Here is a 230686-nt window from a genome sequence, read left to right on the forward strand (position 1 = left end):
CACGGCAGCCGTCAACCAGATCGTTCATGCGGTTGAAGGTGCGCAGCAGCGTGGACTTGCCGCAGCCGGACGGGCCGATGAACGCGGTCACGCGCTGTTTCGGAATGTTCATGCTGACGTCGAACAGCGCTTGCTTCTCGCCGTAGTACAGGCTCAGGCCCGGCACTTCGATGGCAACGGTTTCCTGCTCGAGGTTCAGGCTCTGCTTGTCGCGGCCCAGGGCAGACATGTTGATGCCGTGGGTATGGGTTTCGTGCTGCATGGGATATCCCCTGTGCTAACAAATTCGGTTCTATGAACCACTGGCATAGCCAATGGGTTACTCAAAATCTATGGCTGCGCCGATCCTTGTGGGAGCTGGCTTGCCAGCGATGCAGGCAACTCGGTCTGCCAGTTACACCCTGGTGTTGCCATCGCTGGCAAGCCAGCTCCCACAGGATTTGTATTAACTATCCAGTGCTTTGTATTTTTCGCGCAGGTGGTTACGGATATACACCGCCGACAGGTTCAACGTCGCGATCACCAACACCAGCAACAGCGCCGTGGCGTACACCAGCGGTCGTGCCGCTTCGACGTTCGGGCTCTGGAAGCCGACGTCATAGATGTGGAAGCCCAGGTGCATGATCTTCTGGTCCAGGTGCAGGTACGGATAGTTGCCATCCACCGGCAGCGACGGCGCCAGTTTCACCACACCCACCAGCATCAGCGGCGCTACTTCACCGGCGGCACGGGCCACCGCGAGGATCATGCCGGTCATCATTGCCGGGCTGGCCATAGGGATGACGATCTTCCACAAGGTCTCAGCCTTGGTCGCGCCGAGGGCCAACGAGCCTTCGCGCACGGTGCGAGGAATCCGCGCCAGGCCTTCTTCGGTGGCAACGATCACCACTGGCACCGCCAGCAGCGCCAGCGTCAGCGAAGCCCAGAGCAGACCCGGCGTACCGAAGGTCGGTGCCGGCAACGCTTCCGGGAAGAACAAGCGGTCAACCGAACCACCCAACACGTAAACGAAGAAGCCCAGGCCAAACACGCCGTAAACGATTGCCGGAACACCCGCGAGGTTGTTCACTGCGATCCGGATGATCCGCGTCAGGGTGTTCTGCTTGGCGTATTCACGCAGGTACACCGCTGCCAGCACGCCGAACGGCGTCACGATCATCGCCATGATCAGCGTCATCATCACGGTGCCGAAAATCGCCGGGAAGATCCCGCCCTCGGTGTTCGCTTCACGCGGGTCGTCCGACAGGAATTCCCAGATCTTGCTGAAGTAGAAGCCGATCTTGGTCATCGTGCCCATAGCGTTCGGCTGGTAGGCGTGAACCACTTTGCCCAGATCGATTTGAATCTCTTTGCCGTTGGCATCGCGAGCGGTCAAAGCGTCGCGGTTGAACTGCGCATGCAGATCAGCCAGACGCGCTTCGATGTCCTGATAGCGGGCATTGAGTTCGGCACGCTCGGACTCCATGTCGGCTTGCGCGGCGGCGTCGAATTTGCCTTCAAGCTCCAGCTTGCGACTGTGCAGACGGATGCGCTCCAGCCCTGCGTTGATCGCGCCGATGTCGGTTTTTTCCAGCGATTTCAGTTGCGCGGCCAGACCATTGACGCGGTCGATCCGCGCTTGCAGTTCAGGCCAGGCCGCTTCACCTTCGGCGATGACCTTGCCGTCCTGTTTGACGTTGACCAGGTAGCCGTAGAAATTGCCCCACTCACGACGTTCGATCGCCATCAGCTCCGGCGGCGTCTTCTGGTTGGTCAGCCACTCGCCGACGATCCAGGTGAAGTCGTTGCCGTTCAGGTCACGGTTGCCGACCTTGATCAGCTCGCGGGTCATGAATTCCGGGCCAGCGTCCGGCACCGGCAAACCGGCGCTCTTCAGACGGGCGCGGGGCACTTCTTCTTTCTGCACCACTTCGCCGACCACCAGGTGCTGGGCCTGGCCGGGCACGTCGTAGCTGGCGTGGATCAGATCCGCCGGCCAGAAGTGACCCAGACCGCGCACGGCAATCACCGCCAGCAGGCCAATGGTCATGATGACCGCGATGGACACCGCGCCACCGCTGATCCAGACGCCTGGGGCGCCGCTCTTGAACCATCCTTTCAGGGAGTTCTGTTTCACAGACTTCTACCTTTGCTTAAAGCGACGAGTATTTCTTGCGCAGACGCTGACGAATCAGTTCTGCCAGGGTGTTCATGACGAAGGTGAACAACAGCAGCACCAGCGCCGAGAGGAACAGCACGCGGTAGTGGCTGCCGCCGACTTCCGACTCGGGCATTTCCACTGCGACGTTGGCGGCCAGGGTGCGCAGGCCTTCGAACAGGTTCATTTCCATGACCGGGGTGTTACCGGTGGCCATCAGCACGATCATCGTTTCACCGACCGCACGGCCCATGCCGATCATCAGTGCCGAGAAGATGCCCGGGCTGGCGGTGAGGATCACCACGCGAGTCATGGTCTGCCACGGCGTGGCACCGAGGGCCAGCGAACCGAGGGTCAGACCACGAGGCACGCTGAACACGGCGTCTTCGGCGATCGAGTAGATGTTCGGGATCACCGCAAAACCCATGGCCAAGCCGACTACCAGAGCGTTGCGCTGGTCGTAGGTGATGCCCAGATCGTGGGAGATCCACATGCGCATGTCGCCGCCGAAGAACCAGTTCTCCATGAACGGGCTCATGTACAGCGACAGCCAGCCCACAAACAGGATCACCGGAATCAGCAGCGCACTTTCCCAGCCATCCGGAACTCTCAGACGGATCGACTCAGGCAGACGGCTGAAGGTGAACCCGGCGACCAGAATGCCGATCGGCAGCAACATCAACAGGCTGAAGATGCCCGGCAAATGTCCTTCCACATAAGGGGCGAGGAACAGACCGGCGAAGAAACCGAGGATCACCGTCGGCATCGCTTCCATCAGTTCGATGACCGGTTTGACCTTGCGGCGCATGCCCGGGGCCATGAAGTACGCGGTGTAGATCGCGGCGGCAACGGCCAGCGGCGCAGCCAGCAGCATCGCGTAGAACGCGGCTTTCAGGGTGCCGAAGGTCAGTGGCGAGAGGCTCAGTTTCGGTTCGAAATCGGTGTTGGCCGCAGTCGATTGCCAGACATATTTAGGCTCGTCGTAGTTCTCGTACCAGACCTTGCTCCACAGCGCGCTCCAGGACACTTCCGGGTGCGGGTTATCAAGCAGCAGCGGTTGCAGCTTGCCGCCGGCCTCGACGATGACGCGGTTGGCGCGTGGCGACAGCCCGAACAGGCCCTGGCCTTCAACAACCTGATCGACCAGCAAGGTACGGTGCGCGGTGCTGTGGAACACGCCGAGTTTGCCGTCGGCATCCAGCGCGAGGAAGCCTTTGCGGCGCTCTTCGGCGGTGATCTCAATGATTGGCGCCTTGCCCATCTGGAACGTACGAATCTGCTTCAGGCGCTGCTCGCCATCGGGGTCACGAGCCATGAACCACTGGGCCAGACCACCTTTGGAGTCACCGATGATCAGCGAGATACCGCCAACCAGTTGCGTGGTTGCGGTGACTTCGGCGTCAGCGTTTTCGAGCAATTTGTAACGACCGTTGAGGCTCTTGTCGCGCAGGCTGAACACGTCGGCCTGAGCACGACCGTTGACCACATACAGCCACTGCTGGCGCGGGTCGACGAAGATGTTTTTCACCGGCTCGGTCATCTGCGGCAGATCAATACGCTTCTGCTCGTTGGTGACTTCGCCAGTCATCATGTTTTCTTCGCTGGTCAGCGACAAAACATTGAGTTGCGAGCCGGTCGAACCCACCAGCATCAGCGTCGAATCGGTAGCATTGAGGCTGACGTGCTCCAGCGCACCACCGCTTTCGTTCAACGCGATCGGCGTGTTGCCGTACGGGTATTCGATAGCCGGGGTGATGGTTTTCTTGCTGTCGGGGTAGCTGACTTTATAGGTGTGACGGAACACCAGCGCCTGACCGTTGGACAAACCCACGGCCACCAGCGGATGACCTGGCTGGTCTTCTCCAATGGAAGTCACGGTTGCGCCCGCCGGCAACGGCAGGTCGACGCGCGTCAGTTCAGCACCGCTGTCGAGATCGAAGAACAGCGCCTGGCCCTTGTCGGAAACGCGCATGGCCACCTGATTCTGCTCTTCGAGCGAAATCATCAGCGGCTTGCCGGCGTCCTGCATCCAGGCCGGGGTGATGGCATCTTTCGCGGTCAGGTCGGCACCCTTGAAGAGCGGCGCGACGACATAGGCGAGGAAGAAAAAGATCAGGGTAATGGCTGCCAGCACCGCCAGGCCGCCAACGAGGACGTACCAGCGAGTGAAGCGATCCTTGAGCGCGCGAATGCGGCGCTTGCGTTGCAGCTCAGGCGTATTGAAGTCAATGCGCTTGGGAGGATTAGTAGTCATTTGGGAATTGGCCAGATCATTCATGCGCTCACCCTAGCGATCCTGTATGACAGAAAGATGACAATGCAGTGACGCAGCAAATCCACCGCCAGCGGGTACTGGAGGAGGATCAAGGAATTCGAAAGGTTTCAGCCCTTTTGGGACCCGCTTGAAACCTGTGCAGGAGCTGCCGAGGGAACCGAGGCTGCGATCTTTTGATCTTGCGATCAGAGGCCAGATCAAAAGATCGCAGCCTCGTTTCACTCGACAGCTCCTACAGGGTTCCTGCAGGTCCGGGGGTTATCCCGGACCTAAGGTGTTACTTCTTGGCGACAGCGCCGCCTTCCTGCAGACCCAGGTCAGCCAGTGCTTTTGCAGCAACCTTGGCTGGCAACGGGATGTAGCCGTCTTTCACAACAACTTCCTGACCCTGTTTGGACAGAATCAGTTTCACGAACTCGGCTTCCAGCGGGGCCAGAGGCTTGTTCGGGGCTTTGTTGACGTAAACGTAGAGGAAGCGCGACAGCGGGTACTTGCCGTTCAGGGCGTTTTCTTCGGTGTCTTCGATGAAATCGGTGCTGCCTTTCTTGGCCAGAGCTACCGTTTTCACGCTTGCGGTCTTGTAGCCGATACCCGAGTAACCAACGCCGTTCAGCGAGGAGCTGATCGACTGCACGACCGAAGCCGAACCAGGTTGTTCGTTGACGTTTGGCTTGAAGTCGCCTTTGCACAAGGCTTCTTCTTTGAAGTAGCCGTAGGTGCCCGATACCGAGTTACGACCGAACAACTGAACCGGCTTGTTCGCCAGGTCGCCAGTCACACCCAGGTCGCCCCAGGTTTTCACGTCGGTTTTAGCACCGCACAGGCGAGTGGACGAGAAGATCGCGTCGACTTGCTCCATGGTCAGACCCTTGATCGGGTTGTCCTTGTGTACGAATACAGCCAGGGCGTCCACGGCAACCGGGATAGCGGTTGGCTTGTAGCCATATTTGGTTTCGAAGGCTTGCAGCTCGTTGTCCTTCATCTTGCGGCTCATCGGGCCCAGGTTAGCGGTGCCTTCAGTCAGCGCAGGTGGCGCGGTCGAAGAACCGGCGGCCTGAATCTGGATGTTTACGTTCGGGTATTCTTTTTTGTAGTTCTCAGCCCAGAGGGTCATGAGGTTGGCCAGGGTATCGGAGCCGACGCTGGACAGGTTGCCCGACACACCAGTGGTCTTGGTGTAGCTCGGGATAGCAGGGTCAACAGCGGCAACCGCGTTGGCAGTCGCAACGCCAGCAGCGACAAAAGTCATTGCCGCCATCAAACGCTTCAGTTTCATGCCTTACTCCTAGCAGATAGGGTGTGTTAAGTCGGGGCCAAGTATCAGCAGGCCGTGTTAACACTCTATGGCTGAAATATGACAATTGGATGAAAGGCCAGCATTCGGGTTTTACAAGATGATTCGAGTGACCCCAATCGCGAGCAGGCTCACTCCTACACTTGAAATGCATTCCAAATGTAGGAGTGAGCCTGCTCGCGATGGCGTCGTTACAGCTACGGATAATGTCGGACTCAGCGCCCCTTCTTCCAGAGCCACGCGCCAACCAGAATCCCCATCGCGCAGAGCACTGCCACATAGTAAGCAGGCCCCATCGGGCTTTCTTTAAGCAGCAGGCTGACGATCATCGGCGTCAGGCCTCCGAAGATTGCGTACGCCACGTTGTACGAGAACGACAACCCGCTGAAACGCACCACTGGCGGGAACGCCTTGACCATCACGTACGGTACCGCACCGATGGTGCCGACCAGCAAACCGGTCAGGGCATACAGCGGGAACAGCCAGTTCGGGTGATCGGCGAGGCTGTGATAGAAGGTCCACGAACTGATCAACAGGCCCAGGCAACCGAACACGAATACGCGGCCAGCGCCAAAGCGATCGGCCAGCGCACCGGAAATAATGCAGCCAAAGCTCAGGAACACAATCGCCAGGCTGTTGGATTGCAGCGCCGTGGTTGGCGAGAAGTGATAGACCGTTTGCAGCACGGTCGGGGTCATCAGGATCACCACAACAATGCCGGCAGACAGCAGCCAGGTCAGCAGCATCGAGATCGCAATCGCCCCGCGATGATCACGCAGCACCGCGCGCAGCGGCACTTCTTCGGCCAGCGCCTTGCGCAATTGCAGCTCTGCGAACACCGGGGTTTCGTGCAGCCAGCGGCGCAGGTAAACCGAGAACAGACCAAACACGCCGCCGAGCAGGAACGGAATCCGCCAGGCGTAATCGGATACTTCGGTCGGCGTATAGATGCTGTTGATCGCCGTGGCGACCAGCGAGCCGAGCAGGATACCGGCGGTCAGGCCGCTGGTGAGGGTGCCACAGGCGTAACCCATATGCTTTTGCGGTACATGTTCGGAAACGAAGACCCACGCCCCCGGCACTTCACCACCGATCGCCGCGCCTTGAATCACGCGCATCAATAGAAGAAGGATCGGCGCCCACATGCCGATCTGCGCATACGTCGGCAGCAAACCCATGATCAGGGTCGGCACGGCCATCATGAAGATGCTCAAGGTGAACATCTTCTTGCGCCCCAGCAGGTCGCCGAAGTGCGCCATGACGATGCCGCCCAGCGGCCGCGCGAGATAACCGGCGGCGAAGATGCCGAAGGTCTGCATCATGCGCAGCCACTCGGGCATGTCGGCCGGGAAGAACAGTTTGCCGACTACGGTGGCGAAGAATACGAAGATGATGAAATCGTAGAATTCCAGCGCGCCACCGAGGGCGGACAGCGACAGAGTCTTGTAGTCATTGCGGGTCAACGGTCGTGCGGGTTGCTCGGGCTGCGCGAGGCTCGAAGGCGCTGTGGTCATGGCAAGGGCTTCTCTTATAGTCGGATCTGCCGCCACAACAACGCTGGCGGTGGCTTGGGCAGGTTCGGCACCATAGCAAATTGTTCGAAAAAGCACATAGAGCCGCGTATTTGACAGTCGAAATCAGAACCGGACGGTCGTCGTGGAGTCTACCGACCGATATACTCGCAAACTTGCCCCGGTTTGTAGGGGGTTGCTGTGCGAAAACGTTGTTGGCCCGCCCTTTGATCGGCGCAGCCGGTTTCGCAGAGTTTCCCTTTAGTTGCTTACGGAAAACGTGACGAACGTAGTATGTTCGGTGCTGAATCGTTTTTCCCGAAGACGGCTACCACCAGCAGCACACACGAAGAGTCACGGGTCAGAGGCCCCCCGGCATGATAGAACTCGAACAAGAAGATCCGATCCCGCAAGGCGACCTGGCCCTGCAAATTACCGCGCTTCCGCGCGAAACCAACGGCTTTGGCGATATTTTCGGCGGCTGGCTGGTAGCGCAGATGGATTTGGCCGGCACCGCGATGGCCAGCCGTGTCGCCGGTGGCCGCGTGGCCACTGTCGCTATCGACCGTATGGCGTTTCTGGTGCCTGTGGCGGTCGGCGCGCAATTGTCGTTTTACACCCAGACCCTGGAAATCGGTCGCAGCTCGATCCAGATGATGGTCGAGGTGTGGAGCGACGATCCGCTGTCCAGCGAATGGCGCAAGGTGACCGAAGCGGTATTCGTCTTCGTCGCCATCGACGGCAGCGGCCGCACTCGTTCAGTGCCGCCACGCGCACGTTAAACCTCGCGGCCGTTTTGCGGTCGATAGTCGTCCCAAGTGTCTGATCGAGAGCTGTCCCATGACCACGCCCAACGTTGAAGCCGTGAAACTGGATGAACTGAACTGCTGGCGCATTCGCCACGGTCAGGCCGAAGTGCTGGTCGCTCAGCAAGGCGCGCACATTCTCAGTTACCAGATCGACGGACAGCCGCCGATCATCTGGCTCAACGACAAGGCCGAGTTCAAGACTGGCAAGAGCATCCGCGCCGGTGTGCCTGTGTGCTGGCCGTGGTTTGGCAAGTTCGAACGCAATCCGCAGAGCGTACAGGCGATGTACACCGGTGAGCAGCCGGCACCTGCGCACGGTCTGGTGCGGGCGATGGATTGGGAACTGGGCGGCATCGAAGCCGAGAGCAACGGGATCAAGGTCGAGTTCAAGTTGCCCTATCCCGAAGGTGGCCTGCCGGGCTGGCCCCATCAGGTGGATCTGACCCTGACCCTGCATCTGTCGGATCAGCTGCAATTCAGCCTGACCAGCCATAACCGTGGCAGTGACACCGTCAGCCTGAGTCAGGCGCTGCATACCTATTTTGCTGTCAGCGATGTGCGCAATGCGCATGTCGACGGCGTGAAGGGGCTGGATTACATCGAGACGCTGGATGACTGGAAAACCCACAGCCAGCAAGGCGATCTGCATTTTGCCGGTGAAACCGATCGCATCTACCTCGATACCCCGCCGCAACTGAGCATCGTCGACCCGACTTGGGAACGGCGCATCGTGCTGACCTCTACCGGCTCGCGGACTGCCGTGATCTGGAACCCGTGGATCGACCGTGCTGCGGCGCTCAGCGATATGGATAACGATGGCTGGCAGCGCATGCTGTGCATCGAGACGGCGAATGTGATGGATGACATCGTCACGCTCGCGCCGGGGGCGAGTCATACCATGGGCGTCAGCGTCGCCAGCAAACCGCTTTAAGATCAAAAGATCGCAGCCTTCGGCAGCTCCTATAGGGAAACGCATTCCAATGTAGGAGCTGCCGAAGGCTGCGATCTTTTGCTTTAGAGATCCGACTCCTGCACCACCCGCACCTTGTCCGCCTCCAGCGCATACGCTGCATCGGCCAGATCATTGCTGACCTTCTCGACCTTCAACGTGCCGGTCACCCACAGCGGCGTGTAGATGTCGTCCAGCTTCAGACCCTTCGGATATCGCACCAGCACCAGTTGATTCGGCGGCGGTGGCGGCACGTGGATGCATGCGCCCGGGTACGGCACGAGGAAAAACAGCGTGCTGCGGCCCTTGGCGTCGGATTCCAGCGGCACCGGATAACCACCGATGCGGATGTGTTTGTCATTCATCGACGCTACGGTTTTGCTCGAATACATCACCGCCGGCAGACCTTTGGCCTGCTTCATCCCGCCCTTCTCGGTGAAGGTGCCGATGGCTTCCGGGGAGTTGTGATCGATTTCAGGCATGGCCTCGAGGGCCTTTTGATCCGACTTGGACATCAGGTCGAGCCAGTCAGTTTCCGGCAGTTCGCCGGCGTGGGCCAAACCGCTGCCCAGTAAGAGGAGAGTCAACAGAAGACGGCGCATGAATGTGCTCGGTAAAAAAGGATGATAAATCGCCGAGCATTCTAGCCCTCCCCGCCGCGCTGGCGGAGAGGACTTCGTCGCTTTGGATCAGTTCTTTTTGATCAGGCCGTAGATCACCAGCAACACGACTGCGCCAACCAGTGCGCCGAGGAAGCCTGCGCCCTCGCCCGCCTGATAAATGCCCAGAGCCTGGCCGCCGTAAGTGGCCGCCAGCGAACCGCCGATACCGAGCAGGATGGTCATGATCCAGCCCATGCTGTCATCGCCCGGTTTCAGGAACCGAGCCAGCAGGCCGACGATCAAGCCGATAAAGATGGTTCCGATAATTCCCATGGCATTTCCCTCTGTGTGAATTGGCTATGCCAAAGCCTAGACAGACTTTGGCATCCTGCCATCAGAGAACGGCGGCCCCTGAATGGTTCCGCCGCTGCCACATGAAACTGTTTTACTCGGCGATCAGCGCCTGAACCTTGAGGATCTGCGCCTGGAGCGTGGCCTTGTCGGCGCAACGCAGGTTGGCGTGACCGACCTTGCGTCCGGCCTTGAAGGCTTTGCCGTAGTGATGCAAATGGCAATCTTCGATGGCGATGACTTTCTCGACCGGCGGGACAACGCCGATAAAGTTGAGCATCGCGCTCTCGCCGACCGTGGCCGTCGAACCCAGCGGCAGACCGGCAACGGCCCGCAGATGGTTTTCGAACTGGCTGCACTCGGCGCCTTCGGTGGTCCAGTGCCCGGAGTTGTGCACGCGCGGGGCGATTTCGTTGGCCTTGAGGCCGCCGTCGACTTCAAAGAACTCGAACGCCATCACACCGACATAATCCAGCTGCTTGAGCACACGGCTGGAATAGTCTTCGGCCAACGCCTGCAACGGGTGATCAGTGCTGGCAACCGACAGTTTGAGGATGCCGCTGTCGTGGGTGTTGTGCACCAACGGGTAGAACTTCGTTTCACCATCGCGAGCGCGCACGGCGATCAGCGAGACTTCACCGGTGAACGGCACGAAGCCTTCCAGCAAGCAGGCAACGCTGCCGAGTTCGGCGAAGGTGCCAACCACATCTTCAGGCGTGCGCAGGACTTTCTGACCCTTGCCGTCGTAACCCAGCGTGCGGGTTTTCAGCACAGCCGGCAGACCGATTGCAGCCACGGCAGCATCCAGATCGGCTTGTGACTGAATGTCGGCGAAGGCCGGGGTCGGAATCCCCAGATCCTTGAACATGCTCTTTTCGAACCAGCGGTCGCGAGCGATGCGCAGGGCTTCGGCGCTCGGATAGACCGGCACGAATTGCGAGAGAAACGCTACGGTTTCAGCCGGGACGCTTTCAAATTCGAAGGTCACCAGATCGACTTCATCGGCCAGTTGGCGCAGATGGTCCTGATCGCCGTAATCGGCCCGCAGGTGTTCGCCCAACGCAGCGGCGCAAGCGTCCGGCGCAGGATCGAGGAAAGCGAAGTTCATGCCCAGCGGGGTGCCCGCCAGGGCCAACATGCGACCCAACTGGCCGCCACCGATTACACCGATCTTCATCTCAACAACCTCAGGCAATACGTGGGTCTGGATTGTCCAGGACGCTGTCTGTCTGCTCGGCACGGAAGGTTTTCAGCACCGCGTGGAACTGTGGATGCTTGGCACCAAGGATACTTGCCGACAGAAGAGCCGCGTTGATCGCGCCAGCCTTGCCGATGGCCAGGGTGGCAACCGGAATACCGGCCGGCATTTGCACGATCGACAGCAGCGAATCGACGCCCGAGAGCATTGCCGATTGCACGGGAACACCCAGCACCGGCAGGTGGGTCTTGGCCGCACACATGCCTGGCAAGTGGGCTGCGCCACCGGCACCGGCGATAATCACCTCGATGCCGCGGCCTTCAGCCTCTTCGGCGTACTGGAACAGCAGATCCGGGGTACGGTGCGCAGAAACCACCTTGACCTCGTACGGGATGCCGAGCTTTTCCAGCATATCGGCGGTGTGGCTAAGGGTGGACCAATCGGACTTGGAGCCCATGATCACGCCAACCAGTGCACTCATCGTCGCGCCTCTTCTCTCTGGGCGCCCGCAGGCGCGTCAAAAACAACAAACCACGCAGGTTGCGTGGCTTGATTGTACGAAAAATGGCCGGTCGTACCGGCCAAAGGCCGCGCAGTATACCGCAATGAAAGTAATAAACAGCCCCCTGCGCGACCATCTGTCATCTGCCGCAAAAGCCCGGTTTTATTGACCTGAAGGTCAGCCAAAAAGATCAAAAGATCGCAGCCTTCGGCAGCTCCTACAGGGGAGCGCATTTCAACATGTAGGAGCTGCCGAAGGCTGCGATCTTTTCCCCCAGACACCCTCCATCAGGAAGCTTGGGCTGCGCCACCTTCGAGCTTGCGCCACAGCAACCTCACGTTGGCCTTGCGCACCAGTGCGCAGCGGTACAGACGAATTTCCAGTGGCACATGCCATTGCGGGCCGCCGCACACAACCAGCTCGCCACGGGCCAGTTCGGCACGCACACTCAGTTGTGGCACCCAGGCAATGCCGAGGCCTTCCAGCGCCATGCTTTTCAGGCTGTCGGCCATGGCGGTTTCATAAATGGTGGTGAATCGCAGCTGACGTTGACGCAGTAAACCGTTTACGGAACGGCCGAGGAAAGCTCCGGCGCTGTAGGCGAGCAGCGGCACGCTGGCTTCGCCCTCCAGATCGAACAACGGTTTACCTTCGACATCTGCCGCGCACACCGGCAACATTTCGGTCTGGCCCAAGTGCAGCGACGGGAAAATCTCCGGGTCCATCTGCATCGCTGCGTCCGGGTCATAGAACGCCAGCATCAGGTCACAACCACCCTCGCGCAACGCATGCACGGCGTCGCCAACGTTGGTCGCTACCAACCGAGTGGCAATGTTCAGCCCTTCATTACGCAGTTGCGCGATCCAGCGCGGGAAGAAACCCAGCGCCAGGGAGTGAGCGGCGGCCACCTGCATCACCTCGCCCTGCCCGCCTTCCAGATGATGCAGGTGGCGCAGCACTTCGCCGAGCTGCTCGACCACGGTGCGCGCGGTCACCAGAAACAATTGCCCCGCCGCCGTCAGCTCGATCGGCGTGCGCGATCGATTGACCAGGGTCAGCCCCAGCGCCGCTTCGAGGCTGCGAATCCGCCGACTGAATGCCGGCTGAGTCACGAAACGTCGTTCGGCGGCCTGCGAGAAGCTGCGGGTGGCGGCCAGAGCACTGAAGTCCTCGAGCCATTTGCTTTCCAGATTCATCACGTCCTCCCGGACACGCACCAAAACAGGTCACACGTCTGCCGCGCACGCGGCGTCACACGGGCATTATGCCGAATGTGCATAGGCCAGTGCTTAACAGCATTGGCCCAAATTTCCCCACAAGCCTAGCATTCGCAGCGTTCCGGCACAGACCGGGTCCATATCGAGATGATTTCTATCATGTCCTCCGCTGCATCTTTCCGCACAGAAAACGACCTGCTTGGCGCCCTCGAAGTACCGGCTCAAGCGTATTACGGCATCCAGACCCTGCGAGCGGTGAACAACTTCCGCCTCTCGGGCGTTCCGATTTCGCATTACCCGAAACTGGTTGTGGGTCTGGCGATGGTCAAACAGGCCGCCGCTGACGCCAACCGTGAGTTGGGTCACCTGAGCGAAGCCAAGCACGCTGCCATCAGCGAAGCCTGTGCCCGATTGATCCGCGGTGATTTCCACGAAGAGTTCGTGGTCGACATGATTCAAGGTGGCGCCGGTACCTCCACCAACATGAACGCCAACGAAGTGATCGCCAACATTGCTCTGGAAGCAATGGGTCACCAGAAAGGCGAGTACCAATACCTGCACCCGAACGACGACGTGAACATGGCGCAGTCGACCAACGACGCCTACCCAACGGCCATCCGCCTGGGTCTGCTGTTGGGTCACGACACCCTGCTCGCCAGCCTCGACAGCCTGATTCAGGCATTTGCGGCCAAAGGTAAAGAATTCGATCACGTCCTGAAGATGGGCCGTACCCAGCTGCAAGACGCCGTACCGATGACCCTCGGTCAGGAATTCCGTGCTTTCGCCACCACCATGGGCGAAGACCTGGCCCGTCTGAAGACGCTGGCCCCGGAACTGCTGACTGAAGTGAACCTGGGCGGCACCGCGATCGGCACTGGGATCAACGCCGACCCGCGTTATCAGGCGCTGGCGGTACAGCGTCTGGCGCTGATCAGCGGTCAACCGCTGGTGCCAGCGGCCGACCTGATCGAAGCCACTTCCGACATGGGCGCCTTCGTGCTGTTCTCCGGCATGCTCAAGCGCACCGCGGTCAAGCTGTCGAAGATCTGCAACGACCTGCGCCTGCTGTCCAGCGGCCCACGCACCGGCATCAACGAAATCAACCTGCCAGCGCGTCAGCCAGGCAGCTCGATCATGCCCGGCAAGGTCAACCCGGTAATCCCGGAAGCCGTTAACCAGGTTGCGTTCCAGGTCATCGGTAACGATCTGGCGCTGACCATGGCAGCCGAAGGCGGCCAATTGCAGCTGAACGTGATGGAGCCGCTGATCGCCTTCAAGATCTTCGACTCGATCCGCCTGCTGCAACGCGCCATGGACATGCTGCGCGAGCACTGCATCGTCGGCATCACCGCCAACGAAGCGCGCTGCCGTGAACTGGTCGAGCACTCGATCGGTCTGGTCACCGCACTGAACCCGTACATCGGCTACAAAAACGCCACCCGCATCGCCGGCATCGCTCTTGAAAGCGGCCGCGGCGTGCTGGAACTGGTGCGCGAAGAAGGTCTGCTCGACGAAGCCATGCTCGCCGACATCCTGCGCCCGGAAAACATGATTGCGCCGCGTCTGGTTCCGCTCAAAGCCTGAGCCGACGCGTTATTTGTAGCACCGCTCACCAGGTCGAGGGACTAGACACCTCTCACCTTTTGAGGGCTTGGGGATTTTTCTCCAGGCCCTTTTTTTTAACTTCTTTGCGGGCAGGACGTTAAATGTTTTGTGCTTTTGATACCGCCAAGATCGCAGCCTTCGGCAGCTCCTACATTAATTGATGTGCACCTGTAGGAGCTGCCGAAGGCTGCGATCTTTTGATTCTGCAGCACCTCGTTTCGTCGCTTGCACCACTACCGTGCAGACGGGCGCGCCACTGATCGGTATAGTGCCGCCCCTCTTCGCGTGAGCGGTCGTCGATAACGAGGCCATAACCCATGCGAAACCCGAACTAATAACAAACCCGCGAAATGGATCCGGGACGAAACCTTCGCCTCACCTGTTGTGCCGCGCGCAAACCGGTGTAACGCGATGTTTCAGAACATCCAGCATTTGCTTACACAAAAAACAGCGAGGAAAAATCCATGCTCGAAGTCATTAACGACTTCCTCTCAGGGAAAGTACTGATCGTGCTCATTGTCGGGCTCGGTAGCTACTTCACGATTCGCTCGCGTTTCGTTCAATTGCGCCACTTCTTCCACATGTTCGCGGTGTTCCGCGACAGCCTGAAAAGCAGCGCCGGGCAGCTCAGCTCGTTCCAGGCCCTGATGCTCAGCCTCGCCGGCCGCGTCGGTGCAGGCAACATTGCCGGTGTCGGCATCGCCGTGACCCTCGGTGGGCCAGGTGCGGTGTTCTGGATGTGGGTGACTGCACTGGTCGGCATGTCCAGCAGCTTCTTCGAATGCTCGCTCGGCCAACTCTACAAACGTACCGACTCCGACGGCACCTTCCGTGGCGGTCCGTCCTACTACATCCAGCACGGTTTGCAGAAGCGCTGGTTGGGTATGGTCATGGCGTTCCTGTTGCTGGTGACCTTCGGTTTCGCCTTCAACGGCCTGCAAGCCCACGCGGTGACACACTCGCTGAACGACGCTTTCGGCCTCGACACCACTTACACCGGCCTCGGTCTGGCGGTGCTGTTGGGTCTGGTGTTCGTCGGCGGGATCAAGCGTATCGCCAAGGTCGCTGACCTGTTGGTGCCGGTGAAAACCCTGGTGTACATCGGCGTGACCCTCTACGTGATCGTGCTGCAATTCGACCACGTCCCAGCCATGTTGATGACCATCGTCAAAAGCGCATTCGGTCTCGACCAGGCATTCGGCGGTCTGATCGGTAGCGCCATCGTCATGGGCGTGAAGCGTGGCGTGTTCGCCAACGAAGCCGGTTTGGGCAGTGCGCCGAACGTGGCGGCTGTGGCCTCGGTCGAGCACCCGGTCGCACAAGGTGTGGTTCAGGCGTTCAGCGTGTTCCTCGACACCTTCGTGATCTGCACCTGCACCGCGCTGCTGATCCTGCTGTCGGGCTTCTACACCCCGGGCTTCGAAGGCGATGGCATTGCCCTGACCCAGAACTCGCTGGCCGCTGTGGTGGGTGAATGGGGCCGGATGTTCATCTCGGTCGCCCTGGCGTTGTTCGTGTTCACCTCGATCCTCTACAACTACTACCTGGGCGAGAGCAACCTGCGCTTCCTGATCGGTGAAAACCGCAAGGCGCTGATCGGCTACCGCGCACTGGTATTGGTGTTGATCTTCTGGGGTGCGGTCGAAAACCTCAGCACCGTGTTCGCCTTCGCCGACATCACCATGACCATGCTCGCGTTCGTCAACCTGATCGCGCTGTTCCTGCTGTTCAAGATCGGCATGCGCATCCTGCGTGACTACGATGACCAGCGTGCGGCCGGCATCAAGACGCCGGTGTTCGATTCGAGCAAGTTCCCGGATCTGGATCTGGACCGCAAAGCCTGGCCGGCCAACCCGCCTGCTGCCGCTGGCAAGACCGAAGTCGAGCCGCAAGGCGTCCCTGCAGCGCAACGCTGACGGGAGATGACGGGCGCATCTCCTGCGCCCGTCAGTTATTGTGATGCAATACCTGTAGGAGTGAGCCTGCTCGCGATAGCCATCTAACAATCAGCATCTATGTTGATGAATGACCGCTATCGCGAGCAGGCTCACTCCCACAATGTCATCTCTTGTGGAGACCTTCAGATGATTGCCAATTCCTATCCAGCCGCGCAGAACGTCATGGTGCTCTACACCGGTGGCACCATCGGCATGCAGGCCAGCGCCAATGGCCTGGCCCCGGCGTCCGGCTTTGAAGCGCGGATGCGCGACTATCTGCACAGCCAGCCAGAACTGGTCGTGCCGCAGTGGCGCTTTCGTGAAATGTCGCCGCTGATCGACAGCGCCAACATGACCCCGGCCTATTGGCAGCAACTGCGTGAAGCAGTGGTCGATGCGGTTGATGTACAGAACTGCGACAGCGTGCTGATCCTGCATGGCACCGACACCCTGGCGTACAGCGCCGCGGCCATGAGTTTCCAGTTGCTCGGCCTGCATGCTCGGGTGTGTTTCACAGGCTCCATGTTGCCGGCCGGCGTCACCGATAGCGATGCCTGGGAAAACCTCAGCGGCGCGCTGGTCGCCCTCGGTCAGGGTCTGGCGCCGGGTGTGCATCTGTACTTCCACGGTGAACTGCTGGCGCCAACCCGTTGCGCGAAAGTGCGCAGCTTCGGTCGTCATCCATTCAAGCGCCTGGAGCGTCAGGGCGGCGGCGTGAAAGCTACTTCTGTGCCGCCAGCGTTGAATTACAACCAGCCCAAGCTACTGGCGAACGTTGCCGTGCTGCCGTTATTCCCCGGAATCGGCGCCGCGATCCTCGACGGTTTGCTCGACAGCGGCATTCAGGGTCTGGTGCTGGAGTGCTACGGCAGCGGCACCGGGCCGAGCGACAATCCAGAGTTCCTCGCCAGCCTCGGCCGTGCGCGGGACAACGGCGTGGTGGTGGTCGCGGTGACGCAATGCCATGAAGGCGGGGTTGAGCTGGACGTGTACGAGGCTGGCAGCCGCCTGCGCGGGGTTGGCGTGCTGTCCGGTGGCGGCATGACCCGTGAAGCGGCGTTCGGCAAGTTGCATGGCTTGCTGGGGGCGGGTCTTGAAACTGCTGAAGTGCGGCGGCTGATGGAGCTGGACTTGTGTGGTGAGCTGATCTGACACCACACAATTCCCCTGTAGGAGTGAGCCTGCTCGCGATAGCCATCCATCATTCAACACTTATGTTGGCTGACTGAACGCCATCGCGAGCAGGCTCACTCCTACAGTTTGATTTTCGCTCGGCACATAACTTGCTCTCTTTTCCAGCATCCCAAGGCTGGAAGATCTTATGCTCCACTCCCACCTCACAACCCTTAACGCGGTCTCTCTGGTGCTCAACACCTTCAGGGATCAAGGCTTATCCAGCGAGGCGCTGCTGGCCGGCAGCGGCATCAGTGCAGCGGATCTGGCCCGGGCCGACACGCGCATCACCACCAATCAGGAGATGCAGGTGTGCGCCAACGCGGTCGCGCTCAAGCACGATATCGGTCTGGAACTGGGCCGACGCATGCACGTTTCCTGCTACGGCATTCTCGGCTACGCACTGCTGACCTGTGCCACCTTCGGTGACGCTTTGCGCTTGGCGATTCGCTATCCGGCGCTGTTGGGAACACTTTTCGAGCTGAGTCTTGAGGACGACGGCGAACGCGTCTGGTTTGTCGCCGCGGATTACCGCGAGAGCCCGGCGATGGCAGTGTTCAACGCCGAATTTTGCCTGGTGTCGCTGAAAGTCATTTGTGATGACCTGCTCGGGCATCCACTGCCCTTGCTCGCCACCCGATTCGAGCACACCGCGCCGGACTACCGCGACAGCTATGCCGAACACTTCGCCAGCCCGCTGCATTTTGCCGCCAAGGACAACGCGTTCGCCTTCGACCGCCACTGGCTGGACCAGCCGCTGCCGCTGGCAGACGCCATCACCCATCAAGCCATGGCTGAACGCTGTCGCAAGCAGAACCTCGAATTCACCGGACGTCAGGCCTGGCTGGGCCGTATTCGACAGTTGCTCAGTGCCCAGTTGAACGCCGCACCGGGACTGGAAGGTCTGGCCCAGCAAATGAAATGCTCGCCGCGCACCCTGCGCAGGCATTTGAAGGACATGGGCAGCAGCTATCAGGAACTGCTCGATGAGCTGCGCTTCGAGCGGGCCAAACAGATGTTGTGTGAGGATCAATTGCCGATCTACCGCATCGCCGAAACCCTGGGTTTCAGCGAGACCGCGAGCTTTCGCCATGCGTTTGTGCGCTGGAGCGGCGTCGCGCCGAGCCAGTTCAGACCGCATTGATATTCCAATGTGGGAGCTGGCTTGCCAGCGATGACTTCGGCACAGGCAACATTAATGTTGCCTGACACGCCGCTATCGCTGGCAAGCCAGCTCCCACAGGGTTTGTGTTTCATGTCTGTTGCTTGGACGGGCCTTTTCCAGCAAGGGGCGAATAGCGGTCAGAGGTTCTGGCCATATCGATCCCCTTTTGGCCTCTCCTGCCGTTTTCCAATTCGTCTCGCGCCGCAACACTGAAAGCAACCGAATCAGCCCCCGCGGAGAACAACAAATGCTGACGATCTACTCGGACGATCACCACCTTCACCATGGCCGCTGCGAATTGATCGATGGCCAGCTCAAGCCTTGCTTCGAGATGCCGTCGCGTGCCGACCATGTGCTGCAACGCGTGCAGCATCAACATCTGGGCCCGGTTGAAGCACCGCAGGACTTCGGCCTCGAACCGATCGCCCGCATTCACAGCCGCGACTATCTCGAGTTCTTCAAAGGCGCCTGGGCTCGCTGGACAGAATTCAACACCGACGGCGACTTGCTGCCCTACACCTGGCCAGCCCGCACATTGCGCGCCATCAAACCGACCAGCCTGCACGGCCAACTCGGTTACTACAGCTTCGACGGCGGCGCACCGATCACCGCCGGCACCTGGCAAGCAGCGTACAGCGCGGCGCAAGTTGCACTGACCGCGCAAGCGGCGATCCAGCGCGGCGCACACAGTGCCTTCGCGTTGTGTCGTCCACCGGGACATCACGCTGCCGGCGATTTGATGGGCGGTTATTGCTACCTCAACAATGCCGCCATCGCCGCCCAGGCCTTCCTCGATCAGGGCCACAGGAAAGTCGCGATCCTCGACGTCGACTACCACCATGGCAACGGCACCCAATCGATTTTCTACGACCGCAGTGACGTGTTGTTCACCTCGATCCATGGCCATCCGGAAGCGGAGTTTCCGTTCTTCCTCGGCTACGAGGACGAGCTCGGTGAAGGCGCCGGCGAGGGCTTCAATTTCAACTATCCATTGCCCGCCGGTTCCGGCTGGGACGCCTGGAGTGCGGCGCTGGATCAGGCCTGCAACGAGATCGACCGTTATGGCGCCGACATCATCGTCGTGTCGCTGGGTGTCGATACGTTCAAAGATGATCCGATCTCCCAATTCAAGCTCGACAGCCCGGATTACCTGGCGATGGGCAAGCGTATCGCCGCGCTCGGCAAACCGACGCTGTTCGTGATGGAAGGTGGCTACGCGGTGGAAGAAATCGGCATCAACGCGGTGAACGTGCTGGAAGGTTTTGAAGGCGCTCACTGAAGCACGACCAACCCGATCGACCCGCCCACGCGGGTCTTTTTTGCTCGCCAGATGTATGTACCGCACGCCGCTGCAACGCGATCCCTACCTTGCTCTGACCAGCCACCGCTCCCGGTGCGCCCCAACAGTCAAAGCAGGTATTGCCCATGCCCGAAATATCCCCACCCAGTTCGGTTGATGTACTGACCCAACTGGTCACCGGCCCTTCACTGCGAGAAGTCGCAACAGCGGCATTGCGTCCGGCACTCAAGACGCTTTACCCGCATCTGGACATCGACCCGCAACTGGCCATGGTCGTGACGCCGACCTGGGTCATCAGCGGTAAGCATGTCATCGCTGGCGTTGATAAAATCGAGTCGCTTACCGATGTGCTGGTGCGGCTCGGCCTGTCCGGTACGACAGTGACGTACCTCGACGAAGAACACTTCCTGACTCTTCAACCATACGTCACGCTGGCCATCCACTTGCCGGTGAAGATCGGTGCCATCGCCAGCCTGATCAACGAGCTCGCGCCGCTGCTGTTTGTTGCGTTCAAAGAACAGCAGATCGAGTACTGGAATAAAAACAGATCTGCGGATCAACCTCGCTGGTATGAGCTGTCGGATGCCTTGCGCAACCTGTGGAATGTACCGGCCAGCCTGGACTGGACTGCCGATGAACAAGCCATGGCCCTCGCCGTCTTCAACCACCCGGACAAGAAAGATCGAGCCGCGGACAAGTACAAGACATGCGCATACCTGATTGACCTTGATCGCGAAAAAGGAGAAGCCCCCAAACACCTGACGTTGCTCACCACCAGCGTGCTGATCGGGACGCTCGCAGAGCGCACGCTGATCATTACGCATTCGGTGGGTCGAGGCTTCCGGCGTTTCAACTCGGTGGACGATATTGGCAAGGCCTTGCCACAAAGATATCGGGATGAGGCCGCCGGTGATGGTCTGAGCTGGCGGTTGGTCGAGCCCGAAGGCAACTTCTTCGACCACATGGCCTGCACACTGGTTGCGATTGAAGCCGACGCCGTGGGTAAGCTCGATTTCTTTAAAGACTCGCCCGTCAGCAGGTTCTATCCCCACCCTGGCACGGAAGGTAATCATCAGCAGCCGCCTGCGCGCCTCAAGCCGCACATCGATCAGTTGCGGCCCATGCTGCCCGAGTGGCTGGACACTGCCTCACCCGCTGATCAGACGTGCTACAGCCGACACTTGCTGGATCTGACGGTGGTGCAGCATGAAAACAATGGCAAGTCGTTTCAGAGCGAAGTCAAAGACCTGCACACGTTCACCCGTGAAGCGCTGACCAAGCAGATCCTCAAAGATCACCCGAAAGCGACCGACGTGAAGATCGACGACATCGAGTTGACCATCGTCAGCCTGGTGATCTGGGGCACCTTCGTGGTGCCGTTCACCACTCAGACCCTCACCATGTCGCTTCCTGAACTCGCCCTGCAAAACCTCGCGGGCCTGCCCCTGGGCAATAAATCCGTGCGCTACAAGGATGGCAGCGCACTCCCCGCCTGGATGAGCGCTGCTTACCTGGAAAAACTGGTAACAACAGTCGATATCGGCAGCACCTACCCCGCCTACCTGAAAAAACAACTGGTCGACGACGCGACCCAGGCGCCCGCCCTGCGAGATCTCTACACCAGTCAGTTGCCTGTCGAGTTGCCGCTACTGGCACTGCAACGCAAGATCCTTGGCGAAGCGGGAATCACTGAACAGGGTTACCGCTATGTCGTTGCGGCCTTGAGCAGCAATCCCTCGGAACGGCGGGTCGACGGGGAAGAGATCGTCATCCGGCCTCTGGCGTTCGTTGCTCACCGTAGCAGTGCCCACGCCGATACCGTGGTCAACATGTTCGTCATCGGTCCGCGTCAGTCGGAAAAGGGACCGTGCCTGCTCTATCGGCCACTGTTCGAAAAAGTACTGATTCAATACCCGGGGCCGACAAACCTGCTATACGCGATCAGGCATGGGCGGGCACTGCGCGAATCGGTCCTGGCCTGGCTCCCGGATAGCGTACGGCTCAATTACAGCCAATACGTATTTACTGGCGAGCTGCCCTCGGCGTGGATTATTCCGGAACTGATTGTGCACCCGAGCAACGCCATTGATATGACGGGGCCCGTCGCTCTGGGCAGCGAAATCATCGAAACCGATACCCTGGCAACCCTGCACAAAACCAACGTGCAGGCGCTCATTACCCAGGCTGACCGGCAATCGGTTTCCAATGCAGAAGGCCGCTGGGCGACGCTCAAGCGCGGCGGCTGGATGCTCTTCAATGCCGCACTACCGTTTCTGGGACGCAGCCTGGGAGCAGCGGCCTGGATCTGGCAGATCATGGACGACCTGCAGGAAGTCACCGACGTGGCCAATGAGTCGGACAAGATCGCCTGGTCGGCGATTGCCGATATTCTGCTGGCGCTGGGCATGGCACTCGCCCATCGTGCAGCGGTCGGCCACAAACCGATCGAAGCAATCAACACGCTGGCAGAGGAAAAACCGTTAGAAGCTATCAGCCTGATTGAAGAGGAAGTTTCGAAGCCATCGTTACCCACTCCCGAGCCCGTAAAGACAGTGCGCTTACCTGATCTCACCCTGGCCGAGATTCCCACCGCCCACGCTTCCTCGGTCAACCATTTCGCGGCTCTGAAACGCTCGCCCGCTGGACTTGCAGCATTGCTGGACCGTCTGAAAACCGCCAAACCGCAGGGTATCGGTGTGGCAGCTGTCGAAGGGCGGCATCAACACCTCTATGCCCATGAAGGCAAATGGTACGCGCCAGTCGGTCAACGCTGGTTCCAGGTGCAGATCACGGAACATGAACACGTACAAATCATCGACTCGCGTGTGCAACCGCCAGCCGCAGGTCCATTTTTGACCTGCACCGCCGGCGGTGAATGGGTGCCCGACCTGCGATTACGCCTGCGTGGTGGCGGCTTGAGCGCTCGCCGCGAAGTGGAGAAAAAAAGGCGACGCGAGCAAGCGGACCAACTGAACAAAGATATTTCCACATTCGAAGAAACCATGGAGACCCGGTTGAGCGATCTCCAGAAAGCTCACTCGAACCTGATGGCGGCCAACGACGTGAACCGCGCAGAACTGACCCGCCTCTATCTCATCGAACTCGATTCGCAGCACAAGGAATACGGCGCGAACATCGAGAAAATCAAGGCACTGCAAATCGTCGAGGCATCACCCAGCTATCGCAAGAGCATGATTCAAAACCTGCAGATGCAGCTGTTCTTCGGGCAGGAGTGGCTCGCCCTGCACAGCAGGGTCCAGGCAGCCGACGTGGCCACGGCAATGGCGATAGAGAGGTTTGGCAGCCCCACCAATACCGACCGGCCGGCGTTTATCCAGACCTGTGAAAATCTGACCGATCAATGTCAGGCCATTATCGAAAAAATCGAGTCTGCCCATACCCGGTTTGCCGAACTGGAACGGCTCGGCAAAGGCGCCGTGGCAATTCTTAACGAATATCGACAAAAACTGCCCGACTACGATCTGAACAACCTGAAGCTTTTGCAAATCTTTCTCGGCAAGGAAATCTGCGTCAAGCCGGGCTCGGCAGCGATCGATGCCAAAGCGCAGGAAGCACTGGAGCTGCTCATTGAAGATGCCGATCTGAATGCTCAGAGTTCGCTGAACCTGATCGACGACGAAAGCCTCGACGACCTGCGCGACCGCCTCAAAGCCCTGAACAACATCTCCAAGCAGTTTGGCGCAGTGGAGCAACGCTTTGACGATTTCGCCCTCGAGTTTGCCGAGCAACTTCAGACCGAGCGTCTCAAGAAGGTCCGAACGCGGGTGATCGAGTTCAAAAAGCGAACCGCTGAACGACTGGCCGACCTGCTGCGCAATAAACACCTGCTGGGACCACAGTCTGGCCCGTCCAGACCGGCATCGAATCGGCGGATCATCCATACTAAATTCAAAGGCACGCAGGTCGGTGAGCGCAAGGCGAGCACAGATGGCAAAGATACCCATCTGGTGGAAGTGCGCGGTGAGCTGACCGGGGTGATCGCGACCTTCCATGAGAAGTCGCCAGGTGAATGGGTCGAACATATCACCTCGACAGAGCCGGCGCCTGTGCCGGTGCCCAAGCCCAAAATGACCCTCAAGCAAAGCACTGCGGCAGGTCAGGCGCTGCTCGACGGGTTGGCAGAATTCAACCGACACACCGAGGCTTACATCGAACGAGCGCAACGGATTCCGGTCGAGGTTGAGGAAATCTACCATCGGCAAGCCACCCGCCTGCGCAACGCCAGTGAAGCGATCGATCAAGCATTGACCGCCGGCAATGAAACCACCAACCCGGCAAATCCGACGCTCAGCCACAGCTTGTCTGCATCGGCACAGGACCTATATGAAAAAGGTACCAGTGAACGTATCCGCCTCATCAAGCGACAACCGCCGACGGAGGCTGGCGTGCAGTGGCTGAACAGCAAGAATGAGGTGCGGATATCGCAAACCGTCACCCGGCGCAGGCTCAAGAGTCAGGCCAAAGACTTTCTCGACGAATATGCGGTCAGCGATGCGAAGACCAATAAAGTGCTGTGGTACGCGCATTTCCACTACGCCCACGTCGACGACGCGGTCAACCTGTTTACCGCAGGACACCTGAAAACGGTGGCGCAGCAGCGCCTGGGTGGTGCCTTCACCACCCTGGGCGCCAGCAATCAGGAGCTCACCGCGATTTATCGCAGCGAAATCGGCAGTACATTGGCTCAGAGTCTGTTCTTCACAACTGCCACGCCTGGCGTAAGCGTGCCAACGCCGCTCTGATCGCCGGTTCAGGCACGGCGGCAAACCCCAGGACCAGTCCGGCGCGCTGATCCTGGGGAGTCACGGAGTCCGGCAACCAGTAATGGCTCAAGCCGCTGATTTCCACCTCCACGCCGGCGGCTTGCTCGATCAGTTGCTGCTCACGCTCGATGCTCTCCACCCTCACTGTCAGGTGCAGCCCGGCAGACACCGCCGGCAGGTCACCGACGCCGGGGATTGCCATTGGCCAGCCATCGAGCAACGTATTGCGCCGGTTTAACGCGGCGCGACGCATCCGGCGGATGTGCCGCTGGAAATGCCCGGCCGCCATGAACTCGGCCATCACCGCTTGCGTGCTCACCTCGGAATGCCGGACGTCCACCGCCCGGCGTTGCGAGAACGCTGGCACCAGCGCCGGTGGCAACACCAGATAACCGAGGCGCAACGCCGGAAATGCAACCTTGCCGAAAGTGCCGACATACAGCACGCGGCCCTGTCGATCGAGTGCCGCCAAGGGAGCCAATGGCGCGCCGGTGTAACGGTACTCGCCATCGTAGTCATCCTCGACGATCCAGCCTTGAGTCCGTTCAGCCCAGGCGAGCAATTCAAGACGCCGCGCCAGGCTCATCACCACGCCTGTCGGGTATTGATGCGAGGGCGTCACGTAGGCCACGCGACAATCACTGGCGGCCGACAGTGCCGAGCAATCCATGCCCTCCTCGTCCACGCCAATCCCGCGCAGAAGGCCACCCGCCACAGCGAATGCGTGGCCGGCCGCACGGTACCCCGGATTTTCGATCGCAACGCCATCGCCAGGCTCCACCAGCAGCTGTGCACAAAGGCTAATGGCCTGCTGCGCGCCACTGGTGATCACAATTTGCTCAGCCGAGCACTGCATCCCTCGCGAACTGCGCAGATAGGCCGCAATCAGGCTGCGCAGACGCGCATCGCCGGCCGGGTCGCCGTAGCACATCTGCTGAAGATCCGGTTTTCGCCAGAAAGCCCCGTTGAGCTTGGCCCAGACGTCAAACGGAAACAGATCGAAGGCCGGCACGCCGACCCGAAATGCCCGTGGCGGACCCGTGGGAGGCGTGGGTAAATGGTTGTACTCCAACCGCTGAAAAGCACCGCTGTGGATAACTTTACTGGATGAAATTACAGTGGAATTTGCCAAATTTGTGGATAAGGCTGTGGGTAAGCCTGTTGAAAACCCTGTGGATACTTTTGTGGATAGTTTTTTTGCCTTGAGCTGGTCTCGGGGCAGTTGCGCCACGTAAGTACCATCGCCCACCCGCCCTTCAATAAAGCCTTCGGCATAGAGTTGATCGTAGGCGCGAACCACACTGTTGCGGGAAATCGCCAGCGCTGCGGCCAGATCACGGCTGGCCGGCAAGCGCGTACCGCTAGCGAGCCGCCCGTCCAACACCCGCAGGCGCAGCGCCTGATAAAGCTGACGGCTCAAGCCCTGACGGCGATCAAGCTCGATTCCCGCCGGGTTGAAGGGCATGGACAACGTGGACGATTCAGGCATGACAATGGACCTATGAAATTGGTCATCAATGGCTCTTACAACAGACCAATAGCCTGCCTAGGATGCAGGCATTCGCCAAGGAAAATCTCTCCATGTACACGCCGCGCGCCTTTGCCATCGATGAGCTGTCCCAACTTCACGAACTGATCCTCGCCACTCGCCTCGCCATCCTGGTGACCCACGGCGAAAACGGTCTGCAAGCCAGCCATGTGCCGGTGCTGCTGCATTGCGAGCAAGGTGAATACGGCACGCTTTACGGGCACTTGGCCAGGGCCAACCCGCAGTGGAAGGACCTGCGCGACGGCGCCGAAGCGATGCTGATTTTTGCCGGGCCGGATGCCTATGTCAGCCCGGGCTTTTATCCGAGCAAGGCCGAGCACGGCAAAGTCGTGCCGACCTGGAACTACATCGCCGTGCACGCCTACGGCCACGCCGAGACCTTCAGCGATGGCGGACGGCTGCTCGACATCGTCAGCACCCTCACCGACCGCCATGAGGCTGGCCGCGCACAGCCTTGGTCGGTCGCCGACGCGCCCGCCGATTACATCGACAGCATGCTCAAGGCCATCGTCGGTTTCGCCATTCCCATCGACCGCCTGGAAGGCAAGCGCAAGCTCAGTCAGAACCGCAGCGCCGAAGACATTGCCGGCGTGCGCGAGGGGCTGGCCGCCAGTCCCGAGATCAATGATCAAACCCTCGCCCAATTGATGCGCTAAGGAAATCACCATGAGTCAGATCGAGATCCGTCAGGTCAACGCCGACGACCACGCCGCCTGGCTGCCGCTGTGGCAAGCGTACCTGCGCTTCTACAACACCGAACTGCCGGAGGCGGTGACGAACAGTACCTGGCAGCGCTTCCTCGACCCGAGCGAACCGACGCACGCCGCCCTCGCCTGGGCTGACGGTAAAGCGCTGGGCATGGTGCATTACATCTACCATCGCTCGAACTGGAGCATCGAAAACTCCTGCTATCTGCAAGACTTGCTGGTGGCGCCTGAAACCCGCGGCACCGGCGTCGGTCGCCAGTTGATCGAGCACGTCTACGCGACCGCCAAGGCTGACGGCTGCTGCAAAGTCCATTGGCTGACCCACGAATCCAACGCCACGGCGATCCAGCTCTACGAGCGCATCGCCGAACGCCCAGGCTTCATCCAGTTTCGCAAAGCCCTTTAAGGAGACGCGCTCATGACCACCTCACCTGCCGACTGGAAAGGCGTGCCCGCGCCAACTACCACGTTGCTCGAAGGCCGCTTCATCCGCCTGGAAAGGCTCAACCCGGCGCGCCATGGCGACGACCTGTTCAATGCCCTCGAAGGCCCCGGCGCCGACCCGAGACTCTGGGATTACTTGCCCTACGGCCCGTTTCCCGAGCGCAGCGTCTTCAACGACTGGCTGAACAATCACGCGGCCAGCAGCGATCCGTATTTCTTCAGCGTCATCGACCGCGCCAGCGGCCAGGTACAAGGCATGCTCAGCCTGATGTCGATTGTCCCGGCCCATGGCCGTATCGAAATCGGCCACGTTAGCTTCGGCGCGCCAATGCAGCGTTCGCCAAAAAGCACCGAGGCTGTTTACCTGTTGGCCAAGCACTCCTTTGATCTGGGCTACCGTCGCCTGGAATGGAAGTGCAACAACGGTAACGCCCGCTCCAAATACGCCGCTGAACGCCTGGGCTTCAGCTTCGAAGGCGTGTTCCGCCAGCACATGGTGGTCAAGGGCCAGAACCGCGACACGGCGTGGTACTCGATTTTGGATTCGGAATGGCCGGCGATTGCGGTGGGGTTCGAGCGCTGGTTGAGTGATGAAAACCAAACCGCATCGGGGCAGGTGAAGGGTTTGGTCGAGTGCCGTACTTGAGCCTTTAAAAGCAAAAGATCGCAGCCTTCGGCAGCTCCTACACGGGAAAAAATGCAGGAGCTGCCGCAGGCTGCGATCTTTTGATCTTTAACTGATATCTCGCCGAATTCGCACAACGCCCATCTTCATCCCAAACGGACGAAACACGGCGTTCAACGATTTCAGCGTTTGATTACCCTCACCGTGTTCGATATGCACCAACGTGCGAACAGAAATTTTGCACATTTTCGCAAACTGGGTTTGGTGCAAACCCGTCACTTCCATACGCAAGCGGCGAACGGCTTCGCCGATCTCAAGCGTTCCCTGCGCCAGCGCTTCTCGTATGTTTTCAATAAGCACAGTGCGTTCGGCAACGGTCAGGCTCATTTCAGGTCCCACTCTTTCAATCGTTGCTCCAGATTTTTCAATGCAATGCCTGGGTGATTCATGGTTCGGTCCGGCAAGCCGCTCTCAGTCAAAATATCGGGAAGCGCCGCGAGGCGATGTGCGTCCTGACGCAGACGCTCGAACAAATCCGGCGCGCCAGCCAAAGCAGCCAAGGGGTCATCCGGATCAGCAATATCAGACAATGCGCGACAAACACCTCGCCAATCGACATCACCCGCTCTTTCCAACGCTTTCGGCCACTTTGTCGTCCGGGTAATGCCTTCATCGTCCATGACCATCGGCGCCAAATCATAAATTGGAGCAAGCCGAAACGAACTTATCCCACGAATAATCGCGGTATTGCGGCCATGGTTATCCGAGTTACCGAGAATTTTGTTGATCAGATCCCGACGCAAGTAGTCCGCCACCAGATCGGGAATCTGATTCGCTTGCCCTGCCTCACGCCAAAGACCGGCAAGCATGCGAATCACGTCCAAATGGTCCATCGCGCTGCCTGGTGTTGTCACGTTAGCCAGCGAATAAATCGATTCGACTGCGTAACGCTCAACACCTTGAGCGGTTACCCGACGGTCAAAACGCTGCATCCACAAGCTGGGTTTGGTCGCCTCTTCCAGTGCCAGCCCCTGTGATGCGACCGTTTCGATGCCTAACGTCTGAAGGGCTCTGTAGTAGTGGAACTCACTTCGCAAAATGTCCTGATCGGTCCGGTTACCTTTGTTGCGGGCAAATTTCACAAACCAGTGCTGACTGACGTCTGAATCCTCAAGGACTGCGTCGGGGAACAGGAGACCGGACTTGTCCTCTGCCAACAGAAGCTTCGGTGCTTCCCCCCCCGCCCCCGTCGCACCGCCAATGGCGGCACCCAGTTCATAGGCGTACTCGAGAAACCGGTTGTCACGCAGGATCACGTCCTGACGCTGAAACCCAATGGGCTCTCGCTCATCCACAGATTCGGCAGACTCCTTTATCCGCATGTTGCCGATCGGTGCCGCTGTACTTCGACCCAACAGATAAAGATCGGCGCTGATGCCTGCGGGTTTTTCTTGCCCCACGCGAGCGAGAAGAAAACGTTTCGCCGCACCGGCAGGAGCGATGTCATGGATGAAGGCTGGCACAGCGGATCGCCGGCTATCCCATTCCAATGGGAACCGTACACTCACAGCTTTTGAGAACGGCGACCCTATCTCGTCGAAGTTATCGAAGAGATAGGTGGTTTGATAACCGAAATCGCAGCGACTTTCGAAACCCTTTTCGGGGTCAGCGAAACTCAGAATCATCGCGTCATGCCATTGCCCTGCCGTGAATATCTGTAATGTCAGGTCGTACATGCGCTTTTCACCTGCATTTAAATGCACTTTAGCGAAGAGTTTTTCGTAATAACTGCAATATAGTGCATATTTAATTGAGAGCCACGAATACATCTGCAACAAAATGCAGAAAAGCACCCACAACGTCTTTCCCTATCCATGTGCTGGCGGACATGCGCATACACCGCCAGCGCGTTGATCACTCCGTTGGCACTAACCTGTCCAGCACCCGATTAACCGCCAGCTTTGCCAGCATCACCACCTGAGCGATGCCTTGCAGGGTTTTGCGGTGGGTACCTTCAACCTGCGCGATATGGTTGTTGATGATGACGGTGGCCGAGCCGAGGGTTTCACTGGCATCTGCCAGCAGCGACTCGTTGTCGGCCTCGGGACTTGCCATGTACAGCGTGTTGGGTTTGTAAGGCGTGGCCATGATGTCGGCCGCCGATGGGCGGAGATAGTGGTCGAGGGCGCGCTCGGCGGCTTCGTGAAGTTTCTTTGAATCGGGCGATTCGTAGGGGGATGCCGGATCTGTGACCGGCGGGTTAGGCGTTACTTTGAACATGGGGACTAACCTCTGGTAAGGCTGCGTCCTTCTCGCTGCTAAACGATTGGGTGGCAGCTGTGCGCAAGTTAGCAGACCGGTAGTCACCCAAAACCCGGCGCACCCGAAGGTGCCATGCGCACAGCCACCATCGAGCGCAGGCAAATGCCTGACTGGATGAGACTCGTACGACTGAGCAACTGCCGGGCTGCTAAACCCGATCACTGGGAATCAGTGACCCGATCAAGTTACGCAGCCCGCCCAGGGCGCACAAGCCGGCGGATTCTGGTGCATGCGTAGGCAGCGGCGCAAGGTTTTGTAGGTCGCAAGACGTAAAGCCAACAGGCTTTAAACAAGAGCGACGACAGAGGTTTACCGCACAAGAATAATTGGCGATTTATCTGTCTTGTTTCACCTACATGCCGATCAGGCACAGGCTCAAGGAGTCGCAATGCGTCCGTCATGTGGGCTGGCTCCTACACCCTGTAGGAGCTGCCGCAGGCTGCGATCTTTTGATTTTGTCTTAAGCGAGTTTCTGCGCCAGCACCGCAATGTGCTCCGGGCCGATCCCGCAGCAACCGCCCAGGTGACTGGCACCACGCTGCTGCCAATCACGCGCCCAATGCAGATAACCCGGCGGATCGAGATCTTCGCGCAACGGATCGAGCCCGTCGTTGGCCGTGGCTTCTTTAGGCTGCGGCGGGAACGCATTGGCATACGCGCCGATGTGAATCTTCACCCCCAGACGTTCGAAGGTTTCACGCGCCGCATCAATGGCTGCGCCGATCACTTCCGGCTGGCTGCAATTGAATAGCAATGTTTCAACGCCCAACTCCGCTGCTACCGCAGCCGCTTCGGCCACAGGCTCGCCAGAACGCAAACGCGGTACGTCGTCAGTGTCTTCATCCTTCAAGGTAAACGACAGCCAGAACGGCTTGCCGTCCTGCGGAAGTCCGGCGTGGATGGCCCGCGCCTCGACAATCGAGCTCTGGGTTTCCGCCAGCCACAGGTCAACGTGCGGTGCCAGACCGTTGACCAATGGATTCAACAGTTCCGTGACCCGGGACGCGTCAAACAGATCAGGACGATATGAGCCGAACAACGGCGGCAACGAGCCCGCCACCCGCACGTTTTTGCCCGATGCCTGCACCGCACGCCACGCCAGTTCGCCAGCCAACGCTGCCAAAGCCTGACCTTCAGCGGCAAAACGCGCTTCGCCGATATGAAACGGCACCACTGCATAACTGTTGCTAGTGATCACGTCGGCACCACTGGCGATATAGGCAGCGTGTACAGCCTCGACCGCTTGCGGTGCTTCGCTCAGCGCCAGTGCCGACCATTCTGGCTGCCGAAATGGCGCCCCGGCTCGTTGCAACTCACGGCCCATGCCGCCATCAAGAATAACCGTGCTCGCTGCGCCCATATGCTTTTCACTCATATGCTTATGAAAATAACTCACTATCAGAGTCGTTCTTATAACTATTTAATACGCACCAATCGGTTAATAACAACTTCTTTTTTATTCAGGGATCGCCTGTGAAACTGCAACCACTACTGGCCCTCGGCCTGACGATTCTGGCCGCCTCAACCCAAGCCTTTGGTGGCACCACGCTGGATCGCGTCGAGCAGAAAAAAGAAATGGTCGGCGTGTTGATGGAAAGCTATCCACCCTTCTCATTTCTCAACGATCAGAACCAGCTCGACGGCTTCGACGTTGATGTTGCCAAAGCCGTGGCGGACAAACTGGGCGTGAAACTGCGCCTGGAAACGCCGTCCTGGGACGTCATCGCCGCCGGCCGCTGGAGTGGCCGCTACGACATCTGCATCTGCTCGATGACCCCAAGCAAGGCCCGTGCTGAAGTGTTCGATTTCCCGGTCGAATACTATGCCTCGCCAGCCGTGATCGTGGTCAATGCCAAGGACGATCGCATCCACGGCGCCAAGGATCTGAGCGGCAAGAAAGTCGGCCTTACCAGCGCCTCCAGCTACGAAAGTTATCTCAACAAAAATCTGGTCATCGAAGGCGCGGAAGACACGCAGTTGCAGTACCCGTTCGAGGATGTGCAGATCGCCCCGTATGACACCGACAACGTCGCCTTCCAGGACTTGGGCCTGGGTGCCGGCGTGCGTCTGGATGCGATCCTCACCAACCTCGTCACTGCCCAGCCGCGCCTGAATGAAGACAAACGCTTCAAGCTCGCCGGCGAAGCGCTGTACTCGGAGCCGAACTCGGTCGCCATCGAGAAGGGTGATGCGCAGTGGGACGCCAAGGTCCGCGAGGTCTTTGCCCAACTCAAACAGGACGGCACCCTGAGCAAGCTTTCGCAAAAATGGATCGGCGCCGACATCAGCCAATGACTTCTTTCCCGGTACCTCCCAAGCCACCGCAACCGGTGGCTGAATCACGCCTGTGTCGGCTGTTCGGTTTTCGTACGCGGCTGTACCTGACCTGGGCGGTGATGTTCTGCCTGTTCGCGGGATTCTTTCTGAGCTTCGACCTGAAGTTTTCGATCATCCTCGACAAGCTGCCCAACCTGGTCGGCCTGAAACTGGCACCTAATGGTTTCTTGCAGGGGGCAGCACTGACGCTGTTTCTATGCCTGTGCTCAATCGTTGCTTCGGTGCTGCTGGGTTTCGTGACTGCGCTGGCACGACTGTCGAAAAGTGCGGTGGCCTTCGGCATCGCCAGTTTCTACGCCTCGTTCTTTCGTGGCACGCCGCTGCTGATCCAGATCCTGCTGATCTATCTCGGTTTGCCGCAACTGGGCATCGTGCCTGGCGCCATCGTCGCCGGGATCATCGCCCTGTCACTCAACTATGGCGCGTACCTCAGCGAGATCTTCCGCGCCGGCATTCTTGGCGTCCCGTACGGCCAGCGAGAAGCATCGCTGGCGCTGGGAATGCGCGACTCAGTCATTCTCTGGCGCATTACACTGCCTCAGGCCATGCGTACCATCATTCCGCCGACCACCAATCAATTCATTTCGATGCTGAAAGACTCGTCGTTGATCTCGGTGATGGGCGTCTGGGAAGTGATGTTTCTTGCGCAGTCGTATGGACGTTCAAGCTATCGCTACATCGAAATGCTGACCACGGCGGCCATTATTTACTGGTTGATGTCGATTGGGCTGGAGCTGATTCAGGCGCGGATGGAGCGGCATTACGGCAGGGCATACGTTCGCCGTACTTGAAGTGATCAATAACGCGTCATGAGTTGATTGGGCAGTGGCATCTGAGCTTTTGACTGCTGAACAGTCGGCGACGTCCCGATAGATTGTAGGAAAAGGAAGCGCCGGATTCGGGTAAAACCACCGGCTGCGGATCTGGTGGAAATTTTCCACAAAATGATGCGACGTCGCCTGCAACGCTTCGGGAAGCAGCCGACATCGGATTCTTCGGTGCATCAATAGAGTTGGGTCTTCTTTCAGCAGAGACTTTACTTGATGGATGCTCAACACAAGTACCAAGCAAAAAAACTCGCGTTAGCAATCGCGCTGACGCTGGGGTGCACGCCCTTCACTTTTGCAGAACTCGCCCCTGATCCAGTACCGAGCGCTGAAGAATTGATCGGTATGCTCGACCACTTCGTCGCTGATCCTGACACCGTCAAGCATGACCCCATCAAAGCAAAGGTCGCTGCAATCGACGGTGTTTCCCTGACGCTTGATGACCGTAATGATCTGCTTACTATAGGCAGCCGCGGCAATTTTGCCGGGCTGGTTGATGGCGCGGGCGGAGTGAATGTCCTACAACTCGATGGCGCGAGAGGAACGCTGGGGAAAACTGTTAACTTCAACGGTTTGCACGTCAAGCAAGGCACCTGGACTCGCAGTGGAGATGGCGATTTCGATCTTGGCGTTCTGGTCAGGTCAAAAGCATCATTGACCAATGATGGGAACATATTGGGGCAGGCAGTGACCGCGGGAATTCTGATCAACAAAGGGGCCATAGTTGGCGGAGCCACAGTATTGGGCGGCGGAGACCTTACCAACAAGGGACTGATTGACGGCACCGTCACCGTTCACGAAAAGGGACATTTCGCGGGTGGGGGCGCGTTGAGAAACCTGAACGTCCACGGGCGGCTTTCGGTTGATGAGGTGTATCACGCCCCGAAAGTGAGTGGAGACCTGAACCTGTCGCAAACAGCGGTTTTGTCCTACGCCGTTAATGCTGCGGGTAACAGTCCGACGATAGAAGTCGGCGGAACCGCCCGGCTTGGCGACGCAACCCTGAAACTCGTCACTGCCGGTGAGTACCCTAAAAGCTCCGAGCACACCATTCTCAATGCAAAAAAAGTCGAAGGGCGTTTTGTCAGCATCGAGAACAACCTGGCCTTCATGACGCCAGAGGTGCATTACGAAGATCAAAAAGTCGGGCTGACTTATTCCCGCAATGAAGTAGAAATTGAAAGTCTTGCGAATACAGAAAAAGGTCGTGCGGTTGGCGGAGCTATAGATGCGCCAACCGAACCAACGCCATCCGCGATACCAACACCAACACCAACACCAACACCAACACCGTTGACTACCTCGACACCAATATCATTGCCGGCACCAGATGTAGCTTCAGTGCCAGATTCCGTCACAGCTTTAGCTCCCGCTCCTGCGTCAGTTGCTGTTCCTGTTGCTGCGGTTGATGTTGATGTTGATGTTCCATCCGTAGTTGCAACATCGTCGACAACGCACTCTCCAGTGCCGGTTGAATCCTTTGTCGAGCGCGCCCCCCAAAACGTCGAACAACCGGCAGTTCAACCGCAAAAACCGGTAAATGCTGCGGTCACCGCGTTACTGGCCAGCGATAAAACTACTGCCCCCGTCGCCCTCGAACAACTCGCGGCCGGCAGCAACGCCAACATCGCAAAAGCCACGTTAAGCAGCATCAACCCCGTGAGCGCTAGCATGCTGTCGGCTATGCGCCAACTCGACCATCGCACGGGCGCAGCTTACGGCTCGGGCGATTCACCTCGCGAAGCTGCCGGCAGTGCAGATTCCGGGCGAGTCTGGGTTCAGGCATTGGGCCATGGCGGCAAGGTTGATCGCGAGTACGACAGCACCCTGAAACACGCCACCCAAGGCTTGGTCATGGGCGCTGACTGGCGGCTCAATGAGCAATGGCATATCGGTCTGCTGGGTGGCAAATCCCAGACCAAATTCGATGCCCGCCAATACGATGGCGACCTCGACAGCTGGCACGTTGGCGCCTACGCCGTGCGCCAGGATGGTCCACTGGCCCTGCGCCTGGGTGCCACTTACGCCAACCATGACGGCAGCAGCAAACGTCGGGTGGCGTTCAACGGATTCAGCGATCGCCTCAAAGGCAACTACAACGCCAACACCCAGCAAGCCTTCGCCGAGCTGGGCTTCAACTTCGGCCGCAACGACGTGACACTCGAACCGTTCGCCAGCCTCGGCTACCAACGTTATCAACGTGACAGCCACAGTGAAAAGGGTGGTGATGCGGCGCTGAAAGTCTTTGGGCAAACCCGCGACAATCTCAGCAGTACCTTCGGCCTGCGCACGGCAAAAATCCACACACTGGACAACGGCATGAGCCTGACGCCGCGATTGAGCGCCGGGTGGAAACACACCTTTGGCGAACTCGACAGCGACACCGGCCAGCAACTGGTCAAGGGCGGTAAACGCTTCACCGTGACCGGTGCAGAACTGGATCGCAACAGCCTGGGCGTCGATGCGGGTCTGGACCTCGGACTGTCGACCAACCACACACTGGGCGTGGCAGTCACGGGCGAGTTCGGCAGCGAAAGCCGCAATCGCGGCGTGATGGGCCAGTGGCGCATGGCGTTCTAAGTCGCTTCCTGTAGGAGCTGCCGGAGGCTGCGATCCTTTGATCTTCGCTTTAAAAGATCAAAAGATCGCAGCCTGCGGCAGCTCCTACAGGTGAAAAATCAGAAAAAAAAGGGGAGCACATGCCCCCCCGAGGTTTAAAGCGTTGGATCGCGGCGGTTATCTCAGCCTTCGATCTCGATCAGGATTTCGCCCGGGTTCACCCGGTCGCCCTTGGCCACATGAATCGCCGTAACCTTACCGGCGATGGCGGCCTGAACTTCGGTTTCCATCTTCATGGCTTCGGTGATCAGCACAGCCTGGCCCGCCTTGACGGTGTCGCCTTCCTTGACCAGCACATCGACGATGTTGCCGGGCATGGTGGTGCTGACGTGGCCCGGTGCCGAGGCCTGTTTGCGCTTGCTGCTGCCGCCGCCGACGAATTCGTTAAGCGGTTCAAACACCACTTCTTCCGGCATGCCATCGATGGACAGGTAGAAGTGGCGCTTGCCTTCAGCCTTGACGCCGACACCCGTGATATCGACGCGGTAAGTCTCGCCGTGGACGTCGATGACGAACTCGGTCGGTACACCTTCGCCACCGGCCGACGTCACTGCGCCCGCCTCTGGAATCGGCAGCAGCACTTCCGGCACGAGAGTACCGGCGGCACGCTCTTCGAGGAACTTGCGACCGATGTCCGGGAACATGGCGAAGGTCAGCACGTCTTCTTCCGACTTGGCCAATGCACCGATATCGGCACGCAGCTTGGTCATTTCCGGTTTGAGCAGATCGGCCGGACGTACATCGATCACTTCTTCGCTGCCAATGGCCTGACGACGCAGTTTTTCGTTCACCACGCCCGGCGCTTTGCCGTAGCCGCCCTGCAGGTAGAGCTTCACTTCGTTGGTGATGGTTTTGTAGCGCTCGCCGGCCAGCACGTTGAAGAACGCCTGGGTGCCGACGATCTGCGAAGTCGGGGTGACCAGCGGCGGGAAGCCGAGGTCTTCACGCACGCGCGGGATTTCCGCCAGCACTTCAGCCATGCGGTTCAACGCGCCCTGCTCTTTCAACTGGTTGGCCAGGTTGGAAATCATCCCGCCCGGCACCTGGTTGACTTGCACGCGAGTGTCGACAGCAGTGAATTCGCTTTCGAACTGGTGGTACTTCTTGCGCACGGCGTAGAAGTACAGGCCGATCTCTTGCAGCAGTTCAAGGTTCAGACCGGTATCGAACTCGGAGCCCTTGAGCGCAGCCACCATCGACTCGGTGCCTGGATGGCTGGTGCCAGAGGCGAAGCTGGAGATCGCGGTGTCGATGTGGTCAGCGCCGTTTTCGATTGCCTTGAGTTGGCACATCGTCGCCAGACCGGCGGTGTCATGCGAGTGAATGAACACCGGCAGCGACTGTTCGGCTTTCAATGCCCGGACCAGTTCGCCAGTGGCGTACGGCGTCAGCAGACCGGCCATGTCCTTGATCGCTACCGAGTCGCAACCCATGGCTTCCATTTGTTTGGCTTGGGCCACGAAAGCGTCAATCGTGTGCACCGGGCTGGTGGTGTAGGCGATGGTGCCCTGAGCGTGCTTACCGGCAGCTTTCACCGCTTCGATGGCCACGCGCAGGTTACGCACGTCGTTCATCGCGTCGAAGATGCGGAACACGTCGATGCCATTGACCGCTGCCTTGGCGACGAACGCTTTGACCACGTCATCGCTGTAATGGCGATAGCCCAACAGGTTCTGGCCACGCAGGAGCATTTGCAGACGCGTGTTAGGCAACGCGGCGCGCAGTTGACGCAGACGCTCCCACGGATCTTCTTTCAGAAAGCGGACGCAGGCGTCGAAGGTCGCGCCGCCCCAGCATTCCAGCGACCAGTAGCCGACTTTGTCGAGCTTGTCGCAGATCGGCAGCATGTCTTCGGTGCGCATGCGGGTGGCGAGCAGCGATTGGTGAGCGTCGCGCAGGATGGTGTCGGTAACGAAGATCTTTTTGCTCATTGTTGTATTCCTCACAGGCCTGCGTGGGCGGCGATGGCGGCGGCGATGGCCAGGGCCAGCTCTTCGGGTTTGCGCTTGATCGAGTAGTTGGTCAGTTCAGGGTGGCTTTCAACGAAGCTGGTATTGAACTGGCCGCTACGGAATTCCGGATTGCGCAGGATTTCCTGGTAGTACGCGGCGGTGGTCTTCACGCCTTGCAGACGCATGTCGTCGAGAGCACGCAGGCCACGGTCCATCGCCTCTTCCCAGGTCAGTGCCCAGACCACCAGTTTCAGGCACATCGAGTCGTAGAACGGCGGAATGGTGTAGCCGGTGTAGATCGCCGTGTCGGTGCGCACGCCCGGCCCACCGGGGGCGTAGTAACGGGTGATCTTGCCGAAGCTCGGCAGGAAATTGTTTTTCGGGTCTTCGGCGTTGATGCGGAACTGCAACGCGAAACCACGGTGCTGAATGTCTTCCTGCTTGACCGACAGCGGCAGGCCGGACGCAATGCGGATCTGCTCGCGGACGATGTCGATCCCGGTGATTTCTTCGGTGATGGTGTGTTCCACCTGCACCCGGGTGTTCATCTCCATGAAGTACACCTCGCCCTCGGCGAGCAGGAACTCCACAGTGCCGGCGTTCTCGTAGCCCACGGCTTTGGCTGCACGCACCGACAGGTCGCCGATGTAGGCGCGCTGTTCCGGGGTCAGTTGCGGGCTCGGGGCGATTTCGATCAGCTTCTGGTTACGACGCTGGATGGAGCAGTCACGCTCGAACAGATGCACGACGTTGCCGAAGCTGTCGCCGAGGATCTGCGCTTCGATGTGCTTGGGATTGACGATGCATTTTTCCAGGAACACTTCCGCCGAACCGAAGGCCTTGGTGGCCTCGGAGATAACGCGGGGAAAATTCTGTTCGAGTTCTTCGCGACTGTTGCAGCGACGGATACCGCGACCGCCACCACCGGAGGTGGCCTTGAGCATCACCGGATAGCCGATGCGGTCACCTTCGGTCAGGGCTTCGGCGATGTCCGCCACGTTGCCCTCGGTGCCCGGCGTAACCGGCACGCCAGCCTTGATCATGCTACGGCGCGCTTCAGTCTTGTCGCCCATGCGGCGAATGACTTCTGCCGACGGGCCGATGAATTTGATTCCGCGCTCGGCGCAGATGTCTGCCAGTTCGGCGTTTTCCGACAGGAAACCGTAACCGGGGTGCAGTGCATCGCAACCGGTTTCCACCGCCAGATTTACCAGCTTGCGCGGGTTGAGATAACCGGCCAGTGGTTCGGCACCGATGCTGTGAGCCTCATCCGCACGCTTCACATGCAGCGCATGCCGGTCGGCGTCGGAAAAAATCGCAACAGAGCGAATGCCCATCTCGGCGCAGGCTCGCACGATTCGTACGGCAATCTCACCACGGTTGGCGATCAGGATCTTTTTTATCACTTGGAGGTTCCCTTGAGCCGGTGGCACCACGACCTGCTAGACCCAGGTCGACGCGTGACCAAATGTTTCAATCTGGTCGCGACTCCACACTAGCGCTCGCAAGGGATTAACAAAAATGAATAATTATTGGGTCAGGCATAAGTAAACACTTATAGTTGAAACATCCGCCCGCACCCAGAGCCTGAATAAAATGCGTAAGTCACTGATGCGTATGACATTACGCCAGTTACAGATCTTCAATGAAGTGTGTGATTTACGCTCCTACAGCCGCGCAGCCGAGGAAATGTCGCTCACACAACCGGCCGTGAGCCTACAGATTCGTCAGCTCGAAGAGCTGATCGGGCAGCCATTATTCGATTATGTCGGCAAAAAACTCTACATGACCGAGGCCGCCGAAGCCCTTCAGCGCGCCAGCCGAGACATTTTCGGGCGCCTGGAAAACCTCGACATGCAGTTGTCGGACATGCAGGGCTCGCTGCAAGGCCAACTGAAACTGGCGGTGGAATCGAGCGCGAAGTATTTCGTGCCGCATCTGTTCGCGGCGTTCAAGCGCCAGAATCCGGAAGTTAATCTGCAACTGACCGTGGTCAATCGCGGCCAGGTGATCCGGCGTCTTTCCGACAACCGCGATGATCTGGTGATCATGTCGATGGTGCCGCAAGACATGGGGTTGGAGTTCCTGCCGTTCCTCAATAATCCGATTGTCGCCGTGGCTCGCCCGGATCATCCGCTGGCGCATATGGGGCCGCTGCGTTTGCAGGATCTTGAGCCGTACACGCTACTGATCCGCGAACCCGGCTCGGGTACGCGACTGGCGTGCGAAGAGTATTTCAAAGAGAAGCGCGTGCATTTCACCCAGACTCAGGAAGTGGCCTCGGCCGAAGCGCAACGTGAATGCGTGGCAGCGGGTCTGGGCCTGGCGCTGTTGACGCGCCACGCCCTGAACCTTGAGCTGGCGACCGGCGGCCTGGTCGAGTTGCCGGTCGAGGAGTTGCCGCTGCTGCGTAGCTGGTGCCTGGTGCAAGCAAAATCCAAGCGCTTGTCACCGGTGGCGCACGCCTTCCTGGCGTTTATCCGCAGCGAACGCGTGCAGATCAGCGCGCTGGTTGAGCGCTTCGACGGGAAGCTGCCGGTGCTGCCTGCCAATAATTGAGTTCGACTTCCTCGGGAAAACCGCCGATTTCGGCCTGAAGCTGACGAAGTTCATAGCGATCTTCGATGGCGCGACGAAATTCCATACGGCGCTGGTCTTCCTGCTGACGACGGGTTTTCGCTGCGCTGTTGCGTTCTTCGTAGGGCTGAGCCATTTCGAGTCTCCCAAGGCGTTTACGGGAGTTTCAAGATAGGCGCGGGGGATGACGGTTTGGCTGCGTCGTGGTTACAGACTGATGAAGGTTTGCATCGAAAAGCAAAAGATCGCAGCCTTCGGCAGCTCCTACAAGGGAATGCGTACACCCGTAGGAGCTGCCGAAGACTGCGATCTTTTGATCTTAGTCATCCAGTGCTTTCACTGCTTTCGGAGACAGACGCAAGCTACGCAGACTGCGCTTCACGCTCTTGAGGTGGTTGACCAGGCTCGGACCACGCGCCATGGCCACGCCCATCGCCAGCACGTCGATTACCACCAGGTGAGCAATGCGCGAAGTCAGCGGCGTATAGATTTCGGTGTCTTCGTGCACATCGATCGCCAGATTGACCGTCGACAGTTCTGCCAATGGCGTCTGGCTCGGGCACAGGGTGATCAGCGAAGCACCGCTCTCGCGCACAAGATTGGCGGTGATCAGCAAATCCTTGGAGCGCCCGGACTGGGAAATGCAAATCGCCACGTCAGTGGGCTTCAACGTCACCGCCGACATCGCCTGCATGTGCGGATCGGAATACGCCGCCGCCGTCAGCAGCAGGCGGAAGAACTTGTGCTGCGCATCCGCTGCCACCGCACCCGACGCGCCAAAGCCATAGAACTCGACGCGCTGCGCCTGCGACATCAAGCTCACCGCACGCTGCAATTCCACCGGATCGAGCTTCTCGCGAACCTCCATCAACGTGTGCAACGTGGTGTCGAAAATCTTCAGGCTGTAATCGGCAACGGAGTCGTCTTCATGGATCGCGAACTGGCCGAAGCTGGCACCGGCGGCCAGGCTTTGCGCCAGTTTCAGTTTCAGATCCTGAAAGCCGGAACAACCGATGGCGCGACAAAAGCGCACGATGGTCGGCTCACTGATGCCGACATTGTGGGCCAGGTCGGCCATGGAACTGTGCATCACTGCCGCAGGGTCAAGCAGCACGTGGTCGGCGACCTTGAGCTCCGACTTGCGTAACAGGTGACGTGACTGGGCGATGTGTTGCAGCAGATTCAAGGGGCTGGACTCTTCTTATGGTCGGGGATGTAGCAAGCTTGTAGTTATACTACATGAATTGGCTTTTTGCCTGCTCAATGCGTAACTCCATGTCCCCATATCAGGCGCGATGGCGTGCATGTAGCCCTTATAGCGGGTTTTCCTGTGCGCGCAAAAGCCCGGCCAGAGCGGCAGCTTCAACGGGCCGACTGATCAGATAACCCTGCACTTCATCACAACGCTCGGTGCGCAAAAACTCCAGCTGTTCCTCGCGCTCTACCCCCTCAGCCACCACTTTCAGCGACAGCCCGTGGGCCATGGCGATGATCGCCCGGGTGATTGCCGCATCTTCACTGCCCTCGCCCAAACCACGAATGAACGCTTGATCGATCTTCACGTAATCCACCGGGATGCGCTTGAGATAACTCAGCGATGAATACCCGGTGCCGAAATCGTCGATGGCCAGTTTCACGCCCAGATCGCGCAGTTGCTGGAACGTCGCGATGATGTGTTCAACGCTGTCGAGCAGCTGACTTTCGGTCAGTTCGAGTTCGAGGTAGTGCGGCGCCAGCCCGGTTTCTTCCAGGACTTGTCGCACCAGACTGACCAGCTTGCCTTGGCGCAACTGGTGCACCGACAGGTTCACCGAAACGCGAATCGGCGCGAGCCCCTGACGCTGCCATTCGCACGCCTGCCAGCAAGCCTGGCGCAGCACGAATTCGCCGATCGGCCCGATCAATCCGGTTTCTTCGGCCAGCCCGATGAAGTCCCCCGGCGGCACCTGACCCATACTCGGATGATCCCAGCGCACCAGGGCTTCCGCCGCATTCAAGCGCCCCGACTCCAGGCACAGCTTGGGCTGATAGAACACCTGTAATTGCTTCTCATCGATGGCTTTGCGCAACTGGTTTTCCAGCTGCAATCGTTCAAGGGTGCTGGCTTGCAGGCTATCGGTGTAGAACTGGAAATTGTTGCCGCCCAGATGTTTGGCATGTTGCATGGCCATGTTCGACTGGCTGACCAGCGCGGAAATCTCCCGCGCATTGTCCGGCAGCATGCTAATGCCCATCGAGGCGCTGACCACCAATTCGTGCCCGTCCACGGTCAGCGGCAGGCGCAGCTTGGCCGACAGCCGTGTGGCGACCCGCGCCAGACTCGACAGGTTGCCGTAGGCATCGAACAGCACAGCGAACTCGTCGCCAGATAAGCGGGCGATCGTGTCGGCTTCCGGCAAGGCGTTGACCAATCGGCGAGCCATCTTCTGCAGCATCTGGTCAGCGATTTCATGGCCCAGGCTGTCGTTGAGCAGTTTGAAGCGATCAAGATTGATGTGCAGCAGCGCCAGACTGCGCCGTCCGCCCTGCCGAAACCGTTGGTGGGCTTCATGCAGCCGTTCGCGAAACAGCGATCGGTTGGCCAGACCGGTAAGTTCGTCGTAGTGCGTCAAATAACGCATGCGCTCTTCGGATTCACGCCGCGCGGAAAGATCGGCGAAGAAGCCGACAATGTGACTTACATTTCCCCGACTATCGCGCACCGCGTTGAGTTGAAGCCATTGCGGATACAGTTCGCCGTTCTTGCGGGTCTCCACCAATTCGCCCTGCCAACTGCCGTGCTGCTCCAGCGCGGTGCGGATGGCGACGTAGTGGCGGCGGGCATCGCGACTGCATGGCAGCTCGACCACGTTACGCCCGAGCATTTCATCAATGCCGTAACCGGTGACCCGGCTGAACGCCTGATTGATCGCGATCAGTGCGTAATTCGGGTCGAAAATCACAATGCCTTCGCTGGCCGCCTCGAACACCGTTGCCGCCAGGCGCTGCTGCTCTTCAAGGCTTTTGCTGGCGCTGATATCGCGGCGAGTGCCGACCATGCGGATCACCCGCCCGCTTTCACTGCGCTCTACGGCGCGGCCCCGGTCCTCGATCCAGACCCAATGGCCATCGCCGTGACGCACGCGATATTCGATCTGATAGTCCTCGCTGCGGCCCTTCAGATGCTCGATCAACGCCTGTTTGAGGGGCGGCACATCTTCGGGGTGCAGCCGCGGTTTGAGGTCGCGCAGGATGGCGGTGACGTATTCCGGAGCCAGGCCGAACAGTTCCTGGATCTGCGTGTGGTGGACTTCGTCGGTTTGCAGATTCCAGTCCCACAGCCCCAACTCACTGGCCTTCAACGCCAGCGCCAGACGTGTTTCGCTTTTGCTCAAGGCCTGATTGGCGGCGTCCAGCTCGCGGCTGCGCAGGGCGACGCGGTCTTCCAGCTCGACCTGAGCTTCGCGCAACTTGCCCTCGGCGCAGCGCCGATGGTCGATTTCTGTCGCCAGTTCCTGATTGAGCTGCTCGCTGCGCGCCTGTGTCTGTTGCAGATGCTCGATCAGGTGCTGGTTCTGGAAGCGCCGCAGCAAACCACGATCGATCAGACGATTGACCTGCCACGCCACCACGCTCAGCGATCCCAGCAGAATCAGCCCGAGCCAGCCCCAACCGCGCGCCAGCTCGTCGCCGCCCCAAAACAGATAACCGATCGCCGGCAGCAGACAGGGCAAGGTAAAGGACAGAAATGCCGGCAGGCTCACCGCGTAGGCGACACTGGCCGACAGGGTCGCGGCGCCGATCAGGCCGAAGACCCAGGCTTGTTGCATGAAGTTGTCGGCGGGCACCAGCGCGATGCCCGCACCGGCCAGGGTCAGGCCGGTCATGGTCGAGCCGAGCAGGAACATCCGGCGCCAGATTGGCTGGGCCTGCCGGTTGGGGATCGCGGAGTCGAACGCGGCTACCTGAATCACCCGTAAAGCCACCAGCGACAACAACCACACCAGCCAGACGCTGACCACGAAATAGCGCTGCGGGCTCCAGAGCAAACCGGCGCAGACCAGACCATTGATCAACATGAACAGCGTGGGCAATAAAGAGCCCTGATACAGCAGACGCGTGCGCTCGACCGCCATCTCGACGGCGTAGTGCTTGCGGATAACCCGGGGTTCCACAGAGGGGCCCGACAGTTCGGCGCTGAGGGTCATGGGCAACGTTCTTGTTCTTATAAGGGGGCGTGCGCCCGAAACGTGGACGGAGCATACACAAGCCGATCCCGTTGCCAAACTGCTGCGGATCACAATTTCATCGAAACTTTTCCCTCCCGTGGTGCCGACAGAACCCGCAGAGTGAGACGGGCTGACGCCTGTAGCCAGTGACCGACCGGTCGTCATTGACGGCACTTTCATCGGCTAATGCAAAGCTCGGTTTGCCCGGGCCTGCGGCGCACCCTAGAATGCCCCGATGCGCGATGACCTCTCCCTTCTGCTGAACTCCCTCAACGATGCCCAACGCCAGGCCGTAGCAGCCCCCGTTGGCCGTCAGTTGGTCCTGGCCGGTGCCGGCTCTGGTAAAACCCGAGTGCTGGTGCACCGTATCGCCTGGTTGATCCAGGTCGAAAACGCCTCGCCCCACTCGATCCTGTCGGTGACCTTCACCAACAAGGCCGCTGCCGAGATGCGTCACCGCATCGAGCAGTTAATGGGTATCAACCCGGCCGGCATGTGGGTCGGCACCTTCCACGGCCTGGCGCACCGCTTGTTGCGGGCGCACTGGCAGGAAGCCGGCTTGAGCCAGACCTTCCAGATTCTCGACAGTGACGACCAGCAACGGCTGGTCAAGCGGGTGATCCGCGAGCTGGGCCTGGACGAGCAACGCTGGCCGGCCCGTCAGGCCCAATGGTTCATTAATGGACAGAAAGACGAAGGTCTGCGTCCGCAACACATTCAGGCCAGCGGTGACTTGTACCTGGCCACCATGCGCGGCATTTATGAGGCCTACGAGGCCGCTTGCCTGCGCGCCGGCGTCATCGATTTCTCCGAACTGCTGCTGCGCGCCCTCGACTTGTGGCGCGACCACCCGGGGCTGCTGGCGCATTATCAGAAACGCTTCCGGCACATTCTGGTGGACGAGTTCCAGGACACCAACGCCGTGCAGTACGCCTGGTTGCGCCTGCTCGGCAAGGGCGGCGACAGCCTGATGGTGGTCGGCGACGACGACCAGTCGATTTACGGCTGGCGCGGAGCGAAGATCGAAAACATCCATCAATACTCCGCCGACTTCCCGGACGCCGTGACCATTCGCCTGGAGCAGAACTACCGCTCCACCGCCGGCATCCTGAAAGCGGCCAACGCCCTGATCGCCAACAACACCGGACGTCTGGGTAAAGAGCTGTGGACCGACGGCGGCGACGGCGAGGCGATCAATCTGTACGCCGCGTTCAACGAACACGACGAAGCACGCTACGTTGTCGAAACCATCGAAAGCGCGCTGAAAACCGGCCTGGCTCGCAGCGACATCGCGATTTTGTACCGCTCCAACGCCCAGTCACGCGTTTTGGAAGAAGCATTGCTGCGTGAACGCATTCCGTACCGCATCTATGGCGGCCAGCGCTTCTTCGAGCGTGCGGAAATCAAGAACGCCATGGCCTACCTGCGTTTGCTCGAAGGTCGGGGCAATGATGCAGCGCTGGAGCGGGTGATCAACGTCCCGGCTCGCGGCATCGGCGAGAAAACCGTCGAAGCGATTCGCGAGCATGCGCGCCACAGCGATGTGTCGATGTGGGAAGGCATGCGCCTGTTGGTCGCCAATAAAGGCCTGACCGGTCGTGCTGCGGGTGCGCTGGGAGCGTTTATCGAGCTGATCGAGAACCTCGCTGCCAAATGCGCCGAGATGCCGCTGCACCTGATGACCCAAACCGTTATCGAGCAATCCGGTCTGATCGCCTATCACGAAGCGGAAAAAGGCGAGAAAGGCCAGGCTCGGGTAGAAAACCTTGAGGAACTGGTCAGCGCCGCGCGCAACTTCGAGAACACTGAAGAGGACGAAGACCTGACGCCACTGGCAGCATTCCTCGGCCACGCTTCGCTGGAGGCCGGCGATACTCAGGCCGACGAGCACGAAGACAGCATTCAGTTGATGACCCTGCACAGCGCCAAAGGCCTGGAATTCCCTTACGTGTTCCTCGTGGGCATGGAAGAAGGCCTGTTCCCGCACAAGATGAGCCTGGAAGAACCGGGACGTCTTGAAGAAGAACGCCGCCTGGCCTACGTCGGTATCACCCGGGCCATGCAGAACCTGGTGATGACCTACGCTGAAACCCGGCGCCTGTACGGCAGCGAAACCTACAACAAGGTCTCGCGTTTCGTACGGGAGGTGCCGAAAGGCCTGATTCAGGAAGTCCGTTTGTCGAACAGCGTCAGCCGTCCGTTCGGCGGCAACCAGTCGATGAGTGGCAGCAATCTGTTCAGCGGCAGCGAGATTCCCGAGACTGGCTTCAGCCTGGGTCAGGCAGTGCGCCACTCGGTCTTTGGCGACGGCGTGATCCTCAACTTCGAAGGTGCGGGTGCACAGGCGCGGGTGCAGGTGAACTTCGGCGAAGGCAGCAAGTGGCTGATGCTCGGTTACGCGAAGCTGGAAGCCATATAAGCGCCTGTTCTGCTTTTCTGTAGGAGTGAGCCTGCTCGCGATAGCGGTCTGTCATTCAATGTATGTGTTGACTGACACTCCCTCATCGCGAGCAGGCTCACTCCTACAGGTTTCAATTTCTTTCTGAACCTATCTCCTTTTCCTACAGCCGAAAGTACATGGCCTTATTGCCCCGACCGAGCTGAACGTAACCTGTCAGGCAAAAGCCCGAAACACTCTCTCGCTAGCCAGCAACACTTCAGCTGTGCAACATGGCGCGCGTGTCTCCACAAACGGGAAATCCCTTTATGAAACGTTTTCTTAGCATCGCCATGGCGTTGTGCATCGGCCTGACGATGAGCCTCGACGCCAACGCCAAGCGCTTTGGTGGTGGCAAAAGCGCCGGCGCTGCGCCGTCGCACCAGACCAGCCAAATGGCTCCTTCTTCCCCAGCTGGCGGCGCTGCGGCGACCGCTGGTGCTGCCGGTGCCGCTGGCGCTGCTGCCAAGGCCGGCGGTGCTTCGAAATGGCTCGGCCCTCTGGCCGGTATCGCCGCCGGTGGTCTGCTCGCTTCCATGTTCATGGGCGGCGGCTTCCAGGGCATGCAGATCTTCGACATTCTGATCATGGCCGTGATCGCGTTCGTGATCTTCCGCTTCATCGCCGCTCGTCGCCGCAAGCAGCAGGAGCACCTGGCTCCGGCTGGCGCGCCGATGCAGCGTGAAGTGTTCGAGCAGAAGCCTGCCGGCATGGGTTCGATCTTCGGTGGTTCGGCTGCACCTGCTGCCGCCCGTCCGGTGATCAACGCACCGGCCTGGTTCAACGAGCAGAGCTTCCTTGAAGCTGCACGCAGCCACTTCCAGTCGCTGCAGCAGCACTGGGACGCTAACGAAATGGACAAGATCGCCGAGTTCGTGACCCCGCAGATGCTCGAGTTCCTCAAGCGTGAGCGTGCGGATCTGGGCGACGCCTTCCAGTCGACCTACATCGACAACCTCCAGGTTCAACTGGACGGCGTAGATGACCGTGCCGACAAGACCATCGCCACCCTGACCTTCAGCGGTGTGTCGAAGACCTCGCGTTTCGACCAGGGCGAAGTGTTCAGCGAAAGCTGGAACATGGAACGTCCGCAGGGCGAGAACCAGCCTTGGCTGGTGGCCGGTATCCGCCAGAACGGCTGATCCCCTCTGCGTTAAGCATGCGGTAACAAAAACCCCGGACTTGTCCGGGGTTTTTCTATTTCGCGGTTGCATCTATAGCAAGCTACTGTATAAACCGGCCCATATAAACCGCGCCATACAAGCAAGAGGATCCCGGACGTGGAAGAAATCATCGAACAACTGCGCGAAGCCAACGAACCGGTACCGGTTCCTTTGGAGTTGCCTGACGAAGACCTGCTGGTTGAAATCGAAGAACAACTGTTCATCGATATTCCGTTTGTCTTCAGGGAGTTTTTGCTGACGGTCAGCGACGTGGTTTACGGTAGCCTGGAGCCGGTAACTGTCACCGACCCGCAATCGCACACCTACTTGCCGGATGTCGCCGCCAACGCCTGGGATGCCGGCGTGGATCGCAGTCTGATTCCAATTTGCCAGGACGGCGACGACTACTACTGTGTCGAAGAAGACGGCACGGTGGTGTTATGGCAAGCCGAGGAAGAGCTGATTGCCGAAGAAACCTGGGAATCGGTCTGGCATTGGGCGCGGGACGTCTGGCTGGAAAGCTGATCGGCCAAACGCCCCGGGTGGTCAGTGCCCCGACGACTCTTTGTGGTTGTCGAGGGTTTCCAGCAAGGCCACCTGCATCCGCGTGTGCACGCGGATGAACCAGCGCCAGAGCAGCGCCGCCACGGCGGCCGCGACCACGGCGATCAGCACCAGCAACTTGTTGGTCGGCAGAATACTGGCCGACAAGGCTGCCAGCAGCAGGAAAATCACCAGCAGCGAGAGAATCGGGATCACCTCGGAGATCACCCGGCGCACTCGCTGCGTGTGCCGCCCCGCCATCTCCGGCTTCACGCCCATCTCGGCCAACAGCATCGATAGCGCCTTGAGCTTGCGATAGGCCGCGATCAGAAACGGTAACGACACCAGCAAAGCCCCGCCCCAGATCAACGCTTTCTGCCAGCTCGGATCGCTGATCCAGTCTTGCAGATACGTCGAGATACGCTCGGCGAAGAACGCGCCCGAGAAGAAGATCGCAATGACCAGCGCCAGATTGACCCCGACCTGCAACAGGATTCGCCGGATGATCGACGCCAACATCGCTCCCTCGCCCTGCGGCTGAATGCTGCGCAGCCATTCGCCGTACATCCCCAGCACCCGCCCCAAACGCTGCGGCATCGCGGCAGCCAGTTTGATCGACAGTGGATCGGCGGAGCGAATCAGGTACGGCGTCAGCAGCGTGGTAATCACCGAAACGGCCACGGCCACCGGATAGAGGAAGTTGCTGGTGACCTGCAGCGTCATGCCCAGCGCGGCGATGATGAAGGAAAATTCGCCGATCTGTGAAAGCCCCATCCCTACCCGCAGCGAGGTGCGTCCGTCATTGCCGGCGATAAACGCACCGAGCCCGCAGGACAGCATCTTGCCGAGCACCACGGCTACCGTAATCACGGCAATCGGCCACGCGTATTGCAGCAAAATCATCGGGTCGAGCATCAGGCCGATGGCGACGAAGAAGATTGCGCTGAACAGGTCGCGAACCGGTTCGATCAGTCGCTCGATTTTCAGCAGTTGCCGCGACTCGGCCATGATCGCGCCGATCAGGAATGCGCCAAGCACCATGCTGTATTCAAGTTTGACCACCAGCAGGCAAAAGCCGAAGCACAGGCCCAGCACGGTGATCAGCAGCATCTCGTTGCTTTCGAATTTGGCCACGTAAGCCAGCAACCGCGGCACCAGCAGAATGCCGATCACCAGCGCGACGATCATGAATAGCGACAACTTGCCGACCGTGGAAAACACTTCTCCGGAACTCACCGTGCCGCTGACCGCGATGCTCGACAGCAAGGCAATGATGCCGATACCGAGGATGTCCTCAACGATCAATACGCCGAAGATCAATTGAGCAAAGCGCTCATTCTTCATCTTCAGATCGTTGAGTGCCTTGACGATGATGGTGGTCGAAGAGATCGCCAGGATTGCACCGAGGAACAGCGAGTCCATGGTGTTCCAGTCGAACCAGCGACCGATCTCGTAACCAATCCAGATCATCAGGACGATTTCGAGGAACGCTGCGATGAACGCCGTGGCGCCCACCTTGAACAGCTTGCGCAGGCTGAACTCCAGCCCGAGGCAGAACATCAGGAAAATCACCCCCAGCTCGGCGAGGGTCTTGATGGTTTCTTCGTCGTGGATCAGGCCGAACGGTGGGGTGTGCGGGCCGATGATGAAGCCGGCGACGATGTAACCGAGCACCACTGGCTGCTTGAAACGATGGAACAACACGGTCACCACGCCCGCGACCAACATGATCACTGCCAGGTCCTGAATAAAGCTGATGGCATGCATGGCGTGGGCTCCTTGAATGACGACGCTCGCAGTCAGGCATCAGAAAGGTCTGAGCGAGCCGGGGTAAAAATCCGCTTTTCGTGTGGGAATTGCCCTTGGGCAGGGCTTTTGCAGGTTAACACCGCGACTTCTCACTGGAAGGCGGTGCAATATTAGGAAACAGATCGATCCCGGCGTGACGGCACCCAGTCGCCCGGCGTCCCGATAACGGTGCTTTTGAAAAGTGACCAGGCACCCGCAGAGGTGCTTCCAGCAAACCAGCCTTGATCCGTGAGAACGTTATGGAACCCGGAAACGCCCAGCTGTCGATGACGGTACTGATGACCCCCGACATGGCCAATTTCTCTGGCAATGTCCACGGCGGCACCCTGCTCAAATACCTCGACGAAGTGGCTTACGCCTGCGCGAGCCGCTACGCCGGCCGCTACGTGGTGACATTGTCTGTGGATCAGGTGATCTTCCGCGAGCCGATCCATGTCGGCGAACTGGTGACATTCCTGGCGTCGGTCAACTACACCGGCAACACCTCGATGGAAGTCGGCATCAAAGTCGTCACCGAAAACATCCGCGAGCGCTCGGTGCGCCACACCAACAGCTGCTTCTTTACCATGGTTGCGGTGGATGACCAGCGCAAACCGGCCGCTGTGCCGCCGCTGCAGCCGCAGAACAGCGAAGACAAGCGCCGCTACATGCAGGCGCAGCAACGTCGGCAGATTCGCCAGGAACTGGAAAAGCGTTATCAGGAGATCAAGGGCGACGCCTGACCTAAAAAACAAAAGATCGCAGCGTTCCGCAGCTACTACATGGCAATCTAGGACCCTGTAGGAGCTGCGGAACGCTGCGATCTTTTCGCTTTTAAAGGCTTACAAACTGATCGCAGTGGCTTCGAACTTGACCCGCGGATGCGCAATGCGATCCTGCGCCCGCACCAGTTGCAGTTCGTAACTGGCGCACGCTTGCGTTTCCAGCAGCACCTCATGCACCGCTGCCGCCGTGAACTCGAACGCCGCCACCAGACTGTCGCCCAGCAGCACGCGCGCCAGGAACAGGCCGGACGTCAGATCGCCCACGCCCACCGGCTGACGCGGAAACGCCAGCAGCGGACGACGCAGGTGCCAACTGCCCTCGGCGGTCACCAACAACATCTCGAAACCATCCGCCGGTTTACCCGGGTAATCCAGATGCTTGACCAGGACGACTTTCGGCCCGCGAGCCAAAAGCGCCCTCGCCATTGCCAGGCAATCGAACAGCGATTGAGGCTTGCGCCCGGAAAAACTGTCCAGCTCCAACTGGTTCGGACACATGATGTCCGCGACGGCAGCCGCTTCTTCCAGCAGAAAATCGCTGACCTCCGTAGGCACGCTGCAACCCTTCTCCGGATGGCCCATCACCGGGTCGCACAAATACAGCGCTTTCGGATTGACCGACTTGATGCGCGCCACGCCACTGAGAATCGCCCGGCCCTGCGCTGCGCTGCCGAGATAACCGGACAGCACCGCATCGCAATTGCCCAGCTCGCCAATGGCCGCAATGCCTTCGACCAGTTCGGGAATCTGTTGCGGCGCCAACACTTCGCCGGCCCACTGGCCGTACTGGGTGTGATTGGAAAACTGCACCGTGTTGAGCGGCCAGACATTCACCCCGACCCGCTGCATCGGAAATACTGCGGCGCTGTTGCCGGCGTGGCCGAACACCACATGGGACTGAATGGCGAGCAGATGAGGCGTACGTTTCATTCGGGTTTTTCCGTAAAACGATTGAAATTCAAGCCGCGCAGTATGCGACGAAACGCAGCCTGTACGACAGACCGGCGACGCAGTTAAGCTGGCGCTAACTTTTGGAGTTCATTGTTGATGCTGACCCTCGAAAACATCTTCGTGCTGATACTGTTCGCCGCCGCTGGCGCGTGGCTATGGCACAACCACGGCTTGCGCGAGCGGGCGCTGGAGCGGGTCAAACAGCATTGCATCAACGTCGGTGTGGAGCTGCTGGACGGCAACGTCGCGTTGAAGAAGATTGGTTTCATCAAGGATGCCAGCGGTCGCCGGCGACTGGCGCGGGTCTACAACTTCGAGTTCACCGTGACCGGCGAAAGCCGACACAACGGCACCATCACCCAGTTCGGCGCACACAGTGCGCAGATTGAATTGGCGCCCTACCCGGCACCTTTCGACGATACGCCGCCAGTTGTTGAAGTTCACAAGCCACGGGCGGAGGTGATCGAGCTGAGTCAGTGGCGGCAGGAACACACCAAGTGGAAGCCGTAGAAATCAAAAGATCGCAGCCTTCGGCAGCTCCTACAGTGGATTTATGTGCACTGTGTAGGAGCTGCCGAAGGCTGCGATCTTTTGATCTTTTGATATTTAATTCACCAGACAACCCGCTAACGACTTCTGCAAAACGCCAACATCCTGCGCCTCACTGAAAATCAGCTCGATCCGCGAATCGCGCCGCCATTCACTGGCCTGCCAATGCAGATCAGCGTTCTCCAGGGCATTCGCTGAAACCCAGCCATTCGTGCTGTGGATAACCAATTTCGCCCTTTTCCAGACAAGACTTTCCAGCCAGGCTGCGACCTTTTGTGAGTCGAACGTCTGGCTCGGATGCCAACGCCAACCGATACTCCAACCACCGTCCTGGGCCTGGCTCAGGCAAATCGGCAGTGTCGGATCGCTCCAGACCGCCGGCATCTGCGCCAATCCTTTGGGCACGATCAGATTATCCACACCCGCCACCGCTCGCGCGGCCAGCCCCGGCAATTCGCTCAAGGGCAATTGCGCTTGTTGCGTCCAGACGAGCCTGACTGGCGGTAACTGACTGGCAATCTTCCGCCTGACAGTTTCAGAAAGGTTTTCTGCCTTGTTCAACACCAGTAAACCAGCGCTGGCCAACGCATCCTGCTGCGCTGCCGGCAACGCTTTCCCCGCATTGAGTGCTTGGGCATCCAGCACCAGAACACACGGCTGAACCGCCAGCACACCCAGCCATGGCGCTTCACTCAACTGCTTGAGCAACTGCGCAGGGTGGCCCAGTCCAGAGGGCTCGATAAACAGCCGATGCGGTTTCGCCTTGCGCAACAAACGTCCAAGGCCAATCTGAAACGGCGCCCCATTGACGCAACACAAACAGCCCCCGGCCACTTCCCCCAGTGCGATACCATCGCCGTCGCGGGTCAGTAGAGCGGCGTCGAGGCCGATCTGGCCGAACTCGTTGATCAGCACCGCCCAGCGCTCGCCTTCAGGGCGTTGCGCCATGAGCTGGCGGATCAGGCTGGTCTTGCCGGCGCCGAGTGGGCCTGCGATGACGTGGACAGGAATGTTCTGCAACATGGCCGGGGATTTTCTAAGGAAGGTTTCTGAGGAGATTGAAGATGCGTTGGATGGGATGGTCGTTGCTGTTGCTGCTGGTGTCCAGCAAGGTGTTGGCTCAGGCCTGCGTGGTGCACAGTCAGGGCGAGCGGCTCGACGTGAAAGTCTGCCAGCAGAACCGCAACATCCCGGCAAAACTGTTCAGCGACGGCTTCTGCCAGCCAGCACTGGCCGGACAGAAAGTCGAGGTGCAGTACGTCGATCAATGCCCCACCGGCGCTTTCGGTGTGTGCAGCAACGCACAAGTCGCCAATATGCCCTATCGGCAAGACATCCATTATTACGGCGTTGCCACTGACGCCACTTATCTAAAGCCTTACTGCGAAGGCCAGAGCCAGGGCACATGGCTCAAGCCATGAGGCGTTAACCAAGCCAGTCGAGGGTCAGAATCAAACGGCGCTCGCCCTGGGCCGGTTGCGGCGAGCGGTGGATCAAGCCAAACCCTTCATTGCCGTGCCATTTTTCACCTTTTAGCAGTGCCACTTCGCCGCTCTTGAGTTGCTGGATCTGTGTGGTGCCCGTCGGCTCGGCGTTGGCCTGACCGAGTTGGCGTCGATCCATGACGCCCTCCTCCAGCCACTCACTGCCAATTCCCGCGCAGGTGGTGATCAAGCGCACCGGCACGTGATCGACGTGGAACCGCGGGCACATGGCTTTATCCAGCACCCGCAGGCGCAAACCGATACGCCGCGCACCGAGCAGGCAAGCGAAGGCACTGACCAGCCATTTCAGATCGGCGATAAAGCCATCGTAGCCTTCCAGATCGCGGAAGCCTGAGGCCAGTCCGCAGAGATCAGGTTCGGCGTCTTCGTCGGCCAGTTCCAGGCATAACGACTCTGCCAAGGGCTCGTTTAGCGAAAGTAATAACCTTGCGAATTCGGCGATGTGCAGCGGCATATGTCGCTGCCAGACGGCGAGGTTGATATCGTCGTCAAGAATTCGGCTCAGCGCTTTGGGAGTAGGGCCCTGATGCTGTGAGCGCGTACGCTCTTGCAGCAGCTTAATCGCAAGCATCAGGCGGCCTCCTCGTGCCACGGACCGAATGGATCCGGCAGCAATCGCCAGCCTTCCGCACCCAGCGCCATTTCATCGTCGGTCAGCAGACACCCATCGAGCTCGCTAGATAGCTGTACGAAATTGATGTTCTGGCCGATAAACACCAGCTCCTGACGGCAATCTCCGACACTCGGCGTCCAGTTTTCCATGATCGCAACGGTACTTTCCTGATCCTGCGGCCATTGGCTTTTCGGCACGAAACGCCACCAGCGCCCGGCAAAACCATGGCGCATCAAGCCACCGGCCTGCGACCAACTGCCGGCATCGTTGGGCTTGCTTGCCAGCCAGAAGAAACCTTTTGAGCGCAGCAGCTTGCCGTTGAGCCATGGACGATCGATGAAGTTGAAAAAGCGTTGCGGATGAAAGGGCCGACGCGCCCGGTAGGCGGTGGAGGCAATCCCGTACTCTTCGGTTTCCGCGACGTGCTCACCGCGCAACTCCTTTAACCAGCCGGGTGCTTGCGCAGCTTTCTCGAAGTCGAAGCGGCCGGTGTTGAGAATCTTCTCCAACGGTACTTCGCCCATCACCATCGGGATGATTTCGGCTTGCGCGTTGAGCCGCTTGAGGATGGCGGTCAATTCCTCGCGCTCGTGCTGGCTGATCAGGTCGATTTTGCTGATCAGCAGCACGTCGGCAAACTCGATTTGCTCGATCAGCAAGTCGGTGATGGAGCGCTCGTCCTCGTCACCAAGCGTTTCACCACGAGAGGCAAGACTTTCGGCGGCCTGGTAGTCGAGCAGGAAATTCACGCCGTCGACTACAGTCACCATGGTGTCCAGACGGGCGATGTCGGCGAGGCTTTGGCCGTGCTCATCGCGGAAGGTGAAAGTCTCTGCGACGGGCAATGGCTCGGAGATACCGGTGGATTCGATCAGCAAGTAATCAAACCGCCCTTCTCGCGCGAGTTTGCTGACTTCTTCGAGCAAGTCTTCGCGTAACGTACAGCAGATACAGCCGTTGCTCATTTCCACGAGTTTCTCTTCAGCGCGGTTCAGGCTGACATCGCGCTGAACTTCGCTGCCATCAATGTTGATCTCGCTCATATCATTGACGATGACCGCCACGCGCAAACCCTTGCGATTACGTAGTACGTAATTCAAAAGTGTACTTTTTCCGGCACCAAGAAATCCTGAAAGAACGGTCACAGGCAGTTCGGCTGACATTGGGTAATCCTCTTTAAATGGCAGCCGATAGCGCTTTTGCGTAGCGCGTGACGTTCTGGCTTCACACGGAGCTTCGCAGAAGGTAAACGTTTGAAATCGGCCGAATCAGGCTCAGTTCAAACTGATGTTATAGTATAACAATAGAGAATGGCTAGCCCTGCTCTTTCTCTTATCTACAAACAGACGAAAGCTGCCTTCAAGTTCAGGCTCGGAAAATGTGATGAAAAATGCGCTGAAATGCTTGGCTTTAAGTGCCCTGTTGTTAACTGTAGCCACCGCATGGGGACAAACCTCAGCGCTCGCCTCCTGCACGCGTAGCGCCAATCTGCTGGCCTGCGCGGATGCCGATGGCAACACCTACAGCGTTAACACGGTCGGCAACACGCTTTACCTGCGCGGTTTTGAAAAGAACGGCAAGCGATATTGGGCGCAGACCAATAGTCGGTTTGGGCAAATGACGTTCTTCACTGGCATCGCTTCCGACGGTGAAGCCTGGGTCGGCTATACCCGGCGGGTGGGATGGACCACCATCAATCGATTCTCCAGCTCAGGTGGCAGCAGCGCGAAATTCACCTGTAGCCGATTGTCCGGTTGCTAATCCGCCCAAGTCATCGACATGTCGAGGATACGACCACGATGATGTCTCGCTCGGAATAGGTGATTTTCCCGAGTGTTTCACGTGGAACCCTAGGCGGAATTTGCGCGTACATATGAAAACCTGTTCATGAAAAAGACATCGTGATTCGAATTGTTATAATGTAACATCGAATTTAATCAACACGATGGTCCCGATCATGAATTCGCTGACACTTCCGGATATCGCCGCGCAGGCCGCTCGCCAAGCCTTGCCACTCGAATGGGTGGGCATGCGCGGCATCGCGTTGCCTGTTTTTCTGGACGGCCAACGCCTGAGTGCGAAAGCTGATGCGGGTGTAAGTCTTGATGATGGTGAGGCGCGCGGTATTCATATGTCGCGCTTGTATCTGGCACTCGAAACCCTTGAACAACGCAACATTAGCCCAGCGCTGCTTCACCAGATTCTTGTGCATTTCCTCGATAGCCACGCAGGTGTGTCCAGCAACGCCTATTTGAAAATTCACACGGATTTACTGCTAAGGCGACCCGCATTGATCAGCCCTCTGGCCGGATGGAAATCCTATCCAGTCACCATTTCGGCCAGCCTGAAAAACAGAATGTTCCACGTGGAACTAGAAATCGAAGTGCCTTATTCCTCGACATGTCCGTGCTCGGCAGCGCTTGCGAGACAGCTTATCCAGCAACAATTCATTGATGACTTCGCTAACAAACACCTGAATCACGCAGAGGTTTTGGCGTGGCTGGGCTCACCCCAAGGCATTGTCGCAACGCCCCACAGCCAACGGAGCTTCGCGCAACTACACGTTCATCTCGACGAATTCATCGATGAACTGCCATTGAGCGCGATCATCAACGATGCCGAAGCCGCCCTCGGCACCGCCGTACAAACTGCGGTCAAACGAGCGGACGAACAAGCCTTCGCCCTCGCCAACGGGCAGAACCTGATGTTCTGTGAAGACGCCGCACGCCGACTGAATCTTGCGCTACGTCGCTCTCCCGGAGTGAGTGCATTCAAACTGCGAGTGACCCACGCCGAAAGCCTGCATGCCCACGATGCTGTCGCCGAAAGTCACTGGCACCGGGAGCAGGCATGATCCGCTGCCAAGCCTTGAGCTGGGGCGCACCTGGCCAACCGCTGACTTCGCCCCTGACCCTCGAATTCGAAAGCGGCAGCCTGACGGCAATCATCGGCGCCAATGGCTGTGGCAAAAGCAGCCTGCTGAAAGTCATCGCCGGGCTGCAAAGGCCTTTGGCAGGCAAGGTCTCGTTGAGTGTTCCACGGCAAAGCGGAATCTCCTTCCTCCCTCAACAACAGCACCTTGATCGCCAGTTCCCGATAAGCCTCGAAGAGTTGGTGGCCGCCGGATTCTGGGGACGTCGATTGTCCACACAACTGCGTGCACAGCGCCTCGCTGCAGCCTTGGAAAACTGGCACCTGAACGGACTTGATCAACGCCCCTTGATGGCCTTGTCCGGCGGTGAACTACAACGCGCGTTGCTCGCTCGATTGAGTCTGACCGACGCTCCTGTTTTGCTACTCGACGAACCGCACGCTGCACTCGATGAATTGGGCCAACAGTTGCTCTGGCAACACATCCACGCCTGGCACGCCGAAGGTCGAACATTGATCGTGGTGTGCCACGACCTCTACGCCGTTCGCCAACACATTCCAAAAACGCTGCTGATAAAAAACAGCGCCTGCGTATTCGGCACAAGCGAAGAACTCATCCAGCAGTCACCGCATACGCAGGTGGCCTAATGCTCACCGTCGCACACTTCTTTCAGCCGTTTAGCGAGTTCGTGTTCATGCGCCGCGCCCTGCTCGGTGGTTTGGTGCTGGCCTGCAGCACCGCTCCCCTCGGCGTGTTTTTGATCTTGCGGCGTATGAGTCTGATTGGCGACGCCGTTGCCCACGGCATCCTGCCCGGTGCCGCATTGGGCTTCTGGTTCGCCGGCCTCAGTCTGCCTGCGCTCACCATCGGGGGTCTCGGCGCGGGCCTGAGCATGGCCGGACTCGCCGCATGGATCACTCGCAAAACGGGTTTGCGAGAGGACGCCAGCCTCGCCGCGATCTATCCAATATCGCTGGCAGGCGGTGTGCTGATTCTTGGCATCGCCGGCAAACGCCTCGACCTTTTGCACCTGCTCTTCGGGTCGGCATTAGCGGTCGACGGACCGACCCTCAACGGCATGCTGTGGGTATCGAGCTTCAGCCTGATTGCCATGGCACTCATCTATAAATCGTTACTGCTCGACACCCTCGACCCATTGTTCCTGAGAACCGTCAGCCGACTTGGCCCACTCGCCCATGGTGTGTTCCTGACCCTGGTGGTGCTGAATCTGGTGATCGGATTTCAGGCGATTGGCGCACTGATGGTCGTTGGACTGATGATGCTGCCCGCAGCCAGCTCGCGATTCTGGAGTCGCCGTCTGCCGATCCTGATTGCTATAGCCGCCCTCCTCGGCTGCCTGTCGGTGTGGCTCGGATTGCTGCTGTCGTTCTACTTCTCGCTGCCCAGCGGGCCGGCCATCGTGCTGGTCGCGGGGGCCGGATATTTGCTCTCCGTGGTGTTCGGACCGGTTCACGGTTTGCTGCGCCGCCCACCGTTGCTTACATCCCAATGAGGTGTTTCCCGATGCGCGTTCTATTAGTGCTGTTCAGCCTGATGCTGTCGATGTCATTGTCGGCGGCTGAAAAATTGCCGGTGGTGACCAGCTTCAGCATCCTCGCCGACATGGTTCATCAGGTCGGTGGCGAGCATATCCAGATCACCAACATGGTCGGCCCGGACGCTGACGCGCACACCTATGAGCCGACCCCGGACGATGCCAAAGCACTGCTCAAAGCCAAACTGATCATCAAGAACGGTTTGGGTTTCGAACCGTGGCTGGATCGCTTGGTCACCAGCACCGAAACCAAAGCCACGGTAGTCAGTGCCAGTCACGGAGTGATCCCGCGCTCGCTGGATGAGGACGGAGAAACCGTTCCCGATCCGCACGCCTGGCACAATCTGGCCAACGCCGAGTTGTACGTCGCCAACATCACCAAAGCGCTGGTCGCCGCCGACCCGACGAACAAGGCCGACTACGAGCGCAATAGCCAAACCTACCTGAAACAGATCTACGCCCTGCTCGCCGAAGCCAAGGCCAAACTCGGTTCCCTGCCAGCGGGCAATCGCAAAATCGTCACCAGCCATGATGCCTTCGGTTACCTGGGCCAGGCGTACAGCATCGACTTCATGGCCCCACAAGGATTGTCCACCGAGCGTGACCCTTCGGCCGCCGAAGTCGCGGCACTGATTACCCAGATCCGCCAGGCGAAAGTCAAAGCGGTGTTCATGGAAAACATCAAGGACGCGCGATTGCTCAAGCAGATTGCCGATGAAAGCGGCGCGCACATTGGCGGCACGCTCTACTCGGATGCCCTCGCCGCCAGCGGTCCGGCCAGCACCTTCACCGGGCTGTTCGAATACAACCTCAACACCCTTTACAACGCGCTGAGCCAACCATGATCCGCAAGAATCCTTCAGGCGATCTGCCACAGATCGCCGAGTCGGCCTACGTCGATAAAACCGCCATCATCTGCGGCAAAGTGGTGATTGGTGAAAACGTGTTCGTCGGCCCCTATGCCGTCATCCGCGCCGATGAAGTGGACGCCTCAGGCGAGATGGAGCCGATCACCATCGGCGCCAATTCGAACATTCAGGACGGTGTGGTGATCCACTCCAAATCCGGCGCGGCGGTGACCATCGGCGAGTTCACTTCCATCGCCCATCGTTCGATCGTGCATGGTCCGTGCGTGGTAGGCGACCGGGTGTTCATTGGCTTCAACAGCGTGCTGTTCAATTGTGTGGTGGGCGACGGCTGCGTGGTGCGGCACAACTCGGTGGTCGACGGACGCGATTTGCCGGACGCCTTCTACGTGCCCTCCACCACCCGCATCGGCCCGAACACCGACCTCTCGCAATTCCCACCGGTGAGTGTCAGCGCCTCGGAGTTTTCCGAAGACGTGGCGCGTACCAACGTCGATTTGGTGCGCGGCTACAAAGCCTTGCAGAACGAGTTTTAGACCATGAGCAGCGTGCTGATTCGCAATGCAAGAATGATCAACGAAGGACGTGAGTTCGATGGGGATCTATTGGTCAGCAACGGTCGTATCGTCAAGATTGCGCGCAGCATCGAAGGTGAAAATGCGAGCGTCGAAATCGACGCGGCCGGTCAGTGGTTGTTGCCGGGGATGATCGATGACCAGGTGCATTTCCGCGAACCCGGTGCGCCGGCCAAGGGCAGCATTCATACCGAATCACGCGCAGCGGTTGCGGGAGGCATTACCAGTTTCATGGACATGCCCAACACCAGCCCCGCCACCCTCAGCCTCGAAGCGCTGGCGGATAAAAAACGCCGGGCGGCGCTCAGCTCTGTGGCCAATTACGGCTTTCACTTTGGTGTCAGCCAGGACAACCTCGACACCGTCGCCGCGCTTAATCCCTGCGAAGTGGCCGGCGTCAAAGTGTTCATGGGCGCCTCCACCGGAAACATGCTGGTGGATGATCCGAAGATTCTTGAACGGTTGTTTGCTGAAGTGCCGACGATCTTGCTGGCTCACTGCGAGCACACGCCAAGCATCAACGCGAATGCGGCCAACCTGAGCGATCTGTTTGGTGAGCATCTGCCGCCCGCCGCCCATGCGCTGATTCGCAATGCCGAGACTTGCTATCGCTCGTCTTCGTTGGCTGTGGAACTGGCCAAGCGTCACGGCACACGACTGCACGTTCTACACCTCACCACCGCGCGTGAACTGGAGTTGTTCGAAGACAAACCACTGGCGCAAAAACGCATCACGGCGGAGGTCTGTCTGCATCACTTGCTGTTTGATGATCGCGACTATCCCGCGCTCGGCAACCTGATCAAATGCAATCCGGCGATCAAGACTCAGGCCGACCGCGATGCCTTGCGCGAAGCGTTGAACTCCAATCGACTGGACGTCATCGGCAGCGATCACGCGCCTCATACCTGGGCGGAAAAGCAAAGGCCTTACGCTGAGGCACCTTCAGGTTTACCGCTGGTGCAGCATGCATTGCCGGCGTTGCTGGAACTGGTCGCGGACGGCGTACTGTCAATCAGCACTCTGGTGGCGAAGACCAGTCATCGCGTGGCGGATCTGTTTGCGATTCCGGATCGAGGCTATTTGCGTGAAGGGTACTGGGCGGATCTGGTGTTGGTTGAGCGGCGGACTTTCGAGGTGTCTCGGCAACCGATTCTGTCGCAGTGCGGGTGGACGCCGTTTGCCGGGAGAAGCTTTCGACATCGGGTCAGTACGACGCTGGTGTCAGGGCAGATCGCCTGGCGCGATGGTCGGGTGAATGAAGGCTGTCGCGGTTTGCCGTTGCGGTTTATGCGCTGAGTGATCTTCGCCAGCCATCACACCTTGTCCCCTGTAGGAGCATTCGAGTGAAACGAGGCTGCGATCTTTTGACCCTGGTTTTCAAAAGCAAAATCTAAAGATCGCAGCGTGCCGCAGCTCCTGCATTAATACCGCGCAATGCCGGTAACGCAGCTTTTAGGCACGAGGTTTCACGGCGCCGCAATCCTGACCCAGCCACACGGCGCGGGTTTCCAGGCTGCCCTTCTGGTTGATGCCGATGGCATTGAACGTGCCGTTGGCGACGGTGTTGAATTCCCGATCACTGAGGAATGTCGCAACACCGGTGCCCTGCGCTTTCGGGCAGCTGAAACGGAATTTCCACTGGTTGCCGTTGCGTTCGGTGATCTGCTGTTTGCAGCCCGATTGCGGGTCGGCCAGCGGAATATCATTGGTCGCCACTTGCTCAGGCGTCAGGCACGCGCGGATGCCCTTGCCGCCGATATTGATGCCGTTTTTCTCCAGCGCCGCCCGCTGTTGCGGAGTCATCTGGCCTTGCAACTGGCCGAGGATCGATTGCACGTCCATCGGCTGATCATCGACTTTGACGTTGCTCGACGTCATTTCCCACAGCCCCGGCTGCAGCATCTGCGCCTGAGCAACCACCGGCAATGCCAAACCCAGGCCCAGCGCCAAACCCAGCAGACGAATGTTCATCGAAAAACTCCTGATCAGTAGTGGCCGTTAGACGTCGGCCAATTGCTTCGGTTCATGGACCAATTAAATAGCGACATTCGCGGCGGAACATGGTCTGTTAAGCATTGAATCTTCCGGAGCAAGGCTGCCCCATGGATTATTTTGGACCGCATATTTTCGGTTATCTGATCGCCCTGATACACACCCTCGGCTTGATCGCCGCCGTTCACGCGGTGCTCACCGTGCGCACGGCTCAAGGCTCGATCGCCTGGGCATTGTCGCTGATCTTCATTCCCTACCTCACGCTTATTCCGTACCTGGTGTTCGGCCGCAGCACCTTCGATGGCTACATCAAGGCGCGGCGCCAGGCTAACGAACAGATGCGCCAGGCCATCTCCGAATTGAACTGGCGGCCGTGGGTGGAAGAAGCCCTGACCGCGCGCGCTTCGAACGCCTACGCATCATTGCGCGCCATGCCGAAACTGGGGCGAATGCCGTGTCTGGCCAATAACGAAGTGCAGTTGCTGGTCAACGGCAAAGCGACGTTCGAGGCGATTTTCCAAGCCATCGACACGGCGAAGGAAGCTGTGCTGATCCAGTTCTTCATCATCCACGATGATCGGCTCGGTCAACGCCTGCGTGATCTGTTGCTGAAAAAGGCCGGCGAAGGCGTGGCGATTCATCTGCTCTACGACCGCATCGGCAGTCACGCGTTACCCCACGACTATGTTCAGGCATTGCGCGATGGCGGCGTCGAGGTGAAAGCGTTCGCCAACCGCAGCGGCTGGCTGAATCGCTTTCAGGTCAACTTCCGTAACCACCGCAAAATCGTGGTGGTCGACGGGGTGATCGGATTTGTCGGCGGGCACAACGTCGGCGATGAGTACATGGGAGAAAAACCGCCGCTGGCACCGTGGCGTGACACTCATGTAATGGTGCGCGGTCCGGTGGTCGCGTGCATGCAGGAATCCTTCGCCGAAGACTGGTTCTGGGTGGCGCGCACACTGCCACCGCTGATTCTGCCCGACGAGTACCCGGAAGACGGCGTTCTTTGCCAATTGCTTGCCAGTGGCCCGGCAGATGCCTACGAAACCTGTTCGCTGTTTTTCGTCGAAGCTATCCACGCCGCGACGCAACGAGTGTGGATCACCAGCCCCTACTTCATTCCCGATGAGGCCGTGTTCGCTGCATTACGCCTGGCGGTGTTGCGCGGTGTCGACGTGCGTTTACTGCTGCCTTCGCGCCCCGATCACCGCATCGTCTACGCGGCGTCCAGCCTGTACGCCTTCGAAGCCGTGCGCGCCGGTGTTCGGGTGTTCCGTTACGAACCCGGATTCCTGCATCAGAAAGTGGTGTTGATCGACAGCGAGATCAGCGCCATTGGCAGCGCCAATTTGGATAACCGCTCGTTCCGCCTGAATTTCGAAGTGATGCTGCTGACGGTCGACAGCGACTTCTCCGCCAACGTGGAACAGATGCTGATCGAGGATTTCGAGCAATCTTACGAGATCGCCAAAGAAGAAAGCCGGGAGATCCACCGCCTGCAACAGGTCGGCATGCGGATCGCCCGGCTTATTTCGCCGATTCTCTGACATTCCCCTGCCCTGTGCGCAGGGCAAGGGGATACAGGGAATCACGGGTGGTAGATGTCGTCGCGAGTCCACGGCAGTTCATGGCTGCCATCGGCGTGCGCTTTTACCGCGAGGATCTGGTGCAGATTGATCCAGCCGCGCGCGAAGGCGTAAGCACAACCGGCCAGGTACAACCGCCAGATGCGCAGCGCCTGCTCCGGCACTAGCTTCGCTGCGGTTTCGAGGTTGTCTTCCAGACGCTCGCTCCAGTGGTCGAGGGTACGTGCGTAGTGCAGGCGCAGACTTTCGACGTCGACAATTTCCAGCCCGGCCTCACTGATCTCGGCCGAGATCATCGACAGATGCGGCAACTCGCCATTGGGGAATACGTATTTTTCGATGAACTCGCCGGCACCACGTCCTACCGGGCGGCCATCGGTGTGCTTGGCCGTGATGCCGTGGTTCATCACCAGCCCCCCCTCCTTCACCGCACCGAACAGCGTTTTGCAGTACTCGGCCAGGTTGGCGTGACCGACGTGCTCGAACATGCCGACACTGACCACTTTGTCGAAGCGACCGTCCTGGGGCAGATCACGGTAGTCCAGCAGTTGCAGTTCGATCTGGTCTTGCAGACCTTCTTCTTTGACACGTTCGCGGGCCATTTCCAGCTGTTCCTTGCTCAGGGTGATGCCGAACACTTTCGCACCGAATTCCCGCGCGGCGTACCGAGCCAATCCACCCCAGCCACAACCGACGTCCAGCAGATAATCGCCCGGCTGCAAACGTAGCTTGCGGCACAGATGACGGAATTTGGCTTGTTGCGCCTGTTCCAGCGTTTCGCTGCCGGTTTCGAAATACGCGCAGGAATACGCCATGTCGCTGTCCAGCCACAACTGGTAGAACGCATTGGACAGGTCGTAATGGTAGGAAATGGCTTTGGCGTCGGTTTCCTTGTCATGCACCGAACGCACGGGATGACTGTCGTCGTCTGCACCGAGCAACGCATTGCTCAATTCGTCGCAGAGCCGGATGACCTCGCTGATCGAGCCCTCCAGTTCAAGCTTGCCTTCGACGAACGCCGCCCCTAGCGCATCCAGACTTGGATGGGTGAACTGGGTGACCATCTGGGGATCCTTGACCACGATGGTGACGCTGGGCGTTGGGCCCAGATTGAATTCATGGCCGTCCCAGAGTCGCAGGCGAAGCGGTAGCTGCAGATTCTGTAAGGCCGGTGGAAGTTGCGCGAGCATGGAAAATCCCCCCTTGTTTCAGACGTCTGATCTGAGGGTAGACCATCCTTGAAAAATAGCAGGCTATCGATTTGATTGGCCGAATCTACCGTTCCAGACGCTCCAACAGGCCATCCTGCACCCACTGTTTCAGCCAGGTGACGGCTTGAAGTGCAGCGCCCTCACCATAAATGACTGCCAACGCCGCACACAGTTCGGCGAAACTCCAGCCTTCGTTGAGCAGCCCGTTCAGGGCCGAGGCTTCGGCAGCTTCCAGACTGCGGTAATGACAGATCAGATCATTACGCCAGATCAGGCAGAGCTGAGGGGCAGCAAGCGCCATGCTTGCGGGGAATTCGCTTTCTTCCTTCACCGAGCGCCACAGCGAGAGACTGTTGAATTTGCACTCCAGCCTTTGCAGCGACGGTGTGGGTTTGAACTGCAACCCGGGCCAATCTTCCGGAGCCAGCGACGCCATCGCTTCGAGGCTTAACGGTGAACCTGCGGGCGCATCAAAGGCCAGCGTGAACGCCCATTCCAGCGCAGCCAATTCGGCCAGTGGTGCGCCCTGCTCCGCCACCAGGTACTCACAGACAAAACCGGCGAACCCTTTGCCCAACCAGCGCAAGCTGTAGTGTGCCGACGGGCATTGGCGGATATACGCGGAGGCCAACTGATCGAATTCTTCGTCACCCATCCAGTGCCAGATCGTCGGGTAATCAGTGCGCAACACTTCCAGTAAACGCGCCTTGTAGGCGTTGTGATAAATCGCCAGACCGGTGTCGACATCCAGCGTCGGGCCGCCGATCAGACTCTTTCCCAATGCCAGGTTGGCCGTCGCTGCGTCATCCAGCAGAAACGACTCGAACGCCAACTGCCATTCCCTCAGGCGCATTGCTGCCTCCCGGCCAGGACATGGCTACCGAGCTCGCGAGCCTTTTGCAGTTCATCGAGCAACTCTTCGAAGGGCGGAAAGTGATCGTCGCGTTCCAGCAATGTCGACACCGGCCCGAAGTGTTCAAGTGTGCGCTGATACAGCGCCCAGACCGGGTCACTCACCGGATGATCGTGGGTGTCGATCACGTAGTCGCCGTAATCGCTATGCCCTGCCAAGTGCAACTGGCGCACTTTGTTCTTGGGCAGGCTTTCAATAAAGTTCCACGGATCGAAGCCGTGATTGCGCGAACTGACGTAGACATTGTTAACGTCCAGCAGCAACTCGCAGCCGCTCACCCGGCTCAGTGCGGCGAGAAATTCCCACTCAGTGAAATCATCCGAGGCGGCGCGCACATAACTGGAGACATTCTCCAGCACCAATGGACGCTGCAACACATCTTGCACCTGAGCCACTCGGCCAGCGATGTATTCGAGGCTCTCAGCGGTGTATGGCAGCGGCAGCAGATCATGCAACTGGTGAGCGTTGCCGCGGCTCCAGCACAGATGGTCGGAGATCCACGCCGGTTTGACCCGATCGGCCAATTGCTTGAGTTGCTTGAGATAGTCCGGGTCGAGGGCATGCGGCCCGCCGATGGACAGGGAGACGCCATGCATCACCAGCGGATAGCGCTCGGCGATGGCGTCCAGGTAATACAGAGCCTTGCCGCCCTGCACCATGAAATTTTCCGAGACCACTTCGAACCAGTCGACGTCGGGCGACTGTTCAAGGATCTGTTGGTAGTAAGCGCTGCGCAATCCCAGGCCGTAGCCGAGGAAAGGAAGTGAGGCAGACATGTGCGGGCTCCTGATAAAAGTGGCCGCAGTGGCGTGAACCACTGCGGCGGCACTTACCGGTCAGTTATTCGCCGACCTTGCCACCTGCTTTATCGCAAGCCGCTTGAGTCATCGATTTGAAGCCCTGGCCTTTGCAAGCGCCCATGCCTTTGCACGCGTGGTCTTGGGTTTTGCAATCGTTCTGGCCTTTGCAGGAGGTCACGCCGTAACAGTGCACGTTGGCCTCGCTGGCCATCGCATTGGTGGCTACACCGGCAAACAGGGTAGCGGCAGCCAAAGCGAGAGCGGCACCAGCAGCAGCGGTCTTGATCGTCATTTTTCTTATCCTCGGTAAGCATCAGGGATGTCGGCTGGAAGGTTGTTCAGTCCCGACACAGCACTAGAGAACGCTGCCCTGATGGCGTTACAGCGGGGCGAAAAATAATTTCAGATTTCTTCCTTGAGTTTGAGCAGCGGCTCTTGAAAGCGCAGCAATCGCCCGGCATTGCCCAACACCAGTAACGTGCTGAAGTTGTGCAGCAACGCGGCGATCATCGCCCCGGCGGCTCCGAGCCAGCCGAACGCTGCGAACACGACAATGGCCAGCGTCCAGCCCAGCCCGATGATCACGTTGACCTGCAAGGTTCGTCGACATTGGCGACTGAGCCGCACACAAGTGCCGAGCCGACGCAGATCGCTGCCGATCAACACGATATCGGCCGAAGCCAAGGCGATGTCTGCCCCGCCCGCGCCCATCGCCACACCGACCACGCCAGCCTTGAGCGCCAGCGAATCGTTGATGCCGTCGCCCACCACCATCGGCCGGAAACCGTCGTTGATTTCTTTCAGCACGCGATTGAGTTTGTCCTCGGGCAACGCCTGGGCTTCGACTTCCTTCAGACCGACTTCGCGAGCCAGTGTCTGGGCCACGCTTTGGCGATCGCCGGTCAGCAACAGTTGCCGCCCCAGGCCCAACTCACGCAGTTCACTAAGGGCAAATCGGGCTTCCGGTTTGACACTGTCAGCCAACAGCAGCCAGGCGAGAAACTCACCGTTCAACGCCAGGCCGGCAATCGGTCCATCGTGTTCTGGGATGGTCGTCGTGGTGATGCCCAGTTGTGCGAACAATTCCGGACGGCCAAGCGCCGCTTCGCCCTGCCCGGTCATGGCGACTACACCGAGGCCCTGCCGTTCGTGAATATCGGACAGAGGCAAACTGTCGTCCTGATTGACCAACCCCGCCAGCGCACGACTGACCGGATGACTGCTCGCCGCGCCCAGACTGGCGGCGAGCACCATGACCGTCGACTGATCCGCGTGCGAACTGTTGATCGACTGCAAGCGCAAGGTGCCGTAAGTCAGGGTGCCGGTCTTGTCGACGACCAGCGAGGTGAGATCGGCCAGCTCTTCGAGGAACGCCGAGCTGCGAATCAGAATCCCGTGCCGCGCCGCCACCGCCACGCCGGCAATCGCCGTGGCCGGTGCCGACAACACCAAGGCGCAAGGACATGCGGCGACCAACACCGCGAGCATCGCTTGCGCATCATTGGTGATGAACCAGGTGACGGCCGCCAACAGCAACACCAGCACCATGTAACTACCGGCATAGCGCTCAAGCAACCGGGTGATCGGCGGTTTCGAACGCTCGGCGTTTTGCATCAGCGCGATGACTTTGCCCAACGTCGACTCGTCGCCAGTGCGGGTCACTTCGATGCGCAACAGACCGTCGAGATTGATCGCGCCGCCAAACACCGTCATGCCGACGCTTGCTTCCACCGGCACGGATTCACCGGTAATCGACGCGGTGTCGAGACTGGCCTGGCCGGACAAAACGCGACCGTCCGCCGGAACTCGATCACCCGCGCGGACCTCGACGGTGTCACCGGATTTGAGCGTGCCGTTGTCGACTTCAACGATCGAGCCGTCAGCCTGAATCTTGCGTGCATGACTGCGGGTCAATTGGCCGAGTGCGTGAATCGCCTCCTGCGAGCCAATGACGCTGCGTTCCTCCAGCACATGGCCGAAGATCATGATGATCGGCAGCAACGCGGCGGTCAGCAGATCGCCAGTCGCCCACGCCCCGAGCATCGCCAAGGCAATCAATTGGTCGGTGATGCCATGCAGGCTTGGATAACGCAGGCTGAACCACGCCGAACGCATCACCGGAACGGCGACCAATAAAGAAGCAACACCCAGCAGTAACTGACTGACACCGGTTTGTTCCGGCAGCAGCCAACGCCAGATCAGACCGAGGCCGAGCAGACCAAGCGCGAGCATGGCCAATGTCAGTTGACGCGCGGCGCGACGTTGTTCGGCTGAGGACAACAGGCCCGGTGCAGCGGTGATCGCGCTCATTGACTGGCTCCCTGAATGATCAGGCGGGAATCGTCTTTCGGATCGACCGTAGTCACTGATCCGGCCTGGCCAAGAATTTTCGGCATGCGCTCGCGATACAGGCGCAGGAACATTTGCGGGTCAGTGCCATTCAATTGGGCCTTGGCCAGACTCGACACCGTAGCGGTGTCAGCAGACGCTTTGGCCAGGCGCTCACCCGCCTGAGCGTGAGCGACTTGCAGCGTACGATCGGCTTGTTCGTTGGCGGACTGGGTGAGTTTCTCGGCATCAGTGCGAGCGTTGGCCACGGCTTTGTCGGCTTGTTGGCTGGCGGTCAGCACCGCGTTGAAAGCGCTGACGGCGAGACTGGGCAGACTGGACTGCACATCAACCCGTGCCACCTCGATGCCTATGCCCTGCCCGCTGGTTTTCAGTTCAGCCAGGCGTTGGTTGATGCCTCGCACCAGATCACCGCGCAAGCGCTCGCGACGTTCGGCAGCCTGATTATCGGCACCGATCAATTCCGGTCGGGCCACCAGAATGGTGTCCAGATCCCGTGCGGCGGTCAGTGCCACGGCGCTGCGAGTGACCAGCCGATCAAGCGCTGGCAGCACATGATCACCCTGCAGCACGAAGTCATAGGGATCGGTCACTTTGTAAAACACTCGCACATCCAGTTGCACGACGCCGGCGTCACCGGTCAATAAATAACCAGATCCGGCCAGTGCATCACTGAGCGGCGTGGCAAACGTGGCAACCCGATCAGCCTTCAACGCCTCATCGTTGCGCAGCAGATTTTCCACTCGACGCTCTATCACTCGATCTGCCGCTGGCAGCAAAACCACCTGCTCGAATGGCTGCGGCCAAGCCAACAACAAACCGGCATTCTGGATGCGATCCAGCGCACCAAAGTGCAAAACCACGGCGCGATTCTGCGGATCAATCTGCCGGACATTCGAGAATGCCCACGCCACCGCGGCCAGCACGGTCACGGCGTAGAGGGCAAAAAACGCCAAACGTCCGGCCTGAATCCACGGACTGTTCAGCGAATATGTTCCACGTGGAACTTCTTCACTCATGGTTGCGATCCGGTTTTGCTGTCGAGATTCGGCGGGCCGTCGACCAGCACACGGAATGGCGCGGCATCGGTGCGCAGAATCAGCTTGGTGTCTGGCGTGACGATGGTGCCGAGGGTGTCCAGAGAACGCAGCAAGTTATACAACTGCGGTGAACTGGCGTAGGCGCGGCCGTAGATCTGCGCGGCCTCGACGCGAGATTGCGCTTCGATATCCGCGGCTTTCACCGTGGCATCCGCTTGTACAATCCGCGCATCACGCTCGGCGGCAGAGCGAATTTGCGCAGCTTCGCGCTTGCCGATGGCGGTGCGTTCGGTGGCAATTGTTTCACGCTCGGCGCGCATCCGATCGACCGTGGCGGTGAGTGTCACTGACGGCAAGGTCAACCGCTCGATACCGACTTGCACCACTCGCACGCCGTAAGTCGCGAGGAGTTGCTGATCGATTTGCTGACGCAGCTGTGCCTCGAATTCGGCGATGTGTACCTGACTCGCATCGGTGTTAACCAGATTCGCCAGATCAAAACTACTGGCGGTGGTTTCCAGTGCCGAGCCTACAAACGTGCGAATCTGCCGTGCTGCCTCGTCCGGCTGATTCTGCACGGCGCGCATGAAGCGCTGCACATTGTCCGGATCGCCCTGCACCTGCCACGCCACATAAGCCTGGACGATGATGCGCAAACCATCCCGGGTGCCAACATCCTGCAAACCGCTGGAGGTGGTACGCAAGCGCAGATCCACCGGGATCGCAGCTTCGAATGGCGCGGGCCAGCGCCAGCTCAAACCGGGATCGAGCAACACCCGCGACGGATTCCCGAACCGGGTAATGACCGTGGCTTCACCGGAGCGCACTTGCACCAGGCTCGCCGCGGCGATGGCGAACGCCACCAGCAACGCCGCCCAACCCATGCGCCGCCATGGAAAAGGCCCCGCCTCTTCCGGCGCGCCGTGGTGATGATGCCCATGATGATGGTGATGTCCGCCGTGGCCATGGCCGTGATCGTGGCCGCCGTGGTCATGATGATCGTGAGTGTGCGACTGGCTCAATGGGCGACTCCTGGTTGAGCGGTAGAACGTGCGGGCGTCGGATCGGCCGGCAGCGTGAACGTACGCAGATCGATAGTCGGCGCGTTATTGCTACCGCCCAGTCGATGGTCGAGTACCAGCAATTTGGCTTTGCTCAGGCCTTGGCTGAGCTGACTGAGGTATTGCTCAAGGACGAACGCCTGACCCGCGCTGGCGTAGGCTTTTTGTTCAGCACTGAACTTCAGATCCGCTGCCTGCGCGGCGGCGCTGATTTCACGCGCGTTGGCGCTGGCCTGATCGCGAGCGAGGCTAGCCTGCAATTGCGCCTGATTAATCGCTTGCGCTGCGGCGCCACGTTCGCGGGAGATCAAGGCCTGCGCACCGATTTGCGCCGCTTGCACGCCGTGATAGGCATTGGCCGCTCCGGCCGGCGGGTGAATGGCCTCGACGACCGTGGCGAGAATTTCCACGCCGCTGTCGAGTTGTTGCAGATCGCTTTGCACCGCACGGCCGATTTCTTCACCCAGCCCTACCCTGTCCGCACCGAGCAAACCGTCGAGGGTGCGCGAGGCAAAATCGTGGACCAGAATCCGGCTGGCGGTGCTGCGGATCAGCGTCGGCACATCGGCGCTGTTGTAGGTAGCCGCCAGCGCTGCCTGGTCGGTAAGGCCGATGCGATAGACGAAACGCACATCCATGTTGACGATCTGAAAGCTCTGCTGCGCGCCACGACTGCTGGCAATGACTTGAGATTTATCATTCACATGGCTGGCGTCCCACAAGCGGTTGGCCGTGGACGGCGCCGGGCCTTCAGCAGGTACGGGTTGAACCGGCGCCGGATTTTCGCCAACGCTGGTCGCCAGTTCATGCACCACGCCGTTTTCAACGCTTAACACCCGGCCCAGTGGCCACGGCAATCCTGCGTGCAAACCTGGGCCGAACACCTGCACCGGTTTGCCAAAACGTTCGTAGATGCCCCGACCTTGCAAGGGGATCTCATGCAGCCCGGTCAGCAACCAGCCGATTGCCAAGACCAACGCCAGCACCGGCAAAAACGCCCGGCGCATGTAGCTGAACGCCCAGATCTGGCGTAGATCGATGCCAAAGCGATTGTGTAATTCGTGCTGTAGCGCCAGCAAAGGCTGGGGCGGCCAGCGCAGCATGTCAGCGACAAAACTGCGCGCGAGCAGCGTCGGTTCAAGCTGTTCGCGTTGAGGGCTGAATACCGACAGAACGGCGCGCAATAGCAGCTCGATCGCAACCAAACCCGGCAAGATTCCGATAAGTACCGCCAGACGAACCGGCCAAACGGAAGTTTCTGCGGCGAACAACAAACACAGAGCGCCCAATACCAGACTGATGATCGCTACACGCGTCAGTTGGGCCAGCGAACTCGCTTCAGGCCATTGCGCAGGGTTTTCCTGAGCCAGTTGCCGCTCCAGCACCAACAAGCCAAACGCCAATAACAATGCCAACGCGGCGCCGACTGTGGCAGACACACCGACAGCCGCGGACGGTAACGTCAGGTTCCACACCTGCTCGATGCTGAGCACAATCAGCAACGCCCAACCGCCCAGCCACAACGTCGCTGCGCCGATTAGTCCAAGCAGATGCACGCTGCGTCGGCTCAAGCGATCGAGCAGGCGTTCATACCAGCCATCCGCCGCGGGCTGCTCATCAACAGTCAATGGCATGGCTGGCAGTGGATTCATCACCCGTGCACGCCACTGCGTCACCCACCAGGCCGATTGCAGCCCGGCAACCACCACCAGCAATGCCGCGCTCTGGTTGATCAGCAGCGGCAGCCACAACGACTGCGGCGCAAATAACCCGACAAAAAACGCCAGCACCCACCCCGCCCCGGCCAATGCACCAAGGCCGATCGCCAAACGACGCAACCTTCGGCCCTGCGCGGCCGCCTGTTGAAAGCGCGGCAGTCCGGCCACTTGCGTGCCTTCAACCTCCAGATCGACTTGCATATCACCCCAAAGCCATCGGCTCACTGCTCATATCGTTACGATATAACGAAAGTCGTGAAATATTTGTGCACAAATTGCGCTCATCTAAAGATGCCTGACCTGTCGCCTGCCTGAAGCCTTGACCGAAATATCTGCAAGCGCACATATTACGCTCGTAATTTTGTGCGATGACTACTTTTAACGATCTGCATCCATCTATCAGGAGCAAGCGCATGAGCAACTATGACGTGGTGATTCTGGGCGGCGGCCCCGGTGGTTATAACGCGGCAATCCGCGCCGGTCAGTTGGGCCTCAAGGCTGCCTGTGTCGAAGGCCGGGCAACCCTCGGTGGCACCTGCCTGAACGTCGGTTGCATGCCCTCGAAAGCCTTGCTGCATGCTTCGGAGCTGTACGAGGCGGCCATGGGTGCGGAATTCGCCAACCTCGGCATCGAGGTCAAACCGACCCTCAATCTCACGCAGATGATGAAGCAGAAAGACGAGAGCGTGACCGGCCTGACCAAGGGTATCGAGTTCCTGTTTCGCAAGAACAAGGTCGACTGGATCAAGGGCTGGGGCCACATCGACGGCCCGGGTAGAGTCACCGTCACCGACGATAAGGGCAGCAAGACCGAACTGACCGCCAAGGACATCATCATCGCCACAGGTTCCGAGCCCACTCCCCTGCCCGGTGTCGAGATCGACAACCAGCGCATCCTCGACTCCACCGGCGCGTTGTCGCTGAGCGAAGTGCCCAAACATCTGGTGGTGATTGGTGCTGGCGTGATCGGCCTCGAACTGGGATCGGTGTGGCGGCGTCTGGGCGCGCAGGTCACCGTAGTCGAATACCTCGACCGCATCTGCCCCGGTGTCGATGGCGAGGCCGGCAAAACCTTGCAGCGCTCGCTGAGCAAGCAAGGCATTGCCTTCAAATTGAGTTCGAAAGTCACCAGCGCCACCACTTCGGCCAACGGCGTGCAGCTCAGCGTCGAGCCTGCGGCGGGCGGCAGTGCCGAATTGCTGGAAGCCGATTACGTTCTGGTCGCCATCGGCCGCCGCCCATACACCCAAGGCCTGGGCCTGGAAAACGTCGGGTTGAGTACCGACAAGCGCGGCATGCTCGCCAACCAGCAGCATCGCACCGAAGCCGCGGGGGTCTGGGTGATCGGCGACGTGACGTCCGGGCCGATGCTCGCGCACAAGGCTGAAGACGAAGCCATGGCCTGCGTCGAGCAGATCCACGGCAAGGCAGGTGAGGTCAATTACGACTTGATCCCCAACGTGATCTACACCAGGCCGGAGCTGGCCAGCGTCGGCAAGACCGAAGAGCAGCTCAAGGCCGAAGGACGCGCCTACAAGGTCGGCAAGTTTCCGTTCACCGCCAACAGTCGGGCGAAGATCAATCACGAGACCGAAGGGTTTGCCAAAGTCCTCGCCGATGAGCGCACGGACGAAGTGCTTGGCGTGCACCTGGTCGGGCCGAGCGTGAGTGAGATGATTGGCGAGTTTTGCGTGGCGATGGAGTTCAGCGCTTCGGCCGAGGACATTGCCCTGACGTGCCATCCGCATCCGACGCGCTCCGAGGCATTGCGCCAGGCGGCGATGAATGTGGAGGGGATGGCGACGCAGATGTAGAAGATCAAAAGATCGTCCGAACGCGGCCCGAGCCTTCGGCAGCTCCTACCTGGAATGCGTACCCTGTAGGAGCAGCCAAAGGCTGCGATCTTTTCGGTTTTCAGGACGGAAGATGCCCCAACGGCAACGCCCCCGGGGTCTTCACCGTATGAATCGCAAAGTTGCTGCGGATATCGCTCACCCCCGGCAGTTTGAGCAGGCAACCGCTGAGAAAACGGTCGTACGCTCGCAGGTCTGGCACCACCACTTGCAGCAAGAAATCTGACTCCCCCGATACCAGAAACGCTGAAATCACCTCCGGCAATGCAGTGACCGCTTTGTAAAAGGCTTCGGCCTGTTCATCGTTGTGCCGCTCGACCTTTACCCCGACAAACACCGTCAAACCCAGCCCCACTTCATCGCGATCCAGATTGGCCTGGTACCCACGAATCACCCCGGCCTCCTCCAGCATCCGCACGCGCCGCAAGCATGGCGACGCCGACAGGCCGATCTCGTCCGCCAGCTCGACATTGCTCAGGCGTCCGTCCCGTTGCAGCGCGGCGAGAATCTTGCGATCAAAAGCGTCGAGTTTCATGGTTGGCAGATCCTGATTGTTTCAGCAGAAAAAACAAGCAGGTTATGCCAATCACGATGGATTTTGAAGCGGACTACGCAAGCACCTGCCCCGCCCTTCGGCCCTAGACTGACCTCACCAAATCGACAACGAAAGGGGTGTGGCATGGCGAGTCTCTGGCTGTTTTTCCTGGCATTGGCTGTGGTTTTTCTTTTGCCTGGGCCGGACATGATCCTGTTGCTGCAAACCGGCGCCCGCCAAGGTCGCGGTGCGGCGCTGGCCACCGCCATCGGTCTTGGGATTGCCCGGGGTTGTCATGTCGCGTTGGCGGCGTTAGGGCTGGCAGCGTTGTTCAAGGCTGCGCCGTGGACGTTCGAAGTGGTGCGGCTGGCCGGGGCGGCGTATCTGCTGTGGATCGGCATTCAATGCCTGCGCAGCACGCTGGTACCGAACCTGAATGGCGGGGATGTTGCCCAGACTCAGGGTCAATGGCGTGAAGCGGTCCGGCGCGGCTTGCTGACCAATTTGCTTAATCCCAAGGCGCTGCTGTTCTGCTCGGTGCTGTTGCCACAATTCATCGTCGCCGACGGTGCGCCCGTGCTGACCCAGTTCGCCATGCTCGGCATGCTGCTGGTCGGTGTCGGCTTGCTGTTCGACAGCGCCTACGCCTTGACCGGCGCCGCGCTGGGCCGTTGGCTGCAACACAGTCCAACGGCCCAACGGGTTCAACAATGGCTGTTCGGCAGCCTGTTGATCGGCTTTGCGCTGCGCCTGACGTTCATCCAGCAGGCTTAGCTTTTGCGTGCCTTGCGCTGCCGGCGAGTGATCAGCAACAAAGCCGTGCCAACCACCAGCAGGATCGCAGCGATCTGCACCGGCCATTTGTACGGCCGCAGCGTGGCGCGCACCGAATCGGTCACTTGGGTGACATAACGCTTGTCAGCGTTTTCAAAATCCGGATATGGGCATTGATTGCCAAAATCCACCGCCCACGGCACGTAAGGCCCTTCCTTCACGTAGCGTTGATACAGCGCGCTTTGTTCTTCCAGGCTGCTGTTGAAACCAACGGCATTGCACAACACGGCGGCGAACGCCTGACTGGTGTGCGGCAAATTATCGGCAGCACGACCGGCCAGAGCGGTGGCGACAAACCGATAGTGAAAACGCTGATCCGGCTGAGCTTCACTGGTTTTCTGGCGTTGCAACTCGGCTTCGCTCACCAGCGGTCCGACTTTCAACTCAGTGTTTTCCAGGCTGAAACCGCCACCAAACACCGCGTAATCCGGCGCCATTTCATAACCGAGAATGTCCATGCCCCATTCGCGGGCGGTCCACGCCGCGTTATACAACGCACTGGCGCGTCTGGTTGGCCACCACGCGGCATCAGCCTTGAGCCGCTGCTCGGCATAAAGACGAGCCTTGTGTTGCAGATCGGGGTTGTCGAAATAGCTGATCGCCGCCTCGTAATGCCCTTCGCGCAACAAACGTCGGCCCAACAAATTGCGTAGCTTCGCTGCCACTGAAAGGGGGACGTAGTTGTCACGCTCCTCTTGAGTCAACACCGCAGGAGCCGGAACCGTTTCGTCGACATACTGCTTGAGTTCGGCGACCGTCAGCACCCGCTCGGCGACTGCTGCAGCATCGAACCAGTAGACGTCGTTGCTGCGATACAACTGCACGAAGGCCTGCAGGTATTCACCGCGTTGCAGTGCAAGAATTGCGCTTTCACCCTCGACCCGACATTTCGGCTGGACCGTTTCATAGGCCCAGTCTGTCGTACGTCGGTAACCCCAATCCTCGGTCTGTGGGAAGGCCTGCGCGGCTTTGGCGTAGGCTGCCGCGGCGGCATTTTTATCACCGTCGCGCAGCGCCAGTTTCGCCCGCAACCACCAGGCGAGTCCGCCGTCGCCAGCGCTTTCGAGAAAAGCCTTGGCGCTGGCGTAGTCACCCTGTTGATAATTCACAGCGGCCAGCCGATCGGCGTTTTCGAGGCTGCCGCGAGTGCTGTTTTGCAGGAGCTTGACCAGTTTTTTCTCGTTCGGCGGTTCATCGCCGAACGACCAGCCCTGACGACTGAGCAACGATGCGGTGACAAGTTGCTGCACCGGTTTGTGTTCCAGCAACCGCGCCAGCTCATCCTCAGGCAGTTGTGCCAGCTCATTCATCAACTGCTTCAGTGAAGTGTTGCCAACCGCAGAGCCGTGCAGGTTCTGCGCTTCATACAGTTCGATGGCGCCGGCCCAGTCGCCAGTGGTGCGCAATATCCGCGCTTCTTCCCCGAGGCTGGCGACGCCGAGCTCCAGCGGATCGCTGAAACCGTCGATGCTCAGTTGGCGAGTCTGACGAAATGCTTCGCGCGATTTTTCCAGCGTCTCGACCCCGTTGTTCGCCTCGGCGCTGATGGCAAACCAGGCGCGCCCCAAGGAGTAAGCGGCCCACGTGCTGCGCAAAGAACGCTTATCCGCTGGCAGCGCCAGCAGCTTGTCGAAATATGCCACCGCCAGTTGATGTTCGCCCGTCGCAAACGCCACCGCGCCTGCCACATATAGACGAATCTCCGCTGGCAGACTGGCACCCTGCACCTCGACCTGACGCGCATCCGTCAAACCGCGCAGCTGTTTTAACAGCGCCTGTTGTTCAGGCGTGAGTCCGGCCTGCTCGGCCTTGTCACGCTGTTCGACCGTTTCAGTCGACTGCGCATAGGATTCGTTCGGGTTATAGGTCGCGGCGGTGACGTTCTTCAGCCCGGCGATGGTTTTACCCAGGCGACTCAGCTCAAAGTTGAAGTTGCCCTCCGGCAGCTCCGCCATCGTCTGCCCGCGATTATCGAGCAGGCGCATCGGGAAGTCCGGGCCGCAGGCCAGCGCCGAACCCAGCGGCAGGCTGAGGCTCAGGCAGAGCAGATGGCGGGGCCAGTTACGGGTCAACATGCGAACCTCCTTGATCAATATTTGCGCAACGCGCCCAACCAATGGCGCGCTGCCCGTTCGCCGGCAATCGGCCGTCGCGAAGGCGGGTGAAGGTAAGCAGATCCGGGCTTTGTTGCAACGAGTAACCGGCGAGCGCGTCAGCGCCTTCGCAATCACGTGCCTTCAGGGTGATCCGCGCGGGCCAGGCGCTGTCGAGGTTGCCGGTGTTGATGAGCTTGATATCGTAGAGGCCGCTCTGCTCGCTGAACGTCACGTCGAGTTGGCTGTGCAGCGTATCGCCCCGCGCTACGGCGCGCAGCGTGGTCAAACTCCAGGCGCGACGGTCGTTGACCAGCGGCAGACGAAACCAGATCAGGCCGGCCAGGTGTTTTGGCGGATCGTCACGCAGCGTTTTACCCAGTCGGCTCAGTTGCAGCGGATCGGCCAGCAATTCGCGGCGCTCACCGCCACGTTCAAGCTGAACCTCGCTTTCCACAACGGGGGCGCCGGCGACATCCGGCAACAGCGCCACGCCATAGGCCGGTAGCGCCAGGTAGAACGGTTTGTCGGTGAGCCGCGCCCAAGCCTTGGCCCACTTCAACGCTTGATCAGGATCAAACAAGCCTCGCCGTGGATCGCTGACCGCATGCACTTGCAGCACGCTGCTGTCGACCGTGGCCAGCAACGCAGGCAGCTGCGAACTGTCGAGCCACGCGGGCAGCGCGGTGATGCTCAACGGCAACGTCGTCGGCAACGCGGAGCGCAGATGAGTAAGGAATTGTGCGTAGGCCGGCAGCCGCGCATTGCCGGCGTCGTGGTCGATCTCCACGCCACTCAGGGTCAGACCTTGCGCCTGCCAATCTGCAATGACCTGAAGAACCTGCGCCGTGACCTGTTGCTGATCCAGCGCCTGGAGTTGGCCGTCGAGGCGGATCACCGCGATCAACGGACGACCATCGTTTTTCAGCAGCGGCGCATCGATGCGCGCCCGGCTCCATCCTTCATGGGGAAAGGCCTGCAACGCCAACACGCGCAGAGTGGAAAAATCACTTCGGCTGTCGCGCAATGCCGCCTCATGGGCAGGCGTCCATTGACGTTGCCAGACGTAGAGCTGCTGATCGAGTGGCGGTGCGGTCTGCTGATCGCAAGCAGACAGCATGATCAAAGCCAATAGACCCAGGAAAAACCGCATACCTTCCAATCCCTGAAAACCACAAGGCTGCAAGGTTACACAAAACCTGTAGGAGTGAGCCTGCTCGCGATGGCGCAATGTCAGTCTATAGAGATGTCAACCGACACACCGCTATCGCGAGCAGGCTCACTCCTACATTAGCTGCAGGCTCAAGGCTTGCGGGCGATGATCACCTGACTCTTCGCCACCACCGTTTCCAGCGCATCTTTGATCTGTGCACCGCGGGGTGACGAGAGCAAGGCTTGCCAGGTATTGGCCCAGTGGTTGAGCAACGGGTGATCGGGATTGCTCAGGTCGACCTTCGCCTCCCAGAACAGCAGCATCCACATCGACCAGTAAAAGCCGTACTGACTGTGGCTGATGACCTCAAGGCCGGCATCACTGACCATGGTCTTGAACTGTTCTTCGCTGATGATGCGAATGTGATTGGGTTTCTCGTAATACGCCGGTGCAGCAATGTCTTTTTGCAGGTCTTCGGAGCTCGGGTGCGGCACGCTCAACAGATACAACGCCCCCGGCTGGCCGACGCGCACCAGTTCAGCGAGGAACTGCGCCGGATCGTCGACATGCTCGAGGACTTCAGTGGAGACCACGCGGGTGGCGCTGGCATCGGCAATCGGCAGTGGATTGCCGTCGGTGACGTGGCACTCGACACTGCGCGCCGGGGTCTCGCTCAAGCGCTGGCGGGCCTGTTCGATCTTGTCGCCGTCAATGTCGGCGACAATCAGCCGCGCCCCACGCCTGCCGCAAAACTGCATGTTGCCGCCGTCACCGCAGCCGACATCGATCACGATGTCATCCGCCGATACCGGGAAGCCTTTATATAGCTCTCCCGTCTCCTCGTTGAACCAGCCACTGAGCTGGGCATCGTGCAGACCGAGCATGAACGGATCGACCTTCTCGGCGACCGGCGTGACCGCAGCGACGGGCGCAGCAACCGGGGCGGGGGTCGCCGCTGTGAGTTTTCTCAAAAAGCTCAGCATGAGGTGGCTCCAAAATTGATATTCATGAACCGTTCTTCGCTCATGGCGTCTGTCCCGCGTCCAGCGGTTTGCGGGCGATGATCACCTGGCTCTTGGGCATGAAACGGTCAAGCGTCTGCTTGATGGCGAGGCCTTCGGGTTGATCGAGCAAGTCCTGCCAGGTTCTGGCCCAGCTCTCCATCAATGGCATGAACGGCTCCTGGATTCGATCTCGTACCGCACCGGCAGGATCCCGACCGGCCGCACGTTCGCCGGCCCAGAAAAAGATCATGCCCATCACCCAGAAAAAGCCATTGGCCTGACGATGCTCGATCACCAGACCTGCGTCCTCTACCAACGCGGCGAAGCGCTCCGCGGTATAAATCTGCACATGATTGGGTGATTGGTAGTAGCTGGCCGGCGCAATGCCTTTTTGCAGATGTTCGCCAACCGGCGCCGGCACGCTGAGCAGATATTGCGCGCCGGGACGGCCCATGCGCACCAGTTCGGCCATGAACGGCTCAGGCTGGTCGATATGCTCCAGCACTTCCATGCACACCACTTTGCTCGCGCAACCATCGGCCAGCGGCAACGGCAAACTGTTGCTGACCAGTCCGAGATTCAGCTGGCGGCTTTGCGCTTCGACCTGACGAGCGAGTTCGCGCACCTTGTCCAGTTCACTGTCGGTGAAGATCACCGAGGCGCCTTGGCGGACCGCAAACAGTGTCGCGACACCTTCGCCGCAACCCACATCGAGCAACGTATCGTCAGCCGTGATTGCAAAGCCCTTGAGCAGCTCACCGCTGTCACCCAAAAACCAGCCGTCGAGGACGGCGTCACGCAAACCGACGTCGCGCGGCGACACCGTATCGCGCAGTGCAGGCGTCGGCTCTGGCAAGGAGGCCGGTACAGGCGCCGGGCGAAAGCGGGCGAGCAGACGCCGGATCATGCGCCCGAGGCTTCCACGGATACCGCGTCGGCGGTGGCTGAGCGCTGGGCAAAAAACGCCCGCAAACGCTGCTCGGCAGTGGCCTGGCTACAAAACCGTTGCAGGCTGCGCACGGCTTCGGCCGACATCGCGGCGTAACGCGGCTGATCGGTTTTCGCCACCTCATAACTGACGCGATAGGCCACACACAGCGAATCCCAATTGGTCATGTAACGCATCGTGCGGTAGGCGGCGCGCGGGTCATGCGGCCAGGCCGTCAGCTCTTCGGTGAAGTCGACAATGAACGCGTTGTCGCTGTTCACGTAGTCGGCCATCGCCGTGTTCAGCGGTGCAATGGCCGGTTTGCCGCAAGACATGAATTCCATCAGCGGCAGGCACTGGCCTTCACCATAGGAACTGTTGACCACGTAGCTGGTGGCTTGCACCAGCCGTTCGTAATCACCGTCCGCCAGATAGCCGTGAATCAGCACGATCCGGCATTGGTAGGACTGGTTCTTGTACAAGTGGTGGAGCATGTCGGTAAGCGCATTGGCGATGTCGTGGTGCGTGAGTTTCAGCACCAGCGTCGCATCGGGAGTGTCGCGGAACGTGGTGCAGAACGCGCTGATCATGTCCTGCCAGTTCTTGCGCCCGTCGTAAGGATTGAACACTGAGGTGTAGACCACGCCTTCGAGCTGCAACGGACAATCCTGCGCCGGCGCGGCAAAGGACATCGGCGTGCCTTCGCAGCGTCCGGGTGGCCCGTAAGGCCGCAAGTCGACGGTGCGACTGTCGATCAGCAGCCCACGCAGGTTCAGCGTGACCGGCTCGACCACAGGGCGTCGTTCCAGATGCTCACCGCGTGCGGCGAAGCGATCCCACACCGGCGCGGGGATCGCGCAGACCGGATAGTCGTCGCCCATCACATCGCGCACGGTGTTGACCGTGAATGTCGAATGGGTAATCGCCCGGCCACAGGCTTCAAGCACCACACGCCAGTCGTGGCGCGGTTCGCCCTGCCAGCTCTCGGTGGGAATGGTGCTGAACTCCCAGGCAAACACCGGGATGGTCGGGCAGGCGTAATGAATCGGCGTGCGGTGCGGCGGCGAGAACGACAGGTAGACGCACTCTTCACCCCGGCTCAGACAGTCGAAATACAGGCGATCCACCAGTTCGTCGGGGTTGCTGACTTCGATGACCTGACCAATGCGCTCCAGCACCGGGCGAAACTCCTTGAGCACAAAGTAGTAGCTGTACTCGGGCCGTCCGAGGTTCTGCTGGATGTTGCTCTTGTTGGTTTCCGAATGAATGATGATCAACATGAGGCGGCCCTCGACTCAGCCGTCAGCGGCGTGGTTTCGCCCTGCGCCTTGAGCTCGAAAAACTGCATCACGCGCTGCTGAACCGGGGCAAAGCCGCAGTAATCGCGCATGCGTTCATTGGCTGCCGCGGCCATCGCCTGATACCCGTCAGGATGGTTTTTGGCCATGGCGTAACTGTCCTCATAGGCGGCTTTCAGCGAGCCCCAGTCCGGGCGATGGCGCAGGGTGCGGTAGAGGATGCGCACATCCTCCGGCCAGATCGTCGGCTCATGGCTGGACTTGACGACGAATCCGACCTGCTCATCGATATAGTCGCGCATCGCCGTGTGGTTCGGGGCAATCACCGGTTTGGCGCAGGCCATGAATTCCATCAGCGGCAGGCACAAACCTTCGCAGCGCGAAGCGTTGACGTAGAAACTCGCGGCACCGTAAAGCCTGGCGAACTCCTCGTCGTCCAGATAGCCATGCATGACCACCACCCGACAGGCAAACGGCGAGAGTTGCGAGAGCAAGGTGATCAAGTGAACGTAGTAGCTCGACAAGTCGTTCTGGGTGATTTTCAACACCAGCGTGGCGTCTTCGTTGTCACGCATGGCCCAGCAGAAGGCGGTGATCAGGTGATGCCAGTTCTTGCGACCGTCGGCGGGATTGAACACGCTGACATAGACCACGCCACTGACGTCGATCTGTACTTGCTCGCTGGTGTCGGGCAACGCCGCTTGCGGATGCGCGTCAGGTTGCATCGCCTCGCTGACGGTGGTGGGCACCGGCAAGGGTGCTGCTGGCGGGGGCGGCGTGCGCAATTTGGTCAGTTGCTGACGGACAGCGTCCGGCACCACATCGCACACGGCTTCGCGATACCACATCAGCAGGTTGTGCTTGAGTAAAAACAACGGCGGGTGTTCGGCAGGCGCCGTCAGCGCCCGAAAGCTTTCGCGCAAGTAGTGTTTGGAAATGAATACGCGTCGGCGCAAGGTCAGTGGCACAGGTGCTTCGGGTTCTGACTCAGGTACAGGTTCGGGCTCGGGCTCGGGTTCCGCCAGGCCGCGAGTTTCCAGCTCCTGCTCATTGAATATCGGCGCGATCAAGCCATCGGCGGACAGCCCCAGCACGCGGCTGTCGATGATGCAGCCCTTGATCTGCAGCGTGCTGCCCGGGTTTACCGGGACACTTGGATAGTCGCTGCGCACGTGCGCAAAGCGCTCCCACAACGGTGTGGGCAGCACCAGCACGGGGAAGTCTTCACCCAGAGTCCGGCGGATCGCCTGCGCGGTATGGGTGGACAAGGTAATCACCCGGCCATGACGTGCCAGGGTCTGGCTCCAGTCCTGACGAGGATCGTCGTCGCAGCATTCGGACGGGATCGAGTCATACTCCCAGGCAATCACGCAAACCATAGGGCACTGCAAATCGATCGGGGTTTTGTGCGGTGGCGAAAACGAAAGGAACAGGCATTCCTGACCGGCTTCACTCAGCTGCCGGTACAGCGGATCGACCTCGTCCACCGACGCCACCACATGCACGCGGCCAAGGCTTTCCAGCACCGGCCGATAAGCCTTGAGCACGAAGTAGTAACTGTATTCGGGACGCCCAAGGCTCTGGCTGATAGAACTGTCGTTGACGTCCGAGTAAAGAATGAAATTCATGGCATCCCACGATGAAGCAGCCATTCCGACCGCTTCATGCTATGACGGCCGGACGTCGGACAAGTCGGCATCACCGGAGCTTGAACTTCATCTACAGGCACGTCTTCGTTCTTGTTTTAGTGGTTGGTTTCACCCTGTTGCGCAACGCCCACGGTGAACTTTGGGGAATCGCGACGAGGGGCATTCTAAACACATCCGTCGAGCATTCGTGAACCGCGCGACGAGAAAAATCTGACTACGCTAACGAGAACTGACCAGTCACGGTTTGCCTGTTGAAATTGCCGCGCAATTGGCACAGATTGGCACCAAACAACTACAACAACTGACTTCGCCTGCCGTCCTGCCGGTTTTTTCTATCGGTCTGACAGACTTCCTCTCAAAGCATGTGGGAAAGTGGCGCAAGTTCAAGACCAAGGGGTCGCGGTTTGAAAAAGCGTCTGTTCATTACGGGCCTCAGTGGCTTCGTGGGACAACATATTCAGTCACGATTGGCGCTACCCGATTCGTCGTGGGAGCTTCTGTCTGCCGCAACGCCCTACGACCTTACGGACGCGGGCAGTCTCGTCGATCTCTGGCCTCAACTGCCCGACGCGGTCATCCATCTGGCCGGGCAGACGTTCGTCCCCGAAGCCTTTCGCGATCCGGCGCGCACACTCGACATCAATCTCTTCGGCACCCTCAACCTGTTGCAGGCCCTCAAGGCCCGCGGCTTCGCTGGCACCTTCCTGTATGTCAGCTCCGGCGACGTCTACGGCCAAGTGGCCGAAAGCGCTCTGCCGATCACCGAACTGCAACCGCCCTGCCCGCGCAACCCTTATGCGGTGAGCAAACTCTCGGCGGAGTTTCTCAGCCTGCAATGGGGCATGAGCGAACAGTGGCCGGTGCTGGTAGCGCGGCCGTTCAATCACATCGGCACCGGGCAGAAAGACAGCTTCGTCATCGCCAGTGCCGCCCGCCAGATCAGTCGCATCAAACAAGGCCTGCAAGCGCCCCAACTGGAAGTCGGCGACATCGACGTGACTCGCGACTTCCTTGATGTCGGCGACGTGATTTCGGCCTACTTCGCGCTGCTTGAGAAAGGCCAACCGGGGCAGGTCTACAACATCTGCTCGGGGCGCGAGCAAAGTATCCGCAGCCTGATCGAGCAGTTGGCAGATCTGGCCGAAGTCGAGATGCAACTGGTTCAGGATGCAGCGCGCATGCGGCGTGCCGATCAACGCCGTGTTTGCGGCAGCCATGCAAAACTGTCCACAGCCACCGGATGGTCGCCAGACATCACCACACAACAATCCCTGCGGGCGATCCTGTCCGACTGGGAGAAGCGAGTACGACAAGAATGACAAAAAGTGCACTGATCACAGGGATCACCGGCCAGGACGGCGCGTATCTGGCCAAACTGCTGCTCGACAAGGGCTACAAGGTTTACGGCTTCGTGGCACGGCGCAGCAGCGATTCACGCTGGCGCCTGCGCGAGATGGGCGTCGAGGCCGACATCGTCTACCTGGACGGTGACATGGCCGACGCCTGCTCGGTACAGCGCGCCGTGATCAAGTCGACCCCGGACGAGGTGTACAACCTGGCGGCACAAAGCTTCGTTGCCGCCTCCTGGGATCAACCGGTGACCACCGGCATCGTCGATGGACTGGGCGTCACTCACTTGCTCGAAGCGATCCGCCAGTTCAGCCCGCACACCCGGTTCTATCAGGCCTCGACCAGCGAAATGTTCGGTCTGATCCAGGCTGAGCAGCAGGACGAGAACACGCCGTTCTACCCGCGCAGCCCGTACGGCGTGGCCAAGTTGTACGGTCACTGGATTACCGTCAACTACCGCGAAAGCTTCAACCTGCACGCCAGCAGCGGCATCCTGTTCAACCATGAATCGCCGCTGCGCGGCATCGAGTTCGTCACGCGCAAGGTGACCGACGCCGCCGCCCGTATCAAGCAAGGCAAACAGCAGGAGCTGAGCCTGGGCAACATCGACGCCAAACGCGACTGGGGTTTTGCCGGCGATTATGTCGAAGCCATGTGGCTGATGCTGCAACAGGACAAGCCCGACGATTTCGTGGTCGCCACCGGCGTCACCACCACGGTGCGCGAAATGTGCCGCATCGCCTTCGATCACGTCGGCCTCAACTACCGCGACTACGTGAAGATCGACCCGGCGTTTTTCCGCCCGGCCGAAGTCGAAGTGCTGCTCGGCAATCCGGCCAAGGCTCAGCGCGTGCTGGGCTGGAAGCCGAAAACCGACCTGGATACCTTGATCCGCATGATGATGGATGCGGACATGAAGCGCGTCGCCAAGGAGTAGGCCATGCTGATCCCCGTGATTCTGTCCGGCGGTGCCGGCACCCGTTTGTGGCCGGTGTCCCGCGAGGGCCATCCCAAGCCGTTCATGACCCTGCCCGACGGTGAGTCGCTGCTGGGCAAGACTTACCAGCGTGCGGCAGCGTTGCTCGACGGTTGGGGCGACATCGTCACGGTGACCAACCGCGAGTACTACTTCCAGAGCAAGGATCACTACTGCGCCGCCCACGTGTCGCGCCATCGCGGGCACTTCCTGCTGGAGCCGACCGGGCGTAACACGGCTCCGGCCATCGCTGCGGCGGCGTTGTCGCTGCAAGCCTTGCATGGCGATGACGCGATCATGGTGGTGATGCCGGCCGACCATTTGATCGTCAATCAAGGCGCGCTGAAAAGTGCGGTCGAGCACGCCGTCAATCTGGCGAAAGACGGGTATCTGGTGACCTTCGGCGTGATCCCGACAGCCCCGGAAACCGGCTTCGGCTACATCGAAACCGGTGCGCCACTGGACGCCAAAGGCGCGGCCAAAGTGCAGCGCTTCGTGGAAAAACCCGACCTGCAAACGGCCACGCATTATCTGGAGAGCGGCAACTTCCTGTGGAATTCGGGCATGTTCTGCTTCACCACCGCGACGGTGATTGCCGAACTGCAACTGCACGCACCGCAACTGCTGGAGCAGACCCGCGCCTGCATGGCTGCCAGTGCCCCGGTGGAAACCGTTGGCTGCCTGCAGCAGGAATTGTCGCCGGCGCTGTTCGCTGAAATTACCGACATCTCCATCGACTACGCCTTGATGGAGCGCTCGGAAAAAGTCGTGGTGGTGCCCGCCGGTTTCGACTGGAGCGATATCGGTTCGTGGAACGCCGTCGCTGCACTGGTGCCGGCCGATGCCGACAACAACCGCGCCAGCGGCGAAGCGATTTTCATCGACAGCCACAACAACTTCGTTCAGAGCGAAGGTCGGCTGGTGGCGGCCGTGGGTGTGGATAACCTGATCGTGGTCGACACCGCCGATGCCGTGCTGATTGCCCACGCTGACCGCGCGCAGGATGTACGGCGCGTTGCCAAGCAGCTCAAGGACAAATCCCACGAAGCCTATCGCCTGCATCGTACGGTCAGCCGCCCCTGGGGCACCTACACCGTGCTCGAGGAAGGCCCGCGCTTCAAGATCAAGCGCATCGTGGTCAAACCCGGCGCCAAGCTGTCCCTGCAAATGCACCATCACCGCAACGAACACTGGGTGGTGGTCGAAGGCATGGCCAAGGTCACCAATAACGGCAGCGGCACGACGCTGGTGGCCAAGAACGAATCAACCTTCATTGCCGCCGGCCACAAGCATCGCCTGGAAAACCCCGGCGTGATCGACCTGGTGATCATCGAAGTGCAAAGCGGCGAATACCTGGGAGAGGACGACATCGTCCGCTTCGAAGACCAATACGGCAGGACGGTTTGAATGCTGCTTTCCCTGTACCGCTCGCTGCGCAGCTACCGTGGATTCATCCTCGGTAGCGTCAAGCGAGAGTTTCAAGCGCGGTACCGCAACTCGCTGTTTGGTGCGCTGTGGACCGTACTCAATCCGCTGTCGATGATCATCGTCTACACGGTGATCTTTTCCCAGATCATGCGCGCCCGCCTGCCCGGGGTGGACGATGGCCTGGCTTACAGCGTCTACCTCTGCGCCGGCCTGCTGACCTGGGGCCTGTTCGCCGAAATCACTACGCGCAGCCAGAGCATGTTTCTGGAAAACGCCAACCTGCTGAAGAAAATCAGCTTCCCGCGCATTTGCCTGCCAGTCATTGCGCTACTCAATGCTGGCATTAACTTCGCGATTATTCTTGGGCTGTTTTTCGGCTTTCTGCTGATCAGCGGACGCCTGCCCGGCATGGCCTTGCTGGCGCTGATACCGCTGTTGATTCTGCAAGTGGTCTTCGCCGCCGGACTCGGCATGCTGCTGGGCATCCTCAATGTGTTTTTTCGCGATGTCGGGCAAATGTTCGGCATCTGCCTGCAATTCTGGTTCTGGCTGACACCGATCGTGTATCCGCTGTCGATCCTGCCGCCGGGCATCCAGCACGTGATCAGCCTCAACCCGATGACGGCGTTGATGACCAGTTACCAGAATGTATTCCTCTACAACCAATGGCCGGACTGGTCCTCCCTGACGCCGTTGCTGATCATCGGACTCGTGCTCTGCGCCATGGCGCTGCATCTGTTCCGCCAACGGGTTGGTGAAATGGTGGATGAACTCTGATGGGGCACATACGCGTCAGTGGCCTGGCCAAGGCCTACAAACAGTACCCCAATCGCTGGAGCCGGTTGTTTGAATGGCTGGTGCCGTTTTCCCGGCCCCGGCATCACTTGCACTGGGTCTTGCAGGACGTTGATTTCGAGATTCAGCCCGGCGAAGCCGTGGGCATTGTCGGCGTCAACGGCGCGGGCAAAAGCACCCTGCTGAAAATGATCACCGGCACCACTCAACCGACCCGCGGACAGATCCAGTTGCAAGGTCGGGTCGCCGCGCTGCTGGAACTGGGCATGGGTTTCCACCCCGACTTTACCGGTCGCCAGAACGCTTTCATGGCCGGCCAGTTGCTGGGGATGCAGGTTGAAGAGATCGACGCATTAATGCCGCAAATCGAAAGTTTTGCCGAAATCGGCGAAGCCATCGATCAGCCGGTGCGCACCTACTCCAGCGGCATGCAGATGCGTCTGGCGTTCAGTGTCGCCACTGCGCGGCGCCCGGACATCCTGATCGTCGACGAAGCGCTATCGGTCGGCGATGCCTATTTCCAGCACAAAAGCTTCGAGCGCATCCGCAGCTTCCGTAAGGCCGGCACCACGCTGCTGATTGTTTCCCACGACCGCTCGGCCATCCAGTCGATCTGCGATACCGCGATCCTTCTGGAAAACGGGCGCCTGGCCATGCGCGGCAAGCCCGAAGAAGTCATGGACTACTACAACGCCATGCTCGCCCAGCGCGAAGGCCAGATTGTCCGTCAGGAGATGCTCGCCAACGGCCAGGTACAAACCATTTCCGGCACTGGCGAAGCCGCAATCATCAGCGTGCGCCTGCTCGATGCGCAGGGGCGCAGCCTCGAAGTGGCAGAAGTCGGCCAACCCGTGGTGCTGGAAGTTCAGACAGAAGTACGTGAAGACATCGAACGGCTGATTCTCGGCTTCATGATCAAGGATCGCCTGGGCCAGGCGATTTACGGGATCAATACCCATCGCCTCGACAAACCGGTCGTCGAGCTCAGTGCAGGTGATCGCGTAACGTTCCGCTTCGCCTTTGACATGCGCCTGGGCAAGGGCAGTTATTCGGTGGCGCTGAGCCTGTCGCGGCTGGATTCACACCTGGATCGCAACTTCGAGTGGCGCGACTACGGCTTGATCTTCCATGTGATCAACAACCGTCAGGAAGACTTCGTCGGCTGCGCTTGGCTGCAAGCACATACCGAAATCACTCGCGTCAGTAAAAACCTCACGCCAACGCCTGATACGGAGAGCTCGCGATGACGCGATTGTTGGTGGAATGCACTTACGTCTTCGAACACCCAAACGCCAACTCGGGTATTCAGCGCGTGGTCCGCAACGTCATCCAGCAATTGCCGGCCGCCGACGAGAACGTTGAATGCATTCCGGTGGTGATGATCGGTGGTGGTCTGTATCAGGTTAAGAGCCTGGCGCCACTTAAATCGCCAAAGCTGGATCTGATCGGCCTGCGGGTGAAACTCGAACAATGGGCCAATGCTTTCTGGTTGCGCCACCGTGCATTGGAGCGCCGCCGTCCGTTCAGCCAGTCGCATTTCGCTCGACGCGTGTTGTACGTCGGTTGCCGGCTGAGCGCTTTCGCCTGTTTCAGCCTGCCGATGCGCCTGCTGGAGCGAGCCCTCAAGGGCAAGCAGATTCCCGAGCGCTGCGTGCCGTTACAGCATCGGGCCGGCGATCAACTGGTACTGCTCGATTCATCCTGGCACGCCAATTTTTTTCCTCTGGCCGAGCAACTCAAGCGTGACGGGGTCGGTATCGTTTCGGTGATCTATGACCTGATCCCGCTGACCCATCCGCAGTTCTGCGATGCCGGGCTGGTCAAAGTGTTCAATGACTGGTTCGACTGGATCGCCCGCACAGCGGACGGCTATGTGGCAATTTCGACGACCATCCGCGATCAGGTGCGCGAGGAAATGCTGCGGCGCATCGGTTCGCAACAGGTCGCACAGCGCTGGTTCGATTATTTCCACCTCGGCTCGGAACTGGACTTGAGCGACGCAGATACCAAGGTCGATCAGGGCTTGTTGCACATGTTCAAAACAGCGGAGCCGGTGTTCCTCATGGTCAGCACCATCGAGCCGCGCAAAAACCACGCTTACCTGCTCGATGCCTTCGAGCGCGCCTGGGCCACGGGGTCCAAAGCGCGGTTATGCATCGTCGGCAAGATCGGCTGGAAGTGCGAAGCGTTGATCGAACGCATCCGCCGGCATCCCGAGTTGAACCGCCGCCTGTTCATGTACAACACACTCTCGGACAAGAGCCTCGAACACGCCTACTCCAATGCGACGGCGCTGGTGTTCCCGTCCTACGTCGAAGGGTTCGGCCTGCCACTGGTGGAAGCGATGCAACGCGGGTTACCGGCGATGGCCAGTGATATCCCGGTGTTTCGCGAGATTGGCGGCGATTACATGGCGTATTTCGACTTGGCCAACCCGCAGAGCCTGACCCACCTGATCACCGACATGGAACGCAGCCAGGTCTTTCCCGCACCGCTGAGCCTGGAACAGTGGCGCTGGCTGAGCTGGCGCGAAGCGAGTGCGCAACTGGTTGAACGCATCGAGCGCAATTTGCATCCTTCGCCGGCAACCCCGGAGAGCCAGCATGCGCATTGCTCTTAACGCCCGGATTCTGCAGGCACCGCGCACCGGCATCGGCCACTACGTCGCCGAACTGGTCAACGCCTTGCGCAGCGAACCCGACGTTGAAGTGACGCTGTTTCATGGCTGGGGCTGGAGTTCGGCGCTACCGGAAGCGGCAATGCCCGGTTATTCGCGTTTGACGCCACTGCTGCGGCAGATTCCCGGAGCCTATCAGGCACGGCGCTGGATGGAGCAAAAGCGCTTCGATCAGGGCCGCGCGCAAGGCATCGACCTTTATCACGAGCCCAGTCTGTGGCCGCTGGCTTTCGACGGCCCGACGGTGATCACCCTGCACGATCTGACGCATCTGCATTTTCCCGAGACTCAGCCGTCGGCACGGCTCAAGGAAATCGAGCGACGGCTGGCCCTTGGCGTCGAGCAAGCGCAGGTGATTCTGACTGACTCACAGGCAATTGCCGACGAGGCGCAAGACTATTTCGGACTGCCCGCCGAGCGTTTTGTGGTGGCGCCACTGGGCGTCGCCGAGCGGTTTCATCCACGCGAAGCCGACACGATCAGCGCGGTACTCAAGGCGCATGCCGTGCAGGCTCGCGAGTATTTCCTGTGTGTCGGCACGCTGGAGCCACGCAAGAACCTGAGCCTGGCGTTGCGCGCCCATGCCCTGCTGCCGGAAGCAGTGCGCGAACGCTTTCCGCTGTTGATCGTCGGCATGGCCGGTTGGCAGCGTGAGCAGTTCAGTGACGAGCTGCGCCTGGCGTTGGCCAGTGGAAATGTTTGCCTGCTCGGCTACCTGCCTGATGAGCAAGTGGCGCAACTACTGGCCGGCGCTCGGGCACTGATTTTTCCTTCGCTGTATGAAGGCTTCGGCCTGCCGGTACTGGAGGCGATGGCCAGCGGCACGCCGGTGGTGATCACTCGCTCTTCGGCAATGCCGGAAGTGGCGGGGGCTGCCGGCAACTATATCGACGCCGACGATGCAGACGGCTTGCGCGATGCGATGAGCCGACTGATCGACGATCAAACACATTGGCAGGCATGCCGGGAAGCCGGCTTGCAGCAGGCCCGGCTTTTTTCCTGGCAGCGTTGCGCACAGGCCACGGCCGGTGCCTACCGCCAGGCCATGGGAGGTTGAATGCGCGTTCTTCATTTCTTCAAGACGTACCTGCCTGATTCGGTCGGCGGCATCGAACAAGTAATCTTCCAACTGTGCGAAAGCGGCGCCCAGCACGGCATCGACGGGCAAGTGTTGACCCTCAGCGCTGACCCGATTCCCCCCGTGGTGAAGCTGGGTCAACACGAAGTGCATCGGGCAAAACTCGATATACAGTTCGCCTCCACGGGATTTTCCTGGAGCGTGTTCAAACAGTTTCGCGAGATGGCGGCCGAGGCCGACGTGGTCAATTACCATTTCCCGTGGCCCTTCATGGACCTGGTGCACTTTGCCAGCGGCATGAACAAACCGAGCGTGGTCACCTACCACTCGGACATCATCCGCCAGAAGCACCTGCTTAAACTCTATCGGCCGCTGATGAACCGCTTTCTCGCCAGCGCCGACCGAATTGTCGCGGCCTCGCCGAACTACCTGCACACCAGTGATGTGTTGCAACAGTTTCAAGACAAGACCCGGGTAATTCCCTATGGCTTGAACAAGGCAGGTTATCCACAGCCTGATAACGAACGAATCAATCGCTGGCGCCAGCAGCTTGGGGATAAGTTTTTCCTCTTTGTCGGGGTCATGCGCTATTACAAAGGCCTGCACATTCTGCTGGATGCCATGAAGGACGTGGATTATCCGGTGGTCATCGTCGGCGCCGGTCCGCTGGAGCAAGCGCTGCACGCCCAGGCCGCCGCGTTGGGTCTGCGCAACATTCATTTCCTTGGGCGCCTGGGAGATGAAGACAAAGTCGCGCTGCTGCAATTGAGCTACGCCATTGTTTTCCCATCGCATCTGCGCTCGGAAGCGTTCGGCATCTCGCTGCTCGAGGGCGCGATGTACGGCAAACCGATGATCTCCAGCGAAATCGGCACCGGCACCAGCTACATCAATATCCACAACGAGACCGGACTGGTGGTACCGCCAAGTAATCCACAGGCGTTTCGCGAAGCCATGCGCACCTTGTGGGAGAACCCCGATCGCGCAGCAGCAATGGGCGTCAAGGCCGAAGCCCGTTACCGGCAGTTGTTCACAGCCGATGAAATGGGCCGCAAATGGACAGAGTTGTACCAAGAGCTGCTGGAAGAAAAATCTCTGTCCTATGCCTGATCCCTATCGGCCACCAATCCCCTGTAGGAGCTGCCGAAGGCTGCGATCTTTTGATCTTCCATTTATAAAATCTAAACAAGATCAAAAGATCGCAGCCTTCGGCAGCTCCTACACGGGCGCTAGCATTACAAATCCAGCACCAACGGCTGCTGACTTTGTGCCGGCACCGCACAACAAATCAGCACATGCCCCGCCTCCGGCACTTCGGCCGGGGGCTGTGGATAATTCACCGCGCCGCTGACCAGCCGTGTCTTGCAGGTACCACACGAACCGCCGCGGCAACTGAACTCCGGGCGCAATCCGCGACTTTCCGCCAGCTCCAGCAAACTGCTGCCGTCCGGTTGCCAGCGCGCCTCCTTGGCCGAACGTTCGAACACCACCGGCACGGATGTGGTGGCTGCGGGCGGTTGTTCAATGACAATCGCATCCGGATCGGCGCGACGCTTGAGTGTAGAAGGGCCGAACGTTTCGGCGTGAATCTGCGCATCGCGCACATCCAGCTCACGCAAGCCGTCGTACAGTCCTTGGGTAAAACCGCCGGGCCCACAGACCACGAAATCGATTTGATTGTAGTCCTCGACCTCCAACAGATCGCTCAATACCGCGCCGTCGATGCGCCCGCGCAAATCAAAATCCTCGCCCTCGTGCGCATCCGCTTCCGGCTGGCTGAGCAACCGCACGACCTTCACCGCATCGCCAGCGCTTTCCAACAAGCGATCCAGTTCCTTGCGAAAAGGTTGATCAGCCAGGCTGCGTGAACTTTGCAGCAACCACGTCGGACGAATCCGCCGCGTGCGCAGGCCTTGATAAATCACCTCGCGCAGCATCGAGAGCAGTGGCGTAACTCCAACCCCCGCGGCCAACAACACCAGTGGCCGTCGCTCCAGCGGCGCTACGGTGAAATGCCCCTGAGGCGCCCGCGCCTCCACTACATCACCCACCTGGATCTGTTCGTGCAGATGGGTCGACACGCGTCCTTCGCGCTTCACACTGATCCGATAAAAACCATCCGATGGCGCACTCGACAGGCTATACGTGCGGATGTGCACCTCGCCGTCGAGGGTAAATCGCACAGGCAAATGCTGGCCCGCAAGAAACACCGGCAAACCCACGCCATCGTCGGGCTCCAGATAAATCGAGCGGATGCTGTGGCTTTCCATTTCGATCTTCGCCACGCGCAACGGCCGCCATTGGTTACTCAGGGCTTGTGCCTGCAAACGCGCATCGGCTTGCGCCCAGTTTCCGGTCAACAGACTGGTGGGCGACATGCCGTCGAAGCGCCAGCGCAAGGCCAGCGCCGCCGGACGTCGCACCAGTTTCTCCACCTCGAATGTCCACAACCGTTCGGCGCCTTGAAACGCCTCGATCTGCGGCCCTTCCAGGATAATTTCGGTACGCCCGCTAAGTTGCAGCAAATCGCCTGTGGAAAAGTCGATGAACAGCAAGCCCGCCTGGGGGTTGAGCAGTAGATTGCCGAGGGTGTTGAAGTGCAGATTGCCGGCAAAATCCGGGATGGTCAGACGATTGCCTTCCACCCGGACGAACCCGGGCTGACCGCCGCGATGGGAAACGTCCACCGAACGTCCGCCTTCGGTATCGACATAACTGGCGACAAAGAATGTATCGGCGCCTTCGATCAGGGCCGTGGCGGCATCATCGAGACTGTCGAGATGCTGAGGTGGGCGCGTCTGCGGATCACTCAGTGGCACACGCTGGAACTGGCGCAGTTGAATATATTGCGGACAGTTGCCGAAGGCTTGATCGACGCTCACATCGAAACCGTTAACGCCTAGATCACCGACATGGCCGTTGAGGCGATTGCGCCGCCGCGTATGCAGTTCAATTCCGAGCAAACCGATGGGCTCGCCGTTGCGCAACTGCGCCGGATCATCTCCAGCGGGCAACGTCGTAAAACGCAGATGCTCAGCATCGGGCGAATGGGCAAACCCCGGCGCGCCTTCGAGCACGCTGGCCCACGGACGACCCTCGGCATCGACCGCGCCGTACAGCATGAAGGGAAGTTGCTGATAGAACTCACGGTGCTGGTCCGGCATCCAGGTGCGAATCACCTTACGCCCGAAAGCCTCCATGCGTTCGGCAACGCCGACATGGGCCTGTAACTGTTGCTCGCCAGCGTGCCACGGTGAACGTTCCATCACGACCTCTCCCCTGCGCCCTCGGCGCAACGTGGATTGCGGGAATCAGACTGCGGTTTGCAGACCGGCGACGGTGCGCGGCATGCCGACGAAACCGGGCAGCGCTTCGACCCGGGCCAGCCAGGCGCGAACATTGCCGTAGTCGTCCAGCGAGACATTGCCTTCCGGAGCGTGGGCGATATAGCTGTAGGCCGAAATGTCGGCGATGGTCGGTTCATCACCAGCCAGATACACGGTTTTCTCCAGCTCAGTGTCCATGACCGTGAGCAGGTTGTGGGCGCGCGTGATCAGTTCTTCAGCGTTCAGTTTGGCCCCGAACACCGTGATCAGTCGCGCTGCCGCCGGGCCAAATGCAATCGGCCCGGCCGCGACCGACAACCAGCGCTGTACCCGCGCAGCACCTACCGGATCGCTCGGCAACCAACGACCTTTGCCGTACTTCTGCGCCAGATACACCAGAATCGCGTTGGAATCCGCCAGTATCACGCCGTTGTCATCAATGGCCGGGACCTGACCAAAACTGTTGATTGCCAGATACGCAGGCTGCTTGTGCTCGCCCTTCGCCAGATCGACCAGAATGGTCTCGGTCGGCAATTGCAGCAGCGACAGCATCAGTTCCACCCGATGGGCGTGGCCGGAACGCGGGAAGTTGTAAAACTTGATCGGTTGCATGGTCGACTCCACTGGATGACCGCACCACCTGAGGGTTGGCAGCGCTGATGGGAGCCATCTTCCACCTATCTGCAAAGCAACAGAATCACCAGCATTCGCAATCGATTATTTCATCTCATGCAATAACGCTGCGTTCTTCAGCGACGGATGCTCACGCAGCGCGTTCACCGTGAAATCAACAAAGCTGCGCACCCGCGTCGGCGCTTTGCGCCCGCCCTGATACACCACATGAATCGGCAGCGGCGGCAGTTCGAAGTCGGCCAGGACGATCTCAAGTTCACCTGCCGCCACTTTGTTCGCCACCTGATAGGAAAGCACCCGCGTCAGCCCCAGGCCGAGACACGCGGCACTGATCGCCGCCTGATTGGCGGTGACCACCAACCGCGGCTCGGGGCGCACGATCAGCGGTTGACCACCCTCAAGGAATGGCCAGTTGCGCATCTGGCCGGTGGCTGCTGTGGCCACGACGGACAATCCATTCAACGCTTGAGGATGCTGCGGTCGACCATGCTCGGTCAGATATTGCGGCGAACCACAGACGACGCGTCTGACCTCACCCACCCGAATCGCATGCTGATTACTGTCCGGCAGCTCACCGATGCGCACCGCCACATCGACCCCCTCCTCGACCATGCTCACTACCCGATCGACCAACAACGCGTTGATCGAAACGTCCGGATACTGCGTGAGATATCCGGCCATCACCGGTGTGACAAACAACTCGCCGAACAACACCGGCGCCGTCACCGTCAGTTGCCCACGAGGCTCGGCGTGACTGCCTGCAGCCGAATCCTCGGCTTCCTGCACCTCGGCAAGAATTCTCCGACAGTCCTCCAGGTACCGCTGACCCGCTTCGCTAAGGTGCACGCTGCGCGTGGTACGGATCAGCAACTGCGTGCCGATTCGCTGCTCCAATGCAGCAACGGCACGGGTGACGCTGGCAGCCGACAAACCCAAGCGTCGCGCGGCTGCGGAGAAGCCCTGGTCTTGGGCGACAGCGGCGAAGACCTGCATTTCCTGGAAGCGATCCATGGCGAAGACCTCGATTCAAAAGCAAAAGATCGCAGCCTCCGGCAGCTCCTACAGGTGAAACATGATTCCCCATGTAGGAGCTGCCGAAGGCTGCGATCTTTCCGGCTGCATCAGTTGTGGATAACTTATTCCACCGTCACCGACTTCGCCAGATTACGCGGCTGGTCAACGTCCGTACCCTTCAGCACAGCGACGTAGTAAGAAAGCAACTGCAGCGGAATGGTGTAGAGGATCGGAGAAAGAATGTCGTGGATGTGCGGCATCTGTACCACGTGGGTGCCTTCGCCGTTGGTCATCCCGGCTTTCTCGTCGGCGAAAACGACCAGTTCGCCGCCGCGTGCGCGGACTTCCTGCAGGTTGGACTTGAGCTTTTCCAGCAGTTCGTTGTTCGGCGCGACGGTGACCACGGGCATGTCGTTATCCACAAGCGCGAGCGGGCCGTGTTTGAGTTCGCCGGCCGGGTAGGCTTCAGCGTGGATGTAGGAGATTTCCTTGAGCTTCAAGGCACCTTCCATTGCTACCGGGAATTGCGCGCCGCGACCGAGGAACAGTGTGTGGTTCTTCTCGGCGAACAGCTCGGCGACTTTTTCCACGGTGCTGTCCATCGCCAGCGCTTCGCCTAAACGAGTCGGCAGGCGACGCAATTCTGCCACCAGCGTGGCTTCAACGCCCGGCGCCAGAGTACCGCGCACTTGGCCCAGTGACAGAGTCAGCAATAGCAGACCGACCAGTTGCGTAGTAAACGCTTTGGTCGAGGCGACGCCGATTTCGCGACCGGCCTGGGTCAGCAAAGTCATGTCGGATTCGCGCACCAGCGAGCTGATACCAACGTTGCAGATCGCCAGACTGGCGAGGAAGCCAAGCTCCTTGGCGTTGCGCAATGCGGCCAAGGTGTCGGCAGTTTCGCCGGACTGCGAGATGGTGACGAACAATGTATCCGGCTGCACCACCACTTTGCGGTAGCGGAATTCGCTGGCAACTTCGACCTGGCACGGGATCCCGGCCAGCTCTTCGAGCCAGTAACGGGCAACCATGCCGGCGTGATAACTGGTGCCGCAGGCAACGATCTGTACGTTACGCACCTTGGCAAACAGCTCGGCCGCTTGTGGGCCGAAAGCTTGCACCAGCACTTGGTCGTTGCTCAGCCGACCTTCCAGCGTGCGCTGCACCACGGTCGGTTGCTCGTGGATTTCCTTGAGCATGTAGTGGCGGAATTCGCCCTTGTCGGCCGCTTCGGCGCCGTCGGTGTACTGCACGGTCTGGCGCTCGACGGCTTTGCCGTCGACATCCCAAATTTGCACGTTATCGCGGCGAATTTCGGCGATATCGCCTTCTTCCAGGTACATGAAGCGGTCAGTGACCTGGCGCAGAGCCAGTTGATCGGAGGCGAGGAAGTTCTCACCCAGACCCAAACCAATCACCAATGGACTGCCACTGCGCGCGGCAACCAGACGATCCGGTTGTTTGCCGTTGATCACGGCCAGACCGTATGCACCGTGCAGTTCCTTGACGGTAGCCTTGAGGGCGACAGTCAGATCCGGCTGATCCTTGAGTTTGTGATTCAGCAGGTGGGCGATGACTTCGGTATCAGTATCCGAAGTAAACACGTAGCCCAGCGCTTTCAGCTGTTCACGCAGGGCTTCGTGGTTTTCGATGATGCCGTTGTGCACCACCGCAATGTCGCCGGAGAAATGCGGGTGAGCATTACGCTCGCACGGGGCACCGTGGGTTGCCCAACGGGTGTGCGCAATGCCGAGGCGGCCAACCAGCGGGTGTTCAGCCAGCGCGACTTCCAGTTCGCTGACTTTGCCCGGACGGCGCATGCGCTCGAGGGTTTGCTCATTGGTGTACACCGCCACGCCGGCGCTGTCATAGCCGCGGTATTCGAGGCGTTTGAGACCTTCGAGCAGGATGGCGGTGATATTACGTTCAGCAACTGCGCCGACAATTCCACACATGCTTATTTCTCCTGACTGACAGCCGCGCAAATCACGGTGATACCGCGGGCCTGAATCTGATCGCGTGCATCAACAGGCAGGCGATCATCGGTAATGAGGGTATGGACGCTGCTCCAGGGCAGCTCCAGGTTGGGAATCTTGCGCCCGATCTTGTCGGCCTCGACCATCACGATCACTTCACGCGTCACTTCAGCCATGACCCGGCTCAGGCCGAGCAGCTCGTTGAACGTGGTAGTACCGCGCGCCAGATCGATGCCATCGGCGCCGATAAACAATTGGTCAAAGTCGTAAGAGCGTAGTACTTGCTCGGCCACCTGGCCCTGAAAGGACTCCGAGTGCGGATCCCAGGTGCCGCCGGTCATCAACAACACCGGTTCGTGCTCAAGTTCACTCAAAGCGTTGGCGACGTGCAGGGAGTTGGTCATCACCACCAGACCCGGCTGCTGACCCAGTTCGGGGATCATCGCGGCGGTAGTGCTGCCACTGTCGATGATGATGCGCGCGTGCTCGCGGATGCGTTTCACTGCGGCGCGGGCGATTGCCTGTTTGTATTTGGAAACGCTCTGCGCGGTTTCCGCGACGAGTTCCTGAGGCATGGTGATCGCTCCACCGTAGCGGCGCAGCAATAAACCGTGGCTCTCAAGCGCAGCCAAGTCCTTACGAATCGTAACTTCAGAGGTTTCGAAGCGCTTGGCCAATTCGTCCACACTCACCTCACCCTGCTCGTTGAGCAAGGCGAGAATGTTATGGCGGCGTTGGGGTGTATTGCGTTTCGACATGGCGGCGGCTTAAGTTTCGGTTCGAAAGATAACGTAAGCAATCAAAACCTATTGGCCACAAATCGTCAACCCGGCAAACAAAAAAAATCGCAGACCTCAGCAGCCCTTTGTAGGAGCTGCCGAATACTGCGATGTCATGATCTAAAAATGACTGTGGATAACTCAGTCTTTTTTGATCTTCTCCGGCCGCTTCCAGCCATCAATGTTCTTCTGACGCGCGCGGCCTACTGCCAACTGCGCGTTATCCACATTCTGCGTAATCGTCGAACCCGCCGCAGTGGTCGCGCCATTGGAGATATCCACAGGCGCCACCAATGAGTTGTTGGAGCCGATGAACACGTCCGCACCCAACACGGTTTTCCACTTGTTGGCGCCGTCATAGTTGCAGGTGATGGTGCCAGCTCCGATGTTGGTGCGTGCGCCGATCTCGGCATCGCCCAAGTATGTCAGATGACCTGCCTTGGCGCCCTCGCCCATGTGGGCGTTTTTCAATTCGACAAAGTTACCCACATGCGCCCGCGCTTCGAGCACGGTGCCAGGTCGCAGACGAGCAAACGGACCAGCATCGCTGCCTTCGCCAAGAATTGCGCCTTCGATGTGGCTGTTGGCTTTGATCACCACGCCTTTACGCAGGGTACTGTCCTTGATCACACAGTTGGGACCGATGACCACGTCGTCTTCGATAACAACGGCGCCTTCGAGGATCACGTTGATGTCGATCAGCACATCGCGACCAACCGTGACTTCTCCACGTACGTCGAACCGGGCCGGATCACGCAGGGTCACGCCTTGAGCCATCAGACGACGACCGGCGCGCAGCTGGTAATGACGCTCAAGTTCGGCGAGTTGCTTACGGTCGTTGGCGCCCTGCACTTCCATCGGATCCAGCGGTTGCTCAGTGGCGACCACAAGACCATCGCTGACAGCCATTTCGATCACGTCGGTCAGGTAATACTCGCCCTGTGCGTTGTTGTTCGACAGTCGGCTCATCCAGTCAGCCAACCGATTGGCCGGCACTGCAAGAATGCCAGTGTTGCCTTCGGTGATTGCGCGCTGCGCTTCGCTGGCATCTTTGTGCTCGACGATGGCGGCAACTTTGCCGTCAGCGTTGCGAACAATGCGGCCATAGCCCGTAGGATCGTCGAGTTCGACGGTTAGCAACCCCATCTGTCCGGGAACGACATGCTTGAGCAGGCGTTGCAGGGTTTCGACTTCGATCAACGGCACGTCACCGTAAAGAATCAGCACAGTGTCGGCAGTAATGAATGGCACGGCTTGGGCAGTGGCGTGACCAGTGCCCAGTTGCTTGTCCTGCAACACGAAGTTCAGATCGTCGGCCGCCAGACGCTCGCGCACCACATCGGCACCATGGCCGATCACCACGTGGATGCGCTGCGGGTCGAGTTGCCGCGCGCTGTGGATAACATGGCCCAACATGGAATTGCCGGCAATCGGGTGCAGCACTTTCGGCAGAGCCGAGCGCATGCGAGTGCCTTGACCGGCCGCGAGGATGACGATTTCGAGAGACATGACTGGCTACCAATCCTGGAGGTCAGCAACTGCGACCGGGGTTCTATAATTCGGAAAAGAAAAAAGGGTAGCCGAGGCTACCCTTTTTTATCAATCGCACAACAAGCGGATGACGGATTAACCGCCAAACTTCTTGCGGATCTGCTGGACGGTGCGCAGCTGAGCTGCAGCCTCGGCCAGACGTACGGACGCAGCGCCGTAATCGAACTCTGCGCCACGCTCATGCAAGGCAGCCTCGGCAGCCTTGAGAGCTGCTTGAGCCTGAGCTTCATCCAGGTCGGCGGCACGTTGCACGGTATCGGCAAGCACCTTGACCATGTTCGGCTGAACCTCGAGGAAACCACCGGAGATGTAGAACACCTCGGCTTCCCCGCCTTGCTTGATCAGGCGGATCGGACCTGGCTTCAGATTAGTGATCAGCGGCGCGTGACCCAGAGCGATACCAAGATCACCCAGTGCACCGTGCGCAATCACCATCTCGACCAGGCCGGAAAAGATTTCTCCTTCCGCGCTGACGATATCGCAATGGACTGTCATAGCCATCTGATTGCCTCAACCTAAATTAGCGCCCGTTGCCGGGCGCCGGGATTACAGTTTCTTGGCTTTCTCGATCGCTTCTTCGATGCCGCCAACCATGTAGAACGCTTGTTCTGGCAGGTGGTCGTAGTCACCGTTGAGGATGCCTTTGAAGCCAGCAATGGTGTCTTTCAGGGAAACGTATTTACCCGAAGCACCGGTGAAGACTTCAGCCACGAAGAACGGCTGGGACAAGAAGCGCTGGATTTTACGAGCACGGTTAACCAACTGTTTGTCGGCTTCCGAGAGTTCGTCCATACCCAGGATCGCGATGATGTCTTTCAGCTCTTTGTAACGTTGCAGAACGTACTGAACGCCGCGAGCGGTGTCGTAGTGGTCCTGGCCGATTACGTTCGGGTCCAGCTGGCGCGAAGTCGAATCCAGTGGATCTACCGCTGGGTAGATACCCAGGGAGGCGATGTCACGGGACAGAACGACGGTGGCGTCCAAGTGGGCGAAGGTGGTCGCTGGCGACGGGTCGGTCAAGTCATCCGCAGGTACGTATACCGCTTGGATCGAAGTGATCGAACCTTCCTTGGTCGAAGTGATACGTTCTTGCAGAACGCCCATCTCTTCAGCCAGGGTCGGCTGGTAACCTACTGCCGAAGGCATACGGCCCAGCAGTGCGGATACTTCAGTACCGGCCAGGGTGTAACGATAGATGTTGTCGACGAACAGCAGAACGTCGTTACCTTCGTCACGGAACTTCTCGGCCATGGTCAGGCCGGTCAGTGCTACGCGCAGACGGTTACCCGGCGGCTCGTTCATCTGACCGTAAACCAGTGCCACTTTGTCCAGAACGTTGGAATCCTTCATCTCGTGGTAGAAGTCGTTACCCTCACGAGTACGCTCACCCACACCGGCGAACACGGAATAACCGCTGTGCTCGATGGCGATGTTACGGATCAGTTCCATCATGTTTACGGTTTTGCCTACACCGGCACCACCGAACAGACCGACTTTACCGCCTTTGGCAAACGGGCAAACCAGGTCGATAACCTTGATGCCGGTTTCCAGCAGGTCGTTGCCGCCTGCCTGTTCAGCGAACGAAGGTGCTGGACGGTGAATGCCCCAGCGCTCTTCGGTGTCGATTGGACCGGCTTCGTCGATCGGGTTGCCGAGGACGTCCATGATCCGGCCCAGGGTCGCTTTACCGACCGGTACGGAGATGGCTGCGCCAGAGTCGGTAACTTCCAGACCGCGCTTCAAGCCCTCGGTGGAACCCATCGCAATGGTACGAACCACGCCGTCGCCCAGCTGCTGCTGAACTTCCAGAGTGGTGCCGGCATCGCTTTGTACTTTCAAAGCGTTGTAGATGCTCGGTACGCTGTCGCGTGGAAATTCCACGTCGATAACGGCGCCGATGATTTGAACGATACGTCCGCTACTCATAGCTGGATCCTCTGAATATTTGAACCGTTAAACCGCGGCAGCGCCGCCGACGATTTCCGAGATCTCTTGGGTGATCGCAGCCTGACGCGCCTTGTTGTAGATCAGCTGCAAATCGCTGATCAAATCACCGGCGTTGTCGGTAGCGTTCTTCATCGCGATCATCCGCGCAGCTTGCTCAGCCGCGTTGTTCTCGACCACCGCCTGGTAGACCTGCGACTCGACGTAACGGACCATCAAGCCATCAAGCAGCTCTTTGGCGTCCGGTTCGTAGAGATAGTCCCAGTGGTGCTTGAGACCCTGATCCGGGGTTGCCACCAGTGGAATCAACTGCTCCACGGTAGGCTGCTGCGTCATGGTGTTGATGAACTTGTTGGACACCACGGACAGGCGATCAATACGGCCATCCAGGTAGGCATCCAGCATCACCTTGACGCTGCCGATCAGATCATTGATCGACGGCTCTTCACCCAGGTGGCTGATAGCTGCAACGACGTTACCGCCGAAGTTACGGAAAAAGGCCGCACCCTTGCTACCAACGACACACAGATCAATCTCGACGCCGTTTTCGCGGTTTACCGCCATGTCCTTGACCAGGGCCTTGAACAGGTTGGTGTTCAAGCCGCCGCACAAACCACGGTCACTGCTCACCACAACATAACCAACACGCTTGATTTCGCGGTCGATCATGAACGGGTGGCGGTATTCCGGGTTGGCGTTGGCCAGATGCCCAATTACCTGGCGGATACGCTCCGCATAAGGACGGCTAGCAGCCATGCGCATTTGTGCCTTGCGCATTTTGCTGACCGCCACTTTTTCCATGGCGCTGGTAATCTTTTGCGTGCTTTTGATGCTCGCAATCTTACTGCGAATCTCTTTTGCGCCTGCCATGTAACACCTATCAGGTTAGCAAGCGGGAGCCTCGCGGCTCCCGCTGCGGCTTACCAGGTTTGGGTGGCCTTGAACTTCTCGATACCGGCTTTCATGCCAGCGTCGATTTCGTCATTGAAGTCACCTTTAACGTTGATCTTGGCCATCAAATCGGCGTGATCGCGGTTGAAGTAAGCAATCAGCGCTTGTTCGAAGCTGCCGATCTTGGCGATTTCAATGTCAGTCAGGAACCCACGCTCAGCGGCATACAGCGACAGCGCCATGTCAGCGATCGACATTGGTGCGTATTGCTTCTGCTTCATCAGCTCGGTAACGCGCTGACCATGCTCAAGTTGCTTACGGGTCGCTTCGTCCAGGTCAGAAGCGAACTGGGCGAATGCCGCCAGTTCACGGTACTGAGCCAGAGCGGTACGGATACCACCGGAGAGCTTCTTGATGATCTTGGTCTGAGCGGCACCACCCACACGGGATACCGAAACACCGGCGTTCACTGCAGGGCGGATGCCCGAGTTGAACATGGCCGATTCCAGGAAGATCTGACCGTCGGTGATCGAGATCACGTTGGTCGGAACGAACGCGGAAACGTCGCCAGCCTGGGTTTCGATGATCGGCAGTGCGGTCAGGGAACCGGTTTTGCCGGTCACTGCGCCGTTGGTGAACTTCTCTACGTATTCTTCCGAAACGCGGGATGCGCGCTCCAGCAGACGGGAGTGGAGATAGAACACGTCGCCTGGGTAAGCTTCACGGCCTGGTGGACGGCGCAGCAGCAGGGAAATCTGGCGGTAAGCCACTGCTTGCTTGGACAGATCGTCATAAACGATCAGCGCGTCTTCACCGCGGTCGCGGAAGAATTCACCCATGGTGCAACCGGAGTACGGTGCCAGGAACTGCAGCGCAGGAGATTCCGAAGCACTGGCAGCCACGATGATCGTGTTGGCCAGGGCGCCGTTCTCTTCCAGCTTGCGAACCACGTTGGCGATGGTCGATTGTTTCTGACCGATCGCTACGTAGACGCAGAAAATGCCGCTGTCTTTCTGATTGATGATCGCGTCGATCGCCAGAGCGGTTTTACCGATCTGACGGTCACCGATGATCAGCTCACGCTGGCCACGGCCGACAGGAATCATGGCATCGACAGCCTTGTAGCCAGTCTGTACAGGCTGGTCTACCGACTTACGCCAGATCACGCCTGGAGCAACTTTCTCGACCGCGTCGGTCTGAGTGTTGCCCAGTGGACCCTTGCCATCAACAGGGTTACCCAGTGCGTCGACCACGCGACCCAGCAGTTCCTTACCAACAGGAACCTCGAGGATGCGGCCGGTGCACTTGGCGCTCATGCCTTCGGCAAGAGACTGGTAAGCGCCCAATACAACGGCACCTACGGAGTCTTGCTCCAGGTTGAGGGCCATACCGTAGACGCCGCCCGGAAACTCGATCATCTCGCCGTACATTACGTCGGCCAGACCGTGAATCCGCACGATGCCGTCAGATACGCTGACGACAGTGCCTTCGTTACGGGCTTGGGAGGTCACATCGAGCTTGTCGATGCGGCCCTTGATAATTTCACTTATTTCGGAAGGATTGAGTTGCTGCATTGCTCTGCTGCCCCTTCAAACTCAAGATTTCAATGCTTCGGCAAGTTTCGCGATTTTGCCGCGAATCGAGCCATCGATAACCAGGTCGCCGGCGCGGATGACAACACCCCCAATAAGGGCTTTATCTTCCTCGACTTGCAGGCGCACTTCCCGGTTGAGTCGTGCACTGAGAACCTTGGCGAGTTTGTCTTGCTGTTCTTGGTTCAATGCAAAAGCACTGGTCACTTCAACGTCTACCGACTTCTCTTGCTCGGCCTTGTACAGGTCGAAAAGAGCGGCTATCTCCGGCAGAAGCGGGAGACGGTCGTTTTCGGCAACGACATTGATGAAGTTCTGTGCCTTTGCATCAAACTTGTCGCCGCACACGTCAATAAACGTGGCGGCCTTTTCTGCGCTCGTCAGTCGCGGGGCCTTGAGCACGCGCTGCATGGTGTCGTCTTGCGACACCGCTGCAGCCAGGCCGAGCATGGCTGACCAATTGGCCAGTTGCTGGTGGGCCTGAGCGTGCTCGAAGGCCGCCTTAGCGTAAGGTCGGGCCAACGTGGTCAGTTCTGCCATGATCGCCCTCGCTTAGATTTCAGCAGCCAGTTGGTTAACCAGCTCTGCGTGCGCGTTTTGATCGATTGTGGCACCCAGGATCTTCTCGGCGCCGCCGACAGCCAGCAAACCCACTTGGGCGCGCAGCTTGTCTTTGACACTGTTCAGTTCCTGTTCGATCTCGGCTTGAGCCTGAACCTTCACACGGTCAGCGTCGACACGGGCCTTTTCAACGGCCTCTTCGACAATCTGGTTACCGCGTTTCTTGGCTTGCTCGATGATTTCAGCTGCCTGAGCTTTCGCTTCGCGCAGTTGCTGACCCGCTTTTTCTTGGGCCAACTCCAGGTCGCGAGCTGCACGGCTGGCAGCGTCCAGACCATCAGCGATCTTCTTTTGACGTTCGTGCAGAGCAGCAATGACCGGAGGCCAAACATACTTCATGCAGAACAGTACAAAAATCAGGAACGCAACGGACTGGCCAATCAGGGTCGCATTAATGTTCACGCCAACACCTCGCAGTTACGTTGTCCATCACATCAAATTACTCGGAAGAATCCGGGTAATTAGCCAGCGATCTGACCAACGAACGGGTTCGCAAAGGTGAAGAACAGAGCGATACCAACACCGATCATGGTTACGGCGTCGAGCAGACCGGCAACGATGAACATTTTAACTTGCAGCATTGGAACCATTTCTGGCTGACGCGCTGCGCCTTCCAGGAACTTGCCGCCCAGCAGGCCGAAACCAATTGCGGTACCCAGTGCGCCCAGGCCGATCAACAGTGCAACAGCGATAGCGGTTAGACCAACTACAGTTTCCATCTTTCCTCCCGACTTTTACGTCGTATGGTTTAGGTTTTTTAGATTAAAGCGGTAAAACAAATCGTTTCAGGTGCCCTGTGAAGAGCCCCTTCCCGTTTGACCGGGAAGGACATCAGACTAGTCGAGACTGGCCTTAATGGTTTTCTTCGTGCGCCATCGACAGGTAGACGATGGTCAGCATCATGAAGATGAACGCCTGCAGCGTGATGATCAGGATGTGGAACACAGCCCACGCCCACTGCAGAACAACGCCCAGGCCGCTCAGCCAGAGCAGACCGCTGCCGAACATCACAGCGATCAGAATGAACACCAGCTCGCCGGCATACATGTTGCCGAACAGACGCAGAGCCAGAGAGATCGGTTTAGCGATCAGGGTCACGAATTCCAGCAGGAAGTTCACCGGGATCAGCAGGGCTTGAACGAAGATGTTCTTGCTGCCGAACGGGTGCAGGGTCAGTTCGCCGATGAAGCCGCCGATGCCCTTGACCTTGATGCTATAGAAAATGATCAGTGCGAAAACCGACAACGCCATGCCCAGAGTCGCGTTCGGGTCGGTAGTCGACACGGCGCGGAACGGGATGTGAGGGTCACCGGAGATCAGGATGGCCAACTGAGGAATCCAGTCGACCGGTATCAGGTCGACGGCGTTCATCAGGAACACCCAGACGAAGATGGTCAGTGCCAACGGTGCAATCACCGGGCTACGGCCATGGAAGCTGTCTTTCACGCTGCCATCGACGAATTCGACCAATACTTCAACGAAGTTCTGCAAAGCACCTGGCTGACCCGAAGTCGCCTTCTTTGCCGCCATGCGGAAAAGAAGAACGAAGATCAGACCCAACGCGACCGACCAGCCGAGAGTATCGACGTGGAAAGCCCAGAAGCCCATTTCCTTGGCTTCTGCTGCGGTGTGGGCAAAGCCCCAGCCGCCGTTAGGTAGCTGACCGAAGGTCAGATTCTGCAAGTGGTGCTGGATATAGCCCGAAGCGGTTGTTTCTGCCATGGTTGCCTCAAACGCCCTAAGGTCTCGAAAGTCTTGTTCTCATCAGCAGGGGAGCGAACCAGCTGACCGACTGAGTCAGCACGAACACGCCGAATACTGCTATCGGCGCCAGTGGCTTCACACCTGCAAACACCAGTGCAAAAAGCACTGCTGTCAAAATCAGTTTGCCTGCCTCGCCGGCATAAAATGACCGGACGATGGACTGGGCTGCTCGGGCGCCGGAAAACCGAAATGCCTTATGAGCGAAATATACATTGGGCAGCAAGGCTATCAGGCCTCCGCAAAGTCCCGAGTATCCGGCAACGACTCCGTGCCATTGCCAGAGCGCCAAAGCGGCAATGAGCAAAATGACAAATTGAGCCATTAACACCGGAAAAACCGCCAGGCGATGGAACGGCAGGCGGTTTGGCTTGCGGGTTTCCATCACGTTTGCTCTCCAATGGTCGGCTGCCAGAATTCAATAACTTGGCATAATTTGTGCCGACAAAATGCGCGCAGAGTATAGGGGCGGTTCTGCCCCTATTCAACTGTCAGGTAGTGATTTCCGACTGCCCGCTACATGAGGAAATGTTTCAGCGGATGTGAGCGAGCACACCTTGAAGCTCATCGAGGGAGTTGTAACCGATCACCAACTGCCCCTTTCCCTTCTTCCCGTGGCGAATCTGCACCGCAGAGCCTAGGCGCTCGGCCAGACGCTGTTCGAGCCGGGCAATATCCGGGTCGGGTTTGGTCGCTTCCACAGGCTCCGGTTTGCCACTCAACCACTGGCGAACCAGTGCTTCAGTCTGGCGCACGGTGAGACCTCGTGCGACAACATGTCGCGCCCCTTCGACCTGTTGATTGTCCGGCAGACCGAGCAAAGCACGGGCATGACCCATTTCCAGGTCGCCGTGAGACAGCATGGTCTTGATGACTTCCGGCAGCGCAATAAGCCGCAACAAGTTAGCCACAGTCACGCGGGACTTACCCACAGCCTCGGCAACTTGTTGCTGAGTCAGCTGGAATTCCTGCTGCAAGCGTTGCAGGGCGACCGCTTCCTCGATCGGGTTGAGGTCTTCGCGCTGAATGTTCTCGATCAGTGCGATAGCGATCGCCGTTTCATCCGGCACATCGCGGACCATCGCCGGGATGGTTTCCTGTCCGGCCTGCTGGCTGGCGCGCCAGCGGCGTTCACCCGCGATGATTTCGAAGCGGCCTTCACCAATCGGGCGAACCACGATCGGTTGCATCACGCCTTGTGCCTTGATCGACTGCGCCAGCTCTTCCAGCGCCTGCGGGTCCATGTCCCGACGAGGCTGGTATTTGCCGCGCTGGAGCAAGTCCAGCGGCAGGTGTTGCAGCTCACGCGTGTCAGCTTGCGCGGCTTGTTCTTCCAGCGAGCTGACAGTCGGACCACTCAGCAGTGCATCCAGTCCACGTCCGAGACCTCGTTTCTTGACGGCCATGGGGATTCCTTAAGTTGCCTGAGCGGCGGCAATGCGTGAATTTTTGCGCTGACGACGAACCATCTCGCCTGCCAGCGCCAGGTAGGCCAGCGCGCCGCGCGATTGCTTGTCGTACGCCAGAGCCGGCATGCCGTAGCTCGGCGCTTCGGCGAGGCGGATATTGCGCGGAATGACCGTGTCGTACAGTTGCTCGCCAAAGTGTTCCTTGAGCTGCGCCGAGACATCGTTCATCAGGCTCAGGCGCGGGTCGTACATGGTGCGCAACAAACCTTCGACTTTCAGATTCGGGTTAAGCAGCTCGGCGATACGCTTGATGTTATCCACAAGGTCGCTCAAACCTTCGAGCGCAAAGTACTCGCACTGCATGGGGATAATCACCCCGTCAGCGGCAACCAGTGCGTTCAGCGTGAGCATCGACAGCGATGGTGGGCAGTCGATCAGAATGTAATCGTAGTTTTCGCGGATCGGCGCCAGCGCGCTGCGCAGGCGGCTCTCCTTCATCTGCATTTCCAGCAGAACCACTTCAGCGGCTGTCAGGTCGCGGTTGGCCGGCAGCAGTTGATAACCGCCATGCTCGGAATAGTGCATGGCCTGAGCCAGATCGCATTCGCCGATCAGCAGGTCATAGACCGAGTTTTCCAGGCCGTGTTTATCCACACCGCTACCCATGGTGGCGTTGCCCTGTGGATCGAGATCGATCAACAGCACCCGGCGCTTGGTCGCGACCAGGGATGCTGCGAGGTTGATGCAGGTGGTGGTCTTGCCCACACCACCCTTTTGGTTCGCTATCGCGAATACCTTAGCCATTCTTGCTTGTGTTCCCAATCATGCCGTGCGGCGCAGTATCAGCAGATGGCGTTGGCCTTGGCAACCGGGTACGGCCAGGGCGTGTTCGCTATCGAGTTTGAAGTCTGCCGGCAATGCTACCAGCTCATCGGCCGGATGAACGCCCTTCATTGCCAGCCAGCGTGTATCGGCATCGCCGAGGTGGCGAGTCCAGTTGCTGAAGTTTTCCATGCTGCTGAACGCCCGGGAAATGATCCCGTTGAACGGCTCAGCAGGCTGGAAGGCTTCGACACGACTGTGGATAACTTGCAGGTTATCCAGTTTCAGTTCGAGTTTGACCTGAGTCAGGAAGCGGGTTTTTTTGCCGTTACTGTCCAGACAGGTCACTTGCGAGTCCGGATACAGGATCGCCAACGGGATCCCCGGCATACCGCCGCCACTGCCGACGTCGAGCCAGCGGCCGTTTTCGATGAACGACATCACGCTCAGGCTATCGAGCAAGTGACGCGACACCATTTCGTCCGGATCGCGCACAGCCGTGAGGTTGTAGGCCTGGTTCCATTTGATCAACAAGGCCAGATAACCCAACAGCAATTCGTGCTGGGTTTCAGTGAGATTGATCCCGAGCTCACGGGCTCCTGTGGATAACTCTTCGGCGTGTTGCGAAGTGACCTTAGAACTCAAGCGCTTTGCTCCAACTGACGGCCCGCGCCGCGTTTTTTCAAATGAATCATCAACAGCGAAATCGCTGCCGGGGTCACGCCCGGGATCCGTGAAGCCTGACCCAGCGTCTCTGGACGAGTGGCGCCGAGCTTGCTCTGGATCTCCTTGGAGAGACCGGAAATGTTGGTGTAGTCGATATCCACAGGCAGTTTCGTGTCTTCGCTGGCGCGCAGACGAGCGATTTCGTCCTGTTGACGGTCAATGTAACCGGCGTATTTGGTCTTGATCTCGACCTGTTCGGCGACCTGTGGATCTTCGGCGCCGTGCCCGGTCACTTCGACCAGACCAGCGTAGTCGATTTCCGGGCGACTCAAGAGGTTGAGCAAGTTGTATTCGTGGGTCAGCGGCGTACCGAATTTTTCTGCGATGGCATCGCCCTGTTGCGTGCCCGGGCGGACCCAGGTGCTTTTCAGGCGCTGCTCTTCGAGTTCGATGCTTTCACGTTTCTTGCAGAAGGCCGCCCAACGCGCGTCATCGACCAGACCCAGCTCGCGACCTTTTTCGGTCAGGCGCAGGTCGGCGTTGTCCTCGCGCAGGATCAGGCGGTACTCGGCACGGGAAGTGAACATGCGGTACGGCTCTTGGGTACCCAGGGTGATCAGGTCGTCGACCAGAACCCCGATGTACGCCTCATCGCGGCGCGGGCACCAGGCTTCTTTGCCCTTCGCACGCAGTGCGGCGTTGGCCCCGGCCAGCAAACCCTGAGCACCAGCTTCTTCGTAACCGGTGGTGCCGTTGATCTGCCCGGCGAAGAACAGACCGCCGATGACTTTGGTTTCCAGGCTGTACTTCAAGTCACGCGGATCGAAGTAGTCGTACTCGATCGCATAACCGGGACGCACGATGTGCGCGTTTTCCATGCCGCGAATCGATTGCACGATTTGCAATTGCACGTCGAACGGCAAGCTTGTGGATATCCCGTTCGGGTACAGCTCATGGGTGGTCAAACCTTCCGGTTCGATAAACACCTGATGGCTTTCCTTGTCGGCAAAGCGGTGAATCTTGTCTTCGATCGACGGGCAATAACGCGGGCCTATGCCTTCGATCTCGCCGGCAGCGGAATACATCGGCGAACGGTCGAGGTTCGCGGCAATGATTTCGTGGGTACGGGCGTTGGTGTGGGTGATCCAGCAGCTGACTTGCCGCGGATGCTGTTCCTTGTTGCCCATGAACGACATCACCGGGATCGGCGTATCGCCCGGTTGCTCGGCCATCATCGAGAAATCCACAGACCGGCCATCGATACGCGGCGGTGTGCCGGTTTTCAATCGACCCACACGCAGCGGCATTTCACGCAGACGGTGTGCCAGAGCAATCGACGGCGGATCACCGGCACGACCGCCGGAGAAATTCTGCAAACCGATGTGGATAAGTCCACCGAGGAAGGTGCCAGTGGTCAACACCACGGAATCGGCAAAGAAACGCAGACCCATCTGGGTGACAACACCGCGTACCTGTTCCTGTTCTACGATCAGGTCATCGGCAGCTTGTTGAAATATCCACAGGTTCGGCTGATTTTCCAGAATTTCGCGGACAGCCGCTTTGTACAAAACCCGGTCGGCTTGCGCACGAGTTGCCCGTACGGCTGGGCCTTTGCGGCTGTTCAATACGCGAAACTGGATGCCGCCCTTATCGGTAGCCATGGCCATCGCGCCGCCTAGGGCGTCGATTTCCTTGACCAGATGGCTTTTGCCAATGCCACCGATAGCGGGGTTGCAGCTCATGGCGCCGAGGGTTTCCACGTTATGCGTCAGCAACAGGGTTTTTGCCCCCATACGTGCTGACGCCAGTGCTGCCTCGGTACCGGCATGACCGCCGCCGATGACGATCACTTCAAAACGGGAAGGGAAATCCACCACGCACCTCGTGCCTGCTTAAGTAGGTAATTCAGGAATAGTTTGAGATCAGGTTCTGGACCTGGTCGACAAGTATAGGGACTTCGCCCTGCCTAAAGAACCCTCTGAACAAAAATTAACCAGCTGTGGAGAACTCGAGCTTAAAAGAATAAAAAAGAAAGAAATTTATAAAACCTTTGTTTTAATGCTTATTCTTACTGAGCACGTTTTCTGTGGATAGATCTCTACAGGCCTTATTATTCAATGTGTACAGAGATTTAAAACCCTGTGACCATGTGGCCATGAGCGGCTTGGATAACCGGTTTAAGCCTGTGGATGAAAGGGGTGGTTATCCACAGAGCGAGTTATATCCAGTTTTCAGGCCCTGTTATCAACTGACCTCAGTGGCAGTTATTCACAGGGCTTAATCCACAGAAATCTGATGAATGAGCAAATTGCGCGCAGGGGAAATTCGCTCAGGGAGCATCAATCTGCCCGGCACTTCTGGAATCAATTCAATGATGAGGGAAGCAGACGGGCCGCGAATGGGCCCGCCTGTAAACAGCAGGAAGGTTATTTACCGATGCAGAAGCTGGAAAAGATTCGTCCGAGCAGATCATCGGAGCTGAATGCACCAGTAATTTCACCCAGGGAGTGCTGGGCCTGACGCAAATCTTCAGCCAGCAATTCACCAGCCCCGGCCAGCGTCAATTGCGCGCGACCGTGTTCCAGCGCCGCACTCGCGTGGCGCAAGGCTTCAAGATGACGGCGACGGGCGCTGAAGCTACTTTCTGAGGTTTGCTCGTAGCCCATGCAGGCCTTGAGATGTTCACGCAGCAATTCCAGGCCTTCGCCTGCAGATTTGGCGCTCAGGCTGATGGTCACATGGCCGTCGTCGCTTGTTTCCAGAGCAATTGCTTCGCCTGTCAGATCAGCTTTATTGCGGATCAACGTGACTTTCGCCGGATCTGGGCGGATCTCGAGAAATTCCGGCCACAAGGCAAACGGGTCCAACGCTTCAGGCGCCGACGCATCTACGACCAACAGCACCCGATCCGCTTCAGAAATGGCTTTCAATGCGCGTTCGACGCCGATCTTTTCCACCTGATCGTCGGTATCGCGCAGACCTGCGGTATCCACAACGTGCAGAGGCATACCGTCGATGTGGATATGTTCGCGCAGAATATCCCGTGTGGTACCGGCAATCTCGGTCACGATCGCTGCCTCACGGCCCGCCAAGGCATTCAGCAGGCTGGACTTGCCGGCATTGGGACGGCCGGCAATCACCACGGTCATACCATCGCGAAGCAAGGCACCCTGGCCGGCTTCGCGCAGTACTGTGGATAATTCCTCACGCACTTTGTCGAGCATGCTCAGTACGTGGCCATCGGCAAGGAAGTCGATTTCTTCTTCCGGGAAGTCGATGGCGGCCTCAACGTAGATACGCAGGCTTATCAGCTGTTCGGTAAGGTTATGCACACGCTGGGAGAATGCGCCTTGCAATGAACGAAGGGCATTGCGCGCGGCCTGTGCAGAACTGGCCTCGATCAGGTCGGCAATCGCCTCGGCCTGGGCCAGGTCGAGTTTGTCATTGAGAAACGCGCGTTCGCTGAATTCACCCGGGCGAGCCAAACGACAGCCCAGCTCCAGGCAACGCTTAAGCAACATGTCCAGAACGATCGGGCCGCCGTGGCCCTGCAATTCCAGCACGTCTTCCCCGGTAAATGAGTTCGGCCCGGGAAAATACAGCGCAAGACCTTCGTCGAGCACTTGCTGGTCATCACTGAAAAACGGGCCGTAATGGGCATAACGCGGTTTCAGTTCGCGGCCGGCGATAGCATTGGCCGCAACACTGGCCAGCGGACCGGAAATTCGGACGATGCCCACACCGCCGCGACCTTGAGCGGTGGCGACAGCTGCAATGGTTTCACGAGGTGCGCTCATAAACCGTAATCCAGACAAAAGTGGCAGATAGCAAAACGCCCCACTAGGGGGCGTTTTGAGTGGTGTTATCCACAGAGCAAGTTACGCCTCGGCTTTTTTCGCAGCCGCTTCGATCTTACGCGTGATGTACCACTGTTGTGCAATCGACAGGCAGTTGTTCACTACCCAGTACAGCACCAGACCAGCCGGGAACCACAGGAAGAAGAAGGTGAAGATGATTGGCATCATTTTCATGACCTTCGCCTGCATCGGATCCGGAGGAGTCGGGTTCAGCTGCTGCTGGATGAACATGGTTGCGCCCATGATGATCGGCAGAATGAAGAACGGATCCTTGATCGACAGGTCAGTGATCCACAGCATGAACGGCGCTTGGCGCATTTCCACGCTTTCCAGCAGAACCCAGTACAGCGAAAGGAAAACCGGCATCTGCACGAGGATCGGCAAGCAGCCGCCCAGCGGATTGATCTTCTCTTTCTTGTACAGCTCCATCATGGCTTGCGACATTTTCTGCCGGTCATCGCCATGTTGCTCTTTCAGTGCAGCCAGTTTCGGCGCAACGGCACGCATGCGCGCCATCGATTTGTAGCTGGCAGCCGACAGAGGGAAGAAAATACCCTTGATCAGCATGGTCAGGAAGATGATCGACCAGCCCCAGTTACCAACGATCGCGTGGATGTGTTGCAGCAGCCAGAAAATCGGCTGGGCAATGAACCACAGGATGCCGTAGTCGACAGTCAGTTCCAGACCTGGGGACAACTCTTTCAGCACGGCCTGGCTTTTCGGACCGGCGTACAGAACAGCACTGGTTTCAACTTTGGCACCTGGTGCAGCGGTCATTGTTGGACCGGTGTAACCGATGATGTAGTTGCCTTTGCTGTCTTTACGGGTCTGGACGATGTTGTTTTCGCCCTTCGCCGGAATCCACGCGGTCACGAAGTAGTGTTGCAGCCAGGCTACCCAACCACCGGTGACGGTTTCCTTGAGTTGCGCCTTGTCCATGTCCTTCATGGACACTTTCTTGTACGGCTCCGAACTTGTCCACAGGGCAGCGCCCAGGTAAGTCGCGGTGCCGGTAGCAGTTGTGGACGAAGGATCGCCACTGTCGTCGCGCTTCAACTGAGCGAACATCGCGCCATTCCAGGACTGAGCGCTCTGGTTATCCACAATGTAGGAAACGGTTACGTCATACAGGCCGCGTTTCACTGTGAAACGCTTGATGTAATTGACGCCGTCCTTGCTGAACTTCAGATCAACGACCAGTTGGTCCTGACCGTCAGCCAGTTGATAAGTCTTCTTCTCGGCGGAGTAGACAGGGCGCCCAGCCGGATTTGCGTCCGGGCCATTGGTACCGATCAGACCGCTTTGCGCCAGATAAATACGTTCGCCGCCGTTGTCGAACAGCTGGAACGGAACGTCTGGACGATCCTGACGACGCGGATACAGAGGCAAGGTCAGTTGAGCAACGTCACCACCTTGTGGATCGATCGCGAGATCGAGCACGTCGGTTTTGATCTGGATCAGATCCTTGCTGGCAGCCACCGGAGTTTCAGCTGGTGCGCTGGTATCGCTAGCGGAGCGCGGAATATCGTCACTGGCGGCAGCATTATTGCCAGTGGCGGTGTCCGGCAAACCGGATGTAGTCGTACTGGAAGCAACATTCTGAGTCGGCAGGGCAGCCTGGCCATAGTCCTGGTTCCATTTAAGAACCATAACGTAGGACACGATTGCCAGGGCGACGATCAGGATCGTGCGTTTGATATCCATGATTACTCGGCCATCGAAGAAGAACGGGAGGTAGGGATAGGTGGAACCGGGTCATAACCACCGGGATTCCACGGATGACAGCGACCTAAACGACGAAAGGTCAGCCAGCCACCGCGTAGAAGGCCATGATTTTCAATGGCTTCATACGCGTAGCAGGAACAACTGGGGTAGAAACGACAGTGGCTGGCCATCAAAGGACTAATGGCATAGCGATAAAACTGGATCGGAACGAGGGCCAGTTTACGCATCTGGACTGTCTACCCCTACAGTTTCGGTTTTGACTGCTGGAACTGGATTGTTACGGGCCAGACGCTTCCAGAGTTTGCCGAAATGCTGAATCAATTCGGGGTTTTCTACATCACCCAAACCTTTGCGCGCGACGATAACGATGTCCCAGCCGACCAGTGAATCCTGGTGCAGACGGAACGATTCGCGCATCAGACGTTTGAGGCGATTGCGCTCAACGGAGAGCTTTACGCTCTTTTTCCCGATAACCAACCCGAGACGGGGGTGATCAAGATCGTTGTTGCGCGCAAGGAGCAGGAGATTTTTCCCCGGAACCTTGCCGGTAGGGGAGTCAAAGACTGCCTTGAAATGCCGGGGGGTAAGCAGACGCTTTTCCCGACTGAAGTCCTGACTCACCTCCAGTACCGGATTATCAAACTGCCAGACGCGCACGACCTTTGGCGCGGCGACGCGACAGGACTGCGCGACCGTTCTTGGTAGCCATGCGAGCACGGAAGCCGTGAGTACGAGCGCGTTTGATGGTGCTTGGTTGGAAAGTACGTTTCATGTCGTGTTACCTGGTTCGTCCACAACGGGCCGGAATGGCCCCCGTTTTAAGAGACCGGGGATTCTAGAGAAAGCAAGCCTTCAGGTCAATTTCCAACCAACGTTTCCTTATAAATAGATCTCAGGACCTTCTTTGGCTGAAAGCCTGTTCGCCTTACATAAAATTAAAGAAGGGAATTATTTAAAGCTTTTCTGTAAAGCTTATAAAAGCTAGGGACGCGATCTGCTGTGGATAACTACCTCTAGGCCATGTCTGACATGATGTACAGAGAATGACAACTACAGTGGAAAACCGTGTTCAGCCTGTGCTGCACTGTCGGATAACCTGTGTGTGGAATGGGCTGTTATCCACAGGCAGGTTATCCACCGAGTTTAGCCCCCACTTGTCCAATGCCCTTAGAGGCGGTTATCCACAGAGCTTATTCACACACCGTTGGTCGCCTTTTTTCCGGTTAACGCAGCGATAAATCATGGATTCGGGGCAACCTGCATGTGGATAAGTGGACGGCCCGCCGCTACAATGGCCGCTTGTTTTTGCCTCACCGGCTTTCAACTTAGGGGATATCCGTGTCAGTGGAACTTTGGCAGCAGTGCGTGGAGCTTTTGCGCGAGGAGCTGCCTGCCCAACAATTCAACACCTGGATCCGTCCACTACAGGTCGAAGCCGAAGGCGACGAGTTGCGCGTCTATGCACCGAACCGTTTTGTGCTGGACTGGGTCAACGAAAAGTACCTTGGGCGCGTCCTCGAACTGCTGGATGAGCACGGCAACGGTATGGCGCCGGCGCTTTCCTTATTAATAGGTAGCAAACGCAGCTCGGCTCCGCGTGCGGCCCCGAATGCCCCGTTAGCCGCTGCGCAAGCGTCTCTGGCCCATGCCAACAACGCACCGGCAAGCGTGCCAGCGCCGGCCCCGGCGCCAACTTCGGCGAAGCGTTCGACGCAGAGAACTGCTGAAGTCAGCGAAGAGCCTTCTCGCGACAGCTTCGACCCGATGGCCGGTGCAGCGTCGCAGCAGGCTCCCGTTCGCGCCGAACAGCGCACTGTGCAGGTTGAAGGTGCGCTCAAGCACACCAGTTACCTGAACCGCACGTTCACCTTTGAAAACTTCGTCGAAGGTAAATCCAACCAGCTCGCCCGCGCGGCGGCCTGGCAAGTGGCGGACAACCCAAAGCATGGCTACAACCCACTCTTCCTATATGGTGGCGTTGGCTTGGGTAAAACTCACTTGATGCACGCGGTGGGTAACCATCTATTAAAGAAGAACCCGAATGCCAAGGTCGTATACCTGCATTCCGAGCGTTTCGTGGCCGACATGGTCAAGGCGCTGCAACTGAACGCCATCAACGAGTTCAAGCGCTTCTACCGTTCGGTGGATGCCTTGCTGATCGACGACATTCAGTTCTTTGCCCGGAAGGAACGTTCCCAGGAAGAGTTTTTCCACACCTTCAACGCCCTGCTTGAAGGTGGCCAGCAGGTCATTCTCACCAGTGACCGCTACCCGAAAGAAATCGAAGGCCTTGAAGAACGCCTGAAATCCCGTTTTGGCTGGGGCCTGACCGTTGCCGTCGAGCCGCCGGAACTGGAAACCCGCGTAGCAATCCTGATGAAGAAGGCCGACCAGGCCAAAGTCGATTTGCCGCACGATGCAGCGTTCTTCATTGCCCAGCGCATTCGCTCCAACGTCCGTGAGCTGGAAGGCGCGCTGAAACGCGTGATTGCCCACTCGCACTTCATGGGCCGCGACATCACCATCGAGCTGATTCGCGAATCCCTGAAAGACCTGTTGGCGTTGCAAGACAAACTGGTCTCTGTGGATAACATTCAGCGTACCGTCGCCGAGTACTACAAGATCAAGATTTCCGATCTGCTGTCCAAGCGCCGTTCGCGCTCGGTGGCACGTCCGCGTCAGGTCGCCATGGCGCTGTCCAAAGAACTGACCAACCACAGCCTGCCGGAAATCGGTGATGTGTTTGGCGGCCGCGACCACACGACTGTTTTGCACGCCTGCCGCAAGATCAACGAACTTAAGGAATCCGACGCGGACATCCGCGAGGACTACAAGAACCTGCTGCGTACACTGACCACTTGATGAACACCAGCGCAGCTTATTAAGGCAAGGGACTAGACCATGCATTTCACCATTCAACGCGAAGCCCTGTTGAAACCCCTGCAACTGGTCGCAGGCGTCGTTGAGCGCCGACAGACCTTGCCGGTACTCTCTAACGTGCTATTGGTTGTCGAAGGCCAGCAATTGTCGCTGACCGGTACCGACCTGGAAGTCGAACTGGTCGGTCGTGTGCAACTTGAAGAGCCGGCTGAAACAGGTTCCATCACCGTGCCTGCGCGCAAGCTGATGGATATCTGCAAGAGCCTGCCCAACGATGCGCTGATCGACATCAAAGTCGACGAGCAGAAGCTGGTGGTGAAGGCTGGCCGTAGCCGCTTCACCCTGTCGACCCTGCCTGCCAATGATTTCCCGACTGTAGAAGAAGGCCCGGGCTCGCTGACCTGCAGCCTGGAGCAGAGCAGACTGCGTCGTTTGATCGAACGCACCAGCTTCGCCATGGCCCAACAGGACGTGCGTTATTACCTCAACGGTATGCTGCTGGAAGTCTCCGAAGGCATCATCCGCGCAGTGGCCACCGATGGTCACCGTCTGGCGATGTGCTCGATGAAGGCCGATATCGGTCAGCCGGATCGCCACCAGGTGATCGTGCCGCGCAAAGGTATTCTCGAACTGGCTCGTCTGCTCACTGAGCCGGACGGCATTGTCAGCATCGTCTTGGGTCAGCATCACATTCGCGCCACCACGGGTGAATTCACCTTCACCTCGAAATTGGTCGACGGCAAGTTCCCGGACTACGAGCGCGTTCTGCCGAAGGGCGGCGACAAGCTGGTGCTGGGCGATCGTCAGGCGCTGCGTGAAGCGTTCAGCCGTACCGCGATTCTGTCCAACGAGAAATACCGCGGTATCCGTCTGCAACTGGCCAGTGGTCAGTTGAAGATCCAGGCCAACAACCCGGAGCAGGAAGAAGCGGAAGAAGAAGTGGGCGTTGAATACAACGGCGGCTCTCTGGAGATCGGCTTCAACGTGAGCTACTTGCTCGACGTGCTGGGCGTGATGACCACCGAGCAGGTTCGTCTGATCCTGTCCGACTCCAACAGCAGTGCGCTGGTGCAAGAGTCCGACAACGACGATTCGGCTTACGTTGTCATGCCGATGCGCCTGTAAACAGCTGATCCTGGATGTCCTTAAGTCGTGTTTCGGTCACCGCGGTGCGTAATCTGCACCCGGTGACCTTCTCCCCCTCCCCCCGCATCAACATCCTTTACGGCGCCAACGGCAGCGGCAAAACCAGTGTTCTGGAAGCCATTCACCTGCTGGGGCTTGCCCGTTCGTTTCGTAGCACGCGGCTGTTGCCAGTCATCCAGTACGAGCAACTTGCCTGCACCGTGTTCGGTCAGGTCGAATTGGCCGAGGGTGGCCACAGTGCTTTGGGAATATCGCGCGACCGTCAGGGCGAGTTCCAGATCCGCATCGACGGCCAGAATGCCCGTAGCGCGGCGCAACTTGCGGAAATCCTGCCGCTGCAGCTGATCAACCCGGACAGCTTCCGCTTGCTGGAAGGCGCGCCGAAGATTCGCCGGCAGTTTCTCGATTGGGGCGTGTTCCACGTCGAGCCACGGTTCATGGCCACTTGGCAGCGCTTGCAGAAGGCCCTGCGCCAGAGAAACTCTTGGCTGCGGCATGGTACACTTGACGCCGTTTCACAAGCGGTTTGGGACAGGGAACTGTGCCAGGCCAGCGCTGAAATCGATGAATACCGCCGCGCTTACATCAAAGCCTTGAAACCAGTCTTTGAACAAACCTTGAGCGAACTGGTTGAGCTCGAAGGTTTGACGCTCAGCTATTACCGAGGTTGGGACAAAGACCGGGAGTTGAGTGCCGTACTTGCTGGGTCCCTGCAACGTGATCAGCAGATCGGCCATACCCAGGCTGGGCCACAACGAGCTGATTTGCGTCTTAGATTGGGTGCACACAACGCCGCGGACATTTTGTCCCGGGGTCAGCAGAAGTTGGTGGTCTGTGCATTGCGGATTGCCCAAGGGCATCTGGTGAGCCAGGCCCGTCGCGGTCAGTGTATTTATCTGGTGGATGACTTGCCGTCCGAGCTGGACGAGAACCACCGTCGCGCGCTGTGCCGCTTGTTGGAAGACTTACGCTGCCAGGTTTTTATTACCTGTGTAGATCACGAATTATTGAGGGAAGGCTGGCAGACGGAAACGCCAGTCGCTTTGTTCCACGTGGAACAGGGCCGTATCACCCAGACCCACGACCATCGGGAGTGAAGGCATTGAGCGAAGAAAATACGTACGACTCAACGAGCATTAAAGTGCTGAAAGGCCTGGATGCCGTACGCAAACGTCCCGGTATGTACATTGGTGACACCGACGATGGCAGCGGTCTGCACCACATGGTGTTCGAAGTGGTCGACAACTCGATCGACGAAGCCCTCGCCGGCCACTGCGATGACATCAGCATCATCATCCACCCGGATGAGTCCATCACCGTTCGCGACAACGGCCGTGGCATCCCGGTAGACGTGCATAAAGAGGAAGGCGTTTCCGCCGCCGAGGTCATCATGACCGTCCTCCACGCTGGCGGTAAGTTCGACGACAACTCCTACAAGGTATCCGGCGGTCTGCACGGTGTAGGTGTTTCCGTAGTGAACGCACTGTCTGAAGAGCTGATCCTGACCGTTCGCCGCAGCGGCAAGATCTGGGAACAGACTTACGTGCACGGTGTTCCGCAAGAACCGATGAAAATCGTTGGCGACAGCGAAACCACGGGTACGCAGATTCACTTCCGCCCTTCCGATGAAACCTTCAAGAACATTCACTTTAGCTGGGACATCCTGGCCAAGCGCATTCGTGAACTGTCCTTCCTCAACTCCGGTGTCGGCATCGTCCTTAAAGACGAGCGCAGCGGCAAGGAAGAGCTGTTCAAATACGAAGGTGGCCTGCGTGCGTTCGTTGAATACCTGAACACCAACAAGACTCCGGTCAATCAGGTGTTCCACTTCAACATCCAGCGTGAAGACGGCATCGGCGTAGAAATCGCCCTGCAGTGGAACGACAGCTTCAACGAGAACCTGTTGTGCTTCACCAACAACATTCCGCAGCGCGACGGCGGCACTCACCTGGTGGGCTTCCGTTCCGCACTGACGCGTAACCTGAACACCTACATCGAAGCTGAAGGCCTGGCGAAGAAGCACAAAGTCGCCACCACGGGTGACGATGCGCGTGAAGGCCTGACCGCGATCATTTCGGTGAAAGTGCCGGATCCGAAGTTCAGCTCCCAGACCAAAGACAAGCTGGTCTCTTCCGAAGTGAAGACCGCCGTCGAACAGGAAATGGGCAAATACTTCTCCGACTTCCTGCTGGAAAACCCGAACGAAGCCAAGCTCGTTGTCGGCAAGATGATCGATGCAGCACGTGCCCGTGAAGCAGCGCGCAAGGCCCGCGAGATGACCCGCCGCAAAGGCGCGCTGGACATCGCCGGCCTGCCGGGCAAACTGGCCGACTGCCAGGAAAAAGACCCGGCGCTGTCTGAACTGTACCTCGTGGAAGGTGACTCCGCGGGCGGCTCTGCCAAGCAGGGACGTAACCGCAGGACCCAGGCCATCCTGCCGTTGAAGGGTAAGATCCTCAACGTCGAGAAGGCGCGCTTTGACAAGATGATCTCTTCCCAGGAAGTGGGCACCTTGATCACCGCGCTTGGCTGCGGCATCGGTCGCGACGAGTACAACATCGACAAGTTGCGCTATCACAACATCATCATCATGACCGATGCTGACGTCGACGGTTCGCACATCCGTACTTTGCTGCTGACCTTCTTCTTCCGTCAGTTGCCGGAGTTGATCGAGCGTGGCTACATCTACATCGCTCAGCCGCCGCTGTACAAGGTCAAGAAAGGCAAGCAAGAGCAATACATCAAAGACGACGACGCCATGGAAGAGTACATGACGCAGTCGGCCCTGGAAGATGCGAGCCTGCACCTGAACGAAGAAGCGCCAGGCATTTCCGGCCCGGCGCTGGAACGTCTGGTGAATGACTTCCGCATGGTGATGAAGACTCTCAAGCGTCTGTCGCGCCTGTACCCACAGGAACTGACCGAGCACTTCATCTACCTGCCGGCCGTCAGCCTTGAAAAACTCGGCGACCATGCTGCGATGCAAGACTGGCTGGCTCAGTACGAAGTCCGTCTGCGTACCGTCGAGAAGTCCGGTCTGGTCTACAAGGCCAGCCTGCGTGAAGATCGTGAACGTGGCGTGTGGCTGCCAGAGGTCGAATTGATCTCCCACGGCCTGTCGAACTACGTGACGTTCAACCGCGACTTCTTCGGCAGTAACGACTACAAAACTGTCGTCACCCTCGGCGCTCAACTGAGCACCCTGCTCGACGACGGCGCATACATCCAGCGTGGCGAACGCAAGAAAGCGGTCACCGAGTTCAAGGAAGCCCTGGACTGGCTGATGGCCGAAAGCACCAAGCGCCACACCATCCAGCGATACAAAGGTCTGGGCGAAATGAACCCGGATCAGCTGTGGGAAACCACCATGGACCCAAGCTCGCGTCGCATGCTGAAGGTCACCATCGAAGACGCCATTGGCGCGGACCAGATCTTCAACACCCTGATGGGTGATGCGGTCGAACCTCGCCGTGAGTTCATCGAGAGCAATGCTTTGGCGGTATCCAACCTGGATTTCTGATCCCGGTCGGCACCAACAAAAAAGGCCAACGCATTTGCGTTGGCCTTTTTTTGTTGGCAGGTCAAAAGATCGCAGCCTTCGGCAGCTCCTACATTGATATCTTTATCTTGTGTAGGAGCTGCCGAAGGCTGCGATCCTTTGATCTTTATACTTGTGCCGTCGCCACACTTTCCAGCCGATACCCATACCCATAAATGGTCAACAACTGCCAGCCGCGATCCGCTGTCAGCCCCAGTTTGTTACGCAGTCGATAGATGTGCGTGTCCAAGGGACGTGACGAGGCGACTTCTTCATGGGGCCAGAAGCGCTCATACAGATAATCCCGCGACAGCGGTCGGCCGAGGTTGCTGAACAGGCATCGTGCGAGGCGGTATTCGCGTTCGGTCATGACGATCGGTTTGCCCTCACGGGTGACCGTCAGCTCGGCATCGTCGAACTTCAAATCATTGAAGCTCAGCACTTCGTTCGCTGCGCTGCGTGGCTGGCTGTGGCGGCGCAATACTGCGGCGACTCGGGCTTTCAGTTCATTGGGCCGGAACGGTTTGCTGACGTAATCGTCGGCGCCAGCATTCAGGGCCTGGACGATATCGCTCTCGCCGTCACGGCTGGTAAGCATGATCGCCGCTGGTGGCGCCTCCATGTGTTCACGGGTCCAGCGCAACAAGGCCAGCCCGGTGAGGTCGGGCAGTTGCCAGTCGAGAATCAGCAGGTCGAAGGTTTCCCGGCGCAACTGTCGCAGCAGGTCTTCACCGCGTTCGAAGCTATGTAGCGACCAAGGCTGTTCTCCGGGTTCGGCCATTTGCTGCAGGGTCTGCTCGACCCGGCGCAGTTCGGCAGGTTCGTCGTCCAGTATCGCAACGCGCATACGCGGTGGTTCCTTGTTGCTGGGGCAGTTGGCCGTCAACCATAGTCGCTCGGCGATTCTCAGGAAAGTAAGCGGCCCGCCGTTGGTCGACGTCCGCTATGATTCTTCGGGTCAAGTATCAGACCTGTGACCTATGAAACTATTCACCACCCCCTGCCCTTTTTCCCATGAATGACCGCAGACGGCATGAAAGCCGCGAGCCAAGCCAGGTGCAGCGACTGTTTCGCCAGTTGGTGCGCGAGTGGTTGTGGATAAGTCTAGTGCTGTTGCCGCTGACTGCGCTGTTATCTTATCGAGCGCAGGTCAATCTGAATGACGCATCCCCGGGCCTTGGTGCATTACTCTCGGTGGGCCTCGTGGCTTGTGTTCTTGGGCTGCTGTTGTGGCGTCCTCGCCTGGCCCTTTGGATGACGCTGATCGGTATGGCCTGCGTGCTGCTGACCAGCGCCGGACTGGCGGAAATCCGCGAGTGGTGGTCGCCGACGCCAGCGGTGCTGGGGATGTTGTTCGGCTATCTGATCTGGAACTGGCGGCGCCTGAGTGTGGTGCTGACGTACTTCGGTTGGGAGCTGGCGCGGCTGGACAGCGAACCGAAAGTCTTTCCCGAACGCCGCCGCGCACAGTTCACCGGCGCTGATCACTTGCAGCGCCAGATCATGGCGCTCGAACAAGCCATGAGTCGTACCCGCGATACCCGGCGCTTTATCGCTGACGGGCTGGAATATTTACCCGTCGCCACGCTCATCAGCGACCCCAAGGGTCAGATCCTTTTGGGCAATCGCAAGGCTCGCGAGCTGTTCGATCATGCTTTGGTGGGTGACGACGTTCTCGATCAGCTGGCGCTGCTCGGATATCCAGAGTTGTCCACAGCCCCGCGTCCTCTGTTATCCGCACTGCCGTTGCTGGAATTTCGCGATCACAAGGAGCGCAGCCTGCGCCTTGAGCGTGCTGCGCTGCTGCCGGTGGACGGTGACACGCCAATCGGCTGGCTGCTGAGTTTGACCGACCTGAGTGCCGAGCGCGCCGCCGAGGAACAACGCGGCGTTTTGTTGCGCTTCCTCTCGCATGATTTGCGTGCCCCCCATTCGGCGATTCTTGCGTTGCTCGATGTGCATCGTCATCAGGCCGGAGCCGATGCGCCATTGTTCGAACAAATAGAGCGTCAGGTTCGCCGGGCTCTGGATCTGACCGACGGCTTTGTGTTGCTGGCGCGGGCTGAATCCGAGGCGTATCAGTTCCAGCCGACGTTGTTCGGGATGCTGGTGCTGGATGTGCTCGATCAGGCCTTGCCGATCGCTCAGCAGAAACGCATCGAACTGCTGCACGACATGGACGAGCAGTCCCAGGAACGGCTGGTGTCTGCTGACCAAGGCTTGCTGACCCGTGCGTTGTTCAATCTGCTGGAAAACGCCATCAAGTACAGCCCGGCTGACACCACGATTCAGTTGCGCGTCACGTGTCAGGACGATTGGCTGCGCTGCGAGCTGATTGATCGGGGCAAAGGCATTGCTGCCGCGGAACTGCCCGACCTGTTCAGCCAATACCGGCGCTTTTCTTCGGCTCAGGGCATTGATGGCGTTGGCCTGGGCCTGTCGATGGTTAAAGCCGTGGTCGATCACCATGGCGGCAGAATCGAATGCCGCAGTGTGGTCGATCAAGGCACGACGTTCAGGCTTGAGTTGCCGCTGTTCGTTGAATGAACAGGCACAAAAAAACCGGCTATATCAGCCGGTTTTTTTACATCCAAAAAAAACTTATGCACCTTTTACGGTGTTTTATGATCTTGAGAAATATATAAGTAAATCAGTAAGTTATATCTAATATTCAAGCTTTTTCAACAAAAGCGTACACAGGTTATCCACAAAATCTCAGACAGCGATCTGGTCACTTGCAGCGGGTGCCTGTGGCGCGGGTGGCAATGAACCCATTTCCCGTTGCGTCTGCTCGTTCCAGGCTTGCACCCGGTCATTCAACGCTGCAATGGCTCGCGGCCCAGTACCTTCGGCGTACATCGGTTCGCCAATGACCACAGTGATTACCCCAGACTTCTTCGCCCAACCGGTTTTTGGCCAGAATTTGCCAGCATTGTGTGCAATCGGCAGTACCGGAAGCTCGGCATTCACCGCCAAAGCGCTGCCACTGCGCGAGAATTTTCCGACAGTGCCGTAGGGCACGCGAGTGCCTTCCGGAAAGATCAGCACCCAGACATTGTCTTTGAGCAACTCATCACCTTTTGCCGCGACTTGCTTGAGCGCAGCTTTCGGGTTGTCGCGATCAATCGCGATCGGTCGCAGCATGGCCATTGCCCAGCCGAAGAACGGCACGAACAGCAATTCGCGCTTGAGCACCTGGCTCAAAGGCGAGAAATAAGCGGAGAGAAAAAACGTCTCCCAAGTGCTCTGGTGGTTCGACTGAATCACGCAGGGCCGGTCTGGCACGTTATCCGCGCCTTTGATTTCGTAACGGATACCGAGGAACACCTTGGTCAACCACAAGGCGCAACGGCACCAGTACACGTTGATAAAACGATAACGCGCCTTGAACGGCAAAAAGGGCGCGATGAAAAAGCTCAGGCTGCACCACAACAGAGACGTGGTGCCCAGCAGCAGGTAAAAGAGGAAGATTCTGATGGCCCGCAGTATCGACATGGCGACGTTTACCGTTACGGGGCAATGCCCGTCTGTTCAAGCGCACTCCCGATCAATCCCTGGTCAGGAATTTCAGAAGTACTCTAGTTGTGGATAAGTTCTGCGGCAATCGCCGCGAGATCGTCAAAAATCAGAGTGCCAACCGGCAGGGTTTTGCCCTGAGTCTTTTCGCCTTTTCCGGTCTTTACCAAAACTGGCTGTGAATCGACGGCTTTGGCAGCCTCCAGGTCACCAAGGCTGTCGCCGACGAACCAGACATTGGTCAGCGGCACGTTGTAATGCTGCGCAATGGTTTTCAACATGCCCGGTTTCGGTTTGCGACAATCGCAACCCTCGTCCGGCCCATGCGGACAGTACACGATCAGCCCGACTTCACCGCCCTGCTCCGCCACCAATGCGCGCAAACGCGCGTGCATGGCGTCGAGGGTGGCGAGGTCGTAGTAGCCGCGAGCAATGCCCGACTGGTTGGTGGCAATCGCCACCGTCCAGCCGGCCTTGCTCAACTGCGCAATCGCTTCGATCGAGCCGGGCAAAGGAATCCACTCCTCCACCGACTTGATGTAAGCGTCGGAGTCGTAATTGATCACTCCGTCCCGATCGAGAATCAGCAGTTTCAACAGCAATCCCTCAACCCAGCAGCGAAATGTCGGCAACACCCAGGAACAGGCCACGCAGACGCGCCAGCAGCGCGTAACGGTTGGCTCGCACTTTGGCGTCTTCGGCATTGACCATTACCGCGTCGAAGAACGCATCAACCGGCTCGCGCAGTGCCGCAAGGCGTGCCAGCGATTCGTTGTACTGACGCGCCGCAGCCATTGGCTGCACAGCCTGATCCGCTTGCTGGATCGCCGAGTACAGCGAGAACTCGTTGGCGTTGTCGAAGTACTTGGCTTCAACCACGCTTGGCACGGCGCCTTCAACTTTGCTCAGCAGGTTGGAAACCCGCTTGTTCACCGCCGCCAACGCTGCCGCTTCCGGCAGTTTGCGGAAGGCTTGCACCGCTTGCACCCGCTGGTCGAAGTCCAGCGCCGAACCCGGCTTCAGGGCACGTACCGACAGATAAGTGGCAACATCGACGCCTTCGTCTTCGTAACGCGCGCGCAGACGGTCGAAGATGAATTCCAGTACCGACTCATTCAGGCCGGCAGCCTTGACCTTGGTACCGAACGCATTCACGGCGAAAGCCACGGCGTCGTTCAGGTCCAGATCCAGTTGTTTCTCGATCAGGATACGCAGCACGCCCAGTGCCGCGCGACGCAGGGCATACGGGTCTTTGCTGCCGGTTGGCAGCATGCCGATACCGAAGATGCCGACCAGAGTGTCGAGTTTGTCAGCGATCGCAACAGCCGCACCGGTCAGGGTCGCAGGCAGTTCAGCACCGGCACCGCGTGGCATGTACTGCTCGTTCAGCGCCAGCGCGACGTCTTGCGGCTCACCGTCATTGAGGGCGTAGTAGTAGCCGGCGACACCTTGCATCTCCGGGAACTCGCCGACCATTTCGGTGGACAGGTCGCACTTCGACAGCAAGCCCGCGCGGGCAGCCCACGAAGCGTTGCCGCCGATGCGTGCGGCGATGTAAGCCGCCAGTTTCGAAACGCGCTCGGCCTTGTCATAGACGCTGCCGAGTTTTTCCTGGAACACCACGTTCTTCAGGCGCTCGTTGAACACTTCGAGTTTCTGCTTCTTGTCTTGCTTGAAGAAGAACTCGGCGTCGGTCAGGCGTGGGCGAACCACTTTCTCGTTACCGGCGATGATCTGCTGCGGGTCTTTGCTTTCGATGTTGGCCACAGTGATGAAACGTGGCAGCAACTTGCCGTCGGCATCCAGCAGGCAGAAGTACTTCTGGTTGTCCTGCATGGTGGTGATCAGCGCTTCTTGCGGCACGTCGAGGAAACGTTCCTCGAACGAGCACACCAGCGGCACCGGCCATTCAACCAGCGCGGTCACTTCGTCGAGCAGCGCCGGCGGAACGATTGCGGTGCCTTCCTGACGGGTTGCCAGCTCTTCAGTGCGCTTGCTGATGATCTCGCGACGCTCGTTGGCGTCGGCCAGAACATAAGCGGCACGCAGATCGGCGAGGTAGCTTGCCGGCGAACCGATGCGTACGTTTTCCGGATGGTGGAAGCGGTGACCACGGGAATCACGGCCAGCCTTCTGCGCGAGGATGGTGCAGTCGATGACCTGGTCACCGAGCAGCATCACCAGCCATTGGGTCGGACGCACGAACTCTTCTTTGCGCGCACCCCAACGCATGCGTTTCGGGATCGGCAGGTCGTTCAGCGAATCTTCGACGATGGTCGGCAGCAGGCTTGCGGTCGGCTTGCCGGCGATGCTTTGGCTGTAACGCAGCTTCGGGCCGCTCTGATCGATTTCGCTCAGATCGACGCCGCACTTCTTGGCAAAACCCAAGGCTGCCTGGGTCGGATTGCCTTCGGCGTCGAAAGCCGCCTGACGTGGCGGGCCGTCGAGGTTGATGCTGCGATCCGGTTGCTGGGTGGCCAGCGCGGTAATCAACACAGCCAGACGACGCGGCGCGGCGTAGACGGTTTTTGCTTCATAGCTCAGGCCGGCAGCTTGCAGGCCCTTGTCGATACCGGCGAGGAACGCGTCAGCCAAAGTGTTCAGCGCTTTGGGTGGCAGTTCTTCGGTGCCCAGTTCAACCAGAAAATCTTGCGCACTCATTGTGCAGCCTCCAGCTTGGCCAGTACTTCGTCACGCAGGTCCGGGGTCGCCATCGGGAAGCCCAGCTTGGCGCGCGCCAGCAGGTAGGCTTGCGCAACGGAACGCGCCAGGGTGCGCACGCGCAGGATGTATTGCTGACGCGCGGTCACCGAGATTGCCCGGCGCGCATCCAGCAGGTTGAAGGTGTGCGAGGCCTTCAGGACCATTTCGTAGCTCGGCAGCGGCAACGGCTGGTCGAGTTCGATCAGGCGCTTGGCTTCGCTTTCATAGAAGTCGAACAGTTCGAACAGTTTGTCGACGTTGGCGTGTTCGAAGTTATAGGTAGACTGCTCCACTTCGTTCTGGTGGAACACATCGCCGTAGGTGACTTTGCCCATCGGACCGTCAGCCCAGACCAGGTCGTAGACCGAATCTACGCCCTGCAGGTACATGGCCAGACGTTCGAGACCGTAGGTGATTTCGCCGGTCACCGGGTAGCACTCGATGCCGCCCGCCTGCTGGAAGTAAGTGAACTGAGTCACTTCCATGCCGTTCAGCCAGACTTCCCAGCCCAGACCCCAGGCGCCGAGGGTCGGCGATTCCCAGTTGTCTTCGACGAAGCGAATGTCGTGGACCAACGGGTCCAGGCCGACATGCTTGAGGGAGCCCAGGTACAGTTCCTGGAAGTTGTCCGGGTTCGGCTTCAGGACGACCTGGAACTGATAGTAGTGCTGCAGACGGTTCGGGTTTTCGCCGTAACGGCCGTCAGTCGGACGGCGGCTTGGCTGCACGTAGGCGGCGTTCCAGGTTTCCGGGCCGATGGCGCGCAGGAAGGTCGCGGTGTGGAAAGTGCCGGCGCCTACTTCCATATCGTAGGGCTGAAGTACCACACAACCTTGCTCGGCCCAGTATTGCTGGAGCGCGAGGATCAAGTCTTGGAAGGTACGCACGGCTGGCGTAGGCTGGCTCACGAAATTCACCTGTTTCTTGGGCTGCGATTTAAAGAGCGGGAGTATACCCGATTCAGTCGCACCTCCACCCCCTGGAGCCTTATGCCACGCTGCTTTTGGTGTACCGAAGATCCGTTGTACATGGCTTATCACGATCAGGAGTGGGGCACGCCGCTACGCGATGCGCAGGGTTTGTTCGAGTTGCTTTTGCTCGAAGGGTTCCAGGCCGGGCTTTCCTGGATCACCGTGTTGCGCAAACGCGAGCGCTATCGTGAGGTGTTGTTCGGCTTTGATGTGCAACGTGTGGCGCAGATGAGCGACGCCGAAATCGAAGAATTGATGCTCGATCCGGGGATCATCCGCAACCGCCTAAAACTCAATGCCGCCCGGCGTAATGCCCAGGCCTGGCTGGCGCTGGAAGATCCGGTGGCGTTCCTCTGGTCGTTCGTCGGCGGCCAGCCGATCATCAATCATTTCAAGGATCGCAGCGAAGTCCCGGCGATCACCCCCGAAGCGCTGGCGATGAGCAAAGGCCTGAAAAAGGCTGGCTTCACGTTCGTCGGTCCGACCATTTGCTACGCGCTGATGCAGGCCTCTGGCATGGTCATGGATCACACCCGCGACTGCGACCGCTACGCGCAGCTCGTCAACGGCGGTTAGAATGGCCGCCTCGCGCACAGCACAAGATCAGGAGTGACCTGTGGAAAAGTTTAAAGGCGCCTTGCTGGTAGGCGCTCTGCGGCTGTTTGCCCTGCTGCCATGGCGGGCGGTGCAGGCCGTGGGTTCGGCAATTGGCTGGATCATGTGGAAAACCCCCAACCGCTCCCGCGATGTAGTGCGGATCAACCTCGCCAAATGTTTTCCACAGATGGACCCGGCCGAGCGCGAGCGTCTGGTCGGCCAGAGTCTGAAAGACATCGGCAAGTCCCTGACCGAAAGCGCCTGCGCGTGGATCTGGCCGGCGCAGCGCTCCATCGATCTGGTGCGCGAAGTCGAAGGCCTCGACGTGCTCAAAGACGCATTGGCCTCGGGCAAAGGCGTGGTCGGCATCACCAGTCACCTGGGCAATTGGGAAGTGCTCAACCACTTCTATTGCAGCCAGTGCAAACCGATCATTTTCTACCGTCCACCCAAGCTCAAGGCTGTGGATGAATTGCTGCGCAAGCAGCGCGTGCAGTTGGGTAACAAGGTTGCCGCGTCAACCAAGGAAGGCATTCTCAGCGTCATCAAGGAAGTGCGCAAAGGTGGTGCAGTGGGCATTCCCGCTGACCCGGAACCGGCCGAATCAGCGGGGATTTTCGTACCCTTCTTCGCCACGCAGGCGCTGACCAGCAAATTCGTGCCGAACATGTTGGCCGGTGGCAAAGCCGTCGGCGTGTTCCTGCATGCGCTGCGCCTGCCCGACGGTTCCGGCTACAAGGTGATCCTTGAAGCCGCGCCGGAAGCGATGTACAGCACCGATACCGCCGAGTCCTGCGCTGCCATGAGCAAAGTCGTCGAGCGTTACGTGGCAGCGTATCCAAGCCAGTACATGTGGAGCATGAAGCGCTTCAAGAAGCGTCCACCGGGCGAAGAACGCTGGTACTGAGCAAATTGGCACACTCTGTGGATAACCAGTAGGAGCTGCCGCAGGCTGCGATCTTTTGATCTTGCGCCTGCGGTTATCCACAACCCGTTCATCAAAGGGCGCGAGAAGATGTCCGAACACCGCAAATCATTCCGCATCAAGATCACCCACGACAGCTTCGGCGAATGCTTGGGTGAGACCCGCAACCTGTCGCCCACCGGCGTCTATGTCCAGCATCCGCGCCTTGCCTCGTTGCCCAAAGGCGCTGTGGTCTATGGCCAGGTGCAGGATTTACCCGCAGGCGCGCCGCGAGTGCGGATGGAAGTGGTGACGGTGGATGCCGAGGGGATCGGCCTGCGCTACTTGTGAGTAAGATCCGCTGACTTATTGCGCCTGACGATCGAGCTTCTTCAGAAACACCGTCATTTCTTTCTCGGCCTGCTTGTCGCCATGGGCGCGGGCGGCTTCCAGACCGTGTTCCCACGCCTGACGCGCGGCGGCGTGATCGCCCTGCGCCAGTTGCGCCTTGCCCAACAGTTTCCAGGCTGCCGAGTATTTCGGATCGAAGCCGACGCAGCGCTGGAAATGCTCGGCGGCCTTGGCGTTTTCCCCAAGATCCAGATAACCCTTGCCCAAGCCGAAGCGCAGCAGGGAGTTATCCACACCCTTGGCGAGCATTTTTTCCAGGGATTCGAGCATGGGTTGAGTCCTTTTCGGGTGTGTCAGGGAAGATGTGTGGCGCCACCATCGCTGGCAAGCCAGCTCCCACAGGGATCTCTGCTGGGCATCACATTTGTGAACAACCAAAAACCTGTGGGAGCTGGCTTGCCAGCGATAGGGCCAGTCTGATCACCAGATAATCCGGATCAGAAAAAGCTCAACCCCACATGGAACAGCTTCTCCACATCACGAATATGCTTTTTATCCACAAGGAACAGAATCACATGGTCGCCCGCTTCGATCACCGTATCGTCGTGGGCAATGATCACTTGATCATTGCGGATCACCGCGCCGATGGTGGTGCCCGGCGGCAGGCCGATTTTCTCGATGGGCTTGCCGATGACCTTGCTCGACTTGGCATCACCGTGGGCAATCGCCTCGATCGCTTCCGCCGCACCGCGACGCAATGAGTGCACGCTGACGATATCGCCACGGCGCACGTGGGCCAGCAGCGTGCCGATGGTCGCCAGTTGCGGGCTGATGGCAATGTCGATGTCGCCGCCCTGGATCAGGTCGACGTAAGCCGGGTTGTTGATGATCGTCATCACCTTCTTCGCCCCCAGCCGTTTGGCCAGCAGCGACGACATGATGTTGGCTTCGTCGTCGTTGGTCAGTGCGAGGAAAATATCCGCGTCGGCGATGTTCTCTTCCATCAGCAAGTCGCGATCCGAGGCGCTGCCCTGCAACACCACGGTGCTGTCGAGGGTGTCGGAGAGATAGCGGCAGCGCGCCGGGCTCATCTCGATGATCTTCACCTGATAACGGCTTTCAATGGCTTCGGCCAGCCGCTCGCCGATCTGCCCGCCGCCGGCGATGACGATGCGCTTGTAAGTCTCATCGAGACGGCGCATTTCGCTCATCACGGCGCGAATATCCTCACGCGCGGCGATGAAGAAGACTTCGTCATCGGCTTCGATCACCGTGTTGCCTTGCGGCAAAATCGGCCGGTCGCGGCGGAAAATCGCAGCGACGCGGGTCTCGACATTCGGCATGTGCTCGCGCAATTGCCGCAGTTGCTGACCGACCAGGGGTCCGCCGTAGTAAGCGCGTACGGCCACCAGTTGCGCCTTGCCTTCAGCGAAGTCGATCACCTGCAAAGCACCGGGATGCTGGATCAGGCGTTTGATGTAGTTGGTCACCACTTGCTCGGGGCTGATCAACACGTCGACCGGAATGGCTTCGTTCTGGAACAGCTGCTCTTCGCGGTTCAGATAGGACGCTTCGCGCACCCGGGCGATCTTGGTCGGGGTGTGGAACAACGTGTGGGCGACCTGGCAGGCGACCATGTTGGTTTCGTCGCTGTTGGTCACCGCCACCAGCATGTCGGCGTCGTCGGCGCCGGCCTGGCGCAGCACCGACGGCAGCGAGCCACGGCCCTGCACGGTGCGGATGTCGAGGCGATCACCAAGGTCGCGCAAGCGCTCGCCATCGGTGTCGACCACCGTGATGTCATTGGCTTCGCTCGCCAAGTGTTCAGCCAGCGAACCGCCGACCTGTCCTGCACCGAGGATGATGATTTTCATCCAGTCACTCCAATGAATCCGTTTAGCCGCGTGCGGCAGCGATCTTGATCAGTTTGGCGTAGTAGAACCCGTCATGCCCGCCCTGCTGGGCCAGCAGTTGGCGACCATGGGGCTGCTTGATCCCGGCGGTCGTGGCCAAGTCCAGCTCGCGTGCGCCAGGGGTGCGCTCAAGGAACGCGGCAATGACTTCGGTGTTCTCGGTCGGCAGGGTCGAGCAGGTGGCGTAAAGCAGGATGCCGCCGACTTCGAGGGTTTTCCACATCGCCTCGAGCAACTCACCTTGCAGTTGCGCGAGGGCGACGATGTCGTCGGGCTGACGGGTCAGTTTGATGTCCGGATGACGGCGGATCACCCCGGTGGCCGAGCACGGTGCGTCGAGCAGGATGCGCTGGAACGGTTTGCCATCCCACCATTTCTCGATATCACGACCGTCGGCAGCGATCAGCTCGGCGCTGAGGCCGAGGCGTTCGAGGTTTTCTCGCACGCGCACCAGACGCTTGGCTTCCAGATCCACCGCCACCACGCCGGCCAGTGCAGGCTCGGCTTCAAGGATGTGGCAAGTCTTGCCACCGGGTGCGCAGCAGGCGTCGAGCACCCGTTGGCCCGGCGCCAGATCGAGCAGATCGGCGGCCAGTTGTGCGGCTTCGTCCTGCACGCTGATCCAGCCTTCGGCGAACCCCGGCAGGCTGCGCACATCGGCAGCGGCTTCAAGAATGATGCCGTCGGCGCTGAAGACACACGGCGTTGCGGCGATACCGGCTTCAGTCAGTAGACCGAGGTAGGCGTCGCGGCTGTGATGGCGACGGTTGACCCGCAGAATCATCGGCGGATGCGCGTTGTTCGCTTCGCAGATCGCTTCCCACTGCTCTGGCCAGAAAGCCTTCAGGGATTTTTGCAGCCAGCGTGGGTGGGCGGTGCGTACCACTGGATCGCGTTCCAGCTCGGCGAAAATCGTTTCGCTTTCACGTTGGGCATTGCGCAGTACGGCATTGAGCAGGCCCTTGGCCCAAGGCTTTTTCAGCTTGTCGGCGCAACCGACGGTTTCACCGATGGCGGCGTGGGCCGGGACACGGGTGTAGAGCAACTGATAGAGGCCGACCAGCAGCAGCGCCTCGACATCGGCATCCGCAGCCTTGAACGGCTTTTGCAGCAATTTTTCTGCCAGTGCCGACAGCCGTGGCTGCCAGCGCGCGGTGCCGAACGCCAGATCCTGAGTGAAACCGCGATCGCGATCCTCGACCTTGTCCAGTTGCGTCGGCAGAGAGCTGTTGAGCGAGGCTTTGCCGCTGAGTACGGCGGCGAGTGCCTTGGCGGCGGCCAGACGCGGATTCATTGTGCGTCCACCACTGCGCCGAGCACGGTGCCGACGGCGAATTTCTCGCGGCGGCTGTTGAACAGATCGCTGAAGTTCAGCGCCTTGCCGCCGGGCAATTGCAGGCGGGTCAGGCACAGCGCCTGTTCGCCGCACGCGACGATCAAACCGTCCTTGCTGGCGCTGAGGATTTCACCCGGTGCGCCGTTGCCCTGAGCTACAGTCGCCGCGAGCACTTTCAATGCTTCACCGTTGAGGGTGCTGTGGGTGATCGGCCACGGATTGAAAGCGCGAACCAGACGTTCCAGCTCGACGGCCGGGCGGCTCCAGTCGATGCGTGCTTCGTCCTTGTTCAGTTTGTGCGCGTAGGTGGCGAGGTCGTCGTTCTGCACTTCGCCTTCAAGAGTGCCAGCAGCCAGACCGGCAATCGCTTGCACCACCGCGGGTGGGCCCATCTCGGCGAGACGGTCGTGCAGTGTGCCGCCGGTGTCTTCGCCAGTGATCGGCGTGACGACCTTGAGCAACATCGGACCGGTGTCGAGGCCGGCTTCCATGCGCATCACGGTCACGCCGCTTTCGGCATCGCCCGCTTCGACGGCGCGCTGAATCGGCGCCGCACCGCGCCAGCGAGGCAGCAAGGATGCGTGGCTGTTGATGCAGCCCAGACGCGGAATATCGAGCACCACTTGCGGCAGGATCAGGCCGTAGGCGACCACCACCATCAAGTCCGGCTTCAATGCAGCGAGTTCAGCCTGAGCGTCAGCGTTGCGCAACGTCGGCGGCTGCAACACCTGGATATTATTTTCCAGCGCCAGCTGTTTAACCGGGCTCGGCATCAGTTTTTGCCCGCGACCGGCCGGACGATCCGGTTGGGTGTAGACCGCAACGATCTCGTAAGGGCTGCTCAGCAGGGCCTTGAGGTGCTCGGCGGCGAATTCCGGGGTGCCGGCAAAAACGATGCGCAGTGGCTCGGTCATTGAATGGCTCTCTATGGCAAAGCTTCATAAAAAGAAAAAGGCTTGCCGCAGCAAGCCTTTGAAGGAGGGCATCAAGCGTTCTGGCGATGGAGCTTTTCCAGTTTCTTCTTGATCCGGTCGCGCTTGAGCGTGGACAGGTAATCGACGAACAATTTGCCATTGAGGTGGTCGCATTCGTGCTGGATGCACACCGCGAGCAGGCCTTCGGCGATCAGCTCATAGGGCTTGCCGTCGCGGTCCAGCGCCTTGATCCTGACCTTCTGCGGGCGGTCGACGTTTTCATAGAAACCCGGCACCGAAAGACAGCCTTCCTGATACTGATCCATTTCTTCGGTCAGCGATTCGAACTCGGGGTTGATGAACACCCGCGGCTCGGAGCGGTCTTCGGAAAGGTCCATCACGACGATACGTTTGTGCACGTTGACCTGGGTCGCGGCGAGGCCGATGCCCGGCGCTTCATACATTGTTTCAAACATGTCATCGACCAACTGACGCACTTCGTCGTCCACTACAGCCACAGGCTTGGCGATAGTACGCAGACGCGGGTCCGGAAATTCGAGGATGTTTAAAATGGCCATAGGCTGATTGCTGCACGTGTTGAGTAAAGTCGGGTCGATGGCCTGGCAGGTCCGAAGATGCAGGCTACCGTTGTGAAGCGTAGCTTGTGCATTTTGCTCAAGCGAGCCACGGGGGCTCTGACGATTCACGCGAGCGCACATGATAAAGGGATTCACTGCATGAGGAAAACACTACTCGCCCTGCTGCTGTTGGCTTCGGCTGGCGCGGCGCACGGGCAAGTGCAACTCAGGGATGGTTTTCCACAGCAATACACGGTGGTTTCGGGGGACACCCTCTGGGACATTTCCGGTAAATACCTGCGCGAGCCCTGGCAGTGGCCACAATTGTGGCGGGCCAATCCGCAGATCGAGAACCCCAACCTGATCTATCCCGGCGACACGCTGACGCTCAGTTACGTCAACGGCCAGCCGCGCCTGACCCTCAATCGCGGCGAGTCGCGCGGCACCATCAAGCTCTCGCCACGCATTCGTACCAGCCCGGTGGCCGAGGCGATTCCGAGCATTCCACTCAAATCCATCAACAGCTTTCTGTTGAGCAATCGCATCGTCGACAAGGCCGAAGACTTCGACAAGGCGCCGTACATCGTCGCCGGCGATGCCGAACGGGTGCTCAGCGGTACCGGCGACCGCATTTTCGCTCGTGGCCAATTCGACCCGGATCAGCCGGTGTACGGCATCTTCCGACAGGGCAAGGTCTACACCGATCCGCAGACCAAGGAGTTTCTCGGGATCAATGCCGATGACATCGGTGGTGGCGAAATCGTTGCCACCGAGGGCGATGTCGCCACCCTCGCCCTGCAACGCACCACCCAGGAAGTACGCCTTGGGGACCGCTTGTTCAGCGGCGAAGAGCGCTCGATCAACTCGAGCTTCATGCCCAGCGCGCCGACCAGCGACATCAACGGCGTCATCATCGACGTGCCGCGCGGTGTCACCCAGATTGGTGCAATGGACGTGGTCACCCTGAACAAGGGCAAGCGTGACGGCCTGGCTGAAGGCAATGTGCTGGTGGTGATGAAAACCGGCGAAACCGTGCGCGACCGGATCACCGGTCAGCCACTGAAAATCCCCGACGAACGCGCCGGGTTGCTGATGGTATTCCGCACCTACGACAAACTCAGCTACGGCCTCGTCCTTAACGCCTCGCGCTCATTGGCGGTGCTCGACAAGGTGCGAAATCCGTAAGCGTGCTTAACAAGTTACCAACAGAGTTATCCACAGCTTGCTCCGAATGGTTCGGAGCTTATAACGATCAAGGATTGATCCATTATGCTGTCAGCCTGTACGCCAGTTTCCCCTGCGGAACTGGAAGCGCGCCTGCGCTTGCACCGCTTGCCGGAAATCGGCCCGAAGCGCTTTCTAAAATTGCTCGAAGCCTTTGGCTCGGCGTCCAAAGCCATCAGCGCCCCGGCCAGTGCCTGGCGTTCGCTGGGATTGCCGGCGGCGTGTGCCGAGGCGCGGCGATGTCCCGAAGTGCGCGATGGCGCCAGTCACGCAATGCGCTGGCTAGAGCGGCCCAATCAACATTTACTGATGTGGGATCAAGCGGACTATCCGGCGCTGCTCGCACAGATTCCGGATCCACCGCCGCTGTTGTTTGTCGCCGGCGATCCACTGATTCTTGAAAAACCGCAACTGGCGATGGTTGGCAGCCGCCGTGCTTCGCGTCCGGGAATGGACACCGCCGCAGCCTTCTCTCGCTGCCTGGCGGGCGCCGGTTTTGTCATCACCAGTGGTCTGGCGCTGGGCATTGATGCCGCCGCACATCAGGCCGCGCTGGATGTCGGCGGGCAAACCGTGGGTGTGCTGGGCACCGGCCTGGAAAATTTTTATCCACAGCGCAATCAGCGGCTGGCCGACGCGATGATTGCCTCGGGCAGCGCAGTGCTTTCGGAGTTTCCGCTGGATGCCGGCCCGAGCGCCAGCAACTTCCCGCGGCGCAACCGGATCATCAGTGGTTTGTCCCTTGGCGTGCTGGTGGTCGAGGCGAGTGTCGCCAGTGGTTCGCTGATCACCGCGCGGCTGGCGGCGGAACAGGGACGAGAGGTTTACGCCATTCCCGGCTCGATTCATCACCCCGGCGCACGGGGCTGTCATCAGTTGATTCGCGATGGCGCGGTGCTGGTGGAAACCATAGAGCACATCCTCGAAGCCTTGCGCGGCTGGCAGCATTTACCGATGTCTACCGACACTCCCAAAGAGACTCATCCACTGCTCACGCTGCTGCACGCCGCACCGCATACCAGTGAGGGCTTGGCTGATAGCAGTGGCTGGGCATTGCCCAAAGTGTTGGCGGCCCTTACTGAACTGGAAATGGATGGCCGTGCGGTGTGTGAAAACGGTCGCTGGCTGGCCAGGACGAGCTAGGTTTTACAAGGAAGATCGGTAAACTGCGCGAAACCTGTTTGTGGAGAGTTTTTTCATGGTCAACAGTTGGCGTGTGCAACAAGCCGCGCGAGAGATTCGCGCCGGGGCGGTGATTGCCTATCCAACCGAAGCTGTCTGGGGGCTGGGTTGCGATCCGTGGAATGAAGAAGCGGTGGATCGGCTGCTGGCGATCAAGAATCGTTCGGTCGACAAGGGCCTGATTCTGGTCGCCGACAATATTCGCCAGTTCGACTTTCTGTTTGAAGACTTCCCGCAGGACTGGATCGACCGCATGTCCAGCACCTGGCCAGGACCGAACACCTGGCTGGTACCGCATCAGAACTTGTTGCCGGAATGGGTCACCGGGGTGCATGACACCGTCGCGCTGCGGGTCAGCGATCACCCGCAGGTGCGAGACTTGTGCTCAATGGTAGGGCCACTGATTTCGACATCGGCCAACCCGCAAGGACGTCCGGCGGCGCGCACGCGTTTGAGGGTCGAGCAGTATTTCCGCGGACAGATTGATCTGGTCCTGGGTGGAGAACTGGGTGGGCGCAAGAACCCCAGCGTGATCCGTGACCTGGCCAGCGGTAACGTCATTCGTCCTGACTGACGTTCTGTTTCGAGCTTATATAGATACAGGTAGTACTCCTCGGCTTTCAAGGTGAGGAGTACTACATATGGCTGCGATTTTTCCTTCAACTAACCATCAAAATACAACAACTTTTTGTTTATATCTGTCTTTGCCGTGTCGGACTAATCGACGAACATTCAGTTTCAGTAACTTTTCCTACGTCATTATCAGAAATCGCGCAGTGGCGATATTTCTAAAAGCATCCATTATTTCAATGCGCTCAGAAAACTTCGATAAGTTAACGTCTGCGGAGAAGGAATGGATACTACGGATTTACAACTCACGGATTATCTGCAGGCACTTCAGGCGACATTAAAACGTCAGCATGAAGATTGTCGTGTGGTTACTCTTGAAGCCGGATCAGACACGCGAGAGTTCGAGCGGTTTATTGGTCGGCAGTTTCGGCTGCGACTGCAACATTACATGCTGACCTCCAGAGCCCGTTTGCTGGAAACCAGCTTGGCGATAACGGCCCGCAGCACTCACTTTCTGCTCTATCAACAAGACCGGTTGATGGCGGTATTGAGGGTGACTCCCTCACCCTTTGAATGGGCATCACTGGCGCATCAGCACCTTTCGCCAACCCAGGCGCTGTCGCGTCATGTCGAGTTCAGCAGGTTGATCACCCTCTCCCATGGTCAGCTGCCGGTGTCGGTCAACTGCCTGCTGGCATCGGCCACCGAGTGGGCGATCAAGCGCGGTTATGAGGGCGTCATCGCCCTGTGCCGATCACCCCAACGACGACTGTTCCAGCGTTTCGGCCTGACATCGATCACCACCGACTCCCTGCATATCGAACAACGCGCACGCGCTGATTATTGGCTGCTCTCGGCGCAATGGCCGCAGATCCTCGCAGCCGTTCAGCAACCCGCCCACACAGCCCTGAATCCACCGGAGCATCACGATGACCGCGCACGCCAGTTTTGAACAACAGTTGATCCTGCTGGACGAACGAATCGAACAGTTATGGGCCGATATTCTCGATAGCTCGCGCTTGGTAAAAGCCATCCGCGGCGGCAGCGTTTCCAAGGCCCTGTATGCGATTTACATGATCGAGACGTTTCACTACACCGCACACAATGCGCGAAACTAGGGTTTGGTGGGTGTGCGACATGCTGATAATCCGGTGTATGCAAAGTTTTGTTTTGAGCATGCGGCGCAAGAAGTTGGCCATGAAAAGATGGCACTGCATGACGTCATGAGTCTGGGCCTCAAGAATGAAGTCTTCGATATACCGACGGCACTTCCGGCAACCGAAGTGTTAATCGCCTATTTATACTGGATATCTTTTACCGGTAATCCGCTGCAACGGCTGGGGTACAGTTATTGGGCAGAGAACGCCTATCAATTCATTAATCCGATTATTAATAGCTTGAGTGAAACATTGTCGTTAAAACCGGCTCAGCTGACATTCTTTATTGCTCACTCCGATATTGATATCGAACACTTCAACGAGATCAAACTCATCCTGCAGCGAACTTGCAAAGATCAATCCGATTGGGACGCCGTTGCTACCGTGATGGAAACCAGTTTGCGCCTGACCGGCAATATGCTTGAAGCCGTCTATGAACAGTATGAGGCCTGGCAAAACGGCCTCGCGCCGCGCTATGACTTCCTGCACGCACTGGATAACTCATGAGTCCTTTACGGCGATTTTCCCGAATGACGCACGGGGGCAGGCATGGCTGACTATTTCGAGCGACTGAACTATGCGCTGGGGGATGAAGACACCGCACTGGAATACGCCATCTTGCCCCAGCGGGCCAGGCACGTGGTCGGCGTCGCGGGAAGTGGCGGGCGGCTGCTGCCGTTGCTGGCCCGCAACCCCGCACGCATGACTTGCGTCGATATCAGTGCGCCGCAACTGGCGTTCACGCGACTGCGCTTTGCTCTGCTGGAACAGACCGACTACACATCGTTTATGGACTTCATGGGTTACCACCCAGGGGTTTTGCCGTCGCGACGCCAATCCATACTTGAGCAACTGGATCTGCCGCGTGTCGATCGCCACTGGCTGGCGGAGCTTTTCCAGGCACGTCATTGGCAGGCACCGATCTATATGGGGGCCTTTGAACAGGCTTTGCAGCGGTTGGCGAAGGTCAACCGATTGTTTACCGGCGAGGCAGGTAGAGAGATTTTTCAGTGCAGCGATCTCGGCGAGCAAACCGATTATTACCGCACCCGTTTTCCCCTCAGGCGCTGGCGGGCTGTGATCTCGCTGCTGGGCAACGCAGCAGTGCTCAATTCGTTGTTGTACAAGGGATCGTTTCCACCCAACAACCTGGGTATCAGCTCCCGCGCAGCGTATCTGGACATTTTCCACACCTTGTTCACCACGCAGATCGTTCGCGAGAGCTTCTTTCTGCAAATGCTGTTTTTTGGTGAGCTGCGCTATCCGCAAGGGTTCCCGCTGGAGTGCGATCCGCGGATCTTCAAGCGTGCCCGAGAGGCCATTGAGCAATGTGAGTTGCGCATCGTGCAGGCCGACATTATCAACTGCGCCGCCAAACACACGGATGTCGATTTCGTATCGCTCTCGGACGTCCCTTCCTTCATGCCCCAAGCCGCTGGAGCGAGTGTCTTGCAGCAATTGCGTCCGTGCCTTGCCGATGAGGCGTTGCTGGTCATGCGCGGCCATTTGCACATCGTCGAACCCGATTGTGCAGGCTTCTGCGATATCACTGGCCAGTACCAGGATGCGATCGCACGAGAGAAAACCCAGCTCTGGCGCGTGCAGGTCTACCGCCAGACGACACCTTTGCAGGTATCCCGATGAACAATCAGCACCCAACCGTCAACTGGGTAAAAAACCGTGTGCGTCAGGCCCGTGACGATCAGCAGCAGTTGTTTGATGCCGGGCTAAATGGCCTGAAACTGGTCAGCCGTGAGGGCAAGACCATCGAGTTGAGCAGCGGGGAGCGGCTGACCGAGTTTCTCTCATGTTCTTACCTGGGACTGGAGTGCGACCCGCGTCTGATTGAAAGCGCGGTGAGCTCCGTGAAATCCTTCGGCGTGCAATTCGCCGCCGCACGAACCCGTGCGCTGCTACCGCCGATGCGCGAACTCGACGAGCAATTGCACCAGATATTCCAGGGCTACACGGTGACCTTCAACTCGGTGGGCAGTGCGCATCTGGGCTGCCTGCCGTTACTGGGCTCCGGCGAGTTACCGTCCTATCCGTTGCGTCGAGGCCCGGGCTGGATTGTTGACCGGGCGGCCCATGCCTCGATGCAGGTGCTACAAGGGATTCTGTGGCAGTTCGGCCCTGTACAGCGATGCGACTGCAATGACGTGGAGCAAGTCGAACAGGCTTGCTCCACAGCGGTAGCCGCTGGCCATACACCCATCATCCTTACGGACAGCATTGGCTCGATGCGGGGGTTGTATCCGGTCAATCGTCTGTTGCAACTGGCGGAGCGCTTTGAAGGTTATCTGTATGCCGATGACGCCCACGGCACCTCGATTCACGGTGTAACAGGCGGAGGTTATGCGCTGGTCGCCGCCGATGAGCGACGGCGCGATCGTCTGATCCTTCTGTCCTCGCTGTCCAAGGCATTTGGTGCCACGGGCGGAGCGATCACTGTGTTTACCGAAGCCGACGCTGAAATGATCCGCCGCCATGCGTCGACCTATACCTTCGGCGGTCCATTGTCGATGGGTGGCGTCGGTGCGGCGGTAGCGTCTGCGGACATCCACCTTTCGCCGGAGCTGGGGCAGTTGCAGGCGGCTCTGTGGCGAAATGTTGCCCTGATCGACGACCTGCTCGGACCGGTGCTGGGCAACCATGAAGTCGCCTCGCCCATTCGTTTCGTCCGCGTTGGCGCCGAGCGTGATGCGATCAGTCTGGCGTTGCACCTGCGTCGAAAGTCCATCGCCGTTACCACGGCCGTGTTTCCAGTGGTGGCCAAAGGCGAAGCGATTCTGCGTCTGGCCGTCAGCGCGAATCACAACCAGGCCCAATTGGAGAGCCTGGCCAATGCCGTCCGTGGCGGTTTCGATGAATTGGGCATTCGCCAGGGTGGTCGTGACGATGAGCGATGATCCCGTGCTCGCTGCCAATCAGGCCTTTGCGCACAAATTGGCCCATGCGCAGTCACTGCCGTGGTTCTGTGCGCTGTGTCCGCAGATCCTCCAGGTGCACAGTCTGAAGGATTTGCAGCGCCTGCCGATCCAGGCCGTGGAGGACGAGCATGGCGGTGCGCTGTTTTCCGCGCTTGGCGAAGCGTCGCACCGTGCGCCGGGTGGCGGCCTGACCCTGACGTCGGGCGGCAGCACCGGCAGCCGCAAACACATCACCCATTCCTGGGCGTTCAACGCCAGCATCGTGCCGCTGGGGGCGCGAATGTTTGGCGTGGCGGACGAACGCCCGAGCGTGGTCATCAATTGCCTGACCGCGGGTGAAATGCAGGGCGCTTTCCAGTACGCAGCGGCGATCGTCCAGCATGTCGGCGCGCGTCTGCTGCCCGCCGGTTCATTGATGGGGGTTCAGCGAATTGCCGGGCTGATTCAGTCGCAAGAGGCCGATGCACTGATTTGCACGCCTTCATTCGCCGCGGCGCTGTTCAACCACGATGAAATCGACGCACAGCAGTTGGTCAGTCTGAGATGGCTTTACTACATCGGGGAACCCTGCGGTCCTCAATTGCGCGAACAGCTTGGCCGGGGCTGGCCGGCGATAAGGCTCCGGTCGCTGGGCTACAGCTCGACGGAAACCGGGCCCATCGGCTATCAATGCGCGCACCTTGAGCACGGTTTCTATCATCTGCACGCCGATGCGATGTTCGTCGAAGTGGTGGACCCGTTCACCTTGCAAGCAGTGGCCGCGGGCCAAAGCGGTGAGTTCCTGCTGACAGTTTTGCTGCCCGACCATGTGCCGCTGTTGCGTTACCGGATTGGTGATCGTGGGCGAATCCTGCGCAGTGCGGCGAATTGCGCCTGTGGCAGCGCCTTGCCTGTGGTGCAACTTGAGGGGCGGGTAGAGACATCGATCAAGCTGGGTGGCGCGATGATCACACAGCGACAGGTGATGAGCGTACTCGCACAGGCGTTGCCGGAGCTGGGTTCGACCGACATTCAGGTACAGATCAATCGACAGGCCAACGGTGTGCGCCTGTGTCTGGTCATTGCTCAGGGCAAACTGCCGTCCGGCGCAGAAGCCGCCATCGAACGGGCGTTGCACAATGAGGAGCAGGCAAGAGCATTGCTCAGGTTGCCTGGCGTGTTGGGGTTGCAGGTGCGGCGTATGGCCCGCAACTGTTTCGAAACAACTGCTGCGGGCAAGACACCGTTTTTTATTGAGTTGGAGGCTACCCCGGACTCACCGGGGTAGCGTGTTTTCAGGGCAGCAGGATGGTCGAACCGGTGGTGCGCCGAGCTGACAACTCGGTCTGCGCCTTCGCCGCTTCAGCCAATGGATAGCGCTGGCTGATATCGACCTTGAGCTTGCCGCTGATGATCATCTCGAACAGTTCATCGGCCATGCGCTGCAGGTTCTGCGCATTGTTGGCATAGGTCGCCAATGTAGGCCGGGTGACGTAGAGCGAGCCCTTGGCGGAAAGGATCCCCAGATTCACCCCGTCGACTGCGCCGGAAGCATTGCCGAAGCTCACCACCAAGCCACGGGGCGACACGCTGTCCAGCGAAGTCAGCCAGGTGTCCTTGCCGACGCCGTCATAGACCACCGGGACTTTTTTGCCGTCGGTCAATTCCAGCACGCGTTCGGCAACGTTTTCGTGGCTGTAGTCGATGGTTGCCCAGGCACCGTTGGCTTTCGCCAGTTCGGCTTTCTCCTTGGAACTGACGGTGCCAATCAGCTTCACGCCCAGTGCCTTGGCCCATTGGCAGGCCAGCGAACCGACGCCCCCTGCAGCGGCGTGGAACAGAATGGTTTCGCCACCCTTGAGTTCATAAGTCTGGCGCAGCAGGTACTGCACGGTCAGACCCTTTAGCATCACCCCGGCAGCCGTCTCGAAGCTGATTTCGTCCGGCAGATGCACCAGATTGGCTTCAGGCAGAACGTGCAATTCGCTGTAGGCGCCCAGCGGGCCGCTGCCGTACGCGACGCGGTCACCGACCTTGAACCGGGTCACCTCGCTGCCCACTGCCTCAACAATGCCTGCACCTTCCGCGCCCAGGCCGGACGGCAAGGCTGGCGGTGCGTAGAGGCCGCTGCGGAAATAGGTGTCGATGAAATTCAGGCCGATAGCCTTGTTGGCTACGCGCACCTGATCAGGGCCGGGCGCGGCGGGTTCGTAATCAACAAACTCGAGTACTTCGGGACCGCCGTGGGCGCGGAACTGGATACGCTTTGCCATCTGCCTGCTCTCCTTGGGTCTTTTGTGAGGTCCCTATCCAACGCTTATGCATGATCTTCGTCAACTGCGGCGCGTTGGCCTGCGGTGTTATGCTACGCGCCCATTTGCGCCGACCCCCGCCTGCGGGTTGCCGCGTAGTGATGCCCCGATTCAAGGTGAAGCCATGACGACCCGCACCGACGCCGTAAAGGCCTATCTGCTCGACCTGCAAGACCGCATCTGCGCTGCACTCGAAACCGAGGATGGCGGCACGCGCTTCGTCGAAGACGCCTGGACCCGGCCGGCCGGTGGTGGCGGTCGCACTCGCGTGATTGAAAACGGCACGCTGATCGAAAAGGGCGGCGTCAACTTTTCCCACGTCTTCGGCAGTGGTCTGCCACCGTCGGCCAGCGCCCATCGCCCGGAATTGGCCGGTCGCGGTTTTGAGGCCCTCGGTGTGTCGTTGGTGATTCATCCGCACAACCCGCATGTGCCGACATCTCACGCCAACGTGCGTTTTTTCATCGCCGAGAAAGAAGGTGAAGAGCCGGTCTGGTGGTTCGGCGGTGGCTTCGACCTGACGCCGTATTACGGCAACGAAGAGGACTGCATCCACTGGCACCGCGTCGCCGAACAGGCTTGCGCGCCGTTCGGCCCGGACGTCTATCCGCGTTATAAGGCTTGGTGCGACAACTACTTTCACATCAAGCATCGCCACGAACCGCGCGGCATCGGCGGCTTGTTTTTCGATGACCTGAACGAGTGGGATTTCGATACCAGTTTCGCCTTCATGCGCGCCATTGGTGATGCCTACATCGACGCCTATCTGCCGATCGTGCAGCGCCGCAAGCACGATGCGTTCACCGCCCAGCAACGTGAGTTCCAGGAATTCCGCCGTGGCCGCTACGTCGAGTTCAACCTGGTTTACGACCGTGGCACGCTGTTCGGCCTGCAATCGGGCGGGCGTACCGAGTCGATCCTGATGTCACTGCCGCCGCAAGTACGCTGGGGCTACGACTGGAAGGCTGAACCTGGCAGCGAAGAAGCGCGCCTGACCGAGTACTTCCTGCAAGACCGCGACTGGCTGACCCAAGCCTGAGGACATCTGATGGATCGTTACGTCGTTTTCGGTAACCCGATCGGCCACAGCAAATCGCCGATGATCCACAAGCTGTTCGCCGAGCAGACCGGCGAGAGCCTCGACTACGCCACCTTGCTGGCGCCGCTCGACGACTTTTCCGCCTATGCTACGGCGTTTTTCCGTGAAGGTCGCGGCGCCAATGTCACTGTGCCGTTCAAGGAAGAAGCCTATCGGCTGGCCAACAGCCTGACGGCCCGTGCGCAACGGGCCGGTGCGGTGAACACCTTGAGCAAACTGGCCGACGGTTCGCTGCTCGGCGACAACACCGACGGCGCCGGGCTGGTGCGGGATCTGACGGTAAACGCCGGGTTCAGCCTGACCGGCAAACGCATCTTGCTGCTCGGTGCCGGTGGCGCCGTGCGTGGAGCGCTGGAGCCGTTGCTGGCGGAGAAACCCGCGTCGGTGATCATTGCCAACCGTACGGTAGACAAGGCCGAGTTGCTGGCGGAACTGTTCTGCGATCTGGGGCCGGTGTCGGCCAGCGGCTTTGATTGGCTGCGCGAGCCGGTGGACGTGATCATCAACGCCACTTCCGCCAGCCTCACCGGCGATGTACCGCCGATTGCGCCGAGCCTGATCGAACCGGGCAAGACGTTGTGCTACGACATGATGTACGGCAAAGAACCGACGGCGTTCTGCCGTTGGGCCAGTGAGCACGGTGCGGCGGTGTCGATGGATGGTTTGGGGATGTTGGCCGAACAAGCGGCGGAAGCCTTCTTCCTTTGGCGCGGCGTGCGGCCGGACACGGCGCCGGTTCTGGCTGAACTTCGCCGCCAACTCGCGCAATGATCTCTGTAGGAGTGAGCCTGCTCGCGATAGCGGAGTGCCTGTCACATTGATACTTGATGTGCCGCCGCTATCGCGAGCAGGCTCACTCCTACAGGTTTATGCAGTGCTTGTTGGATCAATCCTCAAACCGGATCGGGCACTTCTCTGGCCCTTCCAGCTTGCGCAGTTCCTCCACCACCTGCGGCCGCGCACCGCGCAACGTCAAACTGCGACCCTGACTCAACAGGCGCCGCGCTTCCTGATGCAGCATCTCCACCCCCGAATAGTCGATGAAGTTGATCTGCTGCGCCTCGATCACCACCCGCGCGCCGTGCATGCGCTGCAAACGCACTTGCAGATAATGGCTGGCGCCGAAGAAGATCGAGCCGCCGACCCGCAGCACATCGTCTTCACCATCACGCCAGTGCTGCACTCGCGGCTGTGAAGTGCGCTTGAGGTAGAAGAACAGCGAAGCAAGCACGCCGGCGTAGATCGCGGTCTGCAACTCCAGCAGCAGAGTGGCCAGGCAGGTCAGCGCCATCACCACGAACTCGGCGCGGCTGACCCGCAGTAACGCGCGAATACCGCGATGATCCACCAACCCCCAGGCGATCAACAGGATGCTGCCGGCCATCGCCGGAATCGGAATATGCGAAATCAGCCCGGCACCAAAAATCGCAAACAATGCCACCCAGAGCGCCGAAAACACGCCCGCCAGCGGTGAGCAAGCCCCGGCCTCATAACTGAGGCCCGAGCGGGTGAACGAGCCCGCCGACAGCGATCCGGAAAAGAACGCCCCGACAATGTTCGAAAGGCCTTGCGCGCGAACTTCCTGATTGGCATCGAGCAACTGCTGCGAACGTGCGGATATCGAGCGGGCAATCGACAGGCTGGTGACCAGCCCCAGCATGCCCACCGCCACTGCGCTGGGTAGCAGGCGCAGGATCAAATCCAGATCCAGCGGCAACCCGCTGAACGGCGGCAAACGCCCGACAAATGCGCTGACCAGATGCACGTGGCCGAACATCGCCGGCCACAGCCACACCAGCAGACTGGCCAGCACTAACGTGATCAACAACGTCGGCCAGCGCGGCAGCCATTGTTTCAGCACAACGCCGACTGCCACCGTGGCTACTCCGAGCAGCAACGATGGGTTATCCACAGCTCGGAGGTGTTGCAGCAGATCCATCAAACTGTCTAGCGCCGTGGCTTTGGCTGGCAAATCCAGCCCCAGCAGGTTTGGCAATTGCCCAATGGCAATCACCACCGCCGCGCCAAGGGTGAAACCGAGCACCACCGAATGCGAGACGAAGTTCACCAGCGCGCCAAACCGGAGCAAGCCAAGCAACCATTGAAATACCCCGGCGAGGAAGGTCAGCAACAGGATCAGGGTGACGTAGTCCTGGGATGCCGGCACAGCCAGTGGACTGACGCTGGCGTAAAGCACGATCGAAATCGCCGCGGTCGGGCCGCAGATCAAATGCCACGACGAACCCCACAGACAGGCGATCAGCACCGGGATGATCGCGGCGTAGAGGCCGTATTCAGGTGGGAGACCGGCGATCAGCGCGTAGGCAATCGACTGAGGTAACGCGAGAATCGCACCACTGAGGCCGACGATCAGATCCCGTCCGACGCTGGCGCGGGTTTGCCGGGGTAGCCAGGTGAGGAAGGGAAACAGTGAGCGGCGACTGGGGAAGGCCATGGGTCCTCGCGGTTTGGGGTTTTGTTCAAGGGTAACAGGGTGTCAGTTGGGAAAGCCCCTCACCCTAGCCCTCTCACAAAGGGAGAGGGGGCTGACCTAGATGTTTGGTCGAATTACGCCGACGTGAAAAATCTGCGTCGAAATCAAATTCTGAATACACCACAGATCAGCTCCCTTCCCCCTCGACCCCCTTGGGGGCGGTCCGACGTTTCGGGAGGGTTGGGGTGAGGAAGCAAAAATCTCAAGCCGAGCACAATTTCGGCAACCCCACGATCAGAGCTTGGCTTTAACCGCCGCCAACGCATCCTTGCCATCCACCGTCTTCACCCCATCCAGCCACTTGTCCAACACCGCCGGATTAGCCTTGATCCAAGCCTTCGCCGCTTCGGCATTGGTGATCTTCTTGTTCACCACCTCGGCCATGATGCTGTTCTCCATTTCCTGAGTGAACGCAAGATTGGTCAGCAATTTACCCACATTCGGACAGGCCTCCGCATAACCCTTGCGCGTCAGGGTGAACACGCTGCCGGTGTCGCCAAAGTATTTCTCGCCGCCCTTCAGATAGCGCATTTTCAACTGTACGTTCATCGGGTGCGGGGTCCAGCCGAGGAAGGTGACGAATTTCTGTTTCTTCACCGCCCGCGACACTTCGGCGAGCATCGCCTGTTCGCTGGACTCGATCAGTTTCCACTGGCCCATGTCGAAGTCATTCTTCTTGATGATCTCCTGCAGCGAGATATTCGCCGGGGCGCCCGAGCCGATGCCGTAGATCTTCTTGTCGAACTTGTCGGCAAACTTGTTCAGGTCGGCAAAGTCATGCACACCGGCATCCCACACGTAGTCCGGCACGGCCAGGGTGAACTCGGTGCCGTCGAGGTTCTTCGCCAGTTGCGTGACATCGCCGGTAGCCACGAACTTATCGTAGAAGCCCTGCTGCGCCGGCATCCAGTTACCGAGGAAGACATCCACCTGGCCATCCTTCAAACCGCCGAAGGTGATCGGCACCGCGAGGGTGTCGACCTTGGCCTTGTAGCCCATGCCATCCAGCAGAAACCCGGTAATGGCGTTGGTTGCGGCGATGTCGCTCCAGCCGGGGTCGGCCATCTTTACCGTGCTGCAGCTTTGCTCGGCAAATGCCGAGGCACTGCTCAGCGCTATCAGGCCAAACGTCACTGCTGTGGATAACTTGCGCATGGACTTCCCCTTCACATTATTGGTTTTGGCAGGGTTGTGGATAACGGGCTTTGCGCTCCAGGTCATCGAGGTCGATGTGGTTGCGCATGTACTGCTGACTGGCGTCCACCAATGGCTGGTGATCCCAGCTCTTCAGCTTGCCGATGGTTAACGCATCGGCGACGAAACGGCGGCGGCGCTGACTGGCGAGAACGTCCCGGTGGATTGCTGGGATATCCCACTTGGCGCGCGCCTCGACAAGAAAATCGTCGAAAAGCTGGCGATGCAGTGGCGATTGGCTGAGTTCTTCTATTTCACGCGGATCGTTGTCTACGTCAAAGAGTAGGCAAGGGTCGCTTTCGCTGTAGATAAATTTGTAGGCACCACGGCGGATCATCATCAGCGGGCTGATCGTGCCTTCGGCCATGTACTCGCCGAATACTTCGTCATGACCGCCCTGCCCTTGCAGGTGCGGCACCAGCGACCGCCCGTCCAGCGGCAGACCCGGCTCCAGCGTGCCGCCAGCCAGTTCGACGAAGGTTGGCAACAGGTCTGCGGTGGACACCGCAGCGCTGATCCGGCCCGCGCCAAACTGGCCTGGCGCACTTATCAACAGGGGGACTCGCGCCGCCATCTCGTACCAGTGCATTTTGTACCAGAGGCCTTTTTCGCCAAGCATGTCGCCATGGTCGCCCGAGAAGACGATGATGGTGTCATCGATCAGCCCGGTTTCCTCAAGGGTTTGCAGGAGTTTGCCGACGTTGGCATCGATATAGCTGCAAGCGCCGAAGTACGCACGGCGCGCGTCGCGAATCTTATCCACAGGCAATGGTTTATCCCACAGGTCATAAACCTTGAGCAGCCGTTGCGAGTGCGGATCGAGTTCGTGCTGGTCCGGTGTTGCAGGCAACGGGATATCGGCATCGTCGTACAAGTCCCAGAATGCCTTGGGAATCGTGTACGGATCGTGTGGGTGGGTCATCGACACGGTCAGGCAGAACGGCTGATCGCCATCTTCGCGAATGTGATCGAACAGATATTGCTGCGCCTTGAACACCACCTCTTCATCGAAATCGAGCTGATTGGTGCGCACGCACGGCCCGGCTTGCAGCACTGAAGACATGTTGTGATACCAGGTCGGCCGCACATCCGGCTCGTCCCAATTCACCGACCAACCGTAGTCGGCGGGATAGATATCACTGGTCAGGCGCTCTTCGTAGCCATGCAACTGATCCGGGCCGCAAAAATGCATCTTGCCCGACAGTGCTGTGCGGTAGCCGAGGCGACGCAGGTAGTGGGCGTAAGTCGGCACATCGGCGGGGAAATCGGCAGCGTTGTCGTACGCGCCGATCTTGCTTGGCAACTGTCCGCTGACCAAGGTGAAGCGCGACGGCGCGCATAACGGGCTGTTGCAGTAAGCGGCATCGAACACCACGCCTTGGTCGGCGAGGCGCGAAAGATTGGGCAGTTTGATCGGCGAAGGCCCGTAGATCGGCAACATTGGCGCGGCCATCTGATCGGCCATGATGAAAAGAATATTCTTGCGCTTCATGTGATCGCGGCATTCCATAGTAAATATTTATGCGACATTGCTGCGATCGAGCATGGAGTCCATGCTTTGTCGGGTAAAGCCCGCGCCGGGCAATGACTAGGATAAGCACAGCTTATGTATGAAGCCCTTGGTGATCTGTCGCTCGACCTGTTGCGCGCCTTTGAGGCCGCTGCCCGGCATCGCAGTTTTACCGCCGCCGCGGTGGAGCTCGGGACCACGCAACCAGCGATCAGCCAGCAGATCAAACGGCTTGAAGAACAGCTTGGCTCACGGTTGTTCGATCGAATCTACCGTGGCATTGAGCTCACCGAAGTCGGCACTATTCTGTTTGAACAAGTTAGCCTCGGTTTGCAGAATATCGACGCCGGTTTGAGTGCGATCAGCGCACAGCAGCAACATGAGGTGCTGCAAGTCGCCACCGATTTTGCGTTCGCTGCGTATTGGTTGATGCCGCGTCTGCATCGCTTCCACGAAGCCAATCCGCACGTCGACGTCAGCCTGGTCACCAGCGAGCGCAACCACAACATGCTGCGCACCGATATCGACGTGGCGATCCTGTTTGGCGATGGGCGTTTCAAACAGGGTGAAAGCCATTGGCTGTTCAGCGAAGAAGTGTTTCCGGTGTGCAGTCCGCTCTTGCTCAAGGATCGTGCCCTGCCCTTGACCGCGCAGGCATTGCTGGAATTTCCGTTGCTGCACCTGCGGGGGGAAAACAGCAGCAATTGGTTTGACTGGAGCGGGCTGTTCCGCGAACTCGGCATCACTACCCCGCCGGCGCCGGGGCAATTGCGTTTCGACAATTACACACTGCTGATTCAAGCGGCGATCGGCGGTCAAGGCGTGGCGATTGGCTGGCGTCACCTTGTGGATAACTTGCTCAGTCAGGGTTTGCTGTGTCGACCGATTGCCGAGACCACCCTGTCGCGCCTTGGCTATTACGTGGTGTTGCCGCAGCGCAAACGGCGTGGCGTGTTGATCCAGCAGTTTGTCGATTGGTTGATGGAGGAGCAGGCGCGCAGTGCCGAATCTTTGGCCGGGTTGCAGTTGCCGTCGATTGCTAATTGAAGATCAAAGGATCGCAGCCTGCGGCAGCTCCTACAGGTGGATTTTATGGATTTGAAGTTGCGACAAAATTTACGTGCTGGCCGACATGCAGATTCAGTTGCAGCTCATCGGCAATTCCCACTGCCACGCGATTCAAGCGTTCCAGCGGTTCTGCCAGACCCGGCTCCAGATTGCCGCCGACCTGACTGAAATGCTCAATGGTCAGCCCAGCCACGCCGTGCGGCGCATTGACCAGCGTCCAGTGCAATGGACTGCTTTGCACCGCTTCACGAATTTCTTCGGCAGCGTGGCGTTGTAAGCGTTCATCCAGCTCCGGCTCGTCGAGTACGGCAAACTCCCCCACCAGAAACAGCCGCGAGACATTGGCCGCTTGCAGCCCGTCGACCAGTGCATCCACCGCTAAAACCTGTTCGACCGGGCCGAGTACCACCGAGCGTTCAACATGGTCGCTACTGAACGGCAGCCCCGGCGCATCGAGCAAGCAGATCACCGCCGAACTGCCGGCGACACTTTGATTGACCCGCTCGGAATCGAACAGGTCACCGCTTTTAGTGCGCAATCCTGGACGTGGCGCGAGCGCGGTCAGGTCGTCGAGAATGGCGATGACTTCGTGCTGTCGGCGCAGCAGTTCAGCCATCAACGCAGCGCCCAGGCTACTCATGGCACCATAGAGCACCACTTTTACTACCGGGGTTTCGGCATTTTTCATGGCTGATCCCTTTTGTTATCCCTTGTATGACGTGTGACATACGGGCTACGTCGAGGGTTCGAACCGATTCAGAGGGTTTGCAATGCAAGCGATCAAGGGCTACCACGCCCACGTCTATTTCGACGCCAGTACGATTGAACAGGCTCGGGCAATGTGCGAGCGGGCCGCGCAGTTGTTTCCATTGAAGATGGGCCGCGTTCACGAACGACCGGTCGGCCCGCACCCGGACTGGAGCTGCCAGTTGGCCTTCGGCCCCGAGCTGCTCGGCGAGGTGCTGCCTTGGCTGGCGCTCAATCGCAAAGGCCTGGTGGTGTTTCTGCACCCGGACACCGGCGATGACTTGCTCGATCACACCGATCATGCGATCTGGATGGGGGCGGTGCGGTCGCTGGATCTGTCTATTTTTTGATCACACTAGTGATACGCCCAACGTGTTTCTTCGCGCTCACCGCTTGGCTGCTCGTTCGCCAAACGACGCTAATCGCACCCGACGATCGGTTGACCGTTCATTCAAAGCTTTCACCGGCGAAAGGTAGCTGAAAGCTTCCCCGATTAGGATCGCCCTCACTTCCGGCAACAGACCGGTTGGCCAACGCGTGTGATACCTCGCTCGCCCGGCCCAATTAACAACAACAATGGTGATTCTGATGTCCTCTGTAGCCCGCCTCTTCCCGTGTCTTTTCGTTGCCACTCCGCCCGTACGTCTCGTGCTTCCCGTTCTGCGCTGATCCCGCCCGATCCGCTCATTTAACTAGCCGCGCTACGCCTGGAGTAATCCCATGCTGACTTTCCTTGGCTTCGCCATGGTCATCACGTTCATGTTCCTGATCATGACCAAGCGCCTGTCCGCGCTGATCGCTCTGATCATCATCCCGATCCTGTTTGCACTGTTCGGTGGTTTCGCGCCGAAGATCGGTCCGATGATGCTCGAAGGCATCACCAAGCTGGCGCCGACTGGCGTGATGCTGATGTTCGCCATTCTCTATTTCGCCCTGATGATCGACTCCGGCCTGTTCGACCCGGCCGTGCGCAAGATCCTCAAACTGGTCAAGGGCGACCCGTTGAAAGTTTCGGTCGGCACCGCCGTACTGGCGCTCGTCGTTTCCCTTGATGGTGACGGCGCGACCACTTATATGATCTGCGTGGCCGCCATGCTGCCGCTGTACAGCCGCATTGGCATGAGCCCGCGGATCATGGCTGGCCTGATCATCCTCGCCGGTGGCGTGATGAACATGACCCCATGGGGCGGCCCGACCGCTCGTGCGGCGAGTGCTCTGCATGTCGATCCTTCGGACATTTTTGTGCCGATGATCCCGGCCATGGCGGCCGGTGTGCTGGCGATCCTGGTCATCGCCTACTTCTATGGCAAACGCGAACGTGCGCGTCTGGGTGAGTTGCACCTGATCGGCGACGAGATCGATCACAGCGAAATCAGCGTTTCGCAGTTCCCCGACGCCCGTCGTCCGAAGCTGATCTGGTTCAACGGTGCCCTGACCTTCGGCCTGATGTGCACGCTGATCGCCGGCCTGTTGCCGCTGCCGGTGTTGTTCATGGTTGCATTCAGTATTGCCATGATCGTCAACTACCCTTGCCTGCAACAGCAGAAGGATCGCGTCGCGGCGCACGCCGGTAGTGTGCTGGCAGTGGTCGGGCTGATCTTTGCGGCCGGCATCTTCACCGGTATCCTGACCGGCACCGGCATGGTCGATGCGATGTCGAAGAGCCTGTTGGCAGTGATCCCTGATTTCCTCGGCCCGTACCTGGCGGTAATCACGGCGCTGGTGAGCATGCCGTTCACCTTCTTCATGTCCAACGATGCGTTCTACTATGGTGTGTTGCCGGTGTTGGCCGAAGCCGCCAGCCACTACGGGATTACTGCGGTGGAAATGGCCCGTGCCTCGATCGTCGGTCAGCCCGTCCACTTGCTGAGCCCGTTGGTGCCATCGACCTATCTGTTGGTGGCGCTGGCCGGGATTGATTTCGGTGATCACCAGCGTTTCACCCTGAAATGGGCGATCCTGGTGTGTATCTGCATCCTGATTGCTGCACTGCTGTTGGGGACTTTTCCGCTCTTCAGCACTCTATAAGCCCAAGACTCACCGCACAGAGTCCCGGCTTCGCTGTTTGAAGCCCGGACTCTTTGTGGTTTAACAATCGCTCAAAGGAATACACATGGAATGGCTGACCAACCCTGAAATCTGGGTTGCCTTCTTTACCCTGACCGCCCTGGAAATCGTCCTCGGTATCGATAACATCATCATGATTTCGATTCTGGTCAGCCGCATGCCCAAACACATGCAGCAGCGCACCCGGATCTTCGGTCTGGCGCTGGCCATGATCACGCGGATCCTGTTGCTGCTGTCGATCACCTGGGTCATGCGCCTGACGGCCGACCTGTTTGTGGTGTTCGGCCAAGGCATTTCCGGCCGCGACCTGATCCTGTTCTTCGGTGGTTTGTTCCTGCTGTGGAAGAGCTCGCAAGAGATGTACCACGCGCTGGAAGGCGAAGACGAAAGCGACGACACGCCAAGCGGCAAGGGCGGCAACTTCCTCTACACCATCATTCAGATCGCGATCATCGACATCGTCTTCTCGCTGGATTCGGTGATCACCGCTGTCGGCATGGTCTCGCACGTTCCAGTCATGGTTGCAGCGATCATCGTTGCGGTACTGGTGATGATGCTGGCGGCCGGGACTATCAGCGATTTCATCGACAAGCACCCGTCGCTGAAGATGCTGGCGCTGTCGTTCCTGCTGGTAGTCGGTACCGTACTGATTGCTGAATCGTTCGATGTGCATGTGCCAAAAGGCTACGTCTACTTCGCCATGGCGTTCTCGCTGGCGGTGGAAGCGATCAACATCAAACTGCGCGGCGCGATGGCCAAGAAGAAACAACAGCAAGATCCGGTGAAACTGCGCAAGGACATTCCGGGGCAGTAACCCGGATTTCCAAGCCAGTACAAAACCTGTGGGAGCTGGCTTGCCAGCGATAGCGGTGTGTCAGTCGACAGAAATGTTGGCTGAACGATCGCCATCGCTGGCAAGCCAGGCTCCCACAGGTTTTTTGTTGTTTGTGATTTTTGTGTTTGATGATTGAAAAACCGTAGTTCACGCAGACAGAAGAACCTGTGGGAGCTGGCTTGCCAGCGATAACGGGGTGTCAGGCGACATCAATGTTTGCTGTGCCGACGCCATCGCTGGCAAGCCAGCTCCCACAGGGTTTTGCCTTGTTTGTGGCGAACGTGAATGAACGCCTTTTCATGACACTTTTGTTTCAATCTGCACTTTAGCTGTGCAATGCTGGCGCGCAGACCGTTAGCCAACTACAGCTTAAGTATCAGAACGTAGAAACGCGCGGCACTGTCAATTTGCTCCTCTGGAGCGCTGCTATTACAGGGGGTCTGCATGCTCACCCTGCTCAATCTGCTTTCCGCCGTCGCCCTGCTGATCTGGGGCACGCACATCGTTCGAACCGGCATCCTGCGGGTGTACGGCACCCAGTTGCGCCATGTGATTGGCCAGAACATGTCGAAAAAATGGCTGGCCTTTGTCGCCGGCATCGTCGTGACCGCGATGGTGCAGAGCAGCAACGCCACCGCCATGCTCGTCACCTCTTTCGTCGGCCAAGGCCTGATGGCGCTGACCCCGGCGCTGGCGACCATGCTCGGCGCCGACGTCGGTACGGCGTTGATGGCGCGGGTGCTGACCTTCGATCTGTCGTGGCTGTCGCCGCTGCTGATTTTTGTCGGGGTGATTTTTTTCCTGTCGCGCAAACAGACGCGGCTCGGGCAGATGGGCCGCGTGTCCATCGGCTTGGGACTGATCATTCTTGCGTTGCAATTGATCGTCGAGGCCGCTGCGCCGATCACCCATGCGCAAGGGGTGAAGGTGATTTTCGCCTCGCTGACCGGCGATATCCTTCTCGACGCCTTGGTCGGCGCGCTGTTCGCGATGATTTCCTATTCCAGCCTCGCCGCCGTGCTGCTCACCGCGACACTGGCCGGGGCAGCGGTGATCAGCCTGCCGGTGGCGATCGGTCTGGTGATCGGTGCCAACATCGGCAGCGGCATTCTCGCGTTCATGAGCACCAGCATGCAGAACGCGGCGGGCCGGCAAGTGGCGCTGGGTAGTCTGTTGTACAAGCTGATCGGCCTGCTGCTGATCATCCCGGTGCTCGATCCGCTGGTGCACTGGATCGACAGTCTCGATTTCAGCCCGCAGGAAATGGTCATCGGCTTCCACCTGCTCTACAACACTGCGCGTTGTTTGATCCTGCTGCCGAGTGTCGGGCCGATGGCGCGGCTGTGTGCCTGGCTGCTGCCTGAACGGCCGGAGGTCAACGGCACTGCCAAACCGCGTCATCTCGACGCCACCGCACTGGTCACGCCAAGCCTTGCGCTGGCCAACGCCGCGCGGGAAACCCTGCGCATGGGCGATCTGCTCGACAACATGCTCGACGCCACCCTCGATGTGTTACGCGGCAAGCAGACCGCCGTCACTCAGGAGATGCGCCGACTCACCGATGATGTTGAAGCGCTGTACAGCGCAATCAAGCTGTATCTAGCGCAGATGCCCCGCGAGGATCTCGGCGAGCGGGACAGTCGACGCTGGGCGGAGATCATCGAGTTGGCGATCAACCTGAAACTGTCCAGCGATGTCATCGAACGCATGCTGCGCAAGATCCAGCAGCAGAAGACTTCGCAACGTCGTTCGTTTTCCGAGGAGGGGCTGGAGGATCTGGCCGTCCTGCATCAACAACTCATCGCCAACCTGCGGTTGGGGCTGTCGGTGTTTCTCAGCGGCGACCGGGAAAGTGCCCGGCAGTTATTGCGCGAGAAACGTCGCTTTCGCGCGCAGGAACGACGTTTGGCCCACGCGCATGTCAGCCGATTGCAACGCAAGATCGTGCAGAGTATCGAAACCAGTTCGCTGCACCTGGAGTTGATTGCGGACATGAGGCGGCTCAATTCGCTGTTCTGCGGCAGTGCGTATGTGGTGCTGGAAACGGCGGATACCGGCGCGCTGGCGGCGGATGATATGAGCGACATTACGCATTCGCCTTGAACGTCTGCGGTTGTGGTCAGTCAGTAACTCAGAGTTCAGCCTCAAGGCCGCCATCGCTGGCAAGCCAGCTCCCACAGGGTTTTGTGAGCGCCATACATCCCTGTGGGAGCTGGCCTGCCAGCGATGAGGGCCTGACTGACGACACGGATCTCCAAATCAGCCGTATGGAAGCCTGTTATGCGTTGCCTGTTGTTCGCCTGTCTATTACTCGGTTCTCTACCCTCCTTCGCCCTGGATCGTTTTCAGGTCGAAGGCTATGCGCTGCCCAACGGTTTGCAGCTGATGCTCAAGCCCGGCACCGAGCGTGGGCACGTGGCGATCCGCTTGGTGGTCGGCGTCGGTCTCGACGATTTTGACTGCGACGAAAAAGAGCTGCCACACCTGCTAGAACATTTGCTGTTTAGCGGCATCGACGCCACTGGCGAAGGTGGTCTCGAAGAACGCATGCAGGCCCTGGGCGGCGAATGGAACGCTTTTACCAGCAATGCCGACACCACGTTCGTCATCGAAGCTCCGGCGAAGAACCAACGCAAAGTGCTCGACCTGCTGCTGGCTCTGCTGACCCAGACCCGCATCGACGACAACGCGATCAACGCCGCCAAACGCGTGGTCGAGCGTGAAGACGGCGGCCATTACACGCGCCTGCAACGTTTTCTTGATCGTCAGGATCTGGGCCACACCGCGAGCAACCAATTGGCCGTCGAACTGGGCCTGAAATGCCCGCAGCGCGCTGAAGTCGATCATCTGACCCAAGAGCAGTTAGAGAAGGTGCGCCAAGCCTGGTACGCGCCGAACAACATGACCCTGATCGTCGTCGGTGAACTCGACAAACTGCTGCCGGCTTATCTGGAACGCACGTGGGGCGCCCTCGAGCCGGTCGAACCCAGCGAGCACCGACCGTTGCCGGACATCAGCACCAGTGCCGCTCACGAGCGCACCCTCACCCGCGGCTTTATTGGCGACGGCGCCAAGTTGCACTGGATGGTGCCGGAGCCGGTGCTGGACGATCAGTACGACCAGACCTTCGATATCCTCAAGGATTACCTCGACTGGGCGCTGTACCGGCAGATCCGCCTGAACCACGGTTTGTCCTACGGGCCGTGGGCCGAACGCGAAGTGTTCGGCGGCGTCGGCTTCATGAGCCTCAACGCCGACCTGGATCGCGATGACGTCGACGAAGCCATTCAGGTGCTTGAAGACCTCAAGGCCGACTTGCTGAAAAACGGCCTCGACGCAGACACCTTCGCCCGCATCAAACAGGCCGCTATCGCCCACCAGGCGTGGGCGGTGCAAGGCAACAGTGCGATGGCCGATTATTACTGGAGCGCGCTGAGCGATTATCACGACGGCCGCTTCGCCAACCCGGCCCGACAGCTGCACGGCGTGACACTGGAAACAGCGAACAAGGCGATGCGCGAGTTGATGTTGCAACCAGGATATCTGCGCATCGAGAAGCCGCTGATCAGTGATGATCAGGTGTTGTGGCTGGCTGCGGGTGGTGTGGGTCTGGTGCTGCTGATGTTGATCGGCTGGCGTGTGTATCGCCGTCACAAAATTGCTGGAAGCCATTAATCCTGTGGTGAGTGAGCACCTGTGGCGAGGGGATTTATCCCCGTTGGGCGGCGCAGCAGCCCCAATAAGTGCAGCTCGGTATATCCAGACAAAATTCGCTTGCAGGATCTACGACGGCTGCGCCGCCGATCGGGGATAAATCCCCTCGCCACAGGGGTCATGCGGCGGTAACCTTTCCGGGATTTTCCCCATATCGTCGTGAACCGCCAAAATGTCCAGACTGACCCTCCTTATCCAGCGCATTATCGAGCTGATGAAGCGCTACCCCGGGGTCATTGCGCTGGGTGGTTTCATCTCGGGGGTTGGCAGTTTCATGCTGGTCGATCGCCAGCAGGGACTGGCGAGCTGGATCACGGTGATCATGCTGCTCAGCTGGATCTGGCTGATGCTGGAGAACACCCTCACCGGGCTTTTCACGCGGATTTTCAAACGGGAAATCCCCCAGCCGCTGCTGCGTTATGCGACGCAGATGATCCATCAGGAAAGCCTGTTTTTTGTCCTGCCGTTCTTTTTCATCACCACAACGTGGAACAGCAGCCAACTGGTCTTCACCGGCCTGCTCAGCGTCGCCGCGCTGATCTCTATCGTCGATCCGCTCTATTACAAATGGCTGGCGCCTCGGCGCTGGGCGTTTCTCGCGTTGCACACCCTGACCCTGTTCGCCGCCCTGCTCACGGCGTTGCCGGTGATCATGCACCTGACCACCTCGCAAAGTTTCAAATGGTCGCTGGGGATTGCCGTGCTGCTGTCGTTCCCAAGCCTGGCGTCGATCTTCCCGATTCGCACCGTGCGCAACGCGCTGGCGATTCTGTTTATCACCTTCGGCATCGGCGGCGTCGGTTGGGCGCTGCGTTCGTGGGTGCCGCCGGCGACGTTGTGGATGACCGACGTGGCCATCAGCACGCAGATGCAGGATCGCACCCCCGGTGCCAGTCTCGATAAGGTCAGCGCCGAGCAGATCCGCAATGGCGGCCTCTACGCCTACACCGCGATCAACGCACCGCGCGGGCTCGATGAGCGGATTTATCACGTCTGGAAGTTCAACGGTAAAGAAGTCGACCGCATTGCCCTCGACATCCATGGCGGGCGCAAGGAAGGCTACCGGGCGTGGACGCACAAGCAGAATTTCCCTGGCAACCCGGCGGGCAAATGGCAAGTGCGGGTATTGACCGAGGATGGCCAGCTGATCGGCGTGCTGCGTTTTGAAATCACCGACAGCACACCGGCCAAAGAAAAGTAATCCGGTTCGTGCTATTACGTTAGTTCGCTTAGCAGCCGAACAAGCACGGAGCTTATGACCAGCAGCTCAATGACAGGCAGTGCCCGATTGGACACGTCCAACACCCCTGCCCGCTTGCAGGTCAGCGGGGACTGGACGCTCGCCCATTACGCCGAGCTCAAGCACCTGAGCGAAACCCTGCGCGGCCAGTACGACACCGACACGCTTATCGACCTCAACAGCCTCGGCGCCCTCGACACTGCTGGCGCCTCGTTGCTGGTGGAGTTGCTCGGCTCCGAGCGCCTCGGAAAATCCGCCGAACACCCCGATTGCACAATCTCCAGCGCCGACCGCGCGCTGCTGCAAACCGTGTATCAGTCGATGACTGATTTCTGCGTGCCGATCAAAGAGCCGGAAATCAGCGTCAGCGTGCAATTGTTGACGCGCATCGGCCGCGCCGTCGACACGGTCTGGCAAGACACCCTGCAACTGCTCGGCTTCGTCGGCCTGATTCTGGAAACCATCGCCCGTGGCCTGTTCCGGCCCAAGCGCTGGCGCATCACGCCGGTGATCGCGCACATCGAACAGACCGGCCTCGACGCCGCGCCCATCGTGGCGTTGCTGACCTTTCTGGTGGGTGCTGTGGTGGCGTTTCTCGGCGCGACGGTGCTGGCCAGTTTTGGCGCGAGCATCTTCACCGTCGATCTGGTGGGTTTTGCCTTCCTGCGTGAGTTCGGTGTTTTGCTCACCGCGATCCTGATGGCCGGGCGCACCGCCAGTGCGTTCACCGCGCAAATCGGGTCGATGAAGGCCAACGAGGAAATCGACGCGATCCGCACCCTCGGCCTCGATCCGATGGAGTTGCTGGTGGTACCGCGCGTGCTGGCGTTGCTGGTGGCGCTGCCGCTGCTGACCTTTCTGGCGATGATCTGCGGGATCGTCGGCGGTGCCGTGGTCTGCGCGGTGTCGCTGGATATCTCGCCGGCGATGTTCCTCTCGCTGCTGCAAAGCGACATCGGCGTTCAGCATTTTCTGGTCGGCCTGGTGAAGGCGCCGATCTTCGCGTTCCTGATTGCGGCGATTGGTTGTCTGGAAGGCTTCAAGGTCAGCGGCAGCGCCGAATCGGTCGGCGCACACACCACGTCGAGTGTGGTGCAGTCGATTTTCGTGGTGATCGTGCTCGACGCGGTGGCTGCGCTGTTCTTCATGGAGATGGGCTGGTGAGTCGTCTACCCCGTGCGCCCTCGGAGGCGGTGATTGAAGTCCGTGGCCTGTGCAACCGCTTCGGTACGCAGAGCGTGCACGAAAACCTTGATCTGGATTTGTACAAAGGCGAAATCCTCGCCGTGGTCGGCGGTTCCGGCAGCGGCAAATCGGTACTGCTGCGTAGCATTGTCGGCCTGCGCCGGCCCAGCGAGGGCATCGTCAAAGTATTCGGCCAGAATCTGCCGAGCCTGTCTGAGCATGAACGCTCGTTGATTGAACGGCGCTTTGGCGTGCTGTTCCAGAAAGGCGCGCTGTTCTCTTCGCTGACGGTGACCGAGAACGTCGCCCTGCCGCTGATCGAACACGCGGGCCTGAGCCGCGAAGATGCCGAGCATCTGGCCGCCGTCAAACTGGCGCTGGCCGGGCTACCGCTGTCGGCGGCAGACAAATACCCGGCGTCGCTGTCCGGCGGCATGATCAAACGCGCCGCTCTGGCTCGAGCTTTGGCGCTGGATCCGGACATTCTTTTTCTCGACGAACCCACCGCCGGCCTCGATCCGATTGGCGCGGCGGCGTTCGACCAATTGATCCTGACCCTGCGTGATGCGTTGGGTCTGAGCGTCTTTCTGGTGACCCACGACCTCGACACGCTCTACACCATCACCGACCGCGTGGCGGTGTTGGCGCAGAAGAAAGTGTTGGTGGCCGATGCCATCGACGTGGTCTCGGAAACCGATGACGCGTGGATTCACGAATATTTCCACGGCCCGCGCGGCCGCTCGGCGCTGGACGCCGCCAAACTGCTCAACGAGGTCTGACATGGAAACCCGAGCGCATCATGTGTTGATTGGCCTGTGCACCGTGCTGGTGGTGGCCGGCGCCCTGCTCTTCGGCCTGTTCCTGGCCAAATCCAGCGTCGACACCGAGTTCAAGGATTACGAGGTAGTGTTCAACGAGGCGGTCAGCGGCCTGTCCAAAGGCAGTTCGGTGCAGTACAGCGGGATCAAGGTCGGCGACGTGGTCAGCCTGCGCCTCGATCCGCAGGACCCACGGCGGGTGCTGGCGCGGATTCGTCTCGGTGGCGATACGCCGGTCAAGGAAGACACCCAGGCCAAACTGGCCCTGACCGGGATCACTGGCACGTCGATCATCCAGCTCAGCGGTGGCACGCCGCAGAGCCCGACGCTCAAGGGGCATGACGGCAAGCACCCGGTGATCATCGCTTCGCCTTCGCCTATCTCGCGGCTGCTCAATGACAGTAACGACCTGATGAGCGGCATCAGCGCCCTGCTGCACAACGCCAATCAGATGTTCTCCGAAGATAACGTCGAACGCGTCAGCAAGACCCTCGCCCATCTCGAACAGACCACCGGCACCATCAACGATCAGCGCGGCGACATTCGCCAGGCCATGCAGCAACTGGCGAGCGTCGGCAAACAGGCCGGCAGCATGCTCGAACAGACCTCGGCGTTGATGCGTAACGCCAACGGCCTGCTCAACGATCAGGGCAAACAGGCGCTGGGCAGCGCCGAGCAGGCAATGAAGTCGCTGGAAGACAGCAGTGTCACCATCAATGCATTGCTGAACAAGAACCAGAACTCCCTCGACAGCGGCATGCAGGGCCTCAACGGCCTGGCGCCGGCGATCCGCGAACTGCGCGAAACCCTGAATTCGCTGCGGGCCATTTCTCAACGTCTGGAGGCCAACCCCAGCGGTTACCTGCTGGGCAGTGACAAGAACAAGGAGTTCACGCCATGAAGCTGACTCGCCTCGCCCTCCTCGCCACTGGCTTTACGCTGATCAGTGCGTGCACGATCTTCCCCGAAGCCGAGCCACTGGATGTCTACCGCTTGCCGGCAGCACAGGCGCCCGTCTCGCGCGGTTCGGCGGCAACTCAGCCGTGGTCGCTGCGTTTGAACAAGTTGCAGGCCAGCGAAGCGCTGAACCGGCCGACCATCGCAGTGATCCCGCAAGGTGACGTGATCAGCAGCTACAAGGCTTCGCGCTGGAGCGATCCGGCGCCGGTATTGCTGCGCAATCGGCTGCTCGACGGTTTTCAGCGCGATGGCCGGGTGACGTTGCTGAGTACCGATGACAGCAACTTTCAGGCAGATCTGGAGCTGGGCGGGAATTTGCAGGCGTTTCAGACTGAATATCAAGGCACCCAGGCCAGCGTCGTCGTGCGCCTCGATGCGTTACTGGTGCGCGGTTATGACCAGCGAATCCTGGCCAGCCGCCGATTTGAGGAACGTCAGCCGCTGAGCGATGTGCAGGTGCCGGCAGTGGTCGCCGGGTTTGGCCAGGCCAGTGATCGTCTTACCGCCAAAGTCGTGGATTGGGCCGTAGACCAAGGCCAGAAACTGGCGCCCTCGCCCAGACCTTGAGCCCCACACAAAACCCATGTAGGAGTGAGCCTGCTCGCGATTGCGGTTTGTCAGTCACCAACACTGGTGACTGTCAGCCCGCAATCGCGAGCAGGCTCACTCCTACAGTTTTGATCTGTGCTTAGCCGAAGAACCAGTAGCACACAGTGATGGCGCCGATCACACCGGCCAATTCCGCCAGCAACGCACACCCCACCGCATGCCTTGCGCGCTGAATCCCCACGGCACCGAAATACACCGCCAGCACATAGAACGTCGTCTCGGTACTGCCCTGCACCGTCGCTGCCACGAGCGCCGGGAAGCTGTCCACGCCCGAGGTCTGCATTGTCTCGATCAACATCGCCCGCGCAGCGCTGCCGGAGAACGGTTTGACCATCGCTGTTGGCAGCGCATCAACGAAACGGGTGTCCCAACCGGCCCATTCGACCAGATGGCGAATCCCGTCGAGACCAAAATCCAGCGCCCCGGATGCGCGCAATACGCCGACGGCGCAGAGCATCGCGACCAGATACGGCAGCAGGTTCTTGGCGACATCGAAGCCTTCCTTCGCGCCTTCAACGAACGCTTCGTAAACCTTCACTTTGCGCAACGCACCAATCACCAGAAACAGCATGATCAGCCCGAACAACGTGAGATTGCCGAGGATCGACGAAAGCCCCGCCAGCGCCGTGGCCGACATCGTCCCCAGCAGCGCCATGAACGCGCCGAGGATCAGCGCGCCGGGGATCAGATACGCCAGCACCACCGGGTCCCAGACCCGCAGACGCTGCATGAAGGCGACCGAGAGAAAGCCGACGATGGTCGAGCAACTGGTCGCCAGCAGAATCGGCAGGAACACCAGCGTCGGATCCGGCGCGCCTTGCTGGGCGCGGTACATGAAGATCGTCACCGGCAGCAGGGTCAGGGAGGAGGCGTTGAGCACCAGGAAGAGGATTTGCGCGTTGCTGGCGATGGTCGCGCTGGGGTTGAGTTCCTGTAACGCCTTCATGGCTTTGAGGCCGATCGGCGTGGCGGCGTTGTCCAGGCCGAGGCCGTTGGCGGCGAAGTTCAGGGTGATCAGGCCAAGGGCCGGGTGACCGGGCGGAACCTCAGGCATCAGCCGCAGAAACAGCGGGCCCAACACCTTGGCCAGCCAGTCGACGATCCCGGCTTTTTCGGCAATGCGCAGGAAACCCAGCCACAAGGTGAGGGTGCCGAACAGCAGCACCATGACTTCGACCGAGAGCTTGGCCATGGCGAAAATGCTTTCCACCATCGCCGCAAAGATCCCGGCGTTACCGCCGACCAGCCACTGCACCAGCGCCGACACGGCTGCCACGATGAAGAAGCCAAGCCACAGGCCATTAAGCATCAGTCAAATCCCCCGGAAGATGCGGCGAATGATAACGGGGTCGCCAGAAACGACAAACCCCGGATTTCTCCGGGGTTTGTCTACGATTGCTGGTGCCCCCGATTACAGGGTTGACCGCCATCTACTGTAGGAGCTGCCGAAGGCTGCGATCTATTGCTCTTGCCTTTGAAAACAGAATCAAAAGATCGCAGCCTGCGGCAGCTCCTACACAGGGTGTGTCAGTTCTTCGAGATTTCACCCGCCGGCAGTTTTTCCTTGCTGCGCCAGTGCGGCAGGGAGTTCCAGTAGCGCTCGCCCTTGGCGTCGTCGTACATGCCTTCCCAGCGCGAGATAACCAGCACGGCCAAGGCATTGCCGATCACGTTCAGCGCGGTACGGGCCATGTCCATGATGCGGTCGACACCAGCGATGAACGCCAGGCCTTCCAACGGAATACCCACGCTGCCCAAGGTCGCCAGCAGCACCACGAAGGACACGCCCGGTACGCCGGCGATGCCTTTGGAGGTGACCATCAGGGTCAGTACCAGCAGCAGTTGCTGGCTGATCGACAGGTCGATGCCGTACAGCTGGGCAATGAAGATTGCGGCGATGGACTGGTACAGGGTCGAACCGTCGAGGTTGAACGAGTAACCGGTCGGCACCACGAAACTGCAGATGGCTTTCGGCGCGCCGTAGGCTTCCATCTTCTCGATCACGCGCGGCAGCACGGTTTCCGAGGAGGCGGTGGAGTAGGCCAGGACCAGTTCATCCTTGAAGATGCGCATCAGCTTCAACACCGAGAAGCCGAACAGCCTGGCGATCAGGCCCAGCACCACAAAGGCGAAGAAGGCGATGGCGACGTAAACCAGGATCACCAGTTTGGCCAGCGGTATCAGGGAAGCGAAACCGAAGTTGGCCACGGTCACCGCGATCAGTGCGAATACGCCGATCGGGGCGTAGTTCATGATCATGTGAGTGACTTTGAACATGCTTTCCGAGACGCCCTGGAACATCTTCACCAGCGGCTCGCGCAGGTCCGACTGCAGGCTCGACAGACCGAGACCGAACAGCACGGAGAAGAAGATGATCGGCAGCATTTCGCCGCGGGCCATGGCCGCGAAGATGTTCGACGGGATCAGGTTGAGGATGGTCTCGATGAACGCGTGTTCATGCTGTACTTCGGCGGCAGTCGCCTGGTACTTGGAGATGTCCACCGTGCCCAGGGTGCTCATGTCGATGCCGGTACCCGGGTGGAACACGTTGGCCAGCACCAGCCCGACGACGATGGCGATAGTGGTGACGATTTCGAAATAGATGATCGTCTTCAGGCCGATACGCCCGAGCTTCTTGGCGTCGCCCACGCCGGCAATGCCGACAATCAGGGAAGAGATGACAATCGGGATCACGATCATCTTGATCAGACGGATAAAGATATCGCCTGCCGGTTGCAGGACGTTGCTGATCCACCAGGCCTTTTCGGCACTGAAATGGTTGAGCAACGCACCGATTGCAATCCCCAGTACCAGTCCGATGAGGATCTGCCAGGCGAGGCTAATTTTTGCCTTCTTCATTATCTTTACCCTTACTTGCGTTTGACTCAGGCACATGCAGGAACTGGAACGCTTTTTAGCGGAAAAGTCTGTGCATCTGCCTCCGTATAAGGTGCCCCGAAGTACGTATTGACGGCTCTTCGGCAGGCGAAAAAAGGCGCAACTATTCCGATGCAAGGTTGCGCCGTCTAATGCCGTAAACGCCTACCCTATGCCGAATCGGCATGAGCTTTTTCAAATGAAACTGGCGTCCCAACCGGTTCGATTGTGACATTTCAGCCAGCATAAGTGCCGTGAACCGGCCATTCCAGCGAAGGTTGATTGTTTTTTGAGCGAGAATTTTCGATCGATATTTGAGGAAAAAGCCTACGTAATCAGACCAGATGTCCGACTGTTTAAAAGATCTCTTTCTCGATATACGGTCGCCAGGAAACACCGCGTAATGTTTTCGCGCGCAGTGTGGGCGATAAAAAGAAGGGGCTGGACGCTCTGGATCAACGTTTTGCTTAAATGAAAGCTCGGCGCAAGCCCGTCGAACCCCTTTGGATTGACGAACTTGCGGCAGCTTTTACCCTGACCCGGCCCTCGCGCAGGTACTCCCTGTACCCGTAGGTCACTCCGACCCTGTAGCAGTCAGAACGTCCCGGCCCCCTGGTCATGCGCCGGCCCTCCTCGGGCGGGCGCAATAGAGGGCAGCGCAGGCGCTGCCCTCATGTTCAAACTCAGTACCACTTCGGATCTTTTTTCAAAGTTTCCATCAACAGATCCTGCATGCCCTGATCGGGTTTGCCGAAGAACCTGTAAGTGGCATGTCGCGTTGGCGACTTGTCGGACGGTAAGCCTTCGGGCACATCAACCAGCATGCCGTAGGCGTCGTCCTTGTCGAAGCTGAACGCAACGATCAAGCGATGATTGAGGCACTTGTCTGCATTTTCGCAGAGCGGGCCAACCAGATACTTGTCGCCATCCTCTTCCACAGCATTCATCTGCTGTTCGGAAGTGCCGGACAGGTTCATCACCCATTCCGGCAGGCGTTCTTCCTTCTTCACCACGCCTTCCCAGGTTTCCCTGTACTGCGGGTCGGAACTCAACAGCTCGTTGACCCGCGCCTGGCCGTCATTGGCCGCCATCGCCATGGCACTACCGCCCAGAAGCAGGGCGGCTGCCAGTGTCTTTAAAACGCTCATCGTCAACCTCGGCCGCGACGGCCCATGAAGAACGACACAACAAACATCACCAGGAACACGACAAAGAGAATCTTGGCGATACCCGTGGCGGTGCCCGCGATACCACCGAAGCCCAGTACTGCAGCGATGATGGCAATGATCAAGAATGTAATTGCCCAGCTCAACATGGTGATTCTCCTTACTTCTCTATTTAGGGATGTTGCGTGTTCCGGCGCATCGCGCCCGAATTCGTTTGATTCAATTAGAAAACCCAGCGCTCTTCACGTGGCAGCTGATCCATTGGCTGCGCCTGGTCGACGTCCATCATGCGCATCGAAGCGTTTTCTGCTGCAGTGCTGCTAACGGCACTGAAGTGCTTCTGCGTGCTGTGCTGGATCGAGATCAGCGGCTCAGGTTTCTGGCTGTTTTCCCAGCTCAGGTATTGCTGGCACGCGATCAGGGTGATCAACAGCGCGAGCACGCCAAACAGGCCTTGCTGGATATGCAAAGGCGAGATACGCATTTGGGCGGCACGTTGGCGAGTCATCCTGGGTTCCTCACGCTTATTCGGTTGGGGCAGTTCTGATCTGCCCGGGATGAATAAGGTATTGCAGCCTGCATGCCAGTTTTTTATCTTAAAAATAACCAATAAAAACAATGACTTAAGCGGGTGTGAAAAATTTCAGGGGACGCATCCTGCACGATGGAGCATCTGTGGTCGTGCGCAATGCACGATTTTTTCGTAGGAGAATTCATTCTTATGGAATTGAGAGCGGGGCGCAGATGTCAGAAAAGGACGCAGGGAAAGGCCTGCAAAGCGGTGATTGTTTAAAAATTCAACAAAATCAGTGGATTAGCCGTAAAGGCAGGAGAGGGCTACCCTCCTATGGCTGGCATCGTTCAGAATCAACCATGCAACTTGCCCGATTTTTCCGGGCTTAACTCAAGATCAATCACTATGGAGCGTAGGAAAAATGGAATCTGCCACTGAGCAACAAGGCCGCATTCTGCTGGTGGATGATGAATCCGCCATCCTGCGAACTTTCCGCTATTGCCTCGAAGACGAAGGTTATACGGTGGCCACCGCCAACAGCGCGGCTCAGGCCGAGGCACTGCTGCAACGTCAGGTCTTCGACCTGTGCTTCCTTGATTTACGTCTGGGCGAAGACAATGGCCTCGACGTATTGGCGCAAATGCGCATTCAGGCACCGTGGATGCGGGTAGTGATCGTCACCGCTCACTCGGCGGTCGACACGGCCGTGGATGCGATCCAGGCTGGTGCCGCCGACTACCTGGTCAAACCGTGCAGCCCGGATCAACTGCGCCTGGCGACTGCCAAGCAATTGGAAGTGCGCCAGCTCTCGGCGCGCCTTGAAGCGCTTGAAGGCGAAATCCGCAAGCCCAAGGACGGCCTCGATTCCCACAGCCCGGCGATGAAAGTCGTGCTGGAAACCGCGCGGCAAGTGGCCGGTACCGATGCCAACATTCTTATTCTTGGCGAGTCCGGCACCGGTAAAGGTGAGCTGGCCCGAGCGATTCACGGGTGGAGCAAACGCGAGAAGAAATCCTGCGTGACGATCAACTGCCCGTCGCTGACCGCCGAGTTGATGGAAAGCGAGTTGTTCGGCCACAGTCGCGGGGCGTTTACCGGCGCTAGCGAAAGTACCTTGGGTCGAGTCAACCAGGCAGACGGCGGCACACTGTTTCTCGACGAGATCGGCGATTTTCCCCTGACGTTGCAACCCAAGTTGTTGCGTTTCATTCAGGACAAGGAATACGAGCGGGTAGGTGACCCGGTGACTCGCCGCGCCGATGTGCGGATTCTGGCGGCGACCAACCTCAACCTTGAAGACATGGTGCGCGATGGGCGCTTCCGTGAAGATCTGCTGTATCGCTTGAACGTCATCACCTTGCATCTGCCGCCGTTGCGCGAGCGTGCGGAGGACATTCTGACGCTGGCCGACCGCTTCCTCGCACGCTTCGTCAAAGAGTACGCACGTCCGGCACGCGGTTTCAGTGACGAGGCCCGTGAAGCGCTGCTCGGCTACCGTTGGCCAGGCAACATTCGCGAGCTGCGCAACGTGGTCGAGCGGGCGAGCATCATCTGCCCGCAGGAACGGGTGGAAATCACTCACCTGGGCATGGCTGAGCAACCGGCCAACAACGCGCCACGCGTCGGTGCCGCGCTGAGTCTGGATGAGTTGGAGAAAGCCCACATCGGCGCAGTACTCGCCACCGCCGGCACTCTGGATCAAGCCGCGAAAACCCTGGGCATCGACGCCTCGACGCTGTATCGCAAGCGTAAGCAGTACAACCTGTGAGTGCCCTTCGATGAAACTGGCGATGAAGTTGCGGACCCGGTTGTTCCTGAGCATTTCGGCGCTGATCACCGTGGCCTTGCTTGGGCTGCTGCTCGGGCTGGTCAGCGTGATGCAGATGGCCGGCACTCAGGAAACATTGATCCGCAACAACTTTGTCACCCTCGACCTGGGGCTGAAACTGCGCCAGACCCTCGGCGATCAACTGATCATGATGCTTGCCGAGAAGCCTGACCCGGTGGCGTTCGAAGCGTCCAAACAACATTATTTCCAATTGCTTGACGAAGGCATTGCTCAAGAAGAGGAGGGCGATGGCCGTCATTACGGGTTCTCGCAGGCCAAATCCGATTATCTGAAGTTTCTCCAGGTGTTTGATCAGTCCCGTGACCCGGGTTCGGCCCTGAGTGGCAATGGTGATCTTCGTGAACGCTTCAACATCTTGCGCAATGGCTTGATCGCCGAGCACAAGCAGGCGCTCGACAATATCAATTCGGTACAGCACGCGGCGCGTGACCGGGCGTTGCTGATTGCGAGCCTGCTCGGGTTGGTCGGACTGGCGGTGTTGATCATCGGATTCGTTACCGCCCACGGGATTTCCCGACGCTTTGGTGCGCCCATCGAGGCGCTGGCCAAAGCGGCCGATAACATCGGCCAAGGCAATTTTGAAGTGGTCCTGCCGACGTCCTCGGCCATGGAAGTGAATTTGCTGTCGCGCCGCTTCGGGCTGATGGCCGAAGCGCTGCGCGAGCATCAGGCCACCAACGTCGATGAGCTGCTTGCCGGCCAGCAGCGTTTGCAAGCGGTGCTCGACAGCATCGACGACGGTTTGTTGATGATCGACCGCCAAGGCCATCTCGAGCACCTCAACCCGGTCGCCCAGCGCCAATTGGGCTGGGACGACGACCGTCTCGGCCAAGGCTTGGGCAGCGCACTCGAGCGGCCGGAACTGGATGAGCAGCTGCAACTGGTGCTGCGCGGCGGCACCCTGGAGCGGGCGCCGGAAGACTTGAGTATCGAGGTCGACGGCGAGTCGCGCCTGCTGACTTACAGCCTGACCCCGGTCAGCCACACTCAGGGTCACATTCTTGGCGCGGTAATGGTGTTGCACGATGTCACCGAGCAACGGGCCTTCGAACGTGTGCGCAGCGAGTTTGTCCTGCGCGCCTCCCATGAACTGCGTACGCCGGTCACCGGCATGCATATGGCGTTCGGGCTGTTCCGCGAGCGGGCGAAGTTTGCGCCGGAGTCCCGCGAGGCTGACTTGCTCGACACCGTCAACGAAGAGATGCAGCGCCTGATGCAGTTGATCAATGACTTGCTCAACTTCTCGCGTTACCAGAACGGCTTACAGAAACTGACGCTCGCGCCGTGCTCCATCGAAGATCTGCTGACGCAGGCGCAGTTACGCTTTGCCGATTTGGCGGCGGAAAAAGGCATCGATCTGACTGTGGAAGTACAAGGGCCATTGCCACGCTTGCAGGCCGACCAGGCACAGCTTGACCGGGTGCTCGACAACCTTATCGATAACGCCTTGCGCCATACCGCCCGTGACGGCCAGATCCGTTTGCAGGCACGTCGCCATGGCGAGCGGGTGATCATCAGCGTCGAAGATAATGGCGAAGGCATTGCTTACGGCCAGCAAGGGCGGATCTTCGAACCGTTCGTTCAGGTCGGGCGCAAGAAGGGCGGGGCCGGGCTCGGCTTGGCGCTGTGCAAGGAGATTGTTCAGTTGCATGGTGGAAGGATGGGCGTTTATTCGCGGCCGGGGCAGGGCACGCAGTTTTATATGGCGTTGGCGGTTTAGGCTTCGTCATCCATCCGGCGTCCCGCAAGCCGCCGTCCACGGGTGATCAGTTCGATGAACTGCACCGCGCTCAGGGCATGGGCGAACAGCCAGCCCTGACCGAACTTCACGCCTTCGCTGCTGAGCAATTCGGCTTGTGATTCCAGCTCGATCCCTTCGGCAATCACCTTCAGATCCAAGGCCTGCGCCATGTGAATGATGTGCGGAGCGACGCCGCTGCTGGCGGCGTCATGGCCGAGCGCGTCGATGAACGCCTTGTCGATTTTCAGGCAATCCACCGGCAGGGTTTGCAGGTAGGCGAGGCTGCAATAGCCGGTGCCGAAATCGTCGATCAGCACTTGATGGCCCACGTCGCGCAGCGCTTGCAGGTTTTCCCGGGCGACCACGACATCAATCAAGCCGCGTTCAGTCACTTCGAAGGCAATCTGCCTGGCTGCCACTCTGTGCAGGCTCAGCAGCCGCGCCATGACCGGGCCGATGCGCGGCACCATCACGTCGCATGCGGCGAGGTTGACCGAGATATACAGTTGCGGATTGGCGCGCAACACCGGCCCCAATTGCTCCAGTAAGCGCTGAAGGACAAAGTCGGTCATCTGACGAATCTGCCCGGTGTTTTCCGCCAGCGGGATAAACAGGTCCGGGCTGGTCAAGGTGCCGTCCGGACGGCGCCAACGCAGCAAGGCCTCAGCGCCGACGCAGTTGCGGCTGTCGAGGTCGAAGATCGGTTGATAGAGCACTTGCAGTTCGCCACGGCGGATCGCTCCGTGCAGTTCGGCATCCAGTGACTGACGCTGGCGCACCAGCAAAAACATGCAGAACCCCACGACAGCGCCAAGCACCAGGCAGGCCGGGACCATCCACCACCAGATGGCGGGGATGTGCATGCCGGTGCGTGGTGTGATCAGCACCAACTGATATTCCGGGTTGTCGGTGGGCATGCGGTAGATCAAGCGACTCTGGGTCACTTGCAACGCGCCGCTGCTTTTTGGCGGCCAGGGTTCCGTTGGTGGCCATGTTTGCGCAGTGCCGAGCACCGGAATTGCGCGGGAGCCGTGGTCCAGCACCACCAGCAGGCTGCTGCCGAGCGACAGGTCGACCATGTCGGTCAAATGCCCGCGTGATGTGGCCACACGAAAATTGCCGCGCCCCAGCATCAATGCCGCGCGGTTTTCGTCGGGCTCGGTGGTGGTGTTCAGCCAGTAGCTGTAGGTCGGGCCGATGATGTCCGGCGCGCGGAAAACCGACAGGCCTTCCTCGCGCGGACGGTTGGAGCAGATGCGCGAGGCGTCCATATAAGCCGCTTCATAGACGAAGCGATAGTTGAAGGTGACTTGCCGCAGCGTGGCGATCATTTCGTCGTCGCAACTGCGCAACGGCTGGGCTTCGAGGTCGTCGAGGCTTTCGCGTAATTGACCGAATAATTGCTCGAGACGGGCGAGAAAGCGTTCGCCCTGAGCGTTCATCACCTCGCTTTCACTTTGTTCGACTTGACGCATCGCCACGAACATTGCGCCGGCGAACAACAGGCTTGCACTGAGGACAGCCGCGATCATCGCCAAAAAACCTGGGCGATAAAACCAGCTACGCAGCGTCGCTCGGGTAGCAACCATCATGGAATATCCGAAGAATTACCAATGAGTTATAGCTGCTGATTGCAAGTTCGCCCTGACCGTCGGGCGGGCGTCATTATTTTGTCTGATTGAGCACCAGCAGCAGCGCCGCGGTTTGCGCGTCCGGGGTGCCGTCGAACCGCGAAGGGCGGAAGTGCATCTGGAATGCAGCGAGGACGTGGCGCGTCGCGACATCCAGCTCGCCAGTCTGCGGCGTTTCATAACCCAGATGGGCCAATTGCGACTGGAACCAGCTGATGCTCGGCAGTTCGCCGCTGGTGAACAGCGCTTGCTGCCGCGCTACGGCCTGTTCGTTCGGCCACACACCCAGACCTTCGGCGGCGAGACGCTTCCACGGAAACAGTGGCCCTGGATCGAGCTTGCGCAGCGGCGCGATGTCGCTATGACCAATGATGTGCTGCGGGCTGATGCCGTTGCGCTTGCTGATGTCTTTGAGCAGGACGATCAGCGCTTGAATTTGCGCTTCGCTGTAGGGATACCACAGGCGCCCGGTCGGGGTGTCTTTGAAGCCCGGGTTGACGATTTCGATACCGATCGAGCTGGAGTTGAGCCAGGTGCGGCCCTGCCATTGGCTCTCACCGGCGTGCCAGGCGCGCTGGTTTTCGTCCATCAGCTTGTAGACGGTGGCGCGCTGGTCGTCACCGATCAGGTAGTGGCTGCTGACTTCACCATGGGTCAGCAACTGCAGCGAACGCTCGAGCGACGCCGAGGTGTAATGCACGACCACGAACTGGATGCGGCTGTCGTAGTTGGCAGAAGGATGGCTGGTGTCATAACGCGGACCGCTGGCACAACCGGCCAGAACGAGTAACGACGCGAGGAGGGCAAAAAATTTCATGGTAGAGGGCAATTACGCAAGACAGTAATGCAACAGTGTAACGTACTGCCTTGCGTCGAGACGGTCAGCGGGCGGATTTAAACAAAATGGAACAATTTCTCAGCCCAGCTCAACTCGATTGCGCCCGGCATTTTTCGCCCGGTACAGCGCCTGATCGGCTCTTTTAAGCACCAGATCGCTGTGTTCCCCAGGCTTGAACGATGCCAGGCCCATGGAAATCGTGATCGTCACCCGTTCACCCTTGAAGTGGAAAGGGCACGCTTCGATCGCTGCGCGCAGAGTTTCCAGCAGTTTTGCACCGACCGCTGGCGGGGTGGCCGGCATCAGCAGAACGAACTCCTCGCCACCGAAACGCGCGATGAAATCAGAACCGCGCAGGCGTTTGCGCAACACCGTGGCAATGATCTTCAGGACTTTGTCACCGGCCAGGTGGCCGTAGTTGTCGTTGATTCGCTTGAAATGATCAAGGTCGAGCATTGCCAGGCTCAGCGTGTTGCCGTGCTGCTGCCATTGCTTGATCTCATGCTCGAGACGTTCGCTCCAGGCCGCGCGGTTGGGCAGGCTGGTGAGCGGATCGATAAGGGCCTTCTGGCGTTGCTCTTCAAGGTGTTCGCGGAAGCCCTGGGCTTCTTGCTCCATGTGCGCCACGCGCTCGGACAAGCCTTTGAGGCGCGCCGCGACTTCCTGCTCCCGGGCATCGCGCTGCTTCTGGTGTTGATCCATCGTGCCGAGCAAGCCTTCGAGATGGTTCTCCAGCACCTGCTTGAGGTCATCCAGATCGGCAGCCTCCTGGACACTGGTCTGCAAGCCGTCGACTTGCTCCCGGATCTGCGTGTCCATCGCCCGCGCCGCAGAACTGTTGTCGGCATGGCCTTCGCTGGCGGCTTGCAAGTTGCTCTGGAACGCTTCGAGGCGTTCGTTGAGTTGCTGCAGATACGCTTCAAATTCGTGCTGGCCGCTGTCGGTAATCGCCAGCATCAACGTCGCCAGATCGTCGAGGATCGGGATCAGTTCGTACCAGTTCAAACCGTGCTTGAGCCGCTCGCGCATGGCTTCGGCTTGTGGCCGGTGACGCTCGGGCAGGGTCAGGTCGTCGAGCAGGCCGATCAACGTGTCCTCGATGTGCTTGGCCACTGAGCTGTAGGACGGCTCCGGAGAATCCGGCAGAGCGAAGAGGATGTCGTGCTCGGACTGCTCCGGATCGATCGCCGCCAGTGCTTGAGCGATGGGCGGGGGCAGCGGCAGGGTGTCGAGGAACAGCGGCTCTTGATCGCCGGGGTGGATCAATTCGTCGGGGTTGAAGGCGACAGGTGAAAAAACTGGCGTGGGAGCAGGTGCTGGAGCGGCTTCGGGCTCGGATTCGATTGCATCTGCTTCAGGCGTAGCTTTGATTACTTCGCTGGTCACCGTTGGCGGCACGAAGGTCGTTATGTGCGGTTCCCGATGAGGCGCAAGCGCAGATGTTTCGGATATCGCGGTTGGCGCGGCTTCCTGGGTAACGGCAGCGACCACTGCTGGTTCAGTGACTGCGACAGGCTCTGGGGCGAATTCGTGTGCTGGTGCAGCCGCCGGTTGTGCCGTCGGCGCAACTTGAGCTTGCGCCGTCGGTTCTGGCGCCTCCTCGCTATCACGGCTGCCGAACAGCCTTTGCAGCAACCCCGGCCGGCCTGGTTCGGCGGGTGTCTCCACCTGACTCAACGCCTTGCCCTGCAGGCCGCTGAGTTCACCCAGCAGCAGCGGCAGTTCCCGGGCCTGACCGACACGGCCATCCAGTTGTTTGGCAAATTTCTTCAGGGGCTGGGCGACTTCCCGTGGCAGCGGCAACGCTTGCAACTGAGTCACCAGCGCGTTCAGTGCAGTGCTGACCTGATCGATCCGGGTTTCGCGCCGCTGCTCGGAATCGAGCACGGCTTTTTCCAGGCGCGGCAGCAGCGCGGCGAGGCCGGCGTCCATATCGTCAGTACGCACCACGTCGCGCATTTCTTTCATGCATTGATCAACGACGCGGTCGGTGCCCTCAGCGGCCAGCGTGCTGCGCACCAGGCCTCGACGCAGCAGGTCGAGCCTTGCGGCCCAACGGCGTTCGAGTTTGTCCTGTTGTTCGATGCTTTTGAGGTATTTCTCTTTCCAGCGCTGGGCTTCGTCGCTCATTCAGGGGTTCCGCGAGGGGCAGGACTCAACGCGGGCAATGCATCGGCCGTGAGCGAACCCGGCAGACGAATCTCTACCGCGACCGGCAGGTGATCGGAAATAGGTTGTGCCAGCACTTCGACCTTTTCCAGGGTCAGGGTCGGGCTGAGCAAAATATGATCAAGGCAACGCTGAGGACGCCAGCTGGGGAATGTCGCTTCCACCTGCGGGGCCAGCAGGCCGAGATCGCGTAACGGCGACTGTTGTAGCAGATCGCTGGCATGGGTGTTCATGTCGCCCATCAATATCTGATGTTTGTAGCCACCGATCAAATCACGAATGTAGGCCAGTTGCAGGCTGCGCGTTCGCGCGCCAAGGGCCAGATGCATCATCACCACCACCAGCGCTTCCGGGCCTTCGCCGAAGCGCAGCAGGATCGCGCCGCGACCTTTCGGGCCGGGCAGCGGATGATCTTCGATCGCCCACGGCTTGAGACGACTGAGCACGCCATTGCTGTGCTGGGCCAGTCGACCGAGGTTGCGATTGAGTTGTTGATACCAATAGGGGAAGGCGCCGAGATGGGCCAGGTGTTCGACTTGATTGACGTAGCCTGAGCGCAGGCTGCCGCCGTCGGCCTCCTGCAACGCGACCAGGTCGAAGTCGCCGAGCAGGTCGCCGATCTTCTGCAGATTGCCTGAGCGCCCGGTGTGCGGCAGCAGGTGCTGCCAGCTGCGGGTCAGGTAATGCCGATAACGCTCGGTGCTGATACCGACCTGAATATTGAAACTGAGCAAGCGCAGACGATGATCCGCTGGCAGGCCCGTGGACGCCAGGTGATGTTCGTTGACCTGCGGATCATGCAGGCCAACGATGCGTTCGGTCTTCCAGCGGCGCATGGCGGTTGCCGCGCTTAGTTGGCAGCAGCCTTGTTGGTGGCTCGCTCTTTGGCAACCAGTTGGTCGGCCAGTTTCAGCGCTTGCTCGGCACCACCGGCGGAGCCGATGTCGAAGCGGTATTTGCCGTTGACGATCATGGTTGGCACGCCAGTGATTTCATACTTCTTGGCCAGTTCGCGAGCCTTGACGATCTGACCCTTGATGGCGAAAGAGTCGAAAGTGGCGAGGAACTTGTCCTTGTCCACGCCTTGAGTGGCGAGGAAGTCAGCCATGTCGTTCTTGTCGGTCAGCTTCTTGTGTTGTTTCTGGATCGCTTCAAACACGGCGCTGTGAACCTTGTGTTCGACACCCATTGCTTCCAGCGTCAGGAACATCTGGCCGTGAGCGTCCCATGGGCCGCCGAACATGGCTGGGATACGCACGAAGTTGACGTCGGATGGCAGTTTTTCAACCCACGGATTGATCACTGGCTCAAAGGAGTAGCAGTGCGGGCAGCCGTACCAGAACAGCTCCACCACTTCGATCTTGCCAGGCACGGCAACCGGCACCGGATTGCTTAGCTCTACATAAGGGGCGGCAGGGGCTTCAGCGGCCTGGGCAGTCACGCCGAACAGGCTGGCAGCGACGAGGGCGGCGCTGATGATCAGATTACGCATGCTTTACTCCTGGACAAATTGGGTCGCCTCGCGCGACCTGTTTTCAGACAGGCCTTGGCGGGCATGAGTTCTGTAGTGTAACGGCAGCGGCCACAAAAAAGGGCGGCCAAAGCCACCCTTTTTATACTTGCTGCGACGGATTAATCGAGCGTTAACGTTGCGCGAGATGTCCGTTGCAGTCAGGGCTCTTAATGCAGGCCCTGAATGTAGCTGGAGACCGCGGCGATGTCTTCATCACTCAGGCGTTTGGCAATGGTCTGCATGGTCATCGTGTCACCATCGTTGGTACGGCCGCCTTCTTCCTTGCGGAAATCGGTCAGCTGTTTGGCGATGTATGAGGCGTGTTGGCCACCCAGGTGCGGGAAGCCGGCAGCGGCGTTGCCGGTGCCATTGGGCGAGTGGCAACCGGTGCAGGCTGGCAGGCCCTTGCTCAGGTTGCCACCACGAAACAGGGCTTCACCACGATCGACGAGCTTGGGATCGGCGGCGCCGACGCTGCCTTTCTGGCTGGCGAAGTAGGCAGCCATGTCGGCCATATCCTGATCGCTGAGGTTGGTCAGCAGACCAGTCATTTCCAGAACTACGCGCTTGCCCGACTTGATGTCGTGCAGTTGCTTGGTCAGGTAGCGTTCACCTTGACCGGCCAGCTTTGGAAAGTTTGGCGCCATGCTGTTCCCGTCCGGGCCATGGCAGGCTCCGCATACTGCGGCTTTCGCCTGACCTGCTGCGGCATCACCGGCAGCATGGGCGAAGCCTGAGATTCCCACGGTCAACAGCAGACTCACGATCAATTTGTTCATCAGCTAATCCAACTACGGCTAAGGGTTAAGAGTTATGGACCGGGCTTACTCGCTCATCCAAAGGATGATGGCTTGGTAATCCTCGGCACTGCAGTCCATGCACAAACCACGCGGCGGCATCGCCTTGAAACCCTGGGTCACGTGTTGCACCAGCGTCTCCATACCTTTCGCCAACCTCGGCGTCCAAGCTGCCTGATCGCCTCTTTTGGGCGCCATGGGTAGTTGGCCGGAATGACAGGCACTACAAACACGGTTGTACACGGCTTCCGGATCCTGTGTAGCCTGTGCGCTGTAAAGCGGCATCAAGACTCCGGCAGCCAGCAGCCATTTAAACGACCTTTTCAGGGTTGAGAGCGTTTTGCGTTCTAATGCGCAATCAAGGTCTGTCGCTCCCGTGAACTTCATCCTTCGCTGGGACAAAGCACACACAAAATCTGCGGCATTATATACTGGCGTCACTGAAACGGAAGCGACACCGCGTTCCGCGCCCATTCCCGGCGCCGCCCACATCGGAAATCCCATGCAGCTCAAAAATCCCATCCTCGGCCTGTGCCAACAGTCCACGTTCATGCTCAGTGCCGCCAAAGTCGATCAGTGCCCCGACGACGAAGGCTTTGAAGTGGCGTTCGCCGGTCGTTCCAACGCCGGTAAATCCAGCGCGCTGAACACCCTGACCCACGCCAGCCTGGCGCGTACCTCGAAAACTCCGGGTCGCACACAGCTGTTGAACTTCTTCAAGCTAGACGAAGATCGTCGTCTGGTCGACCTGCCGGGCTACGGTTATGCAAAAGTACCGATCCCGCTGAAGATGCACTGGCAGCGTCACCTTGAGGCTTACCTGGGTGGCCGCGAGAGTTTGAAGGGTCTGATTCTGATGATGGACATCCGTCATCCAATGACCGACTTCGACCTGCTGATGCTCGACTGGGCCGTTGCGGCCGGCATGCCGATGCACATTCTGCTGACCAAAGCCGACAAGCTGACCTACGGCGCTGCGAAGAACACGCTGCTCAAGGTGCAGGCGGAGATCCGTAAGGGTTGGGGTGATCTGGTGACTATCCAGCTGTTCTCGGCGCCAAAACGCATGGGCCTGGAAGAGGCCTACACAGTGTTGGCGGACTGGATGGAATTGGCCGACAAGGGCGCTGAAGCGGCGTCCGAGTAAAAGAATTTCAAAATTGTCTGTGGTGTCTTGCGTAGCACCACAGCCGATTTTTGGGCAAAAAAAGCCCCGGATTTCATTGGGGAGGGAGAAATTCCGGGGTTTAAGGTCCGAACCGCTAGGGCGGGGTTCAGATATCTGCCAACACTTAACACAACATAGGAGCATTGAAGGGCTTCACCAGCCATTCAGTAACTCTGAGTAGCCCGTAGCAAGATTAGTTCAGATTTTTTTCAAAAAGCTTTGGAATAAGCCCAAGACCAATTCGGACTAAGCACCTTTCAACAGGTTTGCCGCGGCGCGATGCCGCAGCAGAACCGGCTCCAAATGGTTTAGTGCGCCTCATCCCAGTTATTGCCCACACCCACTTCGACCAGCAGCGGCACATCCAGCTTCGCTGCTTCGCTCATGTGCTGACGAATTTCGGTGCTGACCTGCTCAACCAGATCCTCGCGAACCTCCAGCACCAGTTCATCGTGCACCTGCAGGATGACTCGCGCGTCCAGCCCCGATGTCGTCAGCCAGTTATCCACCGCCACCATGGCTTTCTTGATGATGTCCGCTGCCGTGCCCTGCATCGGCGCGTTGATCGCCGTGCGTTCAGCGGCTGCGCGTTCCTGCGGCTTGTTGGAGTTGATTTCCGGCAAGTACAGGCGACGGCCGAAGAACGTTTCGACATAGCCCTGATCCGCAGCCTGCGCGCGGGTGCGATCCATGTACTCGCGAACGCCCGGATAACGCGCGAAATAGGTGTCGATGTAGGCTTTGGCCGTTTTAGTGTCGACGCCAATGTCCTTGCCGAGTTTCTGTGCGCCCATGCCATAGATCAGGCCGAAGTTGATCGCCTTGGCGCCACGGCGCTGGTCGGAGGACACTTCGTTGAGTTCGACCTTGAACACTTCAGCAGCGGTGGCGGTGTGCACGTCCAGATTGTTGCGGAAGGCGTTCATCAAGCCTTCGTCCTTGGACAGGTGGGCCATAATCCGCAGTTCGATCTGCGAATAGTCCGCCGCCAGCAGTTTGTAGCCTTTTGGCGCGACGAAGGCCTGACGGATGCGTCGGCCTTCAGCGGTACGCACCGGGATGTTCTGCAGGTTCGGATCGCTGGAGGACAGGCGCCCGGTCGATGCCACGGCCTGATGGTACGAGGTGTGGACGCGCCCGGTGCGCGGGTTGATCTGCTCCGGCAGGCGATCGGTGTAGGTGCTTTTCAGCTTGCTCATGGAGCGATGCGCCATCAGCACTTTCGGCAAGCGGTGATCGTCCTCGGCGAGTTTCGCCAGCACTTCTTCAGCGGTCGAAGGTTGGCCCTTGGCGGTTTTTTTCAGAACCGGCAGGCCGAGTTTCTCGTAGAGAATCACGCCAAGCTGCTTCGGCGAGCCAAGGTTGAATTCTTCCCCGGCGATCTCGAAGGCTTCGCGCTCCAGCGCGACCATCTTGTTGCCCAGTTCGATGCTCTGGATACCGAGCAGCTCGGCATCGACGAATGCGCCCTGGCGCTCAATGCGCGCCAGCACCGGTACCAATGGAATCTCGATGTCGGTCAGCACGCTGGCCAGGCTTGGAATGGCGCTGAGTTTTTCGAACAGGGTCTGGTGCAGACGCAACGTGATGTCGGCGTCTTCGGCGGCATACGGTCCGGCCTGCTCCAGCGCGATCTGATCGAAGGTCAGTTGCTTGGCGCCCTTGCCGGCGATGTCCTGGAAACTCACCGTGGTGTGGTCCAGGTACTTCTGCGCGAGGCTGTCCATGTCGTGGCGGGTGGCGGTGGAGTTGAGCACGTAGGACTCAAGCATCGTGTCGAAGGCGACGCCGCGCACGGTGATGCCTTCGTTCTGATCGCCGCCGATGGCGCAGTTGGCCAGAATGTTCATGTCGAACTTGGCGTGCTGGCCGACCTTGAGTTTGTTCGGGTCTTCCAGAATCGGCTTGAGCGCACGCAATACGGTGTCGCGATCCAGTTGGTCTGGCACGCCGATGTAGGAGTGGGTCAGCGGGATATACGCCGCTTCGTTGGCCTGCACCGCGAACGACAGACCGACAAGCTGCGCCTGCTGCGCATCGATACCGGTGGTTTCAGTGTCGAAGGCGAACAGCTTGGCGTTCTTGAGTTTCTCCAGCCAGACGTCAAAGCGCGCCTGATCAAGGATGGTTTCATAAGCCGCTTCAGCCGGAGCGGCCGGGGCCTCGGCCTCTGGCGCGCTGAACAGATCGCCCGCTGGCTCAGGCGCCGCAGCGCTGCTCAGCTCCAGGCGTTTGGCGTCGCGATCGAGATCGTTGATCCAGCTCTTGAATTCCAGCAGCGTGTACAGCTCGTAGAGTTTGGCCGGATCTTCGGCGCGCATCTGCAAATCGTCGAGTTCGACGTCCAGCGGCACGTCGATCTTGATGGTCGCCAGTTGATAGGAGAGGAAAGCCATCTCCTTGTGTTCTTCGAGCTTGGCCGGCAGGGTCTTGGCGCCGCGAATCGGCAGGGTCGGCACGATATCGAGCTGCGCATACAGTTCGGTCAGGCCACCGTTGACGCCGACCAGCAGGCCGGACGCGGTTTTTGGGCCGATGCCGGGAACGCCCGGAATGTTGTCGGACGAATCACCCATCAGCGCCAGATAATCGATGATCTGCTCCGGAGCGACGCCGAATTTCTCCTTCACGCCCTCCACGTCCATCGAGCTACCGGACATGGTATTGACCAAGGTAATGTGGCCATCGACCAGTTGCGCCATGTCCTTGTCGCCGGTGGAGATGATCACCGGGCGATCCGCCGCCGCGCTGCTGCGGGCCAGCGTGCCGATCACGTCGTCGGCCTCGACGCCTTCCACGCACAGCAGCGGGAAGCCGAGGGCGATCACGCTCTGGTGCAGGGGCTCGATCTGTACACGCATGTCGTCGGGCATGCTCGGGCGGTTGGCCTTGTATTCGGCGTACATCTCATCGCGAAATGTGCCGCCCTTGGCGTCGAAAACCACGGCGAACGGACTGTCCGGGTACTGCTTGCGCAGACTTTTGAGCATGTTCAGCACGCCCTTGACCGCACCGGTCGGCAGACCTTTGGAGGTGGTCAAAGGAGGCAGGGCGTGGAAAGCGCGGTACAGGTAAGACGAACCGTCCACCAGGACGAGGGGGGCTTGGCTCATGAGCAGAATCAACCTTTTCGGCGGGCCCGGCGCTAGAATAGCGGGACCGTTGACGACAAAGGGACAAGGTTATCATGCGTACGTTAAATCGCTTGCTGCTGGTCGGGTTGATTGCTGCTTCACCATTGGCCGCGATGGCGGCGGATGATGCGCCGACGGGGGACCCCGAAGTAACCATTCGCACGGAAGGCGACAAGACCATTCAGGAGTATCGACAAAACGGTTTCCTGTATGCGATCAAAGTCACGCCGAAGGGCGCACCGCCGTACTTTCTTGTGCGCGCAGACGGGACGGATGCGAACTTCATTCGCTCGGATCAGCCGGATATGCTGATTCCGTCGTGGAAGATTTTCGAATGGAAGTAGTCTCTTAATTTTAATCGGCGCCGCGTTGATGGCGGCGCCCGAACTGAGCAGTTTTTAACCATGTCTGTGTTCACCCCCCTGGCTCGGCCCGAGCTGGAAACCTTTCTCGCCCCTTACGGGCTTGGCCGTCTGCTTGATTTCCAGGGGATTGCCGCCGGCAGCGAAAACACCAATTTCTTTATCAGCCTGGAGCAGGGCGAATTCGTCCTGACCCTGGTCGAACGCGGCCCGGTGCAGGAGATGCCGTTCTTCATCGACCTGCTCGATGTGCTGCACGAAGCTGATCTGCCGGTGCCGTACGCACTGCGCACCACCGACGGCGTGGCACTGCGTGAACTCAAAGGCAAGCCGGCACTGCTGCAACCGCGTCTGGCTGGCAAGCACATCAAAGTCGCCAACGCCCAACATTGCGCGCAGGTCGGCGAGTTGCAGGCGCATCTGCACCTGGCGACCCAGGGTGAGCACATGATCAAGCGCAAGACTGATCGTGGCCTCGACTGGATGCTGGAGGAGGGCACCGCGTTGCTCTCGCACCTGAGCGATGCACCGCGCGCACTGCTGCAAAAGGCGCTGGATGAGATCACTGCGCGCAAAGACAAGATTCTCGCGCTGCCTCGGGCGAATATTCACGCCGACCTGTTTCGCGACAACGCGATGTTCGAAGGCACGCACCTGACCGGGCTGATCGACTTCTACAACGCCTGCTCGGGGCCGATGCTCTATGACGTGGCGATTGCGCTGAACGATTGGTGTTCGGACGATGATGGTCTGATCGATGGCCCGCGTGCCCGTGCTTTCCTCGGCGCCTACGCGGCGCTACGGCCGTTTACGGCGGCAGAGGCTGAGTTGTGGCCGACCATGCTGCGGGTGGCATGTGTGCGGTTCTGGCTGTCGCGGTTGATCGCGGCCGAACAGTTTGCCGGGCAGGATGTGCTGATTCACGATCCGCAGGAGTTTGAGCAGCGGTTGGTGCAGCGGCAGGTTGTGAGTATCCATCTGCCTTTCGCCCTTTAAGATCAAAAGATCGCAGCCTTCGGCAGCTCCTACAGTGGGCACTGTGTAGGAGCTGTCGAAGGCTGCGATCTTTTTTATGGGGTTACAACGATTCCAGGCACCCGGCCAAATCGTTGCCCAACTTCTCCAGCACCTGCTCATACCCCTGAGCCGTCGCCGGGGTGTAACCGCCCAGCGCATCCAGCTCGGCCAGTTTCACCGGCAAACCAGCGACCAGCGTTTCCGCCAGACGCGGGCGCAATGGCGGCTCGCTGAACACGCAGGTCTTGCCCACTTCCTGCAAGCGCTTGCGCATCGCAGCGACGTGCTGGGCACCCGGTTGCACCTCGGCCGCCACGCTGAACACGCCGGTATGCTTCAAGCCATAAGCGTCTTCGAAGTAGTCGAACGCTTCGTGAAAGACGAAGTACGGTTTGCCTTCAACACTGGCCAGACGCTTCTTCAAACGCAGATCCAACGCATCCAGACGCTCGTCGAAAGCCTTGGCGTTACTTTGATAGCGCTCGGCATTCGCCGGATCAGCTGCGCTCAAATCAGCGGCCATTTTGTCGGCAATCACCCGCGCGTTCACCGGCGATAACCACAAATGCGCATCGATCGTGCCCGGACGGTGATCGTGGTCATGATCGTCGGCTTCTTCGGCGTGGGAGTGACTGTCTTCAGCGAAATGGCGCAGTTTCATTCCTGGCAGATCCTGCACTGCGACGCTCGGCAGCGTACGACCGTTCAGCACGCGCGGCAGGAAACCTTCCATGCTCGGGCCGATCCAGTAGAGCAGATCCACCGATTGCACCTTCCGTACGTCGGATGGGCGCAGCGCATAGTTGTGCGGCGAGGCACCCGGCGGCAGCAGTACTTCGGGAATCGCCACGCCGTCCTGCACAGCTGCGGCAATCAGCTGCAACGGCTTGATGCTGGTGAGAACTTTTACTTCGGCCTGAGCTGATCCGATCAGAAGAAAACCGGTGACGAATGCGACAAAAACAGAAAAAAGTCGGGACACGATGACCACTCAAGTAGGCGAGAACGGGTAACATAATAACGTCTCTATCAAAACTCGTCGCCGCCCATGCCTATTACACCGATCGCCAGCCGTCCCCACGACCACTCTCATTGCGTGCACAGCGCTTTGTCCGAGGCCGATACTTTGTGTGCACAGAAAGGCTTGCGCCTGACTGCGTTGCGCCGCCGAGTGCTGGAGCTGGTGTGGCAAAGCCATAAACCGCTGGGTGCCTACGACATTCTCGCGGTGCTGAGCGAGCAGGACGGCCGCCGCGCCGCGCCGCCGACCGTGTACCGGGCGCTGGATTTCCTTTTGGAAAACGGCCTGGTGCATCGCATCTCCTCGCTCAACGCCTTTGTCGGCTGTGTGCATCCGGAGCACGCGCACCAGGGCCAGTTCCTGATCTGCCGCGAATGCCACGCGGCCATCGAGCTTGAGCAAAAAGTGATCAGCGACGCGATCATCAACAGCGCCAAGGATGTCGGTTTTATCGTCGAAGCGCAGACCGTCGAAGTGGTCGGCCTGTGCTCCGGTTGCCAGGGGGCTTGATGAGCAATGCGCTGATCCGTCTGGAGAAAGTCGCCGTCACGTTTGGCGGGCAGACCGTGCTGGACAACATCGAGCTGAGCGTCGAGCCAGGGCAGATCGTCACCCTGATCGGCCCCAATGGCGCCGGCAAGACCACGCTGGTGCGCGCCGTGCTCGGATTGTTGAAACCGAACAGCGGCAGCGTCTGGCGCAAGCCGAAACTGCGTGTCGGCTACATGCCGCAAAAGCTCCATGTCGACCCGACCTTGCCACTCTCGGTGCTGCGTTTTCTGCGTTTGGTGCCGGGTGTTGATCGCCCGCGTGCACTGGCGGCTCTGAAAGAAGTCGGCGCCGAGCACGTCATCGACAGCCCGGTGCAGAGCGTATCCGGTGGTGAAATGCAGCGCGTACTGCTCGCCCGAGCCCTGCTGCGCGAACCGGAACTGCTGGTACTCGATGAGCCGGTACAAGGCGTAGATGTCGCTGGCCAGGCCGAGCTGTACAGCCTGATCACCCGACTGCGCGATCGCCACGGCTGCGGCGTGCTGATGGTTTCCCACGATCTGCATCTGGTGATGAGCACCACCGACCAGGTGGTCTGCCTCAACCGTCACGTCTGCTGCTCCGGGCATCCCGAGCAAGTCAGCGGCGATCCGGCGTTTGTCGAACTGTTCGGCAAGAACGCGCCGAGCCTGGCGATTTATCACCACCATCACGACCACGCCCACGACCTGCACGGTTCAGTGGTCAAGGGCCCGGTTTCGGGCCAACCCCACGTTCATGGAGACAACTGCAAGCATGGCTGATTTTCTGTTGTATGCCCTGCTTGCAGGTCTGGCGCTGGCGGTGGTCGCAGGGCCGCTCGGCTCGTTTGTGGTGTGGCGGCGCATGGCGTATTTCGGCGATACCTTGTCCCATGCCGCATTGCTCGGCGTGGCGCTGGGTTTTCTGCTGGATGTCAGCCCGACGGTTGCGGTCACGGTCGGCTGCCTGCTGCTGGCGGTGTTGCTGGTCACGTTGCAACAGCGTCAGCCGCTGGCGTCCGACACGCTTTTGGGAATTCTCGCACCGAGCACGCTCTCTCTCGGGCTTGTCGTACTAAGCTTCATGCATGAAGTGCGGATCGACCTGATGGCCTATCTGTTCGGTGACCTGCTGGCGATCAGCCCGACTGATCTTGCGTGGATCCTCGGCGGCAGCGCGGCGGTGCTGGTGTTACTGGTGACGCTGTGGCGGCCGCTGCTGGCGATCACCGTGCACGAGGAACTGGCCAGGGTTGAAGGCCTGCCGGTCGCGGGTTTGCGCATGGCGCTGATGTTGTTGATCGCGGTGGTGATCGCGGTGGCGATGAAAATCGTCGGTGTGTTGCTGATCACTTCGCTGTTGATCATTCCGGCGGCTGCGGCACAGCGTCACGCTCGGTCACCGGAGCAGATGGCGCTGGGTGCGAGCCTGCTGGGCATGCTCGCCGTGTGTGGCGGGCTGGCGTTGTCATGGTTCAAGGACACCCCGGCGGGGCCGTCAATCGTAGTGACGGCGGCCGCACTGTTTCTGCTGAGTTTTGTTCTGCCCCGTCGTGGGGTGTAGACTTGGCCGCTTTTTGCGCAATTAGAGAGTCGCAGGAATGAAGCCGTTCGCCTCCCGTTATCTGCTCCTTGTCGCATTTTCAGTGCTGCTGGGCGCCTGCCAAAGCACGCCGCCGGTGGCTGAAGTCCCCGATGCGCGGGCTACGGCCATCGCGCAGCTGGAACAAAGCCTGGCCAGCAGCGAACTGGCCACTGCCGAAACCCAGTTGGCCACTTTGCAGACTGAAACCCCTAACGATCAATCCCTTGAGCAATATCAGCGGCAATTGGCCGAGGCGTATCTGCGTCGCAGCCAGATCGTCTTGCAAAAGGGTGATGTAAACGCTGCGGCAACCGCTTTGAGCCGTGCACGTGTACTGATGCCCAAGGCCCCGGCGCTGACCGGTGGCGTCAACGGCGCCATTACCGAAGCGCGCAAGGCCGAGCTTGAAAAAGCCGAAGCGGCGTTGCTCGCGGCGGAAGCCAAGCCGAAAGCCAAGGTGATTGATCCGACAGCCGAAAGCACCACGGTTGCGCTGAATATCACCGATAGCCACAAACTTCGCCGCCAACTGGATGCGATCGCCGCCGATGTGGTGAATTACGAGTGTGCGGTGACTATTCAGGCGCCACGCACCAATGACTATCCCTGGTTGGCGAATTTGCTGACCAAGCGTGTGAAGAAATTGAATCCGGATTTTGATCTGAAGATCGAGAAACAGATTCTGCGCACGGTGCCGGCGCAGATGGTTCTGAGTCCGCGTAAACCGTAAAAAGATCGCAGCCTCCGGCAGCTCCTACAGGGCGAATGTGAACCCATGTAGGAGCTGCCGAACGCTGCGATCTTTTGCTTTTACGCCGGAACGGCTTTCGCCTTAGGCTCCCGCGCCCAAACCCGATGTTGCCCGATCGCGGCAAAGAACGGCTTGGTCAACGCCCCGACATCCTTACCCTCCAGCAACCCGGCATCCGCCTCCAGCTTCAACACGTCCAGCAACTGCTTGGCTTCGCCGTGCAAGGCAATCGCCTTCAGGTGCTTATACGCCTCCAGCACGTAATGCAGCGCCACGCCGTCACCACTCAACGCTTTGACCGACGCCGCGCCACCCGGCACGAACACCGCATCGAAAATCACGGAAGGCATGCCTTCCATCGATGCATCTACCGGCAGGCTTTTGCCATCGGCGGTTTTTACCGGCGCCGAGGTCGGGCCGAGCAATTTGGCGTGCGCACCTTCAGCGGCCAGTGCTTTCTTCATCGCATCAATCGCCGCACCATCGACGCCGTTGGCAGCAAGAATCGCCACTTTTCGCGTCTTGATGTTTTCTGGCAACAAATTGGCCTGGCTCAGCGCCGGTGAATGATCGAAAGACGTTTTGCGTGCTTCGACCGTGCCTTTGGCGGGTGCCGGCAGACCGAGGTTCGCCGCCACGCGCTTGGCCAGTTCCAGATCGATGTTCGCCAGAATTTCGTTCACTTCCCGCGCACGGATGAACTCGCGCTCAACCTTGCCCAGCTCGAAGCTGTAAGCGGCAATGATGTGTTCCTTCTCATGCTCGCTCATGCTGTTGAAGAACAAGGTTGCCTGCGAGAAGTGATCGCTGAACGACTCGCTGCGCTGACGGATCTTGGCGGCGTCGATGCGTTCCGGATAACTCTCGAAACCGCCGTCCTGCGCGGCCGGTGGGGTTTCTTTCGGCCAGCCGCCGTCAATCGAGTTCGGCTCGTAAGAGGCGCGCCCCTTGTCAATCGTTGTGCGGTGCTGAGCATCGCGCTGACCGTTGTGGAACGGCGCCACCGGACGGTTGATCGGCAGCTCATGAAAGTTCGGCCCACCGAGTCGGCTGATTTGCGTATCGGTGTAAGAAAATAGCCGACCTTGCAGCAGCGGATCGTTGGAGAAGTCGATACCCGGAACAATGTGGCCAGGGCAGAACGCAACCTGCTCGGTCTCGGCAAAGAAGTTGTCCGGATTGCGGTTGAGGGTCATTTTGCCCAGCGGCGTGATCGGCACGATTTCTTCTGGGATCAGCTTGGTCGGGTCGAGGATGTCGAAGTCGAAGTCATGCTCGTTCTCCTCCTCGATGATCTGTACGCCCAACTCCCATTCCGGGTAGTCGCCCATCTCGATGGCTTCCCAGAGATCGCGACGGTGATAGTCGGTGTCTTTACCGGCGAGCTTTTGCGCTTCGTCCCACACCAGCGAGCAAGTCCCCGCAGTCGGGCGCCAGTGGAATTTGACGAAGCGCGATTTGCCCTCGGCGTTGATCAGGCGGAAGGTGTGCACGCCAAAACCCTGCATGCTGCGCAGGCTTTTCGGGATCGCCCGGTCGGACATCGCCCAGATGACCATGTGCGCCGACTCCGGCACCAGCGACACGAAGTCCCAGAAGGTGTCGTGAGCCGAGCCGCCGGTAGGAATTTCGTTGTGCGGTTCAGGTTTTACCGCGTGGACGAAGTCAGGGAACTTGATCGCGTCCTGAATGAAAAACACCGGCATGTTGTTGCCGACCAGGTCGAAGTTGCCCTCGTCGGTGAAGAACTTCACGGCAAAACCGCGCACGTCACGCACGGTGTCGCCGGAACCGCGCGGCCCTTGCACTGTGGAAAAGCGCACGAATACCGGTGTTTTCTTCCCCGGATCCTGTAGGAATCCGGCTTTGGTCAGCGCAGCATGATTTTCATAGGCTTGAAAGAAACCATGAGCCCCGGTGCCGCGCGCATGGACGATGCGCTCCGGAATACGTTCATGGTCAAAATGCGTGATTTTTTCACGCATGATGAAATCTTCCAGCAGTGACGGCCCGCGCTCACCGACCTTGAGGGTGTTCTGGTTGTCGGCGATCTTCACGCCTTGGTTGGTGCGCAGTGCCTGGCCGGTTGCGTCGGAGCGAAAAGTCTCCAGACTGTCCAGCTTGGTATTAGTGTTGGCGCGATCCGGGGTATCGGTTCCAGCCATTTCACTTTTTGCAGGGGCAGGTTTCTTGGTACTCATCAGACGTAAACTCCTCGTTTGACCCCCGGGACGTGCCGAGGACTCTTGAGTGGTTCCCGGGCACGGCACCCAGGGTTTCAAGTCGCTTACGTAGTGACCGATGACAAGGAACGGGCGTTCCTTTTTTATGACCTTTGATCTTCTTATTGCCAATTCGAAGGTTAATTGCGAAATAAATGCTAAGAACCTCTATACGGACAGGCTAAAATGCGCGCCCGGCTAACCGCTGATCCTTTTCTAACGCGCCCCACAAGGTTCGCTACGTGATCGAGTTTCAAAACGTCCACAAGACTTACCGCGTCGCCGGTAAGGACATCCCCGCCCTGCACCCGACCAGTCTCTCGATTGAGAACGGTCAGGTCTTCGGTCTGATCGGCCATTCCGGTGCGGGAAAAAGTACCCTGCTGCGTCTGATCAATCGCCTGGAAGAATCCAGTGGCGGCAAGATTTTCGTCGACGGCGAAGAAGTCACCGCGCTGGACGCCAACGGCCTGCGCCGTTTCCGCCAGCAAGTCGGGATGATCTTCCAGCACTTCAACCTGCTCGCGTCCAAGACTGTCGCCGACAACGTTGCGTTGCCGCTGACCTTGGCGGGCGAGTTGTCGAGCAGCGAAATAGACCAGCGTGTGGCTGAATTGCTGGCGCGGGTTGGCCTGTCCGACCACGCGAAGAAATACCCGGCGCAGCTGTCCGGCGGTCAGAAGCAGCGTGTCGGCATCGCCCGCGCTCTGGCGACCAAGCCCAAGATTCTGCTGTGCGACGAAGCCACCAGCGCTCTCGACCCGCAGACCACGGCATCGGTCTTGCAACTGTTGGCCGAGATCAATCGCGAGCTGAAACTGACCATCGTGCTGATCACCCACGAGATGGACGTCATCCGCCGCGTATGCGATCAGGTTGGTGTGATGGACGCTGGCGTGATCGTCGAGCAAGGTTCGGTGGCCGATGTATTCCTGCATCCGCAGCACCCGACCACCAAGCGTTTTGTGCAGGAAAGCGAGCAGATCGACGAAAGCGAGCAGCGCGATGACTTCGCTCACGTGCCGGGCCGTATCGTGCGTCTGACCTTCCAGGGCGAAGCGACCTACGCGCCGTTGCTCGGTACTGTCGCCCGCGAGACCGGTGTCGACTACAGCATCCTCGCCGGTCGTATCGATCGCATCAAAGACGTTCCGTACGGGCAATTGACCCTCGCCGTCACCGGTGGCGACATGGAAGCGGCGTTCGCCCGCTTCACCGCCGCTGACGTTCACATGGAGGTCCTGCGTTAATGGAAGCCTTTATGAGCTTTTTCGCCAATATCGACTGGTACGAAATCTGGCTGGCCACCGGCGACACGATGCTGATGCTCGGCGGTTCGCTGCTGTTCACCGTGCTGCTCGGCCTGCCGCTGGGTGTGCTGCTGTTCTTGTGCAGCCCGCGTCAGTTGCTGGAAAACCGCGGTGTCTACGCATTCATGTCGCTGGCGGTGAACATCCTGCGCTCGCTGCCGTTCATCATTCTGCTGATCGTGATGATCCCGTTCACCGTGCTGATCACCGGCACCTCGCTGGGCGTGGCCGGAGCGATTCCGCCGCTGGTGGTGGGTGCAACGCCGTTCTTCGCGCGTCTGGTGGAAACTGCGCTGCGTGAAGTCGATCGCGGCATCATCGAAGCGACCCAGTCGATGGGCGCGACAACCCGGCAGATCATCGTCAACGCGTTGCTGCCAGAGGCCCGTCCGGGCATCTTCGCAGCGATTACCGTGACAGCGATTACACTGGTTTCCTACACGGCGATGGCCGGTGTGGTGGGTGCCGGTGGCCTAGGCGACCTGGCGATCCGTTTCGGCTACCAGCGTTTCCAGACCGACGTGATGATCGTCACCGTGGTGTTGCTGCTGATCCTGGTGCAAGTGCTGCAAATGGTAGGCGACCGACTGGTCGTGCATTTCTCGCGCAAATAACCGGTTTTTGTAATCAAGAGATGAGCCGGCCATTCGCTGGCAGGCGCCAGACGGGCGCCTCATAAGGAGTTAGCTGAATGAAAAAACTGATCGCTGCTTTCGCTGCCGTTGCGGCATTCTCGGCCCACGCCGAAACCCTGACCGTTGCCGCCAGCCCGGTGCCCCACGCGGAAATCCTCGAATTCGTGAAGCCTGCACTGGCCAAAGAAGGCGTGGATCTGAAGGTCAAGGTCTTCACCGATTACATTCAGCCGAACGTACAGGTTGCCGAAAAGCGTCTGGACGCCAACTTCTTCCAGCACCAGCCGTACCTCGATGAGTTCAACAAGGCCAAGGGCACCAGCCTGGTCGCCGTGACCGGCGTACACCTGGAACCACTGGGCGCGTACTCGAGCAAGATCAAGAAGATCGAAGAATTGCCAGGCGGCGCCAACGTGGTGATCCCGAACGACGCCACCAACGGCGGCCGTGCGCTGTTGCTGCTGGCCAAGGCTGGCGTGATCACCTTGAAGGACCCGACCAACATCCTGTCGACCATCAAAGACATCGCGCAAAACCCGAAAGACCTGAAATTCCGCGAACTGGAAGCCGCGACCATCCCGCGCGTGCTGACTCAGGTTGATCTGGCGCTGATCAACACCAACTACGCGCTGGAAGCCAAGCTTGATCCGTCCAAGGATGCGCTGGTGATCGAAGGCAACGATTCGCCATACGTGAACATCCTCGTGTCCCGTGCGGACAACAAGGACAGCGACGCGATGAAGAAACTGGCCGCAGCCCTGCACAGCCCGGAAGTGAAGCAATTCATTACCGAGAAGTACAAGGGTGCGGTGTTGCCGGCGTTCTGATTCAGATTGCTGCAATGAAAAAGGGGCGCATTCGATGCGCCCCTTTTTTTGTCTGAAATTCAGTCCCCTGTAGGAGTGAGCCTGCTCGCGATTGCGCACTGACATTCAACATCAATGTTGGCAGGGCTGGCCCCATCGCGAGCAGGCTCACTCCTACAAGGGCGGTGGTGGGCTTACTTGCGGTTAAGCATCACCGGCAACTGCGCCACCAGTTTGGCGTTGTTCAGCGGCGCCCGAATAAACCCGCGCTGCGTGCCGTCCGGGCCAATCACCGCGAGATTGCCGCTATGGTCGACGGTGTAATTCGGTTTGCTGGTATCCGCCGGAATAAACGGAATACTCACCGCGTTCGCGACCTTCTGCAGCTCTTCAATCGAGGTCGGCGTGAGGCCGATGAATTGCGGATCAAAGTAGCCCAGATACTGCTTCAACTGCTTCGGGTGATCGCGGTTGGGGTCGACGCTGACCAGCACGATCTGCAACTTGTCCACAGCGTCCTTAGGCAGTTCGCTTTTGATCTGGCGCAGTTGCGCAAGGGTGGTCGGGCAGATGTCCGGGCAGAAGGTGTAGCCGAAAAACAGCAGGCTCCACTTGCCTTTGAGTTCATTGATCGCGACCGGTTTGCCGTCCTGATCGGTCATCGTCACGTCCGGCAGATTGCGGCTCTGCGGCAGCAGAATGATGCCGGCGTCGATCAGCGCGGTCGGATCGCCCTGGCCCTTGCCGCTCAGCACTTTGTTGACCGTAAGGCCGAGGATCAACGCGACCACGGCGACGAGGATGAAAACGGTTTTCTGGGTTCGAGTCATAGGTTCAACAGTAAGTAGTGGTCTACGAGCAGGGCGATGAACAGCAGGAACAAGTAATAAATAGAGTACTTGAAGGTGTTGATCGCCGCGTGCGGCCGAGTGCCACGGTACAGCACCACGGCCCATTGCAGAAACCTCGCGCCCAGAGCGAGGGCGCAAATCAGGTAGAGCACGCCGCTCATGTGGATCACATAAGGCAGTAGGCTCACGGCCAGCAGCGCAAAGGTGTACAGCAGAATGTGCACTTTGGTGTAGTGCTCGCCGTGGGTGACCGGCAGCATCGGGATATCGGCCTTGGCGTATTCCTCTTTGCGATGAATCGCCAGCGCCCAGAAGTGTGGCGGCGTCCAGGCGAAGATGATCAGCACCAGCAGCAACGGTTCGGCGCTGACGTGGCCGGTGGCGGCAGTCCAGCCGAGCAGCGGCGGCGCGGCGCCAGCCAGACCACCGATGACGATGTTCTGCGGCGTCGCGCGTTTGAGGAAACCGGTGTAAACCACCGCGTAACCAAGCAACGAAGCGAGCGTCAGCCACGCCGTCAGCGGATTGGTGAAGGTCAGCAACAACGCCTGCCCCAGCAGCGCCAATACCAGCGCAAACGTCAGCGCGGCGGCAGGTGAGACCCGGCCCTCGGCCAACGGCCGTTTGTGGGTGCGCGCCATCAGCGCGTCGATGCGCCGATCCACCACATGATTGACCGCCGCCGCGCCGCCGGCACACAGCGCAATCCCCAGGTTGCCGAACACCAGCACCGTCCACGGCACCCCGGCGCGGGTCGCGAGAAACATGCCGACCAGCGAGGTGATGAGCATCAGCACCACCACTTTCGGTTTGGTCAGCTCCAGATAATCGCGCCACAACGCCTGCGCGGGACGTTCGCCAATCAGAATCGCCACGGCGTTTCTCCTTTTATTGTGATGGGCGCCGCCGAGTGTTTACGCGGGCTCAAGCGCCACCGCGCAATCAGCGGCCGCTTGACCCGAACCAGACTGGTGCGTGCGTGATAATTGACCAGCACCATCGACAACAACAGTGCTGCGCCGCCCGCGTTGTGGGCGACGGCGATTGGCAGCGGCAGATGGAACACCACGTTGCTAATGCCGAGGGTGATTTGTGCGGCGAGCGCGATCAGCACCAGTGCGGCCAGTCGGGTCATGCCAACCACTTTCAGTTGCCAGGCCAGACCGAGCAGCACCAGCGTTACCAGCAGCGCGCCGATGCGATGGGTCAGATGAATCGCCGTGCGTGCGTCGCTGTCGAGTTGTCCGCCCAGGTAATTCGGGCCGATGTGTTGAGTCAGATGAAAGCCATTGGCGAAATCAGCGGCCGGCAGCCATTCGCCGTGGCACGTCGGGAAGTCGATGCAGGCCACCGCCGCGTAGTTGGAGCTGACCCAGCCACCTAGCGCGATCTGACCGATCACCAGCAACAGTCCCGCCGTCGCCCAGTACTGCAAACGCTTGGGCACGGTCAGCGCCGGCAGCACGCCGGACAATCTCAGGGTCAGCAAAAACAACAGACTCAACGTCGCGAAACCACCGAGCAAATGCCCGGTGACCACTTGCGGCCAGAGCTTGAGCGTCACTGTCCACATGCCAAACGCCGCTTGTGCGATGACCACCGCCAGCAAGAACAGTGGCAGTTTCAATGGCAGGCCCGGATGACGCCGGTTGACCCAGGCACGGCCGGCCAGCACTGAGATGAGCAGGCCGAGGGCACCGGCGAAGTAGCGATGGATCATCTCGTTCCAACCCTTGTGTGCTTCGACCGGCGCCTCGGGGTAATGCAGTTCGGCATGGGCCAGTTGGGCTTCGCTTTTCGGCACGCTGATAAATCCGTAGCACCCCGGCCAGTCCGGGCAACCGAGGCCGGCGTGGGTCAGGCGTGTGTAGGCGCCGAGCAGCACCACAATCAGTGCCAGCAGGGTGGCAAACAGCGCGAGGCGAAATCCAGGTTTGGCCATGACGATGCCCTTATCCGATGTTCGACAGTTTCAGCAGGTGGCGCAGGTCGTTGAGCAGATCCTTGCCCTTTACGTTCGGGCCGTAGCGCAGCACGAGGTTGCCGTGTGGATCGATGATCCACAGCTGCGGCGTGGCCTTGTCGCCAGTCGTCTTGGTGAACACAGCGGCATCCAGCGGATAGCGTTGCAGCTGCGGGTATTCGCGGGTCAGTTTGGCGTCGTAATCACTGTTCAGCGGCTGCGCGGCGGCGAGGGCATGGGTGGCACGCCCGGCCTCACGACCGAGGCCTATCTGGATCTGCCGCGCCAGATACACCAACTGCTGGCAATCCACCGAGCAGTCCTTGGGCGCGGTCACCAGCATCTGCCAGCGCTGTTCATCGGCTTGCACGCCGAGGTCGGCGCGGGTCTGGCCGTTGCCGAGCAGTTCACCGTGATAGCTGCGACCTTCCGGCACCCAGAACTGCAATTTGTACATGCCGGTGGCGAGCAGCATCGGGCCGACCACGCCGAGCACGATCAACAGCAATTGAATGCGACCGCGCCGGCGACTGACCGGCGCTTTGGCTTCAGACATGCTGGGTGGATTCATGGCTGTTCCCATGGTGTTTCTCCTTAGCGTTGTGCCAGCCGAGATAGAGGTAGAGCCCGAGCAGGGCAATGCTCATGGCGAACCACTGCACGGCGTAACCGAGGTGTTTTTCCGGGCCCATCGCGACCACCGGCCAGTCGGCCTGATAACTGGCCGGGCCGGGTTCGGCACGCAATTCATAGGCGTAGCCGTCGCGCCCGAGGGTTTTCCACAGCATGGCCGGCTCGACGGCGGTGATGGTTTGCGGCCAGATCTGGCTGGTCGGGTCGGCGTGCAACTGGAAAGTCGCGCCGGGGGCGACGTAGACCCAGGCGTCGATATTCAGCGATGCGGTTGGCGTGCTGAATTGCGGCGGTACGCGCCGATCCGGCCACGGCAGCCAGCCGCGATTGACCAGCAGCCACAGCCCGCTGCGCTGATCCTGAAACGGTTGCAGCAACTCGACGCCGACTTTGCCGTCACGCTGGCGGTTGTCGAGCAGCAAGCTGTGCGAGGCATCGAACTGGCCCTGCAGATGCACGCGGCGATAGGCCGGGTCGGCGCTGGTCAGTAATTCGCTGCTGGCCATCGGCGCGGCGGCGCGGCGTTCGGTGTACGTGGCGAGCAGGGCGGTTTTCTCCGCGCCACGGCCCAGTTGCCAGAAGCCCAGCGACACCAGCAGCGGCAGCAACAACGCCACCACCACGGTCGGAATCACACCCGGGCGAAAGCGCTTCATGCTTGCGCCACAAAGTCAGTCGTCGCGATCGCTATACTCAACTGCATCGCCTGTCCCCCGGAGTCTTCCCATGCTCAAAACAGCTATCGTCCTGATGCTGATTGCCACGGTGATCAGCCTGTTCAGCGGCCTGTTTTTCCTGGTCAAGGACGACAGCAGCTCGAATCGTCTGGTCATCGCCTTGAGTGTTCGGGTGGCATTGGCCGCTGCAACCGTCGGCTTGATCACCTGGGGTTTCTACAGCGGCCAATTGGTGTCGCACGCGCCTTTTTAGCGCTGCCTCAGAGCACGTAAACGAAGATGAACAAGCCGATCCACACCACGTCGACGAAGTGCCAATACCAGCTCGCCGCTTCAAAGCCGAACTGATGCTCGTTGTCGAAGTGGCCCTTCATGATCCGCATCAGCATCACAAACAGAATGATCGTGCCGATGGTCACGTGGGCGCCGTGGAAACCGGTGAGCATGAAGAACGTCGCGCCGTAGATGCCCGAACCCAGGGTCAGGCCCAGCTCCTTATAAGCGTGAATGTATTCTTCGGCCTGGAAGCCAAGGAACGCACAGCCCAGCAGCACAGTGATCGCCAGCCAGATTTTCAGCGCGCCGCGATGGCCTTTCTTCAGCGCATGGTGGGCGATGGTGATGGTCACGCTGGAGCTGACCAGCAGAATCGTGTTGATCAGCGGCAGACCCCACGGGCTGATGACATCCTTGGCCGGCGGGAACAGTTTCGGATCCGGCGTGTTCAGCAGCGGCCAGGTGAACTGAAAATTTGGCCAAAGCATGTGCGCGACCCCTTTGGGCCCTTCACCCCCGAGTGCCGGGCCGGAAATGTGCCGCACGTAGAACAGCGCACCGAAGAAAGCGACGAAGAACATCACCTCGGAAAAGATGAACCAGCTCATGCCCCAGCGGAACGAGCGGTCCAGCTGCGCGCTGTATAGCCCCGCGCGGCTTTCCTTGATCACGGTGCCGAACCAGCCGAACAGCATGTATGCCACCAGCAGGCCACCTACGAAAAAGATCAGCGGGCCGTGGGATTCCGGACGCGCTGCCTTCAGATCGTTGAACCAGACGGCCAGACCGTACACGGTGACCAACATCCCGATCGTGGCGATGATCGGCCACTTGCTCTGGGCCGGAACGTAATAGTGCTCATGAGTTGCCATTTATTGTTCTCCTTATCGGGCACGCTAACCGCCAGTGTTTACAGCCACCGGTGGATGTCGGGCGGTGATATCGAACAGCGTGTAGGACAGCGTCAGGTGCTTCACTTCCTTGGGCATGTCGCGGTCAACAATGAACCGCACCGGCATCTCGATCTGTTGCCCGGGCTGCAGCACCTGCTGGGTAAAGCAAAAGCATTCGGTCTTGTGGAAATACGCCGCGGCATTACTCGGCGCGATGCTGGGTACGGCTTGCGCACTCATCGGTTTGTCGGTGGGGTTGCGGGCGATGAAGATCATCTCATTGACCGCGCCGGGGTTGGCCGTGAGTTCGTCATGCTTGGGATAGAACTCCCACGGCATGTCGGCGGTGTTGGTCGACAGAAACTGCACGCGCACTTGGCGCGAGGTATCAACCACCTGCTCCCCCTCGTACTGGCCGCCGGTCTTGCCGTTGATGCCGAAGGCTTTGCACATCACGTCATAGATCGGCACCAGGGCAAACCCGAAAATGAACATCGCGACCACCACACCGAGCAGGCGGGTGACGAGTTTTTTCAGCGAGATCGAGTCAGCCATGGTTCATGCCCTCACCACCCAACTTTATGGGCATCGGTGATGCTTTTGTGGCGAGGGGATTTATCCCCGATCGGCTGCGCAGCAGTCGTAAACCCGGCGCATGCGGTATGCCTGATCCATCGTGGTCGCAGGTTTTGGGGCTGCTTCGCAGCCCATCGGGGATAAATCCCCTCGCCACAGGAGATCTGTGTACATCCACAGGGGATCTGTGTGCTTGCACAGGTTTCTCACTGGTCTTCACAGCGGGTTGGCGTTTCATTTCACTTCCGGCGGTGTGCTGAAGGTGTGATACGGCGCCGGCGACGGCACGCTCCACTCCAGACCTTCGGCGCCATCCCACGGTTTGGCCGGTGCCGGAACGCCGCCACGGATGGTCTTGATCACGATGAAGAGGAAGAAGATCTGCGTGGCGCCGAACATGAATGCACCGATCGAGGAGACCATGTTGAAATCGGCGAATTGCAGGTTGTAGTCCGGAATCCGTCGCGGCATGCCCGCCAGCCCCACGAAGTGCATCGGGAAGAAGGTCAGGTTCATGCCGACGAACGACAGCCAGAAATGCAGCTTGCCGAGGGTTTCGTCGTACATGTGCCCGGTCCATTTCGGCAGCCAGTAGTACGCCGAGGCGAAGATCCCGAAGATCGCCCCCGGCACCAGCACATAGTGGAAGTGCGCGACCACGAAATAGGTGTCCTGATACTGGAAGTCCGCCGGGGCAATGGCCAGCATCAGCCCGGAGAATCCGCCAATGGAGAACAGGATCACGAACGCCACGGCAAACAGCATCGGCGTCTCGAAGGTCATCGAGCCTTGCCACATGGTGCTGGCCCAGTTGAAGACTTTCACCCCGGTCGGCACCGCGATCAGCATCGTTGCGTACATGAAGAACAGCTCGCCCACCAACGGAATGCCGACCACGAACATGTGGTGCGCCCAGACGATAAACGACAGGAACGCGATGCTCGCCGTGGCGTAGACCATCGAGGTGTAGCCGAACAGCGGTTTGCGGGCGAAGGCCGGGATGATCTGGCTGACGGCGCCGAAGGCCGGCAGGATCATGATGTACACCTCGGGATGGCCGAAGAACCAGAACACATGCTGGAACAACACCGGGTCACCGCCACCGGCAGCACTGAAGAAACTGGTGCCGAAGTGGATGTCCATCAGCATCATCGTCACGCACCCGGCCAGCACCGGCATCACCGCGATCAGCAGGAACGCGGTGATCAGCCAGGTCCAGACGAACAGCGGCATTTTCATCAACGTCATGCCGGGGGCGCGCAGGTTGAGGATGGTCGCGACCACGTTGATCGCGCCCATGATCGAGCTGATGCCCATCAGGTGAATGGCGAAGATGAAGAACGTCACGCTCTCAGGTGCGTAAGTCGTCGAGAGCGGTGCGTAAAACGTCCAGCCGAAATTAGGCCCGCCACCGGGGCTGAACAGGGTCGAGACCAGCAGCAGGAACGCCGCCGGCAGCAGCCAGAAGCTGAAATTGTTCATGCGCGGCAGGGCCATGTCCGGCGCGCCGATCATCAACGGGATCATCCAGTTGGCGAGGCCGACGAACGCCGGCATCACCGCACCGAACACCATCACCAAACCGTGCATGGTGGTCATCTGGTTGAAGAACGCCGGTTCGACGATCTGCAAACCCGGCTGGAACAACTCGGCGCGGATCACCATGGCGAACGAGCCGCCGAGCAGGAACATGCAGAACGCAAACCACAGGTACAGCGTGCCGATGTCCTTGTGGTTGGTGGTCAGCACCCAGCGCATCAGGCCTTTGGCCGGGCCGTGGGCGTGGTCGGCGTGACCGTGGTCATCGATGACAGCGCTCATGGCCGGTCTCCTTCAAGCGAGTGGACGGGGCAGGCCGGGGCGCGGAGCCCTGACCGATTCACGAAGTACGCAATAGACCGGCTCATTTGCTTTCCGCCTGTTTCAGCTCCAGCACTTCTTTTGGCGTCACCATGTCGCCCTTGTTGTTGCCCCACGCGTTACGTTCGTAGGTCACGACGGCGGCGATATCGACTTCCGACAACTGCTTGCCGAACGCCGCCATGGCGGTGCCGGGTTTGCCGTGGAAGACGATGCTCAGGTGATCCTTGATCGGGCCAGTGGCGATTTTCGAGCCCTTGAGCGCCGGGAACATCGGCGGCAGGCCTTGGCCTTCAGCCTGGTGACAGGCGACGCAAGCGGTGTGATAGACCTTGTCGCCGCGCTCCTTGAGTTCGTCGAGGGTCCATTCCTTGCTGGTCAGTTCTTTGAGCTGCGCAGTCTCGGCTTTGCGCTCGGCGAGCCAGGTTTCGTAGTCGGCCTTATCCTTGACCTCGACCACGATCGGCATGAAGCCGTGATCCTTGCCGCACAGTTCGGCGCACTGGCCACGGTAGAGGCCGGGCTTGTCGACACGGGTCCAGGCTTCGTTGACGAATCCCGGAATCGCATCGCGTTTGACCGCAAAGGCCGGCACCCACCAGGAGTGGATCACGTCAGCGGAGGTCACGAGGAAGCGCACCTTGGCGCCGGTCGGCAGCACCAATGGCTTGTCGACCTCAAGCAGGTAATGCTCGCCCTTGGCTTCCTTGTTGTGGATCTGTTCGGCGGGGGTGGCCAGGTTGCTGAAGAACTCGACGTCCTGGCCCAGGTATTTGTAATGCCACTTCCACTGATACCCGGTGACCTGGATATCGATATCCGGCTCACTGCTGTCGTACATCTTGATCAGGGTGGCGGTCGCCGGCACGGCCATCGCTACCAGAATCAGCAGCGGCACGATGGTCCACATGATTTCGACGCCGGTGCTTTCGTGGAATTTTGCGGCGACCTGCCCGGTAGAACGGCGGTGCACCATCATCGACCAGAACATGGCGCCGAAGACGATGACCCCGATCACCACACAGATCCAGAAAATGGTCATGTGCAGGTCGAATACTGCGTGACTGATTTCAGTCGCTCCAGGCGCCATATTTACAGTCCAGGCCGCGTTGGCCGGGCTGAAAATCGACCACAACAGGAGGCCCATCCAGACGTGTGGATGTCGCATCATTGCGGGTTCCCCTTATCGTTCTTGTTATCCCGCCGGCTTTCGCCTGCGGCAAGGGAGCGGCTGCATCAGACTACGAACTTGAATCGCCGAGCCTTGCTGCGGGTGCAGTCGGGCGTCATCAGCTAACTCCATTCACTGGCGAGTATAGACAGCGACTGGAAATTGCAATGTGAGGACGTAAATGATCTGAAACAGCGAAGACTTGCGTTCAAGGGCAGGAATGGAGAAGGATGCAGACGAGTGGTGGCAAATCGATATAACGCAGATGCATCAAGGATGAAATAATTATGACAAATGCGTCTTAGCATTTTTCGTAAGCCAGCTAACTTATGTCTTCCCTATTTCATTGCCTTGTTCCCTGGAGTTTTCATGAACACCGCCGCATTGCGCGAGCAGATCCAAAAAGCCCAACAGCACGAGAAAGAAACCGGCCTGCTGACCCGTCAGCTGGAAAGCAAGCTGCCTCATTTACACCCGGCGATCCAATTGCCGGAAGCCGACGCCAATGGTGTGCTGACGCGTTTTGTCGCCGCCTACATTGATGAAGTACCGGACTTGCTGGATGCAGCCAATGAAGTCGCCAGGGAAGCGGGCATCGAATCGCAGATCAAACCGGTGCTGAAAATCGCCGAGCAGTACTTCCTCCAGCCGCCAGCCATCATGGCCGGGCACGTTGGTCTGGACAGCCTGCTGGACGAAGCCTACCTGGCGCACCGTTTTGTCGAAGAGGTCAACGACCTGTACATCAAGCATTTCGGCCAGCCACTGATCCCCTTGGACATGACGGTCGCCAACTTGATTGCTCACCAGTTGATCGGTGAGGAATTTGCCAACCAACTGGACGAAGCGGTGCATCACGCCATCGACGAGATGCTCAACGACGAAAGCTTTGCGCTGGAATCGGTAGAGATCTACCGCGAAAAACTCAGCAGCCCGGAGACGGGTGCGGCGTGGAAACGCTGGCCGTGCATGGGTCGCCGCCTGGGTGTGGGCCTGGAGCTGGATCAGCCCGCTGCCTGAACCTTAAAAGATCGCAGCCTCCGGCAGCTCCTACATGAGAGGGTATTTCACCCTGTAGGAGCTGCCGAAGGCTGCGATCTTTTGATCCTAAGCGGCTGAGCCAATCCCGGTGTTTGTGCGAACCCTGCCTTCAAGCCTGCGCTTCAACCCACGCGACTCGATCACCAGCTTCGAGCCCTTGGCCGCATTCGCCCGGCCCCATTCTTCCAGCAACTCCAGACACGAATGGTCGATGTAGCTCAGGTTATTGAGCGGCACATGCACCGTCGAGCCTGCTGGAATCGTACCCAGCACCTGGGTCAGCGCCGGTACTTTGAGGAAGGTCGCCGCGCCGATCAGACGTAACTCCATTTCCCCTTCCGGCGGCAGGTCGATCAAGCTGATCTTCAGTCGTGATGCCTTGAAGGCCAGTTTCACCAGCGTCAGACCAAAGCCGATCAGCACACCGGTCAGCAGGTCAGTGAAGATGATCGCCAGCGCCGTCGCAGCGTAAGTGAACATCGGCATCCGGCCATAACGCCCCAGCCCACGAAACGCTTTGAGATCCACCAGTTTGAAACCGGTATACACCAACACACCCGCCAGACTCGCCACCGGAATGCTTTGCAGCACACTCGACAGCAACAGCACGAACGCCAGCAGCCACAGACCATGGAAGATCGTCGAGTAACGCGTGGTCGCACCGGCCTGGACGTTGGCCGAACTGCGCACGATCACCCCGGTCATCGGCAGTGCGCCGAGCAGACCGCAGAGCATGTTGCCGACACCTTGCGCCGACAGTTCACGGTCGAAGTCCGAACGCACGCCATTGTGCATGCGATCTACCGCGGCGGCCGACAACAGGGTTTCCGCGCTGGCGATAAACGCCACGGCGAACGCGGCGATCAGCAGCGTCGGGTCGGCCAGACTGAGCAGGTCCGCCGGTTTCAACCAGTCGATGGCTTCCGCCAGATTCGCCGGCACCTCCACCCGTTTGACCTGCAATGCCAGCAGCAGACTGGCGCCAGTGGCCAGGCCAACACCGAGCAATGCGCCGGGGACGAATCGCAGCGAGTGCGGGCGGAATTTCTCCCACAGCCACATCACTGCAATCGTCGACAGCCCGAGCAATCCAGCCTGCCAGCCAAACGACGGCAAGGCCTGCGCCACCGCCGCGGGGAACGCCGTGAGGTTATCCAGCCCGGAAGGTTTCGGCGAAGCATCGAGCATCACATGCACCTGTGACAGCACGATCAATACGCCAATCCCGGCCAGCATGCCGTAGACCACCGCTGGCGCCGTGACCCGAAACCAGCAGCCGAGCTTCAGTCGCCCGGCCACCAGTTGCAGGAAACCGGCGAGCAGCAAAATCGGCCCAAGCATCTCGATACCGTGCTGGCGCACCAGTTCGAACACCAAAACCGCCAGACCCGCCGCCGGCCCGCTGACCTGTAGCGGCGAACCCGCCAGCCAACCCACCACCAGACCACCGATGATGCCGGTGATCAGACCTTTTGCTGGCGGCAACCCTGAAGCGATTGCAATGCCCATGCACAACGGCAGGGCGACCAAAAACACAACCACGGATGCGAGCAGCTCCCGTGGCAACACAGCTTTCAATTGAGCAGCACGCATGGTGATTCTCCCGAAGTTTTCTTCAGGCGTGGCGAGGCCGGGCCGCTGAAACAGCGGCCGGCGTCAAACCACACAGATTGTCAGGAAGATTTAGAAGCGCGCTTTGGGCGTCGCCACCGGAATCGGATGGCTGCCATCGAGCGGCAGGAAACGTCCCTGATCCGCGTCGTAAGCTTTGATTTCGCTGGTTTCGATGTTGTAGACCCAGCCATGGATGAACAGCTGACCGTTCGCCATGCGTGAGGCTACCGAAGGATGGGTACGCAAGTGCTGCAATTGGGCGATGACGTTTTCCTCGGTGAGGATCGGCATGCTTTCTTTTTCGTCGGCGCAGTTACAGTTTTCATGCACCATGGTTTTCGCGACTTCGGCGTGGCGCAACCAGGCTTTGACCGTCGGCATTTTTTCCAGGCTGTCGGGGTTGAGCACCGCACGCATGGCGCCGCAATCGGAGTGGCCGCAAATGATGATGTGCTGCACGCCCAGCGCCAGTACCGCGTATTCGATGGCGGTGGAAACGCCGCCGTTCATCTGGCCGTACGGTGGCACGACGTTGCCGACGTTACGTGTTACGAACAGATCGCCCGGCGAGCTGTGGGTAATCAGCTCGGGAACGATGCGCGAGTCGGCGCAGGTGATGAACATCGCCTTGGGCGCTTGGGCCGTGGCGAGTTTCTTGAAGAGTTCTTCCTGCTGCGGGAAGACCTCATGATGAAAATGCAAAAAGCCGTCTACGATCTGTCGCAGCGCTGCATCGGCGGAATCCGCTTCTGGGGTTTGCGCCGACGCAGCCAGCGGCTGTTTATCCTTGTCACTCATGATTCATCCTCTTAGGCGGATTCAGGGAGTCTTGCCCCGGTATTCCGGTATGAAGCCAGTGGCTGTTTAAAACATCCGGGTCATCCCGACCCGTCAGTCACTCGATGAACAAGGTAGCCGCCGAAACTTAACTCAAACTGAATCAAACGCTCTAGAACGTGTGTTCCAGGTCACAAAAAACGTGACTGAGGATTTCGACGGAAGGATTCCAACCCCTCAACCATAAGCCAATTGTCGCTAAATCAGCGACATCTGGCGACCCGGCGGACAGAAGGCAGTGCAATCGAGGTTATAGCCCTCGCGATGGTTGAGACCCAGACGCTTGATCGCCTTGGCAAAACGCTGGGCGAGCAGATCGGCGAACGGGCCTTCACCGCGCATGCGAGCGCCGAAACGGCTGTCGTAGAGCTCGCCGCCACGGCTTTGGCGGATCAGGCTCAGCACATGCGCCGCCCTTTGTGGATAGTGCGCTTGCAGCCATTCCTCGAACAACGGCGCCACCTCCAGCGGCAGGCGCAACATCATGTACGCAGCGCTTTGCGCACCGGCGGCGTGGGCCTCGGTGAGCAGGCTTTCGATCTCGCTGTCGTTGATCATCGGAATCATCGGTGAACACAGCACCCCGACCGGAATGCCCGCTTCGCGCATCACCCGGATCGCCCGCAACCGCGCCTTGGGCGCTGCGGCGCGCGGTTCGAGGATGCGTTTGAGTTCGTCGTCCAGCGTGGTCAGGCTGATCATCACGGCCACCAGCCGTTGCTGCGCCAGCTCGGTGAGCAGGTCGAGATCGCGCAGGATCAGCGAACCCTTGGTGACGATGGTTACCGGATGCCGATAACGCAAAAGCACTTCGAGGATCTGACGGGTGATCTTGTGTTCGCGTTCGATGGGCTGATACGGATCAGTGTTGGAGCCCAGATTGATTGGCGCGCATTCATAGCCGCGTTTGCTCAGTTGCTCTTCCAGCACTTGCGCAGCGTTGGTCTTGGCGATCAGCTTCGTTTCAAAGTCCAGCCCGGGCGACATGTCCCAATAGGCGTGACTGGGCCGTGCGTAGCAATAGATGCAGCCATGCTCGCAGCCGCGATAGGGATTGATCGAGCGATCAAACGGCAGGTCAGGCGAGGTGTTGCGGGTGATGATGGTTTTTGCGGTTTCGATCATCACCTCGGTGTTCTGCGTTTCGGGCACTTCCTGATACCAGCCGTCGTCCTCGGCCACCGAGCGGTTCGGTGCGAAGCGGTTGTGCGGGTTGGTCGCGGTACCGCGACCGCGTGGGGGGAGAGGGCTGGTCATCGCGCGAATCTCATGTCTGTATATGCATACAGTATATGAGCAGGGCCTGGACGATCCAGTACCGTTCGGCTCTGGAGCTCATTCGCGGCTTGCTCCTGCTATTCGGTTTGTAATTTATATAAATAGCTGTAACTAGAGACAATCCGAGAAACATATGTGTCGTTGTGAAGAAAAGTTATCAAATATAGTCTTAAAAACTTGCAGGCATTGAGGCCTGTTTATTTATTTAAAGGATTTGATTTATGTCGTTTCTCAATCAGCGTGGCGTTTTTCTACAGATGATGCCGCCGAGCCAGTCTGAGCCCAACACTATTGTTTCGTTGCAACTGGCCCGCAAGGAACTGGGCTGGAATGCCGAGGAAGAATTATCGACCGAGGCATTGGTCGATTCGATTTATGTTATCGCCGTATCAAGCGATCGCGGCAAGACCTTCACCATCCGCACAGACAAGAAAGATGTGGACGGCGATGGTGATGTTGATAGTGATGACAAGGCCAAGTTAGTAGCGCTGGCCAAGGCTTATGTGAGTATCGTCAATCCTTGAATGGCTTCTTGCAACATTGGTCATTACGACAACTTTCAACAAAAACCCTGCATGAATGATTCATGCAGGGTTTTATATTTTTAGTTGTGGCTAGTTACCTGGCCAAGATCATCACCAGACGTTGTTTTCATATCGTCGGTGCGTAGTCCTGCGACGTCTTTGGCCGAGACCGGTGCGCCTTTATTACCCCAACTACCCCGAATAAAGCTCACCACATCCGCGACTTCCTGATCCGATAACCGCCAGGCAAAACCAGGCATGGTAAAAGTTGAAGGCGCGGTGTGCGTCGCCGGCAATGTACCGCCCTTGAGCACGATGTGGATCAGCGAGGTCGGGTCTTCCGATTGCAGCACCGGATTGCCCGCCAGCGCCGGGAACACGCGGGTGTAGCCGTGGCCGTCGGTACGATGGCACGCCGCGCAGTTGTCGATGTACACCGACGCACCGCGCTGGCTGTCGTCGCCGTTCCACAGGGCTTTGGTGGCTGTCGCGTCGTATTGGTGTGGCTGATCGTTCGGATCATTGGCCGGCAACGATTTGAGGTAGCGCGCAATCGCGGTCAGGTCGGCGTCGGTCATGTATTGCATGCTGTGGGTGACCACGTCGCTCATGCCGCCGAACACGGCGCTGCGATCACTGCGGCCGGTCTTGAGGAATTGCACCAGTTGCTCCTCGCTCCAGCTGCCGAGACCATCCTTGTGATCGCCACGCAAACTCTTGGCGATCCAGCCTTCCAGCGGCGCACTGCCAGCCAGAAATTGGCTGCCATCGGCCGCACTCAGGGATTTTTCCTGCATGGTCAGGGCACGTGGCGTATGGCAGGCGCCGCAATGTCCTAGGCCTTCGACCAGATACGCCCCACGGTCAATCACCGGATCGTCCGACGTCGCCTTGTAGTCCTCGACCTTCGGCGCAAACATCCAGCGCCAGCCCATCAGCGGCCAACGCATGCTCAACGGCCATGGAATGTCGCTGGCCTTGTTCTCTTGCGCGACGGGTTCCACGCCGTGCATGAAGTACGCGTACAACGCTTTCATGTCGGTTTCGCTGACACGGGCGTAGGACGGATACGGCATCGCCGGGTACAACGTACTACCGTTTTTGGCGACGCCATGACGCACAGCCTGATCAAAGTCCTCGAAGCTGTAATCACCCACGCCGGTTTTATCCGGGGTGATATTGGTCGAGTAGATCGTGCCGATCGGCGTTTCCATTGGCAGGCCCCCGGCGAACGGCTTGCCGTTTTTCGCGGTGTGGCATGCCACGCAGTCACCGGCGCGGGACAGATATTCACCCTGTTTGATCAAGGATTGATCGACTTCAGCCGCTTGCAAAGCAGCACTGCCGAGCAGGGCCAGGGTCGCGATAACAAAATTCTTCATGGTCATCGCTCCTTAAGCCTGAACCAGCGGGCCGGGGTTTTTCAGGTATTGCTCGCGGATCGCCTTCGCCGACCAATAGGTCAACGCAGCGACCAGGCCGGTCGGGTTGTAGCCCAGTCCTTGCGGGAATGCCGAGGCGCCCGGCACGAATACGTTGTGCACGTCCCAGCTCTGCAGGTAGCGGTTCAACGCGCTCTTCTTCGGATCGGTGCCCATGATCGCGCCACCGTTGAGGTGGGTGGTCTGGTACGACGCGGTGTTGAAGTGGTCGCCGACTTTCTTGCCGATCACCGCAATGGCTTTCGGGCCCATCGCTTCGGCGACCTTGCCCATTTTCTCGACCATGAAGCGGTTCATCTTGATGTCGTTTTCCTGCCAGTCGAAGGTCATGCGCAGCAGCGGCAAGCCGTAGGCATCGCGGTACACCGGATCGAGATCGAGGTAGTTACCTCTGTAGGACTGATGCGCGCCGTGGGCATCCATCGACACCTGGTGGGTGTAGTAATCGGCGGTCGCGCGTTTCCAGGCGCTGCCCCAGGCTGGCGTGCCCGGCGGGTTCGAGGTGCCCGCAATCGGTCGGCTACCGGCCTGGTTGACCCACATCGGCGAGCCGCCGACGAAGCCGTGCGGGCCGTGGTCGAAGTTGTCGGCGTTGAAATCATCCAGCGCCACACCGTTACCGCCGGCCCCGATGAAGTTGTTGGTGTGGGTGTCCTTGTCGAAGAACGCCTTGATCGTCGCCATGTTCTGGTAAGCGAAGTTGCGCCCGACCACGCCTTCGCCGCTGATCGGGTCGTACGGCTTGCCGATACCGGAGAGCAGCATCAGTCGCACGTTGTGCAACTGGAACGCGCCGAGGATCACCAGATCCGCCGGTTGCTCAATCTCCCGGCCTTGCGCGTCGATGTAGGTGACGCCAGTGGCTTTGGTTTTGCTGCTGTCGAGATTGACCCGCAGCACATGGGCGTTGGCCCGCAGCTCGAAATTCGGCAACGGTTTGAGCGCCGGCAGAATGTTCACGTTCGGCGAGGCTTTGGAATACATGTAGCAAACGTAACCGCTGCAAAATCCGCAGAAGTTGCACGGACCCATCTGCGCGCCGTAGGGATTGGTGTAAGGCCCTGAAGTATTTGCCGAAGGCAGGTTGTAGGGTTTGTAACCAACCTCTGTGGCTGCCTTGCCGAACAGCTGTGCGGAAACCGTGTTCTTCTGCGCTTCCAGCGGGAAATGATTCGAGCGATCCGGCGCGTAAGGGTTGCCGCCCTTGCCCTGACCCACCAACTGACCTTTGACGGTCCAGGCCTGACCCGAAGTGCCGAAGACTTTTTCGGCGTAATCGAAAAACGGCTCCAGCTCTTCATAGCTGACGCCGAAGTCCTGGATGGTCATGTCCTTGGGAATGAAGCTTTTGCCGTAGCGTTCTTCGTAGTGGCTGCGCATACGCAGCTCGATCGGGTCGACGCGAAAGTGCACGCCCGACCAGTGCAGCCCGGCGCCACCAACGCCATTGCCCGGCAGGAACGCACCCAACTGGCGGTTCGGCAGGGCGATGTCGTTGACGCTGTGGCGAATGGTGACGGTCTCTTTGGAGATGTCCTGAAAGAGTTTTTTCCGAACGCTGTAGGTGAGTTCGTCGATCACCTGCGGATAGTTGCCGTCGGGGTAAGTGTCCTGCATCGGCCCGCGCTCCAGCGCCAGCACATTCAGGCCTGCTTCGGTCAGTTCCTTGGCCATGATCGCGCCGGTCCAGCCAAAACCGACGATCACTGCGTCGACCTTCTTCATTACGGTTGCCATGCTCACGCCCTCTCGCCGCGAATCGAAACTGCCGGGAAGGGGTATTGCTCGTTGCGTTCCACCCAATCCATGAAATCGGCGCGGGCGCCGGGGAAGCCGATCATGGTCCAGCCGACCATGCCTTTGTTGCCGCCGTGGATCGGGTCGCAGAAGAACCCTTCCTTGGTGTTTTGCAGCAGCAGATTGAAGAAAATCTTCGCCGGAACGCTATCGAACTGCGGTTTTCCGGCTTCCAGTTGCTTGAGCAAATCGTCTCGGGTAGCGCTGTCTTGCTCGGCAAATGTTTTACCGTTGAGGGCTTTTGTCCACTGATCCGTGGCGGTGATGCCAAGGCGATAGATCTCTTTGGGCACCAGTTTGCTCTGCCAGCCCATCTCCGGCGCCGCTTCAGCGTTGAACGGGCCCTGCATGTACCAAAGGGCTCCGGCAGCGTAGGGCGTGTTCATCTGACGATCGATGTATTCCGGCACACCGGCTTCGATCGCGCCTGGGCCTTGAGCATCGGCGGGAATCAATTGCGCCACGGCGGCATTGATGAACGCCCATTCTTCAGCGGTGAAATAGCTCGGCTGATAAACGCCAGCGTCAGCGCGAGCCGGTTGCGCCACGGGCGTTGCCGGGGCGGCTTCAGGCGCGGCTTGCAGGACACTGCTGCCCAGACCGGTGCCGGCCAGGGTGACCACCGGAATCAGGGTCAGGGATTTGCGTAAAAACTCACGCCGCGGGTTGTCTCGATTCTCATCAGACATTGGGGTGCACCTCATCAGGCATCAAGATTGGGCAGCCGTTTCTGCGAACGGCTTGAGGATTTGTTGTCGCGACGCGGCCGGTTTGACCCGTATAAGGGGGACGCGTCTGCAACAAGATGTGACAAATGGTAGCAGGCTAAGCATCTGGGTGAATCGATAAAGCGCAAAAAAGACTGGAATTGCGCGTTGGGATTTAAAGAAAAACCCCGATTCACGCTTCTTTGACAACCGGCTCACGGGGCTTTGACCGGCAAATCGTGAAGCTGTGGTTCCCGTTACTGAACAATCCCGATACGGTTAATCCAGCATGTCCCGAGTGCGCTTTTTTCCTGCTTTGTGTGTATCCCTGGTAGCTCTGTTGCACTGGGTCCCGGCCAAGGCGGGTGACACCGCAACTGCCCGCCCCACCGAGTGGGCGCAACCGGTCGAAGTGCAATACAACCTGTTCCAGATGTCGCCGACGCTGTACCGCAGCGCATTGCCCGACGACGGCGCGGTGCCATTGCTGAAAAAGCTCAAGGTGACCACGGTGATCAACTTTCTGCCTGAGGCCGATGGCAACTGGCTGACCGACCCCGGCATCACTCAAGTGCAACTGCCGTATCGCACCAACCACGTCGACGACAGCGATGTGCTCAAGACCCTGCGTGCCATACAGACCGCCGAGGCCAGCGGCCCGGTGCTGATGCATTGCAAACACGGCTCTGATCGCACCGGGTTGATGGCGGCGATGTACCGCGTAGTGGTGCAGGGGTGGAGCAAAGAGGACGCCCTGAGCGAGATGACCCAGGGCGGATTTGGCGAAAGCGGGCACTATCGCGACAGCGTCCGCTATGTGATGCAGGCCGATGTCGACAAGTTGCGTACCGCGCTGGCCAACGGCGATTGCAGCACCAGCGCGTTCGCCACCTGCTCGATGAAGAGCTGGTTTCAGACGGTCAATCTGAAGTGAGTGGCGCCCTGACTGGTTGCGGGTGCAGGAATTGCTCATCGACCGGCTGGCCGAGGAAGCTCTCAAGCGCGATCAGTAACGAGCGTGAGTCTCCGGGGGCAAAGAATGTTTCGCGAAAATCCCGGCCGGTCTGCGGGTCGAACACCCCCGCGCGTTCAAACCGCTTGAACACTTCGGTGGCCATTGCGCCGGACCATTTGTAGGCATAGACCGATGCCTCGTAACCGGTTACCAGATAATCAAAACCGTAGGCAAAACGGTGCAGACCCGACATGCGCAATTGAGGCATCTCACGCTGCACGTCCTCAAACACCTGCTCAATGCCGCGGCCATCGCCGTAACAGCGATGTAATTGCAGATCGAGCATCGCCGACATCAGCAGCATGGCGGTTGTCCGGCTGGTGTAGGCAGTCAGGGCTGTGAGCGCGCGGTTCACTTGAGCGTGCGTCAAGCGTTCGCCCGTTTCGTAATGTGCTGCCAGCCACACCAGAAACTCCGGCGACATGCACCAATGTTCGAATAACTCCCCGGCGAATTCGGCGCTATCACGTCCCAGTTGGGAAATCCCCGACAAGTTATGGTTGGGCGAGCGCGTCAGAACATGGTGCAAACAATGGCCGAACTCATGAACCAGTACTCGCAGATTTATATGAGAAAGCAGGCACGGATGTTCGGGGGTGGCAGTCGGGAAGTTGCTGTACAGGATGATTATTGGCAGCGCAGGCCTTCCCTCGGCATTGATCCGGCGCACGCGCAGCACCGAAGTCCAGGCGAAATCGTCGGTGCCTTGGCGGCGGTAAGGATCCACGTAGATATGGCCGATGACCTGCCCATGCTCGCTGATTTCCAGGAGTTGTACGTCCTCATGCCAATGGCTGATCGTGGTCTGTTCGACGATGGTGATCCCGAACAGGTGTTCGCAGAATCGACACAGCCGCCGCAACGTTTCATCCAGCGCAAAGTACCGACGCAAGCCCCTGGTCGCCCCGTCCGATTGCTCGACGCGTAGTTGTTCGGCGAGAAACTCTTCATCCCACGCCTGAATGTCCGTGATCCCCAGTGTGCGGGCGAATGCTTTCAGAGCGTGTGCATCACGTTCCAGGGCTGGCGTATTCGACGCGATCTGTTGCCGCAAGAAAGCATCGACTTGCTCCGCGGAAGTGGCAATGCGGGTTTCGAGGCAAAGCTGGACGAAGTTCTCGAAGCCTGACAATTCGGCTTTTTTGTGGCGCAAGGCGAGCAACTCTTTCAGCACCGGTCCGTTGTCGAGTTTGTCAGCTTGTGGGTCCAGATCGGAAGCGCGGTTGTTCCAGGCAGTGAAATATTCTTCGCGCAGCGCCCGGTCTTGCGCATGGCGCATGATTTGCCCGCAGGTATTGAGATCCAGCGTGAGTAGCCAACCGTGATGTCCCGCCTGCCTGGCATTGCGGGCCAGGCGTGCCTGCATCTCCTCAGGCAGCCCCCGGAGTTGCGTGACGTCGTCGATGCGCTTGCTCCAGGCAGCATTGGCGCGTTCCAGATTGCTCAGAAACCGTTGTTCCAGAGTCTGTATCTTGCGATTAACGCGGGCAAGTTCATGCTGTTGTGCTGGCGGAAGGTCGAGGCCGGACAAGCGAAATGCGCGCAAAATCTTCGCCAGCGAGGCTTTGCGCTGATCATCGAAACTGGCGGCAACCGAACTCTGCGCCAGGCGTTGATAGGTTCGGTACAACTCGAGATTGGCGGTCTTGTCGGCCATGTACTGGCCTGCAGCGAGACTGCACAACGCGCTTTCCTTGAGCCAGTCGGCGTCGGCGGATTTGACCTTCGAGAGCGTTTCGATAACGCCTAGCGCTTCACCCAGCCGCGCATCTGCCTCGTCGATGGCCACCACCAGATCGTCCCAATTCGGCTGTTCGGTCTGGCTGGCAATCACTTGGGCAATAATCTGGCGATTCTCGGCAACGATCGTATTGATCGCCGGCACCAGATGTTCGGCACGTATTGCCGACCACGGCGGCAGTGTCCAGTGTTGCAAAAGCGGATTGGTGTCGGGCATGACGTCTTCCTTGAGGGTTGGCTTAAAGGGCCAGCCTAAGCAGGAAGCGCAGGAGAAGGGCGGTACATAGTTACCACCTTCCACCGCTGATCGGTGGAAGGTGGTACTGACTCAATGTTGCTCGTCAGGCTTTTTCGCAAGTTTCGGATTAGGGAAAAACTGCACTGCCTGGACTTTCTTGTCCGCTGGCGGTTTCAGCGCGCTGGTGTTGACCCGCGTGCCCAGCTCCTTTGGAACCGACAGCCCTTGCTCGTTCAGCGTGTCGGAGTAACCGCAGGCCACGCATTCGCGGTTTGGCACGGTGTCTTCGTTCCACATCATCAGTTTGTCCGGCTCGCTGCACGCCGGGCAGACGGCCCCGGCAATAAAGCGTTTTTTGGTGATCACAGGACCCTCACTCATGCTGCCGCGTCCTCACTCAGGCCGCTGTGACGCAACAGTGCGTCAATCGATGGCTCACGACCACGGAAGTCGACGAACAGCACCATCGGCGCTTGAGAGCCGCCGCGTGCCAGAATCGCTTCGCGAAAGGCTCGACCGGTTTCAGCGTTGAGCACACCGTCTTCTTCAAACTTCGAGAACGCATCGGCCGACAGCACCTCAGCCCACTTGTAGCTGTAGTAACCCGCCGCGTAACCGCCGGCGAAGATGTGCGCGAAGCTGTTGGGGAAGCGGTTGTAGGCCGGAGGACGCATCACCGACACCTCGTCACGCACGCCTTCAAGCACTTGCAGCGGGCTGCGGCCGTCGCCGTGAGTGGCATGCAGTTCGAAGTCGAACAGCGAGAATTCCAGCTGACGGACCATCATCAGGCCGGACTGAAAGTTTTTCGCCGCGAGCATTTTTTCCAGCAGATCCTGTGGCAGCGCCTCGCCGGTTTCGTAGTGTCCGGAAATCAGCGCGAGACCTTCCGGCTCCCAGCACCAGTTTTCCATGAACTGGCTCGGCAGCTCGACTGCGTCCCACGCCACACCGTTGATGCCCGACACGCCGGCATGCTCGACGCGGGTCAGCAGGTGATGCAGGCCGTGGCCGAATTCGTGGAACAGCGTGGTCACTTCATCGTGGGTCAGCAGCGCAGGCTTGCCGCTGTCGGCCGGGGTGAAGTTGCACACCAGATTGGCCACCGGGCTTTGCAGCACGCCGTCGACAGTGCGGCGACGGTCGCGGGCGCCGTCCATCCACGCACCGCCACGCTTGTTGGCGCGGGCGTACAGGTCGAAGAAGAAGCGGCCGACGTGCTGGCCGTTTTCCTTGATTTCGAACAGGCGAACATCCGGGTGCCAGGTGTCGAAGCCTTTCTGCTCGGCGATCTCGATGCCGTACAGACGCTGGACGATGGCGAACAGACCGCCGAGCACCTTGTCGATCGGGAAGTAGGCGCGCAGGGTTTCCTGGGCGACGCTGTAGCGTTGTTCGCGAAGTTTTTCGCCGTAGAAACCCACGTCCCAGCTTTGCAGATCAGCGCAACCTTGCTCGGCGGCGTAGGCGCGCAGTTGTTGCAGATCCTGGGCGGCGAACGGCTTGCTGCGTTTGGCCAGATCGCGCAGGAAACTCAGCACCTGATCGCTGGAGTCGGCCATTTTGGTCGCCAGGCTCAGTTCGGAGAAACTGGCGAAGCCCAAGAGTTTTGCCAGTTCCTGACGCAGGTCGAGAATTTCTTCCATCACCGGACCGTTGTCGTTCTGACCGGCGTTCGGGCCTTGATCCGAGGCGCGGGTGCAGTAGGCGGCGTAGACTTCTTCGCGCAGCGCACGGTCCTGGGCGTAAGTCATCACCGCGTAGTAGCTCGGGAATTCCAGGGTGATCAGCCAGCCATCAAGGTCTTTGGCCTGAGCGGCGGCAGCCATTTGCGCCTTGGCCGAATCGGTCAGTCCGGCGAGGGTGGCTTCGTCGGTGATGTGCTTGGTCCACGCTTGGGTAGCGTCGAGCAATTGGTTGGAGAAACGGCTGCCCAGCTCGGACAGCTTGCTTTGCACTTCGGCGTAGCGCTTCTGTTCAGCTTCCGGCAGGTCGATACCCGACAGACGGAAGTCACGCAGGGCATGTTCCAGGATGGTTTTCTGCGCGACGTCGAAACCGGCGGCTTCCGGGCTGTTGGCCAGCGCTTCAAAAGCCTGGAACAGTTCGCGGTTCTGGCCCATCTCGGTGGAGTAGGCGCTCAATGCTGGCAGGCACGACTCGTACGCTTCACGCAGTTCGGCGCTGTTGCACACGGCATTGAGGTGGCTGACCGGGCTCCAGGCTGCGCCGAGGCGATCATTGAGTTCGTCCATCGCCAACACCAGGCCGGCCCAGGTAGGGTTCTGGCCTTGGGTTTTGAGGATCTCGGCGATGGCCGCGCGGTTGTCGGCCAGAATGGTTTCAATCGCTGGCAGGACGTGTTCGGCACGGATCGTGGAGAACGGCGGCAGGTCGTAGGACTGCAGAAGAGGGTTGTTCACGCTCACGGTTGGCACCTTGGCTGGAAGAAACATGCGCCCATCTTAATTACAATCGACACTCACCGCAGCTATCGGCGACAGAGAGAGAACTAATCGTGTCCCTTCGCAAGTATCAGAATCACACCCCGCGCTTGAGCAAAGGCGCATTTGTCGACAGCTCTGCGGTGGTGATCGGCGACGTCGAAATCGGCGAAGACAGCTCCGTCTGGCCACTGACCGTGATCCGCGGCGACATGCACCGCATCCGTATAGGTGCGCGCACCAGCGTGCAGGATGGCTGCGTGCTGCACATCACCCACGCCGGCCCGTTCAACCCGGACGGCTTCCCGCTGTTGATCGGCGACGACGTGACCATCGCCCACAAAGTCATGCTGCATGGCTGCACCGTCGGCAGCCGCGTGTTGATCGGCATGGGCAGCATCGTCATGGACGGCGCGGTGGTCGAAGACGACGTGATCATCGGCGCCGGCAGCCTGGTACCGCCAGGCAAGCGTCTGCAGAGCGGCTTTCTCTATGTGGGTAGCCCGGTGAAACAGGTCCGGGCGCTCACCGACAAGGAAAACGCCTTCTTCACCTACAGCGCAGCGAACTACGTGAAGCTCAAGGATCTGCATCTGGCCGAAGGCTACGACCAGATCTGATTCGTCTTACACCTGCTCAGGATTTCTCATGCATTACCAGACCGTACTGTTCGACCTCGATGGCACCCTGACCGACCCGCGTGAGGGCATCACCCGTTCCATCCAGTTCGCTCTCGCCAAGCTCGGCATCGACGAGCCGGATCTGAGCAAACTCGAACACTTCATCGGCCCGCCGCTGTTGCAGGCATTCATGCAGTTTTATGACTTTGATGAAGCCAAGGCGTGGGAAGCGGTGAATTTCTATCGTGAGCGCTTCAAGGTTACCGGGCTCTACGAAAACCGCGTGTTCGAGGGCGTTACGCCGCTGCTGGAAACCCTCAGTGGCCAAGGGCGGCAGCTGTATATCGCGACGTCCAAACCTTGGGTGTTTGCCCGGGAAATTGCCCGGCACTTCGACTTCGCGCGGCACTTCAAGGTGATTTACGGCAGTGAACTGGATGGCACGCGGACCAACAAGGTTGAGCTGATTGCGCATTTGGTCGCCGAAGAAGGACTGGACCCGACGAACACCTTGATGATCGGCGATCGCAAGCACGATCTGATTGGCGCGCGCAGCAATGGGATCGACGCGGTGGCGGTGGGTTATGGGTTTGGCAGTTTCGAAGAGTTGAATGCCGAGGCGCCGGCTTATCACTTTGAAACGCTGGCCGAGTTGCATCAGGCATTTTTGCAGCGCTGATGAGTCAGCTATCGCGAGCAGGCTCACTCCTACATGTTGACCGAGCTCCGTCAGATGAATGCGCTGAACTTGTAGGAGTGAGCCTGCTCGCGATGAGGCCTGTCGGCCACCCAAGATCTATGAGTCTGCCAAAGCTTTCAGCGCCGCTTTGCGCTCCCCGACAGGCAAACCCCCTAACTGCTCGACCTCAGCATAAAACCTCAGCCAATCCCCCCCAACCTGCCGGAACAACGCCGCAAACGCCGGCACCCATTGGTCATACAGCCCGAATGGCAGCAGCCGCGCATTGTTCAGCGGCGTATTCACCCAGGCGTCATAACGCTTGTCGCCGGCCCACTGAATGTCGCGCATCACCCGATAATCCCGACGAAACTGCTCGAACTCCGCCGCTTTGCGCTCGCGCATCTGCTCAATCGGCAATGGCTGGGCATAGAGCTTTTCCAACCGCGAACGCGTATCAAGTACCAACGCGATGAACTGATCACGCTGCTTGAGTCTTGAGTGGGTATCCGCCGGCAAACCCCGAAACGCCCGCCACTGCCGGGTGCCTTCTTGCTCGACAAACGTGGCAAACGACTCGTTGAACTCAGTGTCGTCCTTTACATAGAACTGCTGATGCGCCAGTTCATGGAAGATCAGCGTGGCCAGACGTTCGTCGCCCCAGCCCATCATCGAATTGAGGATCGGGTCGTTGAACCAGCCCAGCGTCGAATAAGCCTCAACACCGCCAATCGACACGTCCATGCCCTGCAGCCGCTGAATTGCCGCTTCGCCCCGCGCCGCGCTCTGGCTGTAATAACCGCGATAGGCCACGCACCCGGCAATCGGGAAGCAGTGGTTTTGCGGGGTCAGGGAAAACTCTGTGGTGGCGAACACATTCCACACCACGAAAGGCCGGCCGATGTCGGCGTACAGGCGATAACTCTGGTTGTCCGGCAGGTGCAGCTGTTCGCTGGCGAACGCTCGGGCCTGCTGCGATTGGGCCAGGTGCGTGCGCAGTTTCGCATCGCGGCTCGGGTCGGCGATCACCTGCGCTACCGGTTCACGGGCCCGCAGCAATTGCAGCTGACCGCTGGCCAGTTGGCTGTAATAGCTGACGCTTGCACAACCGTTGAGCAACAAAAGCATCACACCCGGAAACAAAATCCGAAAAACGCGATCAAGTAACCGATGGCTTGGAAGCGGCCTGATCAAAATAAGAAACCCCCTGGAAAGTCTGCCCGCAAGACTATCCCGCCCATTGGAGCTTCGCTATGCGCATGTTGATGCTGACAGGAGGCCTGCTGACGCTGGCCGGTTGTGCCGGATTCGGAATGCCCGATCCTGACCCTTCGCAAGCCTGGATCGATCTCGATGCCCGGCAGCAGGACACGGCGCTACAGGCGCTGCAAGTCGATAGCACGGTTACCGTCGACAAACGTTACTTCGAGGTGCAGCCCGGCAGTCATGAACTGAAGGTGCGTTATCAATTCCCGGTCGAGGCGACCAATATCGGCCCGAACGCCGAGCCGCTCTGGCGTGATTGCCAGTTGAGCGTGAAATTCAAAGACTTCAACGCCGGTCAGCGTTATCAGTTGCAGGCCGGCAGCATCGGTTTCCGCCCGTGGGCGAAACTCTATGACGAGCAGCGCAAAGTCGTCGGGCAGGGTACGCCGGCGGGCTGTCAGAAGACCTGATCGGCGCTATGCTGGCGGTTCTATCCAATGGACATTGATCATGCGCAGGTTGACGCTGTTGCTTGCTGCAAGTGTGGTTGCCGGCTGCCAGAGCCCGATGCCGGCGGCCGATCCGACCAAGGCCTGGGTCGACTTTGCCATGCCCACTCCCGGCGGCAAGGTGTTGATGGCCGAACGGCTGGACAAGCAAAGGATGACCGACGGACGATTTTTCCAGGTCACGCCGGGCAGCCACGAGCTGACGGTGCGCTTTGATTTCGAGATATTCGGTGGCGGTCAGGGCATGGACACCGATCCGCAGGAGCGGCTGTGTTACATGACCATTCGTTACGATCATTTCGAAGCCGGGCAACGCTATCGGCTGGAGGCTCGGTCGCTGGCCTTCACGCCAAGCGCCCGGTTGATCAATCGCCAGGGGCAGATCGTTGCCGAAGAACGGCAGGTCAACTGTGTACCTTGAGTGACTTCAGTCCTCGTTCCTCTGATAGACGATTGCTTTGGTACCGTTTTCACACGAGCCTACGACCATGGCCACGTCGTGCTTGTCGGCCTCTTCTTTGGTGACGATTTCCAGCGTGTAGGACGGCACGGCCTTAGCCTGAATCTTGACCTCAATCTCTTTTCTGAGCTCTTCGCAGTCTTTGGGTGCGGCAAGAACCGACGTGGCCAGTGCACTGCAGAGAATCGCCAAGCCAATACGTTTCATCAGTGAAGCTCCTTGAGGCAGCGCGCACGGGTGTGCGCTGAAGCTGCTTTCACGTATACGACCACATTTTTGAAACGCGAGTTCTGACTTTGCTCACAACTTGTATTTTCGTTTCAAGATTTTTGGTGAAGCTCAATTGGCTCACGCGAGCAGGCTCACTCCTACAGGGGATCTCCGTTGTTCACAATTGTTGTGTCCGCTGGAGATCAAATGTAGGAGTGAGCCTGCTCGCGATGGCGTCAGCCCGGTAAACGCTTACTCAACTGACCAGCGAAGCCTCAAGGGTGATCTTCGCATTCAACACCTTGGACACCGGGCATCCTTCCTTGGCCTTGTTGCTCAGTTCTTCAAACTGTTCCTGGGTCGCGCCCGGAATTTTCGCCTTGAGAATCAGCTTCACCGCAGAGATCGCGAAACCACCCTCAACCTGATCGAGCGTGACTTCAGCCTGGGTGTCGATGCTGTCGGCTTTGAGGCCGGCATCGCCGAGAATCATCGAAAACGCCATGGAGAAACAGCCGGCATGCGCTGCGCCGATCAGTTCTTCCGGGTTGGTGCCTTTGCCGCCCTCGAAGCGCGCCTTGAAGCCGTAGGGTGCTTCTCTGAGGACGCCGGTTTCGGTGGAAATCGAGCCGATGCCGGTTTTCAGATCACCTTCCCAATGTGCGGATGCTTTCTTCACGATAGCCATGTCTGCCTCCTCAAGATCTGGCGCGGGACGCCGCGCCTTCGTGGTTTTTACTTGCAAGGCTTCTGAGGATAGACGTCGGGACAAAGTTCAGCCTGTCTGAATCGTTGACTTTTTTAGTAGGATTTTTCGTTCTGCTATTGAATCTCGGGTATATGCCCTCATTGCATAAAACACGCTTATGGATTCGGCAGGTTTTCGTTTGCAAGAAGAACCTGCCTCCTCACTCGGAGACGCAGGTTTATGAAGCAACTGTCCGACGTAAAATTTTCCACCCTCGATCTGGTGCCCGTTCGCGAGAACGGCAGCCCGGCGCAGTCGCTGCGCAATTCGCTGGACCTAGCGCAGCACGCCGAGAAATTCGGCTACACGCGGTTCTGGGTGGCTGAACACCACAACATGGACGGCATCGCCAGTTCCGCCACCTCGGTGCTGCTCGGTTATCTGGCCGGCGGTACCTCGACCATCCGCGTCGGATCTGGCGGGGTGATGCTGCCCAACCATGCGCCGCTGGTGATCGCCGAACAGTTCGGCACGCTGGAAAGTCTGTATCCCGGACGTATCGACCTCGGACTGGGCCGGGCGCCGGGTTCCGATCAAATGACCGCCCGCGCACTGCGCCGTGAGCGTTCCGGCAGTGCTGACGATTTCCCGGAAGATGTTGCCGAGCTGGCGCGTTATCTCGGCCCGCGCACCCCGGATCAACGGGTAATCGCCATGCCCGGCACCGGCACCAATGTGCCGATATGGCTGCTCGGTTCGAGCCTGTTTAGTGCGCAACTGGCCGGTGAGCGCGGTTTGCCCTACGCCTTCGCCTCGCATTTCGCCCCGCGCTTCATGCACGAGGCCATCCGCGTCTACCGCAATCACTTCAAGCCGTCGGCGGTGCTCGACAAGCCGTACGTCATGCTCGGTGTGCCGCTGGTAGCGGCGGACACTGATGAACAAGCCGATTACCTGGCGACTTCGGTGTACCAGCGAATCCTCGCGTTGATGCGTGGACAAAGCCTGGTGCAGCGCCCACCGGTGGATACCATGGACGGCCTGTGGCTGCCCCATGAACGTGAAGCGGTGGGGGATTTCCTCGGTCTGGCGATGGTTGGCGGTCCGGCGAAAATCCGCGCGAAACTGGAGGTGCTGATTGAGCAAACCCAGGCGGATGAGCTGATCTTTACCTCTGACTTGTATGAACATGCCGATCGCGTGCGTTCGTACGAGTTGCTGGCGCAGGTGATGAAGGGCTAACTGAATCTCCCCCGCTCAAAACGTGTAGGAGCTGGGGCACGCTGCGATCTTTTGATCTGGATCTTAAAAACAGGATCAAAAGATCGCAGCGTGCCGCAGCTCCTACATTGAAAAATGGTTGCCCACAAAAAAGCCGACGCATTCGCGTCGGCTTTTGCATTTCAGGCGCGATCAACCGCGTTTGTAGACGATTTCCTTGGTGCCACCTTCACAGCTGCCGACGACATCGCCGCCAGCCGCGGCACCCTTCTCGACGATCTCCAGCGAATACCCGGAAACGCCCTTGGCATCCAGCTTCGCCGCAATTTCGGCCTTCAGATCTTCACAAGGCTTGCCGGCAGCAAACGCACCACCCGCAAGGCTCAACAAACCTACTGCCAACATGAACTTCTTCATCGGTCGCACTCCCTGGTCGGATTAAAAGAGGCGGGCATCGGGTCATCCACCCGATGCGCCACCCTGTAGCGCTTTGCCATTCCTATGGCACTCGGCCAGCGCGCAAGTTCAGAAGCGTAGACCAAACTCAGCTGCTGGCGATGCGGAACCCGACTTTCAGTGTCACCTGAAAGTGCGCAGCTTTACCGTCCTTGATGTGGCCGCGGGTCTCGGTCACTTCAAACCACTCCAGATGCTTGATGCTCTTGTTGGCTTCGGCCAACGCATTATTGATGGCGTCTTCGATGCTGGTTGGGGACGAGCCGACCAGCTCGACTTTCTTGTACGTGTGATGGTCAGTCATGGTGATCTCCTTGGGATGTGGAATTGAGACTAGCAGTGAATTTGCACTGTTGATTTCGGCGGCTTTGCGCAAGCGAAGTTCAGAATTTCTGCACTTTCTCAATCCTCTGAAGTCCCAACCAACACACGCCACTCATCACCAATGCAGGAGAGCCACCATGGCCAACACCTCTTTACGTAAAGCCTCATTGCAAAGCATGGAAGCGGAGATCGAGAGTCTGCTCAAGTCGTTGGAAGGCCTGAAGGACGACGCTTCCGACGAGTCGCGCAAGACCCTCAAGGCGTTGAAAAGCAATGCCGAAAGTGCGCTGAAACATTCGCGTCACCTGCTCAGCGATGCCTACGAAGAAGTCAAAGTGAAAACCCGCGAGACCGGGATCGCCACCCGTGATTACGCACAGGAACATCCATGGACCACCGCCGGTGTTGCGGTGGGTGCCTTGGGTCTACTGGCCGCTTACTTGCTGTTCAAGCGCGGCGAGTGATCCGGCTGGCGCAGCTCTTGTTTGAGCCATTGCGCCAGTTGCCGGGCGCGCCCATCCGCGGCGCGCTTGGGTAGCCACAACGCCAGTTGCGCCGGGGTTTCACAGAAGCCCCATGGCGCAACCAGGCGCCCGGCCTTCAAGTCTTCGGTGACCAGCGGCTCCGGCGCGATGGCCACGCCAAGGCCCGCCACTGCGGCTTCCAGCAAATAATACAAATGCTCAAAACCTTGCCCGAGCTTCAACGCGTTGGCGTCGAGGTGATTTTGCTGTGCCCAGCTCGGCCAGGCTTGCGGCCGCGATGTCGTGTGCAGCAAGGGCTCGTCGAGCAGCGCTGAGGCGGGCGCTGTTTGCAGGCGTTGATACCCGATGAACAGCGGGCTCATGACGGGGCCGATGCGTTCTGCAGCCAGCTCGTAAACCTGCATGTCTGCGGGCCAGGGTGGTTCTGCGAACAGCAGCAACGCGTCCAGCCCCGGTCGCCTGGGATCGAGATCACCTTCACCCGCCGACAAATGCAGGCGCAAATCCGGCAGATCGGCATTCAGCCTTCCCAATCGCGGGATGAACCAGCGAGCCAGCAAGCTTCCCGAGCAGCCGAGCACGAATGGCGCATCGGCTGTACTTTGCGTCAGCTCAGCACAAACACTGCGCAAGCGATCAAACGCCTCGCCGCTGGCATCGCGTAAACGCACACCGGCATCTGTGAGTTTCAAGCCGCGCCCATCCTTGACGAACAGGCTGACGCCAAGGTGTTCTTCCAGCACCTTGAGCTGGCGGCTGACCGCACCGTGGGTGACGTGCAGTTGTTCGGCGGCCTGGCTGACGCTGTTCAGCCGGGCAGTGGCTTCGAAGGCGCGCAAGGCGTTAAGCGGGGGAAGGTCGTGGCTCATGGTATCTGTGAGTTTTCCTGACAGGTTGCAGCGATCTTATCGGTTTTCAGCATAGAAGGTCAGGGGTAGAGTGGGCGTCATTGTCTTCTCACGTCATTCCCGATTCTGCTGGAGCAAAACATGACCCAGACTTCGAACACCTCTGATCTGCGTAACGGCCCTGACGCCAACGGCCTGTTTGGCTCGTTCGGTGGCCGCTACGTGGCTGAAACCCTGATGCCGCTGATCCTCGATCTGGCCCGCGAATACGAAACGGCGAAGGAAGATCCTGCATTTAAAGAAGAATTGGCCTACTTCCAGCGCGACTACGTCGGACGTCCGAGTCCGCTGTATTACGCCGAGCGTCTGACCGAGTTCTGCGGTGGCGCCAAGATCTACCTCAAGCGCGAAGAGCTGAACCACACCGGCGCGCACAAGATCAACAACTGCATCGGCCAGATTCTGCTGGCGCGGCGCATGGGCAAAAAACGCATCATCGCCGAGACCGGCGCTGGCATGCACGGCGTGGCGACTGCCACCGTGGCCGCGCGTTTCGGTCTGGATTGCGTGATCTACATGGGCACCACCGACATCGAACGCCAACAGGCGAACGTGTTTCGCATGAAGTTGCTAGGCGCCGAGGTGATCCCGGTAGTGGCCGGCACTGGCACCCTGAAAGATGCGATGAACGAAGCGCTGCGTGACTGGGTGACCAACGTCGACAGCACCTTCTACCTGATCGGCACCGTGGCTGGCCCGCACCCGTATCCAGCGATGGTTCGCGACTTCCAGGCCGTGATCGGCAAGGAAACCCGAGACCAGTTGCAAGCCCAGGAAGGGCGTCTGCCGGACAGTCTGGTGGCGTGTATCGGCGGCGGTTCCAACGCCATGGGCCTGTTCCACCCGTTCCTTGATGACAAGAGCGTTGAGATTATCGGTGTTGAAGCGGCCGGTTACGGCATCGAAACCGGCAAGCACGCGGCCAGCCTGAATGGCGGCGTACCAGGTGTGTTGCACGGCAATCGTACTTTCCTGTTGCAGGACGACGACGGTCAGATCATCGACGCTCACTCGATTTCCGCCGGCCTCGATTACCCGGGTATCGGCCCGGAACACGCCTGGTTGCATGACATCGGCCGCGTCCAGTACACCTCGGTGACCGACGACGAAGCCCTTGATGCATTCCACAAATGCTGCCGCCTGGAAGGGATCATTCCTGCTCTGGAAAGCGCCCACGCGCTGGCCGAAGTATTCAAACGCGCACCGATCCTGCCGAAGGATCACCTGATGGTGGTCAACCTTTCAGGCCGTGGCGACAAAGACATGCAGACCGTCATGCACCACATGGAACAGTCCAAGCAGGAGAAACACTGATGAGCCGCCTGCAAACCCGTTTTGCCGAACTCAATCAACAGAATCGCGCCGCGCTGGTGACTTTTGTCACCGCCGGTGATCCTGATTACGACACTTCGCTG

At 59.3% G+C, this 230686-nt stretch carries 212 protein-coding genes (2 of these 212 running past the window's edge); 93 read left to right on the plus strand and 119 right to left on the minus strand.

What is annotated here, in order from left to right; translation table 11 throughout:
* From pstB to ICA16_RS12430, 5 genes are all read right to left on the minus strand, one after another.
* Positions 1-262: the 5' end (the start) of a phosphate ABC transporter ATP-binding protein PstB gene (pstB, locus tag ICA16_RS12410; RefSeq protein ID WP_093429626.1), read on the minus strand. It extends 572 nt beyond the left edge of the window; the window shows 262 of its 834 coding nt (coding positions 1-262); the start codon lies at positions 260-262; its stop codon lies off the left edge, out of view.
* A gap of 183 nt (positions 263-445) precedes the next feature.
* Entirely contained in the window at positions 446-2116 is a 1671-nt protein-coding gene (pstA, locus tag ICA16_RS12415; RefSeq protein WP_150603585.1) for a phosphate ABC transporter permease PstA, read from the minus strand.
* A 16-nt stretch (positions 2117-2132) separates the two neighbouring features.
* Entirely contained in the window at positions 2133-4166 is a 2034-nt protein-coding gene (locus tag ICA16_RS12420; protein WP_210700803.1) for an ABC transporter permease subunit, read from the minus strand.
* 523 nt (positions 4167-4689) lie between these two features.
* Positions 4690-5688, minus strand: a complete 999-nt coding sequence (locus tag ICA16_RS12425) for a phosphate ABC transporter substrate-binding protein PstS (protein WP_042561820.1) — start codon at positions 5686-5688, stop codon at positions 4690-4692.
* A 233-nt stretch (positions 5689-5921) separates the two neighbouring features.
* On the minus strand, positions 5922-7220 hold the full coding sequence (locus ICA16_RS12430) for an MFS transporter (protein WP_150603587.1): 1299 nt from the start codon (positions 7218-7220) through the stop codon (positions 5922-5924).
* Between the two features lie 374 nt (positions 7221-7594).
* Between ICA16_RS12430 and ICA16_RS12435 the strand changes: the two genes are divergently transcribed.
* Both ICA16_RS12435 and ICA16_RS12440 read left to right on the plus strand, forming a co-directional pair.
* Positions 7595-7999 carry an acyl-CoA thioesterase gene (locus ICA16_RS12435; RefSeq protein WP_003229628.1) on the plus strand — a complete coding sequence of 135 codons (405 nt, stop codon included), beginning with the start codon at positions 7595-7597 and terminating at the stop codon, positions 7997-7999.
* 58 nt (positions 8000-8057) lie between these two features.
* Positions 8058-8957: a D-hexose-6-phosphate mutarotase gene (locus tag ICA16_RS12440; RefSeq protein WP_210700703.1), complete on the plus strand. Its 900-nt coding sequence runs from the start codon at positions 8058-8060 to the stop codon at positions 8955-8957.
* An 83-nt stretch (positions 8958-9040) separates the two neighbouring features.
* On the opposite strand, the gene ICA16_RS12445 is transcribed toward ICA16_RS12440, so the two are convergent.
* The 5 genes from ICA16_RS12445 to ICA16_RS12465 form a co-directional block, all read right to left on the minus strand.
* Complete coding sequence (locus ICA16_RS12445; protein WP_210700704.1) at positions 9041-9577, minus strand: DUF3299 domain-containing protein; 537 nt, start codon at positions 9575-9577, stop codon at positions 9041-9043.
* Positions 9578-9664: 87 nt separating this feature from the next.
* Complete coding sequence (locus ICA16_RS12450) at positions 9665-9910, minus strand: GlsB/YeaQ/YmgE family stress response membrane protein (protein ID WP_016772475.1); 246 nt, start codon at positions 9908-9910, stop codon at positions 9665-9667.
* Between the two features lie 112 nt (positions 9911-10022).
* Positions 10023-11105, minus strand: coding sequence for a 5-(carboxyamino)imidazole ribonucleotide synthase (locus tag ICA16_RS12455; RefSeq protein ID WP_210700705.1), 1083 nt, complete (start codon positions 11103-11105; stop codon positions 10023-10025).
* A 10-nt stretch (positions 11106-11115) separates the two neighbouring features.
* Complete coding sequence (gene purE / locus ICA16_RS12460; RefSeq protein WP_007954291.1) at positions 11116-11607, minus strand: 5-(carboxyamino)imidazole ribonucleotide mutase; 492 nt, start codon at positions 11605-11607, stop codon at positions 11116-11118.
* A 308-nt stretch (positions 11608-11915) separates the two neighbouring features.
* Positions 11916-12824 (minus strand): LysR substrate-binding domain-containing protein, encoded by a 909-nt coding sequence (locus ICA16_RS12465; RefSeq protein WP_210700706.1) that lies wholly within the window; start codon positions 12822-12824, stop codon positions 11916-11918.
* A gap of 180 nt (positions 12825-13004) precedes the next feature.
* Between ICA16_RS12465 and aspA the strand changes: the two genes are divergently transcribed.
* From aspA to ICA16_RS12495, 6 genes are all read left to right on the plus strand, one after another.
* Positions 13005-14429, plus strand: coding sequence for an aspartate ammonia-lyase (gene aspA, locus ICA16_RS12470; protein WP_042561826.1), 1425 nt, complete (start codon positions 13005-13007; stop codon positions 14427-14429).
* A 485-nt stretch (positions 14430-14914) separates the two neighbouring features.
* Positions 14915-16366: an alanine/glycine:cation symporter family protein gene (locus tag ICA16_RS12475; protein ID WP_210700707.1), complete on the plus strand. Its 1452-nt coding sequence runs from the start codon at positions 14915-14917 to the stop codon at positions 16364-16366.
* A 168-nt stretch (positions 16367-16534) separates the two neighbouring features.
* Positions 16535-17539 carry an asparaginase gene (locus tag ICA16_RS12480; protein ID WP_210700708.1) on the plus strand — a complete coding sequence of 335 codons (1005 nt, stop codon included), beginning with the start codon at positions 16535-16537 and terminating at the stop codon, positions 17537-17539.
* Positions 17540-17708: 169 nt separating this feature from the next.
* Entirely contained in the window at positions 17709-18704 is a 996-nt protein-coding gene (locus ICA16_RS12485) for an AraC family transcriptional regulator (RefSeq protein ID WP_210553320.1), read from the plus strand.
* Positions 18705-18972: 268 nt separating this feature from the next.
* Positions 18973-20004: a histone deacetylase family protein gene (locus tag ICA16_RS12490; RefSeq protein WP_210700709.1), complete on the plus strand. Its 1032-nt coding sequence runs from the start codon at positions 18973-18975 to the stop codon at positions 20002-20004.
* Positions 20005-20150: 146 nt separating this feature from the next.
* Positions 20151-24788 carry a dermonecrotic toxin domain-containing protein gene (locus ICA16_RS12495; protein WP_210700710.1) on the plus strand — a complete coding sequence of 1546 codons (4638 nt, stop codon included), beginning with the start codon at positions 20151-20153 and terminating at the stop codon, positions 24786-24788.
* Here ICA16_RS12495 and pdxR read toward each other — a convergent pair.
* Positions 24745-26298 (minus strand): MocR-like pyridoxine biosynthesis transcription factor PdxR, encoded by a 1554-nt coding sequence (gene pdxR / locus ICA16_RS12500; RefSeq protein ID WP_210700711.1) that lies wholly within the window; start codon positions 26296-26298, stop codon positions 24745-24747. The genes ICA16_RS12495 and pdxR overlap by 44 nt on opposite strands.
* Positions 26299-26390: 92 nt before the next feature.
* Here pdxR and ICA16_RS12505 point away from each other — a divergent pair, with 92 nt between their 5' ends.
* The 3 genes from ICA16_RS12505 to ICA16_RS12515 are packed head-to-tail and all read left to right on the plus strand — an operon-like array spanning position 26391 to position 28155.
* A complete protein-coding gene (locus ICA16_RS12505; protein ID WP_210700712.1) occupies positions 26391-27014 on the plus strand; it encodes an FMN-binding negative transcriptional regulator in 624 nt (207 codons plus the stop codon).
* Between the two features lie 10 nt (positions 27015-27024).
* The gene (locus tag ICA16_RS12510; RefSeq protein ID WP_150616919.1) at positions 27025-27471 is read left to right on the plus strand and encodes a GNAT family N-acetyltransferase; all 447 of its coding nucleotides are present in this window, start codon (positions 27025-27027) and stop codon (positions 27469-27471) included.
* Between the two features lie 12 nt (positions 27472-27483).
* On the plus strand, positions 27484-28155 hold the full coding sequence (locus ICA16_RS12515; protein WP_210700713.1) for a GNAT family N-acetyltransferase: 672 nt from the start codon (positions 27484-27486) through the stop codon (positions 28153-28155).
* 87 nt (positions 28156-28242) lie between these two features.
* Here ICA16_RS12515 and ICA16_RS12520 read toward each other — a convergent pair whose 3' ends face one another.
* The 4 genes from ICA16_RS12520 to ICA16_RS12535 form a co-directional block, all read right to left on the minus strand.
* Positions 28243-28521, minus strand: a complete 279-nt coding sequence (locus ICA16_RS12520) for a helix-turn-helix domain-containing protein (RefSeq protein WP_150603600.1) — start codon at positions 28519-28521, stop codon at positions 28243-28245.
* The gene (locus tag ICA16_RS12525; protein ID WP_210553566.1) at positions 28518-29870 is read right to left on the minus strand and encodes a HipA domain-containing protein; all 1353 of its coding nucleotides are present in this window, start codon (positions 29868-29870) and stop codon (positions 28518-28520) included. Before ICA16_RS12525 ends, ICA16_RS12520 begins: the two co-directional genes overlap by 4 nt.
* A gap of 178 nt (positions 29871-30048) precedes the next feature.
* Positions 30049-30414 (minus strand): DUF6124 family protein, encoded by a 366-nt coding sequence (locus ICA16_RS12530; protein WP_210553313.1) that lies wholly within the window; start codon positions 30412-30414, stop codon positions 30049-30051.
* A 502-nt stretch (positions 30415-30916) separates the two neighbouring features.
* Complete coding sequence (locus ICA16_RS12535; protein ID WP_210700714.1) at positions 30917-31816, minus strand: homocysteine S-methyltransferase family protein; 900 nt, start codon at positions 31814-31816, stop codon at positions 30917-30919.
* A 113-nt stretch (positions 31817-31929) separates the two neighbouring features.
* Between ICA16_RS12535 and ICA16_RS12540 the strand changes: the two genes are divergently transcribed.
* From ICA16_RS12540 to ICA16_RS12550, 3 genes are all read left to right on the plus strand, one after another.
* The gene (locus ICA16_RS12540) at positions 31930-32751 is read left to right on the plus strand and encodes an ABC transporter substrate-binding protein (RefSeq protein ID WP_210553312.1); all 822 of its coding nucleotides are present in this window, start codon (positions 31930-31932) and stop codon (positions 32749-32751) included.
* The gene (locus tag ICA16_RS12545; protein ID WP_210700715.1) at positions 32748-33584 is read left to right on the plus strand and encodes an amino acid ABC transporter permease; all 837 of its coding nucleotides are present in this window, start codon (positions 32748-32750) and stop codon (positions 33582-33584) included. Before ICA16_RS12540 ends, ICA16_RS12545 begins: the two co-directional genes overlap by 4 nt.
* Before the next feature lie 252 nt (positions 33585-33836).
* Positions 33837-36200, plus strand: a complete 2364-nt coding sequence (locus tag ICA16_RS12550; protein ID WP_210700716.1) for an autotransporter outer membrane beta-barrel domain-containing protein — start codon at positions 33837-33839, stop codon at positions 36198-36200.
* Between the two features lie 161 nt (positions 36201-36361).
* Here ICA16_RS12550 and oadA read toward each other — a convergent pair whose 3' ends face one another.
* Together oadA and ICA16_RS12560 are read right to left on the minus strand one after the other, a co-directional pair.
* On the minus strand, positions 36362-38170 hold the full coding sequence (gene oadA / locus ICA16_RS12555; RefSeq protein WP_210553309.1) for a sodium-extruding oxaloacetate decarboxylase subunit alpha: 1809 nt from the start codon (positions 38168-38170) through the stop codon (positions 36362-36364).
* An 11-nt stretch (positions 38171-38181) separates the two neighbouring features.
* Positions 38182-39597 (minus strand): acetyl-CoA carboxylase biotin carboxylase subunit, encoded by a 1416-nt coding sequence (locus ICA16_RS12560; RefSeq protein ID WP_042561843.1) that lies wholly within the window; start codon positions 39595-39597, stop codon positions 38182-38184.
* Between the two features lie 190 nt (positions 39598-39787).
* Here ICA16_RS12560 and ICA16_RS12565 point away from each other — a divergent pair, with 190 nt between their 5' ends.
* The gene (locus ICA16_RS12565; protein WP_210700717.1) at positions 39788-40750 is read left to right on the plus strand and encodes a LysR family transcriptional regulator; all 963 of its coding nucleotides are present in this window, start codon (positions 39788-39790) and stop codon (positions 40748-40750) included.
* Here ICA16_RS12565 and ICA16_RS12570 read toward each other — a convergent pair.
* The 3 genes from ICA16_RS12570 to ICA16_RS12580 all read right to left on the minus strand — a co-directional run bounded on the left by ICA16_RS12570 (position 40692) and on the right by ICA16_RS12580 (position 44955).
* A complete protein-coding gene (locus tag ICA16_RS12570) occupies positions 40692-40904 on the minus strand; it encodes a PA3496 family putative envelope integrity protein (RefSeq protein WP_047304266.1) in 213 nt (70 codons plus the stop codon). The genes ICA16_RS12565 and ICA16_RS12570 overlap by 59 nt on opposite strands.
* A gap of 183 nt (positions 40905-41087) precedes the next feature.
* Positions 41088-41954, minus strand: coding sequence for a transcriptional regulator HexR (gene hexR, locus ICA16_RS12575; protein ID WP_150603608.1), 867 nt, complete (start codon positions 41952-41954; stop codon positions 41088-41090).
* A gap of 127 nt (positions 41955-42081) precedes the next feature.
* Entirely contained in the window at positions 42082-44955 is a 2874-nt protein-coding gene (locus ICA16_RS12580) for a putative bifunctional diguanylate cyclase/phosphodiesterase (protein WP_210553308.1), read from the minus strand.
* Positions 44956-45211: 256 nt separating this feature from the next.
* Between ICA16_RS12580 and uvrD the strand changes: the two genes are divergently transcribed.
* The 3 genes from uvrD to ICA16_RS12595 all read left to right on the plus strand — a co-directional run bounded on the left by uvrD (position 45212) and on the right by ICA16_RS12595 (position 49101).
* On the plus strand, positions 45212-47395 hold the full coding sequence (uvrD, locus tag ICA16_RS12585; RefSeq protein WP_150603610.1) for a DNA helicase II: 2184 nt from the start codon (positions 45212-45214) through the stop codon (positions 47393-47395).
* 287 nt (positions 47396-47682) lie between these two features.
* Positions 47683-48555: a Tim44 domain-containing protein gene (locus tag ICA16_RS12590; protein WP_150603611.1), complete on the plus strand. Its 873-nt coding sequence runs from the start codon at positions 47683-47685 to the stop codon at positions 48553-48555.
* 138 nt (positions 48556-48693) lie between these two features.
* Positions 48694-49101, plus strand: a complete 408-nt coding sequence (locus ICA16_RS12595) for an SMI1/KNR4 family protein (protein ID WP_003187120.1) — start codon at positions 48694-48696, stop codon at positions 49099-49101.
* Positions 49102-49122: 21 nt separating this feature from the next.
* Here the strand turns inward: ICA16_RS12595 and ICA16_RS12600 are convergent, their stop codons facing one another.
* Complete coding sequence (locus tag ICA16_RS12600) at positions 49123-50886, minus strand: cation:proton antiporter (RefSeq protein ID WP_150616926.1); 1764 nt, start codon at positions 50884-50886, stop codon at positions 49123-49125.
* Positions 50887-51167: 281 nt separating this feature from the next.
* Here ICA16_RS12600 and ICA16_RS12605 point away from each other — a divergent pair, with 281 nt between their 5' ends.
* On the plus strand, positions 51168-51650 hold the full coding sequence (locus ICA16_RS12605) for an acyl-CoA thioesterase (RefSeq protein WP_003229693.1): 483 nt from the start codon (positions 51168-51170) through the stop codon (positions 51648-51650).
* Positions 51651-51749: 99 nt separating this feature from the next.
* Here ICA16_RS12605 and pdxY read toward each other — a convergent pair whose 3' ends face one another.
* Complete coding sequence (gene pdxY / locus ICA16_RS12610; RefSeq protein ID WP_210553306.1) at positions 51750-52622, minus strand: pyridoxal kinase PdxY; 873 nt, start codon at positions 52620-52622, stop codon at positions 51750-51752.
* A gap of 117 nt (positions 52623-52739) precedes the next feature.
* Here pdxY and ICA16_RS12615 point away from each other — a divergent pair, with 117 nt between their 5' ends.
* Complete coding sequence (locus tag ICA16_RS12615; RefSeq protein WP_042561850.1) at positions 52740-53153, plus strand: DUF3301 domain-containing protein; 414 nt, start codon at positions 52740-52742, stop codon at positions 53151-53153.
* A gap of 96 nt (positions 53154-53249) precedes the next feature.
* Here ICA16_RS12615 and ICA16_RS12620 read toward each other — a convergent pair whose 3' ends face one another.
* Complete coding sequence (locus ICA16_RS12620) at positions 53250-54215, minus strand: CobW family GTP-binding protein (RefSeq protein WP_210700718.1); 966 nt, start codon at positions 54213-54215, stop codon at positions 53250-53252.
* Positions 54216-54256: 41 nt separating this feature from the next.
* Between ICA16_RS12620 and ICA16_RS12625 the strand changes: the two genes are divergently transcribed.
* A complete protein-coding gene (locus ICA16_RS12625) occupies positions 54257-54613 on the plus strand; it encodes an NADH:ubiquinone oxidoreductase (RefSeq protein ID WP_210700719.1) in 357 nt (118 codons plus the stop codon).
* A 4-nt stretch (positions 54614-54617) separates the two neighbouring features.
* Here the strand turns inward: ICA16_RS12625 and ICA16_RS12630 are convergent, their stop codons facing one another.
* Positions 54618-55268, minus strand: coding sequence for a DUF1826 domain-containing protein (locus ICA16_RS12630; protein ID WP_210553303.1), 651 nt, complete (start codon positions 55266-55268; stop codon positions 54618-54620).
* Positions 55268-56473 carry a zinc metallochaperone GTPase ZigA gene (zigA, locus tag ICA16_RS12635; RefSeq protein ID WP_210700720.1) on the minus strand — a complete coding sequence of 402 codons (1206 nt, stop codon included), beginning with the start codon at positions 56471-56473 and terminating at the stop codon, positions 55268-55270. The genes ICA16_RS12630 and zigA overlap by 1 nt, the downstream gene beginning before the upstream one ends.
* A 220-nt stretch (positions 56474-56693) precedes the next feature.
* Here zigA and ICA16_RS12640 point away from each other — a divergent pair, with 220 nt between their 5' ends.
* From ICA16_RS12640 to ICA16_RS12670, 7 genes are all read left to right on the plus strand, one after another.
* Complete coding sequence (locus ICA16_RS12640) at positions 56694-57071, plus strand: glutamine synthetase (protein ID WP_210553301.1); 378 nt, start codon at positions 56694-56696, stop codon at positions 57069-57071.
* 196 nt (positions 57072-57267) lie between these two features.
* Positions 57268-58164: a GTP cyclohydrolase FolE2 gene (folE2, locus tag ICA16_RS12645; RefSeq protein WP_210700721.1), complete on the plus strand. Its 897-nt coding sequence runs from the start codon at positions 57268-57270 to the stop codon at positions 58162-58164.
* Positions 58161-58829 carry a metal ABC transporter ATP-binding protein gene (locus ICA16_RS12650; RefSeq protein ID WP_150616933.1) on the plus strand — a complete coding sequence of 223 codons (669 nt, stop codon included), beginning with the start codon at positions 58161-58163 and terminating at the stop codon, positions 58827-58829. Before folE2 ends, ICA16_RS12650 begins: the two co-directional genes overlap by 4 nt.
* Positions 58829-59695 carry a metal ABC transporter permease gene (locus tag ICA16_RS12655; protein ID WP_210553299.1) on the plus strand — a complete coding sequence of 289 codons (867 nt, stop codon included), beginning with the start codon at positions 58829-58831 and terminating at the stop codon, positions 59693-59695. The genes ICA16_RS12650 and ICA16_RS12655 overlap by 1 nt, the downstream gene beginning before the upstream one ends.
* Before the next feature lie 11 nt (positions 59696-59706).
* On the plus strand, positions 59707-60582 hold the full coding sequence (locus ICA16_RS12660) for a metal ABC transporter substrate-binding protein (protein WP_210700722.1): 876 nt from the start codon (positions 59707-59709) through the stop codon (positions 60580-60582).
* Complete coding sequence (locus tag ICA16_RS12665; protein WP_150616936.1) at positions 60579-61139, plus strand: gamma carbonic anhydrase family protein; 561 nt, start codon at positions 60579-60581, stop codon at positions 61137-61139. The genes ICA16_RS12660 and ICA16_RS12665 overlap by 4 nt, the downstream gene beginning before the upstream one ends.
* Positions 61140-61142: 3 nt before the next feature.
* On the plus strand, positions 61143-62474 hold the full coding sequence (locus tag ICA16_RS12670; protein ID WP_210700723.1) for a dihydroorotase: 1332 nt from the start codon (positions 61143-61145) through the stop codon (positions 62472-62474).
* Positions 62475-62630: 156 nt separating this feature from the next.
* On the opposite strand, the gene ICA16_RS12675 is transcribed toward ICA16_RS12670, so the two are convergent.
* On the minus strand, positions 62631-63149 hold the full coding sequence (locus ICA16_RS12675; protein WP_047304291.1) for a DUF3617 domain-containing protein: 519 nt from the start codon (positions 63147-63149) through the stop codon (positions 62631-62633).
* A 131-nt stretch (positions 63150-63280) separates the two neighbouring features.
* On the opposite strand from ICA16_RS12675, the gene cls reads away from it, so the two are divergent.
* Positions 63281-64720 carry a cardiolipin synthase gene (gene cls / locus ICA16_RS12680; protein ID WP_210553295.1) on the plus strand — a complete coding sequence of 480 codons (1440 nt, stop codon included), beginning with the start codon at positions 63281-63283 and terminating at the stop codon, positions 64718-64720.
* A gap of 41 nt (positions 64721-64761) precedes the next feature.
* Here the strand turns inward: cls and cfaB are convergent, their stop codons facing one another.
* The 8 genes from cfaB to hflK (ICA16_RS12720) all read right to left on the minus strand — a co-directional run bounded on the left by cfaB (position 64762) and on the right by hflK (ICA16_RS12720) (position 74052).
* Positions 64762-65949: a C17 cyclopropane fatty acid synthase CfaB gene (cfaB, locus tag ICA16_RS12685; protein ID WP_210700724.1), complete on the minus strand. Its 1188-nt coding sequence runs from the start codon at positions 65947-65949 to the stop codon at positions 64762-64764.
* Positions 65950-66034: 85 nt separating this feature from the next.
* Positions 66035-66823 (minus strand): HvfC/BufC N-terminal domain-containing protein, encoded by a 789-nt coding sequence (locus ICA16_RS12690; protein WP_210700725.1) that lies wholly within the window; start codon positions 66821-66823, stop codon positions 66035-66037.
* Positions 66814-67659: an MNIO family bufferin maturase gene (gene bufB / locus ICA16_RS12695; RefSeq protein ID WP_210700726.1), complete on the minus strand. Its 846-nt coding sequence runs from the start codon at positions 67657-67659 to the stop codon at positions 66814-66816. Before bufB ends, ICA16_RS12690 begins: the two co-directional genes overlap by 10 nt.
* A 64-nt stretch (positions 67660-67723) precedes the next feature.
* Positions 67724-67975, minus strand: a complete 252-nt coding sequence (gene bufA2 / locus ICA16_RS12700) for a BufA2 family periplasmic bufferin-type metallophore (RefSeq protein WP_210700727.1) — start codon at positions 67973-67975, stop codon at positions 67724-67726.
* Positions 67976-68085: 110 nt separating this feature from the next.
* Complete coding sequence (locus ICA16_RS12705) at positions 68086-69993, minus strand: cation-translocating P-type ATPase (RefSeq protein ID WP_210700728.1); 1908 nt, start codon at positions 69991-69993, stop codon at positions 68086-68088.
* Positions 69990-71051, minus strand: a complete 1062-nt coding sequence (gene hflK / locus ICA16_RS12710; protein WP_150616943.1) for a protease modulator HflK — start codon at positions 71049-71051, stop codon at positions 69990-69992. The genes ICA16_RS12705 and hflK (ICA16_RS12710) overlap by 4 nt, the downstream gene beginning before the upstream one ends.
* Positions 71048-72094, minus strand: coding sequence for a protease modulator HflC (gene hflC / locus ICA16_RS12715; protein ID WP_150603632.1), 1047 nt, complete (start codon positions 72092-72094; stop codon positions 71048-71050). Before hflC ends, hflK (ICA16_RS12710) begins: the two co-directional genes overlap by 4 nt.
* Complete coding sequence (hflK, locus tag ICA16_RS12720) at positions 72091-74052, minus strand: protease modulator HflK (protein ID WP_210700804.1); 1962 nt, start codon at positions 74050-74052, stop codon at positions 72091-72093. Before hflK (ICA16_RS12720) ends, hflC begins: the two co-directional genes overlap by 4 nt.
* Positions 74053-74264: 212 nt before the next feature.
* Here hflK (ICA16_RS12720) and lpdA point away from each other — a divergent pair, with 212 nt between their 5' ends.
* Positions 74265-75665 (plus strand): dihydrolipoyl dehydrogenase, encoded by a 1401-nt coding sequence (gene lpdA, locus ICA16_RS12725; RefSeq protein WP_210553290.1) that lies wholly within the window; start codon positions 74265-74267, stop codon positions 75663-75665.
* A gap of 100 nt (positions 75666-75765) precedes the next feature.
* Here lpdA and ICA16_RS12730 read toward each other — a convergent pair whose 3' ends face one another.
* The gene (locus tag ICA16_RS12730) at positions 75766-76239 is read right to left on the minus strand and encodes an Lrp/AsnC family transcriptional regulator (protein ID WP_210553289.1); all 474 of its coding nucleotides are present in this window, start codon (positions 76237-76239) and stop codon (positions 75766-75768) included.
* A 144-nt stretch (positions 76240-76383) separates the two neighbouring features.
* Here ICA16_RS12730 and ICA16_RS12735 point away from each other — a divergent pair, with 144 nt between their 5' ends.
* Entirely contained in the window at positions 76384-77013 is a 630-nt protein-coding gene (locus ICA16_RS12735; protein ID WP_047304308.1) for a LysE family translocator, read from the plus strand.
* Here ICA16_RS12735 and ICA16_RS12740 read toward each other — a convergent pair.
* From ICA16_RS12740 to ICA16_RS12765, 6 genes are all read right to left on the minus strand, one after another.
* Positions 77010-79148, minus strand: a complete 2139-nt coding sequence (locus ICA16_RS12740) for a hypothetical protein (RefSeq protein WP_210700729.1) — start codon at positions 79146-79148, stop codon at positions 77010-77012. The two genes, ICA16_RS12735 and ICA16_RS12740, sit on opposite strands and share 4 nt — an antisense overlap.
* Positions 79135-80319, minus strand: a complete 1185-nt coding sequence (locus tag ICA16_RS12745) for a DUF3142 domain-containing protein (RefSeq protein WP_210700730.1) — start codon at positions 80317-80319, stop codon at positions 79135-79137. The genes ICA16_RS12740 and ICA16_RS12745 overlap by 14 nt, the downstream gene beginning before the upstream one ends.
* A 149-nt stretch (positions 80320-80468) precedes the next feature.
* Positions 80469-81302, minus strand: coding sequence for a class I SAM-dependent methyltransferase (locus tag ICA16_RS12750; protein WP_210700731.1), 834 nt, complete (start codon positions 81300-81302; stop codon positions 80469-80471).
* Between the two features lie 40 nt (positions 81303-81342).
* Complete coding sequence (locus ICA16_RS12755; RefSeq protein ID WP_150603638.1) at positions 81343-82230, minus strand: class I SAM-dependent methyltransferase; 888 nt, start codon at positions 82228-82230, stop codon at positions 81343-81345.
* The gene (locus tag ICA16_RS12760) at positions 82227-83531 is read right to left on the minus strand and encodes a glycosyltransferase (protein ID WP_210700732.1); all 1305 of its coding nucleotides are present in this window, start codon (positions 83529-83531) and stop codon (positions 82227-82229) included. Before ICA16_RS12760 ends, ICA16_RS12755 begins: the two co-directional genes overlap by 4 nt.
* Positions 83525-85177: a glycosyltransferase gene (locus tag ICA16_RS12765; RefSeq protein WP_210700733.1), complete on the minus strand. Its 1653-nt coding sequence runs from the start codon at positions 85175-85177 to the stop codon at positions 83525-83527. The genes ICA16_RS12760 and ICA16_RS12765 overlap by 7 nt, the downstream gene beginning before the upstream one ends.
* Before the next feature lie 425 nt (positions 85178-85602).
* On the opposite strand from ICA16_RS12765, the gene ICA16_RS12770 reads away from it, so the two are divergent.
* The 8 genes from ICA16_RS12770 to ICA16_RS12805 are packed head-to-tail and all read left to right on the plus strand — an operon-like array spanning position 85603 to position 94612.
* The gene (locus ICA16_RS12770; protein WP_210700734.1) at positions 85603-86517 is read left to right on the plus strand and encodes a GDP-mannose 4,6-dehydratase; all 915 of its coding nucleotides are present in this window, start codon (positions 85603-85605) and stop codon (positions 86515-86517) included.
* Entirely contained in the window at positions 86514-87485 is a 972-nt protein-coding gene (gmd, locus tag ICA16_RS12775; RefSeq protein ID WP_150593353.1) for a GDP-mannose 4,6-dehydratase, read from the plus strand. Before ICA16_RS12770 ends, gmd begins: the two co-directional genes overlap by 4 nt.
* A 3-nt stretch (positions 87486-87488) precedes the next feature.
* Entirely contained in the window at positions 87489-88931 is a 1443-nt protein-coding gene (locus tag ICA16_RS12780; RefSeq protein WP_210700735.1) for a mannose-1-phosphate guanylyltransferase/mannose-6-phosphate isomerase, read from the plus strand.
* On the plus strand, positions 88932-89729 hold the full coding sequence (locus ICA16_RS12785; protein WP_150603644.1) for an ABC transporter permease: 798 nt from the start codon (positions 88932-88934) through the stop codon (positions 89727-89729).
* On the plus strand, positions 89729-90994 hold the full coding sequence (locus tag ICA16_RS12790) for an ABC transporter ATP-binding protein (protein ID WP_210700736.1): 1266 nt from the start codon (positions 89729-89731) through the stop codon (positions 90992-90994). The genes ICA16_RS12785 and ICA16_RS12790 overlap by 1 nt, the downstream gene beginning before the upstream one ends.
* Positions 90991-92367: a glycosyltransferase family 4 protein gene (locus ICA16_RS12795; protein ID WP_210700737.1), complete on the plus strand. Its 1377-nt coding sequence runs from the start codon at positions 90991-90993 to the stop codon at positions 92365-92367. The genes ICA16_RS12790 and ICA16_RS12795 overlap by 4 nt, the downstream gene beginning before the upstream one ends.
* Positions 92351-93481 (plus strand): glycosyltransferase family 4 protein, encoded by a 1131-nt coding sequence (locus ICA16_RS12800; protein ID WP_150616957.1) that lies wholly within the window; start codon positions 92351-92353, stop codon positions 93479-93481. The genes ICA16_RS12795 and ICA16_RS12800 overlap by 17 nt, the downstream gene beginning before the upstream one ends.
* Positions 93482-94612 (plus strand): glycosyltransferase family 4 protein, encoded by a 1131-nt coding sequence (locus tag ICA16_RS12805; protein WP_210700738.1) that lies wholly within the window; start codon positions 93482-93484, stop codon positions 94610-94612.
* Positions 94613-94737: 125 nt separating this feature from the next.
* Here ICA16_RS12805 and ICA16_RS12810 read toward each other — a convergent pair whose 3' ends face one another.
* From ICA16_RS12810 to rpmH, 24 genes are all read right to left on the minus strand, one after another.
* Positions 94738-96768 carry a pyridoxamine 5'-phosphate oxidase family protein gene (locus ICA16_RS12810; RefSeq protein ID WP_210700739.1) on the minus strand — a complete coding sequence of 677 codons (2031 nt, stop codon included), beginning with the start codon at positions 96766-96768 and terminating at the stop codon, positions 94738-94740.
* 45 nt (positions 96769-96813) lie between these two features.
* Complete coding sequence (locus tag ICA16_RS12815; RefSeq protein WP_210700740.1) at positions 96814-97440, minus strand: glutathione S-transferase family protein; 627 nt, start codon at positions 97438-97440, stop codon at positions 96814-96816.
* Positions 97441-97545: 105 nt separating this feature from the next.
* Positions 97546-98472: a LysR family transcriptional regulator gene (locus ICA16_RS12820; protein WP_210553274.1), complete on the minus strand. Its 927-nt coding sequence runs from the start codon at positions 98470-98472 to the stop codon at positions 97546-97548.
* A gap of 125 nt (positions 98473-98597) precedes the next feature.
* Complete coding sequence (gene glmS / locus ICA16_RS12825) at positions 98598-100430, minus strand: glutamine--fructose-6-phosphate transaminase (isomerizing) (RefSeq protein WP_210700741.1); 1833 nt, start codon at positions 100428-100430, stop codon at positions 98598-98600.
* A gap of 2 nt (positions 100431-100432) precedes the next feature.
* Positions 100433-101209, minus strand: coding sequence for a DeoR/GlpR family DNA-binding transcription regulator (locus ICA16_RS12830; RefSeq protein ID WP_042556887.1), 777 nt, complete (start codon positions 101207-101209; stop codon positions 100433-100435).
* Positions 101210-101371: 162 nt separating this feature from the next.
* Positions 101372-102739: a bifunctional UDP-N-acetylglucosamine diphosphorylase/glucosamine-1-phosphate N-acetyltransferase GlmU gene (gene glmU / locus ICA16_RS12835; protein WP_210700742.1), complete on the minus strand. Its 1368-nt coding sequence runs from the start codon at positions 102737-102739 to the stop codon at positions 101372-101374.
* A 117-nt stretch (positions 102740-102856) separates the two neighbouring features.
* The gene (locus ICA16_RS12840) at positions 102857-103282 is read right to left on the minus strand and encodes a F0F1 ATP synthase subunit epsilon (RefSeq protein ID WP_042556889.1); all 426 of its coding nucleotides are present in this window, start codon (positions 103280-103282) and stop codon (positions 102857-102859) included.
* Positions 103283-103327: 45 nt separating this feature from the next.
* On the minus strand, positions 103328-104707 hold the full coding sequence (gene atpD, locus ICA16_RS12845) for a F0F1 ATP synthase subunit beta (protein ID WP_042556890.1): 1380 nt from the start codon (positions 104705-104707) through the stop codon (positions 103328-103330).
* A gap of 27 nt (positions 104708-104734) precedes the next feature.
* Positions 104735-105595, minus strand: a complete 861-nt coding sequence (gene atpG / locus ICA16_RS12850; protein ID WP_042556891.1) for a F0F1 ATP synthase subunit gamma — start codon at positions 105593-105595, stop codon at positions 104735-104737.
* A gap of 50 nt (positions 105596-105645) precedes the next feature.
* Positions 105646-107190, minus strand: a complete 1545-nt coding sequence (gene atpA, locus ICA16_RS12855) for a F0F1 ATP synthase subunit alpha (RefSeq protein WP_042556892.1) — start codon at positions 107188-107190, stop codon at positions 105646-105648.
* 21 nt (positions 107191-107211) lie between these two features.
* Positions 107212-107748, minus strand: a complete 537-nt coding sequence (locus ICA16_RS12860; RefSeq protein ID WP_053125286.1) for a F0F1 ATP synthase subunit delta — start codon at positions 107746-107748, stop codon at positions 107212-107214.
* Positions 107749-107760: 12 nt separating this feature from the next.
* A complete protein-coding gene (locus ICA16_RS12865; RefSeq protein WP_003229781.1) occupies positions 107761-108231 on the minus strand; it encodes a F0F1 ATP synthase subunit B in 471 nt (156 codons plus the stop codon).
* 59 nt (positions 108232-108290) lie between these two features.
* Complete coding sequence (gene atpE / locus ICA16_RS12870) at positions 108291-108548, minus strand: F0F1 ATP synthase subunit C (protein ID WP_003097235.1); 258 nt, start codon at positions 108546-108548, stop codon at positions 108291-108293.
* Positions 108549-108681: 133 nt separating this feature from the next.
* Positions 108682-109551, minus strand: coding sequence for a F0F1 ATP synthase subunit A (gene atpB, locus ICA16_RS12875; protein WP_042556894.1), 870 nt, complete (start codon positions 109549-109551; stop codon positions 108682-108684).
* Positions 109552-109567: 16 nt separating this feature from the next.
* A complete protein-coding gene (locus ICA16_RS12880; RefSeq protein WP_008084411.1) occupies positions 109568-109975 on the minus strand; it encodes a F0F1 ATP synthase subunit I in 408 nt (135 codons plus the stop codon).
* Positions 109976-110123: 148 nt separating this feature from the next.
* On the minus strand, positions 110124-110996 hold the full coding sequence (locus ICA16_RS12885) for a ParB/RepB/Spo0J family partition protein (RefSeq protein ID WP_210700743.1): 873 nt from the start codon (positions 110994-110996) through the stop codon (positions 110124-110126).
* A gap of 9 nt (positions 110997-111005) precedes the next feature.
* Complete coding sequence (locus tag ICA16_RS12890; protein WP_007911909.1) at positions 111006-111803, minus strand: ParA family protein; 798 nt, start codon at positions 111801-111803, stop codon at positions 111006-111008.
* Positions 111804-111821: 18 nt separating this feature from the next.
* Complete coding sequence (gene rsmG, locus ICA16_RS12895; RefSeq protein ID WP_150616966.1) at positions 111822-112466, minus strand: 16S rRNA (guanine(527)-N(7))-methyltransferase RsmG; 645 nt, start codon at positions 112464-112466, stop codon at positions 111822-111824.
* The gene (mnmG, locus tag ICA16_RS12900) at positions 112463-114361 is read right to left on the minus strand and encodes a tRNA uridine-5-carboxymethylaminomethyl(34) synthesis enzyme MnmG (RefSeq protein ID WP_150603655.1); all 1899 of its coding nucleotides are present in this window, start codon (positions 114359-114361) and stop codon (positions 112463-112465) included. The genes rsmG and mnmG overlap by 4 nt, the downstream gene beginning before the upstream one ends.
* A 552-nt stretch (positions 114362-114913) precedes the next feature.
* A complete protein-coding gene (mnmE, locus tag ICA16_RS12905; protein ID WP_210700744.1) occupies positions 114914-116284 on the minus strand; it encodes a tRNA uridine-5-carboxymethylaminomethyl(34) synthesis GTPase MnmE in 1371 nt (456 codons plus the stop codon).
* Positions 116285-116365: 81 nt separating this feature from the next.
* Complete coding sequence (gene yidC, locus ICA16_RS12910; RefSeq protein ID WP_210700745.1) at positions 116366-118048, minus strand: membrane protein insertase YidC; 1683 nt, start codon at positions 118046-118048, stop codon at positions 116366-116368.
* Between the two features lie 2 nt (positions 118049-118050).
* Positions 118051-118296 (minus strand): membrane protein insertion efficiency factor YidD, encoded by a 246-nt coding sequence (yidD, locus tag ICA16_RS12915; RefSeq protein WP_010465488.1) that lies wholly within the window; start codon positions 118294-118296, stop codon positions 118051-118053.
* Entirely contained in the window at positions 118289-118690 is a 402-nt protein-coding gene (gene rnpA, locus ICA16_RS12920) for a ribonuclease P protein component (protein ID WP_042556900.1), read from the minus strand. Before rnpA ends, yidD begins: the two co-directional genes overlap by 8 nt.
* 16 nt (positions 118691-118706) lie before the next feature.
* Complete coding sequence (gene rpmH, locus ICA16_RS12925; RefSeq protein ID WP_003213577.1) at positions 118707-118841, minus strand: 50S ribosomal protein L34; 135 nt, start codon at positions 118839-118841, stop codon at positions 118707-118709.
* Positions 118842-119407: 566 nt separating this feature from the next.
* Here rpmH and dnaA point away from each other — a divergent pair.
* From dnaA to gyrB, 4 genes are read left to right on the plus strand one after another with little or no spacing between them, the layout of a single operon-like run.
* The gene (dnaA, locus tag ICA16_RS12930; protein ID WP_150616969.1) at positions 119408-120931 is read left to right on the plus strand and encodes a chromosomal replication initiator protein DnaA; all 1524 of its coding nucleotides are present in this window, start codon (positions 119408-119410) and stop codon (positions 120929-120931) included.
* 39 nt (positions 120932-120970) lie between these two features.
* Positions 120971-122074 (plus strand): DNA polymerase III subunit beta, encoded by a 1104-nt coding sequence (gene dnaN, locus ICA16_RS12935; protein WP_042556902.1) that lies wholly within the window; start codon positions 120971-120973, stop codon positions 122072-122074.
* Positions 122075-122088: 14 nt separating this feature from the next.
* Positions 122089-123192, plus strand: coding sequence for a DNA replication/repair protein RecF (gene recF / locus ICA16_RS12940; protein ID WP_150595884.1), 1104 nt, complete (start codon positions 122089-122091; stop codon positions 123190-123192).
* A 5-nt stretch (positions 123193-123197) separates the two neighbouring features.
* Positions 123198-125615 carry a DNA topoisomerase (ATP-hydrolyzing) subunit B gene (gene gyrB / locus ICA16_RS12945; RefSeq protein WP_150603659.1) on the plus strand — a complete coding sequence of 806 codons (2418 nt, stop codon included), beginning with the start codon at positions 123198-123200 and terminating at the stop codon, positions 125613-125615.
* A gap of 145 nt (positions 125616-125760) precedes the next feature.
* Here gyrB and ICA16_RS12950 read toward each other — a convergent pair whose 3' ends face one another.
* A complete protein-coding gene (locus ICA16_RS12950; RefSeq protein WP_210700746.1) occupies positions 125761-126480 on the minus strand; it encodes a response regulator transcription factor in 720 nt (239 codons plus the stop codon).
* A 167-nt stretch (positions 126481-126647) separates the two neighbouring features.
* Between ICA16_RS12950 and ICA16_RS12955 the strand changes: the two genes are divergently transcribed.
* Positions 126648-128180, plus strand: a complete 1533-nt coding sequence (locus tag ICA16_RS12955; protein ID WP_210700747.1) for a sensor histidine kinase — start codon at positions 126648-126650, stop codon at positions 128178-128180.
* A gap of 168 nt (positions 128181-128348) precedes the next feature.
* Here the strand turns inward: ICA16_RS12955 and ICA16_RS12960 are convergent, their stop codons facing one another.
* The 4 genes from ICA16_RS12960 to glyQ form a co-directional block, all read right to left on the minus strand.
* Positions 128349-129128, minus strand: a complete 780-nt coding sequence (locus tag ICA16_RS12960) for a lysophospholipid acyltransferase family protein (RefSeq protein ID WP_150616972.1) — start codon at positions 129126-129128, stop codon at positions 128349-128351.
* 83 nt (positions 129129-129211) lie between these two features.
* On the minus strand, positions 129212-129751 hold the full coding sequence (gene gmhB / locus ICA16_RS12965; protein WP_191626459.1) for a D-glycero-beta-D-manno-heptose 1,7-bisphosphate 7-phosphatase: 540 nt from the start codon (positions 129749-129751) through the stop codon (positions 129212-129214).
* Positions 129752-129755: 4 nt separating this feature from the next.
* Positions 129756-131810 carry a glycine--tRNA ligase subunit beta gene (gene glyS / locus ICA16_RS12970; protein ID WP_150616974.1) on the minus strand — a complete coding sequence of 685 codons (2055 nt, stop codon included), beginning with the start codon at positions 131808-131810 and terminating at the stop codon, positions 129756-129758.
* Positions 131807-132760: a glycine--tRNA ligase subunit alpha gene (gene glyQ, locus ICA16_RS12975; protein WP_025112261.1), complete on the minus strand. Its 954-nt coding sequence runs from the start codon at positions 132758-132760 to the stop codon at positions 131807-131809. Before glyQ ends, glyS begins: the two co-directional genes overlap by 4 nt.
* A gap of 81 nt (positions 132761-132841) precedes the next feature.
* Between glyQ and ICA16_RS12980 the strand changes: the two genes are divergently transcribed.
* The 3 genes from ICA16_RS12980 to ICA16_RS12990 all read left to right on the plus strand — a co-directional run bounded on the left by ICA16_RS12980 (position 132842) and on the right by ICA16_RS12990 (position 134675).
* Positions 132842-133399, plus strand: coding sequence for a DNA-3-methyladenine glycosylase I (locus ICA16_RS12980; RefSeq protein WP_115147905.1), 558 nt, complete (start codon positions 132842-132844; stop codon positions 133397-133399).
* 40 nt (positions 133400-133439) lie between these two features.
* Positions 133440-134327 carry a lysophospholipid acyltransferase gene (locus ICA16_RS12985; protein WP_008084359.1) on the plus strand — a complete coding sequence of 296 codons (888 nt, stop codon included), beginning with the start codon at positions 133440-133442 and terminating at the stop codon, positions 134325-134327.
* A 108-nt stretch (positions 134328-134435) separates the two neighbouring features.
* A complete protein-coding gene (locus tag ICA16_RS12990) occupies positions 134436-134675 on the plus strand; it encodes a PilZ domain-containing protein (RefSeq protein ID WP_150616975.1) in 240 nt (79 codons plus the stop codon).
* A gap of 15 nt (positions 134676-134690) precedes the next feature.
* On the opposite strand, the gene ICA16_RS12995 is transcribed toward ICA16_RS12990, so the two are convergent.
* The 5 genes from ICA16_RS12995 to def all read right to left on the minus strand — a co-directional run bounded on the left by ICA16_RS12995 (position 134691) and on the right by def (position 139416).
* Positions 134691-135005 (minus strand): tetratricopeptide repeat protein, encoded by a 315-nt coding sequence (locus ICA16_RS12995; RefSeq protein ID WP_042556911.1) that lies wholly within the window; start codon positions 135003-135005, stop codon positions 134691-134693.
* A gap of 167 nt (positions 135006-135172) precedes the next feature.
* Positions 135173-136549 (minus strand): Trk system potassium transporter TrkA, encoded by a 1377-nt coding sequence (gene trkA / locus ICA16_RS13000; protein ID WP_150593319.1) that lies wholly within the window; start codon positions 136547-136549, stop codon positions 135173-135175.
* Positions 136550-136571: 22 nt separating this feature from the next.
* Positions 136572-137882, minus strand: coding sequence for a 16S rRNA (cytosine(967)-C(5))-methyltransferase RsmB (gene rsmB / locus ICA16_RS13005; RefSeq protein ID WP_150616976.1), 1311 nt, complete (start codon positions 137880-137882; stop codon positions 136572-136574).
* Positions 137879-138838 carry a methionyl-tRNA formyltransferase gene (fmt, locus tag ICA16_RS13010; protein ID WP_150603670.1) on the minus strand — a complete coding sequence of 320 codons (960 nt, stop codon included), beginning with the start codon at positions 138836-138838 and terminating at the stop codon, positions 137879-137881. The genes rsmB and fmt overlap by 4 nt, the downstream gene beginning before the upstream one ends.
* A 71-nt stretch (positions 138839-138909) precedes the next feature.
* The gene (gene def, locus ICA16_RS13015; protein ID WP_042556915.1) at positions 138910-139416 is read right to left on the minus strand and encodes a peptide deformylase; all 507 of its coding nucleotides are present in this window, start codon (positions 139414-139416) and stop codon (positions 138910-138912) included.
* Between the two features lie 159 nt (positions 139417-139575).
* Here def and ICA16_RS13020 point away from each other — a divergent pair, with 159 nt between their 5' ends.
* The 9 genes from ICA16_RS13020 to ICA16_RS13055 all read left to right on the plus strand — a co-directional run bounded on the left by ICA16_RS13020 (position 139576) and on the right by ICA16_RS13055 (position 147746).
* A complete protein-coding gene (locus ICA16_RS13020) occupies positions 139576-140601 on the plus strand; it encodes a LysM peptidoglycan-binding domain-containing protein (protein ID WP_210700748.1) in 1026 nt (341 codons plus the stop codon).
* 81 nt (positions 140602-140682) lie between these two features.
* A complete protein-coding gene (gene dprA / locus ICA16_RS13025; RefSeq protein WP_210700805.1) occupies positions 140683-141783 on the plus strand; it encodes a DNA-processing protein DprA in 1101 nt (366 codons plus the stop codon).
* 55 nt (positions 141784-141838) lie between these two features.
* Positions 141839-142396, plus strand: coding sequence for an L-threonylcarbamoyladenylate synthase type 1 TsaC (gene tsaC, locus ICA16_RS13030; protein ID WP_150603674.1), 558 nt, complete (start codon positions 141839-141841; stop codon positions 142394-142396).
* A gap of 444 nt (positions 142397-142840) precedes the next feature.
* On the plus strand, positions 142841-143344 hold the full coding sequence (locus ICA16_RS13035) for a hypothetical protein (protein ID WP_228734173.1): 504 nt from the start codon (positions 142841-142843) through the stop codon (positions 143342-143344).
* Complete coding sequence (locus ICA16_RS28190; RefSeq protein ID WP_228734174.1) at positions 143322-143510, plus strand: hypothetical protein; 189 nt, start codon at positions 143322-143324, stop codon at positions 143508-143510. Before ICA16_RS13035 ends, ICA16_RS28190 begins: the two co-directional genes overlap by 23 nt.
* Positions 143511-143522: 12 nt before the next feature.
* On the plus strand, positions 143523-144056 hold the full coding sequence (locus ICA16_RS13040; RefSeq protein WP_338049928.1) for an iron-containing redox enzyme family protein: 534 nt from the start codon (positions 143523-143525) through the stop codon (positions 144054-144056).
* A 42-nt stretch (positions 144057-144098) separates the two neighbouring features.
* Positions 144099-145193, plus strand: a complete 1095-nt coding sequence (locus tag ICA16_RS13045) for a DUF3419 family protein (RefSeq protein WP_210700749.1) — start codon at positions 144099-144101, stop codon at positions 145191-145193.
* A complete protein-coding gene (locus ICA16_RS13050) occupies positions 145190-146458 on the plus strand; it encodes an aminotransferase class I/II-fold pyridoxal phosphate-dependent enzyme (protein ID WP_210700750.1) in 1269 nt (422 codons plus the stop codon). The genes ICA16_RS13045 and ICA16_RS13050 overlap by 4 nt, the downstream gene beginning before the upstream one ends.
* Positions 146448-147746, plus strand: a complete 1299-nt coding sequence (locus ICA16_RS13055; protein ID WP_210700751.1) for a phenylacetate--CoA ligase family protein — start codon at positions 146448-146450, stop codon at positions 147744-147746. Before ICA16_RS13050 ends, ICA16_RS13055 begins: the two co-directional genes overlap by 11 nt.
* Positions 147747-147753: 7 nt before the next feature.
* Here the strand turns inward: ICA16_RS13055 and ICA16_RS13060 are convergent, their stop codons facing one another.
* Positions 147754-148731: a quinone oxidoreductase family protein gene (locus ICA16_RS13060; RefSeq protein ID WP_210553256.1), complete on the minus strand. Its 978-nt coding sequence runs from the start codon at positions 148729-148731 to the stop codon at positions 147754-147756.
* Between the two features lie 163 nt (positions 148732-148894).
* Between ICA16_RS13060 and hemF the strand changes: the two genes are divergently transcribed.
* Together hemF and aroE are read left to right on the plus strand one after the other, a co-directional pair.
* Complete coding sequence (hemF, locus tag ICA16_RS13065) at positions 148895-149809, plus strand: oxygen-dependent coproporphyrinogen oxidase (RefSeq protein WP_210700752.1); 915 nt, start codon at positions 148895-148897, stop codon at positions 149807-149809.
* Between the two features lie 9 nt (positions 149810-149818).
* Positions 149819-150640: a shikimate dehydrogenase gene (gene aroE / locus ICA16_RS13070; protein WP_210700753.1), complete on the plus strand. Its 822-nt coding sequence runs from the start codon at positions 149819-149821 to the stop codon at positions 150638-150640.
* A 115-nt stretch (positions 150641-150755) separates the two neighbouring features.
* On the opposite strand, the gene ICA16_RS13075 is transcribed toward aroE, so the two are convergent.
* From ICA16_RS13075 to betC, 3 genes are all read right to left on the minus strand, one after another.
* Entirely contained in the window at positions 150756-152324 is a 1569-nt protein-coding gene (locus tag ICA16_RS13075; protein WP_210553253.1) for a SulP family inorganic anion transporter, read from the minus strand.
* Between the two features lie 273 nt (positions 152325-152597).
* Complete coding sequence (gene choX / locus ICA16_RS13080; protein WP_210553252.1) at positions 152598-153518, minus strand: choline ABC transporter substrate-binding protein; 921 nt, start codon at positions 153516-153518, stop codon at positions 152598-152600.
* 16 nt (positions 153519-153534) lie between these two features.
* Positions 153535-155049 carry a choline-sulfatase gene (gene betC, locus ICA16_RS13085; RefSeq protein ID WP_210700754.1) on the minus strand — a complete coding sequence of 505 codons (1515 nt, stop codon included), beginning with the start codon at positions 155047-155049 and terminating at the stop codon, positions 153535-153537.
* 114 nt (positions 155050-155163) lie between these two features.
* Between betC and ICA16_RS13090 the strand changes: the two genes are divergently transcribed.
* Positions 155164-156114 carry a choline sulfate utilization transcriptional regulator gene (locus ICA16_RS13090; RefSeq protein WP_210700755.1) on the plus strand — a complete coding sequence of 317 codons (951 nt, stop codon included), beginning with the start codon at positions 155164-155166 and terminating at the stop codon, positions 156112-156114.
* A gap of 43 nt (positions 156115-156157) precedes the next feature.
* On the opposite strand, the gene ICA16_RS13095 is transcribed toward ICA16_RS13090, so the two are convergent.
* Entirely contained in the window at positions 156158-156823 is a 666-nt protein-coding gene (locus ICA16_RS13095) for an NAD(P)-dependent oxidoreductase (RefSeq protein ID WP_210700756.1), read from the minus strand.
* A gap of 82 nt (positions 156824-156905) precedes the next feature.
* On the opposite strand from ICA16_RS13095, the gene ICA16_RS13100 reads away from it, so the two are divergent.
* The 10 genes from ICA16_RS13100 (at position 156906) to ICA16_RS13145 (ending at position 168268) form a co-directional block, all read left to right on the plus strand.
* A complete protein-coding gene (locus tag ICA16_RS13100) occupies positions 156906-157232 on the plus strand; it encodes a DOPA 4,5-dioxygenase family protein (RefSeq protein WP_210700757.1) in 327 nt (108 codons plus the stop codon).
* 370 nt (positions 157233-157602) lie between these two features.
* Positions 157603-158910 (plus strand): CitMHS family transporter, encoded by a 1308-nt coding sequence (locus ICA16_RS13105; RefSeq protein WP_210700758.1) that lies wholly within the window; start codon positions 157603-157605, stop codon positions 158908-158910.
* A gap of 85 nt (positions 158911-158995) precedes the next feature.
* Positions 158996-159763: a TerC family protein gene (locus ICA16_RS13110; RefSeq protein ID WP_210553247.1), complete on the plus strand. Its 768-nt coding sequence runs from the start codon at positions 158996-158998 to the stop codon at positions 159761-159763.
* Positions 159764-160228: 465 nt separating this feature from the next.
* Positions 160229-161887, plus strand: a complete 1659-nt coding sequence (locus tag ICA16_RS13115) for a Na/Pi cotransporter family protein (RefSeq protein WP_150593298.1) — start codon at positions 160229-160231, stop codon at positions 161885-161887.
* A 177-nt stretch (positions 161888-162064) separates the two neighbouring features.
* The gene (locus ICA16_RS13120; protein WP_210700759.1) at positions 162065-163459 is read left to right on the plus strand and encodes a M16 family metallopeptidase; all 1395 of its coding nucleotides are present in this window, start codon (positions 162065-162067) and stop codon (positions 163457-163459) included.
* A gap of 211 nt (positions 163460-163670) precedes the next feature.
* The gene (locus ICA16_RS13125) at positions 163671-164699 is read left to right on the plus strand and encodes a DUF5924 family protein (protein ID WP_210553245.1); all 1029 of its coding nucleotides are present in this window, start codon (positions 163671-163673) and stop codon (positions 164697-164699) included.
* A 54-nt stretch (positions 164700-164753) separates the two neighbouring features.
* Complete coding sequence (locus ICA16_RS13130; protein WP_210553244.1) at positions 164754-165902, plus strand: ABC transporter permease; 1149 nt, start codon at positions 164754-164756, stop codon at positions 165900-165902.
* Positions 165899-166702: an ABC transporter ATP-binding protein gene (locus tag ICA16_RS13135; RefSeq protein ID WP_150605065.1), complete on the plus strand. Its 804-nt coding sequence runs from the start codon at positions 165899-165901 to the stop codon at positions 166700-166702. Before ICA16_RS13130 ends, ICA16_RS13135 begins: the two co-directional genes overlap by 4 nt.
* 1 nt (position 166703) lies before the next feature.
* A complete protein-coding gene (locus tag ICA16_RS13140; RefSeq protein WP_210700760.1) occupies positions 166704-167642 on the plus strand; it encodes an MlaD family protein in 939 nt (312 codons plus the stop codon).
* The gene (locus ICA16_RS13145; RefSeq protein ID WP_210700761.1) at positions 167639-168268 is read left to right on the plus strand and encodes an ABC-type transport auxiliary lipoprotein family protein; all 630 of its coding nucleotides are present in this window, start codon (positions 167639-167641) and stop codon (positions 168266-168268) included. Before ICA16_RS13140 ends, ICA16_RS13145 begins: the two co-directional genes overlap by 4 nt.
* A gap of 121 nt (positions 168269-168389) precedes the next feature.
* Here ICA16_RS13145 and ICA16_RS13150 read toward each other — a convergent pair whose 3' ends face one another.
* The 5 genes from ICA16_RS13150 to ICA16_RS13170 all read right to left on the minus strand — a co-directional run bounded on the left by ICA16_RS13150 (position 168390) and on the right by ICA16_RS13170 (position 172861).
* Positions 168390-169619, minus strand: coding sequence for a nucleoside recognition domain-containing protein (locus ICA16_RS13150; protein WP_150593291.1), 1230 nt, complete (start codon positions 169617-169619; stop codon positions 168390-168392).
* A gap of 218 nt (positions 169620-169837) precedes the next feature.
* Positions 169838-171169, minus strand: coding sequence for a glutamate/aspartate:proton symporter GltP (gene gltP, locus ICA16_RS13155; protein WP_150605068.1), 1332 nt, complete (start codon positions 171167-171169; stop codon positions 169838-169840).
* Between the two features lie 701 nt (positions 171170-171870).
* Positions 171871-172335, minus strand: coding sequence for an inhibitor of vertebrate lysozyme family protein (locus tag ICA16_RS13160; protein ID WP_150616997.1), 465 nt, complete (start codon positions 172333-172335; stop codon positions 171871-171873).
* Between the two features lie 2 nt (positions 172336-172337).
* A complete protein-coding gene (locus tag ICA16_RS13165; RefSeq protein ID WP_042556943.1) occupies positions 172338-172502 on the minus strand; it encodes a DUF1328 domain-containing protein in 165 nt (54 codons plus the stop codon).
* 74 nt (positions 172503-172576) lie between these two features.
* Entirely contained in the window at positions 172577-172861 is a 285-nt protein-coding gene (locus ICA16_RS13170) for a hypothetical protein (RefSeq protein ID WP_150605070.1), read from the minus strand.
* 427 nt (positions 172862-173288) lie between these two features.
* Here ICA16_RS13170 and algB point away from each other — a divergent pair, with 427 nt between their 5' ends.
* Both algB and ICA16_RS13180 read left to right on the plus strand, forming a co-directional pair.
* The gene (gene algB / locus ICA16_RS13175; RefSeq protein ID WP_042556945.1) at positions 173289-174635 is read left to right on the plus strand and encodes a sigma-54-dependent response regulator transcription factor AlgB; all 1347 of its coding nucleotides are present in this window, start codon (positions 173289-173291) and stop codon (positions 174633-174635) included.
* 10 nt (positions 174636-174645) lie between these two features.
* The gene (locus tag ICA16_RS13180; RefSeq protein WP_150605071.1) at positions 174646-176436 is read left to right on the plus strand and encodes a KinB sensor domain-containing domain; all 1791 of its coding nucleotides are present in this window, start codon (positions 174646-174648) and stop codon (positions 176434-176436) included.
* Here the strand turns inward: ICA16_RS13180 and ICA16_RS13185 are convergent.
* The 7 genes from ICA16_RS13185 to ICA16_RS13215 all read right to left on the minus strand — a co-directional run bounded on the left by ICA16_RS13185 (position 176433) and on the right by ICA16_RS13215 (position 183690).
* Positions 176433-178046 (minus strand): EAL domain-containing protein, encoded by a 1614-nt coding sequence (locus ICA16_RS13185; protein ID WP_414704742.1) that lies wholly within the window; start codon positions 178044-178046, stop codon positions 176433-176435. The two genes, ICA16_RS13180 and ICA16_RS13185, sit on opposite strands and share 4 nt — an antisense overlap.
* A 76-nt stretch (positions 178047-178122) precedes the next feature.
* On the minus strand, positions 178123-178905 hold the full coding sequence (locus tag ICA16_RS13190; protein WP_210700763.1) for an N-acetylmuramoyl-L-alanine amidase: 783 nt from the start codon (positions 178903-178905) through the stop codon (positions 178123-178125).
* A 99-nt stretch (positions 178906-179004) separates the two neighbouring features.
* Positions 179005-181056, minus strand: a complete 2052-nt coding sequence (locus tag ICA16_RS13195) for a GGDEF domain-containing protein (protein ID WP_210700764.1) — start codon at positions 181054-181056, stop codon at positions 179005-179007.
* Positions 181053-181931 carry an endonuclease/exonuclease/phosphatase family protein gene (locus ICA16_RS13200; RefSeq protein WP_150593283.1) on the minus strand — a complete coding sequence of 293 codons (879 nt, stop codon included), beginning with the start codon at positions 181929-181931 and terminating at the stop codon, positions 181053-181055. The genes ICA16_RS13195 and ICA16_RS13200 overlap by 4 nt, the downstream gene beginning before the upstream one ends.
* A 14-nt stretch (positions 181932-181945) precedes the next feature.
* A complete protein-coding gene (gene dsbA, locus ICA16_RS13205; protein ID WP_150605075.1) occupies positions 181946-182587 on the minus strand; it encodes a thiol:disulfide interchange protein DsbA in 642 nt (213 codons plus the stop codon).
* Positions 182588-182775: 188 nt separating this feature from the next.
* Positions 182776-183387: a c-type cytochrome gene (locus tag ICA16_RS13210; protein ID WP_150605076.1), complete on the minus strand. Its 612-nt coding sequence runs from the start codon at positions 183385-183387 to the stop codon at positions 182776-182778.
* Positions 183388-183432: 45 nt separating this feature from the next.
* The gene (locus tag ICA16_RS13215) at positions 183433-183690 is read right to left on the minus strand and encodes a c-type cytochrome (protein ID WP_210553562.1); all 258 of its coding nucleotides are present in this window, start codon (positions 183688-183690) and stop codon (positions 183433-183435) included.
* 217 nt (positions 183691-183907) lie between these two features.
* On the opposite strand from ICA16_RS13215, the gene yihA reads away from it, so the two are divergent.
* On the plus strand, positions 183908-184552 hold the full coding sequence (yihA, locus tag ICA16_RS13220) for a ribosome biogenesis GTP-binding protein YihA/YsxC (protein WP_150617002.1): 645 nt from the start codon (positions 183908-183910) through the stop codon (positions 184550-184552).
* 329 nt (positions 184553-184881) lie between these two features.
* Here the strand turns inward: yihA and polA are convergent, their stop codons facing one another.
* Entirely contained in the window at positions 184882-187686 is a 2805-nt protein-coding gene (gene polA, locus ICA16_RS13225; protein ID WP_210700765.1) for a DNA polymerase I, read from the minus strand.
* 74 nt (positions 187687-187760) lie between these two features.
* On the opposite strand from polA, the gene ICA16_RS13230 reads away from it, so the two are divergent.
* On the plus strand, positions 187761-188051 hold the full coding sequence (locus ICA16_RS13230) for a DUF2782 domain-containing protein (protein ID WP_042556955.1): 291 nt from the start codon (positions 187761-187763) through the stop codon (positions 188049-188051).
* A gap of 60 nt (positions 188052-188111) precedes the next feature.
* The gene (locus ICA16_RS13235; protein ID WP_210700766.1) at positions 188112-189065 is read left to right on the plus strand and encodes a homoserine kinase; all 954 of its coding nucleotides are present in this window, start codon (positions 188112-188114) and stop codon (positions 189063-189065) included.
* A gap of 82 nt (positions 189066-189147) precedes the next feature.
* On the opposite strand, the gene ICA16_RS13240 is transcribed toward ICA16_RS13235, so the two are convergent.
* Positions 189148-190068 (minus strand): zinc ABC transporter substrate-binding protein, encoded by a 921-nt coding sequence (locus ICA16_RS13240; protein WP_210553236.1) that lies wholly within the window; start codon positions 190066-190068, stop codon positions 189148-189150.
* Positions 190069-190134: 66 nt separating this feature from the next.
* On the opposite strand from ICA16_RS13240, the gene ICA16_RS13245 reads away from it, so the two are divergent.
* The 4 genes from ICA16_RS13245 to ICA16_RS13260 are packed head-to-tail and all read left to right on the plus strand — an operon-like array spanning position 190135 to position 192934.
* The gene (locus tag ICA16_RS13245; protein ID WP_053125415.1) at positions 190135-190617 is read left to right on the plus strand and encodes a Fur family transcriptional regulator; all 483 of its coding nucleotides are present in this window, start codon (positions 190135-190137) and stop codon (positions 190615-190617) included.
* Entirely contained in the window at positions 190617-191402 is a 786-nt protein-coding gene (gene znuC / locus ICA16_RS13250) for a zinc ABC transporter ATP-binding protein ZnuC (protein ID WP_210700767.1), read from the plus strand. The genes ICA16_RS13245 and znuC overlap by 1 nt, the downstream gene beginning before the upstream one ends.
* Complete coding sequence (znuB, locus tag ICA16_RS13255) at positions 191395-192183, plus strand: zinc ABC transporter permease subunit ZnuB (protein ID WP_042556960.1); 789 nt, start codon at positions 191395-191397, stop codon at positions 192181-192183. Before znuC ends, znuB begins: the two co-directional genes overlap by 8 nt.
* Before the next feature lie 37 nt (positions 192184-192220).
* Positions 192221-192934 (plus strand): PA5502 family lipoprotein, encoded by a 714-nt coding sequence (locus tag ICA16_RS13260; protein WP_210553234.1) that lies wholly within the window; start codon positions 192221-192223, stop codon positions 192932-192934.
* 80 nt (positions 192935-193014) lie between these two features.
* Here the strand turns inward: ICA16_RS13260 and katE are convergent, their stop codons facing one another.
* Positions 193015-195156, minus strand: a complete 2142-nt coding sequence (gene katE / locus ICA16_RS13265) for a catalase HPII (protein ID WP_210700768.1) — start codon at positions 195154-195156, stop codon at positions 193015-193017.
* A 263-nt stretch (positions 195157-195419) separates the two neighbouring features.
* Here katE and ICA16_RS13270 point away from each other — a divergent pair, with 263 nt between their 5' ends.
* The 3 genes from ICA16_RS13270 (at position 195420) to ICA16_RS13280 (ending at position 197949) form a co-directional block, all read left to right on the plus strand.
* Complete coding sequence (locus ICA16_RS13270; protein WP_210553232.1) at positions 195420-196427, plus strand: methionine ABC transporter ATP-binding protein; 1008 nt, start codon at positions 195420-195422, stop codon at positions 196425-196427.
* A complete protein-coding gene (locus ICA16_RS13275) occupies positions 196427-197101 on the plus strand; it encodes a methionine ABC transporter permease (RefSeq protein ID WP_042556964.1) in 675 nt (224 codons plus the stop codon). Before ICA16_RS13270 ends, ICA16_RS13275 begins: the two co-directional genes overlap by 1 nt.
* 77 nt (positions 197102-197178) lie before the next feature.
* Positions 197179-197949: a MetQ/NlpA family ABC transporter substrate-binding protein gene (locus tag ICA16_RS13280; RefSeq protein ID WP_042556965.1), complete on the plus strand. Its 771-nt coding sequence runs from the start codon at positions 197179-197181 to the stop codon at positions 197947-197949.
* 173 nt (positions 197950-198122) lie between these two features.
* Here the strand turns inward: ICA16_RS13280 and ICA16_RS13285 are convergent, their stop codons facing one another.
* The 5 genes from ICA16_RS13285 to ICA16_RS13305 are packed head-to-tail and all read right to left on the minus strand — an operon-like array spanning position 198123 to position 202031.
* Entirely contained in the window at positions 198123-198758 is a 636-nt protein-coding gene (locus ICA16_RS13285) for an SCO family protein (protein WP_210700769.1), read from the minus strand.
* The gene (cyoE, locus tag ICA16_RS13290; protein ID WP_150605085.1) at positions 198755-199654 is read right to left on the minus strand and encodes a heme o synthase; all 900 of its coding nucleotides are present in this window, start codon (positions 199652-199654) and stop codon (positions 198755-198757) included. Before cyoE ends, ICA16_RS13285 begins: the two co-directional genes overlap by 4 nt.
* Positions 199642-200721, minus strand: a complete 1080-nt coding sequence (locus ICA16_RS13295; protein ID WP_210700770.1) for a COX15/CtaA family protein — start codon at positions 200719-200721, stop codon at positions 199642-199644. Before ICA16_RS13295 ends, cyoE begins: the two co-directional genes overlap by 13 nt.
* Before the next feature lie 10 nt (positions 200722-200731).
* Entirely contained in the window at positions 200732-201325 is a 594-nt protein-coding gene (locus ICA16_RS13300) for a hypothetical protein (RefSeq protein WP_210553229.1), read from the minus strand.
* A complete protein-coding gene (locus ICA16_RS13305) occupies positions 201291-202031 on the minus strand; it encodes an SURF1 family protein (protein WP_210700771.1) in 741 nt (246 codons plus the stop codon). Before ICA16_RS13305 ends, ICA16_RS13300 begins: the two co-directional genes overlap by 35 nt.
* Before the next feature lie 70 nt (positions 202032-202101).
* Between ICA16_RS13305 and ICA16_RS13310 the strand changes: the two genes are divergently transcribed.
* A complete protein-coding gene (locus ICA16_RS13310; RefSeq protein WP_150617013.1) occupies positions 202102-202305 on the plus strand; it encodes a twin transmembrane helix small protein in 204 nt (67 codons plus the stop codon).
* Between the two features lie 7 nt (positions 202306-202312).
* Here ICA16_RS13310 and ICA16_RS13315 read toward each other — a convergent pair whose 3' ends face one another.
* The 4 genes from ICA16_RS13315 to coxB all read right to left on the minus strand — a co-directional run bounded on the left by ICA16_RS13315 (position 202313) and on the right by coxB (position 206828).
* Positions 202313-203200: a cytochrome c oxidase subunit 3 gene (locus ICA16_RS13315; protein WP_042556972.1), complete on the minus strand. Its 888-nt coding sequence runs from the start codon at positions 203198-203200 to the stop codon at positions 202313-202315.
* Positions 203201-203224: 24 nt separating this feature from the next.
* Positions 203225-203776 (minus strand): cytochrome c oxidase assembly protein, encoded by a 552-nt coding sequence (locus ICA16_RS13320; protein ID WP_150605091.1) that lies wholly within the window; start codon positions 203774-203776, stop codon positions 203225-203227.
* Positions 203777-204031: 255 nt separating this feature from the next.
* On the minus strand, positions 204032-205618 hold the full coding sequence (gene ctaD / locus ICA16_RS13325; RefSeq protein ID WP_150605092.1) for a cytochrome c oxidase subunit I: 1587 nt from the start codon (positions 205616-205618) through the stop codon (positions 204032-204034).
* Between the two features lie 82 nt (positions 205619-205700).
* The gene (coxB, locus tag ICA16_RS13330) at positions 205701-206828 is read right to left on the minus strand and encodes a cytochrome c oxidase subunit II (protein WP_210700772.1); all 1128 of its coding nucleotides are present in this window, start codon (positions 206826-206828) and stop codon (positions 205701-205703) included.
* A gap of 369 nt (positions 206829-207197) precedes the next feature.
* Between coxB and ICA16_RS13335 the strand changes: the two genes are divergently transcribed.
* A complete protein-coding gene (locus ICA16_RS13335; protein WP_150605094.1) occupies positions 207198-207848 on the plus strand; it encodes a hypothetical protein in 651 nt (216 codons plus the stop codon).
* An 87-nt stretch (positions 207849-207935) separates the two neighbouring features.
* On the opposite strand, the gene ICA16_RS13340 is transcribed toward ICA16_RS13335, so the two are convergent.
* The 3 genes from ICA16_RS13340 to ICA16_RS13350 all read right to left on the minus strand — a co-directional run bounded on the left by ICA16_RS13340 (position 207936) and on the right by ICA16_RS13350 (position 211577).
* Complete coding sequence (locus ICA16_RS13340; RefSeq protein WP_150605095.1) at positions 207936-209462, minus strand: SulP family inorganic anion transporter; 1527 nt, start codon at positions 209460-209462, stop codon at positions 207936-207938.
* 90 nt (positions 209463-209552) lie between these two features.
* Positions 209553-210281: a carbonic anhydrase gene (locus tag ICA16_RS13345; protein ID WP_150605096.1), complete on the minus strand. Its 729-nt coding sequence runs from the start codon at positions 210279-210281 to the stop codon at positions 209553-209555.
* A 237-nt stretch (positions 210282-210518) separates the two neighbouring features.
* On the minus strand, positions 210519-211577 hold the full coding sequence (locus ICA16_RS13350) for a PA0069 family radical SAM protein (protein ID WP_210700773.1): 1059 nt from the start codon (positions 211575-211577) through the stop codon (positions 210519-210521).
* 242 nt (positions 211578-211819) lie between these two features.
* Here ICA16_RS13350 and ICA16_RS13355 point away from each other — a divergent pair, with 242 nt between their 5' ends.
* Positions 211820-212122: a hypothetical protein gene (locus ICA16_RS13355; RefSeq protein WP_210700774.1), complete on the plus strand. Its 303-nt coding sequence runs from the start codon at positions 211820-211822 to the stop codon at positions 212120-212122.
* 80 nt (positions 212123-212202) lie between these two features.
* On the opposite strand, the gene ICA16_RS13360 is transcribed toward ICA16_RS13355, so the two are convergent.
* From ICA16_RS13360 to ICA16_RS13370, 3 genes are read right to left on the minus strand one after another with little or no spacing between them, the layout of a single operon-like run.
* Positions 212203-213504, minus strand: a complete 1302-nt coding sequence (locus ICA16_RS13360) for a c-type cytochrome (RefSeq protein WP_210700775.1) — start codon at positions 213502-213504, stop codon at positions 212203-212205.
* A gap of 12 nt (positions 213505-213516) precedes the next feature.
* Entirely contained in the window at positions 213517-215301 is a 1785-nt protein-coding gene (locus ICA16_RS13365) for a GMC family oxidoreductase (RefSeq protein WP_150605103.1), read from the minus strand.
* A gap of 2 nt (positions 215302-215303) precedes the next feature.
* Positions 215304-216050: a gluconate 2-dehydrogenase subunit 3 family protein gene (locus tag ICA16_RS13370; RefSeq protein ID WP_210553224.1), complete on the minus strand. Its 747-nt coding sequence runs from the start codon at positions 216048-216050 to the stop codon at positions 215304-215306.
* A 307-nt stretch (positions 216051-216357) separates the two neighbouring features.
* Here ICA16_RS13370 and ICA16_RS13375 point away from each other — a divergent pair, with 307 nt between their 5' ends.
* Positions 216358-217002 (plus strand): dual specificity protein phosphatase family protein, encoded by a 645-nt coding sequence (locus ICA16_RS13375; protein WP_210700776.1) that lies wholly within the window; start codon positions 216358-216360, stop codon positions 217000-217002.
* Here ICA16_RS13375 and ICA16_RS13380 read toward each other — a convergent pair.
* From ICA16_RS13380 to prlC, 3 genes are all read right to left on the minus strand, one after another.
* Positions 216989-219040, minus strand: a complete 2052-nt coding sequence (locus tag ICA16_RS13380; protein ID WP_210700777.1) for a M3 family metallopeptidase — start codon at positions 219038-219040, stop codon at positions 216989-216991. The genes ICA16_RS13375 and ICA16_RS13380 overlap by 14 nt on opposite strands.
* 111 nt (positions 219041-219151) lie before the next feature.
* Positions 219152-219442, minus strand: coding sequence for a YheV family putative zinc ribbon protein (locus ICA16_RS13385; protein WP_210700778.1), 291 nt, complete (start codon positions 219440-219442; stop codon positions 219152-219154).
* Positions 219439-221490 carry an oligopeptidase A gene (gene prlC / locus ICA16_RS13390; protein WP_338049929.1) on the minus strand — a complete coding sequence of 684 codons (2052 nt, stop codon included), beginning with the start codon at positions 221488-221490 and terminating at the stop codon, positions 219439-219441. The genes ICA16_RS13385 and prlC overlap by 4 nt, the downstream gene beginning before the upstream one ends.
* An 89-nt stretch (positions 221491-221579) precedes the next feature.
* Here prlC and ICA16_RS13395 point away from each other — a divergent pair, with 89 nt between their 5' ends.
* The gene (locus ICA16_RS13395; protein ID WP_150605108.1) at positions 221580-222125 is read left to right on the plus strand and encodes a gamma carbonic anhydrase family protein; all 546 of its coding nucleotides are present in this window, start codon (positions 221580-221582) and stop codon (positions 222123-222125) included.
* 28 nt (positions 222126-222153) lie between these two features.
* Positions 222154-222804, plus strand: coding sequence for an HAD family hydrolase (locus tag ICA16_RS13400; protein WP_210553220.1), 651 nt, complete (start codon positions 222154-222156; stop codon positions 222802-222804).
* A gap of 117 nt (positions 222805-222921) precedes the next feature.
* Here ICA16_RS13400 and ICA16_RS13405 read toward each other — a convergent pair whose 3' ends face one another.
* Positions 222922-223998 (minus strand): aminopeptidase, encoded by a 1077-nt coding sequence (locus tag ICA16_RS13405; protein WP_210553219.1) that lies wholly within the window; start codon positions 223996-223998, stop codon positions 222922-222924.
* A gap of 59 nt (positions 223999-224057) precedes the next feature.
* Here ICA16_RS13405 and ICA16_RS13410 point away from each other — a divergent pair, with 59 nt between their 5' ends.
* Entirely contained in the window at positions 224058-224480 is a 423-nt protein-coding gene (locus tag ICA16_RS13410; RefSeq protein WP_210553218.1) for a PA0061/PA0062 family lipoprotein, read from the plus strand.
* A gap of 40 nt (positions 224481-224520) precedes the next feature.
* Positions 224521-224940, plus strand: coding sequence for a PA0061/PA0062 family lipoprotein (locus ICA16_RS13415; RefSeq protein ID WP_150617025.1), 420 nt, complete (start codon positions 224521-224523; stop codon positions 224938-224940).
* Positions 224941-224946: 6 nt separating this feature from the next.
* Here ICA16_RS13415 and ICA16_RS13420 read toward each other — a convergent pair whose 3' ends face one another.
* Both ICA16_RS13420 and ICA16_RS13425 read right to left on the minus strand, forming a co-directional pair.
* Positions 224947-225186: a DUF1161 domain-containing protein gene (locus ICA16_RS13420; protein WP_210700780.1), complete on the minus strand. Its 240-nt coding sequence runs from the start codon at positions 225184-225186 to the stop codon at positions 224947-224949.
* Positions 225187-225445: 259 nt separating this feature from the next.
* Positions 225446-225877 (minus strand): OsmC family protein, encoded by a 432-nt coding sequence (locus tag ICA16_RS13425; RefSeq protein WP_042556994.1) that lies wholly within the window; start codon positions 225875-225877, stop codon positions 225446-225448.
* Positions 225878-226117: 240 nt separating this feature from the next.
* On the opposite strand from ICA16_RS13425, the gene ICA16_RS13430 reads away from it, so the two are divergent.
* A complete protein-coding gene (locus tag ICA16_RS13430; protein ID WP_150617027.1) occupies positions 226118-227119 on the plus strand; it encodes an LLM class flavin-dependent oxidoreductase in 1002 nt (333 codons plus the stop codon).
* A gap of 171 nt (positions 227120-227290) precedes the next feature.
* On the opposite strand, the gene ICA16_RS13435 is transcribed toward ICA16_RS13430, so the two are convergent.
* On the minus strand, positions 227291-227515 hold the full coding sequence (locus ICA16_RS13435) for a DUF1161 domain-containing protein (protein ID WP_150605115.1): 225 nt from the start codon (positions 227513-227515) through the stop codon (positions 227291-227293).
* Between the two features lie 127 nt (positions 227516-227642).
* Complete coding sequence (locus tag ICA16_RS13440; RefSeq protein ID WP_042556997.1) at positions 227643-227858, minus strand: dodecin; 216 nt, start codon at positions 227856-227858, stop codon at positions 227643-227645.
* Positions 227859-228015: 157 nt separating this feature from the next.
* On the opposite strand from ICA16_RS13440, the gene ICA16_RS13445 reads away from it, so the two are divergent.
* Entirely contained in the window at positions 228016-228342 is a 327-nt protein-coding gene (locus ICA16_RS13445; RefSeq protein WP_042556998.1) for an ElaB/YgaM/YqjD family protein, read from the plus strand.
* Here the strand turns inward: ICA16_RS13445 and ICA16_RS13450 are convergent.
* The gene (locus tag ICA16_RS13450) at positions 228315-229232 is read right to left on the minus strand and encodes a LysR family transcriptional regulator (RefSeq protein WP_210700781.1); all 918 of its coding nucleotides are present in this window, start codon (positions 229230-229232) and stop codon (positions 228315-228317) included. The two genes, ICA16_RS13445 and ICA16_RS13450, sit on opposite strands and share 28 nt — an antisense overlap.
* Before the next feature lie 120 nt (positions 229233-229352).
* Here ICA16_RS13450 and trpB point away from each other — a divergent pair, with 120 nt between their 5' ends.
* Positions 229353-230585 carry a tryptophan synthase subunit beta gene (trpB, locus tag ICA16_RS13455; protein WP_210700782.1) on the plus strand — a complete coding sequence of 411 codons (1233 nt, stop codon included), beginning with the start codon at positions 229353-229355 and terminating at the stop codon, positions 230583-230585.
* A protein-coding gene (gene trpA, locus ICA16_RS13460; protein ID WP_210700783.1) for a tryptophan synthase subunit alpha crosses the window boundary here: on the plus strand, positions 230585-230686 show its start. The gene runs 711 nt beyond the window's last position; the window shows 102 of its 813 coding nt (coding positions 1-102); the start codon lies at positions 230585-230587; its stop codon lies beyond the right edge, outside the window. Before trpB ends, trpA begins: the two co-directional genes overlap by 1 nt.

The sequence above is a fragment of the Pseudomonas anatoliensis genome (assembly GCF_017976235.1).
GTDB lineage: Bacteria > Pseudomonadota > Gammaproteobacteria > Pseudomonadales > Pseudomonadaceae > Aquipseudomonas > Aquipseudomonas anatoliensis.

What these genes read in the sequence shown, in the direction of transcription:
- ICA16_RS12420 (WP_210700803.1), bottom strand. Translation starts at nt 4,166, where the DNA reads ATGCAGGACGCCGGCAAGCCGCTGATGATTTCGCTCGAAGAGCAGAAT.
- ICA16_RS12425 (WP_042561820.1), bottom strand. Translation starts at nt 5,688, where the DNA reads ATGAAACTGAAGCGTTTGATGGCGGCAATGACTTTTGTCGCTGCTGGC.
- ICA16_RS12430 (WP_150603587.1), bottom strand. Translation starts at nt 7,220, where the DNA reads ATGACCACAGCGCCTTCGAGCCTCGCGCAGCCCGAGCAACCCGCACGA.
- ICA16_RS12435 (WP_003229628.1), top strand. Translation starts at nt 7,595, where the DNA reads ATGATAGAACTCGAACAAGAAGATCCGATCCCGCAAGGCGACCTGGCC.
- ICA16_RS12440 (WP_210700703.1), top strand. Translation starts at nt 8,058, where the DNA reads ATGACCACGCCCAACGTTGAAGCCGTGAAACTGGATGAACTGAACTGC.
- ICA16_RS12445 (WP_210700704.1), bottom strand. Translation starts at nt 9,577, where the DNA reads ATGCGCCGTCTTCTGTTGACTCTCCTCTTACTGGGCAGCGGTTTGGCC.
- ICA16_RS12450 (WP_016772475.1), bottom strand. Translation starts at nt 9,910, where the DNA reads ATGGGAATTATCGGAACCATCTTTATCGGCTTGATCGTCGGCCTGCTG.
- ICA16_RS12455 (WP_210700705.1), bottom strand. Translation starts at nt 11,105, where the DNA reads ATGAAGATCGGTGTAATCGGTGGCGGCCAGTTGGGTCGCATGTTGGCC.
- purE (WP_007954291.1), bottom strand. Translation starts at nt 11,607, where the DNA reads ATGAGTGCACTGGTTGGCGTGATCATGGGCTCCAAGTCCGATTGGTCC.
- ICA16_RS12465 (WP_210700706.1), bottom strand. Translation starts at nt 12,824, where the DNA reads ATGAATCTGGAAAGCAAATGGCTCGAGGACTTCAGTGCTCTGGCCGCC.
- aspA (WP_042561826.1), top strand. Translation starts at nt 13,005, where the DNA reads ATGTCCTCCGCTGCATCTTTCCGCACAGAAAACGACCTGCTTGGCGCC.
- ICA16_RS12475 (WP_210700707.1), top strand. Translation starts at nt 14,915, where the DNA reads ATGCTCGAAGTCATTAACGACTTCCTCTCAGGGAAAGTACTGATCGTG.
- ICA16_RS12480 (WP_210700708.1), top strand. Translation starts at nt 16,535, where the DNA reads ATGATTGCCAATTCCTATCCAGCCGCGCAGAACGTCATGGTGCTCTAC.
- ICA16_RS12485 (WP_210553320.1), top strand. Translation starts at nt 17,709, where the DNA reads ATGCTCCACTCCCACCTCACAACCCTTAACGCGGTCTCTCTGGTGCTC.
- ICA16_RS12490 (WP_210700709.1), top strand. Translation starts at nt 18,973, where the DNA reads ATGCTGACGATCTACTCGGACGATCACCACCTTCACCATGGCCGCTGC.
- ICA16_RS12495 (WP_210700710.1), top strand. Translation starts at nt 20,151, where the DNA reads ATGCCCGAAATATCCCCACCCAGTTCGGTTGATGTACTGACCCAACTG.
- pdxR (WP_210700711.1), bottom strand. Translation starts at nt 26,298, where the DNA reads ATGCCTGAATCGTCCACGTTGTCCATGCCCTTCAACCCGGCGGGAATC.
- ICA16_RS12505 (WP_210700712.1), top strand. Translation starts at nt 26,391, where the DNA reads ATGTACACGCCGCGCGCCTTTGCCATCGATGAGCTGTCCCAACTTCAC.
- ICA16_RS12510 (WP_150616919.1), top strand. Translation starts at nt 27,025, where the DNA reads ATGAGTCAGATCGAGATCCGTCAGGTCAACGCCGACGACCACGCCGCC.
- ICA16_RS12515 (WP_210700713.1), top strand. Translation starts at nt 27,484, where the DNA reads ATGACCACCTCACCTGCCGACTGGAAAGGCGTGCCCGCGCCAACTACC.
- ICA16_RS12520 (WP_150603600.1), bottom strand. Translation starts at nt 28,521, where the DNA reads ATGAGCCTGACCGTTGCCGAACGCACTGTGCTTATTGAAAACATACGA.
- ICA16_RS12525 (WP_210553566.1), bottom strand. Translation starts at nt 29,870, where the DNA reads ATGTACGACCTGACATTACAGATATTCACGGCAGGGCAATGGCATGAC.
- ICA16_RS12530 (WP_210553313.1), bottom strand. Translation starts at nt 30,414, where the DNA reads ATGTTCAAAGTAACGCCTAACCCGCCGGTCACAGATCCGGCATCCCCC.
- ICA16_RS12535 (WP_210700714.1), bottom strand. Translation starts at nt 31,816, where the DNA reads ATGGGCGCAGCGAGCACGGTTATTCTTGATGGCGGCATGGGCCGTGAG.
- ICA16_RS12545 (WP_210700715.1), top strand. Translation starts at nt 32,748, where the DNA reads ATGACTTCTTTCCCGGTACCTCCCAAGCCACCGCAACCGGTGGCTGAA.
- ICA16_RS12550 (WP_210700716.1), top strand. Translation starts at nt 33,837, where the DNA reads ATGGATGCTCAACACAAGTACCAAGCAAAAAAACTCGCGTTAGCAATC.
- oadA (WP_210553309.1), bottom strand. Translation starts at nt 38,170, where the DNA reads ATGAGCAAAAAGATCTTCGTTACCGACACCATCCTGCGCGACGCTCAC.
- ICA16_RS12565 (WP_210700717.1), top strand. Translation starts at nt 39,788, where the DNA reads ATGCGTAAGTCACTGATGCGTATGACATTACGCCAGTTACAGATCTTC.
- ICA16_RS12570 (WP_047304266.1), bottom strand. Translation starts at nt 40,904, where the DNA reads ATGGCTCAGCCCTACGAAGAACGCAACAGCGCAGCGAAAACCCGTCGT.
- ICA16_RS12580 (WP_210553308.1), bottom strand. Translation starts at nt 44,955, where the DNA reads ATGACCCTCAGCGCCGAACTGTCGGGCCCCTCTGTGGAACCCCGGGTT.
- uvrD (WP_150603610.1), top strand. Translation starts at nt 45,212, where the DNA reads ATGCGCGATGACCTCTCCCTTCTGCTGAACTCCCTCAACGATGCCCAA.
- ICA16_RS12590 (WP_150603611.1), top strand. Translation starts at nt 47,683, where the DNA reads ATGAAACGTTTTCTTAGCATCGCCATGGCGTTGTGCATCGGCCTGACG.
- ICA16_RS12600 (WP_150616926.1), bottom strand. Translation starts at nt 50,886, where the DNA reads ATGCATGCCATCAGCTTTATTCAGGACCTGGCAGTGATCATGTTGGTC.
- ICA16_RS12605 (WP_003229693.1), top strand. Translation starts at nt 51,168, where the DNA reads ATGGAACCCGGAAACGCCCAGCTGTCGATGACGGTACTGATGACCCCC.
- pdxY (WP_210553306.1), bottom strand. Translation starts at nt 52,622, where the DNA reads ATGAAACGTACGCCTCATCTGCTCGCCATTCAGTCCCATGTGGTGTTC.
- ICA16_RS12615 (WP_042561850.1), top strand. Translation starts at nt 52,740, where the DNA reads ATGCTGACCCTCGAAAACATCTTCGTGCTGATACTGTTCGCCGCCGCT.
- ICA16_RS12620 (WP_210700718.1), bottom strand. Translation starts at nt 54,215, where the DNA reads ATGTTGCAGAACATTCCTGTCCACGTCATCGCAGGCCCACTCGGCGCC.
- ICA16_RS12625 (WP_210700719.1), top strand. Translation starts at nt 54,257, where the DNA reads ATGCGTTGGATGGGATGGTCGTTGCTGTTGCTGCTGGTGTCCAGCAAG.
- ICA16_RS12630 (WP_210553303.1), bottom strand. Translation starts at nt 55,268, where the DNA reads ATGCTTGCGATTAAGCTGCTGCAAGAGCGTACGCGCTCACAGCATCAG.
- zigA (WP_210700720.1), bottom strand. Translation starts at nt 56,473, where the DNA reads ATGTCAGCCGAACTGCCTGTGACCGTTCTTTCAGGATTTCTTGGTGCC.
- ICA16_RS12640 (WP_210553301.1), top strand. Translation starts at nt 56,694, where the DNA reads ATGAAAAATGCGCTGAAATGCTTGGCTTTAAGTGCCCTGTTGTTAACT.
- folE2 (WP_210700721.1), top strand. Translation starts at nt 57,268, where the DNA reads ATGAATTCGCTGACACTTCCGGATATCGCCGCGCAGGCCGCTCGCCAA.
- ICA16_RS12650 (WP_150616933.1), top strand. Translation starts at nt 58,161, where the DNA reads ATGATCCGCTGCCAAGCCTTGAGCTGGGGCGCACCTGGCCAACCGCTG.
- ICA16_RS12655 (WP_210553299.1), top strand. Translation starts at nt 58,829, where the DNA reads ATGCTCACCGTCGCACACTTCTTTCAGCCGTTTAGCGAGTTCGTGTTC.
- ICA16_RS12660 (WP_210700722.1), top strand. Translation starts at nt 59,707, where the DNA reads ATGCGCGTTCTATTAGTGCTGTTCAGCCTGATGCTGTCGATGTCATTG.
- ICA16_RS12665 (WP_150616936.1), top strand. Translation starts at nt 60,579, where the DNA reads ATGATCCGCAAGAATCCTTCAGGCGATCTGCCACAGATCGCCGAGTCG.
- ICA16_RS12670 (WP_210700723.1), top strand. Translation starts at nt 61,143, where the DNA reads ATGAGCAGCGTGCTGATTCGCAATGCAAGAATGATCAACGAAGGACGT.
- ICA16_RS12675 (WP_047304291.1), bottom strand. Translation starts at nt 63,149, where the DNA reads ATGAACATTCGTCTGCTGGGTTTGGCGCTGGGCCTGGGTTTGGCATTG.
- cls (WP_210553295.1), top strand. Translation starts at nt 63,281, where the DNA reads ATGGATTATTTTGGACCGCATATTTTCGGTTATCTGATCGCCCTGATA.
- cfaB (WP_210700724.1), bottom strand. Translation starts at nt 65,949, where the DNA reads ATGCTCGCGCAACTTCCACCGGCCTTACAGAATCTGCAGCTACCGCTT.
- ICA16_RS12690 (WP_210700725.1), bottom strand. Translation starts at nt 66,823, where the DNA reads ATGCGCCTGAGGGAATGGCAGTTGGCGTTCGAGTCGTTTCTGCTGGAT.
- bufB (WP_210700726.1), bottom strand. Translation starts at nt 67,659, where the DNA reads ATGTCTGCCTCACTTCCTTTCCTCGGCTACGGCCTGGGATTGCGCAGC.
- bufA2 (WP_210700727.1), bottom strand. Translation starts at nt 67,975, where the DNA reads ATGACGATCAAGACCGCTGCTGCTGGTGCCGCTCTCGCTTTGGCTGCC.
- ICA16_RS12705 (WP_210700728.1), bottom strand. Translation starts at nt 69,993, where the DNA reads ATGAGCGCGATCACCGCTGCACCGGGCCTGTTGTCCTCAGCCGAACAA.
- hflK (WP_150616943.1), bottom strand. Translation starts at nt 71,051, where the DNA reads ATGAGTGAAGAAGTTCCACGTGGAACATATTCGCTGAACAGTCCGTGG.
- hflK (WP_210700804.1), bottom strand. Translation starts at nt 74,052, where the DNA reads ATGCAAGTCGATCTGGAGGTTGAAGGCACGCAAGTGGCCGGACTGCCG.
- lpdA (WP_210553290.1), top strand. Translation starts at nt 74,265, where the DNA reads ATGAGCAACTATGACGTGGTGATTCTGGGCGGCGGCCCCGGTGGTTAT.
- ICA16_RS12730 (WP_210553289.1), bottom strand. Translation starts at nt 76,239, where the DNA reads ATGAAACTCGACGCTTTTGATCGCAAGATTCTCGCCGCGCTGCAACGG.
- ICA16_RS12735 (WP_047304308.1), top strand. Translation starts at nt 76,384, where the DNA reads ATGGCGAGTCTCTGGCTGTTTTTCCTGGCATTGGCTGTGGTTTTTCTT.
- ICA16_RS12740 (WP_210700729.1), bottom strand. Translation starts at nt 79,148, where the DNA reads ATGTTGACCCGTAACTGGCCCCGCCATCTGCTCTGCCTGAGCCTCAGC.
- ICA16_RS12745 (WP_210700730.1), bottom strand. Translation starts at nt 80,319, where the DNA reads ATGCGGTTTTTCCTGGGTCTATTGGCTTTGATCATGCTGTCTGCTTGC.
- ICA16_RS12750 (WP_210700731.1), bottom strand. Translation starts at nt 81,302, where the DNA reads ATGCTGAGCTTTTTGAGAAAACTCACAGCGGCGACCCCCGCCCCGGTT.
- ICA16_RS12755 (WP_150603638.1), bottom strand. Translation starts at nt 82,230, where the DNA reads ATGATCCGGCGTCTGCTCGCCCGCTTTCGCCCGGCGCCTGTACCGGCC.
- ICA16_RS12760 (WP_210700732.1), bottom strand. Translation starts at nt 83,531, where the DNA reads ATGTTGATCATCATTCATTCGGAAACCAACAAGAGCAACATCCAGCAG.
- ICA16_RS12765 (WP_210700733.1), bottom strand. Translation starts at nt 85,177, where the DNA reads ATGAATTTCATTCTTTACTCGGACGTCAACGACAGTTCTATCAGCCAG.
- gmd (WP_150593353.1), top strand. Translation starts at nt 86,514, where the DNA reads ATGACAAAAAGTGCACTGATCACAGGGATCACCGGCCAGGACGGCGCG.
- ICA16_RS12780 (WP_210700735.1), top strand. Translation starts at nt 87,489, where the DNA reads ATGCTGATCCCCGTGATTCTGTCCGGCGGTGCCGGCACCCGTTTGTGG.
- ICA16_RS12785 (WP_150603644.1), top strand. Translation starts at nt 88,932, where the DNA reads ATGCTGCTTTCCCTGTACCGCTCGCTGCGCAGCTACCGTGGATTCATC.
- ICA16_RS12790 (WP_210700736.1), top strand. Translation starts at nt 89,729, where the DNA reads ATGGGGCACATACGCGTCAGTGGCCTGGCCAAGGCCTACAAACAGTAC.
- ICA16_RS12795 (WP_210700737.1), top strand. Translation starts at nt 90,991, where the DNA reads ATGACGCGATTGTTGGTGGAATGCACTTACGTCTTCGAACACCCAAAC.
- ICA16_RS12800 (WP_150616957.1), top strand. Translation starts at nt 92,351, where the DNA reads ATGCGCATTGCTCTTAACGCCCGGATTCTGCAGGCACCGCGCACCGGC.
- ICA16_RS12805 (WP_210700738.1), top strand. Translation starts at nt 93,482, where the DNA reads ATGCGCGTTCTTCATTTCTTCAAGACGTACCTGCCTGATTCGGTCGGC.
- ICA16_RS12810 (WP_210700739.1), bottom strand. Translation starts at nt 96,768, where the DNA reads ATGGAACGTTCACCGTGGCACGCTGGCGAGCAACAGTTACAGGCCCAT.
- ICA16_RS12815 (WP_210700740.1), bottom strand. Translation starts at nt 97,440, where the DNA reads ATGCAACCGATCAAGTTTTACAACTTCCCGCGTTCCGGCCACGCCCAT.
- ICA16_RS12820 (WP_210553274.1), bottom strand. Translation starts at nt 98,472, where the DNA reads ATGGATCGCTTCCAGGAAATGCAGGTCTTCGCCGCTGTCGCCCAAGAC.
- glmS (WP_210700741.1), bottom strand. Translation starts at nt 100,430, where the DNA reads ATGTGTGGAATTGTCGGCGCAGTTGCTGAACGTAATATCACCGCCATC.
- ICA16_RS12830 (WP_042556887.1), bottom strand. Translation starts at nt 101,209, where the DNA reads ATGTCGAAACGCAATACACCCCAACGCCGCCATAACATTCTCGCCTTG.
- glmU (WP_210700742.1), bottom strand. Translation starts at nt 102,739, where the DNA reads ATGTCTCTCGAAATCGTCATCCTCGCGGCCGGTCAAGGCACTCGCATG.
- ICA16_RS12840 (WP_042556889.1), bottom strand. Translation starts at nt 103,282, where the DNA reads ATGGCTATGACAGTCCATTGCGATATCGTCAGCGCGGAAGGAGAAATC.
- atpD (WP_042556890.1), bottom strand. Translation starts at nt 104,707, where the DNA reads ATGAGTAGCGGACGTATCGTTCAAATCATCGGCGCCGTTATCGACGTG.
- atpG (WP_042556891.1), bottom strand. Translation starts at nt 105,595, where the DNA reads ATGGCAGGCGCAAAAGAGATTCGCAGTAAGATTGCGAGCATCAAAAGC.
- atpA (WP_042556892.1), bottom strand. Translation starts at nt 107,190, where the DNA reads ATGCAGCAACTCAATCCTTCCGAAATAAGTGAAATTATCAAGGGCCGC.
- ICA16_RS12860 (WP_053125286.1), bottom strand. Translation starts at nt 107,748, where the DNA reads ATGGCAGAACTGACCACGTTGGCCCGACCTTACGCTAAGGCGGCCTTC.
- atpE (WP_003097235.1), bottom strand. Translation starts at nt 108,548, where the DNA reads ATGGAAACTGTAGTTGGTCTAACCGCTATCGCTGTTGCACTGTTGATC.
- atpB (WP_042556894.1), bottom strand. Translation starts at nt 109,551, where the DNA reads ATGGCAGAAACAACCGCTTCGGGCTATATCCAGCACCACTTGCAGAAT.
- ICA16_RS12880 (WP_008084411.1), bottom strand. Translation starts at nt 109,975, where the DNA reads ATGGAAACCCGCAAGCCAAACCGCCTGCCGTTCCATCGCCTGGCGGTT.
- ICA16_RS12885 (WP_210700743.1), bottom strand. Translation starts at nt 110,996, where the DNA reads ATGGCCGTCAAGAAACGAGGTCTCGGACGTGGACTGGATGCACTGCTG.
- ICA16_RS12890 (WP_007911909.1), bottom strand. Translation starts at nt 111,803, where the DNA reads ATGGCTAAGGTATTCGCGATAGCGAACCAAAAGGGTGGTGTGGGCAAG.
- mnmE (WP_210700744.1), bottom strand. Translation starts at nt 116,284, where the DNA reads ATGAGCGCACCTCGTGAAACCATTGCAGCTGTCGCCACCGCTCAAGGT.
- yidC (WP_210700745.1), bottom strand. Translation starts at nt 118,048, where the DNA reads ATGGATATCAAACGCACGATCCTGATCGTCGCCCTGGCAATCGTGTCC.
- yidD (WP_010465488.1), bottom strand. Translation starts at nt 118,296, where the DNA reads ATGCGTAAACTGGCCCTCGTTCCGATCCAGTTTTATCGCTATGCCATT.
- rpmH (WP_003213577.1), bottom strand. Translation starts at nt 118,841, where the DNA reads ATGAAACGTACTTTCCAACCAAGCACCATCAAACGCGCTCGTACTCAC.
- dnaN (WP_042556902.1), top strand. Translation starts at nt 120,971, where the DNA reads ATGCATTTCACCATTCAACGCGAAGCCCTGTTGAAACCCCTGCAACTG.
- recF (WP_150595884.1), top strand. Translation starts at nt 122,089, where the DNA reads ATGTCCTTAAGTCGTGTTTCGGTCACCGCGGTGCGTAATCTGCACCCG.
- ICA16_RS12950 (WP_210700746.1), bottom strand. Translation starts at nt 126,480, where the DNA reads ATGCGCGTTGCGATACTGGACGACGAACCTGCCGAACTGCGCCGGGTC.
- ICA16_RS12955 (WP_210700747.1), top strand. Translation starts at nt 126,648, where the DNA reads ATGAATGACCGCAGACGGCATGAAAGCCGCGAGCCAAGCCAGGTGCAG.
- ICA16_RS12960 (WP_150616972.1), bottom strand. Translation starts at nt 129,128, where the DNA reads ATGTCGATACTGCGGGCCATCAGAATCTTCCTCTTTTACCTGCTGCTG.
- glyS (WP_150616974.1), bottom strand. Translation starts at nt 131,810, where the DNA reads ATGAGTGCGCAAGATTTTCTGGTTGAACTGGGCACCGAAGAACTGCCA.
- ICA16_RS12980 (WP_115147905.1), top strand. Translation starts at nt 132,842, where the DNA reads ATGCCACGCTGCTTTTGGTGTACCGAAGATCCGTTGTACATGGCTTAT.
- ICA16_RS12990 (WP_150616975.1), top strand. Translation starts at nt 134,436, where the DNA reads ATGTCCGAACACCGCAAATCATTCCGCATCAAGATCACCCACGACAGC.
- ICA16_RS12995 (WP_042556911.1), bottom strand. Translation starts at nt 135,005, where the DNA reads ATGCTCGAATCCCTGGAAAAAATGCTCGCCAAGGGTGTGGATAACTCC.
- trkA (WP_150593319.1), bottom strand. Translation starts at nt 136,549, where the DNA reads ATGAAAATCATCATCCTCGGTGCAGGACAGGTCGGCGGTTCGCTGGCT.
- rsmB (WP_150616976.1), bottom strand. Translation starts at nt 137,882, where the DNA reads ATGAATCCGCGTCTGGCCGCCGCCAAGGCACTCGCCGCCGTACTCAGC.
- fmt (WP_150603670.1), bottom strand. Translation starts at nt 138,838, where the DNA reads ATGACCGAGCCACTGCGCATCGTTTTTGCCGGCACCCCGGAATTCGCC.
- def (WP_042556915.1), bottom strand. Translation starts at nt 139,416, where the DNA reads ATGGCCATTTTAAACATCCTCGAATTTCCGGACCCGCGTCTGCGTACT.
- ICA16_RS13020 (WP_210700748.1), top strand. Translation starts at nt 139,576, where the DNA reads ATGAGGAAAACACTACTCGCCCTGCTGCTGTTGGCTTCGGCTGGCGCG.
- tsaC (WP_150603674.1), top strand. Translation starts at nt 141,839, where the DNA reads ATGGTCAACAGTTGGCGTGTGCAACAAGCCGCGCGAGAGATTCGCGCC.
- ICA16_RS13035 (WP_228734173.1), top strand. Translation starts at nt 142,841, where the DNA reads ATGCTGACCTCCAGAGCCCGTTTGCTGGAAACCAGCTTGGCGATAACG.
- ICA16_RS28190 (WP_228734174.1), top strand. Translation starts at nt 143,322, where the DNA reads ATGACCGCGCACGCCAGTTTTGAACAACAGTTGATCCTGCTGGACGAA.
- ICA16_RS13045 (WP_210700749.1), top strand. Translation starts at nt 144,099, where the DNA reads ATGGCTGACTATTTCGAGCGACTGAACTATGCGCTGGGGGATGAAGAC.
- ICA16_RS13050 (WP_210700750.1), top strand. Translation starts at nt 145,190, where the DNA reads ATGAACAATCAGCACCCAACCGTCAACTGGGTAAAAAACCGTGTGCGT.
- ICA16_RS13055 (WP_210700751.1), top strand. Translation starts at nt 146,448, where the DNA reads ATGAGCGATGATCCCGTGCTCGCTGCCAATCAGGCCTTTGCGCACAAA.
- ICA16_RS13060 (WP_210553256.1), bottom strand. Translation starts at nt 148,731, where the DNA reads ATGGCAAAGCGTATCCAGTTCCGCGCCCACGGCGGTCCCGAAGTACTC.
- hemF (WP_210700752.1), top strand. Translation starts at nt 148,895, where the DNA reads ATGACGACCCGCACCGACGCCGTAAAGGCCTATCTGCTCGACCTGCAA.
- aroE (WP_210700753.1), top strand. Translation starts at nt 149,819, where the DNA reads ATGGATCGTTACGTCGTTTTCGGTAACCCGATCGGCCACAGCAAATCG.
- ICA16_RS13075 (WP_210553253.1), bottom strand. Translation starts at nt 152,324, where the DNA reads ATGGCCTTCCCCAGTCGCCGCTCACTGTTTCCCTTCCTCACCTGGCTA.
- choX (WP_210553252.1), bottom strand. Translation starts at nt 153,518, where the DNA reads ATGCGCAAGTTATCCACAGCAGTGACGTTTGGCCTGATAGCGCTGAGC.
- betC (WP_210700754.1), bottom strand. Translation starts at nt 155,049, where the DNA reads ATGAAGCGCAAGAATATTCTTTTCATCATGGCCGATCAGATGGCCGCG.
- ICA16_RS13090 (WP_210700755.1), top strand. Translation starts at nt 155,164, where the DNA reads ATGTATGAAGCCCTTGGTGATCTGTCGCTCGACCTGTTGCGCGCCTTT.
- ICA16_RS13095 (WP_210700756.1), bottom strand. Translation starts at nt 156,823, where the DNA reads ATGAAAAATGCCGAAACCCCGGTAGTAAAAGTGGTGCTCTATGGTGCC.
- ICA16_RS13100 (WP_210700757.1), top strand. Translation starts at nt 156,906, where the DNA reads ATGCAAGCGATCAAGGGCTACCACGCCCACGTCTATTTCGACGCCAGT.
- ICA16_RS13105 (WP_210700758.1), top strand. Translation starts at nt 157,603, where the DNA reads ATGCTGACTTTCCTTGGCTTCGCCATGGTCATCACGTTCATGTTCCTG.
- ICA16_RS13110 (WP_210553247.1), top strand. Translation starts at nt 158,996, where the DNA reads ATGGAATGGCTGACCAACCCTGAAATCTGGGTTGCCTTCTTTACCCTG.
- ICA16_RS13115 (WP_150593298.1), top strand. Translation starts at nt 160,229, where the DNA reads ATGCTCACCCTGCTCAATCTGCTTTCCGCCGTCGCCCTGCTGATCTGG.
- ICA16_RS13120 (WP_210700759.1), top strand. Translation starts at nt 162,065, where the DNA reads ATGCGTTGCCTGTTGTTCGCCTGTCTATTACTCGGTTCTCTACCCTCC.
- ICA16_RS13125 (WP_210553245.1), top strand. Translation starts at nt 163,671, where the DNA reads ATGTCCAGACTGACCCTCCTTATCCAGCGCATTATCGAGCTGATGAAG.
- ICA16_RS13130 (WP_210553244.1), top strand. Translation starts at nt 164,754, where the DNA reads ATGACCAGCAGCTCAATGACAGGCAGTGCCCGATTGGACACGTCCAAC.
- ICA16_RS13140 (WP_210700760.1), top strand. Translation starts at nt 166,704, where the DNA reads ATGGAAACCCGAGCGCATCATGTGTTGATTGGCCTGTGCACCGTGCTG.
- ICA16_RS13145 (WP_210700761.1), top strand. Translation starts at nt 167,639, where the DNA reads ATGAAGCTGACTCGCCTCGCCCTCCTCGCCACTGGCTTTACGCTGATC.
- ICA16_RS13150 (WP_150593291.1), bottom strand. Translation starts at nt 169,619, where the DNA reads ATGCTTAATGGCCTGTGGCTTGGCTTCTTCATCGTGGCAGCCGTGTCG.
- gltP (WP_150605068.1), bottom strand. Translation starts at nt 171,169, where the DNA reads ATGAAGAAGGCAAAAATTAGCCTCGCCTGGCAGATCCTCATCGGACTG.
- ICA16_RS13160 (WP_150616997.1), bottom strand. Translation starts at nt 172,335, where the DNA reads ATGAGCGTTTTAAAGACACTGGCAGCCGCCCTGCTTCTGGGCGGTAGT.
- ICA16_RS13165 (WP_042556943.1), bottom strand. Translation starts at nt 172,502, where the DNA reads ATGTTGAGCTGGGCAATTACATTCTTGATCATTGCCATCATCGCTGCA.
- ICA16_RS13170 (WP_150605070.1), bottom strand. Translation starts at nt 172,861, where the DNA reads ATGACTCGCCAACGTGCCGCCCAAATGCGTATCTCGCCTTTGCATATC.
- algB (WP_042556945.1), top strand. Translation starts at nt 173,289, where the DNA reads ATGGAATCTGCCACTGAGCAACAAGGCCGCATTCTGCTGGTGGATGAT.
- ICA16_RS13180 (WP_150605071.1), top strand. Translation starts at nt 174,646, where the DNA reads ATGAAACTGGCGATGAAGTTGCGGACCCGGTTGTTCCTGAGCATTTCG.
- ICA16_RS13185 (WP_414704742.1), bottom strand. Translation starts at nt 178,046, where the DNA reads ATGGTTGCTACCCGAGCGACGCTGCGTAGCTGGTTTTATCGCCCAGGT.
- ICA16_RS13190 (WP_210700763.1), bottom strand. Translation starts at nt 178,905, where the DNA reads ATGAAATTTTTTGCCCTCCTCGCGTCGTTACTCGTTCTGGCCGGTTGT.
- ICA16_RS13195 (WP_210700764.1), bottom strand. Translation starts at nt 181,056, where the DNA reads ATGAGCGACGAAGCCCAGCGCTGGAAAGAGAAATACCTCAAAAGCATC.
- ICA16_RS13200 (WP_150593283.1), bottom strand. Translation starts at nt 181,931, where the DNA reads ATGCGCCGCTGGAAGACCGAACGCATCGTTGGCCTGCATGATCCGCAG.
- dsbA (WP_150605075.1), bottom strand. Translation starts at nt 182,587, where the DNA reads ATGCGTAATCTGATCATCAGCGCCGCCCTCGTCGCTGCCAGCCTGTTC.
- ICA16_RS13210 (WP_150605076.1), bottom strand. Translation starts at nt 183,387, where the DNA reads ATGAACAAATTGATCGTGAGTCTGCTGTTGACCGTGGGAATCTCAGGC.
- ICA16_RS13215 (WP_210553562.1), bottom strand. Translation starts at nt 183,690, where the DNA reads ATGCCGCTTTACAGCGCACAGGCTACACAGGATCCGGAAGCCGTGTAC.
- yihA (WP_150617002.1), top strand. Translation starts at nt 183,908, where the DNA reads ATGCAGCTCAAAAATCCCATCCTCGGCCTGTGCCAACAGTCCACGTTC.
- polA (WP_210700765.1), bottom strand. Translation starts at nt 187,686, where the DNA reads ATGAGCCAAGCCCCCCTCGTCCTGGTGGACGGTTCGTCTTACCTGTAC.
- ICA16_RS13230 (WP_042556955.1), top strand. Translation starts at nt 187,761, where the DNA reads ATGCGTACGTTAAATCGCTTGCTGCTGGTCGGGTTGATTGCTGCTTCA.
- ICA16_RS13235 (WP_210700766.1), top strand. Translation starts at nt 188,112, where the DNA reads ATGTCTGTGTTCACCCCCCTGGCTCGGCCCGAGCTGGAAACCTTTCTC.
- ICA16_RS13245 (WP_053125415.1), top strand. Translation starts at nt 190,135, where the DNA reads ATGCCTATTACACCGATCGCCAGCCGTCCCCACGACCACTCTCATTGC.
- znuC (WP_210700767.1), top strand. Translation starts at nt 190,617, where the DNA reads ATGAGCAATGCGCTGATCCGTCTGGAGAAAGTCGCCGTCACGTTTGGC.
- znuB (WP_042556960.1), top strand. Translation starts at nt 191,395, where the DNA reads ATGGCTGATTTTCTGTTGTATGCCCTGCTTGCAGGTCTGGCGCTGGCG.
- ICA16_RS13260 (WP_210553234.1), top strand. Translation starts at nt 192,221, where the DNA reads ATGAAGCCGTTCGCCTCCCGTTATCTGCTCCTTGTCGCATTTTCAGTG.
- katE (WP_210700768.1), bottom strand. Translation starts at nt 195,156, where the DNA reads ATGAGTACCAAGAAACCTGCCCCTGCAAAAAGTGAAATGGCTGGAACC.
- ICA16_RS13275 (WP_042556964.1), top strand. Translation starts at nt 196,427, where the DNA reads ATGGAAGCCTTTATGAGCTTTTTCGCCAATATCGACTGGTACGAAATC.
- ICA16_RS13280 (WP_042556965.1), top strand. Translation starts at nt 197,179, where the DNA reads ATGAAAAAACTGATCGCTGCTTTCGCTGCCGTTGCGGCATTCTCGGCC.
- ICA16_RS13285 (WP_210700769.1), bottom strand. Translation starts at nt 198,758, where the DNA reads ATGACTCGAACCCAGAAAACCGTTTTCATCCTCGTCGCCGTGGTCGCG.
- ICA16_RS13295 (WP_210700770.1), bottom strand. Translation starts at nt 200,721, where the DNA reads ATGGCCAAACCTGGATTTCGCCTCGCGCTGTTTGCCACCCTGCTGGCA.
- ICA16_RS13300 (WP_210553229.1), bottom strand. Translation starts at nt 201,325, where the DNA reads ATGGGAACAGCCATGAATCCACCCAGCATGTCTGAAGCCAAAGCGCCG.
- ICA16_RS13305 (WP_210700771.1), bottom strand. Translation starts at nt 202,031, where the DNA reads ATGAAGCGCTTTCGCCCGGGTGTGATTCCGACCGTGGTGGTGGCGTTG.
- ICA16_RS13310 (WP_150617013.1), top strand. Translation starts at nt 202,102, where the DNA reads ATGCTCAAAACAGCTATCGTCCTGATGCTGATTGCCACGGTGATCAGC.
- ICA16_RS13315 (WP_042556972.1), bottom strand. Translation starts at nt 203,200, where the DNA reads ATGGCAACTCATGAGCACTATTACGTTCCGGCCCAGAGCAAGTGGCCG.
- ICA16_RS13320 (WP_150605091.1), bottom strand. Translation starts at nt 203,776, where the DNA reads ATGGCTGACTCGATCTCGCTGAAAAAACTCGTCACCCGCCTGCTCGGT.
- ctaD (WP_150605092.1), bottom strand. Translation starts at nt 205,618, where the DNA reads ATGAGCGCTGTCATCGATGACCACGGTCACGCCGACCACGCCCACGGC.
- coxB (WP_210700772.1), bottom strand. Translation starts at nt 206,828, where the DNA reads ATGATGCGACATCCACACGTCTGGATGGGCCTCCTGTTGTGGTCGATT.
- ICA16_RS13335 (WP_150605094.1), top strand. Translation starts at nt 207,198, where the DNA reads ATGAACACCGCCGCATTGCGCGAGCAGATCCAAAAAGCCCAACAGCAC.
- ICA16_RS13340 (WP_150605095.1), bottom strand. Translation starts at nt 209,462, where the DNA reads ATGCGTGCTGCTCAATTGAAAGCTGTGTTGCCACGGGAGCTGCTCGCA.
- ICA16_RS13345 (WP_150605096.1), bottom strand. Translation starts at nt 210,281, where the DNA reads ATGAGTGACAAGGATAAACAGCCGCTGGCTGCGTCGGCGCAAACCCCA.
- ICA16_RS13350 (WP_210700773.1), bottom strand. Translation starts at nt 211,577, where the DNA reads ATGACCAGCCCTCTCCCCCCACGCGGTCGCGGTACCGCGACCAACCCG.
- ICA16_RS13355 (WP_210700774.1), top strand. Translation starts at nt 211,820, where the DNA reads ATGTCGTTTCTCAATCAGCGTGGCGTTTTTCTACAGATGATGCCGCCG.
- ICA16_RS13360 (WP_210700775.1), bottom strand. Translation starts at nt 213,504, where the DNA reads ATGAAGAATTTTGTTATCGCGACCCTGGCCCTGCTCGGCAGTGCTGCT.
- ICA16_RS13365 (WP_150605103.1), bottom strand. Translation starts at nt 215,301, where the DNA reads ATGGCAACCGTAATGAAGAAGGTCGACGCAGTGATCGTCGGTTTTGGC.
- ICA16_RS13370 (WP_210553224.1), bottom strand. Translation starts at nt 216,050, where the DNA reads ATGTCTGATGAGAATCGAGACAACCCGCGGCGTGAGTTTTTACGCAAA.
- ICA16_RS13375 (WP_210700776.1), top strand. Translation starts at nt 216,358, where the DNA reads ATGTCCCGAGTGCGCTTTTTTCCTGCTTTGTGTGTATCCCTGGTAGCT.
- ICA16_RS13380 (WP_210700777.1), bottom strand. Translation starts at nt 219,040, where the DNA reads ATGCCCGACACCAATCCGCTTTTGCAACACTGGACACTGCCGCCGTGG.
- ICA16_RS13385 (WP_210700778.1), bottom strand. Translation starts at nt 219,442, where the DNA reads ATGAGTGAGGGTCCTGTGATCACCAAAAAACGCTTTATTGCCGGGGCC.
- ICA16_RS13400 (WP_210553220.1), top strand. Translation starts at nt 222,154, where the DNA reads ATGCATTACCAGACCGTACTGTTCGACCTCGATGGCACCCTGACCGAC.
- ICA16_RS13410 (WP_210553218.1), top strand. Translation starts at nt 224,058, where the DNA reads ATGCGCATGTTGATGCTGACAGGAGGCCTGCTGACGCTGGCCGGTTGT.
- ICA16_RS13415 (WP_150617025.1), top strand. Translation starts at nt 224,521, where the DNA reads ATGCGCAGGTTGACGCTGTTGCTTGCTGCAAGTGTGGTTGCCGGCTGC.
- ICA16_RS13420 (WP_210700780.1), bottom strand. Translation starts at nt 225,186, where the DNA reads ATGAAACGTATTGGCTTGGCGATTCTCTGCAGTGCACTGGCCACGTCG.
- ICA16_RS13425 (WP_042556994.1), bottom strand. Translation starts at nt 225,877, where the DNA reads ATGGCTATCGTGAAGAAAGCATCCGCACATTGGGAAGGTGATCTGAAA.
- ICA16_RS13430 (WP_150617027.1), top strand. Translation starts at nt 226,118, where the DNA reads ATGAAGCAACTGTCCGACGTAAAATTTTCCACCCTCGATCTGGTGCCC.
- ICA16_RS13435 (WP_150605115.1), bottom strand. Translation starts at nt 227,515, where the DNA reads ATGAAGAAGTTCATGTTGGCAGTAGGTTTGTTGAGCCTTGCGGGTGGT.
- ICA16_RS13440 (WP_042556997.1), bottom strand. Translation starts at nt 227,858, where the DNA reads ATGACTGACCATCACACGTACAAGAAAGTCGAGCTGGTCGGCTCGTCC.
- ICA16_RS13445 (WP_042556998.1), top strand. Translation starts at nt 228,016, where the DNA reads ATGGCCAACACCTCTTTACGTAAAGCCTCATTGCAAAGCATGGAAGCG.
- ICA16_RS13450 (WP_210700781.1), bottom strand. Translation starts at nt 229,232, where the DNA reads ATGAGCCACGACCTTCCCCCGCTTAACGCCTTGCGCGCCTTCGAAGCC.
- trpB (WP_210700782.1), top strand. Translation starts at nt 229,353, where the DNA reads ATGACCCAGACTTCGAACACCTCTGATCTGCGTAACGGCCCTGACGCC.